The 230,686-nt window shown below is 44.7% G+C and carries 180 protein-coding genes and 1 other RNA gene (1 of these 181 only partly in view); 63 read left to right on the top strand and 118 right to left on the bottom strand.

Features of this window, described 5'->3' with window-relative positions:
* Window positions 1–119: 119 nt before the first annotated feature.
* Together AXF12_RS10725 and AXF12_RS10720 are read right to left on the bottom strand one after the other, a co-directional pair.
* Window positions 120–866, bottom strand: a complete 747-nt coding sequence (locus AXF12_RS10725) for a murein L,D-transpeptidase catalytic domain family protein (RefSeq protein WP_066431030.1) — start codon at window positions 864–866, stop codon at window positions 120–122.
* A gap of 173 nt (window positions 867–1,039) precedes the next feature.
* Window positions 1,040–3,148, bottom strand: a complete 2,109-nt coding sequence (locus tag AXF12_RS10720) for a TonB-dependent receptor (RefSeq protein WP_066431028.1) — start codon at window positions 3,146–3,148, stop codon at window positions 1,040–1,042.
* 269 nt (window positions 3,149–3,417) lie between these two features.
* On the opposite strand from AXF12_RS10720, the gene AXF12_RS10715 reads away from it, so the two are divergent.
* The 3 genes from AXF12_RS10715 to AXF12_RS10705 all read left to right on the top strand — a co-directional run bounded on the left by AXF12_RS10715 (window position 3,418) and on the right by AXF12_RS10705 (window position 7,808).
* Complete coding sequence (locus tag AXF12_RS10715) at window positions 3,418–4,056, top strand: hypothetical protein (protein WP_066431025.1); 639 nt, start codon at window positions 3,418–3,420, stop codon at window positions 4,054–4,056.
* A 166-nt stretch (window positions 4,057–4,222) separates the two neighbouring features.
* Window positions 4,223–6,265, top strand: coding sequence for a multiheme c-type cytochrome (locus AXF12_RS10710; protein WP_066431023.1), 2,043 nt, complete (start codon window positions 4,223–4,225; stop codon window positions 6,263–6,265).
* Between the two features lie 85 nt (window positions 6,266–6,350).
* A complete protein-coding gene (locus AXF12_RS10705; RefSeq protein WP_074860890.1) occupies window positions 6,351–7,808 on the top strand; it encodes a hypothetical protein in 1,458 nt (485 codons plus the stop codon).
* 92 nt (window positions 7,809–7,900) lie between these two features.
* On the opposite strand, the gene sucC is transcribed toward AXF12_RS10705, so the two are convergent.
* Window positions 7,901–9,094, bottom strand: a complete 1,194-nt coding sequence (sucC, locus tag AXF12_RS10700) for an ADP-forming succinate--CoA ligase subunit beta (RefSeq protein ID WP_066431017.1) — start codon at window positions 9,092–9,094, stop codon at window positions 7,901–7,903.
* A gap of 763 nt (window positions 9,095–9,857) precedes the next feature.
* On the opposite strand from sucC, the gene tsaD reads away from it, so the two are divergent.
* Together tsaD and AXF12_RS10690 are read left to right on the top strand one after the other, a co-directional pair.
* Window positions 9,858–10,880: a tRNA (adenosine(37)-N6)-threonylcarbamoyltransferase complex transferase subunit TsaD gene (gene tsaD / locus AXF12_RS10695; protein ID WP_066431014.1), complete on the top strand. Its 1,023-nt coding sequence runs from the start codon at window positions 9,858–9,860 to the stop codon at window positions 10,878–10,880.
* A gap of 96 nt (window positions 10,881–10,976) precedes the next feature.
* On the top strand, window positions 10,977–11,948 hold the full coding sequence (locus tag AXF12_RS10690) for a PorP/SprF family type IX secretion system membrane protein (protein ID WP_066431013.1): 972 nt from the start codon (window positions 10,977–10,979) through the stop codon (window positions 11,946–11,948).
* Between the two features lie 4 nt (window positions 11,949–11,952).
* Here AXF12_RS10690 and AXF12_RS10685 read toward each other — a convergent pair whose 3' ends face one another.
* The 8 genes from AXF12_RS10685 to AXF12_RS10650 form a co-directional block, all read right to left on the bottom strand.
* Window positions 11,953–12,819, bottom strand: coding sequence for a DUF4249 family protein (locus AXF12_RS10685; protein WP_066431010.1), 867 nt, complete (start codon window positions 12,817–12,819; stop codon window positions 11,953–11,955).
* 2 nt (window positions 12,820–12,821) lie between these two features.
* A complete protein-coding gene (locus tag AXF12_RS10680; protein ID WP_066431007.1) occupies window positions 12,822–15,194 on the bottom strand; it encodes a TonB-dependent receptor in 2,373 nt (790 codons plus the stop codon).
* 279 nt (window positions 15,195–15,473) lie between these two features.
* Entirely contained in the window at window positions 15,474–16,349 is an 876-nt protein-coding gene (locus AXF12_RS10675; RefSeq protein WP_066431005.1) for an OmpA/MotB family protein, read from the bottom strand.
* Between the two features lie 81 nt (window positions 16,350–16,430).
* Window positions 16,431–18,050, bottom strand: coding sequence for an OstA-like protein (locus AXF12_RS10670; protein WP_066431003.1), 1,620 nt, complete (start codon window positions 18,048–18,050; stop codon window positions 16,431–16,433).
* Window positions 18,051–18,092: 42 nt separating this feature from the next.
* The gene (locus tag AXF12_RS10665) at window positions 18,093–18,878 is read right to left on the bottom strand and encodes a zinc ribbon domain-containing protein (protein ID WP_066431000.1); all 786 of its coding nucleotides are present in this window, start codon (window positions 18,876–18,878) and stop codon (window positions 18,093–18,095) included.
* A gap of 2 nt (window positions 18,879–18,880) precedes the next feature.
* Window positions 18,881–19,978: a Nif3-like dinuclear metal center hexameric protein gene (locus AXF12_RS10660; RefSeq protein WP_066430997.1), complete on the bottom strand. Its 1,098-nt coding sequence runs from the start codon at window positions 19,976–19,978 to the stop codon at window positions 18,881–18,883.
* A gap of 92 nt (window positions 19,979–20,070) precedes the next feature.
* Window positions 20,071–20,448 carry a VOC family protein gene (locus AXF12_RS10655; RefSeq protein ID WP_066430993.1) on the bottom strand — a complete coding sequence of 126 codons (378 nt, stop codon included), beginning with the start codon at window positions 20,446–20,448 and terminating at the stop codon, window positions 20,071–20,073.
* A 12-nt stretch (window positions 20,449–20,460) separates the two neighbouring features.
* Entirely contained in the window at window positions 20,461–20,976 is a 516-nt protein-coding gene (locus AXF12_RS10650) for a DUF488 domain-containing protein (protein WP_066430992.1), read from the bottom strand.
* A 336-nt stretch (window positions 20,977–21,312) separates the two neighbouring features.
* Between AXF12_RS10650 and AXF12_RS10645 the strand changes: the two genes are divergently transcribed.
* The 8 genes from AXF12_RS10645 (at window position 21,313) to AXF12_RS10615 (ending at window position 28,360) form a co-directional block, all read left to right on the top strand.
* Complete coding sequence (locus AXF12_RS10645; RefSeq protein WP_066430991.1) at window positions 21,313–22,794, top strand: cellulose synthase family protein; 1,482 nt, start codon at window positions 21,313–21,315, stop codon at window positions 22,792–22,794.
* 94 nt (window positions 22,795–22,888) lie between these two features.
* Entirely contained in the window at window positions 22,889–23,041 is a 153-nt protein-coding gene (locus AXF12_RS12340; RefSeq protein ID WP_159429715.1) for a hypothetical protein, read from the top strand.
* Between the two features lie 32 nt (window positions 23,042–23,073).
* Window positions 23,074–23,607 (top strand): hypothetical protein, encoded by a 534-nt coding sequence (locus AXF12_RS10640; RefSeq protein ID WP_143325036.1) that lies wholly within the window; start codon window positions 23,074–23,076, stop codon window positions 23,605–23,607.
* Window positions 23,608–23,770: 163 nt separating this feature from the next.
* A complete protein-coding gene (gene trpS, locus AXF12_RS10635; protein ID WP_066430985.1) occupies window positions 23,771–24,739 on the top strand; it encodes a tryptophan--tRNA ligase in 969 nt (322 codons plus the stop codon).
* A 78-nt stretch (window positions 24,740–24,817) separates the two neighbouring features.
* Window positions 24,818–25,777, top strand: coding sequence for a Gfo/Idh/MocA family protein (locus tag AXF12_RS10630; protein WP_066430984.1), 960 nt, complete (start codon window positions 24,818–24,820; stop codon window positions 25,775–25,777).
* Window positions 25,774–27,252, top strand: coding sequence for an SPOR domain-containing protein (locus AXF12_RS10625; protein WP_066430981.1), 1,479 nt, complete (start codon window positions 25,774–25,776; stop codon window positions 27,250–27,252). Before AXF12_RS10630 ends, AXF12_RS10625 begins: the two co-directional genes overlap by 4 nt.
* A 41-nt stretch (window positions 27,253–27,293) precedes the next feature.
* Entirely contained in the window at window positions 27,294–27,713 is a 420-nt protein-coding gene (locus tag AXF12_RS10620) for a hypothetical protein (protein WP_066430980.1), read from the top strand.
* Window positions 27,714–27,727: 14 nt separating this feature from the next.
* Window positions 27,728–28,360 (top strand): 7-carboxy-7-deazaguanine synthase QueE, encoded by a 633-nt coding sequence (locus AXF12_RS10615; RefSeq protein ID WP_066430979.1) that lies wholly within the window; start codon window positions 27,728–27,730, stop codon window positions 28,358–28,360.
* Here the strand turns inward: AXF12_RS10615 and AXF12_RS10610 are convergent.
* Window positions 28,357–29,064, bottom strand: a complete 708-nt coding sequence (locus AXF12_RS10610; RefSeq protein WP_066430978.1) for a class I SAM-dependent methyltransferase — start codon at window positions 29,062–29,064, stop codon at window positions 28,357–28,359. The two genes, AXF12_RS10615 and AXF12_RS10610, sit on opposite strands and share 4 nt — an antisense overlap.
* A 141-nt stretch (window positions 29,065–29,205) precedes the next feature.
* Here AXF12_RS10610 and AXF12_RS10605 point away from each other — a divergent pair, with 141 nt between their 5' ends.
* From AXF12_RS10605 to AXF12_RS10590, 4 genes are all read left to right on the top strand, one after another.
* Entirely contained in the window at window positions 29,206–30,072 is an 867-nt protein-coding gene (locus AXF12_RS10605) for a ComEA family DNA-binding protein (RefSeq protein ID WP_066430976.1), read from the top strand.
* A 63-nt stretch (window positions 30,073–30,135) separates the two neighbouring features.
* Window positions 30,136–31,278 (top strand): acyl-CoA dehydrogenase family protein, encoded by a 1,143-nt coding sequence (locus AXF12_RS10600; protein ID WP_066430974.1) that lies wholly within the window; start codon window positions 30,136–30,138, stop codon window positions 31,276–31,278.
* 5 nt (window positions 31,279–31,283) lie between these two features.
* The gene (locus tag AXF12_RS10595) at window positions 31,284–31,730 is read left to right on the top strand and encodes an RrF2 family transcriptional regulator (RefSeq protein WP_066430973.1); all 447 of its coding nucleotides are present in this window, start codon (window positions 31,284–31,286) and stop codon (window positions 31,728–31,730) included.
* A gap of 49 nt (window positions 31,731–31,779) precedes the next feature.
* A complete protein-coding gene (locus tag AXF12_RS10590) occupies window positions 31,780–32,439 on the top strand; it encodes a tRNA1(Val) (adenine(37)-N6)-methyltransferase (RefSeq protein ID WP_231909905.1) in 660 nt (219 codons plus the stop codon).
* Window positions 32,440–32,517: 78 nt separating this feature from the next.
* On the opposite strand, the gene rplT is transcribed toward AXF12_RS10590, so the two are convergent.
* The 16 genes from rplT to AXF12_RS10510 form a co-directional block, all read right to left on the bottom strand.
* Window positions 32,518–32,862 (bottom strand): 50S ribosomal protein L20, encoded by a 345-nt coding sequence (gene rplT / locus AXF12_RS10585; protein WP_066430971.1) that lies wholly within the window; start codon window positions 32,860–32,862, stop codon window positions 32,518–32,520.
* 113 nt (window positions 32,863–32,975) lie between these two features.
* The gene (gene rpmI, locus AXF12_RS10580; protein WP_066430970.1) at window positions 32,976–33,173 is read right to left on the bottom strand and encodes a 50S ribosomal protein L35; all 198 of its coding nucleotides are present in this window, start codon (window positions 33,171–33,173) and stop codon (window positions 32,976–32,978) included.
* Window positions 33,174–33,229: 56 nt separating this feature from the next.
* Entirely contained in the window at window positions 33,230–33,700 is a 471-nt protein-coding gene (gene infC / locus AXF12_RS10575; protein WP_066430968.1) for a translation initiation factor IF-3, read from the bottom strand.
* Between the two features lie 134 nt (window positions 33,701–33,834).
* Window positions 33,835–35,781 (bottom strand): threonine--tRNA ligase, encoded by a 1,947-nt coding sequence (gene thrS / locus AXF12_RS10570; RefSeq protein WP_066430965.1) that lies wholly within the window; start codon window positions 35,779–35,781, stop codon window positions 33,835–33,837.
* 161 nt (window positions 35,782–35,942) lie between these two features.
* Window positions 35,943–36,869, bottom strand: coding sequence for an aspartate carbamoyltransferase catalytic subunit (locus AXF12_RS10565; RefSeq protein WP_066430963.1), 927 nt, complete (start codon window positions 36,867–36,869; stop codon window positions 35,943–35,945).
* Between the two features lie 116 nt (window positions 36,870–36,985).
* Window positions 36,986–38,137, bottom strand: coding sequence for a leucine-rich repeat domain-containing protein (locus AXF12_RS10560; protein ID WP_066430962.1), 1,152 nt, complete (start codon window positions 38,135–38,137; stop codon window positions 36,986–36,988).
* A gap of 54 nt (window positions 38,138–38,191) precedes the next feature.
* Window positions 38,192–39,178: a leucine-rich repeat domain-containing protein gene (locus tag AXF12_RS10555; protein WP_066430961.1), complete on the bottom strand. Its 987-nt coding sequence runs from the start codon at window positions 39,176–39,178 to the stop codon at window positions 38,192–38,194.
* 142 nt (window positions 39,179–39,320) lie between these two features.
* A complete protein-coding gene (gene porV, locus AXF12_RS10550; RefSeq protein WP_066430959.1) occupies window positions 39,321–40,394 on the bottom strand; it encodes a type IX secretion system outer membrane channel protein PorV in 1,074 nt (357 codons plus the stop codon).
* Entirely contained in the window at window positions 40,391–41,395 is a 1,005-nt protein-coding gene (locus AXF12_RS12405) for a DUF8192 domain-containing protein (protein WP_066430958.1), read from the bottom strand. Before AXF12_RS12405 ends, porV begins: the two co-directional genes overlap by 4 nt.
* Before the next feature lie 110 nt (window positions 41,396–41,505).
* The gene (locus AXF12_RS10540; protein WP_066430956.1) at window positions 41,506–41,940 is read right to left on the bottom strand and encodes a DUF5958 family protein; all 435 of its coding nucleotides are present in this window, start codon (window positions 41,938–41,940) and stop codon (window positions 41,506–41,508) included.
* Window positions 41,941–42,475: 535 nt separating this feature from the next.
* Window positions 42,476–44,809, bottom strand: coding sequence for a glycoside hydrolase family 20 protein (locus AXF12_RS10535; RefSeq protein WP_066430954.1), 2,334 nt, complete (start codon window positions 44,807–44,809; stop codon window positions 42,476–42,478).
* 60 nt (window positions 44,810–44,869) lie between these two features.
* Complete coding sequence (locus tag AXF12_RS10530; protein ID WP_066430952.1) at window positions 44,870–46,267, bottom strand: aryl-sulfate sulfotransferase; 1,398 nt, start codon at window positions 46,265–46,267, stop codon at window positions 44,870–44,872.
* 312 nt (window positions 46,268–46,579) lie between these two features.
* Complete coding sequence (locus AXF12_RS10525) at window positions 46,580–48,079, bottom strand: toxin-antitoxin system protein (RefSeq protein ID WP_231909906.1); 1,500 nt, start codon at window positions 48,077–48,079, stop codon at window positions 46,580–46,582.
* A gap of 8 nt (window positions 48,080–48,087) precedes the next feature.
* Entirely contained in the window at window positions 48,088–49,746 is a 1,659-nt protein-coding gene (locus AXF12_RS10520) for a RagB/SusD family nutrient uptake outer membrane protein (RefSeq protein WP_066430950.1), read from the bottom strand.
* 12 nt (window positions 49,747–49,758) lie between these two features.
* The gene (locus AXF12_RS10515) at window positions 49,759–52,854 is read right to left on the bottom strand and encodes a SusC/RagA family TonB-linked outer membrane protein (RefSeq protein ID WP_066430948.1); all 3,096 of its coding nucleotides are present in this window, start codon (window positions 52,852–52,854) and stop codon (window positions 49,759–49,761) included.
* 287 nt (window positions 52,855–53,141) lie between these two features.
* Window positions 53,142–57,029 (bottom strand): hybrid sensor histidine kinase/response regulator transcription factor, encoded by a 3,888-nt coding sequence (locus AXF12_RS10510; RefSeq protein WP_066430946.1) that lies wholly within the window; start codon window positions 57,027–57,029, stop codon window positions 53,142–53,144.
* 256 nt (window positions 57,030–57,285) lie between these two features.
* On the opposite strand from AXF12_RS10510, the gene AXF12_RS10505 reads away from it, so the two are divergent.
* On the top strand, window positions 57,286–58,608 hold the full coding sequence (locus AXF12_RS10505) for an anaerobic C4-dicarboxylate transporter family protein (RefSeq protein ID WP_066432002.1): 1,323 nt from the start codon (window positions 57,286–57,288) through the stop codon (window positions 58,606–58,608).
* A gap of 800 nt (window positions 58,609–59,408) precedes the next feature.
* Here AXF12_RS10505 and AXF12_RS10500 read toward each other — a convergent pair.
* The 8 genes from AXF12_RS10500 to ansB all read right to left on the bottom strand — a co-directional run bounded on the left by AXF12_RS10500 (window position 59,409) and on the right by ansB (window position 70,158).
* Window positions 59,409–61,085 (bottom strand): formate--tetrahydrofolate ligase, encoded by a 1,677-nt coding sequence (locus AXF12_RS10500; RefSeq protein ID WP_066430944.1) that lies wholly within the window; start codon window positions 61,083–61,085, stop codon window positions 59,409–59,411.
* Window positions 61,063–62,520 (bottom strand): aromatic amino acid ammonia-lyase, encoded by a 1,458-nt coding sequence (locus tag AXF12_RS10495; protein ID WP_066430943.1) that lies wholly within the window; start codon window positions 62,518–62,520, stop codon window positions 61,063–61,065. Before AXF12_RS10495 ends, AXF12_RS10500 begins: the two co-directional genes overlap by 23 nt.
* 32 nt (window positions 62,521–62,552) lie before the next feature.
* Window positions 62,553–64,157, bottom strand: a complete 1,605-nt coding sequence (gene lnt, locus AXF12_RS10490) for an apolipoprotein N-acyltransferase (RefSeq protein WP_066430942.1) — start codon at window positions 64,155–64,157, stop codon at window positions 62,553–62,555.
* A gap of 161 nt (window positions 64,158–64,318) precedes the next feature.
* Complete coding sequence (locus AXF12_RS10485; protein WP_074860895.1) at window positions 64,319–66,061, bottom strand: RecQ family ATP-dependent DNA helicase; 1,743 nt, start codon at window positions 66,059–66,061, stop codon at window positions 64,319–64,321.
* A 169-nt stretch (window positions 66,062–66,230) separates the two neighbouring features.
* The gene (locus AXF12_RS10480; protein WP_066430938.1) at window positions 66,231–66,884 is read right to left on the bottom strand and encodes a DUF417 family protein; all 654 of its coding nucleotides are present in this window, start codon (window positions 66,882–66,884) and stop codon (window positions 66,231–66,233) included.
* A gap of 107 nt (window positions 66,885–66,991) precedes the next feature.
* Window positions 66,992–67,807 carry a helix-turn-helix domain-containing protein gene (locus AXF12_RS10475; RefSeq protein ID WP_066430936.1) on the bottom strand — a complete coding sequence of 272 codons (816 nt, stop codon included), beginning with the start codon at window positions 67,805–67,807 and terminating at the stop codon, window positions 66,992–66,994.
* Between the two features lie 52 nt (window positions 67,808–67,859).
* The gene (locus tag AXF12_RS10470; RefSeq protein ID WP_066430932.1) at window positions 67,860–68,996 is read right to left on the bottom strand and encodes a porin; all 1,137 of its coding nucleotides are present in this window, start codon (window positions 68,994–68,996) and stop codon (window positions 67,860–67,862) included.
* A 109-nt stretch (window positions 68,997–69,105) separates the two neighbouring features.
* Window positions 69,106–70,158 carry an L-asparaginase 2 gene (gene ansB, locus AXF12_RS10465; protein ID WP_066430931.1) on the bottom strand — a complete coding sequence of 351 codons (1,053 nt, stop codon included), beginning with the start codon at window positions 70,156–70,158 and terminating at the stop codon, window positions 69,106–69,108.
* A gap of 542 nt (window positions 70,159–70,700) precedes the next feature.
* Here ansB and AXF12_RS10460 point away from each other — a divergent pair.
* Window positions 70,701–71,666 carry a lytic transglycosylase domain-containing protein gene (locus AXF12_RS10460; protein WP_066430928.1) on the top strand — a complete coding sequence of 322 codons (966 nt, stop codon included), beginning with the start codon at window positions 70,701–70,703 and terminating at the stop codon, window positions 71,664–71,666.
* A gap of 131 nt (window positions 71,667–71,797) precedes the next feature.
* On the opposite strand, the gene murI is transcribed toward AXF12_RS10460, so the two are convergent.
* From murI to porG, 6 genes are all read right to left on the bottom strand, one after another.
* Window positions 71,798–72,610 (bottom strand): glutamate racemase, encoded by an 813-nt coding sequence (gene murI, locus AXF12_RS10455; protein WP_066430926.1) that lies wholly within the window; start codon window positions 72,608–72,610, stop codon window positions 71,798–71,800.
* Between the two features lie 90 nt (window positions 72,611–72,700).
* Window positions 72,701–73,234 (bottom strand): OmpH/Skp family outer membrane protein, encoded by a 534-nt coding sequence (locus tag AXF12_RS10450; protein WP_066430924.1) that lies wholly within the window; start codon window positions 73,232–73,234, stop codon window positions 72,701–72,703.
* A gap of 26 nt (window positions 73,235–73,260) precedes the next feature.
* Window positions 73,261–74,337, bottom strand: a complete 1,077-nt coding sequence (locus AXF12_RS10445; RefSeq protein WP_066430923.1) for an OmpH/Skp family outer membrane protein — start codon at window positions 74,335–74,337, stop codon at window positions 73,261–73,263.
* Between the two features lie 57 nt (window positions 74,338–74,394).
* Window positions 74,395–76,935, bottom strand: coding sequence for an outer membrane protein assembly factor BamA (gene bamA / locus AXF12_RS10440; protein WP_066430921.1), 2,541 nt, complete (start codon window positions 76,933–76,935; stop codon window positions 74,395–74,397).
* Between the two features lie 4 nt (window positions 76,936–76,939).
* Window positions 76,940–77,668, bottom strand: coding sequence for an isoprenyl transferase (locus AXF12_RS10435; protein ID WP_066430919.1), 729 nt, complete (start codon window positions 77,666–77,668; stop codon window positions 76,940–76,942).
* Window position 77,669: 1 nt separating this feature from the next.
* Window positions 77,670–78,371 carry a type IX secretion system protein PorG gene (gene porG, locus AXF12_RS10430; protein ID WP_066430915.1) on the bottom strand — a complete coding sequence of 234 codons (702 nt, stop codon included), beginning with the start codon at window positions 78,369–78,371 and terminating at the stop codon, window positions 77,670–77,672.
* A gap of 436 nt (window positions 78,372–78,807) precedes the next feature.
* On the opposite strand from porG, the gene trxB reads away from it, so the two are divergent.
* Complete coding sequence (gene trxB, locus AXF12_RS10425; RefSeq protein ID WP_066430914.1) at window positions 78,808–79,752, top strand: thioredoxin-disulfide reductase; 945 nt, start codon at window positions 78,808–78,810, stop codon at window positions 79,750–79,752.
* 85 nt (window positions 79,753–79,837) lie between these two features.
* Here the strand turns inward: trxB and AXF12_RS10420 are convergent, their stop codons facing one another.
* The 12 genes from AXF12_RS10420 to AXF12_RS10365 all read right to left on the bottom strand — a co-directional run bounded on the left by AXF12_RS10420 (window position 79,838) and on the right by AXF12_RS10365 (window position 91,158).
* Window positions 79,838–81,781 (bottom strand): LTA synthase family protein, encoded by a 1,944-nt coding sequence (locus tag AXF12_RS10420; RefSeq protein WP_066430912.1) that lies wholly within the window; start codon window positions 81,779–81,781, stop codon window positions 79,838–79,840.
* A gap of 79 nt (window positions 81,782–81,860) precedes the next feature.
* Complete coding sequence (locus AXF12_RS10415; RefSeq protein WP_066430910.1) at window positions 81,861–82,148, bottom strand: hypothetical protein; 288 nt, start codon at window positions 82,146–82,148, stop codon at window positions 81,861–81,863.
* Window positions 82,145–82,915: a 5'/3'-nucleotidase SurE gene (surE, locus tag AXF12_RS10410; RefSeq protein WP_066431999.1), complete on the bottom strand. Its 771-nt coding sequence runs from the start codon at window positions 82,913–82,915 to the stop codon at window positions 82,145–82,147. Before surE ends, AXF12_RS10415 begins: the two co-directional genes overlap by 4 nt.
* A 176-nt stretch (window positions 82,916–83,091) precedes the next feature.
* Window positions 83,092–84,375 (bottom strand): citrate synthase, encoded by a 1,284-nt coding sequence (locus tag AXF12_RS10405; RefSeq protein WP_066430908.1) that lies wholly within the window; start codon window positions 84,373–84,375, stop codon window positions 83,092–83,094.
* A 154-nt stretch (window positions 84,376–84,529) separates the two neighbouring features.
* On the bottom strand, window positions 84,530–85,483 hold the full coding sequence (locus AXF12_RS10400) for a hypothetical protein (RefSeq protein WP_066430906.1): 954 nt from the start codon (window positions 85,481–85,483) through the stop codon (window positions 84,530–84,532).
* A 6-nt stretch (window positions 85,484–85,489) separates the two neighbouring features.
* Window positions 85,490–86,698, bottom strand: coding sequence for a 3-deoxy-D-manno-octulosonic acid transferase (locus AXF12_RS10395; protein ID WP_066431997.1), 1,209 nt, complete (start codon window positions 86,696–86,698; stop codon window positions 85,490–85,492).
* A gap of 12 nt (window positions 86,699–86,710) precedes the next feature.
* Window positions 86,711–88,615, bottom strand: a complete 1,905-nt coding sequence (locus AXF12_RS10390; RefSeq protein WP_066430904.1) for a DUF4139 domain-containing protein — start codon at window positions 88,613–88,615, stop codon at window positions 86,711–86,713.
* A 23-nt stretch (window positions 88,616–88,638) separates the two neighbouring features.
* The gene (locus AXF12_RS10385; protein ID WP_066430899.1) at window positions 88,639–89,226 is read right to left on the bottom strand and encodes a carboxypeptidase-like regulatory domain-containing protein; all 588 of its coding nucleotides are present in this window, start codon (window positions 89,224–89,226) and stop codon (window positions 88,639–88,641) included.
* 2 nt (window positions 89,227–89,228) lie between these two features.
* Window positions 89,229–89,672 (bottom strand): hypothetical protein, encoded by a 444-nt coding sequence (locus AXF12_RS10380; protein ID WP_143325038.1) that lies wholly within the window; start codon window positions 89,670–89,672, stop codon window positions 89,229–89,231.
* A 2-nt stretch (window positions 89,673–89,674) separates the two neighbouring features.
* Entirely contained in the window at window positions 89,675–90,064 is a 390-nt protein-coding gene (locus AXF12_RS10375) for a hypothetical protein (protein WP_143325039.1), read from the bottom strand.
* Between the two features lie 51 nt (window positions 90,065–90,115).
* Window positions 90,116–90,568 carry a D-aminoacyl-tRNA deacylase gene (dtd, locus tag AXF12_RS10370; protein WP_066430888.1) on the bottom strand — a complete coding sequence of 151 codons (453 nt, stop codon included), beginning with the start codon at window positions 90,566–90,568 and terminating at the stop codon, window positions 90,116–90,118.
* A 2-nt stretch (window positions 90,569–90,570) separates the two neighbouring features.
* Window positions 90,571–91,158, bottom strand: a complete 588-nt coding sequence (locus AXF12_RS10365) for a carboxypeptidase-like regulatory domain-containing protein (RefSeq protein ID WP_143325040.1) — start codon at window positions 91,156–91,158, stop codon at window positions 90,571–90,573.
* Between the two features lie 423 nt (window positions 91,159–91,581).
* On the opposite strand from AXF12_RS10365, the gene AXF12_RS10360 reads away from it, so the two are divergent.
* The 6 genes from AXF12_RS10360 (at window position 91,582) to uvrA (ending at window position 99,505) form a co-directional block, all read left to right on the top strand.
* Window positions 91,582–92,142 (top strand): hypothetical protein, encoded by a 561-nt coding sequence (locus tag AXF12_RS10360; protein WP_066430886.1) that lies wholly within the window; start codon window positions 91,582–91,584, stop codon window positions 92,140–92,142.
* A gap of 75 nt (window positions 92,143–92,217) precedes the next feature.
* Window positions 92,218–93,837, top strand: coding sequence for a DUF4139 domain-containing protein (locus tag AXF12_RS10355; protein WP_066430885.1), 1,620 nt, complete (start codon window positions 92,218–92,220; stop codon window positions 93,835–93,837).
* Window positions 93,838–93,845: 8 nt separating this feature from the next.
* Window positions 93,846–94,304, top strand: coding sequence for a hypothetical protein (locus tag AXF12_RS10350; RefSeq protein WP_066430884.1), 459 nt, complete (start codon window positions 93,846–93,848; stop codon window positions 94,302–94,304).
* 134 nt (window positions 94,305–94,438) lie between these two features.
* The gene (locus AXF12_RS10345) at window positions 94,439–95,563 is read left to right on the top strand and encodes a DegT/DnrJ/EryC1/StrS family aminotransferase (RefSeq protein ID WP_066430883.1); all 1,125 of its coding nucleotides are present in this window, start codon (window positions 94,439–94,441) and stop codon (window positions 95,561–95,563) included.
* A 73-nt stretch (window positions 95,564–95,636) separates the two neighbouring features.
* On the top strand, window positions 95,637–96,602 hold the full coding sequence (locus tag AXF12_RS10340; RefSeq protein WP_066430878.1) for a glycoside hydrolase family 130 protein: 966 nt from the start codon (window positions 95,637–95,639) through the stop codon (window positions 96,600–96,602).
* Between the two features lie 146 nt (window positions 96,603–96,748).
* Window positions 96,749–99,505, top strand: a complete 2,757-nt coding sequence (gene uvrA / locus AXF12_RS10335; protein ID WP_066431994.1) for an excinuclease ABC subunit UvrA — start codon at window positions 96,749–96,751, stop codon at window positions 99,503–99,505.
* A gap of 11 nt (window positions 99,506–99,516) precedes the next feature.
* On the opposite strand, the gene folK is transcribed toward uvrA, so the two are convergent.
* Together folK and AXF12_RS10325 are read right to left on the bottom strand one after the other, a co-directional pair.
* Window positions 99,517–100,662 carry a 2-amino-4-hydroxy-6-hydroxymethyldihydropteridine diphosphokinase gene (gene folK, locus AXF12_RS10330; protein WP_066430877.1) on the bottom strand — a complete coding sequence of 382 codons (1,146 nt, stop codon included), beginning with the start codon at window positions 100,660–100,662 and terminating at the stop codon, window positions 99,517–99,519.
* 4 nt (window positions 100,663–100,666) lie between these two features.
* On the bottom strand, window positions 100,667–101,614 hold the full coding sequence (locus AXF12_RS10325; RefSeq protein WP_066430875.1) for a phosphoribosylaminoimidazolesuccinocarboxamide synthase: 948 nt from the start codon (window positions 101,612–101,614) through the stop codon (window positions 100,667–100,669).
* A gap of 560 nt (window positions 101,615–102,174) precedes the next feature.
* Here AXF12_RS10325 and AXF12_RS10320 point away from each other — a divergent pair.
* The 3 genes from AXF12_RS10320 to AXF12_RS10310 all read left to right on the top strand — a co-directional run bounded on the left by AXF12_RS10320 (window position 102,175) and on the right by AXF12_RS10310 (window position 107,285).
* Window positions 102,175–105,324 (top strand): T9SS type B sorting domain-containing protein, encoded by a 3,150-nt coding sequence (locus AXF12_RS10320; protein ID WP_066430874.1) that lies wholly within the window; start codon window positions 102,175–102,177, stop codon window positions 105,322–105,324.
* 8 nt (window positions 105,325–105,332) lie between these two features.
* Entirely contained in the window at window positions 105,333–106,766 is a 1,434-nt protein-coding gene (locus AXF12_RS10315) for a PorP/SprF family type IX secretion system membrane protein (protein ID WP_066430873.1), read from the top strand.
* A 78-nt stretch (window positions 106,767–106,844) separates the two neighbouring features.
* Window positions 106,845–107,285, top strand: a complete 441-nt coding sequence (locus AXF12_RS10310; protein WP_066430872.1) for a septal ring lytic transglycosylase RlpA family protein — start codon at window positions 106,845–106,847, stop codon at window positions 107,283–107,285.
* 91 nt (window positions 107,286–107,376) lie between these two features.
* On the opposite strand, the gene dtd (AXF12_RS10305) is transcribed toward AXF12_RS10310, so the two are convergent.
* The 22 genes from dtd (AXF12_RS10305) to AXF12_RS12570 all read right to left on the bottom strand — a co-directional run bounded on the left by dtd (AXF12_RS10305) (window position 107,377) and on the right by AXF12_RS12570 (window position 137,301).
* Window positions 107,377–107,829 carry a D-aminoacyl-tRNA deacylase gene (dtd, locus tag AXF12_RS10305; protein ID WP_066430861.1) on the bottom strand — a complete coding sequence of 151 codons (453 nt, stop codon included), beginning with the start codon at window positions 107,827–107,829 and terminating at the stop codon, window positions 107,377–107,379.
* A 3-nt stretch (window positions 107,830–107,832) separates the two neighbouring features.
* Complete coding sequence (locus AXF12_RS10300) at window positions 107,833–108,159, bottom strand: CHAP domain-containing protein (protein WP_066430860.1); 327 nt, start codon at window positions 108,157–108,159, stop codon at window positions 107,833–107,835.
* Between the two features lie 50 nt (window positions 108,160–108,209).
* Entirely contained in the window at window positions 108,210–108,641 is a 432-nt protein-coding gene (locus AXF12_RS10295; protein WP_066430859.1) for a hypothetical protein, read from the bottom strand.
* 46 nt (window positions 108,642–108,687) lie between these two features.
* Window positions 108,688–109,389, bottom strand: coding sequence for a PQLLE family protein (locus AXF12_RS10290; protein ID WP_066430858.1), 702 nt, complete (start codon window positions 109,387–109,389; stop codon window positions 108,688–108,690).
* A 122-nt stretch (window positions 109,390–109,511) separates the two neighbouring features.
* On the bottom strand, window positions 109,512–109,790 hold the full coding sequence (locus AXF12_RS12740) for a hypothetical protein (RefSeq protein WP_197697151.1): 279 nt from the start codon (window positions 109,788–109,790) through the stop codon (window positions 109,512–109,514).
* A 51-nt stretch (window positions 109,791–109,841) separates the two neighbouring features.
* Window positions 109,842–110,330: a hypothetical protein gene (locus AXF12_RS10285; RefSeq protein ID WP_066430857.1), complete on the bottom strand. Its 489-nt coding sequence runs from the start codon at window positions 110,328–110,330 to the stop codon at window positions 109,842–109,844.
* Window positions 110,331–110,415: 85 nt separating this feature from the next.
* Window positions 110,416–111,831 (bottom strand): alkaline phosphatase, encoded by a 1,416-nt coding sequence (locus tag AXF12_RS10280; protein WP_066430853.1) that lies wholly within the window; start codon window positions 111,829–111,831, stop codon window positions 110,416–110,418.
* A 60-nt stretch (window positions 111,832–111,891) separates the two neighbouring features.
* Complete coding sequence (gene thiL / locus AXF12_RS10275; RefSeq protein WP_066430852.1) at window positions 111,892–112,938, bottom strand: thiamine-phosphate kinase; 1,047 nt, start codon at window positions 112,936–112,938, stop codon at window positions 111,892–111,894.
* On the bottom strand, window positions 112,935–113,402 hold the full coding sequence (locus tag AXF12_RS10270; protein ID WP_066430851.1) for a DinB family protein: 468 nt from the start codon (window positions 113,400–113,402) through the stop codon (window positions 112,935–112,937). Before AXF12_RS10270 ends, thiL begins: the two co-directional genes overlap by 4 nt.
* Before the next feature lie 184 nt (window positions 113,403–113,586).
* A complete protein-coding gene (locus AXF12_RS10265; RefSeq protein ID WP_066430850.1) occupies window positions 113,587–115,017 on the bottom strand; it encodes a DUF4832 domain-containing protein in 1,431 nt (476 codons plus the stop codon).
* 488 nt (window positions 115,018–115,505) lie between these two features.
* A complete protein-coding gene (locus AXF12_RS10260; RefSeq protein WP_066430847.1) occupies window positions 115,506–117,089 on the bottom strand; it encodes a glycoside hydrolase family 31 protein in 1,584 nt (527 codons plus the stop codon).
* A gap of 26 nt (window positions 117,090–117,115) precedes the next feature.
* Window positions 117,116–121,189 (bottom strand): hybrid sensor histidine kinase/response regulator transcription factor, encoded by a 4,074-nt coding sequence (locus AXF12_RS10255; RefSeq protein WP_066430845.1) that lies wholly within the window; start codon window positions 121,187–121,189, stop codon window positions 117,116–117,118.
* 333 nt (window positions 121,190–121,522) lie between these two features.
* Entirely contained in the window at window positions 121,523–122,620 is a 1,098-nt protein-coding gene (locus AXF12_RS10250; RefSeq protein ID WP_066430843.1) for a DUF5017 domain-containing protein, read from the bottom strand.
* An 18-nt stretch (window positions 122,621–122,638) separates the two neighbouring features.
* Window positions 122,639–124,444, bottom strand: a complete 1,806-nt coding sequence (locus tag AXF12_RS10245; RefSeq protein ID WP_095114501.1) for a RagB/SusD family nutrient uptake outer membrane protein — start codon at window positions 124,442–124,444, stop codon at window positions 122,639–122,641.
* Window positions 124,445–124,456: 12 nt separating this feature from the next.
* Complete coding sequence (locus AXF12_RS10240) at window positions 124,457–127,555, bottom strand: SusC/RagA family TonB-linked outer membrane protein (protein WP_066430839.1); 3,099 nt, start codon at window positions 127,553–127,555, stop codon at window positions 124,457–124,459.
* Window positions 127,556–128,402: 847 nt separating this feature from the next.
* On the bottom strand, window positions 128,403–128,912 hold the full coding sequence (locus tag AXF12_RS10235; protein ID WP_066428024.1) for a hypothetical protein: 510 nt from the start codon (window positions 128,910–128,912) through the stop codon (window positions 128,403–128,405).
* A gap of 86 nt (window positions 128,913–128,998) precedes the next feature.
* Window positions 128,999–129,889 carry an IS1595-like element ISCaha1 family transposase gene (locus AXF12_RS10230; protein ID WP_066430838.1) on the bottom strand — a complete coding sequence of 297 codons (891 nt, stop codon included), beginning with the start codon at window positions 129,887–129,889 and terminating at the stop codon, window positions 128,999–129,001.
* 368 nt (window positions 129,890–130,257) lie between these two features.
* Window positions 130,258–130,629 (bottom strand): hypothetical protein, encoded by a 372-nt coding sequence (locus AXF12_RS10225; RefSeq protein WP_066430836.1) that lies wholly within the window; start codon window positions 130,627–130,629, stop codon window positions 130,258–130,260.
* A 167-nt stretch (window positions 130,630–130,796) separates the two neighbouring features.
* Window positions 130,797–131,210, bottom strand: a complete 414-nt coding sequence (locus tag AXF12_RS10220) for a hypothetical protein (protein ID WP_066430831.1) — start codon at window positions 131,208–131,210, stop codon at window positions 130,797–130,799.
* Window positions 131,207–131,959, bottom strand: a complete 753-nt coding sequence (locus AXF12_RS10215) for a hypothetical protein (protein WP_066430829.1) — start codon at window positions 131,957–131,959, stop codon at window positions 131,207–131,209. The genes AXF12_RS10220 and AXF12_RS10215 overlap by 4 nt, the downstream gene beginning before the upstream one ends.
* Window positions 131,960–132,117: 158 nt before the next feature.
* Window positions 132,118–132,357 (bottom strand): hypothetical protein, encoded by a 240-nt coding sequence (locus tag AXF12_RS10210; protein ID WP_066430827.1) that lies wholly within the window; start codon window positions 132,355–132,357, stop codon window positions 132,118–132,120.
* A gap of 6 nt (window positions 132,358–132,363) precedes the next feature.
* Window positions 132,364–137,301 (bottom strand): fibronectin type III domain-containing protein, encoded by a 4,938-nt coding sequence (locus tag AXF12_RS12570; protein ID WP_231909907.1) that lies wholly within the window; start codon window positions 137,299–137,301, stop codon window positions 132,364–132,366.
* Window positions 137,302–137,460: 159 nt separating this feature from the next.
* Here AXF12_RS12570 and AXF12_RS10195 point away from each other — a divergent pair, with 159 nt between their 5' ends.
* On the top strand, window positions 137,461–139,260 hold the full coding sequence (locus AXF12_RS10195) for a chloride channel protein (protein ID WP_066430825.1): 1,800 nt from the start codon (window positions 137,461–137,463) through the stop codon (window positions 139,258–139,260).
* Window positions 139,261–139,430: 170 nt separating this feature from the next.
* On the opposite strand, the gene AXF12_RS10190 is transcribed toward AXF12_RS10195, so the two are convergent.
* The 5 genes from AXF12_RS10190 to AXF12_RS10170 form a co-directional block, all read right to left on the bottom strand.
* Window positions 139,431–140,507: an OmpA family protein gene (locus AXF12_RS10190; protein WP_066430823.1), complete on the bottom strand. Its 1,077-nt coding sequence runs from the start codon at window positions 140,505–140,507 to the stop codon at window positions 139,431–139,433.
* Window positions 140,508–140,683: 176 nt separating this feature from the next.
* The gene (locus AXF12_RS10185) at window positions 140,684–142,030 is read right to left on the bottom strand and encodes a leucine-rich repeat protein (RefSeq protein WP_143325016.1); all 1,347 of its coding nucleotides are present in this window, start codon (window positions 142,028–142,030) and stop codon (window positions 140,684–140,686) included.
* A 454-nt stretch (window positions 142,031–142,484) separates the two neighbouring features.
* On the bottom strand, window positions 142,485–143,585 hold the full coding sequence (gene dinB, locus AXF12_RS10180) for a DNA polymerase IV (RefSeq protein WP_074860799.1): 1,101 nt from the start codon (window positions 143,583–143,585) through the stop codon (window positions 142,485–142,487).
* Between the two features lies 1 nt (window position 143,586).
* Window positions 143,587–144,681, bottom strand: a complete 1,095-nt coding sequence (gene dprA, locus AXF12_RS10175; protein WP_066430819.1) for a DNA-processing protein DprA — start codon at window positions 144,679–144,681, stop codon at window positions 143,587–143,589.
* Window positions 144,682–144,904: 223 nt separating this feature from the next.
* Entirely contained in the window at window positions 144,905–145,642 is a 738-nt protein-coding gene (locus AXF12_RS10170; RefSeq protein WP_066430817.1) for a hypothetical protein, read from the bottom strand.
* Between the two features lie 469 nt (window positions 145,643–146,111).
* Here AXF12_RS10170 and AXF12_RS10165 point away from each other — a divergent pair, with 469 nt between their 5' ends.
* The 4 genes from AXF12_RS10165 (at window position 146,112) to rpmA (ending at window position 149,714) form a co-directional block, all read left to right on the top strand.
* Complete coding sequence (locus AXF12_RS10165) at window positions 146,112–147,464, top strand: cytochrome ubiquinol oxidase subunit I (RefSeq protein WP_066430813.1); 1,353 nt, start codon at window positions 146,112–146,114, stop codon at window positions 147,462–147,464.
* A 3-nt stretch (window positions 147,465–147,467) separates the two neighbouring features.
* A complete protein-coding gene (gene cydB, locus AXF12_RS10160; RefSeq protein WP_066430812.1) occupies window positions 147,468–148,568 on the top strand; it encodes a cytochrome d ubiquinol oxidase subunit II in 1,101 nt (366 codons plus the stop codon).
* Between the two features lie 224 nt (window positions 148,569–148,792).
* Entirely contained in the window at window positions 148,793–149,428 is a 636-nt protein-coding gene (gene rplU, locus AXF12_RS10155; protein WP_066430810.1) for a 50S ribosomal protein L21, read from the top strand.
* A gap of 25 nt (window positions 149,429–149,453) precedes the next feature.
* Window positions 149,454–149,714, top strand: coding sequence for a 50S ribosomal protein L27 (gene rpmA / locus AXF12_RS10150; RefSeq protein ID WP_066430805.1), 261 nt, complete (start codon window positions 149,454–149,456; stop codon window positions 149,712–149,714).
* 126 nt (window positions 149,715–149,840) lie between these two features.
* Here the strand turns inward: rpmA and infB are convergent, their stop codons facing one another.
* From infB to AXF12_RS12335, 6 genes are all read right to left on the bottom strand, one after another.
* Window positions 149,841–152,582 carry a translation initiation factor IF-2 gene (gene infB / locus AXF12_RS10145; RefSeq protein WP_066430803.1) on the bottom strand — a complete coding sequence of 914 codons (2,742 nt, stop codon included), beginning with the start codon at window positions 152,580–152,582 and terminating at the stop codon, window positions 149,841–149,843.
* A gap of 215 nt (window positions 152,583–152,797) precedes the next feature.
* On the bottom strand, window positions 152,798–154,033 hold the full coding sequence (gene nusA / locus AXF12_RS10140) for a transcription termination factor NusA (protein ID WP_066430800.1): 1,236 nt from the start codon (window positions 154,031–154,033) through the stop codon (window positions 152,798–152,800).
* Window positions 154,034–154,044: 11 nt separating this feature from the next.
* Entirely contained in the window at window positions 154,045–154,512 is a 468-nt protein-coding gene (rimP, locus tag AXF12_RS10135; protein ID WP_066430798.1) for a ribosome assembly cofactor RimP, read from the bottom strand.
* Window positions 154,513–154,710: 198 nt separating this feature from the next.
* Window positions 154,711–156,570: a M1 family metallopeptidase gene (locus AXF12_RS10130; protein ID WP_066430796.1), complete on the bottom strand. Its 1,860-nt coding sequence runs from the start codon at window positions 156,568–156,570 to the stop codon at window positions 154,711–154,713.
* 202 nt (window positions 156,571–156,772) lie between these two features.
* Window positions 156,773–157,594: a universal stress protein gene (locus AXF12_RS10125; protein ID WP_066430793.1), complete on the bottom strand. Its 822-nt coding sequence runs from the start codon at window positions 157,592–157,594 to the stop codon at window positions 156,773–156,775.
* Between the two features lie 65 nt (window positions 157,595–157,659).
* The gene (locus AXF12_RS12335; protein WP_159429710.1) at window positions 157,660–157,818 is read right to left on the bottom strand and encodes a hypothetical protein; all 159 of its coding nucleotides are present in this window, start codon (window positions 157,816–157,818) and stop codon (window positions 157,660–157,662) included.
* A 312-nt stretch (window positions 157,819–158,130) separates the two neighbouring features.
* Here AXF12_RS12335 and tyrS point away from each other — a divergent pair, with 312 nt between their 5' ends.
* A complete protein-coding gene (gene tyrS, locus AXF12_RS10120; RefSeq protein WP_066430792.1) occupies window positions 158,131–159,426 on the top strand; it encodes a tyrosine--tRNA ligase in 1,296 nt (431 codons plus the stop codon).
* A 100-nt stretch (window positions 159,427–159,526) separates the two neighbouring features.
* On the opposite strand, the gene ftsZ is transcribed toward tyrS, so the two are convergent.
* Together ftsZ and ftsA are read right to left on the bottom strand one after the other, a co-directional pair.
* Window positions 159,527–161,308 carry a cell division protein FtsZ gene (gene ftsZ, locus AXF12_RS10115; protein ID WP_066430790.1) on the bottom strand — a complete coding sequence of 594 codons (1,782 nt, stop codon included), beginning with the start codon at window positions 161,306–161,308 and terminating at the stop codon, window positions 159,527–159,529.
* Between the two features lie 38 nt (window positions 161,309–161,346).
* A complete protein-coding gene (ftsA, locus tag AXF12_RS10110; protein ID WP_066430788.1) occupies window positions 161,347–162,753 on the bottom strand; it encodes a cell division protein FtsA in 1,407 nt (468 codons plus the stop codon).
* Window positions 162,754–163,122: 369 nt separating this feature from the next.
* On the opposite strand from ftsA, the gene ssrA reads away from it, so the two are divergent.
* Window positions 163,123–163,528, top strand: a transfer-messenger RNA (tmRNA) gene (gene ssrA, locus AXF12_RS10105).
* A gap of 56 nt (window positions 163,529–163,584) precedes the next feature.
* Here ssrA and purB read toward each other — a convergent pair.
* The 10 genes from purB to uvrB all read right to left on the bottom strand — a co-directional run bounded on the left by purB (window position 163,585) and on the right by uvrB (window position 176,658).
* Window positions 163,585–164,919, bottom strand: a complete 1,335-nt coding sequence (gene purB / locus AXF12_RS10100; RefSeq protein ID WP_066430787.1) for an adenylosuccinate lyase — start codon at window positions 164,917–164,919, stop codon at window positions 163,585–163,587.
* 5 nt (window positions 164,920–164,924) lie between these two features.
* Window positions 164,925–166,052, bottom strand: coding sequence for a DNA polymerase III subunit (locus AXF12_RS10095; protein WP_066430785.1), 1,128 nt, complete (start codon window positions 166,050–166,052; stop codon window positions 164,925–164,927).
* Window positions 166,053–166,832, bottom strand: a complete 780-nt coding sequence (locus tag AXF12_RS10090) for a TerC family protein (RefSeq protein ID WP_066430784.1) — start codon at window positions 166,830–166,832, stop codon at window positions 166,053–166,055.
* Window positions 166,833–166,923: 91 nt separating this feature from the next.
* Window positions 166,924–167,544 (bottom strand): DMP19 family protein, encoded by a 621-nt coding sequence (locus AXF12_RS10085; RefSeq protein ID WP_066430782.1) that lies wholly within the window; start codon window positions 167,542–167,544, stop codon window positions 166,924–166,926.
* 60 nt (window positions 167,545–167,604) lie between these two features.
* Window positions 167,605–169,332: an ABC transporter ATP-binding protein gene (locus AXF12_RS10080; protein WP_066430781.1), complete on the bottom strand. Its 1,728-nt coding sequence runs from the start codon at window positions 169,330–169,332 to the stop codon at window positions 167,605–167,607.
* Window positions 169,333–169,409: 77 nt separating this feature from the next.
* The gene (locus AXF12_RS10075) at window positions 169,410–171,131 is read right to left on the bottom strand and encodes an ABC transporter ATP-binding protein (protein ID WP_066430780.1); all 1,722 of its coding nucleotides are present in this window, start codon (window positions 171,129–171,131) and stop codon (window positions 169,410–169,412) included.
* Window positions 171,132–171,252: 121 nt separating this feature from the next.
* On the bottom strand, window positions 171,253–171,840 hold the full coding sequence (locus AXF12_RS10070) for a thymidine kinase (protein WP_066430775.1): 588 nt from the start codon (window positions 171,838–171,840) through the stop codon (window positions 171,253–171,255).
* Window positions 171,840–172,832: a DUF3078 domain-containing protein gene (locus AXF12_RS10065; protein ID WP_066431986.1), complete on the bottom strand. Its 993-nt coding sequence runs from the start codon at window positions 172,830–172,832 to the stop codon at window positions 171,840–171,842. The genes AXF12_RS10070 and AXF12_RS10065 overlap by 1 nt, the downstream gene beginning before the upstream one ends.
* Before the next feature lie 96 nt (window positions 172,833–172,928).
* Entirely contained in the window at window positions 172,929–174,662 is a 1,734-nt protein-coding gene (locus tag AXF12_RS10060; protein ID WP_066431984.1) for a 1-deoxy-D-xylulose-5-phosphate synthase, read from the bottom strand.
* A 4-nt stretch (window positions 174,663–174,666) separates the two neighbouring features.
* Entirely contained in the window at window positions 174,667–176,658 is a 1,992-nt protein-coding gene (uvrB, locus tag AXF12_RS10055; RefSeq protein ID WP_066430768.1) for an excinuclease ABC subunit UvrB, read from the bottom strand.
* 351 nt (window positions 176,659–177,009) lie between these two features.
* Between uvrB and AXF12_RS10050 the strand changes: the two genes are divergently transcribed.
* Window positions 177,010–178,770, top strand: a complete 1,761-nt coding sequence (locus tag AXF12_RS10050; RefSeq protein WP_066430766.1) for an ABC transporter ATP-binding protein — start codon at window positions 177,010–177,012, stop codon at window positions 178,768–178,770.
* On the opposite strand, the gene recJ is transcribed toward AXF12_RS10050, so the two are convergent.
* Window positions 178,767–180,458, bottom strand: coding sequence for a single-stranded-DNA-specific exonuclease RecJ (gene recJ, locus AXF12_RS10045; RefSeq protein WP_066430765.1), 1,692 nt, complete (start codon window positions 180,456–180,458; stop codon window positions 178,767–178,769). The two genes, AXF12_RS10050 and recJ, sit on opposite strands and share 4 nt — an antisense overlap.
* A 121-nt stretch (window positions 180,459–180,579) precedes the next feature.
* Window positions 180,580–181,443: a sigma-70 family RNA polymerase sigma factor gene (locus AXF12_RS10040; protein WP_066430763.1), complete on the bottom strand. Its 864-nt coding sequence runs from the start codon at window positions 181,441–181,443 to the stop codon at window positions 180,580–180,582.
* A 103-nt stretch (window positions 181,444–181,546) separates the two neighbouring features.
* Between AXF12_RS10040 and AXF12_RS10035 the strand changes: the two genes are divergently transcribed.
* Window positions 181,547–182,539, top strand: a complete 993-nt coding sequence (locus AXF12_RS10035; protein ID WP_066430761.1) for a glycosyltransferase family 2 protein — start codon at window positions 181,547–181,549, stop codon at window positions 182,537–182,539.
* Between the two features lie 99 nt (window positions 182,540–182,638).
* On the opposite strand, the gene AXF12_RS10030 is transcribed toward AXF12_RS10035, so the two are convergent.
* The 5 genes from AXF12_RS10030 to AXF12_RS10015 all read right to left on the bottom strand — a co-directional run bounded on the left by AXF12_RS10030 (window position 182,639) and on the right by AXF12_RS10015 (window position 186,090).
* Window positions 182,639–184,225 (bottom strand): NADP-dependent glyceraldehyde-3-phosphate dehydrogenase, encoded by a 1,587-nt coding sequence (locus AXF12_RS10030; protein ID WP_066430759.1) that lies wholly within the window; start codon window positions 184,223–184,225, stop codon window positions 182,639–182,641.
* 47 nt (window positions 184,226–184,272) lie between these two features.
* Window positions 184,273–184,659, bottom strand: coding sequence for a toxin (locus AXF12_RS10025; protein WP_066430756.1), 387 nt, complete (start codon window positions 184,657–184,659; stop codon window positions 184,273–184,275).
* Window positions 184,649–184,933: a hypothetical protein gene (locus AXF12_RS10020; protein WP_066430754.1), complete on the bottom strand. Its 285-nt coding sequence runs from the start codon at window positions 184,931–184,933 to the stop codon at window positions 184,649–184,651. Before AXF12_RS10020 ends, AXF12_RS10025 begins: the two co-directional genes overlap by 11 nt.
* A gap of 66 nt (window positions 184,934–184,999) precedes the next feature.
* Window positions 185,000–185,176: a CAL67264 family membrane protein gene (locus AXF12_RS12330; RefSeq protein WP_095114460.1), complete on the bottom strand. Its 177-nt coding sequence runs from the start codon at window positions 185,174–185,176 to the stop codon at window positions 185,000–185,002.
* 119 nt (window positions 185,177–185,295) lie between these two features.
* Window positions 185,296–186,090 carry a DUF481 domain-containing protein gene (locus AXF12_RS10015; protein ID WP_066430753.1) on the bottom strand — a complete coding sequence of 265 codons (795 nt, stop codon included), beginning with the start codon at window positions 186,088–186,090 and terminating at the stop codon, window positions 185,296–185,298.
* A gap of 395 nt (window positions 186,091–186,485) precedes the next feature.
* Between AXF12_RS10015 and AXF12_RS10010 the strand changes: the two genes are divergently transcribed.
* Both AXF12_RS10010 and AXF12_RS10005 read left to right on the top strand, forming a co-directional pair.
* Window positions 186,486–189,728, top strand: coding sequence for a UvrD-helicase domain-containing protein (locus AXF12_RS10010; protein WP_066430751.1), 3,243 nt, complete (start codon window positions 186,486–186,488; stop codon window positions 189,726–189,728).
* 12 nt (window positions 189,729–189,740) lie between these two features.
* Window positions 189,741–190,787, top strand: coding sequence for a WD40/YVTN/BNR-like repeat-containing protein (locus AXF12_RS10005; protein ID WP_066430750.1), 1,047 nt, complete (start codon window positions 189,741–189,743; stop codon window positions 190,785–190,787).
* A gap of 1 nt (window position 190,788) precedes the next feature.
* On the opposite strand, the gene AXF12_RS10000 is transcribed toward AXF12_RS10005, so the two are convergent.
* Window positions 190,789–191,880 carry an ATP-binding protein gene (locus AXF12_RS10000; RefSeq protein WP_066430749.1) on the bottom strand — a complete coding sequence of 364 codons (1,092 nt, stop codon included), beginning with the start codon at window positions 191,878–191,880 and terminating at the stop codon, window positions 190,789–190,791.
* 451 nt (window positions 191,881–192,331) lie between these two features.
* Here AXF12_RS10000 and AXF12_RS09995 point away from each other — a divergent pair, with 451 nt between their 5' ends.
* The 12 genes from AXF12_RS09995 (at window position 192,332) to AXF12_RS09940 (ending at window position 206,182) form a co-directional block, all read left to right on the top strand.
* On the top strand, window positions 192,332–192,760 hold the full coding sequence (locus AXF12_RS09995) for an HYC_CC_PP family protein (RefSeq protein ID WP_143325017.1): 429 nt from the start codon (window positions 192,332–192,334) through the stop codon (window positions 192,758–192,760).
* 105 nt (window positions 192,761–192,865) lie between these two features.
* Window positions 192,866–195,106 carry a TonB-dependent receptor gene (locus AXF12_RS09990; protein WP_066430747.1) on the top strand — a complete coding sequence of 747 codons (2,241 nt, stop codon included), beginning with the start codon at window positions 192,866–192,868 and terminating at the stop codon, window positions 195,104–195,106.
* A 163-nt stretch (window positions 195,107–195,269) separates the two neighbouring features.
* Window positions 195,270–195,638: a heavy-metal-associated domain-containing protein gene (locus AXF12_RS09985; RefSeq protein ID WP_066430742.1), complete on the top strand. Its 369-nt coding sequence runs from the start codon at window positions 195,270–195,272 to the stop codon at window positions 195,636–195,638.
* A 172-nt stretch (window positions 195,639–195,810) separates the two neighbouring features.
* The gene (locus AXF12_RS11940) at window positions 195,811–197,121 is read left to right on the top strand and encodes a pseudouridine synthase (RefSeq protein WP_074860802.1); all 1,311 of its coding nucleotides are present in this window, start codon (window positions 195,811–195,813) and stop codon (window positions 197,119–197,121) included.
* Between the two features lie 67 nt (window positions 197,122–197,188).
* Window positions 197,189–198,211 (top strand): Holliday junction branch migration DNA helicase RuvB, encoded by a 1,023-nt coding sequence (ruvB, locus tag AXF12_RS09975; RefSeq protein WP_066430739.1) that lies wholly within the window; start codon window positions 197,189–197,191, stop codon window positions 198,209–198,211.
* Between the two features lie 205 nt (window positions 198,212–198,416).
* Window positions 198,417–198,872, top strand: coding sequence for a 50S ribosomal protein L13 (gene rplM, locus AXF12_RS09970; protein WP_066430737.1), 456 nt, complete (start codon window positions 198,417–198,419; stop codon window positions 198,870–198,872).
* Window positions 198,872–199,258, top strand: a complete 387-nt coding sequence (gene rpsI / locus AXF12_RS09965; RefSeq protein ID WP_066430735.1) for a 30S ribosomal protein S9 — start codon at window positions 198,872–198,874, stop codon at window positions 199,256–199,258. Before rplM ends, rpsI begins: the two co-directional genes overlap by 1 nt.
* A 135-nt stretch (window positions 199,259–199,393) precedes the next feature.
* Window positions 199,394–200,137, top strand: a complete 744-nt coding sequence (gene rpsB, locus AXF12_RS09960) for a 30S ribosomal protein S2 (protein ID WP_066430733.1) — start codon at window positions 199,394–199,396, stop codon at window positions 200,135–200,137.
* Window positions 200,138–200,231: 94 nt separating this feature from the next.
* Window positions 200,232–201,185, top strand: a complete 954-nt coding sequence (gene tsf / locus AXF12_RS09955) for a translation elongation factor Ts (RefSeq protein ID WP_066430732.1) — start codon at window positions 200,232–200,234, stop codon at window positions 201,183–201,185.
* A 95-nt stretch (window positions 201,186–201,280) separates the two neighbouring features.
* A complete protein-coding gene (locus AXF12_RS09950; RefSeq protein ID WP_066430731.1) occupies window positions 201,281–202,363 on the top strand; it encodes a bifunctional 3-deoxy-7-phosphoheptulonate synthase/chorismate mutase type II in 1,083 nt (360 codons plus the stop codon).
* A 29-nt stretch (window positions 202,364–202,392) separates the two neighbouring features.
* Window positions 202,393–203,319, top strand: coding sequence for a Dyp-type peroxidase (locus AXF12_RS09945; protein WP_066430730.1), 927 nt, complete (start codon window positions 202,393–202,395; stop codon window positions 203,317–203,319).
* A 4-nt stretch (window positions 203,320–203,323) separates the two neighbouring features.
* Window positions 203,324–206,182, top strand: a complete 2,859-nt coding sequence (locus AXF12_RS09940) for a DEAD/DEAH box helicase (RefSeq protein ID WP_066430728.1) — start codon at window positions 203,324–203,326, stop codon at window positions 206,180–206,182.
* Between the two features lie 111 nt (window positions 206,183–206,293).
* Here AXF12_RS09940 and AXF12_RS09935 read toward each other — a convergent pair whose 3' ends face one another.
* The 6 genes from AXF12_RS09935 to rpe all read right to left on the bottom strand — a co-directional run bounded on the left by AXF12_RS09935 (window position 206,294) and on the right by rpe (window position 213,564).
* Window positions 206,294–208,678, bottom strand: a complete 2,385-nt coding sequence (locus tag AXF12_RS09935) for a YfhO family protein (protein WP_066430726.1) — start codon at window positions 208,676–208,678, stop codon at window positions 206,294–206,296.
* 29 nt (window positions 208,679–208,707) lie between these two features.
* Entirely contained in the window at window positions 208,708–208,986 is a 279-nt protein-coding gene (locus AXF12_RS09930; protein WP_066430725.1) for a DUF4834 family protein, read from the bottom strand.
* A 98-nt stretch (window positions 208,987–209,084) separates the two neighbouring features.
* Window positions 209,085–209,927: a prephenate dehydrogenase gene (locus AXF12_RS09925; protein WP_066430724.1), complete on the bottom strand. Its 843-nt coding sequence runs from the start codon at window positions 209,925–209,927 to the stop codon at window positions 209,085–209,087.
* The gene (locus AXF12_RS09920) at window positions 209,927–212,287 is read right to left on the bottom strand and encodes a hypothetical protein (RefSeq protein ID WP_066430722.1); all 2,361 of its coding nucleotides are present in this window, start codon (window positions 212,285–212,287) and stop codon (window positions 209,927–209,929) included. Before AXF12_RS09920 ends, AXF12_RS09925 begins: the two co-directional genes overlap by 1 nt.
* 7 nt (window positions 212,288–212,294) lie before the next feature.
* The gene (locus AXF12_RS09915; RefSeq protein ID WP_066430721.1) at window positions 212,295–212,888 is read right to left on the bottom strand and encodes a Uma2 family endonuclease; all 594 of its coding nucleotides are present in this window, start codon (window positions 212,886–212,888) and stop codon (window positions 212,295–212,297) included.
* 31 nt (window positions 212,889–212,919) lie between these two features.
* Window positions 212,920–213,564 (bottom strand): ribulose-phosphate 3-epimerase, encoded by a 645-nt coding sequence (gene rpe / locus AXF12_RS09910; protein WP_066430718.1) that lies wholly within the window; start codon window positions 213,562–213,564, stop codon window positions 212,920–212,922.
* 230 nt (window positions 213,565–213,794) lie between these two features.
* Here rpe and AXF12_RS09905 point away from each other — a divergent pair, with 230 nt between their 5' ends.
* A complete protein-coding gene (locus AXF12_RS09905) occupies window positions 213,795–214,286 on the top strand; it encodes a thioredoxin family protein (RefSeq protein WP_066430716.1) in 492 nt (163 codons plus the stop codon).
* A 59-nt stretch (window positions 214,287–214,345) separates the two neighbouring features.
* Here AXF12_RS09905 and AXF12_RS09900 read toward each other — a convergent pair whose 3' ends face one another.
* The 3 genes from AXF12_RS09900 to AXF12_RS09890 all read right to left on the bottom strand — a co-directional run bounded on the left by AXF12_RS09900 (window position 214,346) and on the right by AXF12_RS09890 (window position 216,770).
* A complete protein-coding gene (locus tag AXF12_RS09900) occupies window positions 214,346–215,044 on the bottom strand; it encodes a metal-dependent hydrolase (protein ID WP_066430715.1) in 699 nt (232 codons plus the stop codon).
* Window positions 215,045–215,233: 189 nt separating this feature from the next.
* Window positions 215,234–216,133 carry a sulfate adenylyltransferase subunit CysD gene (gene cysD, locus AXF12_RS09895; protein WP_066430713.1) on the bottom strand — a complete coding sequence of 300 codons (900 nt, stop codon included), beginning with the start codon at window positions 216,131–216,133 and terminating at the stop codon, window positions 215,234–215,236.
* A gap of 100 nt (window positions 216,134–216,233) precedes the next feature.
* On the bottom strand, window positions 216,234–216,770 hold the full coding sequence (locus AXF12_RS09890; protein WP_066430711.1) for an energy transducer TonB: 537 nt from the start codon (window positions 216,768–216,770) through the stop codon (window positions 216,234–216,236).
* A 466-nt stretch (window positions 216,771–217,236) separates the two neighbouring features.
* On the opposite strand from AXF12_RS09890, the gene AXF12_RS09885 reads away from it, so the two are divergent.
* From AXF12_RS09885 to AXF12_RS09840, 10 genes are all read left to right on the top strand, one after another.
* Window positions 217,237–219,414 carry a glutamine synthetase III family protein gene (locus AXF12_RS09885; protein ID WP_066431979.1) on the top strand — a complete coding sequence of 726 codons (2,178 nt, stop codon included), beginning with the start codon at window positions 217,237–217,239 and terminating at the stop codon, window positions 219,412–219,414.
* Window positions 219,415–219,580: 166 nt separating this feature from the next.
* Window positions 219,581–220,189 carry a MotA/TolQ/ExbB proton channel family protein gene (locus tag AXF12_RS09880; protein WP_066430710.1) on the top strand — a complete coding sequence of 203 codons (609 nt, stop codon included), beginning with the start codon at window positions 219,581–219,583 and terminating at the stop codon, window positions 220,187–220,189.
* Window positions 220,179–220,517 carry a DUF2149 domain-containing protein gene (locus AXF12_RS09875; protein WP_066430707.1) on the top strand — a complete coding sequence of 113 codons (339 nt, stop codon included), beginning with the start codon at window positions 220,179–220,181 and terminating at the stop codon, window positions 220,515–220,517. The genes AXF12_RS09880 and AXF12_RS09875 overlap by 11 nt, the downstream gene beginning before the upstream one ends.
* A gap of 87 nt (window positions 220,518–220,604) precedes the next feature.
* The gene (locus tag AXF12_RS09870; protein ID WP_066430705.1) at window positions 220,605–224,144 is read left to right on the top strand and encodes a 1-acyl-sn-glycerol-3-phosphate acyltransferase; all 3,540 of its coding nucleotides are present in this window, start codon (window positions 220,605–220,607) and stop codon (window positions 224,142–224,144) included.
* Between the two features lie 82 nt (window positions 224,145–224,226).
* Complete coding sequence (gene murG, locus AXF12_RS09865; RefSeq protein ID WP_066430704.1) at window positions 224,227–225,318, top strand: undecaprenyldiphospho-muramoylpentapeptide beta-N-acetylglucosaminyltransferase; 1,092 nt, start codon at window positions 224,227–224,229, stop codon at window positions 225,316–225,318.
* 9 nt (window positions 225,319–225,327) lie between these two features.
* Window positions 225,328–226,245 carry a hypothetical protein gene (locus AXF12_RS09860; RefSeq protein WP_095114503.1) on the top strand — a complete coding sequence of 306 codons (918 nt, stop codon included), beginning with the start codon at window positions 225,328–225,330 and terminating at the stop codon, window positions 226,243–226,245.
* Between the two features lie 2 nt (window positions 226,246–226,247).
* Complete coding sequence (murC, locus tag AXF12_RS09855; RefSeq protein WP_066430703.1) at window positions 226,248–227,615, top strand: UDP-N-acetylmuramate--L-alanine ligase; 1,368 nt, start codon at window positions 226,248–226,250, stop codon at window positions 227,613–227,615.
* Between the two features lie 129 nt (window positions 227,616–227,744).
* A complete protein-coding gene (locus tag AXF12_RS09850; RefSeq protein ID WP_066430699.1) occupies window positions 227,745–228,698 on the top strand; it encodes an acetyl-CoA carboxylase carboxyltransferase subunit alpha in 954 nt (317 codons plus the stop codon).
* Window positions 228,699–228,884: 186 nt separating this feature from the next.
* A complete protein-coding gene (gene dnaB, locus AXF12_RS09845; RefSeq protein ID WP_066430697.1) occupies window positions 228,885–230,435 on the top strand; it encodes a replicative DNA helicase in 1,551 nt (516 codons plus the stop codon).
* Between the two features lie 198 nt (window positions 230,436–230,633).
* Window positions 230,634–230,686, top strand: partial view of a DUF1835 domain-containing protein gene (locus tag AXF12_RS09840; RefSeq protein ID WP_074860820.1) — the 5' portion only. Its footprint extends 853 nt past the window's final position; only the first 53 of its 906 coding nucleotides appear in the window; its start codon is at window positions 230,634–230,636; its stop codon lies off the right edge, out of view.

Genomic DNA, 230,686 nt, shown 5'->3' with positions numbered 1-230,686 from the left:
CTAATAAGCGCACAAAACTACAACTTTTTCTCATACAATAAAAATATTTACCGAAAAAAAGTTAAAGGAAAATGCGAGACGTTTTGTAAATACGTTGAAAATGAATGGTTTGTGTATTTCTAAAACACCGACTCGTCGTCGATAAGTTTCAGCACATTGAGGTATTTTGAGCTGCTGAGATACTTAGCATCATTGTAATACGCAAAAATCATCGTGCGCTCTTTGATGGTCTCAATCACCTGTTTGTAGATATTTTCAGGCAAGGCGGGGCAACCAAGACTTCTGCCCATTCGCCCGTGGCGGAGGATATAGTCCTCATTGGCGTAATCAGCAGAGTGGATCACCACCGCGCGCTTTGCCAAGTTGCTGTTGTAGCCCCTTTCATCGCCGTGGAGCTGCAAGCTGTAGCCCTTGCTGCCATTGTAAGTATTGCCTGTGATATAAAACCCAAGACTACTTTTGTTAGAATCCACCACATCGGAGAAGGAGGTAGGCTGCTTATCGCCGCTGTTCTTGCCGTGCGATACGTAGGTGAAGTAGATGATTTTCATCTTCTCCAAGTCGATGGTGTAGAAACGCTTGGTATTGCAGTCCTTCGTAAAGTCGATGATAGAAAAAAGTTCTTTGTCATTTAAGCGGTGTTGTTTGCGAAGGGTTTGATAGCCTATGTAGGCATAGCGAAAAGCCTCGAAGCTCAGCCCGTATTGGGGGCAGCCGATGTCGCTGTAGAGCTCGCGGATATTCAGCTCAGCCTGCTTTAATGCCAGCTGTTTCTCCTTGCTGAGTTGTGATGTTTGTGCTTTTGCAAAATACAAAAAAGTGCTGAGTGCAAAAACTAAAATTAAGAAAAAATACTTCTTGCCCATAGTGTTAGAAACATTAGAAAAACATTGTACTTATTAGATAAAAACAGACTGTAAGCAGCCCTAAAAACATTGCTGGGCGCAAAGGTAGTAATTTTTACACAGTTGAGATGTTAAAAGAATGTTAATTAACACACGATTAACGCATAATTCCTGCTCTGAGAACTCAAAACTGACTACTGCAATTGGTCTAACACTTCCTGCGAGCGGTTCTGTCCTATGCTGATAAACCAACCGATCATAAAGGCGCGGTCGTAAGGCAAACCAACGGCGATGCGGTGCGCTCCATCGGGGGTGTAGCGGTAGTTGAACACCTGCTTAGTGCCCAGCACATTGCTCACCGAGAGCACAAAAGTGTTGAAGGTATTGCCCCACTTGCGCAAGAGGGCTACATTGAAGTTCGTATTCTGATACGTCGGCGTTCTATCGGCAAGAAAAACAGGGTTATTAGGGTTCTCATAAGGGCGACCGCTGGCTACCGTGTACGAGGCTCCGAAGAAAAGCCCTGCGCTTTCAATAAAATACTTCACCACCAAATGAGCCGTATGAGGTGTGGCAAAGGTAGGCTGTGCCTCCACCGGGTAACGCAAGTAGCGGCGTTGCGTATCGAGGTAGGTATACGACACCCAATAGTCTAACCCCTTAATGCTCTTGCCATCACGCCAGAAGAAGTCAAAGCCCGTGGCATAGCCTTCGCCACCATTGCTAAGGGTAGTAGGCGTAGGGTAAAGCAGCAGGTCGCGATAGTCCTTGTAGTACACCTCAGCGCGGAGAAAACGCTTCTCGTGGGCGTACTGGAAGTCGGCGATGTAGTGCCGTGCCCGTTGGTAGTCCAGATGGCGATCGAGGGCGAGGTAGTTGTAGGCAGGTTTTTGGCTGTAATCGCCTGCCGAGAGATTCAGCTGGTGATAACGCCCCGTTTTGTACGCTACTGAAAAGCGCGGCAACACCACTGCCTTGCTCAGCACATCGTCGTACTCGGTGCGCAAGCCCGCCAGCAGTATCCACTTGCGACTCAGTTGCCACGAGGTGGTAGCCCAAAGGGCAGTTTCGTAGTCGCTCAGCTGGTCGTCGTTATAGGTAAAACCTTCGGTGCCCACTTCTGCCTTGAGCCAACGCGTGAGCTTGCCCGAGGTCATCAGGCGGAACTGTTGGTGCAGGGTGTAAGCATCGCTGTGGGTGTGGCTTTCGCTAACCTTATTGCGGTCGAAATGCAGTCCATAGCCCGCGTACATACGCCACTCAGGGGCAATATCGCGGGTGTAAGTAACCAGAGAGACGCCATTAGTGTCATCGGACTCATAGCGCTCTCGAGTGCCCCAGTGTTGCAAGCTCTCGCGGGCAGTAGCCTGACGCGTCCAATTGCCAAAGCCATACCATTTCAAGATACCGTTGCCACCCGTACTTTGCCTGAACGTCCCCGAGAAGGTAACCGTCTCAGGGGCTTTGAGCCACTCGACATTCTGTTTGATAAGCTCGTAATAAGGCTTAAAGTTGTAATAGCCCACCATTCCGCCCCACGAAGTGGTCTCCCGCTTATTGAGCCACTCCTTGCCCACGAGTGCCCCATAAGGGATTAGTGCCACCGTAGCCGACGGTTTCGAAGGTTGATCCTTGGTTTCCAATACCAATACGGAAGAAAGTGCCTCGCCGAACTGTGCCGAATAGCCGCCTGTATTGAAGACAATCCCTTTGAAGAGGTGGGGCGAAAAGCGACTGCGTTGTGCCACATCGGGTACGCCAGCGTAGTAAGGATTAGGGATGTTGAGCCCATCGATGGTAACCTTTGTTTCGTCGCCGCTACCTCCACGCACAAACACCTGTCCGCTCTCGCCCACCTGTTGGGTACCAGGCAGCGTAACCACCGCCCCTGTGATGCCCCCATCGGCACTCGGCGTACTCTGCACTTCCATCGGGTTGAGCACCGTCGCCTGTTGCTTATCGCTGATGCCAAAAGTAGCCGCACTTACCACCACTTCCTCTAACTCAGAAGCCTTTTCCTCCATCACAATCTGGAATGGCTTCACCTCGCCGCTGATCTCAAACGGAATAGCTACATCCTTCATTGAGAGGTGCATACACATCAGTACAGCCTTGCCCTTCTGCCGACTGACAAACGAAAAAGCACCTGCCTCATCTGTGCTCGTACCCTCGATAGTGCCTTGCAGAAACACATTTACACCCGCTACGGGCTTATGGCGTTCGTCGACTATTACGCCCTTGATCGTTACCTGAGCAGCTGAAAATGAACTGTATAACAGCAGTAACAACGTAAAATATCTCATCTGATTACTTAATTTAGAAAAAAAACATATCCCATCATTGACTATGCAATGCAAAGGAAAGACTATTTCGCCAACCTACCAAATAAAAACTTGAAAAAAACTTGTAACAGAACGTAACTATACTGATAAAAAGAACTTTACGTACACACTTCCCACACGAAAACAACTGAAATTCTACCCAAGAAGATTGCTTTTTGAATAAAAGATTTGTGAGTTTGCTACTTTCTGCCTACCTTTGTCGCATTAATAATCAAATAAATATTTATCAGATGAAAAAATACATCATAACCTCTATAATCCTTCTGCTGAGCTTTACCGCTGGGGCACAGGACATCGAAGCCGCTCTTACCGAGAAAATACAAACCCTCGATCGCACTTACGACAAGCCCTCTTTGCAAACCCTCGCCAATGATTTTCAACGTATTGCCCTTGCCGATGCTAATAACTGGCTCGCCAATTACTACGCTGCCTACACCAATGTGCGTTTAGCCGAACTCTCCGAAGGCAGCACTATTGATAGCTTCTGCGACGAAGCTGAGAAATACCTCAAACTCGCCGAAAAGCAACCCACTGCCGATCCCTCAGAGATTGCGACCCTCTATGCCTACCTCTACTCCTCAAAAGTGCGCGTTAATCCTATGATGCGTGGCAGCAAGTACGGGCGCACCAGCGGTCAATACCTCCAAAAAGCGATCCAACTCAACCCCGATAACCCCCGACCTTATATCGTGCGTGCCGTGGGTATCTATCACACACCCAAGGTTTTCGGTGGTGGTGCTGAGAAAGCTAAGCCCGTATTGGCACAAGCCTTTGAGAAGTTAGCAAAGTTCACCCCAAAGACTCCCAACAGTCCACATTGGGGTAAAAGTATGGCTGACTACCTTCAAAAAGAAATCCAAAAGAAATAACCATACCGCTCATCCTCGCACTGCGCCCCCCGAACGAACCCCAAACGGATCGGTAACGGACAAGCAGTATAGAATGGGTAGGTCATAATCCCATACAAAGCAATACACAATATTAAAAACGTAAAACTAAAAACGAAGAGATTACCCATTAACGCAACCTCCACTGATGAAACGAAAGATAATCGTTGCATTACTTTTAATAGCCGTATTAGGCACCGCCCTATTACTCATCAAGTACTACCTCTCTGATGAGCAGTACAGTGCTGTGCCCAAACGTATTGCATCAATGCCAGAAGCCTACGCAGGCTCTGCCTCTTGCAAAGAGTGTCACCCCAAGGCTTTTGCCGATTGGCAGGCTTCCGACCATTTCAAGGCAATGCAGCGCCCCACAACGGAGACTGTTTTAGGCGACTTTGACAATGCTTCCTACACTGCCGACGGCATCACTTCACACTTCTTCAAGCGAGGCGATAAGTACTACGTCAATACCCAAGGGGCAGACGGCAAATACGCTGACTTTGAAGTGAGCTACACCTTTGGCTATTATCCTCTTCAGCAGTATTTGGTTGCTTTTCAAGGAGGTAAGATGCAGGTGCTCCGCCAGAGTTGGGACAGCCGTAAAGGCAAGTGGTTTCATCAGTATGCAGGGCAAAAGATAGCTCCTGACGACTATTTCCACTGGACGAATGCCTCGCAGAACTGGAACCTAATGTGCGCCTCTTGCCACAGCACCAACCTACATAAGAATTACAACCCTCTGCACGACACCTACACTACCGATTACAGCGAGCTTACTGTTGGCTGTGAGAGTTGCCACGGGGCAGGCAAAAAGCACATCGCTTGGGTGAAGGATGCTGCCTATAAAAAAGGAAGTAAAGAGCTATTCATCAGTCTGCAAGAGGCTCATAGCCAGAAGCAGCAACTCAACACCTGCGGCGCTTGTCACGCGCGTCGTGGCGAGACAACCCAATACCATACCCCTTCGAGTGAGTTTCTTGATAACTACATTCCTGAGATACCCGCAGTAGCCATTTATTACCCTGATGGACAGGCTTTTGATGAGGTCTACAAATACACTTCTTTTCTCCAAAGCAAGATGTTCCACGCTGGAGTGCGCTGCACCGACTGTCACCGCCCGCATACAGGTAAGGTGAAGATTGAGGGCAATGGGCTCTGCCTGCAATGCCATTCCCAGACCTACGCAAGCACTCAGCACACCTTTCACAAGGAGGGCACAGCTGCCTCCGATTGCCGTCATTGCCATATGCCCACTCGCACTTATATGGGTAACGATGTGCGTCACGACCATAACTTCAAGGTGCCGCGTCCTGACCTGAGCGAAAAGTATGCTGTTCCTAACGCCTGCAATGATTGCCACACCGGTAAGTCGGCGCGTTGGACAGCTGAGGCAGTCAAGAAGTGGTATGGCAATGTACGCAAGCCCCATTTTGCTGAGGATTTGATACTCGGCAGTCGTCGTGATAAACAGAGCTACGCCCACTTGGCAAAACTGCTTTCTGACCCTGCCACACCTGCGATTATCAAAGCTACTGCCACCCACTACTTAGGTGGGCTACACACCCCTGAGAGCTTTCGCACTATCGTAACACAGCTCACTAGCACCGACCCTCAGACACGCTACCGTGCTGTTATAGCCCTTGGCAATTTTAGCATTCAGGGTGAGGAGGCTAAGGTGTTGCCGCTACTTTCCGAACCTGTAAGAGCGGTGAGGCTTGCTGCTACCAACCTATGGCTCACACAGAAGGGTAGGGCAGGAGTAGAGGCACTTCCTCAGGGACGTGAGCGCCTTACTGAGTACGAAACCTTTGTGCTTTCGCAGTCTGACTTTCCTGTGGGGGCAGCTACAGCAGGCGATTACTACACCCAGATGGGCGCCCCCCAGAAGGCAATTCTCTTCTATGAGCGGGCACTCACCAAAGATCCATCACTGAACTATTTACGCCTGAATTTAGCAATTCTTTACAGCCAGTTGCAGCAGAAGGCTAAGGCTTGGCAGTGTCTTGATGCCGCTGAGAAGCGAGCACCCTCCAATCCACAGATAGCCTATTACAAGGCGCTGCTCCTCACCGAAGAGAAGAACTACACAGCAGCTAAAAAGGCCTATGAAAAAGCCCTTAAATTAGGGATGAATACTCCACAAGTGCAGCAGAATTACCAAGCAGTGCTCAGGGTACTACAGGAGAAATAAAAATAAATGGTAAAAAGTTTTACTATTATTCAGTATTTATATACTTTTGTGGCGTTAATTTCATATAGAAAAAGTCAATTAAACAATGAAAAGAATTCTAACATTTTTTGTAGCGATATACCTCGTGTCTATGACTTGGGCACAGGATATCAGTGTTAAGAAAGGGCAAATATTAGTTGATAAGCGCCCTATTGCCAAAGTGGAGAAGAAGGATAAGATGTATCTCTTTTCTGACCTATCGGGTACGCCTCTTTTTTCTGCAATAGCTACCAGTCGCACGCCTTTAGGCAATGTGGATCCTAGTAAGTTCTGGCTCGAAATCAAAGGGCAGAATGGTGTAGTTCGCGAGATGGAAATGGGAAAGGTAGGTTTTACCCTGAGCTATGAGAAAATGACTGTTGAAGGGCTCATCAAAAGTGAGGCAGGACTCATAACTCTTGATGGGGTGAATGCTGAAAAGATAGCCTCTTTCTTTGACCACGAAGATAGGAGTATCTCAAAGCTAATTGATGAGCGAAAAGAGGCTATCAAAGCTCAGCGACAGAAAGAAGATGAACTTGCAAGAGAGGTTTCTCTCAAAGTTGAAAAAGGAACAATTACCGCTAAAGGGAAGGCCATAGGTTACATAACCAAAAAGACCATCAACGATCATACTGCCGCTTATGCAGTAGGCGACTTAAATAAGTTTAAAATCGCTGAACTGCATTTCTCAACGTTACAAACTAATAAACCCGCAGATTGCACCTTTAAGACGTATGACGGGAAGGAGTTTGTAGTCCCTGATGTGAAGTATTCCGATAGCGCATTTGGGGAGGAAATAGCTGATCGTTTTGTAAGAGCTTTGTATTTCAATGGGTATACCTTGGGCAATATGAAGGAGCAAGTAGATGCTTATACAAAAGGGGTTAATGATGCTATGGCAGCACAGGATAAGGCGTTAGAAGATAAGGCAAAAGCGACCTCAGCGAATATTTACGATGTACAGGGCTATATAATTGACCCTAAGACAGGCGAAAAGAAAGAAGGGCTTGTTACCATTGAATTTGAGTCTATTGATGCTAAACTCAAAAGACAACCAGGGATGGCTGATGCTACCAACTACGGAGGTACAGTAAGCATAAAAGAGCAAGAAGGAAAAAAGGCTACCTACTACAAGGCAAATAAAAACGTGATCTTTGGTGTGGGTGATAGGCGCTTTTTAGGCGTTAAAAGTATGGAAGATGGTGCCGTTAGTGGTAATACAAACGACCTGAGTTTCTTGGATAATCGGGCTCAGTTCTTTGAAATTATCTATGAAAAGGATGGTAATTATGTTCTTGCGCAGGTGCTAAGACCTGAGGTGTGTTATTTGAAGCTCGCCAATCAAGAAAAAGCTATTTATTTAGGTGATAAAGGGATGTTTGGCAAGAAATCACCTGAGAAGGTTAAGGAGCTGTTTGATAAATATGTGAAATGTGGCGCTTTAAACTTTGCAACCTACGAAGTAGCTACCAAAGAAGGCTTGGTAAAAGTCGTTGATGATTATGTAAAATCTTGTAAATAGTGAGGTAGGATATTGATAATCCTCAAATAAAAACAGCCCGTTCAGGAAACTGAGCGGGCTGTTTCTTACTATGAACAATTTAAAACTTTCTCTTATTTGAGTACTTCCTTTACCTTATCGGCTGCCTCTTGGAATAGGATGGCTGAGTGTACCGATAAGCCTGAGTTGTCGATGAGTTCTTTGGCTTTTTCGGCATTGGTGCCTTGCAGTCGCACGATGATAGGCACTTTAATGGTATCGCCTATATTCTTGTAGGCGTCCACAATGCCCTGTGCCACACGATCGCAACGGACAATCCCGCCGAAGATGTTCACCAAAATGGCTTTTACTTTGGGGTCTTTCAGTATGATGCGGAAGGCTGTCTCCACGCGCTTAGCGTCAGCGGTGCCGCCCACATCGAGGAAGTTAGCTGGTGAGCCGCCTGCCTGCTTGATGAGATCCATTGTAGCCATCGCCAAGCCCGCTCCGTTGACCATACAGCCTACATTGCCGTCGAGTGCCACATAGTTGAGCCCTGCTGCTTTGGCTTCCACCTCAATAGGGTTCTCCTCGCGCAGGTCGCGATAAGCCATATATTCAGGGTGGCGATAGAGGGCATTGTCATCAAGCACTACCTTGGCGTCCACCGCTAATATTTTATTATCAGAAGTTTTCAGCACGGGGTTGATTTCGAACAGGCTCGAATCGGAAGCTACATACGCCTTATAGAGTGCAGTAACGAATTTTACCATTTCCTTATGTGCCTCGCCCGATAGCCCGAGGTTGAAGGCGATCTGTCGTGCTTGGAAGGGCAACAAGCCCACTGTGGGGTCGATTTCCTCCGTGAAGATGAGATGAGGCGTTTCGGCGGCGACCTTCTCTATATCCATACCGCCCTCAGTGGAATACATTATCATATTCTTGCCCTTGGCGCGGTTGAGCAGTACGGACATATAAAACTCTGAGGGTTCGCTCTCGCCAGGGTAGTAGACGTCTTCGGCGATGAGCACTTGGTGCACTTCTTTGCCTGTGGGGGGTGTCTGTGGGGTGATGAGGTGCATCCCGATGATCTCTGAGGCGAGGCCTTCTACCTTGTCAAGCCCCTTAGCGAGCTTTACGCCACCGCCTTTGCCGCGCCCGCCAGCGTGTATTTGCGCTTTCACTACATACCACGCGGTGCCTGTTTGCTCAGTGAGGGTTTTGGCGGCTTCCACTGCCTCTGCTGGGGTTTGCGCTACGATACCGCGTTGGGTGCGCACCCCGAAACTCGATAAGATTTCCTTTCCTTGATACTCGTGTAAATTCATATAGTTAGTTTTTAGGGATCAGAGGTCAGGGGTTAGAGAGCAGGGATCAGTGAGAAGTGCTTGCTGATCTCTGCTTGCTGACCTCTGACTTCTGTAAACGTTATTTTCCGACAAAAATAGAAAGAATATCCGAAACTGCCAAATGTTTGAGTGAGATAACGTAAAATATTTTTGTCCGTTAGGTGTATAGTGTTGATAATTAGTCTACAATGCTTAATATTGTAGTATTCGGTATATGGAAAGAAGAGGGGGTGATCAGGGCTGATAGAGCTGTGTTCGTTACATTTTGCGTTTTTCTTAATGAAATGAGCTAATTGTTGTGTATTTTAAAATAAGGTTTGATGCTTGGAGCGTAGTAAAATGGAGGGTTGGAGAGGGGAATATCATCCGTACATTGTCCGTACTGCATCCGTATTGCAACCGTAGTTGCTCTTACGTAGCTCTTACCTTGTTCTTAGGTTTCTCTTACGAGAAGGGGTTAGAGGTTAGGGATTAGTGGTTAGAAAGTTGAGAGATGGTGTTGTGTTGCGGTATTGTTAAAAAGATGCGGCAAAGGTAATAAATAATTTATAATGTGCAATGGATAATGGCTCATTTTTTTTTGGGGAGGTCAGAGGTCAGGAGTCAGCCTATACCGCAATCACACTGCTCTCTACTTACTGCCCTCTGATCTCTGATTTCTCATTTCTGACTTCTCATTTCTGACCCCTGACTTCTTATTTCTCATTTCTTTTTTGTATCTTTGCGCTTTTAAAGTTAGAGAATGGAAGATACGTGTATATTGGCTATTGAATCCTCGTGTGATGATACCTCAGCATCAGTGCTTTGCGGGGATAAAGTGCTTTCGAATGTGATTGCCTCGCAGGCGGTACACCAGCGTTACGGTGGGGTGGTGCCTGAGCTGGCTTCGCGGGCGCACTTGCAGAATATTGTGCCTGTGGTCTCTGAGGCGATTGCAAAGGCTGGTATTCGCAAAACTGACCTGAGTGCGATTGCTTTTACTCGCGGACCAGGGTTGATGGGGTCGTTGCTCGTAGGGACTTCCTTCGCTAAATCGCTGGCGATGGGCTTAGGCATTCCGCTGATTGAAGTGAACCATATGCAGGCGCATATCCTTGCGCATTTTATCGATGAGGGGCAGCGCAAGCCGTCGTTTCCATTTTTAGCAATGACTATCAGTGGTGGGCATACGCAAATAGTGAAGGTAAATAGCTATTTTTCAATGGAAGTGCTCGGTGAGACGCTCGATGATGCAGTAGGAGAGGCTTTTGATAAGACTGCTAAGATATTGGGGTTGCCTTACCCCGGAGGTCCTTTGATTGATAAGTATGCTCGTGAAGGCAACGCGAAGGCTTTTACGTTTAATAAGCCTAACATTGAGGGACTTAACTTCAGTTTCTCAGGCTTGAAGACGGGGATATTATACTTCATACAGAAGCAGACGGCAATCAATCCTAATTTTGTGCAGGAAAACCTCGCTGATATCTGTGCTTCGGTGCAGCAGACGATCGTGGATATACTGATGAAGAAAGTGCTCAAAGCGGTGAAGCAAACGGGTATCAAGGAGGTAGCCATCGGCGGTGGGGTATCGGCGAACTCAGGGATACGCGCAGCACTGACTGCTTTGGGCGAGAAGTGCGGTTGGCATACTTATATTCCTAAGTTTGAATACTGCACTGATAACGCAGCGATGATAGGGATTGTAGGCTATTATAAGTATAAAGAAGAGCAATTTACTGATGTGCAGACGGTTGCCGACCCGCGACTGTCGTTCAGTGCGAAGTAGTTGCTTTTGCAAAGTATTTTTACAAGATTTTTATAATTAAAGGGATTACAAGTCAGGGAAAATATTGTACCTTTGCCCTGTAAAAACAAATGAACAATGAAGAAGTTTCTTATCATATTCAGTTTGATAGCCTCAGGGGTGAGTGCCCAGAGTGTGGCGCCTTCTTATGTTTTCTATAACCAACAGCAGAGTTTGGTAAACCCAGCAGCAGTGGGCACAGAGCGCGGGCATACTATTTCGGTGAATATCCGTAACCAGTGGCGTGGAATGACCGAAGCTCCACAGACGCAGACGCTGCTCACTACGCATCGCCTTAGTGAAAGGGTAGGGCTGGGATTTTCAATTGCGAGCAACGAGGTGTTTATACAGAAGCAACGTATGATACGGCTCGATTTCTCGTATGCAATCCCTATATCGCTTACCTCAAGATTGGTAGCTGGGATAAAGGGCGGGGGCGACCTCTTTGATATTGATGCGAATCAGGCGTATTACTATAACAATCAGTATAATACGTTCTATAATGGCTATCGCTTGCACCCTACGGAGTATCTCTACAATCCTTATTTGGAGAATGTCTCGGGGCGCTTTCAGCCAAATGTAGGCACAGGCTTGTATTACGAGCATCCTGATTTCTACATAGGTTTTTCAGTGCCTAATATGCTTGCCTCTGATGATGTGCGTATGGATGGTGATAAGATGACCGCAGTATCAGCACAGATGCGCTTTTACACTTTGGCGGGGATGTATCTGCGTCCGACACCTGATTTTACTGTAAAACCAATGGTGCAGGCACGCTTTGCTCAGGGTGAGAAGCCTAATATTGATATGACTTTGGCTGGCAACTTCTTAGACCGTGCAGAGCTTGGGCTTACTTTTCGTACTGAGAAAGCCTTTAATGCGTATGTATTTTTTGATATACCGAGGTATTACCTACGTGTAGGCTACGGCTTTGAGACGTATTTCCAGACGCATCTCAACCTACAATCGCGCTCTTCACACGAGTTCTTAGTGCAGTTTAAGTGGCTGTCGTACTCACAACAACAGCGCAGCACTTACTATGATGATTAAGAGGTTATTTAATTGTATAGGTTAGTTTGGAGTACTGACTTACACGAAATGCTCCCAGTGGGTTATCCTTAGGGTTGGCTGTGTTGATGATATTGCCGTGAAAGCGCGCAGGAATGGTAAAGCTGCCTCCTCCACGCATATCTCTGAGCACAAAATTGATATACTCCTTGTATTCAGGGCTGATACGGTATAAAGTGAAGTCTACTTTATCCCCTGCCTTTAAGTCAGAGAAAACAGCAAAAGTAGTGAAGTAAAACTTGTTGTTAGCAATGTAGTTATTATCTAAAGTACCATAGCGATTTTGCTTCGTATCCTGTGGATTTTCAAGGTGTACTAAGTAGGCATTGGCTACTTTATCATCAATTCCGTCGAAGTACACTTTTAGCTCTATTTGGTCGCCCGCCAAACCGCTATTTTCTTTCTGTACAATGCGTTTGGGGTCAATCACAGGAGCTTCGAGCATCTTAGCCTTAGCGTGGTACTCTTTGTTGTTTACTTTGATGCTGAGTTCGTAAGTTTCTCCTATTTTAGGGGTAATCCCAGAGGCAAGCACATAACGGCTACCGCCTTTCAATGTGCCAATCTCAGAGGTAAGCGTGCTAGTGCCATCCCACAGAGTGAGGGTATGGGTAGTACTTGCTGTTTTTAGGGTGATAGTCGCGTCAGCAATTGCAGGAGAGTTTTCTTTGCCAAAATACGAAGTTGTATAGCTCAAATCTACCACTGGGTAGGCTATTGACTCGCCCTTTTGCCAATCAATGCGAGCATCAATCACCAGTTCTTTTTCAGCTGTATCAAGGTCTAAATCAATGACGTCCTCACAGGAAAGGAGGAGGGTACTTATACTTATGAAATAAATAAATCTTCTCATCACTAAAAACTAAAATTATAGGTTACACTGGGGATGATCCCAAAGATAGAAAGTCGTACTGCCTCGTTAGCGTGGGTATCTTTGTTTTCGCGGAAAGATACGGACACGGCATTTTTGCGGTTGTAGACGTTGTAAATGCCAAAAGTCCATTCGCTTTTCCAACGTTTGTTTTGCCTTTGAGGAGTGTAGGTAGCCGAAAGGTCTAAGCGGTGATAAGTAGGTAAGCGATATTCATTGCGCTTGCTGTATACGGCTACGGATTCGCCTAAGTAGTTATATTTTCCCACGGGGTAGTTTGTTGGTAAGCCTGATTGTAGGTTGAAGATAGCTCCGAAAGTCCACTTGGGTGAGGCAGCATAAGTAGCTGAGATAGATAGATCGTGTGGCTTGTCGTAAGTAGTGTTATACCAATCGCCATTGTTGATTCCGCTTTCTTCAGGGGTACGACCTGGAGTTTGCATCTGTGATGTGGAGAGTGTGTAAGCGATCCAACCGGTGAGTTTACCTGTGTTCTTACGTAGCAACACTTCCAGCCCATAAGCCTTGCTATGTCCTTTGAGGAGTACTCTCTCAATGGCTTCGTTGGCAATTAGGTCTGCCCCGTCGATGTAGTCTAATCGGTTATCGACGGTTTTGTAATAGCCCTCGACTTCTAAGCTGTAATCATCATCGTGGAAGTTAGAAGCATAGCCTAAGGCGTACTGATGGGCTAACTGTGGGTCGATAAACTCACCACTTGGTGTCCATACATCTAATGGAGTAGGGGAAGTAGTGTTGGAAATCAGGTGTATATACTGCACTGTACGCGCGTAGCTGGCTTTGATAGACTTTGTATCCGAAAAGGCATAAGCAGCGGTGAAGCGAGGTTCAAAATAGCTGAATAGATCCATAATCTTACCGCTTTTGTAGTACTTTGTGCCTATAGGTTCAGCTTTGTAGTATACTTGTCGGGCTGTGTTGAACAGTACAGGGCTGTTGTTCTGATATACATTCACTGTTTCCTTCCCCAAGTGGTAGAAGGAGCTGAAACGTAGCCCATACGAGAGGGATAACGCCTTGGTGAGCTTGTGCTCGGCATCAATATAAAACGAATTCTCTAAGGCGTATTTATTAGCTAATCGTTTTTCTTTAATAGTGGAGGAAGGAGAAGTAGGGATGATTTCTCCAGGTTTGAAAATGTATTGCAATAGCTGCATCCCGTATCCTAACTTAAAACGCTCAGAGAGATAGTGCTTGAAATCATATTTAAGGTTGAAATTCTCAATACCTGAGTTCCAGCGCATATCCAGCATATTGAAGTCAAAACGATAGTCATAATTACTATAAATAGCAGAGAGATTGCCGAAGAGCTGCTGGCTGAAAACGTGGTTCCATCTCAGATTGGCAAACATATTTCCATAGGCATTTGTGAGGTTATCACTTAGCTTAAAATGGTCACGACCAAAATAAGCTGAGAGATAGAGTGCATCGTTTTGCCCTAATTGATACGAGAGTTTGGTGTTCAAATCATAGAAATAAGCAGAGTTTTGATTGTCTGTTAGTTTTAAGAACAGATGGGCATAAGAGGCACGCCCTCCAATGAGGAAAGAGGCTTTTTCCTTCACTAAAGGTCCTTCTAATAACAGACGCGATGAGAGCACTCCAATACCTCCTGTCCCAGCAAAAGTATTCTTATTACCTTCTTTTTGATACACATCTAATACGGATGAAATACGCCCTCCGTAGCGTGCTGGAATCCCTCCTTTGTATAGCTTCATATCACGTATAGCATCAGCGTTGAAGACGCTCAAAAAACCAAAGAGATGTGATGCATTGAAAATCGTTGCTTCATCAAGAAGCACTAAATTCTGATCGGCAGCACCTCCTCTCACATTGAATCCTGAGGAAGCCTCACCAGCATTACTCACGCCAGGCATCTGCATCAGCGTTTTGACGATGTCCACCTCACCAACCAATACAGGTAGTTTTTTGATGGTAGCAATAGGTATAGCTGTAACGCTCATCTCAGGCTTTCGTACTTCCGTTTTCTGTGAAGTACTATGCCCTGTAACTTCTACGGCTGATAGTACGATATCTTCTGGTTTCAATGAGAAATTCTTGCGGATATTTCCTTGTAGAGTAATCTCTTCTTTGATGGTACCATAACCAATATATTCCACTGAAATAGTATATTTTCCCTCGGGTAGAGTGATGGAGTAAAAACCGTATTCATTTGAAGCTGTACCAGTGGTAAGCTCCTTTACAATAAGGTTTACCCCTAAGAGTTTCTCTCCATTTGAGGCATCGGTAATTAAACCACTTAAAGTGTATTTACGCTGTGCAAAAGCTGTACTCATACACAGGATGAGTAGGTATAAAAGACAATTTTTAAACATAACCTAAATCATTTCGAGGGTACTTTATTTTGCAAAGGTACAATAAAAAACTTTATATACAAAGAAATATTTATTTTTTAACAGGCTTTTATGAATTTACTGTATTAATATTTCTACGCTGCAAAGTAATGAAATAGAGGCCTAATGGAAGTTATCAATTATTGATGTTTATTTATCATTTCTTGTATATGCTTGATTCTAAGTAGTTAAATGTTGCTAAAAACAAAAAGACTTGGGTATTTTGCCCAAGCCTTTTGTTTGTTTTATGGATTTTAAAAATTACTTTTTGTTTTTCCCTGCAATAGCAGGATCTTTTAGCCCTTGTTCAATCATATTCGTAAATTGATCAAGTTTAGGCATTACTACGATACGTGTACGACGGTTTTTTGCTCGTCCTTCAGCACTTGAATTGCTGTCCAAAGGAACGTAAAGGCTACGACCTGCAGCAGTCATACGTTCAGGAGCAATCCCAAAATCTTTTTGCAGTACACGCACGATCTCTGTAGCACGCATCACACTCAAATCCCAGTTGTCGCGTAAGCAACTGTTCTTGATAGGTACATTATCAGTGTGACCCTCTACCATTACTTCAAAGTCAGGCTTAGCTTTTACCACCTTAGCCACTTTTTCAAGTACTGACTTTGCGTTCTTTGAGATGTTGTAACTACCACTGCTAAATAGCATTTTATCAGAGATGTTAATAAATACAACTCCTTTTTCTACACTGATGTTTACATCTTGGTCGTCAAGGTTACCCAATGAACCCTTCAGGCTTTGTACTAAAGCTAAGTTTACTGAGTCACGACGGGTAAGTGCATCTTGCAAATTGCGGATAGTTAAATCTTTCTCACGCAAGCTTTCCAATGATTTTTCTAAGTTCTCAGCTCCTTTTTGGGTAAGAGTTGTAAGGTTCCCCATATTATTAATGAGCTGTTGGTTATTCTCTTTTAAGAGATCATTTTGGTTCTTCAAACTCTCAAGTTTATATGCCAATTGATTCTTATCATCCAAGCACATATTGAGTTTTACGGTAGCTGAATTAAGCAAATCCTCTGTTTGCTTGTTACGCGCTTCAAGTTCAGCATACTTCTTTTTTGAAACACACGATGTTGCTAAAATGCTCAACACCGACATTGTGATAAATAACTTTTTCATATAGTTTGTTTTTAATTAATCTCTACTTCTTGCAAAGATACGTATTATTTCTGATATACCTGCAATAAAGATGCCAAAAGTTTATTTAGCGCCTTTTATTTGCCCTTTTTCTTTTCCTTTTTCAGATGTTTTTAGCAGCTCATTTTCATCTGCATCAATCTCCTCTGGAGTTTTCATTCCCTTGATATTCTTAGGTTTAATAGCTTTCTCGCTATCGCTGAATATCTCTTCCTTGCTATGGATCCTCTCATCACCACGCCATATGAACTCTTTGAACTTACGGTCATTCACGTGTAGCTTCTCTTCTGGGTATAAGTTACCCGACGGCTGTGTAATAAATACGGTTTGCTCAATCTGCTGATCCTTATTCAAATATATCTTAATATGGCTACACGTCAGTTTATTGATGCCTACCAATTCTTTTGCGTCGTTATATACATAGTAGATCGACTCTGTATTCTGCAAAAAGTCAATTTGCCTCAGCACATTCTTCTTGAATTTTCCATAGAGAAATTTACCTTTCACTTGGTTATAGCCATCGCCCAGAGAGTCCTTTTCTACTACCAAGGCATTATTAAATACTTTCAGCGAATCCAATTGCTGTGTCTTTGTATTGGCAATCAAGTGGATGTTATCACCCGTCATCTGGCTTTCACCTGTCCACGCTACGGGTCTCCCCACCATCTGTGTCAATCCATTATCCTCCTGTGAATGTATTGAATCACACTTCGCTTGCATATCACTTTTATAGATCCGAGCATCGGGATACGCTCTTATCACCCTATGTCCAGTCTTGCCAGTGACCAAGATACGCTTCCCGTGCATATACATTGAGTCCTTTTCCACTAAGGTAATCACAAGAGCCTTTTTCGTGATAAACATCGAATCCTTAGCCTTGTAGATTTCGCCGTAGTGCCCTTTCACGAAGGTCTTGTTCACCGTGTCCAATATCACAATATTGTTAGTGCCCGATGAGAACTGTCTCCTCTTATCAAAGTACAAACTGTCACCCTTCAGTGTTTTAAGGTCGTAATCTATCTTAGCTTTCTTCATAAAATAGCCTAACTGCCGATGCGTGTCATAATAGCCACGTTCACAGTAGATAGAGTAGTCGGCACCTTTAATAGTCGTAGGTCCATACAAATAAGCATTCCCTGAGGTATGGTAGTAATCCAGCACTTGCGATTGCACCGTAAAGTCCTTATTGACAATCTTTACTGAGTTGGTGAACTGGTTCTTTTTAGTCGTTACATAATACTTGCCCGTCTTGCTGGTAAGCTCGTTTTCAGGGTCGGTGATCTTGCCAAAGTTATTGTAGTAAGCCTCCTGCTTATTTCTGTCAAAGAACAGTTCTTCAGTCTCCAAGGTCATATTGCCATTGCGCAATACTACCCCTTTGCGTGCCACTGCTGTTTTAGCATTCCCTTTGTATTGCACATAGTCGCTGTTCATTTGCAGGGTGTCACCCTGTTGTAACACAACATTCCCGTTGGCAATCACTTCATTTTTGGCCTCAAAAAGCACAGCTATATCACACCACACGTCCAGCCCTTGGTGGCGAAACTGCACCCGCTGCCCGTCCGATTTGAAGATGGTTGCCCCTGGATATTTCACATTGTCAATAGTGAATTCACCTCCATACACTATCTCAATGCGCTTTATCTTCCCGTCCTTCTCTTGCGATAGAACAGGCAAACTCATCAGCAATGCACTTATGTAAAGTATTATATTTCTCACGAAAAGCTATTTGAAGCTATCAAAGATCGCCTGCATCTTTTCCTTTTCTTCTGTGGCTAAACCTGAATCTACCAAAATACGCCCACTGTGTTCATCAGTGATGATTTTCTTACGTGAAGCGATCTCCATCTGCACCTGTGGTGGAATTGTGAAGAACGAACCTCCTGAGGCACCGCGCTGTATAGGCACTACTGCCATACGGTTCATCACACTGTTGCGGATGCGCGTATAAGCCTTTAACAGGCGGTCTTCAATCTTTGAAGCATACTCTTCAGCTTTCTCACGTAGGAAGGCTTCTTCTTTCTCTGTCTCACCCAGTACAGTGCTCAGTTCAGCCTTCTTGTGTTTTAGGTGCGCATCGCGTTGTGCTTTCTTCTCATCTACCTGCTTGATAGCCTCTTTCTTTTGGTCTACCTGTGCCTTCCCTTCTTTGATGCGCTTTTCTGCCAACTGGATTTCTAATTCCTGAAACTCTATTTCCTTCCCCAGCGAGGTATACTCGCGGTTGTTGCGCACGTTCTTCTGTTGCGTACTATACTTCTTTATCAGAGCCTTAGCCTCCTCAATCTTAGTCTTTTTCTCTGCAATACCCTTTTGCAAAGCGTCCAGCTCTTCTTTGTATTTTGCGTGGCGTTTCTTCAAGCCTTCTACCTCATCTTCAAGGTCTGCAACCTCCAAAGGTAGCTCGCCGCGCACGTGTTGCAATTCATCAATTTGCGAATCAATAAGCTGTAAGTCGTACAATGCTCTTAATTTCTCTTCTACTGAGTTATCCACTACTTTCTGTGCCATACTTAACTGTAATATTTGATAGGATTTGTATCTATGTTTGATATTGAAAATGCAAAATTACAAAAAATATTTGAAAGAGCATCAAATAAAAACATTTTTATGAACTGTTCACTCTCAAAGTGCCCAATATCAGCAAGTAACAGTTTCCCTTCAGCAGTAAAAAAATCGTGATATTTAAAGTCAGCACTCACAAAAGCATCTGCACCCGCTGCCTTAGCAGCCCCAATGGCAAAAGCACCACTGCCGCCCAATACAGCCACCTTTTTTACTGCTTTACCCCGTAAAGCCGAATGCCGAATGCAGCTTGCTCCCATCTGCTCCTTTACATAAGCGAGAAAAGCAGTCTCTTCCATTGCCTCGCTCAGTTCTCCTATCATACCCATACCCAAGCCTTGATGTGTGTTCTCTAAGGTATAAATTTCGTAAGCCACTTCTTCATATGGGTGAGCCTGCCACATAGCGCTAACAATCTGTCCTTGTAGGTGTTTAGGGAAGATAACCCCTATTTGCGTTTCACCCTCAGTGTGTAGCACTCCCCGCTCGCCGAGGGTCGGATGCGATAGCTCATTGCCTTTATAAGTGCCTTCCCCTTCTAAGTTAAAACTACACTCGCTGTAATTGCCGATAGCCCCCGCACCAGCAGCAAAAAGCGATTGTCGCACCTTCTCAGCATCTGCGTGAGGCACATAAGTAATCAGTTTGCGGATCGTATGCCCTTGAGGAATGAGAATTTTCCTACCACTCAACCCCAGACGATCGCAAATAGTTGCATTCACTCCATTCAGCTGATTGTCAAGCGCTGTATGCATACTGTAAATGGCAACGTCGTGTTTGATAGCCTTCATCACTACCCGCTCCACATACGTCTTACCTGTAAGCGACTTCAGACCCTTAAAAATAATAGGGTGAAAACTCACGATTAAGTTACAATTGCGCTCAATAGCCTCATCTACAACCGCTTCAAGCGTGTCTAAGGTGATCAGCACCCCTTGCACCTCAGCCGAGGCATCGCCTGTGAGTAAGCCCACATTGTCAAAATCTTCGGCGTAATGCAAAGGCGCTATCCCTTCCAAAGCCGTTATGATCTCTTGTACTTTCATAATTATTCACAAGTTAAAAGCTCGTTCCTTACCGAGCCTGCAAAATTACACTAAAAATCATATCCTACCAAATGTTTCGTTAAGGGAAACGATTAAGAGGTGTATTCACTCAGTTCCACTAAGTTGCCGTCAGGGTCGCGTACGTATATGCTATGCATATTTCCCTTAGCTCCACTGCGTGGCACGATCCCTTCCACTATGGGGCAGCCTTTTTCTGTGAGTTCATCCTTTGCTGCTTGCACATCATCGACAATTAAGCAGAAGTCCTGTGCGCCGTACTCAGGGTGCTCAGCCGCTGGAAGAAACTCACCTTTACGACTGTGAATGTTAATCTTACAATTTCCAAAAAATAGTGAATAGCGCCCGTTCTCCTCTGTACAACGCATTCCCAAAACTCCAACATAGAAGCCCAAACACTGCTTCAAGTCAGCAGTGGTAATCACCAGATGATCAATATACCTTATTTCCATATATCACAATATTTAATTATGTAGAGCGCTACTTACCGCCCTCTGCTGCTGATACACCTCCCTAAGCGGATGCTCCTCAGCCTTGCCAACCCCCGTGATGTGCCACACTTCCCAGCCTTTGGCTTTCAGATAGTCCGACACCATAGAGCGATGGCAGCGCCACCACACCGCTTCCGCACACATATAAGCCGTAACCTCAGTACGCGCAATAGCCTCAAGCTGTGCAATACCCCGTACAAACCCTTCCGTATCCATATAATCAGCATAGGCTCGGAATGATTCGTTGCGCCACTCCGTATGCTTCGAGTCCTTAACCGCTTTGCGGCGTCCCCCCAAATCCCTCAGATGTGTGTAAGCGATTCCCGCCTTGGGCAGCGCCACTTCAAGCGTTTCCTTATTGAACTGCGGACATTTACGCGAGCCTGGTAGCCCTCGGATATCCACCAAATGCACCACTTCAAAACTGTGTAGCATTGCTACCAACTCCTCAAACGTATGCGTAGAATGCCCTATCGTATAGATTTTCATCGAATAAAATACACCTATAAATAATACGGCAAAGGTATTGCAAAAAATGCAACTATCCAAATCCTATTTTGAAAAAATGCTAAAGGGCACCCATCCCCTCACAATACGGATCCCAAACGGATCCCAAACGGATCCACCCATAATCATAACGCCTTCCAAAAAACTAAAATACACGTTGGACGCTGTTCTCCTTCAGGAATTATTCACTTCTGTAAATCAATCTCTTACTTAATTTGTTAATAAATATTTTGAAAATAATTCCTTAAAAAGTTTTTCAGATTGAAGAAAAGAAGTACATTTGCACATTAAAAGGAGAAAAATCATAGTTTAGTGATTATGGGAATAATTAGTTACATCATTATTGTAGTTTATTGTGCCGCATTGGTGCTGATCTTTTTGTATAGCTTATCAATGCTAAATCTACTGCTTAATTACATAAAGCACAAGCGCCAAAACGATGAGGCACCCAAGTTCAACTTGCTCGACCCACGCGAGATACCCTATGTGACCATCCAATTGCCACTTTACAACGAAAAGTATGTAGTACGTCGTCTATTGGAGAATATCGCAAAATTGGAGTACCCTCGCAATAAGTTGGAAATACAAGTGCTCGACGACTCAACCGACGACTCCGCTGAGGAAACTAAAAACATCGTCAAAGAACTCCAAGCCACAGGCTTAGATATCCAGTATATCCACCGTACCAACCGCGCAGGCTTTAAGGCTGGCGCCCTAAAAGAAGGTACCGCAGTGGCTAAAGGCGATTTTATTGCCATCTTCGATGCTGACTTTATGCCACAATCCGATTGGCTCAAGCGTACTGTCATCTACTTCAAAGACCCTCAAATTGGCGTCGTGCAAACCCGTTGGGGGCACCTCAACCGCAATTACTCCATCCTCACCAAGATACAGGCTCTCGCCCTCGATGTGCACTTTACCTTAGAGCAGGTAGGGCGTAGTTCTGAGGGACACTTTATCAACTTCAACGGTACGGCAGGCATCTGGCGAAAGGAATGTATTTATGATGCAGGTAACTGGCAAGGCGATACCCTTACCGAAGACCTCGACCTTAGCTACCGTGCACAGCTCAAAAACTGGAAATTCAAGTACTTGGAAGATGTAGAAACCCCTGCCGAACTTCCCGTGGTGATCTCGGCTGCACGTTCACAACAATTCCGCTGGAATAAAGGTGGTGCTGAAAACTTCCGCAAAACAGTAAGTAGGGTGCTCTCAGCTAAGAATATTGGTTGGAAAACCAAGTTCCACGGGGTGATGCACTTACTTAATAGCTCGATGTTCTTCTGGGTATTTGTAGTGTCAATACTCAGTGTGCCAATGCTGTATATAAAGAATGCCTACGGGCACTTAGCTTGGGTATTTTACCTGACGAGCTTCTTTATTTCCAGTACTATTATCCTGTTTATCTGCTATTGGTTCACCTATAAAACGTTGCAGGGTAAAAAACTGAGTGATTTCTTTGACTATGTCACGCTCTTCTTTACCTTCTTCTCAGTAGCATTGGGTTTCTCCTTCCACAACACTATTGCAGTGCTCGAAGGGCATACAGGCAAGCGCAGTGAGTTCGTGCGTACACCCAAGTTCAATATCAGCTCCCTTACCGATAGCTGGAAGAATAATAAGTACATCAACACCAAGCTCTCACCTAATATGATCGTAGAGTTTCTACTGATGCTTTACTTCATCTTTGGCTTGTTCAGCGCTGTTAGGTTAGACGACTTTGGTATGTTCCCATTCCATTGTATGCTCACCTTGGGCTTCGGTTTTGTATTCTTCAAATCATTGACTTCTAAAGCGTAGTAGTTTTATAGATATTAATTTGTGAGGGACTTAAAAATTAGTAACACTGGTTTTTAAGTCCTTTTTTGTGAATAACTAATACTAAAAATTGCAAATGAAAAAACTATTCTCTTTGTTATGTCTCTCCTATGCCTCTCTCTCTTTAGCCCAGATGCCACTTGACTGGAAAATCTATGAGCTTGAGGGGAAGGTACAAAAACTCAGTATCTACAATCGATTCTATGATGATAGGGGTAGGGTAGAGTAGAGGTTGCATCTTACAATGAATTAACATTCAATATGTATGGATATCTTACCCAAATGCTCCTGAGAAATTCTCTTGATAACCCCTCATTCTATACTTTCTATGATTATGAAAATGAGCAGCGTCCTATAAAAATTATAAAGCGAAATGAAAATGGAGTAATCACTACAAAGCGCACATATACTAAAAAAGGCTATACCGATGAAATTTGCTATAATGATAAAGATATCACAGTTTATAAATATGAGCTTAATAAAGCAGGGAATATAACGAAAATTGATGTGCATAATGGGGCAGAAGTTAATTTTACGATCTTGAATACTTATGATCGCAAAGGGCACTTGATAGGTAGTGTAGATAATAGATCTCGCACTGACTTTTCTTGTGATGAGCAAGGGCGTATACAAAGTTTCAAACGCTATAATATTCAGGGTGACTTAGAGGAAGAAAGAAGATTTGAGTATGATAAATTTGATATGAGAGGTAATTGGACAGAGAAGCGGGTCTACGTCAATGCAATCCTAAAACAGAGAGAAGTAAGGAGGATTGTATATTTCGCTGAAAAATAGATTAATGCATTAGTTAAAGAAGATAAACAACTTTTTTACAAGAGATAGTTTGGTGTTTTACACTTTTTGCCGTACCTTTGCACTTGAAAATATAAAAGATTAGGAGAAATTAGATTTCTTAATGAATAAATAATTTAAGGTGTTCGTAACACCTAAAATCTAAATAATGAGAATTTTAACAGGAATACAAAGTACAGGTACCCCGCATTTGGGGAATATTCTCGGGGCAATAGCTCCCGCGCTTGCAATGGCTGCAAAGCCTGACAACGAGCCTTTTCTATTCATTGCCGATATGCACTCACTTACTCAGATTAAAGATGGGGCGCAGTTGCGGGCAAATACTTATAGCGTGGCGGCTACGTGGCTGGCATTGGGGTTAGATACTCAGAAGGTAGTCTTTTATCGCCAGAGTGATGTGCCTGAGACTACCGAACTCTCTTGGTATCTGAGTTGCTTCTTCCCTTATCAGCGGCTTACCTTAGCACACTCCTTTAAGGATAAAGCTGACTATCTGCAAGATGTCAATGCAGGCTTATTTACTTACCCAATGTTGATGGCAGCCGACATTCTGCTTTACGATGCAGAAGTAGTGCCCGTAGGTAAAGACCAACTACAACACTTAGAAATCACACGCGATGTTGCCTCGCGATTTAACCATCAAATGGGTGAAACCTTCATCTTGCCTCAACCACGCATTGAGGAGCGTGTGCAGATCATTCCAGGTACCGATGGTGAGAAGATGAGTAAGTCGCGCAACAACTTTATCAATATCTTCTTACCTGAGAAGCAATTGCGCAAACAAGTGATGAGTATACAGACTGATAGCACCCCACTGGAAGATCCCAAAGATCCCAACACTTGCAAGGTGGTGGCACTCTATCGCTTGGTAGCAACCTCTGAGCAGGTACAAACTATGGAAGCCGCCTACCGAGCGGGGGGTTATGGCTATGGTACTGCCAAACAAGCCCTGTATGAGTGCTTATTAGAGTGCTTCGGCGAGGCACGCGAGAAGTATAACTACTATATGGCTCACTTAAATGAAATAGACGATATACTACACGCAGGGGCTGATCGTGCTCGTAAGGTAGCACGAGCCACCCTCAGCCGTGTACGTACTAAATTGGGATATTAGAATAAGAGATCAGAAAACAGGAGGTCAACACTGAACTGATTATTGGTTTCTGACTACTGATCACTAAAAAAGAATTATATGAAACTAAAAGCAGGCGTCCTTGGAGCAGGACATTTAGGTAAAATACACTTGCGGTTGTTGCAACAATCCGAAAAGTACGATTTGGTCGGATTTTACGATCCCGACACAGCCAATGCTCAAAAGCTCAGTGAAGAGTTGGGTTATAAGTTGTTTAGGTCCATTGAAGAGCTCATAGCAGCTTCGGATATGGTAGATGTGGTAACCCCTACGCTCTATCACTACGAGTGTGCCGAGAAGGTAATCAAGGCAGGCAAGCATCTTTTTGTTGAAAAACCAATAATGGCTACCGTTGAAGAGGCTGAGTCTATCATAGCCTTGGCAAAACAATACGGAGTGAAAGGGCAGGTCGGACACGTTGAGCGCTTTAACCCTGCTTTCTTAGCTGTACGCAGTCAGATACACAACCCGATGTTCATCGAAGCACATCGCTTGGCTGAGTTCAATCCGCGAGGTACTGATGTGCCTGTAGTGCTTGACCTGATGATACACGATATTGACGTGATCCTCAGTGTGGTAAAATCACCTGTGAAACACATTTCAGCGAGTTCTGCAATGGTTATCAGTCATTCACCCGACATCACTAATGCCCGTATTGAGTTTGAGAATGGTTGTGTGGCAAACCTCACAGCCAGCCGCATCTCAATGAAGAATATGCGTAAGGCGCGTTTCTTCCAGCGTGATGCCTATATCTCAGTCGATTTCTTAGAAAAGAGTGTCGAAGTAGTAAAAATGAAAGATGCCCCTGAAACTCCTAACGATTTCGATATGATACTACAAAATGCCGAAGGTGAACGTCGCCAGATATACTTTGAGCACCCTGAGATACATCAGAATAATGCTATCTTAGACGAGCTTGAAACCTTTGCCGATGCTATTGTACATAACACCACTCCTGTCGTTACTCTTGAGCAAGGCACTGAAGCCCTACGAGTAGCTAAGCAAATACTGAGTTTATGAGGTATACATTCCTTGCAATAATTACACTGCTTACACTGCCTTTGTGGGGTCAAGCTACTGATTTTAAAGTCCGCTATGAGGCTTTTCTCAAAGGGGATATCAAGATTATTGGCAATAACATCCTCAACCGTGAAGAGCGTCGCAAGAGCGCTAATACCCCCTATAACGACCGCTCAGGAAAGGCAAAACTCAACGATGTACTCAATATGCAGTACACTGATGTAGACAATGACCCTCAGACGTTTTCGTCAAGCAGCGCTTCTTTTAATAATGAAGGTGCCGAAGGGGGAAAGGTGGTTTATGCAGGGTTGTATTGGGCAGCTACCTATCCTTATGCTGCAGGGCAGCTTAAAAAGGATAAAAACACAATAACGGATAACAGTAGGCAAGATCCCAGCTCAGTATTACTTAAAATACCTTCAAAAAATACTTATAACCCTGTGCAAGGCACACTTATCTACGACGCTCGCAATGATGAAAAGCTAAAGAGTTCATCACCATACGTCTATTACGCTGATGTTACTACGCTTGTGGCAGAAGACAACTCACAAGGTGATTATACAGTAGCTAATGTACGAGCAACATTAGGGCAGATAGAAGGAGGTTCGGCGGCAGGCTGGGCACTGGTATTAGTTTATGAGAATGCCAATAGCAATGTGAAGAAAATTATTACTTACGATGGCTTTGCGGCGATTACCAATGAAGAGTCTAAAACACTTACTTTTAGTGGTTTTAAGACGCCTGAGAAAGGAGCTTTCCAAACACATATTATGGGGGCTACCCTCGAAGGCGATCTTAATATGAAGGACGATAATGTGTTGCTTTCGGTACCTGCCAGCGGTCAGTATATCGCTCTGCAAAGCAAACTGCGACCAGCACGCAACTTCTTTAGTAGTGTGATTGATAATGATGGCAAGATCGTCAGTACCCGTACTCCCAACAGTGAGAATACCTTGGGCTTTGATATATTTCGCCTCAGTATTGAGAATGATAAGCAGTCTCTTATTCCTAATAATGCCTCTTCACTTGATTTGATTTACTCACGTAGTTTTGACCGTTATTATCTCTTTCTCACAGCTTTAGAAATTGAAAATAACCCCAAAGAGGTACCGCAGAAGGTAACTGAAATAGAGACTGCTAAGCCTATCGCAATGCCTTTAGTAGAGGTGAACCCTACTGTTAAACCTGCTGCAAATACCCCACGAGTGAAAAAGCTACAAGCCACCGATACACAAAGAGGTTATTATGTGATTGTTGGTTCGTTTCTCAATATCAATAATGTAGAAAAGCGAGTTGAAGAGATGAAAGGATTTGGCTATGATGCCCAAGTGTATTACAATAGCGATCAGATGCTCAACTTTATCTATGTAGCTTATTATGATAACTATCAACAGGCAGCCCAAAAGGTTGAAGAGGTTCGCAATCGAACCGATATCCCTGATCCTTGGATTTTAGATGTAGCTAATAATGACTAAGAATAAAGTATATAATTTATTAAATAATAATTTTTGAAGATATGAAAAAAATGATTTCATTTGTTGTAGTTAATTTTGCTATTATAGCATTTTTTAACTGGTTAGTACTTTGGATTATTCACCCTATGTGGGCTGAATCTTGGATTAAGATAGGGTTACCAATCACTTTTGTGTTCTTGTGTATACTCTATCCACAGATCAATAGAATTCATCTATGGTATGCAAGGCACTTGCTTATCTATGCGACAGTAGTTGCTATCTTGTTTGCTTATTGGTTCTTCTCTACGTGGTATATTGAGGGAGCTTCGGTAGGCTGGGCATTGAAAACGGCTGTTGAAGGAGCGAGCTTTGGTCAGGTGTTTGGTATGTGCTTTGCTTATCCATTGATGTTGGCAGCAAACTACTATTTTAGACATCAGTTTTTTAAAGAAAATAAAGTGTTGGTAGAAGTAGAAGGTTAATATATTCCATAGAGATGTTGAGCAGTCAGACGCAGATAGCCTTGCGCAAAGGAGAGATCTTGCCAGTGATGGAGGCTTTCTACACTCTCCAAGGCGAGGGGTTTTATAAAGGAACCGCAGCCTATTTCATCCGTCTTGGGGGGTGTGATGTGGGCTGTCATTGGTGTGATGTAAAGGAAAGTTGGGAGGCTGAGAAACATCCTATACTTCAGGTGCGAGATATTGTAGAAGAAGCCCTTAAACATTCAAAAACGATCATCATAACAGGAGGTGAACCTCTGATGTGGAATCTTGATCTACTTACAAAATATTTGAAAGAAGGAGGGGCACGCATTCATATCGAAACCTCTGGTGCACATCCTCTCTCAGGTGATTTGGATTGGATTTGCCTTTCACCTAAAAAACTTAAATTGCCTAAAGAAGAAGTCTTTGCAAAAACCAATGAGTTGAAGATGATCATCTACAATAATAATGATTTTCTTTTTGCAGAGCAGATGGCGGCAAAGGTAAGTTCTGATTGTCTTCTGTATCTACAGCCTGAATGGAGTAAGCGAGAGAAAGTTATTCCTAAAATTGTAGATTATGTAATGGCACATCCTCAATGGAAGGCAAGCCTGCAAATGCATAAATATTTAGAGATTCCTTAAGAGTGGGTAAGTCTTGCCAGATAGTCAAAATGTGCTCCCTCAGCAATTAACTCGCATTGCAAACCTACTGAGACGGCAACATTCTGTAGAGTATTATAATCAATGTACATCCAAGGAAAGGGAGTTTCTATTTCTCCTTTGTATTTTACCAAGTAATCAAGTTCTCCGTAATAATCAAAAAGCAGAGGTACCTCATAGCTGCCGTCGGGGTTTTGGTCAAACATATAAATGAGGTCAGAGGAGTCGGTAAGCACTTGTCCACCAGTGGCTAATAAGGTCTTTATTTGTGCAAAAAAGGTGCCCATTTGCTTCAAGCGTCCACACATACCCGCTCCATTCATCAGTAGTAAAATAGTGTCATAGCTGCCTTTTAGCTGCATTACATCTCCTACTGTTGCGTGTTGCAATCCACGTAATCTGCACGCTTCAATAGCTTTCGGCGAAATGTCAACCGAGTGCACCTCCAAACCCTTTTCATTTTGTAGGTAAAGTCCGTGTGAACCTGCCCCACAGCCTACTTCAAGTACCTTGCCTCGAGTGAGTTGCAAAGCTTGTTGCTCCAGAGAAGGCATCTCGTTGTAAGAGCGAAAAAGATAGGGGAGAGGTAAGGTGTCTTCCTCTGAAATTGTTGTCTCAGTTTTAATGTCTTCTGTGTAATTGCCAAGTTGGTAATCCAAAAGAGCTTGTCCGAATAAGTCTTTCATTTTCTTAGATATGAGGCTGCAAAGATATATTATTTATTTGCAATAAGAGAGGTATGACTGTAGTTTTTTGCAATTTCTTTTGCAGGAATGAATCTTTTTAGTAATTTTACGCCTTGAAAAGGATCACAGTTTAGTAAGGAGATGCGTTATTTTCATAGGTTTAATTCATCACAGCGCAAGGGAGCTATACTCCTGTTGGCTCTAGCAGGCATAATACAGTGTGTCTACTTTTTTACTCATTTTAATCATACTTTTGAACCCATAATAATTGATGACTATCGACGGGAATTAGATTCACTTCGTGCACTGGCACTACAAAAAAAGAAAGACACTATTTACCCTTTCAACCCTAACTTTATTACAGACTATAAAGGCTGGCGTTTAGGGATGTCGCCAGAGGAAATAGATCGCTTGTTCGCTTTCAGAGAACAGGGAAAATGGGTGAATTCTGCAAAAGAATTTCAACAAGTTACAGGAGTATCTGATAGTCTGCTTGCTAAAATAGCACCTTCATTTAAGTTTCCTGATTGGGTTGGTAAAAGTAGAGCTTATAAGAGTGAATATAAGCAAAAATATACCTCTTTTAACGATAAAAAACTTCCTAAAATAGATATTAACGCTGCTACTAAGGAGGATTTGATGAAAATTTATGGTATTGGTGAAGGCTTTTCAAGTAGAATATTAAAATACAAAGAAAAATTACAAGGTTTTACGTATATTTCGCAAGTGTCAGAGGTCTATGGGTTGGATAAAGAAGTCTATCAACGTGTAGCAGAACGTTTTGAAGTGAAAAATCCTCCTGTAATTGAGAAAAAGGATATCAACAAACTTTCAATGTACGATCTTTCAAAAATTCCATATATTAAGTATGGTGAAGGTAAAAAAATTGTAGCTTTACGTTCTGAGTTAGGCAATATCAAATCCTTTGAAGATCTTTTGCAAATAGAGGGTTTTGATAAACAACGGATAGAGCGATTACAACTTTATTTATACATAGACGTGCAATAATTTTGGCAGTTATCTGATAATTTTGTAACTTTGCCCCCTTGAAAAATACGACGATTAAAAAGAATGGATTTTAGTTATTCAGATACACAGCAGATGGTAGCACAAACTGCTAGAGAATTTGCAGAGCGTAATATACGTCCCTACGTAATGCAGTGGGATGAGACACAAGAATTTCCTGTGGAAGTCTTCCGTAAAGCAGGTGAATTGGGCTTTATGGGGATATTAGTGCCTGAGCAATACGGTGGTTCAGCATTGAATTATCACGACTATATCACGATTGTTGATGAGTTATCGCAGGTAGATCCTTCAATAGGTCTGTCAGTAGCAGCACATAATTCACTGTGTACAAATCATATTCTGTGTTTTGGTAATGAGGAGCAAAAGTCAAAGTGGCTACCTAAGTTAGCTTCTGGAGAATGGATAGGAGCTTGGGGCATTACAGAGCATAACTCAGGCTCTGATTCAGGGGCTATGGCTACAACTGCTGTGAAAGACGGTAATGAGTGGGTGCTTAACGGATCCAAGAACTTCATCACCCACGGTAAAAGTGGTGATATCGCTGTAGTAATTACTCGTACAGGTGAAAAAGGAGATAAACACGGTATTACAGCCTTCGCAATAGAGCGCGGTACTAAAGGGTTTTTAAGTGGCAAAAAAGAGGATAAACTCGGGATGCGCGCTAGTGAAACTGCAGAAATGATTTTTCAGGATTGTCGTATTTCTGACGCCAATAGATTAGGTGAAGTAGGTGAAGGCTTTATTCAAGCTATGAAGATTTTAGATGGTGGGCGCATTTCTATTGGGGCTTTAGCACTTGGAATAGCTCGTGGTGCTTATTTGGCATCTGTGAAATACGCAAAAGAACGTACGCAATTTGGTAAGCGCTTATTTGATCATCAAGCCATCGCATTTAAGCTCGCTGATATGGCTACTGAGATTGAAGCCGCAGAGCTTTTACTACATAAAGCAGCCTCACAAATTGATAGAAAAGAGCGTGTTACCCTCTCAGGAGCAATGGCAAAGATGTATGCTTCTGAGGTGTGTGTTAAGGCTGCTACTGAAGCAATCCAGATACACGGAGCTTATGGTTATACAAAAGATTTTCCTGTGGAGAAGTTCTTCCGCGATTCAAAACTTTGTACCATAGGCGAAGGGACAACAGAAATACAGAAGATAGTAATAAGTAGGCAAATAGATAAACAATAATCATTATGTTAACAAATTCAAGTAAGTACGCAATCAATGCAGTGATATACTTATCAGTACATTCGTCAGTGACGCATAAGATGGGTGCTAAAGATATTTCAGAAGCACTACATATCCCGACACCCTTCTTAGCAAAGATATTACAGATCTTAGCCCGCAAGAAGGTCATCTGTTCCAACAAAGGACCAGGAGGAGGTTTTTGGCTTACTGATAAAGAAAAGCAAGCCCCTTTGATGACTGTTGTAGAGCAAATAGGGGAGGCAGAGAAATTTGTGAAATGTGCAATGAGCTTAAAACAATGCTCAGATGAAAAACCTTGCCCTATTCATAATGCAGTACAGCCTTTTCGCGAAGAATTCAGAAAGCAGCTTGCTGAACATTCTATTGCATATTTTGCTGAGAAAGTAAAGAATAAAGAGGCATATCTATTTGGCTGCGATGTCTGTTCATAAGGATATTTTTCAGTTTAAACAATTTGCTGTAACACAGTCTAAAAGCGCAATGAAGATCGGTACTGATGGTGTACTTCTCGGTGCTTGGATTCCTATAGCACACAAACCAAAAACCATTCTGGATATAGGAGCTGGGACTGGTGTTGTAGCTTTAATGCTTGCCCAGCGAACCGAAGCGTTGACTATTGATGCAGTAGAGGTTGATGAGAAGGCTTATGTGGAATGTACTGAAAATTTTGAGTCAAGCCCTTGGAGCGATCGTTTATTCTGTTATCACGCCTCATTTGAAGAATTTGTACACGAGATATATGAAAAATATGATCTTATAGTTTCGAATCCTCCCTTCTATACAAGTGATGTAAAAACAGATAGTCATACACGTAATAAAGCTCGTTTTGCAGAATCTTTACCCTTTACGCAACTTGTAGAAGGTGTGTCAGTATTATTGGAAGAGCAAGGGCTATTTGTAATAGTATTGCCTTGTGCAGAGGAGGAAAGTTTTATCAGTATAGCAGCAAGTAGTGGGCTCTATCCTTCGCACGTTACTCGTGTAAAAGGTAATCCTACTGTGGAGGCAAAACGCAGTCTGATAACTTTTTCACGAGTGAAAGGTCAGTGTGAGATAGATACATTGATCATTGAGAAGCAAAGAGGAGTTTATACAGAGAGCTATATAGCTCTTACAAAGGAGTTTTACTTAAAAATGTAAGACTATAAAAATAGTAAGAAAGGATATCCTTTTAAGGATGTCCTTTCTTGCTTTACGGTATAATATCTTGTTAAACGTTTATTTTACTTTCTCAACAATGGCTTTGAACGCTTCAGGGTGGTTCATCGCTAAGTCAGCGAGTACCTTGCGGTTGAGCTCAATGTTATTCGCTTTGAGTTTCCCCATAAACTGAGAGTACGACAAGCCGTAAAGGCGTGCCCCTGCGTTGATACGCACAATCCACAAAGCGCGGAATGTTCTCTTCTTATTACGGCGGTCTCTATAAGCATAAGTCATCGCTTTCTCAACAGCGTTCTTAGCTACCGTCCAAACGTTTTTTCTGCGGCCAAAGAAACCTTTGGCTTGCTTCATTATTTTCTTCCTACGAGCTCTACGAGCTACTGAATTTACTGATCTTGGCATAAAATACTTCTTTTTAATTTTTGTAGTAGGTGGCTCAGCTTTTAGGCGTTAGCTTATAGCTGTAGCACTTTGGGTACCCACTCCACGGTTATTAAATTCCTACTTTCTGGCAATTATTTTAATCCTAATTGCTTCTTGATGCTTGCCTCATCATTCGCGTGAACGAGTGTAGCGTGCGTTAATTTCAGCTTGCGCTTAGTGGTCTTCTTTGTTAAGATGTGACTCTTAAACGCGTGCTTTCTCTTGATTTTCCCAGAGCCTGTAACTTTAAAGCGTTTCTTAGCTCCAGATTTAGTTTTAATTTTTGGCATTTGCTTCGATTATTTTATGATATTATCCCGTATTTCTTTTTCTATAAGTGCATTAGCTACTTTTTCTTCGATACTGGCGCGAGGAACATTGTCATTCGCTTGCCTTCTAACTTCGGCATCTGTTCCACCTTGCCATACGCTTCTAAGTCTGTAGCCAAGCGCAATAGCAATATCTCCCCTTGGTCTTTATAGATGATCGAACGCCCTTTGAAGAACACGTAGGCTTTCACCTTCGAGCCTTCTTTGAGAAACTTCTCTCCGTGTTTCTTCTTAAACTCATAATCGTGATCATCCGTCTGCGGACCAAAGCGTATCTCCTTAATGACTACCTTGGTAGCATTGGCTTTGATCTCCTTTTCGCGCTTCTTCTGCTCGTAAAGAAATTTCTTGTAATCAATCACTTTACAAACAGGAGGCGTTGCATTTGGTGAAATCTCCACCAAATCGAGCTCTAATTCTTCTGCAATTTCTAATGCTTTGCGAGTGGGGTATATGCCGTTATCAACATTCTCCCCTACCAAGCGCACTTCGGGTACACGAATATCTCTATTCGTGCGGTGTTGCTGCTTGTCATCTCTGCCCGGTGTGTTAACTCTTTTGTTAATGGCTATTGAATGTTTAAAATTACTATTTCTTTCCTAATATAAATAAGCCTCAATGGCTATACTTCCTTGAATTGCTTCATACTCTTGCCGACTTCCTCTGCCACAAGCCCCGCAAAAGCCTCAACAGTCATACTACCCAAATCCTCACCACCACGCTTACGCACCGACACTGTTCCTTCTTTTTCTTCATTCTCCCCTACAATCAGCATATAAGGTATCTTTTGTGTCTCTGCCTCACGTATCTTCTTGCCAACAGTTTCATTGCGATTGTCGATGAGTGCTCTCACCTCTAAGTTCTCTAACTTGTGCAATACGCTTTGTGAATATGCTTCGTATTTCTCACTGAGCGATAACACAATCGCCTGATTGGGGTTCAACCACAATGGGAAATCTCCTGCAGTGTGCTCTAACAATATCGCTACAAAACGCTCCATACTGCCAAATGGTGCACGGTGTATCATCACAGGGCGATGGTTCTCATTGTCAGCTCCTTTATACCAAAGATCAAAACGCTCTGGAAGGTTGTAATCCACTTGAATGGTTCCTAACTGCCATTTGCGTCCTAAGGCATCTCTCACCATAAAGTCGAGCTTAGGTCCATAAAACGCTGCTTCGCCTGTTTCCACAACATAGTTCAGCCCTTTCTCCTTAGCAGCATTGATAATCGCTGCTTCTGCCTTTGCCCAATTCTCATCTGAGCCTATGTATTTATCAGGGTTCTCAGGGTCGCGTAATGATACTTGCGCCGTAAAATTGTCAAACCCTAACGAACCAAATACGTACAGCACCAAGTCAATCACATTCCTGAACTCAGCATCCAACTGCTCTGGTGTACAGAATATGTGGGCATCATCCTGAGTAAAGCAACGCACACGTGTCAATCCGTGTAGCTCTCCACTCTGTTCGTAACGGTAGACAGTGCCAAACTCAGCAAAACGCTTAGGCAAATCCTTATAGCTCCACTGATGTGAATTGTATATCTCACAGTGGTGCGGACAGTTCATAGGCTTCAACAAATACAATTCCCCTTCATTAGGTGTACTTATAGGCTGAAAACTATCCTTACCGTACTTATCCCAGTGCCCTGAGGTTTCGTACAAATGTTTATGACCGATATGTGGTGTTACCACTTGCTCATAGCCCGCTTGTTTTTGTGCCTTGCGCAAGAACGCTTCCAAACGCTCTCTGAGGGCTGCCCCCTTAGGCAACCACAACGGCAAGCCTTGCCCCACTTTGCTTGAGAAGGTAAACAGTTCCAGTTCTTTGCCGAGCTTGCGGTGATCGCGCTTCTTTGCCTCTTCGAGCATTGCCAAGTACTCAGTCAAATCCTTTTGCTTAGGGAAAGTGATCCCATACACACGGGTAAGCTGAGGGTTCTCCTCTTTACTGCGCCAATATACGCCAGAGGTGCTGAGCAACTTCACTGCCTTTACAAAGCCTGTGTTAGGCAAGTGTCCTCCACGGCAAAGGTCGGTAAAAGTACTATGGTCACAGAAGGTAATCTCACCATCATTGAGCGCTTCTATCAACTCTGTTTTGAACTCATTCTTGCCTTTGTAGTATGCCAATGCATCTGCCTTACTCACAGGGCGCATCTTGAACTCGTGCTTCCCGCGAGCAATTTCCAGCATTTTAGCCTCTATCTTTGGGAAATCCTTCTCTGAAAAAGGTTGCCCTACAAAATCCACATCATAGTAAAACCCAGCATCTACGGCAGGACCAATAGTGAGCTTAATCCCTGGGTAAAGCTCCTCTAAAGCCTGTGCCAAAATGTGTGCCGATGAGTGCCAAAAAGCCTTCTTGCCTTGGTCGTCATTCCAAGTGTATAAAACTAAATTACCATCGGTCGTCAGGGGCGTACTCACTTCGATCGTCTTACCATTGTAACTCGCTGATAACACGTTCCTCGCCAAGCCCTCACTGATGCTGAGAGCCACTTCCGCTGGGGTAACCCCACTTGCGTACTCCTTTACTGACCCGTCAGGTAATGTAATTTTAATCATCTTCTTTTCTTCAGTTTTTATTTGAAAGCGCAAAAGTACAAAGAATATTTGAATTGAAAAAATACTTAGGTCGTTTTTACAAAATAAATTATGGTGGAAGTGATTTAACTGTCTGTTTAATAGTGCTTTATTTTTACTGCAATTTATTTACTTTTTGGAGCTTATTGCAATTTTGATGCTAAAAGATAAATCACTGCCATCCGGATGGCTACCCCATTTTCCACTTGTTGCAGGATGATCGACTGTGAGCTATCCGCAACCTCAGAAGTGATTTCTACTCCTCGGTTGATAGGTCCAGGGTGCATAATGATGATTTCTTTGCCAAGCGAATAGAGGATTTCCTTTGTAAGTCCATACTGCTGAGTGTATTCGCGTGTGGAAGGAAAATAGCTGATATCCAAACGCTCATTCTGTATACGCAGCATATTAGCCACATCGCACCATTCTAAGGCTTTGAGTAAGTTTGTCTCAACGCGTACATCAAGCTCGCCTATGTACTTCGGGATCAGTGTTTGAGGGCCACATACCATCACCTCAGCACCTAACTTGTGCAGGGCGAAGATATTAGAGAGTGCAACGCGCGAATGCAGTATGTCACCTACAATTACCACCTTTTTACCCGCTACCTCTCCCAGTTGCTCACGAATGGAATACGCATCCAAAAGGGCTTGTGTAGGGTGCTCGTGCGCCCCATCGCCAGCGTTGATAATAGCCGCCTTTATGTGCTTTGAAAGAAAAACACCAGCCCCAGGGTTTGGGTGGCGCATCACCACCATATCCACCTTCATCGAGAGGATATTATTGACCGTATCAACCAAGGTTTCACCCTTAGTAACTGAAGATTGCGAAGCTGAGAAGTTGATTACATCCGCCGAAAGCCGCTTTTCAGCCAACTCAAAGGAAAGCCGCGTACGGGTACTGTTCTCAAAAAAAAGATTGGCAATAGTGATATCCCGCAATGAAGGCACCTTCTTAATCGGTCGGTTGATGACTTCCTTAAAATGATCTGCAGTCTCGAAAATCAGTTGGATATCGCTCTCAGTGATGTATTTAATCCCTAATAGATGTTTAACGCTTAATTCGCTCATAATCATTGAGTATTCTATGTTGTAATGCTACACTTTACGCGATGCAAAAGTACAAATTTTTTATCTTCTGTGCAAGAAAATCCCTTAGTGTTTATCAACTTATTTTTAGTACTATATCAACGGATCGCCTGTATTTTATCTGTATAGGTGCTCCACCCATATTGCGTATCGTTCTTGTAAAGGCTCACACTTGCTGCCGGTACGTAGATCGCCTCTATCATTTCTAAACCCCTGCTAAAACAGCGAAACTTAGGAGCCGTTGCTTTTATAGTTAGCCTTTTGAGCTTATTATTGTTAAAGGCGTATTCATCTACAAAGCTTACATTCGCGCCTATTACCACCTCTTCTAACTGCTCACAATTCTCGAGCAGCCCCTTATTGATAGCCCTTAGTTGATTGGGCAAAGTGATAGAGGTCAAGCCCGTACACCACCAGAATGCCTCTTCGTCAATCTCGGTAATGCTGTCAGGTAGATGTATCTCCTTCAGGCTTTTGCAATTGTAGAAGGCACTTTTGCCGATGTATTTTAGTCCTTCGCTGAGCGTAACACTCTTAAGTAAGATGCAATTGCCAAAAGCATTTTCCCCAATGCTCACCACACTCTTAGGCAGCGCGATCTGCTCGATACCTTTGCACGCGCTGAAAGCTCCACTCTCTATTGTCTTTATGCCCTCTTCTATCGTTACCTCTTTTAGGCTTACGCACCCATTGAAAAGATTGGCAGCAACCACCCCTAAACGCTTTGGTATCCTCACCGTTTGCAGACTCTTGCAATCCGAAAAAGCCCCTGCCTCCACTTTCTTTATCGTTGATGGCAACTCAGCCGCCTCTAAAAGCTCACACCTCGAAAAGGCTGAAACCCCTATGTCAGTCAGCCCCTCGGGTAAGTTGATTTCTCGCAACATACTACAACCATCGAAGGTGTAGGCGTTAATCTTCTTTAAACCTTCAGGAAGCACTACATTTTCCAGCGTACTCATCATAGAGAAAGCACCGTCCTCAATCTCCTTTAAACCTTTCGGGAAGGTAATACGCCTCAGTGCCCAGCAGCTGTGAAACGCCCATCTATCAATCGTCTCCACCTTGCGCAGTCTGCTATCTGCCTGCATATCAATCTCAGTGGCACTATACTCCCTCCACCAAAGCAAGGTCTTGCCATCTTCGGTTAGCTCATACGCACCTTTGTACAAATCTGAGCCATCATCTTCTTTCTCTTTTGCGCAGCCACACAGCAGCAATACGCTCCATAGGTATACAATATACTTCATAAGTTGCTCGTTTATCTCTTATGGTTTTGCTTGGATTGCCCAGGCGTATTTTTTTCAGCCAAAAACACTGTCCCCTCTATACGTAGCTACACTCTCGGCGGGTACATAGATTGTTTTGATATGATACATAGTGGTGAGGGAAGGAGGTGCAAACTGTGGTGTGGCAGCCTCTAAGGTAAGTGTCTCCAAACTGTGGGTATACAAAAACGCCGAATCCTCCATTACCTTAACACCACTGCCAATGGTCAGTTCTCTAAGGGCTTCACAAGCCTCAAACGCACCCTTCCCGATGAATTGAACGCTGTTGGGGATTACGATCTTCTCTATATGTAGGTTGCGATAGAAAGCGTATTCCTTTATCTCCTTTACATTTTCGCCGATCACCACCTCTGCAATATTTTCACAATTGCCAAAAGCCCAACCATCAATAGTGATCACCCCTTTGGGTATCACAACGCTACTTAATGATTTGCACCCGCTGAAAGCCCCATTTCCGATTACCTCCAAGCGTTCGGGCAGGGTGATTTTCCGCAAACTCGTGCAACCTGAGAAGGCATCACCACCTAAGGTTTCCAAATGCTCAGGCAGCTCAACTGTGGTAATGCGTGTGCAATCCTCAAAAGCCGCTGGACCTATGGTTTTTAGCCCTGAAGGCAGCCGTACCGACTCCAACATTTTGCACCGCTCAAATGCCCCAGCTCCTATCTCCACCAAATGCGCTGGTAGGGTAACATTCTGCAAGTAGCGACAATACCCAAATGCCCTTGCTCCCAGTCGTTTTACATTCTCAGAAAGCACAATCTCCTCTAAGGAGTTATGAAACTCAAAAGCTCCTATGCCAATTTCCTCTGCGCGACTCAGGTTTTGGCTCTCGCGCATATGAATTTTCTTACTATCGTCATTAGTCCATTTCTCCAACACACGCCCATCGCTGCTCAGGCGATACGCACCCGCATACGCCTCTTCCTCAGGCAGACTCTCTTTTGGCTGACTACAACCACAAAGACAGCAAACCAATATTATTATCCCTAAAAACCTCATATTCTCTCAAAAATTAATTCACTTTGCAAAGATACAAATTAATTTTTAAAGAACAATGATTAATAATTAATTTTGCTATCTAAAAAATTGTACTTTTTAATGGAACTTAAGCAGAAAGATGTGAACACTTCTTAATCAGTCATTAGAAGACGTATTGCAATCCCGCGCGTAGTGAAGAATTCAGCGGATTGTTTGTGTTTGAGGTGTTAAACAAATATGCCACATCCAACTTAAACGAATGAAAGGCAAAACCTGCGCCCATAGTGATATACTGTCTATCGCCCTTGTATTTGTGCTGATGATAGTAGCCCGTACGTAGGAAAAACTGTTCATCAAAGGCGTACTCTGCCCCCACTGCCCAAATAAGCTCGTGCAACTCTTCGCTAAAACCATTGGGTGCATCGCTAAAGGAAGTGAATATCCCCTCGATAAAATCTTTGTCCTTCGCCTCTGTGCTGGGCACTAAAAGCTTGTTTACTTCGGTGAGCAACGAGAAGCGGTTGTAGCTATCTGTCATTAAGTGATACGCAACCCCAAGTTTTAAGTTTGTAGGCAAGAAAAACGATTTGCCTAAGTCATCGTACTTTACTTTTGCTCCAATGTTAGAAAGCTGAAAGCCAAAGCTATAGCTACCCGTGTAGTTTCCTATCAGGTGGGATGCAGAAGTGTAATAGCCTGAGATGTCAAAACCCAATCCGCGTGCTACTGCCTTGTCGTCTGTGGGTAATTGTAAGTTGGAATTGAGATAGCGCGCCGCTACCCCCATAGCAAAGTGCTCGCTGAGCTTAAGATTGTACGAAAGGTCGAAAGTAAATTCCGTAGGACGAAAACTACCCAACACGGTAGCACTTCCACCAAAATCCTGAGTAAGACTCACATTGCCGATACTAAAATACGTCAGGCTTGCACCCCACGCGCTGCGCTGCGTACGCTTATAATAGGTGATATTCCCCAGAAAAATGTCCTTCACGAGTTTGTTGAGATAGGGCGTGTAACTCACCCCCACGCCCGAGGTGTTTTCCGTAAAAATATACTTAGCAGCGTTGTTACGTTGCGCAAAAGCACTTGGTTGCGAGCATACCCCCACCTCGCCCATACCCGCAGCGGCGGCATCGGTGTTGATAGAGAGAAACGGAAACGCCGTAGTGATAGGTTTTTCCTCCTGAGCGTGGAGAAATGTGTTGAATAATAAGCCTATAAGGAGTAAGTATCTCATTGATGTACCTTGTTTTTGCCTAACCGTTCCACTACTGTTTTTATGGGTACAAGGAGTTTAACCCAATAGGCGATAGCTCCATCATAACCACCACTTGCTTTCTTTTGTGCGTCATTAAAGATATATAAGCCTCCAATAGCTACCGGATGTATAGCTCCTGAAAAATACTCCTTCTTGCTACCTTTGGCTTTGCCTGAACTTCCTGTAAGAAAAGCTATCTTCTTATTTGTAAGGTTAAAATCTTCTGGATTAATCTTGAATACAAAGTTCAGATAATTTGCTTCGTATTCATTAAGCACTGAGGTGTCATCTATACCCATCTTATCACTGCTTCTTAGGATATCATCAGGTATCCCTGAGGCTCTTACTTGTGGATAGAGCACTTGACCTATGATGTTTCTACCATCAAATACGTTTACTTCATACCTGTATTGATTGTGTTGCTCACGTCGTATTTCCTTAATCTTGATGTTCCTATATTTTAATATGGGATACTTATCCAATAAGTCTTTCGTAAGAATATCTTCCCTACTCCACACATATTTGCATCCGTTGAAAGTAGCATTTATATGGTAAGTGTGTTCATTATTGGCAATAGACACTTGCATTTCTTTGAGGCTGCAATCTTGTATATTGCAATTAACTTTCTTTAGCTTCTTTTGAATGAGCTTTTCATTGATAATTTGCTCTTGGTGTGAGTTGTACACGTAGAAAACATAATCGTATGCACATTCCTTAGCCTGATAGTTCTCTGCAATCAGCACGTAGCGTACAGGGTAGGACAGGTTAAAAGTTGTTGGTATGCTCTCTCTGGGAACTTGCTTGTTGTAATAAACATAAGCAACTTTTTTATTGAGAACAGCTATATAGCCTTTGTTGAGGGTGTAAACGCTATCCTTCGAAGACAATTCCTGTGATTTTATCCGTTCTGAGGTGCTTACCTCTTGGGCAAACGCACTATATCCAATGAACGATAAAAGTATTAAAATGTTATTTTTCATATTTATGATTATTTATCTCAGGCTACAAAGTTAGAGAATATTTTTTGAAAAACTGTAATAAAGAATGGTTAAAATTCCTGTTCTGAAAACCAATCTCTCCAATCCATCATTTATAAATTACAGGCGTTTTCTATCATTCTCATTCTCTCTGGGTCGGACATATCCCAATACCACCACTTCTGAGGGGTGTTTTTCTCTTTAAAATACCGCCTTTGATAAGCAATTTTAAATAGATGCAAGAATAAGATAAGAACTTTCTCCAATTCCTCCTCAGGAAGGTAAATTATCTTTATCAAGTTATGGTATTCTTTTCCTCCTTTTTTCAATAATACACAAGGGGTAAAAGTTGGTCGCAATTTACTATTTACAATAGAATTAGAAACATCTTCTTTCTCAGGTTTTGATTGTATTATAAGCAAGGAAAGTTCTTTGAGATATTCTCTTTTCTGATCTACGTTAAACTTACAGAAGTATGTTGTAATTTCTTTTTCCTCAACAAGCCCCTGTGCATATTTGTTTAGCTGTATTTCTTCAGTATCTATCATCTTAATTAGGGTATATTCTTAGTGTAAATCACCTTTACTCCTTATTCTCTTTTATCTCAGCAGAGCCATCAGTACTGTAATATTTATGGATAGAGTATGTTTTTATGGTTAATTTTAGCAGCAAAGGTACAAACGATATTTTTATTCTACAAGTCTTTTCTCAAAAAAACTAAGTCAATCACATAAAAGTACGAGTTTATAAGTGTGTAAAGTGTGTAAAATAGGTCGTTTTGGGTGGCTTTATAATTCGTTGATCGTTCGTTGATTGTATGCTAAACCTAATACTAACCTAATACCAACCTAATACTATGGTAATACTTCCCTTTGGGGTGAACGGCAAGTGAACGGTAGGAGAACGGTAAGTGAACCCGAGATCCAGTCGAGATCAGCAGTGCTCTGTTGGGGAATATATGGGGTAAGACGTAAGTCTCACACGATTGCGTTATCAAATAACAAAAAGCGACACCATTTACTGATGCCGCTTCGGGTGAAGTATGAAAAGGAGCTTTATGGATCTTTATCTTGAATTGGTGGGTTAATTCAGCTGTATTTCATCAACAAACAGTAGGGCAGGGGTGCCTTTGCCTTCGTGCCAATCGGGTATGGTGCTGCCTACAAGGGCGACCTTTACGTAGCGAGCGGTCGTCTTGGGGAAGGTCAGTGTGATAGGCACTCGCGCTATAGGGTCGGAGGATTGAGCTGTGGGGAGTTCTTTTTCAGCGATAAGACTGAAGTTGTTGCCATCGGCAGAGCCGTAAAGAGCTACTTTTGCCGCTGGGAATATCCAGTTAGGTGTATCGGCAAGAGAGGCTGTTTTTAGGCTACTAAAGGTCTCATTTTTGCCTAAGTCAATCACCGCTACTAAGCCTACGCTACCAGGGAACCCTACCCAATTGCCATCGATAAAGGAATTAACCCCTATCTTAGCATCTACCAAGGCAGCAGCCCCACCAAAGGTATAGCGTGCATTGGTTTCAGTGAGGAGCTTTATAGGTTTATACGTAGCCTTGTTAAAGTGGGATTGGTAGGTAAACAGCCCGCTTACAGTGTCCTTGTGCACAGCTATTGCTTTGAGGAGCACTTCGCCAGAGAGCTTGAGTGGGGCTTTGTAAAGTGTCTTTTGCTTCATCGGGTCGCTGCCGTCGGTGGTGTAGTAGATCTTTCCGCCGCCCAAAGTGAGCAGCTTTACTTCGATACCCTTCTTGTCAGCAGCAGGCTGTATTATAGGAGTTATACCGTAGGCGTGCTTAGCAAAATGATAGCCTTTAAGATGGTAATATGCCAAAAGGTGCGGCAATCGCTCTAAGAAATGGGCGTAATCCTTCTTTGAAGGCTGCGTCCAGAGCACTTCCGATAGGGCTGCTAAGCGCGGCAAGAGCATATATTCCACGTGGGCAGGTGTAGCGATATACTCCGTCCAGAGGTTGGCTTGTGCCCCTAAGATGTATGAACCTTGCTCAGCAGTCAATGAGGCGTCAATAGGCTCGTAATCGTATACTTTTTTCAAGGGGAGATACTCGCCTATGGAAAGGGGTTCTTTGGTAGGGTCTTCGCCTTGGCAATAGTCGAAATAAAGGTTATAGTGCGGGGTCATAATGGTGCGATTGTGTCGCTTGGCAGCTGCAATACCGCCTTCGGTACCACGCCACGACATCACAATCGCACTTTGCGAGAGGTTATCGCCCTCTAAAATCTCGTCCCACCCGATCACCTCTCTGCCTTTAGTTTGCAGGTATTTCTCAATGCGCGACACCACGTAGCCCTGCAACTGCTGCTCGGCAGTGTGTTTAGGGTCAGTACGCTTTAAGCCCAATTGTGCTATCTTCGTCTGACACTTAGTGCAGGTTTTCCAGCGTGTCTTAGGGCATTCATCACCGCCAATATGGATGTATTTAGAGGGAAAAAGAGCCGTTACTTCGTCAAATACGCCCTCTAAGAATTGATAAGTATCCTCATTGCCTGCACAGAGCACGTCGTCGAATACGCCCCATTGGGTGCCTACTTCATAGTCCTTGCCTGTACAGCCCAAGTTGGGGTAAGCGGTAAGTGCTGCCAAGCCGTGTCCAGGGATGTCAATCTCAGGGATGATGGTGATGTAGCGATCCTGTGCGTACTTTACGATGTCCTTAATTTCTTCTTGGGTGTAATAGCCGCCGTAGGGCTTTCCGTCGAACTTGTGAGGCTTGTCGCGCATCAGGTGTCCGATGAGGGTTTCTTTGCGTGTAGACCCTACCTCAGTAAGCCGTGGATACTTCTTGATTTCAATACGCCATCCTTGGTCGTCGGTCAGGTGCCAATGGAAGGTGTTGATGTTGTGCAGTGCAAGGATGTCGATGTACCGCTTTATGAAGTCGGCAGAGAAGAAGTGACGCGATACATCTAAGTGTGTGCCACGATAGCCAAAGCGTGGTGCATCGTCAATCACTGCTGCGGGAAGTTCATAGTGCGTTTGTTGCTCGACAGGTAGACACTTACGCAAGGTCTGAATACCGTAGAACACCCCTGCAGGGCTTGCACCTTTCAGAGTGATTTGCTCCTTGTGGATGTGCAATTGATAAGCCTCTTTATTTTCTGAGGGCAGACTGCTCTCTAAACGTATGACCTTCCCTGTAGCATTAGGCTTTACAGCGAGCGTAATACCTGTAAGTTCTTTGATATAATCGGCGAGGAAGGCGGCGTTTTGTACTAAGGTAGTATCGCCTGTGGGATAAGTGATCACCACCGAAGCATCTAAGGTGAACGGTGCTGCCTCAGTGTATTTTATGGATTGAGGCAGTGGTATCACTTCGTAATTGATTTTCGATGTGTGTTCAGCACTACTGCAACCGATAAGGGCAAAGCCTATAAAGGCATATAGGATTCTTTTCATTTCTGATGATTGGTTTAAATTCAGGTGTCAGCTTTCGGGTCTCATTATAGTTTTACTCTCTTAATATCTAATCTCAGGGATGTATTCCACTCTGTAGAAAGGTTCACCAAGGCTGATAGAGCGCAGTATTTTCGCTTTTGGACTACGGTCGGTAAAGAGTATCAACGATTTCACTGTGGAGGCGAATAGTAGCATATCCTTGCCGAATAGTTGCACGTTGCTACGGTTGCCTGAGCTCATCTCTTTGGGGATTTCGCAGTTGAGAGTAACCTCAACTGTTTGGCTTGTGGCATTGACCTTATAGCGCAGGGCTCGCGTGCCTATTGAGGTACCTGCTCTGGCGTTATCGAGTACCAGCACATCGTCAGGGGCTTGAGGGTTGGCACAGTGCATACCGTTGGCAATGCCACTTGCAGGCGGCACAATCGTGCCCTTCTTGCCCACGCGGTACAGCACTTTGCCCGTACGGGCGTCTATCTTCCAGAGCTCACTTGGTGCGTTGAAGGTCATATAGTAATTGCCTTCGCTGTCGTAGTTGAAGGAGTTAGCGTGTAGCCAATCGCCTTTGGTGTTCATAATATCAGGGTCATCGGCAGGGTTAAGTGTGCCAAAGCAGTCCCACGCTGAGACGAACTTACCGTTCTTGTCCAAAATCACATAGCCATCGCCTTTGACGGTCTCAGAGGCAGTGCCTCCGCGTGCCGTAAGGTCAAAAGGCTTGTCTACGTAAGTTACCAACGCCACCCCTCCATCGGGTAGTGGGCGACACTCGTGGTGGGCTGTTCTGCCTTTCATCTGTGGAAGTGTAGTGAGGTCGGTCTCCCATAGCACTTTACCAAAGAGGTCTATTACCTTGACCTTGTTGCTATTGTAGGCGAACTTATCAACACCAGTGGGGGTGGTGAGCAGGTAAAAATGCTGCGTCTTAGCGTCGTAGTTGGCTACTGATAATCCCTCAGACACAGGCTCATACCATAGGATTGTGCCTTTGGTGTCGGAGAGGAAGAGATAGCCTGGACGCCAATTGTAGAACAATAGATAGCCTGCGAGAGGTTCCTTGATTTCATCGGTGTTGAGGCTGGGCATTTGGGTGATGCTCTGTATGGGCTGAGTCTTGAAGTACTTCACGTCCGAAAGCAGTCCGTTGTCATAGCGGATACGGCAAGCGTACTCTGTGTTAGGTTTGAGGAATAGGAGTGTTTTGCGCACTACGCCATTGCCCTTGTAGTGATTGGTTTGTTGTAGTGAGGAAAGGTCGCTATCGGCACGCTCCCAGTACTCTATCTGGAACTCAGTAGGGGCTGAGAAGCGCATTGCCACCTCTCCACGCAGCAAGTTGGTACGGCTGAGGCTTACCTCAAAGCGTTCTAAGCCTCCTTCGTAGAGGCTGTCGTCCTTGGTCTGACAGGCAATAATAGTAGCAGCACAGAGTGTTATGATGAGAAATCTTCGCAGCATAGTTGTTAAATTTTAATAGAAGAGTCCGTTCAAAAGTTTATGATTTCAGTTTTAGTTATTAGAAAAAAATTCTGTTGAGGAGCATGTGGGGTTCACATGGGGTTCATTTTCCCCTTTTTCTGCTTCTTCTAAATCTGTAAAATGTTGCTTTAATAGAAAAATAAACTACATTTTGTTTGTTTAACCTCATAGTGTATATTTCAGCATTCAGGTTTGTGATAACTCCTGTGTAACACGGTATTATTCATAAAACTTTGGACAGACTCTTCTAAAGAAAAATCAATTTGCCATTTATAGATAAACAATGGTAGCTTAATAAGCGGTATATTCTATATAGTTTACTTTTGCCTCGATGGTGTCGTCAGGTTTGTTGCCTATCGCTTCGCCAGGCATCCAGCCGCGGTTTGTTTCCATTGAAGTGATAAAGGCAAACTTCACAGCATCGGCACCATAGTTGGCAGTTACGCTTGTATTAGGGATTAACTTGTCATCGAGGAAGAAGCTGATTTTGTAAACCCCTCCTTCATTCTTGAGTTCAATGCCTAATCTGTACTCCTTATTAGGGTCTAATACAGCGACATACGACTCTATGCTTGGGTTGCCAGAGTATACGCGTAGCAGCAATTGGTTCTCTTTGGCACCTAAGCGTTTACGCTCTTCTTCAGGTCCGTACCAAGCCATTATGGTGATGGCTTTCTCGCCGCCCACTTCTGAATAGAAAGTACCTCCTGCTTGGAATTTAAGGGCTTTCTTTACCTCAGGGAAACTCATCGCCCAAGTGTATTTGCCATAGCCTACTTGCGAAGCGTATTCTATCTTAGAGGTCTTGCAATAGCCATTGCCGCCGAGCACTAACTTGCCTCCTGCGATCTTGTTAAAAGCAGCGCCATCAGCCCCTACGTTTGTCCACGTTTTCCAAGCAGCAGGCATACTGTTGAAGAACCATTTGACGGTTTTGCCTGCATCGGGTTCCTCAGGAGCATCGATAGGGTTCTGTTGCTTGGACGGCTCAGCTGGATCGATGCTGTATGGGTAAGGCTGATAGGTTACGTAGTCCCAAAGTCCGTAATTGTCCTTAGTAGGGGTGGAATCGCCTACGAACTTGAGGTTCTCAGTGCTGCAGAAGATATGGAATGGGTACTCTTGTCCGAATTTGAGCTGCTGTTCGGCGTATTTTACCCCATCGATCATCCAAGAGGCTAAGTAGTTTCTGCCAATCATCTTCAAGTCGATCTGAAAGGTGTGCCAAGCGTTCTTTTTGATTCTTACCTTTTGGTGGAGATATGGGTTGGCTTGGCTGGTGATGTAGGCGATTACCTCGTCGTCTGCTAAGCCCAATTCTTTGCGTTCTTTGGAAGTGCCTGAGCCTACTTCGAAGTCGAGCTCGTGCTTATCGCTGTTCCATATCCACGAACCTATGCTGGCTCGTTCGCCTATGCCTAAGTCGGAGATGTAAGTGCGCCAAGTGTAAAGCCCTGCGCCAAAGCGCTTCTTGGTTTTGAGTTTTTGACGTTGGTGTGTGTTGGCCTGGGTGTAAATCTTCAATGCTTTCTTATCGCTACAATCAACACAATCTTCAATAGAAGAATTGTCCTTATTGGCATTATCCCCTTGGTTGGCAGTTACCCAACCTTCGGTAGAGGTAAAGTCCCATTTGTTTTCCTTGTTCTTCTGCACATTGCCCTGTCGGGGTGTGTCGATTTTGCTTAGAGGGTCGTCGCTAAAGCGCTGGTCTAAGTCTCCTTTGCTACAACTTATACTGCTGAGTATGGCTGCGGCTACGAATAATACTTTGCTATTTAGTTTCATCATACTATTTATTATTGTTCTTTGAAAGAACGGTTACTTTCTAAATTGGGGAATTTGCTGGTGTATACCTTTGGTATGGGGAAGTAGCGACGCTTGTCGTACTTCTTGAGTGGATTGCTTGAGAATTTAGGGTATACACTCCATTGTGCGCTTAGGAACCCTTTAGTCAGGCCTCTATTTTGTTCTTGCTTTTCGGTTTTCTCTTTGATAGCCTCCATATAGCTATCTAAGCGGTCTTTCCACAAGCCCATACGGATGAGGTCTATGCGGCGTACACCCTCGTTGTTGAGCTCAAAGAGGCGTTCATCGCATAAAGCACTGCGGAGGGCTTCCTTAGTGGTAAAAGAGGTAAGGGTGTAGTTGTGATTACTATTGCCAAAAGCCCGCTCGCGTATCTGGTTGATAAGGTCAATGGAGGTCTGGTTTACACCGTTGAGCTCATTGAGAATTTCAGCTTTGCACAGCAGCACATCGGCGTAGCGCAAGAGGGGGAGGTTGTTGGGTGTATTATAGTCGTATGTGCCCGACTTTTCGTAAAAGTACTTGTTGGTGTACACCTGCCCCAATTCCTTCACTTTGGGGTTGCTCTTGTCATTGTCCAAACTTCCTACTTGTGCTAAGGTGGGGGCTTGATATTTGATGCCTGCCTTGTCGTATACATCGGGATATTCACCTACCAATAGGTTCTTGAGGCGCAAATCGTCTTTGTCGAATTTCCAATAAAGCTCCAAAGGTACGCTAAAGATATCCCAGCCCATATTGTAGCGCCAAGGAGTGAAATACAAGGCTAAGTCGTAGCTTCCTGAAGGTGATTTATCAGTAGAGCGCACTGCGTAGATAATCTCTGCATTATTGCGCGCTTCGTAAGTACGAGGGTTAAAGGGATCTTCAGGCTTTGCCAGCAGACTGTATTTGCCCGTGGCTATCACCTGGTCGGCATAGTTAAGGGCAGCCTGCCAAGCGGCAGTGGCATCCTTGCCTTCTTCGCTCAGGCGACCTGCTTTGCGCATATAAAGGCGCATCAGGTAGCCGTAAGTAGCTCCTTTGGTAGGGCGTCCTTCTGAACCTTCGTACTTGCTGGCATCCCATTGCAGCGGAAGGGTGTTCAGTGCAATGAGGAGGTCTTTCTCTATCTGCGCATCAAGTTCATCGATAGTAGCCAACGTAGGGTTGGCAGCCGCATCGTAATAGCCATTGGTGATCAGCGGCACTTCGTAGAAAATATTGGTGAGCTGATAGAAGGCAAAAGCGCGCATAAAGTGTGCTTCTGCCAATAGTTCTTCTTTCTTCTCTACGGGTTTGAACTTCTCATCGTCCATAAGGGTGATATTGTCAATGGCTACATTGGCACAGCCTATCATCTGCCAATTGCCGTTGTAAGCACGGGCTAACTCCACCGAACCGCCGAGGTTGTTATCGTTGAAAATCTCAAAGTCAGAGCCTGACTTATAGCAAGCATCTGTGCACAGATCGTTGAGGTAGAAAGTTGCTGGGTGGTTAGCTCCTTTTAGGTAGCGGTAGATGCCATTGACTCCCTCTTGGGCGTTCTTCTCTGTTACATAAGCGTTGTGGGTAGTGTATACCGATTCGAGGTCTTCATTGAGCTCACACGAACTAAAGGCAACCGCTAATGCTACTGTAAGAGGATATATTTTGTAAATCGTTTTCATCGTCTTTCTTTTTTAAAAGGTTATTTTTACTCCGAAGTTAATGGTTCTGTAAGCAGGATAAGAGTTCAGGTCTAATCCTTGTGAAGTAGCACTGCTGCCATTGCTGCTGATGTCGGGGTCAAAGCCTTGGTACTTGGTGAGGGTAAAGACATTCTGTGCCCCGACCGACATACGGATGGCACTAATGCCTTTCAAATGCCATTTCTCACCGAGCATTGTGTAGCCAAGCTCTATGTTGCGGAGCTTTAAGAAATCGGCATCTTCCACAAAGCGCGAATTGATGTATGAACCGTATTTCACTTCGGCGTTGCGCTGGTAACCTTTGCGAGGTACCTCGTTTGAAGGGTTGCCTGGCACTGTATAGTTTTTGCCTGCTGCATCTTGCATCACACGTCCGCCTTTTGTCCAGCGAGCTTGCGAATCTTTTAGGCGGTTGTTATCCTCTAAGTAAATACGTGTAAGGTTCAGCATCTTAGCCCCAAGCGATGCCTCAAAGAAGAAATTTAAGTCAAAATCTTTATACGCAAAACTGTTGTTAAGCCCTATGATCGTCTTGGGGATACCTGTGCCAAGCACCTTGCGGTCTTTCTCGTTGATCACACCATCGCCATTAAGGTCTTTGAACTTAGGGTCGCCAGGCACTGAGTTAGGCTGTGGCGCGTACTTTTCGCCCTCTTGTAGAATGCCGTCAAACTCATAGCCATAGATCGCACTCAGCGGCTCTCCTTCTTTGAGAATCATATACTCCTTTTCATCATAAGAACCGTGCGGCCGTATGTACTGAAAGCGCGGTTGCCCGTCGTTGAGCTTGAGCACCTTGCTCTTATTGTGCGAGAAGTTCAGTGCGGTGTTCCACACAAAGCCGCCTTTATCTATATTGGTTGATTTAACCACAAATTCAAACCCTCGATTCTCAACCTCACCGTTATTGACCATCATAGCGGTGTATTCAAAGGTTTTGCCGCCCGATGGGGTGTAGTTAGGGAAGCCACCTGATGGGTGAATAGGGTCGGGATTGAGCAAATCCTTGGTGTGCTTCACGTAGTAATCAAAGCTGATCTCTAACCGATTCTTAAAGGCTGCCACATCAGCACCTATGTTCCATTGGGCAGTAGTTTCCCAACGCAAACGAGGGTTATATGGGTTGGATGGGTACATCCCTTTCTGGATACCATCTCCACCGATATGCACATCGCGTACGGAGTATTGGTATTGCGAAAGCCCAAAGCGGATACCATCGTTACCACTCATCCCATAGCTGGTGCGCACCTTAATGCGTGAGAAGGTAGGCTGTGCAAAAGCCATAAAAGTCTCATCGCCTAAGTTCCAAGCCAGCGACCCTGCTGGGAAAAGCCCCCAGCGATAGTCAGCCCCAAATACCGACGAACCGTCAGCACGCAGCGACGCATTGAAGATGTAACGGTGATTGAGCACATACTCCACACGCCCAAAAGCAGAGGCTTTGGTAAGTGAATTATTGCCCGAACCGATCCAGTCGATATGCTCAGCAGCTCCCATATTCTTAAATGAAAATACGTCGGAGGCAAACCCGTAAGCCTGCACTTCATCGCCTTGTCCGCGCTGGTAGATGTACGAACTACCCCCGATGAGCTTAAAGTCGTGATGGTCATTAATCGTAGGGTGAAAGGTAAGCACCCCTTCTACCTGATGCTTCGAGTTCTCCTCGTGGCTGAGAAATGCCTCACCATTGCGCGGACCTCCGATAAGGGTGGAAGTGTCGTAGTACTTCTCTGTCTTCAGATGGTCGTAAGCGTAAGTGTATCGTCCTGTGAACATCAGCGATGGCAGCAGGTCAATATCCGTAAAAACAGTAGCGTACAGCGTGTTGAAGGTATTGTACAGTTGCGCGCCGTTCATCTCCTCAAACACCCCTGGTCGGCGCGCTTTCAGTCCGAAAACATCGTAACCCTCCTTGTTCTTCCAAGGTTCAAGATTGAATATACGGTACATAATGTTCTTATCCGATGAGTTGGTACCCATATCCAAGAAACGCTTCTTCGAATGCGAAAAACTAAGGTTAGCACCCGTGCGCACCCTGTTGCTCACCTTGAAATCTACGTTCAGCCTACCGCCGTATCGGTCGTAGTCTGTGTTGAGCAGTATCCCAGGTTCTTCCAAATAATTAGCTGATAGAAAAGCCCTCAAACGCTCGCCGCCACCACTGACGGAAAGCTGGTGAAGCACCGTAAAAGCATCGTGTGTAGTCTCTTTGAGCCAATCAGTGCCCTTGCCCCTGTAACGAGCCTGCTCAGCAGTCCATTCACTGCTCTTAGCCTCAGGGTCTTGCTCGTAGAGGCGGCGACTCAGCGCAATGGTTTCGCCTGCGTCGAGCAGCTTCCAAGGGTTAAACATCTTCTTATAAGCCATCTGGTTCGAGTATTCAATGTGGAAAGTGCCTTCCTTGCCCTTCTTCGTGGTGATAAGGATCACCCCATTCGCCCCACGCGCCCCGTAGATCGCCGTAGTGGAAGCATCTTTCAATATCTCTATGGACTCAATGTCGTCCACATTCACTTGCGACATATTATCCGTCTGGAACCCGTCAATCACGTACAGCGGTTCGTTCTCAGCACTTACCGATGAGGCACCGCGCACGCGGATGGACACCTTCCCTCCTGGTTCGAGCGAGTTCTGTCGCACTTGCACCCCTGAGGCACGTCCCTTGAGCATCTGCGACATATCCGCCACCACGCCCGCCTTCACATCATCTGTTTTCAATGAGGTGATAGCCCCCGCGAGGTCGCGTTTCTTAGTCGTACCGTAGCCCACGATCACCACATCGTCAAGCGTTACTTGGTCAGCAGCGAGTGCTACGTTGAGTTGGGTAGTTGTAGCCGTAACTTTGATGGCTTTAGTAGTATAGCCTATAAAACTCACTTCCAAAGTCTTACCAACCTCTACAGCAATGGAGTACTTCCCGTTCATATCGGTACTCACTCCCTTTGAACTTCCTTTTACCACTACCGAAGCCCCCATCAAGGGTTCTTTGGTACTTGCATCCGACACAATACCGCTGATGGTGCGCTGTTGCGCATACCCCCAACTGAGGCACAACAGCAATACTGCTAAAAATAGATTTCTTTTCATACAATGATGGTTGTTTGATTGTTTCGAATCGTTTTGATGTGCCAAAAGTACAAAACAAACCCAATTGCGCTGGTTCAATATTATCTAAAAAAGGTTCGAAAACGTCTATTATAAGTTAAAGGATTGTTAATAAATTGTTTATAAATGTAAAAACCAGTTCTTGCAGCTTTCACTTCCAGAGGATCTCCGAAATCTACTTGTACATTCATCGGATTCAATACGGATTTAGAACGAACCCACAACGGAGATAAGCACCGTCGATGCCTTATCTTATTTGGATAGGATTCTCAAATTGCTCGGTATTCCGTAGGCGTTTTGCCCGTAGCCTGTTTGAAGGCAGTACTAAAATACTTCTGTGAAGAAAAGCCTACCTCAAAAGCGACCTCCGAGATGGGTTGATCGCTGGTACGCAGTAGCTCGCAGGCTACCTCAATGCGGTATTTGTTGATATACTCGCTGATGCCTATACCCGTAATCTGCTTCATCTTGTTGTAGATAGAGGCGCGGCTCATCGCTATCTGTTCAGCTATCATTGCTACGCCAAAGTCAGGGTTATGGTAGTGCGATTTGATGATATCGGTGAGCTTGAGCATAAACTGCTCATCAGCATTGCTGATGGTGGTAAGTGCGGGCGATGGCAAGAGTAGCTCTTGCTCGTAGCGCTGCTTGATGAGCTCTTTTCGGCGCAGTAAGTTGCTGATTACCGATAACAATAGCTCTATGTCGAAAGGTTTGGCTAAGTAGAAGTCAGCGCCGAGTTTATAACCTATCTTCTGACTCTCATTGTCGCTTTTAGCAGTCAGAAGTACCACAGGGATATGGCTGATGCTCAAGTGTTCTTTCACCTCTTTGCAAAGCTGGTATCCGTTCATTATAGGCATCATCACATCCGAGATGATAAGGTCAGGCTGATGTGTTTTCAGTAGTAGGAGGGCTTCCTCACCATTGACAGCTTTAAGCACACTCTTGAACTGTGGGCGTAGCTCCTCATAAAGATAACTGAGGAAGTCGGTGTTGTCATCCACCAGCAATAAGCCATAGCGTGAAGTATCAAGCGTTGAGGTGGACTTCTCTGGTGCTTGTGCAAGATTTTCGTCGGTCTCGAACTTAGCTAATACCCTCTCGTCATTGTGCTTTACAGGTAGCTCAAAGTAGAAGACTGTCTGTTCGGTATCGTCTTGATAAGCACCAATAACCCCTGCGTGCTTCTCAATAATCTCTTTGCAATATGCCAGCCCAATGCCACTGCCGCTTTGTGGATGCTTGCCTCGTTCGAAACGTGTGAAGAGTTTCTGCGAATCAATATTGCTAAGCCCAATTCCCCTATTCTCAACCTGTACGCGCGCGGTGTTTTCTTTGTAGATACTGCGCAGGTGGATGGTGGAGTGCTCATTGCTGAATTTCAGGGCATTCATCAATAGGTTGGAGATTACCACTCGTATCTTGGCAGCGTCAATCTCTATCGGAGGTAGGGTTTTCTCCAGATCTAAGTCCAGTAATAAATGTTTATTCTCCGTCTCCTGTTCAAAGTCTTTACAACAATCGGCAATTAGGTGGTTTAGGGAAGTATAGCTTTTGCTCAGCTGGTTGCTCAGAGCGGTATTGCGATCGTAGTCAAGCACCCAATTGATGATATTCTTCATCGTCTTCGCTTGGCGAAAAGCACCTTCTATTTGCTTTTTCTCTTGTGGAGGGAGGCTCTGGCTCTCATCACTGCTCAGCAGGCGCTTTAGTGGTGCGTAGATCAGCGTCAATGGGGTGCGCAACTCGTGACTTACGTTGGTGAGAAACTCAATCTTATCTTCGTTGAGGGCTTGCTGGTGCAATGCTATCTTCCATTCGAGCTGTTGTTTCTTTCTCTGCAAATAGAGCCACATCCCAACGGCACCGATAGCCAATATTGAAAGCGAGAGGATAACGTAAAAAGAAGTACGTTGCCACCACGCCGGCAATACTTCGAAACTCAGCAGTGATACGGGAGCGGTCCAGTTGCCGCTCCCAGTCATACAGGCCACTTCTATCTGGTACTTACCTGCTGAGAGAAGTGTGATATCCAAGATGTTGTCGTAGGTTTCTACTACTGAACTCTGGCCGTTATTCTTGATTTTAAAACGGAAGAGGATACGGCGAAAGAGGTCTTTCTCGTTGAGCCCAATACTTATTTTCAGCGAGTCGAAGTAAGGCGGGAGTTCCTTCGGAAAGGTTTCGGCAGTGTAGCGCTTTCCGTTCATCTCAATCTTTTGCAAGAAGAGTAGGGGAGAAGTGCCTTCCTCAGAGGTGATATCCTTGTTGATCTTCACAAAGCCACCGACGCCTCCCATATAGATATAAGGTGATGCAGAGGGCGAGATGTAGGCAGTGAGCATATCGTTGGGCAGAAAACCGTCGGAGTCGTCCCAGATAGTAATCTTCCCATCGGGGATATGATAAGAGAACAGCAGGTTCGAGGCGTTGATCCACAAACGATGTTGCTCGTCGATCTGCATATAGCTGATCTGTCGGAACATATTCGTAGCTACGTTTTTGAGTTTTTTTGTTGTAGGGGTGTAGCTGTAAAGTCCGTTGGAGGTAGCTATCCAAAAGGTATTGCTGGAAGTCTCGTGGCATACGGCATTGATGTCGCTCCGTTCGGGCAAAACGAGGTAGACGCTGAGCTGCTTCTCCTGTGTATTCAAGCTGTAAAGTGTATTGCCTTTTGAGAGAAGCAGGTGCCCCGTGGCGTCTTTGTACATCAATTTAAGTGCACTTTTCTCGGTAGTGTTCTGAAAGTGGAGACGAGTGAAAGTGTGTTTTTTTAGGTCGTAGAAGTAGTTGTTCTTAGCTGTGATGAGGATAGTGCTTTCACTCAGTTTATAAGCAAAGGGGGTAAAACCTGAGTGGCACTCTTCGTAATCCACAGTGGGATTGATGATAGTAAAGGGAGTGTAAGCATCGCTGTCGGGATTGTAGATAAAAAGTCCCTTGCCGTAGAGCGATACCAGCAGCGAAGTGCCGTTGAAGTCGGTGATGGAGGTTACCTTGTCATTATAGGTTTTCAGATGGTGCGTAAACTGCTCAGTTCGGGGATTAAAAGTGTTGATACCTCCGCCGTCGGTGCCGATCCACACAGTGCCATCGGCGGCTTCAAAGATACTGATCACCGCACGCTCCGAGAGCCCGCCGCTGCTACCAAGAGTGCTATCTGAGTAAGTTTTGATATAGGTCTCCTTAAAAAGAAAAACACCGTCGCGCACCGTCCCCGCCCAGAGGTTGTGATAAGGATCCTCGTAAAGCACCGTGATCGAATTTACAGGGAGGGAATGTGTATCGCTAGCGCGGTGCTGTATGTTTCTGAAAGTAGCGTTTGCTGGCGAAAATACCGATACACCACCTCCGTCCGTAGCCAACCATAGCGCTCCCTTGTAAGGTTTGATATCCAAAATGATGTCGTTGGGCAGCGCTGAGTTTTTCGAGGTGTATTGTGCGATACGCTCGCCTGTAATTCTGTGGCGATATAGTCCCTTTTGGAATACTGAGTAGTAGATTTCCCTTTTAGTGGTATCGACGTAAAGGGCACTTAGCGGCTGCGCCAGCTCGGTGATGAAACTCTTTAGCTGATGTGTGCCCAAGTCGTAGCGGTAGATCCCATCGTTCTCTGTGCCAATGAGCAGTGTGTTTTTATCTATTGAGCAGATGTGCGTGATTAGACACTCGCGCTTCTTGGCATAAACGTCCTTTGCCAGTGGCAACCGCTCTATTTTCTTTGAGCGGTAGCGATACAGGTAAAGTGCGCCGTAGCCACCGAAGAGCACTCCCGTTTCTGTGGCACCCACCGAATGGATATACTGCGATAGCTTTACTTCGAAGCCATCCTTTTCGGCGTTGTAGCAGAGTACGCCGCGCTGGGTCACCGCCCAGAGATGGTGCTGCATATCCTCGTAAAGATGGAAGATATAATCATCGGTATACTTGCTGACGTGGTTTCTCTCTACCTTGTTGATACCTTGGCGCGTGCCTACCCATAGCGTGCCTTTGTGATCGCGTACGATAGCTGTAACACCCGTTTGCGAGAGTCCGTGTTCGATGGAAATGCGTTTGAAGTAGTAGTCAGTAGCAAGACTATGATCGGTAGGCAAGAGTGCCAGTAGTACTGCCAAAGTGCGGTATAAAATCGTTTGTAGCTGGTATTTCTTCATTCTTTCGCTGCCTCTATTACTCAAAAATCACGCAAATATACATTCTTTCTATAAATTACGCAAATCTTCATTGACTTTATGATAAAGACTTGAGGGTTTTATTTCAGAGAGAGGTTATCAATCAATAAGATAGAAATAAGGTGTACTAAAAATCTTTTTATTTGCTAAAACTTTTCCACTTTTTTTTGCTCCGTTCGTTTCTTGTTCGTAATTTTGGGGCGGAAATAACAATACACGATTTACAATGGGAGAATATATGATTTACGTAGAGCTACTGATCGTCTTGCTCGCCATCTTCATAGGGGCGCGCGTCGGAGGTATCGGCTTGGGTATCTTCGGGATGATGGGCTTAGGAATTTTGGTTTTTGGCTTCGGCCTCAAGCCAGGCAACGCGCCGATCGATGTAATGCTAATGATTGTAGCGGTTATTACCGCTGCTGCTGCTTTGCAGGGTGCGGGCGGGCTGGATTACTTAGTGCGCGTGGCGGAGCGCATCCTGCGGCGCAATCCTTCGATGATCACCTTCCTCGCGCCTGTGGTCTGCTATTTTTTCACTTTCTTTTCGGGCACTGGGCATATCGCTTACTCGCTATTGCCAATCATCGCTGAGATTGCTACCGAAAGCAAAGTGCGGCCTGAGCGCCCCCTTTCCATCTCAGTGATTGCCTCACAGCAAGCCATCACCGCGAGTCCTATCTCGGCAGCTACAGCGGCATTGCTAACCCCAGCGTTGCTCGGCAGCCACGGCGTCACCTTAAGCACGATACTGATGATCTGCATCCCCGCCACGCTCATTGGGGTCATCGCAGGGGCTTTTGCAGTGAACTTCGTAGGCGTACCCTTAGAAAAAGATCCTGAGTACCAACGCCGCGTGCGCGAAGGCCTGCTCGAAGTGCAACGCCCCCAAACCGCCGAGGCTACTACGGGAGAGCGAGGCGCTAAGATTGCCGTGCTTGTTTTCTTGCTCGGGGTGCTGTCGATTGTGCTTTTTGGCTCGATTGAAGTGCTGCGTCCCGCCTTTCTTATCGATGGAAAGATGCAACGTATCGGAATGCCTGAGGTGATCGAAATCGTGATGATGACCGTCGCTGGGCTGATCCTCATCTTCTCAAAAACCGATGTCAATAAAGCCGTGAAAGGCTCCGTCTTCATAGCGGGAATGCAGGCAGTTATCGCGATATTCGGTATCGCGTGGATGGGCGACACGTTCTTTAACGGAAATCTCGAATTCTTCGAAACGCACATCGAGACGATCGTCACCGAGTATCCATTCCTATTTGCCATTGCGCTTTTTGCGATGTCAATCCTGTTGTTCAGCCAAGCGGCAACCGTACGTACGCTGTATCCGCTGGGGATTGCCCTCGGCATCTCGCCACTGGCGCTGGTAGCGATGTTTCCAGCAGTCAATGGCTACTTCTTTATCCCGAACTACCCAACGGTGGTAGCCGCCATCAATTTCGATCGTACGGGCACCACGCGCATCGGCAAATACGTGCTGAATCACTCCTTTCAGCTGCCTGGTTTTGTAGCCGCCATTGTGGCGATTGCCGTCGGCTATGCGATTATCCTATTTATGTAAAACAACTTTTTTATAAACTTTATTTCTTTAAAATCCGTCTATGTTAAGATAGGCGGATTTTTTATTGCTGAAAATTCTTTTCGAAAAAAACGACTATCTGAGAAACTGAGTTTCTAAAAAATTTTAATATATAGCTGGAAACTCAGTATCCTGACGTACTTTTCGAGAAATGCCCCGAGAAACTCAGTATCTTGACGTACTTTTCGAGAAATGCCCCAAGAAACTCAGTATCTTGATGTACTTTTCGAGAAGTGCCCCGAGAAACTCAGTATCTTGACATACTTTTCGAGAAATACCCCGAGAAACACTGTTTCCAGCAGTTATTTTTGAGAAGTATCCAAAGAAACACTGTTTCCAGCACTACTTTTCAAGAATTACTCCAAGAAACACTGTTTCCAGCACTACTTTTCAAGAATTACTCCAAGAAACATCGTTTCCAGCACTACTTTTCAAGAATTACTCCAAGAAACACTGTTTCCAGCACTACTTTTCAAGAATTACTCCAAGAAACATCGTTTCCAGCTCTATTTTTCGAGAATTACCCCAAGAAACACTGTTTCTAGCACTACTTCTTGAGAAATGCCTCAAGAAACATTGCGTCTGGGGCTACTTTTCGAAAATTACTCCCAGCAGCAATGTTTCCAGCAATCCACTTTTTTTAAAAATGCACAAAAATACCGTTTTTAGAAATCACCTATATATAATAGGTGTAAAAACAAAGATGCTCAGCATCCCGCCGAGCATCTTATTTAACCCAAAAAAATATTTATAAATGAGCCCTAAGGCTCTGGCAGTAAACGTTATGATAAACCAGTGATTACCCCGTTGTCGTCGATATCCATTGCTTCTGCGGCAGGCACACTTGGCAAGCCTGGCATCCGCATCGTATCGCCGAGTATCGGGATGACAAAACCCGCGCCTGAGGCAAATTCGAACTCGCGCACCGTGATTTCGAACTGGCGAGGGCGTGACAGCTTCTTCTCGTCGTCGCTGAGTGACTTCGGCGTCTTCACCATACAAACTGGCAGTGTGTCGAAGCCGAGCTTTTTGATTTCTTTGAGTTCCTTCTGCGCTTTACTGCTGTAAACCACGCCGCTGGCACCGTAAATTTTGGTGGCGATGCAGCTGATTTTATCCTCGATAGAATCCTCATTGCGGTAGAGCGGGCGGAAATGACTCTTACCATTCTCAGCTAAGGCTACCACCGCCTCTGCCAGCGCTTGGGTACCCTTGCCCCCTTCAGCGAAGCCGCGCGATACGATAGCGCGAACTCCCTTGGCGGCGCAGCATTGTTCGATAAGCGCAACCTCCTCGGGCGTATCGCTTGGGAAAGCGTTGATGGCTACCACACATTCTACCCCGAAAAGCTGTATATTCTCGATGTGCTTCTCCAAATTGGGCAATCCAAGGGCGACGCGCTCGGTGCTGGGGGTATTGTACTCGTCCTTTTTGGCGCCACCGTGATGCCGCAAAGCGCGCACTGTGGCGACGATCACTACCGCGTCGGGCGCCAATCCTGCAGAAGTGCACTTGATGTCGAAGAACTTTTCAGCACCTAAATCCGCGCCGAAGCCGGCTTCGGTGACTGTATAGTCAGCCAACGAGAGCCCGAGCTTGGTTGCTAAGACGGAATTGGTGCCCTGCGCGATGCTGGCGAAAGGACCGCCGTGGATGATCGCAGGATTATTCTCGAGGGTCTGGACGAGGTTCGGCTTGATAGCGTCCTTCAGCAGCAGTGCCATCGCTCCGACGGCTTTCAGATCGCGGGCAAAAACAGGCGTGCCGTCAAACTTTTTACCTATATATATATTGCCCAAGCGGCGCTTGAGGTCGGAAAAGCTCTCCGCCAAGCAGAGGATTGCCATAATCTCTGAGGCTGGGGTGATATTGAAGCCGTCCTCACGGGGAACGCCGTTGGCAGTGCCTCCCAGCCCAACGACGATGTGGCGGAGGGCGCGATCGTTCATATCCATCACGCGTTTCCACACGACGGTGCGTGGATCGATCCCGATCGAATGGGTTTTGCTCTGAATGTTGTTATCTATCACAGCCGAGAGGAGGTTATTTGCTTTCTCGATTGCTGCGAAGTCGCCCGTGAAGTGTAGATTGATGTCTTCCATCGGTACGACCTGTGAGTAGCCGCCACCTGCCGCGCCGCCTTTGATTCCGAAGACAGGACCCAAAGAAGGTTCGCGAAGAACAGCGATGGCGCGCTTTCCTATCTTGTTCAAGCCCTCGGTGAGCCCTATACTGACAGTGGTTTTTCCTTCGCCTGCTGGCGTAGGTGTGATGGCGGTAACCAGCACCAACTTACCTCGTGGCGAGCTGGTTTCTTTGATAAGGCTCAAAGGGAGTTTTGCCTTATACTTGCCATACGGCTCTAAATCCTCTGGCGAAATGCCTAATTTTTTAGCAACCTCAGTTATGGGTTGCATCGATGCACGTTGTGCGATGTTAAGATCTGTCGGAAAGTCCATAAGTTGTAAAAAATTGAATGGTTTGTTCTATTTCACGTTTGAGTGTTCGCTTCTCGCCGCTTGTTTCCATAAAGGCGAAGTATTCATTGAGCGGATCAGAGTGATACGCGATATTTTTTTTCTTCCATATCGAAGCGGCTAAGATGAGCTCAATAGCCAGAATTTTTTCTACGTTTCTGATCACTTGATGGCACTTGACGGCGGCGCTACCTCCCATCCCTTTGATGTCTATGGCTTTCTCGAAGAGGATGGGGCTCTCGATGCTCGCGGGGGTGGAAAGCCGTCTGTTCTCATTGAGAATGCTCTCGATGATACGCTGAAATATGGAGTAATCAAGCTCGTCGTCAGCGTTTTTATCGGTATTTGAGAGGAGATAAAACACTCTGCGCTCTGCGATGTTACCAAGTGAAGTGAGCGCTATGCAGAGGAAGTCCATCCCGAGCGAGAGCGGGAGGGTATGTGAGTTCCCACCTAATATTATGTCCTCACTTTCAGGGAATAGCAAGGGGTTGTCGGTGGCGGAGTTCATTTCGGTTTTGATGAGCTTGCGCACGTGTGTCATCGTGTCCTTTACGGCGCCGTGTATCTGCGGAATGGAAGAAAAGGCTTCTGGCATTGCATTTAGGTCGGTCGGCACAGTGTCGAGGCCTCCATTTTTCAGCCAACGGCGAAGTGCAGTAGCGGTCTCAACCTGCCCTTTGTGGGGGTGTGCGATTTGCATTTGCTCGGAAAAGGCGGAGAGATTTCCTCCGAAAACCTGTGTTGATACCGAAGCGACAAAGTCGGCAATGGGCAGCAACCCGAGCACTCGTATCAGATTGTAAGCGCTATAAGCGGTGGTGAGCTGTGTGCCATTGAGCAGCGCGTCGGCTTCACGGATAGCCAGTGGCAGAGGCTTCCACCCGTAGCGAGCCTCCAGCTCACTTGCTGAGTACACTTTATGGTTGATGCATACCTCGCCTTCGCCGAAGATAGGCAACGAAAGGTGTGCTAATGCGATGCGTTCGTCGGGGATTTCCTTTGAATAGACCACAGGATAGACGCCGTGGTTGTAGAAGTCGATCAACCGCTGCACCAACTCTCGGCGTACGCCACTAAAGCCATACGAGAAGGATTGGATCTTGAGAAACAGCATTATCTTGACGATCCGCGAAGGCAGACGCTCGCCGATGCCGCAGGCGTAATGCCTGAGGAGATCCTGTTGCATTATGGAGACTTCCCCTTCTTTGAGTTGCCCGTCGGGGTTGAAAAACGAGCTATCTAAGAGTTCTTGTAGGCGCTTGGTGTTCTGCCGCACCTTTTCGTCGAGAAATTTGTGACAGCGACGTATGTTTACGATGGCTTCTTCGGAAAGTTTGAGCTTGGTATCGTCGGAAATGAGTGCTGCCAGCTGTTCTAATACGAGGGTTTCGTTGGAAATATAGTGGTATAACATAGTTTTACAAATGAATTAAATGAATAATCGTGTTAAAGCATTAATGTTTCGCGCTTGCGCAGGACGGCGTACAGAAAGATAAAAAAGCTCAGGAAGTATGCCACGCGCGCCAGATAATCGCCCATTTTCACATAGAAAGTAATACGGCTACTGAGGTTCAGGGTATCGCCGAGAGCGCCTTGCTCGCCATACGCTAAGGTTTTCAATACATCGCCACGCTGATTGATAAAAGCGGAGATGCCCGTATTGGCGCTTCGAGCAATACTGCGGCGGGTTTCGATGGCGCGAAGCCTTGCATAGCTCAATAGCTGTTTGTGCCCTTGGGTGTTGCGCCACCAAGCGTCGTTAGTGAGAATCGCAAGGAAGTTAGCACCTTTCTTGATGTAACCTGTCACAAATTCGCCATAGATGCTCTCATAGCATATAATGGGTGCTGCTTTTGCTGCGGTTTCTACGCCTTGAAAGGCTGTGCGATATGGCTGCGTCGTCTTCAACGCCACCGTCCCGCCGAGGTTTATCAAAGCATCACCGACGATGGGCTTTAGTACGTTCTGATATGGGAAATTCTCAACTGCAACTACTAATTTCGACTTGTGATAAAGCGGAATGTCGGGGTTTCTGTTAAGAAGGAAAGCCGAGTTATAGTCGTTGAACCAAATTCTGTGGGAAGGTAGGTAGTTACTTTGTGCAGTGGTCTTTGATTTATCGGTAATGAAGTCAATCATTGCAGTGCCAACCACCCAGTTGAGCTGTGGATATTTAGCGGTGCTCAGGCGTAGGAGTGTCACTTCGTCGCTCTGGGGCAACTGGTGCAGTTGTACGTTCTGCGCGAAGACGGTCTCGGGGGTAATGATGAAATTGAGGTTGCGACTGAGGTGTTTCTCACTGAGTTTTAACAGAAGTTGAGCTATCTCAGCATTCGAAGTGTCGTATTTCTCGGAATAAGGATCGATATTGGGTTGCAGCACGAGCACATTTACAGGCTTCTGCTCTTCCTCATAGCAAAAATATATTATATACGAAGCCGCAATGGGGATAACAAGTAGCAGAGCCGCAGTGAGGAGGTTTTTGCGTATCAGGGGCTTCATCTCGTGGCGGTGTGTGAGCAACTGTTGCACTGCGAGAAAAACGAAAATATTCACTGTAAGCACCCATAAGCTACCGCCAAAAGTGCCCGTAAACTCGTACCATTGCACCCATCGCACGTTTTCCGAAAAGACGTTGCCCAAGTTGAGCCAAGGCCACGAAACATCCCAAGTGAGGTGGAACTTTTCAAACGATAGCCATATAGTGACTAAGAAAATAAGTGACAGCTTTGTGTTTGCTCGCTTTGCAACGATGTGATAGAGCAGGAAAGTAAGGCTCATTAGCAAGCTATTAGCCAAGATGGCGAAAACAGCACCGATTTCAGTAGAATACCAGATCCACCACGTGGTGATCACATTCCAGATCAGGAACGCCAGATAACTTATACCGAAGGTTTGCAGTTTCGTCCAGCTTTTTTGCTCACGGATTGCCTTCTCAGCCATCAGCAACGGAACGAACGCTACAAAAACGAGTAACGAACAGCCATACGTAGGCCACGCTGCTGCGAGTAGAAGCCCTGTGAGGGTCGCTAATAAGATATTTTTTTTCATTCTCTAAAAAACTTTGTGCCTGTGTATCAGCCGCTCGGTGATGTGCTGGCGAAGGTGTTTTTGCGTGCCAAATATACGACTTTTTCTCCGAATAGCAAGTGTTTGGAGTTATTTTTTGTGTTTATTTGCAGAAACCTTGTGTTTGCAGTGTGCTACTTTGCTCATTGCGAGGCTTCTTCGCTGCGGAGATACCCCTTAGCGTGCTTTTTCTGACAAACGCTGCATCTGCCACAAGGGGTAAGGTCATTTTGCCCGAAATACCGCAACAATTGCATACTTCGACATTCGCTTTCGTTGTTAATATAATCATAAACAGCCATTTGGAGAGTTGTTTTCGTGTGGTTGTACTCTCTGACGCTTTTTGCGATGGCATCTATGGTGCGATCGTCGTCGCGGGGCACTCTGAAGGTGAGCTCTAAGTCAGCTTCTTTGTTTACAAACTCAGCAACGTCATCCTTTTGCAGTTGTTCTAATTGCTCGATAACCGTTTTGTAATTTAGGTGTAGCTGCTCTGCTAACGCTTCTATCCTCAGTGAAATAGGTCTGTTGTAGATGCCTGTAAAGCTCCGTATCAGGTAAAGCACGAGATCTTTCAAGTGGCTGTGTGCTTTCAGGTACTCCATTAGCTGGAAACTTTCTATCTTGAAAAACAATGACGATCGGTGATGAAAGTTCTCCGATAGCGAGATTACCGAGCAGCGATCCAATACCAGCAGCGCATTGTACGCTTTTTGTGCTTGTAGGTTATACCGCTTGCAGAGCTCAGGAAAGAGCAAGCCGAAAGTCTGTTCTTCGCCCTCACCGATGGCTATCACAAAGTAAGCATTCAGCCTGCTGTAGATGTATTTCAAATAGGGGAGGTCAACGAGGTTATTATGCAGTTGCTGTTCAGAAGTCTTAAGGTCAAGCTCATTGTAGAACAGAACAGCTGTTGATGGCTTGCCATCGCGCCCTGCACGCCCCGCTTCTTGGAAGTAATCTTCAAGGGTAGAAGGAATATCCCAATGTACGACCGTGCGCACATCGGGCTTATCGATTCCCATACCAAAAGCGTTGGTGGCAACCATTACTCTTATGTCGCCAGTGATCCACATCCCGAGCTTTTTGTTTTTCTCATCAGCGGTAAGTCCTCCGTGGAAAAAAGTCGCTGAAATGCCCTGTCCTTCTAAGAAATTAGCCATTTGTACAGTACCGCTACGACTCCTAAGGTATATGATAGCACTTCCCTTTTGTAGTTTTAAAGTTTGTAGTAAGTGGAAAAGTTTATCTTCTACTTCCATCACTTCGTAACTGATATTGCGACGTTGTAGTGAAGTGGTGATGATGTGAGGCTCCTGCATTGTGAGTGCTGCGATAATGTCTTTCTGTACTTTTGGGGTTGCTGAGGCTGTCAGGGCAAGCATTGGCACTGCTGGAAAGGTTTCTTTAAGCCACTTACACTCTAAGTAAGCAGGGCGAAAATCTTTGCCCCAGTGCGATACACAGTGTGCCTCGTCGATAGCAATGAGGTTGACGTTCATCTGTCTTATAGCCTCACGAACTGTTTCTTGCTGTAAGCGCTCTGGAGAAAGGTATAGGAATTTGTAATTGCCGTAAAGGGCGTTTCCCAGCAAGCGTTCTAAGTCGTTGTGTGAAAGGCCTCCTGCAAGTGATAACGCTCTGATATCTCGGCGCTTTAAGGCTTCTACTTGGTCGGTCATTAGCGCTACTAAGGGCGAAACAACAATACAGATGCCCTCTCTTAATAAAGCAGGGACTTGAAAGCTTACCGATTTTCCCCCACCCGTAGGCATTAGCGCAAGGGTATCTTTCCCATCTAATACCGATTGAATAATAGCGTCCTGTGGGCTTCGGAAAGCCTCGTAGCCCCAGTACTTTTTGAGTATATCAAGTGCTTGCTCCATATTGCAAAAAAACCTCTTCATCTACCTAAGATCACGCAAAGATATGAAAAACAGGCTAAACACAGCAAGTTTTTATCAAAAAAAAAGAGCCACCCATCGCTGAGTGGCTCTTATTCATATGAAAAAGATTGAGTTTAATTACTTTGTAATTCAATGCGTTATATATTCTCTACGCTTGCTTTGCTTTGAGCAGCCTTCGTGCAGCCTCTGAGGCAGCTATCAGCCCTCCTGCGGACATTATGATGTCCTTGAGCACCAATCGCCCTGCTCCTGAGAGGTAAGGGAAGCCATAGTGTGGGGTAGGCATATCACCACCTAAGTTAGGCACATATACCTCGGGGGTAGTGATCAAAAAAGAGAGCGTTACGATGCTCATTCCGAAGGTGAGCAAGCCGCCGACAACGCCAATCTTAGGCGACCATATCCCGAGCAATGTCAAAAGCCCGATAAGGCATATAAAAGCACCCAAACCGTACGAAAAAGCGTAAGTGCCGTTCTCTTTATGCCACTCGATATTGGCTTTCACCATCTTGCCCTCAGGATTTTTGTGGAGCTTGTACTGTGCTACTTCCTTACCCACAGCGTTCGACTGCCCATTGATCACAGTGCCTGTAACGCCCTTCTCATCGATGGCAGTCTTGCCTGAATTATGATAGAAGAAGTTCATAAAAGGGCTATTGGTCACAAAAGGAACAATGCCGTCCGCCTCGTATTGGCATACTTTAAGTCCGCCAATCCAAGCCATAACAATAAAGATCGCCACACGGATGTAATTTACAAAACAGCGATCGCCATTAGCCAAAAAATGTAATAATTTCTGCATACTATTGATGTTAAATATTAATGATGTTTTTCAGGGCGCAAAATTACTACCTTTTCGCAGACTGACAAATGGATAAAAACGTCATTCTCATAGACAAATCCGCCACGCTACACAGCCACAATGGAGATACCCACGCGCTCGCGGAAGTGTTTGGGCGATAAACCCACGGTTTTCTTAAAAAATCTGCTGAAATAGAACTCATCTTCGAAGTTAAGCTCAAAGGCTACTTCCTTGATGGACTTATGGGTGAGGTGTAGCAGCTTCTTAGCCTCGAGCACCACGCGCTCCTGTATGAGTTTCGTGGGCGATTTGCCCGTGAGGCTCTTAATACGCTTGCTGAAAGTGTCCGTTTGTAGGTGCAGTGCTTCGGCATAGTACTGCACGCCGCGCTCCCTTACAAAATGGGTGTTGAGCAACCCCTGAAAGTCAGCTACCAACTGGTGCGACACCTCTTTTGGGGCTTCCGTGAGCTGCATACTCTTCTCCTTGCTCGATAGGGCTAAGATGAGCTGCAAATACGATTTCAGTACTGCCTCCGAATAAGCCTCGTGGGTATTGCTCTCTGCCTCAATGCGCTGCAATATATGCTCAATCTCTGCAAAAGTAGCCTCGCTTGCCTCTATATGTGGGGTTAAGAAGATCGCATTGAAGAGCAGCCCATTGCAGGCAACCTCTTTCTTGTGATATTCAATGCAGTAGAAGTCGCCGTGAAACTGCAATAGACTCACTGTGGCATCGCTGCCTCCTTTCCATTGAAAGTGTTGATAAGGTGAGAGGAACAGCAGCGTATTGCCCGCGTAGGCAAACTCCACCGCATCGACAGCAAATAAGCCCACCCCCTGAAAGGCAAACACACAGTAATTCTCCACGCTCAATGGCGTGGAGAATTGACTTAATCGGCTATGTGTTACAGTAATCTTCAATACTTTTTACTGTGCGTTAGCACATTAATCATTGATCATTAATCATTAATCACTAAAACGCTTTAATCCTATACATCATCCCTAAGCTAAAGCGATTGGTAGCATTACCATCTCCTTGCTTATATTCAAACTTACGCCCTACATACGCAAAGAAGAACCGCAAATCTTGGTCTTTGAAAGGGATATACTCTACCCCTGCATAATACCCGTAGGACTTGCGCTGGTTGTTGTACACGCCTGTGGGCAACTTGCCATTGTCTGCATCAGCAGTTTCGTACATACCCTTTACGAAGACATTCCACTGTTCCGCAGGTTGATATTCAGCCTTTAAGATGAATGAATTGTAGGTGGTCTTCTCTAAGTAAGTAGGAGCAGTACCACCATATGTTGAGGCATAACGAAGCCTATCCAAACTCTCATCGGCACGCATATAGTCAAAGAACATTTGGAACTTTGGCAAGTTCAGCCTTGTACCCAAGGTGAGCATTAAGTTCGCTTTGTTCTTAGCCTCTTGCTGTAAACCCCAAGCCCAACGCGTTTGCAGTACATTGTCAAAGAGATTACCATTCCAATTGACAATGTAAGTCAGCGGGCTACGGCTTTTCTCAAAAGAGCTTCCTGCATAAAGGTTTTCAAACTTGTCATTCCTCACATCCGTAATCTGCAAGTTAAACTCGTGGCTCGCATTAGGGGCGTAGGTAAACATCGCTCCAAGCATAAAGTTATCCATATGATCTACAAAGTCAGAGTACTCATAGATGTTCATCGGATTGAGGTCAAACTCAAAGCCACCCCACGCTTGGCACATCTTCCCTGCGGTAAGGGTGAATTGGTCATTGAGGTGAAAACCTGCATACATAATGTCGGTAGCCTTAGCTAAATTGTCCAAGTCCATACCCGCATTCGACTTGTTCAGCCTATGGCGGAAACGGTAGAATATCTGGTCAGTGATATTGCCACGCATCTCAAGGCGCAACTGTCGTGCCCTAAAATTAGCCTCAGTATCGCCCTTGTCAGGCACTATCACATCAAAACTCGATTGGAAGTTAAAGTACAAGTTAAACTTACTAATCTGTGCCTTGAGGCTATCGAGTTGCCCTTGCAGAGGATTGCCCTCTTGCCAACCTTCTTGTGCTGCGGCAGCTCCTCCCATAAGGAGGGTTACTGCCAATAATAATATCTTTTTCATAATATTCAGGTTTGAGGTGTCAGCTGTCAGCTTTCAGATAGCACGATGGTAGTAAACTATGGTGAGCCACTGGCTGACCCCTGAAAGCTGATCCCTGACCCCTAAAAAATTAATATTCATTAAAATACTTCTGTATTTGCTGCCAATCTTTAGTTTTGGTAAGGGCAAGCATCAGCAGAACGCGTGCTTTCTGTGGATTCAATGCTTGTGAAGCCACGAAGTGGTATTTTGCGTCATCTACCTCAGCATCAAGGGTAGTAGCCCCTGTGGGCACACGCGAAGCACGAACAATCTGTATGCCCTTTTGTTGTGCCTTAATAGCCATATCAAAGAGCGTATGATAGAGATTGCCATTGCCAACTCCCGCAAACACCACCCCATTGTACTTTGCGTCTACAAAGGCTTTTAGTGGCAATTCAGAGGCATTGGAATAGCTGTACACGATCCCTACCTTAGGCAGCGATTTCAGGTTGTCTACATCAAACTCAGAGTTCACGGTGTGCTTCTGCTCAGGACGACGGTTAAAGAAAGGCTTCCCATTGTGAATATAAGCTAACTCGCCATAGTTAGCCCCCTTAAAGGTTTCCACAGCCGTAGTGTTGGTCTTGATCACATCCTTACCGTCGAGCACAATGTCGTTCATACACACCATTACCCCTCTGCCAGCAGCGTTCTTATCAGCTGCTACGGCTACCGCATTGTAGAGGTTCAGCGGTCCGTCGGCACTCATCCCTGTGGAAGGACGCATAGCACCCACCAACACCACAGGCTTAGCACTGTGCACAGTGAGGTTCAGGAAGTACGAAGTTTCTTCCATAGTGTCGGTGCCGTGAGTGATCACCACCCCGTCATAGCCTTCCTTGTTAAGTAGTTCATTGATACGCTTGGCGAGTTTGAGCCACACCTCGTCGTTCATATCCTGCGAACCTATCTTCACTAACTGCTCACCGCTGACCTCTGCCAAGTTCTTCACCTCAGGCACAGCCTCCAACAACTGATAGATACCGAGCTCTCCAGCCTTGTAATTCGACTCTGTGTTCGACTTGCTGACCCCTGCAATCGTTCCGCCCGTTGCAATAATACGTATCTTCGGTTTTTGCCCGAAGACTGCCACTGACAGCATCATTAACACTATCAAGGCAATTTTCTTTAAAAACTTCATATAATATCGGTTTAAATTATGAACTTATCAAAAAACGCTACAAAATTACAGTTAAATCCTTAAATCTCCAAATAATAAATGAAGAATTTTCGAAATAATTTTTACTCCTTACCTTAAAATGCTTTATCTTACACACTTACCTTTCTTTTTGCTTTCTTTTGAATAGTATATTTTAAGAAATAAAACAGCCTACGCAAACAACTCCTCTAAAACATAGTTAATGCTCTCTCACAAAATAAGCAAAAACTCACCTACCAATTTAGAAAAATTTTCTAACGAGATCAATACGGATTAGATACGGTATCAGTACGGTACCAGTACGGATGGAGTCAGCTCCTTTTTAGACTCGTCTAAATCCTGTGTATGTACAACAACGTAGAAATAGCATCTAAAAAAGGTATTTGTTATAGTTTATATGCGTAATAACCCTTATACAGCTTTGCCTCCCAACTGATTTTTATACTGAAATGCAAAATAATCGTGAAAAATAGCTTATAAATCATAAAAAAGTCGTACCTTTGCCCCGCAATAATGAATGAACTATGAAAAAAACTATAAGAAAGATAGGTGTTGCCGCTGTGATTGTGCTCACGTCGGGCTTTTTGGTCAATGCGATGTCAGTCTCTAAGCCCGACAACAATATCTACGAGCAGGCAGATGCCCAAGCCGCTATTGCTGAGTCAACAACAGAGCATCACAAGGGAAGTTTTGAAAGCGATTATCGGGTGTATGCGTTAGATATTCCCGAAAAACTTGACTTCGCAGGTGAGCCCGTGCCGCTCGAAGACCCTGACATATACGAGCGCGCCGATCGTGAGTTTACGGTGAACACTTATTGGCAATCCAATACGCTGCTTATCTTAAAGCGCGCCAATAAGTACTTTCCTATCATCGAGCCTATACTGAGGCGCAATAATATCCCTGATGATTTCAAGTACCTCGCAGTGATTGAAAGCAGCCTTACCAATGCGGTTTCACCTTCGGGGGCGAGTGGTTTTTGGCAGTTTATGCGTCCCGCAGCCAAAGAGTATAACTTGGAGGTAACTGACCAGGTGGACGAGCGCTATCACTTAGAGAAGGCTACCCAGGCTGCTTGCGATTATTTCAACAAGGCAAAGCGCATCACAGGCAGCTGGACGATGGCGGCGGCAGCATACAACGCAGGGATGACGGGGGTCAATACCCAAGCTACTTTCCAGCAGACGAAGAACTATTACGATCTGTGGCTCAGCACGGAGACTTCGCGCTATGTGTTTCGCATTCTGGCGATGAAGGAGATAATGAAGCACCCTAAGAAGTATGGGTTTATCTTTGACAAGAAGCATCTGTACAATGAGCTGCCTACCACCAACGTGATGGTGGATAGTACGATTAGCAACCTTACCGACTTTGCGAAAAGCCAAAACATCACTTACAAAGATTTGAAGCTCTATAACCCTTGGCTGCGCGATAAAAAGTTAGATAACGAGGATGGCAAAACCTACTACATAAGGATACCTAAGAAGTAGAAGTCAGTAGTCAGAAGTCAGCAGTCAGAGAACAGTAAATAAAAAAGAGAAGCGTATAAAAGTATCTACGCTTCTCTTTTTCTACTCTTCTATCTTCTAACTTCTGCTTTCTAATTTCTAACTTCTGCTTTCTAATTTCTAACTTCTGCCCTTCTACTTTCTATCTTCCTTATCTCCACAAAGTCAGGGGCAAACCCTTTGAGTATCTCTACTTTGCCGCTGGTAAGCCACGTATGCCTACCTTGTGAGGTGTGCTTAGTGAGTAAATCGCGCTGTTGTAGGACGTTGCGCGTCTGTTTGGCTACGGCATAGCCTGAGTCAATCACTTCGATATGAGGTGGTAATATGGCTTTTATCTGAGGCAAAAGATAAGGATAGTGGGTGCAGCCGAGCACCAAATAATCTATTCCCTCAGCTACCATTGGCAGGAGGTATTGGCGCAGTAGCTCAGTCATCTTAGGGCTATTGATTTGTCCACTTTCGATGAGGTCTACCAAGCCCTCACCTACGCGCTCAATGATCTGCACTTCTTCTTCCTCAGCCATCTGGTTGCTGGTCTTGGCAAAGAGGTCGCTCGCAAGGGTACTGCGGGTAGCCAGCACACCTATCTTTTTGCTCTTACTGTTCAGGCTGGCAGGCTTGATAGCAGGTTCTATCCCAATAAAGGGCACTTGTTTATACTTCGCTCTCAGGTAAGAAATAGCTGCTGTAGTAGCCGTATTGCAAGCCACTACGATAATCTTAGCTCCGTGGTCTAATAGGTATTGTGTGTTCACATCACTCAGGCGGGTGATTTCCTCTTTTGATTTCTCTCCATAAGGGGCATTGGCACTATCTGCCAGAAAAAGCGTATTCTCACAAGGCATTAGGGTTACTACCTCACGCCATATCGTAGTGCCTCCTACGCCCGAGTCAAACAGCCCAATAGGGTTCTCATTTTTCATTTAGCTGTGGTATTAACGGTATATACAAAAAAAGTGTCCGTTTGTAGCAGACACTTTTTTCAACAATAAAATCTATAAATATGATTACAATTAAAAGCCTAAGTCTTTCTTAACAGCACTGTAAAGGTCGTCGCCAGTAGCTACAATCACACTTGAGCCTGCACTTGAATCCAATACATATTGGAAGCCTTTTGATTTAGCAATCTTCTCAATAGATGATTTTACTTTCTTCAAAAGAGGTTCAACGAGTTCTTTTTGTTTTTCTTGTAGCTTCTGAGCTGCGGTTTGTTGTGATTGACGGATATTAGCTTCCATAGTCTGAATTTCTTCTGACTTTTTAAGGAATTCAGCTTCACGTTTCTTCAGTTCAGCTTCACTAAGTGCTGCTGCTTCTTTTTGGTATTTCTCTGCACGTGCTTGTAATTCCTTTACAGCTGCTTGGATATCGTTCATATAGCTTTGCTCTACCTTCTTGAGTTGAGCCTCTACTGATTTGCGTTCAGGCATTTCTTCTAAAAGTTTTTGCACATCAATGTGGGCGATTTTCACTTGTGCAGTAGCTGCGGACATAGCTCCGAAAAATAGAGCTACAGCGATCATCATTGTTCTAATGTTTCTCATCATCTTCTTTATAATTAATTTATTAAAAGTTACTTTTTGGTCTCGGCTTCTGTTTTAGCCTTTTGTTCTTGTGCTTTCTGAGCGCGCTCAGCAGCTTCTTTCTCGCGTTGGGCTTTTAGGGCTTCACGTTCTTGCTGCATCTTCTGTATGCGCTCCGCATTTTCCTTTTCACGCTGAGCTTTGAGGGCTTCGCGCTGCTCTTGCGCTTTTTGCAGTCGTTCAGCATTCTCTTTCTCGCGCTGTGCTTTGAGTGCCTCTCTGTCCTGTTGCATCTTCTGCATACGCTCTTGGGCTTCTTTTTGGCGTTGAGCTTGCAATGCCTCGCGGTCTTGCTGTAATTTCTGTTGCTTTTCAGCGGTTTCCTTTTGGCGTTGCAGACGTTGCTCTTCGCGCTTCTTGTTGAGCTGCTCACGCTGTGCTTTCATTTCCTCAGTGCGGCGTACACGTTCTTGCTCGTATTGTGCTTGACGCTCTTTGCGTGCTTTTTCTGCTTCCTGACGGCGTTTCACACGTTCTTCTACAAACTCAAAGTCATAGCTTTCTTTCAGCAGGTCAGCCATATTCTTATTTCTATCTTCAGCATTATCCTTTTTCTTCAACGCCCTAAGCACTACCTTACTCAAATTGTGCTGTCCCGCTGAAAAGAGCATCGTAGCTTGGCTTTTCTCAAAAATAAAGTCGTACTTGCGCATCTTGCCTATCTCTTGAGCAATGTTGAAAATCTGATCTTGAATAGGCTTGGCGAGCATAAACTTCTGTGTGATATACTCCCCATTCTCAGCGTTGAATTTCTTCTCTTTATAAGCGTTGAGATTGTACTCCAAGAGGGCTATCTCCTCCTCTTTATCCTTGATAAGTTCAGGGGTGAGCAGGGGTTTCTCAGCCTCTAACTTCTCCTTTTCGGTCTTTATCTTCTCGGCACGTTTCTCAATCTCTGCCTGCCATTGCTCTACTTGCAAGGCAAACTGTTGGCTCGCCACCTTGTAGTCCTCCAAGTTCGCCAAGATGTAATCCATATCGACGTAGCCAATGCGTGAGGGCTTCTGTGCGTAACCCGCTGCGACAACTCCTAAGAGTACTAATAATAGACAATGTAATTTTCTCATAAAATCTATGTTAGCTCTTAGCACATATTTTTCGTAATGAAAAAATCGTGCCAAACGTTAAAATTGCTGACCAAAAATAAAGTGTGTTTGCCATCCACTGCGGTTATTGCTGTTGGCAGGATTGTCAAATCCGTAGCCAAAATCGATCCCCAGCATACCGAAGGCTGGCATAAAGAGCCTTAGCCCTAAACCTGCTGAACGCTTGATTTGGAAGGGGTTAAAGTTCTCTAAGCCGTTGTACACATTCCCACCTTCAGCAAATGCCAACCCGTAGATAGATGCCATTGGCTTCAGGGTGATGGGGTAACGCAATTCCAACGAGAATTTGTTAAATACATTCTCCCCACCATCGCCTGAGAGGGCGTAATTCTCATACCCACGCATCTGGATGTTCTCGCGGCTATCCATTGAGTAATAGCCTAACCCATCGCCTCCCATAAAGAAGCGCTCAAAAGGTACAATACCCCTATCCTTGTTATATGCCCCGAGGTAACCAAAGTCAGCACCGAATTTCAGTACGAACTTGCTGTATATATTGGTGTACCACGCTGAGGTAAACTTCAATTTATAAAACTCTAACCAACGGAAACGCTCTTGATCTATCTGTGCAATACGGGTTGAGTTTTCATCCTTCACCGCTTGGTCGCGTTCGTCAAGTAGCTTGCTGTAATCTACTCCGTTGAACATTGAGTACGGAGGAGTGAGCTTAGCGCTGATGGTAAAACTGCTACCGCTCATTGGGTAGATAGGGTTCGGACCGCTAGAATTACGCGATAAGGCTATGGTGTACGCCAATGAGTTAGAGCTACCATCTTTAAAGGTGAATAACCCTAAGTTCGGATAATCACGCAGGTCATAGAGCTGATAACTCAATGTATGTGCTATCTGGAAGTAATCATCAGGGATTCGCAATCGCTTTGCCAAGCCTACACTCACGCTAGTGATATTCACACGCTTACTTCTATCTACGTCGTAAGTGCGGTAGTTGTAGCCAAACTGTTCGGTGCGGCTTAGCGATACAGAGAACTGTACAGGCTGCTTCCCACCGAGCCAAGGCTCTGTAAATGAGAACCCATAGGTGCGGTAATACCTACTCATTTGGAAGCTCACCGAAAACGATTGCCCATCGCCCATAGGCACAGGGGTATATGCCTTACGGTTGAATAAGTTCCTCATTGAGAAGTTGTTGAACGAGAGTGCCAGCGTACCGATGAACGATCCACCTCCGTAGCCCCCTTGCAACTGCACTTGGCTGGAGCCTGTTTCTTTCAAGTTATATTCAATATCTACCGTACCTGCATTCGGGTCAGCATTCTTAAACTCAGGATTGATGTTCTGCGCATCAAAAAGCTGCATCTGCCCTAGTTCGCGCACCGTACGCACCACGGCATCTTTGCTGTACAAATACCCAGGGCGTGTTCTCAGTTCGCGGTAAATCACATAGTCGTTGGTTTTCTCGTTTCCTTTTACCGATATATTGTTAAAATACGCAGGCTTACCCTCCACCACACGTATTTCAAAATTGATAGTGTCGTTCACTACCGAAGTCTCCACAGGGTGTATCTGCGAGAAGAGGTAACCGCTGTTCTGGTAAAGGTTGGTAATATCGTCAGCATCAGGTTTACTCTGGTCTTGGATACGCTTTTTCAGTAGTACGCCATTGTACACATCACCTTTTTTGATGCCAAGCACTTGGTTCAGCGTACGGTCGTTGTACACCGAGTTTCCCAAGAAGCGGATGTCGCCAAAGTAATAACGCTTTCCCTCTTCCAAAGCTATCTTTAAGCTCACATTGCCGTCCTTATCCTTTATAAGGGTATCATTGACGATGCGTGCATCGCGATAGCCGTTCTCTTTGTAGAAATCAACCATTGAAGTCAAGTCCTCATCATAGTCCTTCTTCACATACTTCGAGCGTTTCCAAAAGCGACCAAAAGCGCGCTGCTTAGTCTTCTTCAGCTTACGGCGCAGCTTCCTATCGCTGTACTTCTGGTTGCCCTCAAAGGCTATTTCATCTACTTTTACTTTGTTGCCTTTATCTATAAAGATAAGCATATCCACCCCGTTCGCATCGGTGGTATCTATCTTAGTATCAACGTTTACCTTAGTATTGAGGTACCCTTCTTTGCGATACTTATTTGTGATGTAATTCTTCGTATTGGCGATGAGGTTCTCATTCACCTTAGTAGTCCCTTTCTTCAGCTCCAACTCCTTTATGAGGGCTTCAGCTTTCTTCTCACGCACCCCTTTGATGCTCACATTGATGAGTGAAGGTGTCTCTTTAATCGCTAATTCAAGGAAGACGGTATCGCCCTCCACGCGCTTGATGTAGATGTTAATATCGCTGAACAACTTATAGCTCCATAGCTTGTGAATAACCGCGCTGAACTTCTCACTCGGTATTTCAATCACATCGCCTACTTTCAGCCCTGTGGTAGTCAGGATAGTTTGTTCATTAAAGCGTTTGGCACCAGTAACTTCAATACCTCCGATGGTATATTTCTTTCCTTGTCCTAATGATACTCTATCTTCGTCCTCTTGTGCACTGACAAGGCTTGTGATTGCCAGCAGTGCCATAAATACAATTTTTTTCAACATAGTTCTATTTAAGTTGTTCACTGGTTTTTCCAAATCGTCTCTCTCTCTTTTGATAGTTTAATAATGCTTCTTTTAGGTGTTCCTTAGTAAACTCTGGCCAGAGCACTTCTGCAAAATAAAGCTCGGCGTATGCAATCTGCCACAGCAAGAAGTTGCTAATGCGCTGCTCACCGCTGGTGCGAATAAGCAAGTCCACATCGGGCAAATCGGCTGTGTACAAATAGCGTTGCACCAGTCGCTCATCTACAGCCTCAGTATTGAGTTTGCCGCTTTTCACTTCCTCAGCAATGCGCCGCGTGGCCTGCACGAGTTCCTCACGGGCACCATAGCTCAGTGCCAGCGTAAGGGTAGTGCCTGTGTTGTGCTTCAAGCGATCGATAGTGCTGAGCAACACCTCGCGCACCTTCTCAGGGAAACGCTCCAAACTGCCAATAGCCCCCAAGCGTACATTGTTTTTGTCGAGCTCATCAGCCTCTTTCTTCAGGAACTTTACCAGCAACTCCATCAGGGCTTTCACTTCCAAGGCAGGGCGATTCCAGTTCTCAGTAGAAAACGCATAAAGCGTCAGGTATGGAATCTCGTGTTCTACACAGTATTCCACTACCTCACGCACCGTACGCACACCGCGCTCGTGTCCAAATGCCCTGAGCATCCCTTGCTGCTTCGCCCAACGCCCATTGCCGTCCATTATGATGGCAATATGCCGTGGCTTGTTTATCAACTCTTCAGCCATCTTATCTTCGCTTACAATAACAAGGTGCTTCCCAGAAAGTATACGTCAGTGAAGCCCCTACCATTGTATACCAATCATAGCTCCTGCCTAAGTTGCCAAACATAAAGCCTTGATGCGTTGGCGCATTCCCATCAACATTGTTGGTAAGCGTGTAGCGAAAACCCACTTCACCCGCCAAGATAAGCCGCTGAGTGATCTTCTTCTTAATACCTAAGGCAACGGGAAGCATTGCGTCAAACTCGCGCCTTGTGGTATTCTCGGCTTCCAATGGCTTGGCAGTGGTGTTGTCGAAGTACAAATCATCGTGCCAAAAGCCGCCAATGCCCACAAACACATAAGGTGTCCACGGACGGTCGATCAAGTGCTCGATTCGGTACTCCCTGAAATGGAACTCCACCCCAGTCATCATTTCTGTGACGTCCGTCTTGAACGAGAAGTCGCGCTTGCGTTTGCCCGCAATGTCCGACTGGCGATCGTTGCCATAGAGCTGTGTGCCCGTAAGCTGTACGCGAACCGACATACGCTCGTGGAAATTCCACTTGTACACACCTCCCACCGCTGGACGGTTGGGCAGTACGTAATAACCTCTACCAATGTCCGAAATAGGGTTACTTCCTCCTGCGAAGATCCCAATCTCGTGTTGCTGCGCCGATGCCACCTGCACCGCTAATAGTATCAATATGGTGTAAAAATATCTGTACATATTCTTCTTATGCAAAGTGCAAATGTAAGAGTTTTTCACAAAATACAACGCAAAAAAACTAAAACTTTACACTTTTTGTAGTGATAAAATTTTGTTAAAATGAAAAATAGACATATATGTATATGAATATCAAATAATTATAAGAATACTTATCACGAGTCAAAAATGAAATATTTTTAGAGAAAAATTGCTCCACCCATCCACTTTTCCAAAAGAGACTCATTTTTTCATCCTTTGAAAAGGCTAAAAGTCCACCATTCATATCGAACCGATAACGGACACCTATCGGAGAAGAAGACCCTCAGTACAACAACTGATTTTGATCTCCCATAAACTTTACAAATGAACCTATCGGAAAACTTGATAACTTTCGCGCTTTGAGATATGCATTTTTTTTCGTACCTTTGCAAAATTAATATTAAAAACGAGAAACATTATGGCAGATATCGAAAAAGTAAAATGCCTAATTATAGGCTCAGGACCAGCAGGTTACACTGCAGCTATCTACGCTTCGCGCGCTAACCTCGCTCCTGTCTTATACCAAGGTGGGCAACCTGGTGGACAGCTTACTACTACCAACGAGGTGGAAAACTTCCCTGGTTACCCCAATGGCATTATGGGTACCGAACTAATGATGGATTTACAGAAGCAAGCTGAACGCTTTGGGGCTGAAATCCGCAATGGCTGGGTTACTAAAGTCGACTTTTCAGCACATCCTCATAAGGTATGGATTGACGACACTAAAGAGCTCCACGCCGATGCTGTGATTATCGCCACAGGGGCATCAGCTAAGTATTTGGGCTTGCCCTCTGAGCAACATTATCTCAGCACAGGTGGTGGTGTATCGGCGTGTGCCGTTTGCGATGGCTTTTTCTACCGCAATCAGCAGGTAGCCATCGTAGGGGCGGGCGACTCGGCTTGTGAAGAGGCACTCTACTTGGCAAATATATGTGCAAAGGTAACAATGCTCATACGCCGCGATGAGTTCCGTGCATCGCAGATTATGAAAGAGCGCGTGCTTAAAAATGATAAAATAGAAGTATTATTCAATACCGAAACCGAAGAAATATTAGGTGATGGACAAGTAGTTACCGCTATCAAGGTGCGCAATAATCAAACGAATGAGGTAAAGGAAATCCCTGTTACAGGCTTCTTCGTAGCCATCGGGCATAAGCCTAATACGGATGTCTTTAAGGAGTATATCACTTTGGATGAGGTCGGTTATATTAAGAATGTGGCAGGCACCTCACTTACGAATGTAGCGGGCGTATTTGTAGCGGGTGATGCTGCTGATACGCGTTACCGACAAGCGATCACAGCCGCAGGTTCAGGATGTATGGCTGCCTTAGACGCTGAAAAATACTTACTTACCTTAGAGTAGATCAGGAATTACAACAATAGCAAAGCCCGAAGGTACTAAATCTAACCTTCGGGCTTTGCTATTATTACCGCCTCTGAATTTCTAACTACTGACTTTTGATACTTAACTTATGGTTGAGTATCCTATCCATATAGTCCTGCATAAAGGCTTGCAACTCTTTGGTAGCCTCAGTTACCTCAGCGTTCTTCACCTTGCCGAGAAGGTTGTTTCTCAGAGCCTCATCATCTTTGTCAAATAAGCCTATAAGCACCCCTTTGTCGTCCATCTGGTAGATGTAATTCCCTTGTTTGAGCTGATAGAGCAACGCATCATTTACGTATGCCTTGGGCTTCTCATCAGGCAAATCAGCAAACACACTGCGCCCCCACGAACGGAAAGGCTTGTTATAGCCCATCAAATCAACTAAAGAAGGATATATATCAATCTGCTCTGCAATCTCTGAATACATCTTGGTAGGCACTAACTCAGGGTTGGCACTGTAGAACATAATCGCTGCCGCCCTATTGGTAATTGGCTGTTTGTAAAGGTCGTAATACGTCTGGTTAGGGTGATCGTTCACAAAAGCAAAGATGGTATTCTTAAACCACGGCTGTTGCTTGGCGCACTCAAAAAAACGCTTGAGAGAGTAATCCGTATAGCCAATACATTGGTGTATTTGTAGCGTACCCTTGTCAAACTTACCCTCGTATTTCTTAGGTATTTGAAAAGGGTGATGTGATGACAGTGTAAAGATAGTACCTAAGAAAGGCTGCTGTTTCTCGCTGAGTGTCTTACACATATATTGAAAGAAAGGCTCATCCCAAATACCCCAACGACCGTCATCATCAGCATCGTTGTTATACTCGGTCTTGCCATAGTAATGGTCAAAACCCAAGATATTCGAGAAGCCCAAGAAGCCCATCGAACCATTAGGTGCGGAGTGAAAGAATGAAGTGTCGTAGCCCATCTCCTTGGCAATAGAAACGATTGACTGTGTAGGCTGCTTCACATAAGGCGATGAGGTGTACGCCACCTGAAAGGAAGGTATCCCCGCCAACATCGACGACATTCCGTGTATTGACTGACGCCCCGTGCAATACGCATTGTCGAGCATAAAAGAATGCTGCGAAAGCGAGTCCAAGAAAGGCGTATAGCTCTTAAAGTTAGGGATATTTCTGTTTTTATTCATACAGCCCCAATACTCCCTGCCAAAGCTCTCCAAGATGAATATCACCACATTAGGCTTCTCTTTCACCTGACGATGATACTGTTTGATAGGCTTGAGATGTTCGCGTATATATGCCTCATCTACAAAGTGATATTCCTTAAAGCCTTTATTCTTCCCAAGACTCCTAATCAAGCAGAAAGGCGTATTGAGGATTGCATCCGCCTGAGGCGTTACCGTTACGTGGCGACTGGCATCAAGCATATTAATAGGGCGCGTATCGGAAGTAAAACCACCCCCGCGTATCGCCATCATTATCAGCACACCAAAGCCTACAAACCACACTGCCGACCAGCCAAAATAAGCCAGCTTTGAGCTTTGTGCTCTGTTCTCTGCTCTCTGCTCTCTTATCTCTACTCTCTTATACAGCCACACCCACAAGGCAATAAGCCCTGCAAAGCCCACAAAGAGATACCAATATTCGCCTAAGAAAGTCCAGAAGAGGGTCATCTTGTTCTGCTCGTGCTCAATCACTGCAAACGAACCCGTAGTGAGTCGCGATTTGCTAAACGGATAATACGCCACATCGATGAAGTTCGTAGCATACGCAATCGTATTGGGGATAAAATAACTCCAAAACACCACCTTTTGGAACTTTGGCGTAGTATTTACCCACAGCGGCAGCAAACTCAGCAGTATAAACAGCAGGTTGGTGTACATTATCGCGCAGTTGTCGAACGCCAATCCATAGTAAAAGAGCTTAAAGGTGCTGTAATCACCCATCATATCCTTGTTAAAGTACAAAAACACGCCTCTTGCAAAAGCATAAAACGCGTATACAAGGAAAATACGGTACAAAAAAACAAAATATTCTCTTAGTCTCATTTCTAATGTTGAAGAGACCAGAGGTCAGGGGTCAGAGATCAGCACTTTCTGACCTCTGGCCTCTGACTTCTGCCTCCTATTATTTAAGTTGTAACAATAAAGTAATAAACGCCAATATAAAAGTAGCCATTAGCACCCCGCGGGCACGTTCATTCTCATCTCTTCGGATAAAGAAAAAGAAAGCAATAAGGTCGAGGATACCACCAAGGGCAATGAGCTTGCCTATATAGTTCTTCTCATAAGCATCAACAAGGGTTGTGCACAGGCTGTACTTTGAAAGGATCAACGTAGCAATTATAATTCCTATTGCGTTTGCCACCAGCCCTACTGCCAGCCCTATGAGTTGTTGTTTGAGTCTGTAGTTCATAATTGCCAAGTGTTAAGTGTATCAATAGCCTCGTGTACCGTAAGGTCAAAGCCTACGGGTACCACCGAAATATAGCCGTGGTCGAGTGCCCAAATGTCTGTATCTTCTGCAAGGTCGTTATTGATGAACTCGCCCGTCATCCAATAGTAAACGCGCCCTTGTGGTGAGGTGCGCTTGTCAAACCGCTCTATCCAACGTCCGCGGGCTGAGCGGCACACGCGTATGCCTTTGATAGCCTCCCGCTTTAAGGCGGGGATATTCACGTTGAGCACCACCCCTTTGGGCAATCCTTCGGTGAGCACCTTCTCAGCTATGGTCTTAATGAAATCGCGCGCTTGCGTGAAGTCCGCCTCCCAGCTGTCGTCCAAGAGCGAAAAGCCTATGGCAGGGATTCCTTCCGTACCAGCCTCAATAGCGGCACTCATTGTGCCTGAGTAAATCACATTGATGGAGGCATTCGAGCCGTGGTTGATGCCGCTCACACAAAGGTCGGGCAACCGCCCTTCGAGCACCTCGTGTTTGGCGATCTTCACGCAGTCGGCAGGGGTACCGCTGCAAGCGTACTCCCGCACGCCTTCCAATGGGCTCTGCACAGGGTCGCAGTAGATGGTCGTATCCAGCGTTACGGCGTGCCCTTTGCCGCTTTGAGGCGAGCCGGGGGCTACTACAACTACCTCGCCCAGCTCACGCATTATCGCTATTAAGCAGCGAATGCCTGGGGCAGTGATGCCGTCGTCGTTGGTTATTAATATTAAAGGTTTCTGCATATAAATAATCAATCCTATCGCCCTTAAAAGCGAAATATGGCGGCAAAATTACATATTATTTCTGAAAACAGTATAAGAGAGTACAAATTATTTTGTATTTACACTATATAAAAATATAGGCAAATAGCTAATACTAAGCTATTCGCCTATACCAATGTTCGTGTTTTAAAATAAATTTAGCGTTCATTCAGTGCTACATACGGACGTTGTACAGCTCCTATATAGATCTGTCGTGGGCGACCTATGGGTTCTCCTCCTTGGCGCATTTCCTTCCATTGGGCTATCCACCCTGGTAGGCGACCGATAGCAAAGAGCACGGTGAACATCTCCACGTGCATCCCCAGTGCACGGTAGATAATCCCTGAATAAAAGTCGACATTAGGATAGAGGTTGCGTTCTTTGAAATAAGGGTCTTCGAGGGCTACTTTCTCCAAATGCTTAGCGATCTCGAATATAGGCTCGTCAATGCCCAAAGCGTGTAGCACATCATCGGCAGCTGCTTTGATGATACTTGCACGAGGGTCGAAGTTTTTGTATACACGATGCCCGAAGCCCATCAATCGGAAAGGGTCGTTCTTATCCTTTGCCTTGGCGATGAACTTATCTACATCCCCTCCATCAGCATAGATAGCTTCAAGCATCTCAATAACGGCTTGGTTAGCCCCTCCGTGCAGCCTTCCCCAGAGGGCTGATACTCCTGAGGCAATACTTGCAAATAAACCAGCGTGTGAGCTCCCTACTAAGCGAACGGTTGAGGTAGAGCAGTTTTGCTCGTGGTCGCCGTGAAGGATAAGGAGCTTGTTGAGTGCATTGACTACAGTGGGGTTAATATCATAAGGTTCTGTGGGAATAGCAAAGAGCATTCTCAGTAGATTTTCGATATACCCTAAGTCATTTTTATAGTAATTCAGAGGCAGTCCTTCGCGTTTACGAAACACCCAAGTAGCTACAATGGTTACTTTAGCAATCACTTTACATACTGCTTCGTAGACATCGTGAGGGCAATCTACGTTTACTGGCACAGGGTTAAAAGCCGTTAGTGCGCTGGTAATAGAAGCTAATACCCCCATAGGGTGTGCTGATTTGGGGAATCCGTCTAAGATTTTACGCACTTCTTCGTGCACTAAAGTGTACTTATGAATTGTTTTCTTAAAATGTGCGTACTCCTCTTTGGTAGGGAGCTCTCCAAATACTAATAGATAAGCTACTTCCAAGAATTCAGCGTGGGCTGCTAAGTCCTCAATGTTGTAACCTCGATAACGCAGGATTCCTTGCTCACCATCTAAGAAGGTGATGGCACTCTGGCAAGCACCTGTGTTTTTGTAGCCAGAATCAAGGGTTACTAAGCCTGTGAGGGCACGTAATTTTTCAATGTTAATGGCTTTCTCGTTTTCCGTCCCTACGACGATTGGGAATTCGTACTCTTTCCCTTCGTAAATTAATTTAGCAAAATTTGTCATTATTAGTTTTGTTTAGATGTTAATAAATAATTGAAATCGGGGGCTAAATTATAAATACTTTTTGAGATAACCTAATATTTTTAGCACTTTTTTTTCTTCAAACATTGAAAATAATTTTTAAGTAGCAGTATAATGTATTGATTTCTAAAGATTATTAAGGTTTTCGAATCATCTTTACAGAGAAGATAAAAATAAGTGCTACTATCACTCCCATTACGCCCCAAAGGAGGTAGTTGTTATCTTTCTCCTTCTCGGCAGTAGGGTGGGAGAGGGTTTTAGCTACCTTAATGGGTTCGGGCTTGCCTATGTAGTGCACCGTGGTGAGCATTTTAGGGATTTCATTCTCAAAGTGCGTAATATCATATTGTGGACTGCGATCGTCAGCCTTGCCATACACCAAATAATAAGTACGATCTGCCTCAGCAAATCGTGCAATAAACTTGTAATTGATCGTAAAAATGTCTATTCCTTCAAACTTTAGAGGCTGGTTATCGTTATTTTCTATTGTTAGAACGATTTTATTAGTGATAATGTCGTCAAAGTAAAAAGTATTATCGCTTTTAGAGCTCAGATTGTTCTCAAAGAGTAGCACTTGCTTGTATCGATTGTCTATCTCTAAGGGCTTATCAGTTGTTTTAGCGGTAATTCTACGAAAATAGCTAAAAGAACTCTTAGGTTGAATGTGTATCTTAGCTATATAAAGAGCTTCAGGAAGTGTGATGGTAAGGATAGTACACTGTGATGATTTATCGTTTTTCAGTGTGAAGGCAACCGTTTGGCTCTGGGTCGCAGCATCAATATCCTCGTGCTGTGCTTTGCGAGTTGCCTCAACAGTTGCTGGCAGCTTCCCTATAGCAAGTTTATGCCATTTGGGGTAAATATCACCTTTTATATAAGGCACTTCAATCGTGTCCTTGCTGCCTACTCCATAGATACGAATGTCGCTCATCGGACTTTGTAGTTTGCCATAGACGGACTGTGGCAATACGACCTTGTGCCACGTATTAGTCTTTACTCCTTCCAAGCGTTGCTTATAGGCGTATGTATCCATTTGTGCGTGGGTGCTTATCCCTATAAGTGTAAAAAGTACGAATACAATCTGTTTCATTATCCCTTATAAATTATTCATTATCCTCTCTGTTGCTCCTTTCTTCTCAGCGATATACCGCGCATTAATAGCCCCTACACTGTGGCATTTCTCAGGGCTTGCAATAAGTGCTGTAAGCACCTCTTTGCAACTTGCCTCGCTGTCTACAGAGCGTACTCCGCCCAAGGCTACCAAGTCCACTGCCTCGGCAAACTTCTCATAATGCTTGCCAATAACCACAGGCACGCCAAAGACCGCTGGCTCCAAGACGTTGTGCAGTCCTGTTGCCATACCGCCGCCCACGTAAGCCACATCGGCATACGCGTAGACCTTGGTAAGGATACCTATCGTGTCTAAGATAAGCACGTCTATTGCAGTGAGGTCTATGCTGTCTTTTTCGGAGTAACGCCCTACCCTTTTGGTAATGCGCTCTTGCAGTGCTGCAATATTCTCTGGGTGGATATTGTGTGGTGCAATGACGAACTTTGTCCCCGCTGTGCTCTCGTTAATGGTGCTCAGGTAAACAGCCTCGTCCTCAGGCCACGAGCTCCCAAAGACCACACAGAGGCTGTTGCCCTTAAAGGTCTCCATAAAGCCCAAATGATTGTCGAGGGTAGCAATAGCAGCCACACGGTCGAAGCGCGTATCACCACTAACCGTTACGTTCCCGTAGCCTAATCGTTCTAATAGCGACTTTGAGAGGGTGTTTTGCACAAAGAAGTGCGTAAAGCAGGGCAGACAAGCGCGCTGCAAACCGCCGTACCACTTAAAGAACGCCTGTCCCTCGCGAAAGATACCCGAGATAAGATAGGTAGGTACACCGTTGTCTTTCAGTGCGTGGAGGTAGTTCGTCCAGAACTCATACTTTACAAAGAACGCCATCTTGGGTTGCACGATAGCCACCAATTGCTGGGCGTTGGCGGGGGTATCTAAGGGCAGATAGCACACTGCATCCACCTCAGGGCTATTCTTGCGCACCTCATAGCCCGAAGGCGAGAAGAAGGTAACGAGCACCTTGTAGCCCTGCCCGCGCAAGGCTTGTATCACGGGCAGCCCCTGCTCAAACTCCCCCAGCGATGCTGCGTGCACCCATACCCAACTTCCCTCAGCCGTGATGTGCTTTTTAAGGTATGCAAATACCTCTTTGCGCCCCTCGACAAAGAGCCGCAACTTCTTATTCCACAACGCAGGTATTGGCAGTAGTACCCCTGCAATATACGTAATGATATTGTAAATCGTTTTCATAGATTATTCTATCACCACCCGTCTGTTTTTGGGGTATTTTACGCTGTATTCTACTTCTAACTCCTTCTTTTCTGAAGGTTGTAAGGTGAGTTCCCAAGTGATTTCACCTGTGTCGGGGTTGAGCTTGCCGCCTGAGACGTTTTTGTTAATGACTTCTATCTCTTTGCGGCGCGATACAGGCAATTGGTCGAGCACGGTGATTTGTATAGGCTCGCTCTTGGCATTGCGTACGGTGGTCTTCCAATGGCGGGTGGTCTCCTCTTTGCTGCCAAGCGTTTGGCGCGAGGTAAGCTGCTTTACTGCCTCACGATTGACAACCACCTTCTTATCCTGACCGAGTGAGATCTTGAGGGTATCACTCAGCTGATTAGGGTCAATGGAGGTCTTGCCGATGAAAGTGTCCTCATAGAAGATGTTCGCCTCGCCTTCCAAGAGGTTGTAAGCGCGGTAGTCGGTGAGCTGTGCCATCAGGAAAGCCGTCTTCTCAGCCGCAGGCACGGTGTAATACTTGTACTGCGTAGGCACTTTAAGCGACTGTATGTCTACGGCATACACTTGGTTGTCGCTCTTTATGGTGTAAGGCACCTCGATGTTAAACTGCACATTGGTAGGCGTGTCGATGGTCTTCAGGGCAACGGTAGGCTGCTCTTCTTCTACTACCTTTTCAGCTTTGACAGCTTCTCTGGCGAGGTCACGCTCCTTGCGACTGCGTTTCTTACTACCAGTATAGCCTGACACCACCACTTCTTCTAATTGCATATTATCTTCTTTTAAGGCTATACGCATCACAGGCTTGGGGCTGACTACCTGTGTTTTAAAGCCAATATAACTTATTACTAAATTGTTGTTACCCACAACATTGGTACTTATAGAGAACTTCCCATCAAAATCGGTAGCGACTCCTCTGGAAGTGCCTTTCACCACTACAGACACACCAGGCAGCGGCTCTCCTTGCCCATCAGTTATAATGCCTTGTATCATTCCGCTGAGGGAGCGCAATGGCGTATCCATCTTCTTGTTCTTAAACGAAGGGTGGTTCACCCCATAGTCGATGTAGTAAGGATTGAGCTCAGGGGCTTCATTAGAGAGGGTAGGCTCGGCTGAGGAAAGCGTGAGGTGAACGTTGTCCCAATCCTCCTTAGTGTCCTGCTGTACGCTGGCTTTATACACCAATCGGATAGGCTGGTTGATGTCGCTGGCGCGGAGGTCATAGCTCGGTTGCCAACGCGCATTGTCCACTACGTAGCGCAACTCAAAGGGCACGTTCTTAGCGGCATCGGCACTGACCTTAATGCTTATTTCGCCGCGTTCCGTATTGGTTTTGCCCTCAAGGGTAGTCTTCTGGTTTTGGAGATTGCGCAGCCTTTTTTCGAGCGCATCAAGTGTCTCATTGCGCTTGTTCTCCTCGAGCTTGAGTTCGGTAAGGCGCCGATTGTAATAGTCCGCCACCTGCTGCAAGTTGCCGAGCTGCACAGGGTTATTCTTGCCACTGAGGTCTTTGTTCTTTTGCAGGAGGTCGATGTTCTCCTTGATGACCTCAAGGCGCGTGAGTTCGGTCTCTCGCTCGCGCACTGCTGCCTCGATGTCCTTCTTGAGCTGCTCCAATTCAGGAGCTGCTTTCGCCTGATCTAAGAAGTTGATTTTGTGGTTTACGGAGAGGATCGTAACCCCTGTGGTAGCCTTCACGGTGATACTCTCCGCACTGATATAGGGTGAGAGGTCGGTAAAGCGCAGCTGCGTAACGCCCTTGGGCAAGAGCACCGTCTTCTTGCGCGTGATCTGTGCGCCGTTGTTGAACACCGTAACGGCATCCACTGAGGTCTTTACCTCCTTAGTGTCTGTTGGCACTTGTTGCGCACTGAGCGTCAGGCTCATAAGTGCCGTAATGAGTAAGGGTATCTTTTTCATTGTTATTTAGTTTTTGGTTTTATTTATGTAACTAACGAAATCACTAATAATGTCACTGTTAATGCGACATAATTGCTCCACGGAATAGGGTTAATACGTTTGAACTCTCTTCTATGGTTTTTATCCATTTCTTGGGTAGCTTCTCTCCATAGCTGCTTCGTATAAGCCTCTATTTGCACATTGTATTTTTCTTCCGAAGAGCTCTCGTCTTCTGCAATAGTTTCTCTGTATTTAAATAAGTGCTTCTCTTTTTCAGCATTGATAAAGTCAACTTTGGATACCTTTTCTCCATCAATAAAGAAATCAGTAGTAACTGCAATAGAGAGATTGGGATCTCTGTCAGTTATAAAGATAAATTTCAGCGGTGAAGCATTATCACTTATGATATGAAAAGAGCCTATTTCCCCAAAAATCACTGTGTCCCAACGTTCAGCTTTAAGGGAGAAATTACCTTTCTCATCCGTAGTTGTTGAAATAGTCTTCCCTTCTACCCATACCTTTGCCCCGCTTATGGGCTTTTTATTCCCATCAATGTATCTCCCTTTTACTGTAATCTGAGCACTGAGCGTCAGGCTCATAAGCACTGTAATGAGTAAGGTTATCTTTTTCATTGTTATTTAGTTTTTGATTTAAAATACTGTATCCATAGGTAATTGATAAAGGCTATCAGCAACGCGAATGGGATTACTTTGACTATAAAAACACCTATCATCAACATAATAATTAAGCCTCCTCCGCTCAAGATTGCCACAAAGGCACTCAGAGGATTGAGAGCTATGCGCCATAGAGGAAGCCCCATTATGAAAGAGCACAGCCCCGCGATCACTATTGTACTGACAAAAAATAACTTGACTTGCCTCTTAGTATCATAGTACATAAGGTCATATCGCCTAAAATACCACCAATAGAATGCCGTTGTTATCAGTCCATAGAGCATTGCCATTGCTGCATTACTACGATCCATCACCCTTGTCCAGAAGATAAACCCCAGTAGCCAATGCGTTGCAATGATGGCTATTAATAAGCGATTGCGAGAAGTTCGTTCGTTTATTTCCATAATCATACTTTTAAACCCAAATGCTGTAATTTATAAGCCTCTTTTCCTTCTATTTCCCAATACGCTCCATCCACAAAAGTGATATGGAAGGCATAACGTGCTTTCAGATATGCCTCATAAGCCTCAGTGTAAGGGGCTACGGGTTCAATGGCTCCCTTATCACCAATCAGTGTAAGCCATATCAGCTGCCGTACATTAGCAGAGAGGATTTGCAATTGCTGAAAGCAGACCGTAAGCCCTGTGGTGGTAGCATTCACCTTATCCTCAAAGCCCCATAGAGGTTGCTGATAGCCCATTCCTTCAAGCTCTACTATGCACCATTGATAAGCTGCTGCCCCCTCCACGTGAGAAAGCAGCTCCGCTAAGGACAGCTCTTCTTTTATTACAATCATCTTATTCTATTCTTCTACTTTTCTAACTCCTAACTCCTACTTTCCTAACTCCTAACTCCTCTCCTTGCTATCCATCCATATCGTTACGGGACCATCATTGCAGAGAGCCACTTGCATCATCGCCCCAAAAGTGCCTGTTTGTACAGGTCTGCCCAAGTCGGCAGTGAGCTGCGCAATAAACGCCTCATAGAGCGGCACGGCTACCTCGGGGCGGGCGGCGCGTATATAGCTGGGGCGGTTGCCGCGCCTTGTGGAAGCGTGCAGCGTAAACTGCGATACGACACATAGCTCGCCGCTGATGTCTTTAAGGGATAGGTTCATTACCCCTGCTGAGTCGTCAAAGATGCGCAGGGAGGTGATCTTCTGTGAGAGGTAGCGCACATCGTCTATGGTGTCGGCATCCTCAATGCCTACCAGCACTAAGAGGCCTTTGCCAATAGCGGCTGTCTCTTGCCCCGCAATGGTTACTGAGGCGCGGGTTACCCGTTGAATAAGTGTTCGCATTTTTATTTAAGCTTTAGGGTTGAGGCGTCAGGCTTTAGGAGCAATGTATATTCCTTTTTGTCCAAGTCGCTCTTATATTTTGAATACACTGCCCAGCCCTGCTGAGTGTAGGCATCTACAAGGTAATGGTAAGGTCCTTTCAAATAGGTGCTTAGGTGTGGTTCTTTTCCTGTTCCAATCACAAGGCAGTAGCAGTAGACTTTCCCTTGGGTTTGGCGGGCTAAAAAATCCTTTTTAGCACAGGGCTGCCCATCAAGGGAGAAATCAACCCGCACCACAACGCCCTCTATATCATCTGCTCTGAGTTTAGCTTTGTCCGCAGGGAGGTCGATACGCTGCTTGGGGGTTGCCTTCTCTACAAAGAAGTATTTTCCCCAGCTCATAGGGAATTGCACTACATCCCACTGCTGCACCTCAAGGGAATACCGCCCTTGGGCATCGGTAATCGCACTATTAAGACTGCCTACCACCCACACTTGTGCGTTCTTTATAGGGGTACCATCTGCATTTTTAAGTGCCCCACTGATGGTTATCTGACTGTTGCCCAACGATGTACATAAAAACGTGCAAAATAAGCTAATGTATTTCATATCGCTTTGTATTGAAGTGCAAAGATAGTAATTAATGATTAATTTTTAATGATTAATGCCTAATTTTTTTGTAGTTTAGGTTTTTATATGTACTTTTGCATTTGGGTTTTAGACTTGAGGCGTCAGGTTTTAGGTATGGGCTGACTACTTGCTTCTCACTTCTTATTACTAAAAATTCTTCTTTTGTAACCTATTGAGAAATAGGTATTTATTCTATTAAAATCCGCTTATCTTCTTACTATCCTCTTACTATCTTCTTACTATCCTTTTACCATCTCGGCTTTATCTCGGCTTTATCTTGGCTTTGTCTCGGCTTTATCTTGGCTTTGTCTCGGCTTTATCTTGGCTTTATTTATCAATATAGACGGCAGGACGTGTTTCTTTGGCATACTTTTTGCCCTATATAGGTAAACCAAGTTTGTTATGAGATACGTATATTTTTTTATAGCCCTTGCCTTTATTGCCTGCAATACCCCTAAGCAAGAGCCGCCTAAGGTAGACGACCGTGTGATGATTTTCAATGTATGGTCTGATCGCCGTGTGCCTTCACATAGCATTACTGTTGATTTTGCGAATCGCTCTGTGTTAGTGCACAATACCACTTCGACTTTGAGGTTTGACCTTATTGAGTCTCTTGAGGCAGGAGCTCCCAAAGGATGGGAAAGTCCCCGCAAAATCTTTCCTCTGGGCTATATTGAGGATGTACGCTTGAGCCACGATACTGATTTTCTTTTTCATACGCTTGACTCTATTTGGGCAGACGGCAAGGACTTTGATTGTGGTAGCTTACCACCCACTTGCGGGCATATCGGTTTTGACTTTACGCTACTTAAGAATGGGCAATGTCTTAGTAGATGTGGGCAATTCTCAAATAAGGTATTAGAACTCGCTTACCCTATAAGCATATATCTCGAAAAACACGATACTGTAAACGCCTCTCGCTGGGAATTGCTGTGGGATCATAAACTTCACAATCAATACTGATAAAAGGCTATTGGCGTTTGGGGTAGCCTCTTGGCACGCTTTTTGGGATAGACATACAAAAATACTGTTATTACGATGAAAAAGAATATACTCTTAGCAGCACTCATGCTCTCCTCTGTGGGGGCATTTGCACAACAACGATTTTTTACTACCGCTAAGGTTACTGAGGCTACGGTCTACAATCGCGGGGTAATGCTCACCCACGCGGGAGCTGTGGCACTGCCAAAAGGCACCAGCGAGGTGGTGATCAAGAATGTAGCCAACAGTCTTTCAGAGGAGACTATCCGTGTGATGGTGCCCAAGGACGTGGTGGTGCTCTCGGCTCAGTTCACTAATAGGTACGTCAGTGAGTACGGAGGCGATAAGGAAGCTCCTGCCCTCAGGCGCGTACGCGATAGTATCACCCTGCTCAGTGAGCAACTTGAGAAGCTCAGCAACCAGCGCGAAAGTGAGCGACAGGCAGTAACGCTACTCGATAAGAACCAGCAGATCGGTGGCAACACAGGGGTAAGCCAAGAGCAGCTTGCCAAAGTGGTGGATTATTACACTCATAAGCGTACTGCCTTGCTCAATAGTATCAACGCTATTGATAAACGCCAGAAGCAGCTAAGAGAGACCAAAAAGCAATTGGAATCGCGATTGACCAGCGAGGAAGACAAGGGCGATCGCACTTCACAAGGCAAAGTCATCTTGATGCTCTCTTCGCCTATTGCGCAACGGGTGGACTTCAAGCTGAGTTACCTCTCAATGGCTGCCAGCTGGACGCCCTTCTACGAGCTGCGCGCCACTAAGGTGAGCGATCCTCTGCAATTGCTCTACAAGGCAGACGTAACCCAACAGACGGGCATCGATTGGCGTGGCGTAAAACTCAGCCTCACCAGCGGCAACCCCAACAAGAGCAACAGTTTCCCTGTGCTCAACGCGTGGTTTTTGGGATATGGCGGCAACGATGTTTACGTAATGGAAAATAGAGCACCAATGGGTTCCTATAGAGCACGCGTAGCAGTGGAAGCGGATATGGCTATAAAAGAATCAAAAGAGGTTGAGCTGGCTGAAAGCTCGGTAGGAGACTACACCGAGCTGAGTGAGGGCACGCTCAATGTGCAATTCGACATCAGCTTGCCCTACGACATCCTCGGCAATGGCAAACCCCACAGCGTATCCCTACAAGAGGCATCGCTACCTGCCACCTACAAGTACTATGCCGCACCGCGCATAGATGGGCAGGTGTACTTGGTAGCCTCTGTGAAGGACTATGCGCAGTACAATCTCCTGCCTGGCGATGCGAATGTAGTCTTTGAAAACACTTACGTAGGGCGCACCTACATCGACCCTCAGCAGACGGGCGAGGAGATACACCTAACGCTTGGTGCGGATAAGAAGGTAAGCGTAAAGCGCGAGGTGGTGCAAGATAAGTCGCAGTCTAAATTCCTCTCGGGCTATAAGGAGCAGACCTTTACTTACGACCTGAAGGTGCGCAACAACAAGAAAGAGCCTATCACCTTGGTACTCAAAGATCAATATCCCGTATCTACCGAGAAGGACATCACTGTGGAGCTACTTGAGAGCAGCAAAGCCACCATAGACCCCGAAACACATATCCTTACTTGGGAGGTAACACTTGCAGCAGGAGCTTCCAAAACCTACCGCCTAAGCTACAAACTAAAATACCCTAAGGATAAGAACATTCAGTAAAAAATCAAATGTTGAAGGTAGCAAAAATTATAGGACTTGCAGTGGGTTTGATAGGCTTATTGCTCTTTGGACTGCTGGGAGTGCTCAGTTTGGCATTAGATGCAAAGTACAGCGATATGTGGAGTGAATGCCCAGTGAGCTATGACCTCAGCGAGCAGCTTTTTATGCTGGTAGTAATGGGCTGGATAGGCATTGCCGTGCAGACCTTGTACTTATGGGCAATGCGCGGACGGGAGATGCCATTAGGCAGCGCAGCGGTAGTGCTCAGTGTGGGGCTGTTGGCAGTGGGCTTTGTGGCGTTTGCCACAGTGAACTTGTGGGAAGCCCTACATACACAAGGAGAGATGTGTGCAGTGATGCGAGCACGGTTCGCAGGTTGGGGGTTGGCGGTAACCTTGGTGTATATTGTGCTGATAGCCAGTTCCACATTTGGGGTAGCGATAAGTGCACGGCAAAAAAATAGATAGTAAACATTGCACATTAGGCATTATTTTGTACTTTTGCGGCGGAATAGAACAATAAGGCTTTAGGTATCAGGCTTAAGGCGTCAGGGCTAAAGCCTGATACCTAAAGCCTACAACCTTAATAAATTAATTATACGATGAAAAAGATACAAATGGTTGACCTTCACGGTCAGTACGAAGCCATTAAGCCACAAGTGCAGGCTTCGTTTGAGGAAATCCTGAGCACTACGGCGTTTATCAACGGACCGAAGGTGCATAGCTTCCAGAGGGAGCTTGAAGCGTATATGGGCGTAAAGCACGTCATCCCTTGTGCTAATGGCACCGATGCGCTGCAAATCGCTATGATGGGCTTAGGGCTCAAAGAGGGCGATGAGGTTATCACTGCCGATTTTACTTTTGCGGCTACCGTTGAGGTGATTGCCCTACTGAAGCTCACCCCTGTGCTGGTAGACGTTTATGACGATACGTTCAATATCAATGTGGAAGCCATCGAGCGCGCTATCACCCCCAAGACTAAGGCGATCGTGCCCGTGCACCTCTTTGGGCAACCTGCAAATATGGAGGCGATAATGGCGGTAGCTAAGAAGCACAACCTCTTTGTAATTGAGGATAATGCGCAGGCGATCGGCGCGGAGTACACTTTCGCTGACGGACATAAGCAGAAAGTAGGCACGATTGGCAACGTAGGGGCTACGTCTTTCTTCCCTTCAAAGAACCTCGGTTGTTATGGCGATGGTGGGGCTATCTTCACCAACGACGATGAGCTGGCATACACCTTGCGCGGCATTGTAAACCACGGTATGTACGAGCGTTACCACCACGATGTGGTAGGGGTAAACTCGCGCCTCGACTCGTTGCAGGCAGCGGTGCTCTCTGCTAAGTTGCCTCATTTGGATAGCTATAACCAACGCCGCCAAGAGGCTGCACGCCAATACACGGCTGCCCTCAGTGGCAAAGCGGGCGTTATCACCCCTGTAACAGCAGCGGGTTACGACCACGTATTCCATCAATATACCTTGCGCATTGTAAACGGCAAGCGCGATGCCTTAGCGAAGGCGTTCACTGAGGCGGGTGTGCCTTTCGGGATTTATTACCCGATACCGCTGCACGCGCAAAAAGCGTATACCTCACCACGCTACAACGAGGCCGACTTTGTGGTAACCAATCGCCTCGTGCAGGAAGTGATTTCGCTGCCAATGCACACTGAGTTAGATGCTGAGCAAATCAGTTATATTACAGAAATTATTTTGAGAGAGGTCTGAGCCTCATACCTAACTCCATACCTCAGACCTCAGACCTCACACCTAAAATTAACAATTTTATATAAAAGAAAGAATGAGTACAATTCCTTGGCAGGAGCGACCTGCTGGTTGTAGCGACGTGCTATGGCGCTACAGTGAGAACCCCATTATCAACCGTTATGACATACCTACCTCTAACAGCATCTTTAACAGTGCCGTAGTGCCTTTTAAAGACGGCTTTGCAGGGGTATTCCGCTGCGATAACAAGGCCGTGCAGATGAATATCTTTGCAGGCTTTAGCAAGGATGGTATCCATTGGGATATCAATCATGAGCCTATCGTAATGAAGGGCGGTAACACCGATTTTTTGTACTCCGAATACAAGTACGACCCACGTGTAACCTTCATCGAAGACCGCTATTGGGTAACGTGGTGCAACGGCTATTGCGGTCCGACCATAGGTATTGCCTATACCTTTGACTTTAAGGAGTTTTTCCAATGTGAGAATGCCTTTTTGCCTTTTAACCGCAATGGGGTGCTTTTCCCTGAGAAGATTGACGGCAAGTACGCAATGCTCAGCCGCCCAAGCGACAACGGGCATACGCCTTTTGGGGATATTTTCATCAGCTATAGTCCTGATATGAAGTACTGGGGCGAGCACCGCTGTGTGATGAAGGTAACGCCTTTTATCGACAGTGCTTGGCAGTGCACTAAGATTGGTGCTGGTGCTGTGCCTATCAAAACAAAAGATGGTTGGCTATTGTTCTATCACGGTGTAATCAACACTTGCAATGGTTTCCGCTACTCTATGGGGGCTGCACTATTAGACCTCAACGATCCAAGCAAGGTAATCGCTCGTACACAGCCTTACCTCTTGGCGCCTGCCACTCTCTACGAAACTACCGGCGATGTGCCTAACGTAGTATTCCCTTGCGCAGCACTGCACTCTATTGAGGAAGACAAAGTAGCCGTATACTACGGAGCTGCTGACACGGTTGTTGGGGTAGCATTCGGACATATCTCAGAGATAGTGAAGTTTACGAAGGAGAATAGTTTGTAAGTACATACATAGGAAAACAATTTATTATAGAGCAGGTGTTAAGCCTGCTCTTTTGCTGTGTAGTAGGTGGGCTTTTGCTGTTTTTGAACTTTTATGCAAATAAAGCTATTGCCATAATGCTAAAAAGCCGTACCTTTGCACCCGTAATGAAGACAAAAGAGATACTGATAAAGGGTGCTAAGTTGCACAATTTGAAAGATATAACCGTGGGTATTCCGCGTAATAAACTCGTGGTAATCACGGGCTTGTCGGGTAGTGGGAAGTCGTCTTTGGCGTTTGATACGCTCTATGCTGAGGGGCAACGCCGCTATGTGGAGAGCCTTTCTTCGTATGCACGACAGTTCCTCGGGCGGCTCGATAAGCCCAAGGTAGACAATATCGTGGGGATTGCCCCTGCCATAGCCATCGAGCAGAAGGTCAATACCTCGAATCCGCGCTCTACGGTGGGCACCTCCACGGAGGTATACGACTACCTCAAACTGCTCTTTGCGCGCATTGGCAAGACCTACTCGCCCGTCTCGGGACAGGAGGTGAAGCGGCACAGCGTGAGCGATGTGGTAGATGTGGTACTCGCTTACCCAGAGCGGGAAAAGCTGCTGCTGCTCGCCCCTATACATTTGCCCGATGGGCGTACGCCCCAGCAGGCACTGCAATTGCTTTTGCAGCAGGGCTATGTGCGCATCTTGTACCGCGGTGAGGTGCTGCGCATCGATGAGGAGCTGCCCGAAGTGGAAGGCGACTTTGCTTTAGTGGTAGACCGCGTGGTAGTGTCGCACACTGAGGACTTTGCGCATCGCTTGGCAGACGCGGTGGATACGGCTTTCTTTGAGGGCAAAGGCGAGTGCGCCCTACAGGAGGTCGGTACGGGGAAGGTGCTGCATTTTAGCAATAAGTTTGAGGCAGACGGCATCACCTTTTTAGAGCCTAATGTGCATCTGTTTAGCTTTAACAATCCTTATGGGGCTTGCCCCAAGTGCGAGGGCTATGGCGATACGATAGGCTTAGACGAGGAACTGATTGTCCCTAACACGGGGCTATCGGTATATGAGGGCTGTATCTACCCTTGGCGCGGCGAGACTATGGGTTGGTTTAAAGACCAATTGGTGAATAATGCCTATAAATTCGATTTTCCGATACACAAGCCTTGGTATGAGCTCACCGCTGCCCAAAAGCGACTCGTATGGAAGGGTAATGAGTATTTTACGGGGCTTACGGACTTCTTCAAGGAACTCGAAGAGAAGAGCTATAAGATACAGAACCGCGTGCTCTTGGCGCGCTATCGCGGTAAGACGCGTTGCGATGCCTGCCACGGACGCCGCTTGCGCCCCGAAGCAGACTATGTGAAAATCAACGGGAAGAGCATTTCCGACTTGGTGGAAATCTCCATTGAGGAGCTGCAACAGTTCTTTAAGACCATAGCACTCACCGATTACGAACGGGAAGTGGCCAAGCGGCTATTGGTGGAAATCAATAACCGCATACAGTTCCTGCTCGATGTGGGGCTGGGTTACCTCACGCTCAACCGCAAGTCGAATAGCCTATCAGGAGGCGAGAGCCAGCGTATTAACTTGGCTACATCGCTGGGTAGTAGCCTCGTAGGCTCGATGTATATCTTAGACGAGCCCAGCATTGGACTGCACCCTAAGGACACCGAGAAGCTCATCGGGGTGCTCCAATCCCTGCGCGACTTGGGCAATACGGTGGTGGTAGTGGAGCACGATGCCGACATAATGAAGGCTGCGGATTACATCATCGATATTGGTCCTGAGGCAGGTGTGCACGGTGGTGAGGTAGTGGCAGAAGGCACGTACGATACGCTCCTGAAAGCCGATAGCCTCACAGGGCAGTATCTCAGCGGTCGGATGAAGATAGAAGTACCCACCGAGCGGCGCAACTCGCCCCATTACATCACGTTGGTAGGCTGCCGTGAGAATAACTTAAAGAATATAGACGTTACTTTCCCGCTGGATATGCTCACTGTGGTTACGGGCGTCTCGGGCAGTGGTAAATCGACCTTGGTGAAGAAAATACTCTACCCAGCCCTGCAAAAGGAGCTGGACTTGGGCGGGGAGAAGATAGGGCAGTTTACGCGTATAGAAGGCAAATATAAGCAATTGCAATCGGTGGAGTTTGTAGACCAGAACCCCATTGGCAAATCGACCCGTTCGAACCCTATCACCTACATCAAGGCGTATGACGATATACGGGCACTCTACGCCAGCCAAAAGCTCTCGAAACTCAGGGGCTTTCAGGCAAAGCACTTCTCGTTCAACATCGATGGAGGGCGTTGTGAGGTGTGCAAAGGCGAGGGGGAGATCACCGTTGAGATGCAATTTATGGCAGATGTGCACCTCACCTGCGAGGCGTGCGGCGGCAAGCGTTTTAAGAAGGAAGTACTGGAAGTAACCTTTGGCGGAAAGAACATCGATGAGCTGCTGAATACTACCATTGACGAGGCGGTAGCGTTTTTTGCGACAAATGCTCAGCCTAAGATAGCCGCTAAGCTCAAACCTCTGCAAGATGTAGGGTTGGGGTACGTAACACTCGGGCAATCCTCCTCAACACTCTCAGGAGGTGAGGCACAGCGCATTAAGCTGGCGTCCTTTCTCTCGAAATCGGATAGCAAGGAGAAAGTGCTCTTTATCTTTGACGAGCCTACCACAGGGCTGCACTTCCACGACATACGCAAGCTGCTGCAATCGCTGCAAGCCCTGATTGAGAAAGGGCATTCGGTGGTGGTTATCGAGCACAATGTAGAGATGATAAAGAGTGCCGACTACGTCATCGACTTAGGGCAAGACGGCGGCGACAGGGGCGGTGAAGTCATTGCTCAGGGTACGCCTGAGGAGATAGCAAAGAATAAGAAGAGTTATACGGGGAAATATTTAGATTTTGGGAAGTAGTTCTTACTTCCTTATTTTTTAATGATAGACTTATGCGCTCGTATTTGGTCAATAATCAAGTTGTAGTCGGAAGGGTATTTAACGAAATCTAATTCAGTAACATCAATAATTAACGAGTTGATGTTCACGTTCTTTTGTATGAAATCCAAGTAGCCTGAATGGATTTTCTTTAAATAGTTAGGTGAGATGTTTTGCTCATAATCACGCCCGCGCTTTTTGATGTTTTCCAAAAGTCTATCAGTATTCTGGTAAAGAAATACGTAAACGTCAGGTTTAATAATCTGACTGTAAAGAGTGTAGAAGAACTTTCGGTAAAGCATAAAATCATCCTCATCAAGATTGATTTGTGAGAATATGAGTGACTTGAAGATGTCGTAGTCGGAGACCACAAACTCTTTGAAGAGATCGGTTTGTGTGAGCTGACCAGACATCTGCTGGTAGCGCTCTAAGAGAAAAGACATCTCAAGTTGTAGGCCATAACGATCAGGTTCTTCGTAAAACTTTGGCAAGAAAGGATTATCAGAGAATTGCTCTAAGATGAGTTTTGCGTTAAAATCTTCGGCTATCATTGTTGATAAAGTTGTCTTACCAGAACCTATATTTCCCTCAATGGCAATGTATTTATAGTGAAGAAAAGGTGATCGCTCCATTGGGTTTGTTAAGTGTTCTTTCAACTCGTGAATATCGGAAGTATCGTTGGTAGTAGCCGCTAATTCTCTGATAGTTTTATGGGATATTGGATGTGCTTTTTCTCCAGCAATTGCAGTAAGAGGTACAAGCACAAACTTCCGATGTAGCATCTTTGGATGGGGCACAGTTAGGTCTGTGTCAAGGATTATCTCATCATCATAAAGCAATATATCAATATCTATGGTTCGCGATTGGTAGCCTTGAGCGGATTGGTTTCGTTTACGCCCAAAGAGTTGTTCAATAGTAAGCAATTGACGCAATACCTGTGCAGGTGTAAGGATAGTAGCTACTTTTACGCAGGTGTTGAGAAATGGCTCTCCACTGAACCCCCACGCAGGGGTTTCATATAGAGGGGCTACCAGCAAAGTATCGCCAATGCGCTCGTAGATAGCGTCTAAGGCTTGTTGCAGATAGCCTATGCGGTTGCCAAGGTTGCTTCCTAATGAGAGATATAGTTCGTGTTTCATCTCCCTATCGTAAATAATTCATAATATTCTCATGGATACGATATTCAATATCTGAAGTGTCAGCAGGGAGGAAGCGTTCACCCATAATTCGCTCATAGAGTTCGATATAGCGATCGGATACAGAAGCAACAAAGGTATCGCTCATCTCAGGGGCTTTTTGCCCTTTCTTTCCGTGGAAACCTTGTGATAGCAACCACTGACGTACAAATTCCTTTGAGAGTTGCTTTTGAGGCTCTCCATTTTCTTGACGTTCTTCATAACCCTCAGCATAGAAATAGCGAGAGGAGTCTGGAGTGTGAATTTCGTCGATAAGGACAATGGTACCATCAGCTGTTTTCCCAAATTCGTATTTAGTGTCTACTAATAATAGTCCTTTTTTCTTGGCTATTTCGGTGCCGCGTGCAAAGAGAGCGTAGGTGTATTTCTCTATCTGGCTATAATCCTTTTCACTGATAATTCCTTTTCGGATAAGGTCTTCTCGAGAAATATCTTCATCGTGGAGCCCGTTTTCAGCCTTTGTAGAAGGTGTGATGATGGGGTGTTGTGGGAAAAGGTCATTTTCCTGTAAGCCCTCAGGGAGGGGTACTCCTGCTAAAATGCGCTTACCATCTTTGTAAACTCGTGCTGCGTGTCCTGCTAAATATCCTCGGATAACCATTTCTACCTTAAAAGGCTCACATAATTGACCAATAGATACATTGGGATCGGGAGTGGCAATAAGCCAGTTAGGAACAATGTCTTCGGTTTCTTGAAGTGCACGAGTTGCTATTTGGTTTAGTATTTGCCCCTTATAGGGGATACCCTTAGGCAGCACCACATCAAAGGCAGAGATGCGGTCGGTAGCAATCATTATTAAGGTGTTGTCTTTCAGTGTGTATATATCACGTACCTTTCCTCTATAAACAGATTTTTGTTTAGGAAACTTAAAGTTAGTTTTTGTTATTGTGTTCATCATCTATCTGAGTTTGGTTATAAAATCGTGGCAAAGATACATTTTTTTTAGATAATGGGATAATGAATTAAAGAATTTAATATTTACTTTTTGCTTTTTGGCTGAGATAGTTTATGTTATGAGTGTAATTTATATTCTTGTTTAATAGGGGATAACTGTTTTTTGTTAATGGAAAATGTATTTTGCTTTTTTTGGTAGGTAGATTTCTGTTTTATTGTAGAAAATGAATTATTTTATTTCTTAAAATTTTCTTAATTAACATTTCTTTAAAAGTCTTTATTTCTCATTTATTTATTTTTATAAAATTTGATATAATTTTTATTTTTTAAAGTTTTATATATTTTATATGATTATATATTTATTTATTATCTGATTTTATAGTAAATATGATAATTTTAAAAATGTTAAAAATGAGATGTTTTTTTAAGAAAAGTAGTGTATTTGTGTAAAAAATAAATACGTAATGTTTTTGTTATGGATATTTTTTGTACTTTTGTATCGCATATAGTGTCGAGAAGACAAATGTTTCTAGCAATGTTTAATAAAAAGATTTTTGTGAAATGAAAGTAAAATTAGTTTTTAACCGATTGGTTTTGTTGTTCTTAATGCTTTTTACCAATATGATGGTACAGGCACAGACGCAAGGATTTGCTACTGCGACAAGACCTTTCAATTTTGCTTGTGCAAGATCGGATTTTAATAGCTTCAATATTAAATTCCGTTGGCAACCTCCTTGGCCAGAGGCAACTAATAAATTTTATGTAGAACTTTCAAATGCTAATGGCAGCTTTGCCAACCCTGTGGTATTGAAAGAGATAACAAATCAAAATATTGCCCCAGAAGTATCTGTTAATATATCATTTCCTGCCAATACATCGGGGAAGAAGTATAGAATTCGCGTACGTAGTACGAATCCAGCCAAAGAGATCATTGTAAAAGATGCTGGAGGAGGTGAAGAGTTTGAGGCGTATTATGCGAGTGTTACCTCTCCATTGGTGCTCAATGGGCGAGTGGCAAATGTATCTCTTTGTCCTGGACATAGTAAAGAGCTGGCAGCACAGCCTTCAACTGCTGGAGCTTATCGCTGGTATAAGGATAATGTGTTGATTGCTGGTGCGACAACCTCCAAGTATACAGTCAGTGCGGCAGGTACGTATTATGTTGAGGTGGAATACGGACGCTGTTCGGGTTCGTACACTACACGATCTAATAATGTGGTAGTTACTGTGGGAGGAGCTTCAACGGTGAACCTGAGTGCATCAGCTACTGAAATTTGTAGCTCAGAGAGTTTTACACTTACCGCAAACCTGAGCGACCCTTCCTATAAATATACGTGGCTACGCAATGGTACTAAGATTGGTGAGACTACAGGGCAGAATACTTATACGGTTTCAGCACCTAATAACGCTGCGGGTAAATATTCGGTAGAGATAGATACAGGTAGCGGAGGGAGCTGTACTTCTCGTTCCAATGAGGTGGAGATCAAACATAAAGATGGGTTTACTGCTTCAATTAAGTCAGATAGTGGTGATGTGATTATGCCAGGGAAGCAGAAGACACTCACCGCTGAAACTACGGCTCAGACACCTACTTATAAGTGGTTTAAGGATGGAACAGAAATCACAGGAGCAACAGCAGCTACTTATCAGGCGACAGCAGCAGGTAAATATAAAGTAGAGGTAAGCCAGTCGGGATCTTGTGCGGGTTCGGCTACAGCTGAGTACGAGATCAAAGCACCGAGTTCTTTTAAGGTTTCTGCTAAGATGAAGACTGCTTATCAACACTGCACCTATGATAAAATAACCCTAACTGTGGATAAAATAGTGGCTACAGCGGGAGCTTCTGAGCTTACTATTGACCCTGCAGATTACTCTTCATTTACTTTTCAATGGCAATATAACGGTGGCTCAGGGAGTACCTTTACTGATGTAGCAGGTGCTACTACTGAGGATTTAGAGCGTACAAGTGCCACTCAGAATGGCTTATACCGACTTAAGGTGGGTGCTACGGGCTTTCCTGCGATTCCTGAATCGAATGAATTGGATTTACAATTGGTAAATACCGATGCTTTGAAGATCAACGGTGGGGCTGCTAACCTTGAGTTCTGTGATGATACAGTGACCCTTACAGTTACCACAGGCGCTACGCCAGCAGCTACCTATACTTGGTATAAAGACAATGTGAAAGTGGCGCAAGGCATGGGGATGACTTCATATAATACGAATGCTTCGGGGGTTTACTATGTGGCAGCTGGCTCAAGTGGCAGTGGTTGCCCTGCGACATCTAACTTGTTGGTAGTGCTCAAAAGAGCTGTGTCAGCGGAGTTTAACCCTGCAGTAAATACCAAAGAAATCTTCTTCCCGACAAAAGCAACGTCTTTAGCGGTCTCGTATCGTATGGCGACACCTACTATTGAGTGGAAAAAGGATGGCAATGTGCTTACTGGCGAAACAAGTGCTCAGTTGAATATTACTTCGGCAGGGATCTATCAAGTGAAGCTTACTGATACGGGTGATTGTGCAGGAAAGTCGATTGAGTTAGGACCTGTGTATTACGAGGAGATTAATAAGATTGCAGAGGTGAAAATGAAGACTTTGCCTTCTACAGATTGCGAAACGCGCCAGCAAACTACTTTGGAGCTGCAAAAAATCGTAGTAGAGCTTACCAGCGGCGATAAAGTGGAGGTAAACAAGAGCGACTTCCAATATTTTACCCTGCAGTGGACGAAAGACGGCAATGACATAGCAGGTGCTACATCACGTCAGCTTGTTGTGCCTCGTGCGGGCAATGCCGATGCCGCTCAATATGCAATAAATGTGAAGTATGGCACTCTTGTGAAAACATCTACTCCTAAGACGATATCATTCGAGCCTATTCCTGATTTTGAGGTCTCAACTCCAGAAGGCACCAAAGGAACGGTTTACTTATGTGAAGGAGGAACTCTTACCCTTACAGTAGCTCCTACGAGCTTCGACCCTGAGGCTTCGGCTGCCGATAGCTACTCTTATCAATGGTATGAAGTGACAAGTTCTAACTATACCAACGATACTCCTGTGGGCAACGAGACTTATAGCCTTGTGGTTACCAAAACAGCTGAGTATTATCTAGAAATCAACAACGGCGGATGCCCTAAGCGCGCTCATATTAAGGTGGCGAAGTACGTGGCTGGCGGTTTGAAGATCCGTATCGTCTCCGCTACGGCTTCGGTGACAATTCATCAGTCAAGTTCGCAACGTGAGCGCACACTTCAGCTGAAAGTCGGGCAAAAGTTAGAAGCCCTCGGTGGAAATAAGTTTGTGTGGGTAAAACAATCGGATAACTCGATGAAATACGGCAGTATCCTTGAAATAACTTCAGAGGATATGGCTGGCAGCTATGTTCTCAAGGAAGATTCGTGCCCATCGGCAGGAACCAACGAGTTGCCGTTTGAAATCAAGATCTACACGGTTGATAAGCTGCCTAACATCGTTACTCCTAACGGCGATGGCATCAATGACACGTGGGAGATCCCTGAAAAATACATCAGTCCTAATATAAAGGTGACGATCTATTCGCCAGAGGGTAAAGAGGTGCTTTCGACCACCAATTACCAGAATAACTGGCCTAATGAGAATACTTTTAAGGATTTAGGCAACCGCGCACTGATATACATCTATACTATTAAAGGTGGAGATGCCGACGAAAAAGGAACCATTACTATTCTTAGATAAAATTGGATATGAAAACTAAAAAGATACTTATAATATGTGTTTTAGCCTTTTGTGTTCAGTTTTTGCGAGCACAAGATGGTGGATATTACCTGCCTTACGAAATGCCTGGGCATACGGCAGTGAAATACAATACTTTTTTGATGAATCCTGCTTTTCCGATATTTAATCTCAACGAATCGCAGATCACGTTCTATCATAGAAAGCAGTGGATGGGCTTAGATAAGAGCAACTTCAGCACTTTTGGGCTATCATACGGCAAAAAGTGGAACGACAACAATATGGCTCACGGGATGGTCTTCCAGCGCAAGGCTGCCATCCTTACAAACACGGGCTTGTTGGGCAACTACGTCCATCAGGTGGAGATTTCCGACGACAACTTCCTGCGTTTGGGTATCAATGTGGTATTTGCTCGCAGTGGTATCGACAAAGGAAAGGTCATCTCCAATGCTGTCGACCCGCTCATCGAGAATTCAAAGCCTACTACGATTATAAACATCCAGCCAGGCTTTGATATCAACTTCAATCAGATACATTTTGGGGTAACTGCCGAGAATTTACTCGATTATGCCTTCTCCCAGAAGGAAATGGCGGTGCCTTTCCGCGAAAAATCGCTGACAACCCACTTAATGTATCAAAAAGAGTTCGATACCCCTAACGGATTGCTCGAAGATGCAACACTTTACCTCTTAGTTAAAGGTAAAAAGACCGTTGATAACTTCCAATTGGGCGGACACGCGATGCTCGACACTAAAATCGGGTGGGCGTACGCTGGTTACGACCAAAAATACGGCGCTTTCGGTGGTTTGGGATTTAATATCGCTTCACATCTGAGCGTAGGCTTTGGCTATGAGCAAAGTTTGGCATCATACGTGGCTGAGTCGGGCGGAAGTTACGACGTGTTGGTGTCTTATCAATTTGGCGGCAAGCATCACCAGTTATATCGTCAAGCAATCGAAAAAAGGAAGCAAAAAGAGCGTGAAAGGGAACGCCGACTGGCTGAAGAGGCACGGAAACGCGAGCAAGAGCAGAAAAAACCAGAAGTTGTGACTCCTCCTGAGCCAAAAGTCGTTACTCCTACGGTAACGGTGAGCGAAACGCCGACAACGGCTACCGAAACCACTCAGCCTGCGCCTCAGAAGCCTCAACCTCAGCGCCAGATAAGGGTTGAGGAAGTAAAAGTGGATAATCTCGCCGAAGGTTACTACGTGGTCATTGGCGTGTTCCGCAATCCGCGTGGCGCCTACGAATTGCAGAAGATGGTGCGCAACTTGGGTGTAAATGTGAGCTCGTTTGTCAATCCGCTGCGTGAAAATATGACTTATGTCTACGTAAACCAAGCTTATCAAACGCGTGAGGATGCCAGCGAGGTACTCTTGGGTCTGCTTAAGCGCCCTGAGTTTGCTAATTCAAATATTTGGATATTGAAGACGCTACGACAGTAGCTGACACAAATTTATAAACATTTTGGAACGATGCTTTACCTCAAAGCATCGTTTCTATTTTAAAAATCGACGATTATGATGAAAAAACACTTTTTTTGGATGATAACCATCCTTACATCCCTGTTTTTGATGCAATCCTGTGCGACGGTCGACTCACATCGGCATTCTGGGAGAAAAACGGGCGCAAATACGCACAAATCCGCTGCTGCGGTGAAAACGGGGGCATATAAAAGCAATGTGGAGGCAACTTATTACCACGATAAGTTCAACGGAAAGAAAACTGCCAGTGGCGTGGTTTTTAGCAATCAAAAACTCACTGCTGCCCACCGTTCGCTGCCTTTTGGTACGAAAATTAAGGTTACGAACCCTGTTAATGGCGCTTCGGTGGTGGTAACCGTGACCGATCGCGGTCCTTTTACGAAAGGGCGTGAGCTCGACCTCTCAAAGAAGGCGTTTATGGCGATTACTGATAATAAAAACAAAGGAACCATACGCGTAAACATCGATGTCGTGGAGTAGGGGAGAGGTACTCCTTCAAAAAAGAATCCTCATCATTAGTTTTTGGCTAATGATGAGGATTTTTTTTGTGTTTTTATCAGTAAAATGGGCTTTATTCCTTGTTTTTGGTGTCAATCCATATCGTTACAGGTCCGTCATTGCATAGACGCACTTGCATCATTGCGCCGAAGGTGCCTGTCTGTATTTTTTTGCCCAAATCGTGCGAAAGTGTGCTGATGAGGCGTTCGTACAGCGGAATGGCGACCACAGGTTTGGCAGCACGTATGTAACTCGGGCGATTGCCTTTCTTGGTCGAAGCGTGTAGAGTAAATTGCGATACGAGGCATATTTCTCCAGAAATCTCCTTTACAGAGCGGTTCATCACGCCATTTTCGTCGTCGAAGATGCGCAAATTGACAATTTTCTGTGAAAGCCAAGCGATGTCCTCTACTGTGTCAGCTTCTTCTATACCTATTAATATAAGTAGCCCTTTGCCAATGAAAGCTGTTTGTTTTTTAGCAATGATGACTGATGCCTCACTTACGCGCTGTATTAAAGCCCTCATTTCCTATTTTTCTTTGTAGATTTTTTCCATTTTTATGATCATCTTGTACAAAAATGTGCCATAATTGGTATTTTTCTTACTGAATTTTGCCCAACGGATGCCTCTACCTGGATGTTTTTTGCCTTCTTCGGCACTCGAATAGATTACTGTGTTGCCTTCTACACCGATTACGATAGCAATATGCCCTTCGAACCATATTAAATCGCCTGGCTTGATAGTATCTACATTATCCTTGAGGTTTACTGCGGTTGTATTAGGAAAATCGCGGTATTCTTTGGAATAAGAGCGCTTCAATAGGTCTAAATCGGTAACAGCTTCTGCATTAAGCAAGCACCAACCTACGTGGCGAGAGCAAGTAAGCCCGTTGGCGTACTCATCTCCTAATCCTTGTATCTCATTCGTGGAAAATTAGGCGAAACCTTCACCATACAACCCCAAGGGTGGTATTTTTCTCCTTTACCATCGTCATAATCTTCCAAAAAGAAGCCTTTTTTCATCCAACACCCTACGTATTCGCTCTGTTCGAACCCATAAGGGACGACTTTGGGCAGCGTAACTAAGCCAATGACAGCAGCAACAGTCTTCGCACGTGGGCTTTCTACCTTTTTTATCGATTTATCGAGCTCATCGTTTAGATTTTCTATTTGTTTCTTTGAAAAATCGTTGCAACTGAGTAGCGGACGACTATCGGTCTTTGTATAATCAAGAGGGAGCTTCATATAAGCGTCTTTTCCATCATAAACGCGACCTTCGTCGCCAGAACTGTCTTTTTTGTAAGAAAAAGTTAAAAGACCTACGATTGATAATCCCAATAATAGATAATTTTTTATAGTTTTGAATATTTTAATTTATTAATTGTTAATTATTTTTCTTATCTTGGTTATCGCTCTTCTTTTTTACTACTTTTTTGGTAGTTCGTACGGTTTTCCCGAGACTTTCGAGCAATTGTTCGTTGTTCTTCAAGGCAAGTGTAGCCGAATTGTAAAAATCCATCACCCACTTGTATAACTCCTCCAATGCTTTGTTTTTATCCTGCGTAGCTTGCTGACTTTGACCCTTTATGTGCTCATAATCAGCGTAAGCCTTGTTGGCTTCGGCTAATTTCTTCTGCTGGTTGGCTACGTGGTCGTCCGAGATATCGTAACGCTTAATAGCGGTGTGGAGATCATCTCTATTCTGCAATTGCAGATACAAAGTGTTGAATTGGTCTAAAAATTCGTTTTGCTTGTTGCTTACCGCTTCGTTAATGCCTAAAATATTTTGAATACGCTCCTCTTTAAAGGCAATTTGTGCTTTTTTCTTATCAACTTTGTAACTTTCTTTCAGTTCTTTAAACTTTTTTAAGAAAGTATTGTAAGAAAGTTTCTCATTGGACACTAAAATCTCTTGTTTGTTGATAAGTTCACCTGCTTTTGTGTACAAGTCTTTCCCTTTATTCATTTCTGCTTCATCATAGCCGTATTTTGCAATTTCGGCTTTGATAGTTTCATTCGCTAAAGCATTTTCGAAAATGCTTGCGTAGCTTTTATACTCCTTTGATGTAATGATTGCTGTTGGCATAATTAATTCTTTTATTTGTTTAATAAATTTTCTGCAAAGTAATGGCAAGGAATTTAATTATACAAGTTTTTATCTAAATTTATTTTGTTATATTTATAACTTTTAATATTTTATATTTATAATTATATATATGAATAGGCATTATATATTTTTATAATAATGTTATGCGTCGGAAGCCTAATGTTGTGTGTCGGAAGACTAATGTTGTGTGTCTGAAGACTAATGTTGTGCGTCGGAAGGCTAATGTTGTGTGTCGGAAGACTAATGTTGTGTGTCGGAAGACTAATGTTGTGCGTCGGAAGCCTAATGTTGTGCGTCGGAAGACTAATGTTGTGCGTCGGAAGGCTAATATTGTGTGTCGGAAGACTAATGTTGTACGTAGGAAGTCTTATGTTGTACATCGTAAGGATTATATTGTGTATTTTGTGAAATTTTATATATAAATTCATCAATTATTGCTTCGGAAGGAACGAAAACTTATCATTTCTATTTGGTTTTGCATAAAAACTGATAATTGTGAAGTTTATTGTAGTAAATATGATATTAAATACAATTGTCTTTATATTTGCTACAAAACCTCCTAATAAGGAGCCAAATATTGCGCCTATAAATCCTTCTATTAATTCTAATACACTTTTATCTGTTGAATATTTGATGTAATCCGTTATTCCTAATGTTATGATATTAAAAAATATGCCTAATGTGATGATAACAACGCAGGTGAGGTATGAAAATAACAATCTGCCTATAATTCCGTATTTTTCTACGTCAAAAATCAGTAATGCTATGTAATATACGATTATACAGGATACTGACATAGGCATTATGAGAAAATTGGGGTCGTTTTCTCCCGCTAATGAATATATGAAGAAACTTCCAAGGATAATATGGATTATAATTAGTATAAGTGTGAGTTCAATTCTCTTTTTCCTATCTTTCATAGCCTATAGTGTTTATTTTTGTAAAAAAATGAAAGAAAAAAAGCGCCGACTGAGCGGCGCCCTATTAACAATGGATAAAAATAATTTAAAACTTATCCTCAACCTCTGCAACACTTAGCAAAAACTTGTGCATATCGGTGTTGCGCATAAAAGGTTTGAGTTTTTCGCTCCCTGGCCCGTACATTCCTAGCTCGGTGTAGTCCGAAGAGTGATCCATACTGATCCAGCCGACCGAAGTGTGTGGTTTTTGCAATTCGGAGAACAATTTGTAAGGAAGATGCTTGTAATTGTACAAACCATCCTCTCTTTTTTCGGCTTTTGAGTAATAAGCGAGCAATTCTTTTACCTGCTCGTCTGTTACGTTTATTCCTCCGAAGTAGGCGGCTATTTTCTCCCTCACTGCGCTTGGATTGTCGTCCACCTTGATATTTTGCAAGAACCAGTCGTTGGAATGGGTGAATTTCTGCAATCTATCGAAGTTATCATTGCACTGTTTCCCGTAAATAAGCCCTGGATTGGCGTTACCGTGGTCGGAAGTGATCACAACAAGCGTGTTTCCGTCTTTTTTTGCGAAATCGAGTGCCACTTTTATAGCATCGTCGAAGGCAACTTGGTCATAAAGCAGCGCACCTATATCATTTCCGTGCGCAGCCCAGTCAACTTTGCCTCCTTCTACTTGAATAACGAAGCCATTCGGGTGATTTTTGAGTTGATCGATGGCTTTTGTGGTCATTTCAGCCAAAGTTGGCACGGTTGCCTTCTCTTTTGCGTCCTGCTCTCTATCGATGGAGTAGGGTAGGGCATCTTCGGCGAAAGTTCCGTACAAAGGCTTGCTTGTTGGTGCTTTTAGCATCTCATCTCGTGTATGAACCACCGTATATCCTTTCTTTTTCAGCACGGCGAAGATATCTTTCTTATCCTTGCGTGTTTTTGGATCGAAGTATTTGCTGCCGCCGCCGAGCATTACGTCGAAGTCTAATTCTGCGTATTTTTCGGCGATTTCGTCCATAGCGTTTCTACTTTTCGACCAAGTGCAAAAACCAGCTGGGGTGGCGTGATTTATCATCACGGTAGTGATACATCCTACCTTTTTTCCCGCTTTTTTGAACTTCTGAAGGATCGGCATATTCTCTTTTCCGTTGGGGCTGATGTTTAGGCTACCATTATTGACCCTAACGCCGCCACCCCACGACGAACTCGCCGCAGATGAATCCGTTACCACCGAACTTGCCGATGCCATATCCATCAGTGCGCGCTGCCCGAGCCCACTTTCGTATAAACCCATCCAAGCCGATGGGCGGTTGTATTTTCTCTTCAAATACAGGTCGGACATCACCATTGTTCCTACACTCATCCCATCACTTACCATAAAAATGATGTTTTTCGTGCGTTTGTTCTTGTTTGCCTCGTCCAACACGTGTGCTTGTGCCTCAAATCCTGGCAAAACCAGCCCACCGAGTACGGCAAGAGAACTTCTTTTGAAAAATGATCTTCTTTTCATTGTCTTGTGTATTAATGTTTATTAATTTTTAGATAAATATGTTTGTTTTTTGATTAAAATCTATTCTTTTAAAGCGTTCCATCCTTTGGCGATGATCTTAAATGGTTCTCCAGAGCGTGTGATGAGCATTTCTCCTTCGTTTTTCTCTGTAATGTAGCCAATGACGCTAAAATGTGGGTTGCCTTTGATCTTATCGTAGTCTTTTTGTGCAATAGTGAACAAAAGTTCGTAATCTTCGCCGCCATTTAGGGCAATTGTGGTGCTATCGAGGTTAAATTCCTCGCAAGTGCTAATTACCTGAGGGTCTAATGGCAATTTTTCCTCATAAATGCGGCATCCGACGCCCGATTGTGTGCAAATATGCAAAATATCGGACGAAAGCCCGTCGCTGATGTCCATCATTGCGGTCGGCTTGATGCCCAATTCGCTCAACATCGGCGGCACGTCCTTGCGGGCTTCGGGTTTTAGCTGACGTTCTATAATATAGGTGTAATCGGCGAGGTCGGGCTGCATATTTGGGTTTACCTCGAAGACAGCCTTCTCTCTTTCGAGCACTTGCAGGCCTAAATACGCCCCACCTATATCGCCGCTGACCACAATCAGGTCATTAGGCTTTGCGCCGTTGCGATACACGATTTTCTTCTCAGGCGCGTGGCCGATAGCCGTCACCGAGATGATCAACCCGCGTGTAGAAGAGGTGGTGTCGCCCCCCACCAGATCGACGTTGTATATTTCGCAAGCCAACCTGATGCCCGCGTAGAGCTCTTCCAAGGCTTCGAGAGGGAACCTGTTAGAAACGGCGATCGAAACGGTGATTTGCGAGGCGCTGGCGTTCATTGCGTAGATGTCGGAGAGGTTTACCATCACTGCCTTGTATCCGAGGTGCTTCAGGGGTACGTAACTCAGGTCAAAGTGTACGCCTTCGATGAGCAGGTCGGTGGAAACGAGGGTTTTCTCGCCTTTGAAGTCGATAACGGCTGCGTCGTCACCAATTCCTTTGCGGCTCGACGGATTTTTGAGCTCAAAACCCTCAGTGAGGTGCTTTATGAGTCCAAACTCGCCTAATTCTGCCAGTGAGGTGCGCGTAGGGGCTTTCTCTTCGATCATTTTACGAAATAGTTGAGTGCTTTTATAGTTCCGAGGTGCATTGCCTCGTGTGCGTTGTTAAAGTTGATGGCATCTTCGATACTTTTGAGCTCATAGCCATAGCTGGTGAGGTAAGGTTGGAAGTTTTCGAAGACTCCACGCTGGTAATCGTTCTGCAATTGCTTCTGAGTGCGCAAAAGTAGCTCACGAAGCGCTTGAATATCCTCTAAAGTGGGTATATCTCCATCAGGATAGGTGCCTTTTTTGTATTTTTCGATAAAATCTTGTGCAACAACGGGCTCAAGTTGTGCCATTCTGTAGCAAAGTAGTTGCCCTTGTGCCACACAATGCGCGATATTCCACCATATATTGTTGTTAAATCCTTGAGGTACGATGGCGAGCTGCTCAGGTGTTTTATTTTCCAAAAAAGTGAGCAAATTCTCGCGAGTGGCTTTATGCAGATTAAAAACTTGGTCTGTAAGCATTCTTAATGGTTCTTTTTCTGCCGCAAAGGTACGGTATTTTAGCGATTCAGCCAAAGAAAAAAGAATCTTTTTTTTCAATCTACTTATATTCAGATGTAAAAGGTTGCTTATGGTAAATCAAGCGTAAAGCAATTCGTATCGCCCCACGCTTGATTCATTGTAGATTTGTCGCTTATCAGTGATATTACTTTATCTCAAAACTATGCAATTTATTCATTCCGCGTTCGGCATCCCAAGTGCCTTTGTTGGCGGTCTGAATGCTATATTCAGGGCGTGATTTGAGCATAGGGCGTGGATCGGGGAGATTGAGGTAAAGTTCGTACGTACCTGCGGGCAACTTTGCCGAGAGAGTGAGCTCTGTGCGCAGGGTGATGGTCTTACTTGCAAACCAACGCCGCGGATCGGCTTTGAGCTTGAAGTGTTGTCGCTCAAGAGGCTTTTTCTTGTTGATGAGCACCAGCTCCACATCGCGCGGATTAAAAGGTGATGCCCAACCTTCATTCTTTAAGTGCAGTTCCATTTGCAGTTTGCCTCCTACGGCTATATCCTCGTTAAATAACGCATCGACGAGCACAAATCGATAGCCAAGACGCCGCTTTACCTCATCCATACATTTGCCTTCCCAAGGGTTGAGCACCTGCTTGTTGTAGTCGGCATTCAGGTAACTCCAATGATACTTTGCAAAATCTTTTAAGGCATTGGCGCATTCAGCATACGAGGAAGGCGCGCAAGTCTCCCCACCCATTGCCACATAGCGCGTTTCGTGGGCTACATAGGCACGGTGCGATTGATTGTGTTGATAAGTGCCCATATCATCGTCATCGGCAAGAAAACAATCGTTATGAAAGGCAATGCGCGAGCGTTTGCTACCGTCGAAAGCAGTCGTGAGCGTGATGCTGTCCTTTACGTCCAATTGCTGTGTAGCGAGCTTCGCCATCGGGTAGCGCACGCACACCATTCGATCTTTAGGAAGCACCTCTAAGAGCTTATTGAGCACTTGTGCACGAGGCTCATAGTCAGCCGAAATCTTGGGTTGAAACTTGTAATTATCAGTGTAATACCACTCACCCCATACGCCCACAAAGCCTGCTTCGGCAACGCAAATCACATCGGAGTATTCATTGATGATAGGGCGCAATTGTTCGAGGTGTTGCTCTGTAATGCTCCAAGGAGCGTCCCACGGCTTTTGATTTTCATCAGAAGTATAAGCAAAACGCAACACCGCCTTTGCCCCTCCGTTGCGTATTGCCTCCATATTGCGGCGAATGCGCTTCAGATAGGCTTCTGAAATACGCTTATTGCGAAAATCCTGCATATAATAGATAGTCAGGATAAGGCTAATGCCTTCACTGCGCTTCTGCCGAACAAAATCGGTGGTAAGCACGTAATCATTTCCAGAGGGCATATCCTGATGGGTGAGAAAACCGCGTTCAGGATTGACGATGATATCATTCGAAGGCTTATAGACCACCTTCTTGGTCAGATGATAGTTAGCAGGTGGTGGACCAAGAGGGTTTTCCTCCTCATTGATGTTTTTGGGGCCGTCGTCATCTTTGGTCTGACAGCTTACGCTCAGTGCTAATAGACTGAAGAGTGCAATAAAATATTTTTTCATTTTACTATTATTTACATTAACGTGATTTAAAATTATATGTTGAATTCATTTTATAAAACATAAATCTCTTACAACTTCGCACAAAAATAATCCCATAAGAGTTAAAACTCTCAGGGGATTTTTTTATACAATATTTGTTTTAGTCAGAATCTCGAACATTCGTTCAAAAATATATTTGTTTTAGTCAGAGTTCCGAACGCTCGTTAAAAAATATATTTGTTTTGCTCAAAACCCCGAGGGTTTAGTTAAAAAATATATTTGTTTTGCTCAGAACCCCGAGGGTTTGTTCAAAAATATATTTGTTTCCACAAAACCCTCGAGGGTTTTAGTTATTTGTATATTCATCAAGATAATTTCCACGAGGGTTTTATAAAAATCAATTATTATAAAACTAAAAACCACTTAGCAACAACTCCTTTTTACTTTCTACTGAGATATTTTCCTCATCAATAACTCGTAAACATCTTCATAATATTCTGCAAAGGTAATTATTTTATGCGAATAAACCAAGGCAATCGTTCTAAAGGGACTTTTAGGGTATAGGTTTTGCCGCCTTTGTAGGTTTTGCCTGTGTCGTCTTTCCATTTGCCTTTGGGTAACTTCACGCTGCGGGTATCGTTATCGCTCATCACAGGGGCTACGAGGTATCGATCGCCTAAGAGGTACTGATCGGTGCAAGTGGCAAATCCCTCATTAGGGAAAGCATACTCCATACTCCTTACGATAGGCTCGCCCGTTTGGGCTGACTTGCGTGCTTTCTCAATGATGTAATCGCCGAGCTGCTCGTGCCACTTGGCATACTTGATGCAGGTAGCTAAGTTCTCCTTTGAGAGAATACGCCAAGGGGCTACTGAGAACTGCATCATCGGCATCATTGAATGTATTTGACAAGAGCGCACGATGAGCTTCTGGTTAAAGTCGGCTGTATTGACGTTGAGGAAACTGCCGTATTCACCCCCGCCAATCATATCGGGGCAGGCGTAAGCATAGCCGTTGAGCCCTGCGGCAATCATATCGGGCACCAAGCGGGCTACGCCTTCCCAGGCGTACTTTTTATCGCCGAGACGTTGCACTAAGGCTTGCCCACCAAGTCGCCAGCAGGCGCGGAACTCGTTGTAAGGGAATTCAAGTCCTAATTTAGCCCATAGAGTGGTCTGCTCGGTATCATAAGACTTCTTGTCGAACACCTCTACGTCTTCTTCTAAGTAACGCTCGGGGTCGCCTGCGTCGAACTTAAAGCCATCGATGCCATAGTCCTTCTGCATTTGCTTGAGAATGCTGACGTAGTGTGCAAAGGCTTCGGGGTTGCTGAGGTCATAGCAAGCACTCAGTCCGTTCCACCATTCGAGTATGGCTGGGCTGTCGCTGCCTCTCTTCTTTACAAGGTAACCTTTATCTCTCAATGCGCGATACTCCTGACTGTCGGGCGATACGAAGGGGCATACCCATAACATTACCTTAAAGCCCATACGATGCAGCTGCTCGACCATAGCCTTGGGGTCGGGGAACTTATCAGGGCGGAACTCAAAGTTGCCATAGTCCTTCTGCCAATTATCGTCAATCATTATTACCCCAGCAGGCATACCGTTGTTAAGGATTGCCTTTGCGTAGGCGAGCACATCCTTTTGGTTTTGGTTGTAGATAAGCTCGATCCAAGTATTATACTGTGGCTTGGTAAAGAAGAGCTCTGGGGGTATGGTGCCAGAAGGCGGGAAGTGTTTTTGTGCAGCCGCGATGTATGCTTCGCGCAGGGTGTTGCCCGCCTTGGTAATGGTTACCTCGCTGCGAGTAGGCTCAATGAGCAGCTTGCCGCCCTTGAATTGGTAAGCAAAAGGAGCTTCTGACCATAGATAACGCCCTTTATTCGATACCAATAGCGGTACGGACTGATTGTTAAAGTCCTCTTTGCGTAGGTCGTACTTAGGGGTTTCTGCCTTGTAAGGCATCTGATAGCCTAAGCCTGTGAAGCCTCCCCACCAGTATTCATCAGGTAGTAGGTCTATTTCTTGAACTTTCTGTGCTTGCAAGAGCAGGCTGCTGAGGATTGCTATAAACAAGTATATTCTTTTCATCGGTTTGATAATTATGATTTGTTTGATTATTTACGTATATATTCAGAGGGTGAGACCCCAAACTGCTCCTTGAAAGCCCGCGTGAAATACGATGGGCTATCGATGCCTACCTTATAGCAGACTTCGCTGATGAGCATATCGGTAGTGCGTAGCCACTCGGCAGCCTTATCCAAGCGTATCTTACGTATGTAGTTGGCTAAGGTAAGCCCTGTGGTAGCCTTTACGAATTGGTAGAGCTTGGTGCGGTTCATCCCTAACTCTAAGCAGAGGTTATCCACAGAGAAGTGAGGATTGGATAGGTTGCCCTCGATAAGTGTGATAAACTTAGCTAATAGCTCCCTCTGGCGATGGTCGATGGCTTGCTGACGAGTGTTCTCGGCTTCACTCAGCGGCTTGTTGCCTCTGAGGAGATTGCGTACCTTTAGCTTTAGCAGCTTGGCATCGAAGGGCTTGGTCATATAGGCGTCTGCCCCTAACTCCGTGCCTGCTATCTCATCCTCTATCTGAGCCTTGGCGGTAAGGAGTATTATAGGGATATAGCAGGTTTGCAGGTTCTTTTTCAGGGTGGCACATAGCTCAAAGCCGTCCATCTTAGGCATCATCACATCGGAGATGATCAGCGAAGGGAAGTGCTGACTACATTTCTCCAAGGCTTCCACCCCATCGGAGGCGAGTATGCAGTTGTACTGCCTCATAAAGAGGCTGCGCAGTATCATCAGCACCTCGTGGTTGTCATCTACCAGCAGTAGTGTAGGCTTGTCGTCCTGCTCTGTGGTAAGGGGTTCTTCCTCTGGGGTGTGCTCATACTCGGGGGCATAATCAGAGAGGTAGTCCTTAAGCACAAAGGTGCTCTCTGTGATTCGCTGCTTATCCGTTAGGTAAGTATCACTCAAAGGGATGGTAAAGATAAACTCAGTGCCTACCCCTACCTTACTGCTGATGCAGATACTACCACAATGTGCCTCTATAAGCGACTTGACAAGTGAGAGCCCTATACCCGAACCCTGTCGCTTCTGCTGGCTATTGCCTACGCGGTGAAAACGCTCGAATATCTCTGGAAGGGCACTCTTCTCCAAGCCGACACCCTCATCGGCTACCTTTACGATCAATTGCCTGCCTGCAATGGACCTTGTGGTATTGCTAAAACTGTTCTTATACAAGGGCATCACCTCTGAGAGGTCGCCTGTGCTTATCGAGAGGCGTATGGTGCTATGGGGGTGAGAGTAGCGGATACTGTTGGAGAGGATGTTAGAGAGTAGCTTGCCGAAGTATTTCTGGTCTATCCACATTGTGATATCTTCCTCTGGGGTGGTAAGTTCCATAGTGATAGGTACCGTGGCAGCCCATTGCTCAAACTCATTGTAGATCGCGCGGACGTATGCACTTACATTGCAATAGCTCGCTTTAAGCTCAGGGGTATAGATGTCCATCCGATGGATCTCAAGTAGCTCATTGACCATATTGCTCAGCTTAGCCGTGTTGCGCCTGAGGGTATGGATATGACTATTATCGGAGAGGTCGTCAGATAGCTCATCAATGGCGTGACCCATCAGTGTGAGGGGGGTGCGGAACTCGTGCGAGACGTCGGTGAAGAACTGCATCTTCATCTGCATTAGTTCCTCCTTATGTCGCTCCTTTTCGGCTTGGGCTGCGATGGTATGTTTCATCTGTGTCCAACGTATGAAATAGCGAACGGCAAGGTATAGCAAACCTATTGTGAGCAAGCCGTAAAGCAGGTATGCCCACCAGCTCAACCAGAACGGAGGTGCTGAGTAGATACCCAGTGTGGTGTAAGTAGCGCTCCAACGGTTCCAATCGCCAGCCTGCACTACAAATCGATAATGACCATAAGGGATGCGTTGATAGGCTGCTGAGGGGTCTTTGCCTTGCTCGAGGTATTGCCAATCAGTGTCATAACCCTCTAATTTGTAACGATAGCGGATGTGTTGCTGCTCCTTGTAGGTTAGGGTGCTAAAATAGAGGGTAAGGTCGTTATTGGGGTAGGCTATTGATAAGCTCCCTTGATGTTCTATATCAGAGGCTATCACCTTGCCGCCGTTAGTATATCGGGTGAAATAGACGTGCGATAGCTTAGGCTGTGGGATATGCTCAGTAGGGTAGAAGTAGTTAAAACCGTGGTTCCCGCCGAAGTATAGGTTGCCCATAGCATCCTTGCAGGATGATGCAGTACCGAAGCTATGCCCTTGCAAGCCATCGCTGGTGTCGAAGGAGGCGAACCGCTGGAGGCGATGACTAAAGTAACTGAGATAGAAACCACCACACCACACATTGCCAAAGCGATCGACCTGCACGCTCTCAATATCATTGGAGGAGGCTCCTTGCGCCACACCATAGTGCTCAGCCGTGTAGGAAGGTTGCTCATTAGGACGGTCGTGGAAGGTAAGGCGATTCAGCCCGCTGCCCATCGTGCCTATCCAATATGTATCCTTATCCTTATCGATCGCCCAAAGATAGTTACTGCTTAGGCTATGAGGGTTGTGCTCGTCAGCTAAATAGGTCAGCACACGGCGCACACTACCATCGGGATGTAGCAATATGCGATTAATACCCTTGGCAGAGGTAACCACCAGCTCGTTATTCTTAAGGTCGGCGTATATCTTGTGCAGTAGGATAGTTGATAGGCGGTAGGGCTCGGGGCTTTGGTCGGTGAAGGTGTAAAGATGTTGCCAAATACCTGCACGTCTCTCAAAGCACTCCAAGCCTGAGTAAGTAGTAATCCATAGGCGATGATAAGCATCGAGCTTAAGGTCAAAAATATAGTCCTTACTCTGTGGTTGGAAGCTGCTAATGAGCTTGTGCGATTGCTTATCGATAACGTAAACGAACTCGCGTGCTGATACGTAAAGGTGCTGGGTATCACTCTGTATACTGGTGATGTTGGTAGTAAGCTCTGGGAGATCGCAATAGTGCTCCTCCAAGGTATGGTTATAGGTATTGAAGCGTACGATACCACCGAACTTATTACCTATATACACATAGCCATCGAGGTCATAGTGCATCGTACTGACGAACTCCGAGCCTATATTACTTTGTGCTTTAATACGTACAGTCTTGAAGAAAGGCTCCCCAATGGCTGCATAAGCTACCCCATCAGACCACGCCGTTACCCATAGGTTGTTGCTCCGATCTACATAAATGCTATTGATATGGCTCTGGATAGAACGTGGATTAGAAGGTGAGTGGCTGTGCTCCCTTACCAATTGCAGTTCCTTAGAAAGCTGGAAGATGCGTTCCTCATTGCATACCCATACATAATTATCGGTAAAGCACAGCGATAACAACTCTTTATGGCTGTCGAAACTGCGCTCTGAGAGGAGCGTATAGCCATTAGCATCAAGGCGATACTTGGCAAGGTGGTTGTGATAAAGCACCCAGAGGCAACCCTGAGCATAGTGCATTGCTACCACCCCAGCGCCATCGGGGGCTGAGGATATGGTGATAGGTTGCAAATTATTCCCTTGGGTGTAATGATATGCGATAAGCTGTGTTGCTCCTGAAATCCATACATCTCCCTTTTCACTTACTGCCAACTGTGGATTGGAAAACTCTGTGGTGAGCTTATAATCTTTGCCGATAGGCAGTGCCTTTAGCGTTGGTCGGTTGTCCTTCCTGCTGACTTTTACACGGCGTAGCTGTCGGTCGCTAAGTAACCATAGCTCACCATTTGCGCCCTTAGTGATATGCTTTACTTGGGTATAGAAGTCCTTGTTCTGGCTATCTTCGAGGGTGAAGTCTATATACTGCTTACTCTTTACATCAAAGCAGGCAACCCCTACTGCGGTAGCGATCCATAAGTAGCGATCGGTAGGGCATATACTTTGCACACGGTTGTAATATACCGAGTTGATGGGGTCTTTCTCGTACTTATAAGCATCGAGGCGGTAACCATCAAAGCGATTGATACCACGATGGGTACCGAGCCATATAAAGCCAAGGGAGTCTTGAGCCACACAAGTAGCATTGTCGTGCAATAAACCTTCACTGCGGGTAATATGATGGAACAGCAAACCCTCTTGTGCATTGGTGATCAATATGCACAAGAATGTTATGAGGTTTGTTATGGCTTGTTTGTAAGTCATTGTATATATTCAGAGGCTTTATTTTCATACCTTGTGAGTGTCTTATAGCTACCTATAGGGTATTCAAAAGATACTTACAGATACCTCAAAAGATACTTACAGATACCTCAAAGGATACTTACAGATACCTCAAAAGGTATTGGCAGACACCTCAAAGGGTATTGACAGATATCTCAGAAGGTATCGATAGGGTATCAAATAAATACTTGTATGGTATTAAATAGCTATTCACGATGTATTAAATAGACACTCTATAGGTATTTCTTTTGTAATAAGTAGTTAGGGAAGGGATATTCCCTAACTACTTAAATACTTGTTTTAATGAAGAATGTGTTATTTGGATACTGTTATTTTGATGGTTCGGTACTGTGTATTGTAGTGGTATTCATCACCACTGATCTTGTCGATATCCTTCTTATAGCCGCTGCCAGAGTAGTGCTTGAAGCCGCTGCTACTGCCTACAACTACCGCCTCATAGGTACCTTCTTTGTCGTAAGTGTAGGTGTACTTGGTAACGCCAGTGTTGTCGGTGATGGTAAAGCTCTTAGCGGTATCGAAAGGCAGGTAGCCTATCTCCCCAAACTTAGCCGACTGCACGTAGTAATCCCCAAGATAGCCCACAGCAGCCCCTCCTTGAGTGGTGAAAAGTATCTGAATGTAGGAGAGCACCTTCATCGTCTTACCTGTACCCTTTTCCCACGCAGCGATTACTCTGGCTATATCAAAGGAGTAGTCGGTGTAAGCGGTCTGTGGGGTGATAAAGATGTCCCATACAGTGTCATCGGCGTGCAGGGTGGCTGTTTCACCTTCGGGTACACCCCCTAAGCGGATCACCACAGGGATGGTGGTTACCTCTGGATGCTCTGACTGATCGTTGGCACTCTTGAGGGTGGTGGTGGCAAACTTCATTCGCAGGGTGAGGGTCTTGCTATCGCCAACCTCGGAGTTGATATTAAGCCGCAGTGCCTGATACCACCAATTGGGGTGTGTAGCGTTGATCTTTACGGCTTTTATACCGCCATCGTCTACCACCTCTGCTTCTTTGCCCACGAGGTTGTTACCATCATTAGCATTGCGCACCTCAAAAGCACCATCGGCTAAGGTAGTAGCCCCCACGTCTGTACTCTTGAAATCAATGGCATAGGGCTTAATATTGGGGTTGGTAAGGCGGAGCATCTTCTCTTGTAGCTCTTCTTTGCTCTTATCCTTGAGCAGGTTGTCAATGCTATTCTGGTAGTTATGCCCTTCATCGCCTGTGTATATTGCCAGCGAATTGACGTTGTGGCGAATGGTGAAGGTAACAGGTTCGCCTACCTTTACAGAGGCTTTATCGACCTCTGCGCTGAGGCTGACCTCATCGGGTTGGTCCTTAGAGCAAGATGCAAGACTAAGGGCAGCGAGGCTTGCTATGAGTATAAAATGTGTTTTCATCGTCTGTATCTTTTAGGGTTAGTAACCGGGGTTTTGAGTGAGTTTCTTGTTGGAGTCTATTTCACTCTGTGGTATAGGCAGTAGCTGGTGGAATTTGCGTATATTTTCAGGTGCTGCTGGGGCGGGTGTGCGTCGCTCAGTAGTACTGATAAAAGGATTCCGCTGACGCCAAGCCTGCATAGCTTGCACGAAAATACCACGACGCACGAGGTCGCACCAGCGATCGGTGGTTTCGCCTACTAACTCACGGGCACGCTCATTGAGGATCTCGTTGTGGAAGGCAGTGTAATCATCGCTGTAATGGTTGTGATCCCATACCTTGGTGGTGCCATCGTAGATATAGCCATAGGAGCCTGGTTTCCAGTCAGGGACTACTTTATCTACTTCATTTACAAGGCTCTTATTGAGGTCGCGAGGCACTATATCGCGGTGGATAATGCCTCCTCCCGCTTTATTGGCAATGCGTGCACGCTTGCGTACTAAGTTCACGGCATCGTAAGCGGAAGCTACCCCTGTGCCTGAGAAGTCTAAGCCAGCTGATGAGGTGTAAGCCCCTGGTGAGTGGTTTACCTCGTTATAGGCTTCGGCGTAGATGAGCAATACATCGGCATAGCGCAAAAGAGGCTCGTCCATACCAAAGTTATTGTAGTTATACGTAGCAGGATCAGCCAATGGGTAGCGGCGGAACTTGCCGATGCTCCACATCACCCAGTTGTCGTTTTCAGTGGCTTGGCTGAGTTTTTGGTCAGTACGGGTATCCCAATAGATCTTATAGTCCCAGCCCCAAAGATGACCGTCGTCTTGTAGTTGTACACGGGGACAGTTCCATAGGCGACGGATAGAGTCGCTCTGCTCATAGATCATACGGTGATAGTCAGAACTTGATATACCGTCCCAAGAGCCGCCTTTATTCTCATTCCCACGGATACCAAAATTCATCCCTACAAGGGTACCTGTGCCATCACCTGTATAACCCTGCACGCACCAAAGCACTTCCTCTGGAGCTTTGTCGAGTTTGGTTTTAGCATCGAACACATCGGGGTAGTACTCTACCAAACGATATCGACCACCTTTTATAACTTCTTTAGCGTAGTTCATCGCTTTGGTGTAGTTATCAGTAGCACTGCCGAGCACTTCTTTACCATCGCGCACAGCGACGCTTGCTAGCCACAGGTGCACCTTAGCTAAGAAACCACGGCAGGCATCTTTGGTAAGGCGGCCGTATTGGTAGCCATTAGCGGTATCGCCTTTCTCCATTGTGTGCTCTAAGCAATAAGTGAAGTCGGCAATGATTTGCTCAAATACTTCTTTCTGAGGTGTGCGTGGCATATCAAGATCTCCCAAGCTTTTTATTTCTTTGACAACTAGAGGCACATCGCCATACCAACGTACTAAATCAAAGTAAAGGAAAGCTCGCATACCACGTGCTTGTGTTACATAGAACTCCCAATTATTTATCTTGCCTTTATTTTTTGTAACGTTGTCAATAATTGAATTACAGTCCTTGATAGAAGCGTAATGTCGTTGCCACATTTTAGTAATATAGGTATTATCAGAGCTATAAGTAAAGTTACTCAAACCACTGCCTTCATCCCAGTCAGCTCTCTTTGTTAGGTCAGTGGGTATTTGCTTGATATTATGACCTGTTACATAAATGTCTGTCATATTTCGATAAGCACCGTTGAGTGCTTGGCGAGCATCTAATTCGTTCTGATAAAAGTTTTGAATGCTCTCTTTATCCTTAGGCTCTTCATCTAAAAACTTGGCACAACCTATAAGGCAAAGCCCTAAACTTATACTGAGTATTGATATATATCTTTTCATCATTTACTATTTTTAAAAACCAACTTCAACTGAGAATAACAGGGAGGTAGGCCGCGGATAAGGGCTCATATCCAAACCTGGTGCTATGCGAGATGCAGTACCAGTGCCTGTATCTGTATTGGCTTCAGGGTCAAAGCCTGAATAACGTGTCCATATCGCTAAGTTAGTGCCTGTAACGCCTAACTTGATTTTCTGCATACGATAGCGCTCTACAATATCCTGAGGCAAGCTGTAGCTGAGTGAAACGGTTTGCAGGCGCAAGAAAGAGCCATCTTCTACAAGGTCGCTCCTAAAAGCTGTCTCAGACCACGAACCTCCACCGTATAGTGGATAGTTGCGCGATGGATCATCAGGCGACCATACATTGTTGAAGATATTTTCAGTGATATTATCTGCGCTCCTTGTATTTCCTAAGAAATAAGCATTTGCATTAATCACATCATTACCATAAGACCAGCGTAGGAAAGTGTATAGCTCAATACCTTTGTAAGAGAAGGTGTTGCCAATACCCCCTGTGTGTAGTGGGTTTACATTGGCAATAGGTACGCGGTCGTTGCTGTCGATCACCCCATCGTGGTTCGTGTCTACCACCTTCAAACCTCCTAATACTTTGTTAGGTCCAGGAGGGCTGTTAAGCATTTCATTTTCATTATGGAAAGTGCCATCACTTATATAGCCATAATAGATACCTACAGGCATTCCTACACGAAGGAGCACATCATTTTGGATCTTATCATAAGCAATACCACGATCATAGAAATGCTGATATTGTCCTTCATCTAAAGCTAATATCTTGTTTCTATACATTGATATATTAAAGTCGGTAGTCCACCTGAAAGCTCCCTCTCTAAGCCACTGGGCATTGAGACTTACCTCCAAGCCCTTATTTTCCATTTGCCCTGCATTCTTCCAAGCTTTGGTAAATCCTGAGGTGGAAGGAATCTGTACTTCCAAGAGCATATCGTCAATACGCTTGTAATAAATCTCAGCACTGAGGGCGTAGCGGTTCTTTAAGAAAGCTATATCAAAGCCGATATTATACTGCTTTTGGCTCTCCCACTTGAGGTCGTCATTGGCAATATTATCGGGGTAGCGTCCTATTTCTATCTTATTGCCATTAAGTACAGCCTTGTTCTTTGCTATTTGTGCTAACGATTGGTAGGAAGGTATCTGGTTATTACCTGTCATCCCAAAGCTGGTGCGTACTTTGAGGTTAGAGATGGCATCTATCTTCTTGATAAAATTCTCTTCTGAGGCATTCCAAGCCAAACTCACCGCAGGAAAATAGCCATAGCGATTGTTCTTCCCGAACTTCGAAGAACCATCAGCACGTAGAGAAGCGTTCATTACATATCTATTATTATAGCTGTAAGTGGCTCTGCTGATGTACGATACCAACTGATTGCCATCGTAAGTGTAGAGAGGTGCATAGGTGATCAATCCTTGATTGATACCCCATATACCTAATTTTGTATCTTCAAAGTTAGTGGACTTATTGAGTACGTAATCTGTAGCGTACTTGCTCACTTCAAAAGCTCCCATCAGTGAAAAATAATGCTTTTGGATGCTCTTTGAATACTGCAAGCGCGCCTCATACACCCAGCTGTTCTCATTGCGGGTACTGAGCACCATACGCCCTTTTTCCGACTGACCAAACCAAGTGTCAGGTCCCGAAAAACGATCCTGTCCTATGGTGTGTTTGCGGTAAGAGGCACTTGTATTAAACGCTAAGTCTTTAAGCAATTGATAGCTGAGGTATACATTAGCGTTGAGCTCGTTGTAGCCCGTGTTGATATCCACTTGATTGACCGCTACCAAAGGGCTCATAGTGTTTATATTCGGATAATTCATCAAGCCTGCAAAGCCTTTGTAATAAAGAAATGGCGACTTCTGCAAAGCGTTGAGCACTACCCCTTGTTGCGACCAATCAGTAATAGGATTCTTGTCTTTGGAAATTGAGTAAGAAAGGTTTATCCCACCGCTGAGCTTATCACTGATTTTCTGACTGAGATTCAGACGGGTGGTAAAGCGGTTAAATGCAGACCGCTTAATTAAGCCCTCTTGATTGAGATAGCCCACAGAGAGCATATAGCGCGTATCGGCAGTACCTCCCGTGATGCTACCCGACACCTCATTCTTGCGACCTGGCTGGGTTACTTCTTTCAACCAATTGTGCACAGAAGGGTCGTTCCAACCTTTATTGGCAATCACATCGTCCCAAAACTTCGCTACGTTAGCATTATTATAAGTGCCATACATACGCATCTTATAGGCATAAACCTCTGGCGAAAGCACTTTTAGCGGTACCTCAGGCATCATATCCAACGAGCTGGCATAGCTGAGGTTGAACTTGGGTTTGCTGAGGGCTTTCCCTTTCTTAGTAGTGATGAGCACCACCCCATTAGAGCCGTTAGACCCGTAGATAGCTGCTGCTGCGGCATCTTTAAGAATCTCCATCGACTCAATATCATTAGGGTTTAAGCCCAATAGTGGGTTCACTGGGCTCTCATATTTGTTCTCCTCATTTCTCTTATCGCTCTCCTTAATTACGCGCTGGGTAGGCATTGGCACGCCATCGATAACGAAAAGCGGCTGTGTACCCCCTGTGATAGAGTTTACCCCACGAATGCGGAAGGTAAGTCCACTACTCGCCGAGCCGTCATTAGAGAGGATCTGCACCCCACTGACCTTGCCTTGCAAAGCCTGCAATACCTGTGAGGAACTCGCCTGTGCGATGTCCGACATATTCACGGACGACACCGCCGTGGAGATGTCGCTCTTACGTTGCGTACCATAGCCTACGACCACCACCTCGTCCATCTGGGTGGCTTCGGGTTGCAGACTGATACTAAACTTACGCGTTTTGCCTACGGATAAAGTCGCGGAGTGATAGCCTACGAAGCTCACCACAATCTTATCCGTAGGAAGCACACTGAGCGCAAACTTCCCATCGAGGTCGGTTGCTGTACCCGTATGGGAATGCGCAATGGTTACGCTGGCACCAGGCAGTGGCTGATGGTTCTCATCAGTTACCACCCCTGTAATGCTTACTTTTTGCCCCAGCATAGGTAAGCTGAAGAGCAAAATACAAATACTTACGATAGTTCTCATTATGTTTAACTTGCTTACGTTTTCGAGCCACAAAATTAAGAAAACTCAACAAATCGCACTTTACCTATTGTACATTTTTCTTGATTAAACAACGTAAGTAACTGAAAAGATATCAGTTACATTTTCAAGGTAAAAAAATAAAATGTTAAAAAATGTTTATTTAATTTTGTAATTCAGTTTGGGTTGTTATTTCAAACCTAAAGACTCTTATCAATATTTGAGAGCAATCCAAAGATAAAACAATGGTAAGAGAATGGTAAAGATAGTTAGATGGCTTTAAGCTATTTTCATTATTGAATGTTCTACCTGCAAAAGTAACCTGCAAGTTGAGGTAACTATAATTAAAACAATCTTTTCATTTTCTTTATCTTCGTTTATGGGGCAAAAGTACGAGTTTATTTTATATCGTAGGTTCTTTGCTGTTGTAAAAATATTGTAAATGTAAAGTTAGTTTGGTTATTAGGGTTTTAGATATGAGATATAAAAAAGATAACTTACCAAGCTTAAGATATTGTTCCGCTATTAGCTGACAATACCACAACTATAATTACAACAATCTTTTTGATTTTCTTTATGAGTTAAAGATATGGTTTTATTTTGTAAAAAAGTTTTTAGTCTTTGTATTTAGAAGGGAGATTAATTATCTTAAATTTATTATCATCAATAAATTTAATAATTCCTTTTACTTCAAGAGTGATTAAATACTCTTTTAATATCTTTTGGGTGTTACGATTTGCTGAAAAATCACTAATTTTCTATTCATCACCAAAATTTCTATAAAATAGTTCTAATCTATTTAGGAAGTTATTAATAATCATACTTCTATTCATTTTCTATTATAAGGTCGCTACCTCATTCCCTCTCCAGTAACATTTCCTAAAGATCCTGTTTCACAATCAAGTTCTCTTAGTTCATACCAATTTTGATTATAGTTTATTTGTATTTGCATTATTAGGTGATTATTTTTTTTTATCCAAGCAGGAAAATATATGGAATAACTGTTGAAATATAATTTATTTCTCATTTTTTTAGCTAATTCTGATAGATAAGTATCGGGAGGATTTATTTCTAAAAGTAGTTTTCCATCTTGATTGTATATCAGAGCTTTATTATGATAGATAATCAGAACTTTTTCTAGATTAGGAAAGGGGTATCCACTTATTATAGTATTTTTCCTGTGAATAGTAATTGTTTTCTGATTAAATATCCATTTTATACCGCTTGACTGAGCTTGATAAAACTTTGAAATTTCTGTCTCTGGATTATTCTTAAATAAATAATCTTCTTTACTATTTATATCTAAATTTACATCTAAAAATATTCCGTTAGATGAAAAATATTGAAACTTTTCTATCATTTTATTTTAATTTTACTCCTTTTGTGTCTATAGGAATTAAGTATTTTTGCCAATCGTTTCCTAAATAATCTATTTGAGGTGTCAAGTTAATGGCATATTAACAGAGGTTGGAAAATAGGTTTTCTTTCAAGCATTCTTTTTATTAAACTGTTAAAGATAGTCTCTTTGCTTTGTGAGCGATTGATTCTAAAACTATACTCAGCTAAATAGCGGTCTATATTAAACTCTGAAACCCAAGAATATATACCTCTTATCCAAGATTTTACTTGGTGTATTACTTTGTGTAATGTAGGAAAATTCTTTCCGTCATTACTCGGTTTTTGAGTTATATTATAGTCCTTTATAGGTCTATAGCCTTTCCATTCATTAGTCGTTATATAAGCTGTCTTATCAATGTGTTTATCAAATATTGTTCGTAATGATTTTGAGGAATAGTCAGGAATTTTAAATGCATAAAAACGTTTAACTTTACCTTGGTTACTAAGTTGTATCGCACAAAGAACTTTCTTTTTCTTTGTGTCATAACTTCTACCTTGTTTTCCTTCTTCTTTTCCTCCTATGGTAAATTCATCGACTTGCACTTTGCCATCCATTTTTTGTGACTCACTGGATTTCATAGCTTCACGAACCTTGTGCATAAAATAATGTGCTGTTTGTCGACTAATATCATAACGGCGAGCAACTTGTGATGCTGATAGACTTTTTGTAGTTGTTGACATCTCAAAACATATATAAAATGGTTTGAGAAGTCCAAATTTTAGCTTGTGAAACAAAGTTCCAGCTGTAGGACTTTCTGTATCTGAACAGATATTGCAAGTGCGTGAAAAATCTTTGCGAACTTGGTATTTTGTATGTCCACATTTACGGCAACAATACCCTTTTTCCCATTTTATGGAAGCTAAGTATTCTTCGCAATCTAAGTCTGTTTTAAAGCGTTCAGTAAACTCTAAGAGGCTTTGTCCTTTGAATAATTCCATAATACATTAATTTTCAGAGTGCAAATATATGAAAATACTTTGACACCTCAATTAAGTTATTTATTCAGAAAATTTGTTGTGTATTTCTTCTATAATACTCCAATCTATATCAGGGTAAAGTTTTAAGTTTTTTATAATCAATGAAATGAATACGTTTTTCAAATTCTGTATTATTTATTAGTTCCATTCAGGTAAAAATTTCACTTCTATATTTAGATTATGTTCTATGAAAAATTTTTGTAGTTGTTCTACTGCTATTTCATCAGACACTAACCTCTGTGCTCTTAAGCCTTTTTTATAGCAGCATCTAATTGAGATTGAGCTTCTTTTAAAATTGATTTTCTCAAGAAATCAAGTTAATAGATTTACTATGGAAATAGATTATATATTTCTTCTATAACATTCCAATCAAAATCATTAGGGAGATCATTAACCATTTCCTCTAAAAGCATAGTTATTTGTTGTTCTATTCCTACATCATTACCTTCTGTTTTAGAATAATCATAATAAAATTTTTTGAACCAATAGAATCTATTCACATATAATTCTGCTGCATTCATTTTATCATTTCCTATATAGGTTAAAAATAAATACATCTGTAGGTCTTTAGACCATTGATAAGAAGAAAAAATCATATTTTCATTATAGCTATACTTATCTATAATTTCTATTAATACTTTTTTCTTGTCTAATAAATCAAAGAAATTTTCATTAACTATTTTATAGTTTTTCACTCTCATTCTTCTAATAGTTTTAAAGGCTATTACTAGTGATATGAATCAAAAGTTTAAAAATACATCATTGTTTAACAGAGTAATTATTGTTAGCTTTTCTTCATATCTCTCTCATTGAAAAGAGATTGGTGATGTTTATAATCAATAAATAATTCAATCCTTGATTAGTATTATTAGGTTTTATTTTTCCCTTGTATCTGCTTGTATTGTTCTTCTGCCAAAATATGACGAGTATCATTTTTTTCTATTAATAACCTCACTTCATCAATAAATTTATAAAGCTCTTCTATTTGATTTTCAGAGTATCCCTTTCCTTCTAAAAATCTATGAGAAATAGAAAAAATATTTAATTCTTGCTTTTCATTATTCTTTAGAATTGATAGATCTTTTTCGAGAGATTGATATAAAAAATTTTCTTTTTCACATTTATTTAGTATGTCATTTACATATTCCTCTTGTGAAGAATATTCTCTATTTTTAGGAAAAATACTTTCTAATTGCCAAAAAGGAATTCCCTCGATTTTCTTCTTAAATTCCTCTCTCATCAATTTCATTCTCGTTTCAATAAGATTTATTACTTCAATCATTTTAGTTCTTTTATGCTTTTCGTTATTTTTGAGAGATTTATCCCATTCTGTTTATAGTCAAAAATAAGTTGTTCTGTTCCTCCTTTTAAAAAGAAATCTTTAGTTTTTGAAGAGGCAGGTTGTCTAGCCGCAATCCCTCTCCAAACATATATTCCTTGAGATGGAACTTCTATCTCAATAATTTTTGTCATTCCATTCCATTCTGGCATTACAGCTGTACCTTCTATTACCTCTGAAATAGATGTTGGTTTATCGAAAGTCCAATAATTCCCTTTTGGTAATGTATTTCCTGTTTGCGAAATATCATCCCAAGGTTTGTACCCATCAAAAACACGATATAGCTTAGTGCCTGGTTTAATTCTAACAAATTGAATTCCATTGCCTAAATCTTCTATTACATCTATTTCTTTTCGTTCAATTAATTTACTATTTTTAGCAAAAGTTTCTGCCTGAAATTTTTTTAGTGTAAAATTGTTTTTATGTATTTTTATTATTACGTTATCTTTTACATTGTCTACAGAATTACTTATATATTCGCCTTTTGTAATTCCAGAAATGCTCTCATAATCACCTATGATAACTTTTTGATGATTTATACTTTTTGCTTTTTCAAGCTTTGAAAAAAGCTCTAGTTTATTTGAGCTTTTGTTAAAACTACTTTCTAATTTGGAATAGTTCAATCCTTCTCTTACCCATTCTTTAATTTTATTTTTGACATTTATCCCTATTACAGTTTCCAAATCATCCACCCATTTAGCATTTAGAAGTATATCATCTATTTTATTTTCAAACCCTAATGCTTTCCAAACCTCCGCTTGCTTCTCTACTAATTGCTTTTCAGCCTGAGAAGGATTGTCTAATTAAGCTACATCTATGCTAGTTTTTGTCTAACGAGAACAATGAGAATTTATTTCATAATAGGAGGAATTATCTCTCTATTTTTAAAAGCATCATAATTAAATCTAATCCTCTCTGCAAGAACGGATAATTCTTCATAATTTAAATTAAGTTCACTTCCTTCTAAATAAAAACTTCTCGGATAATCAACGTAAGAAGCGAAAAACATTACAGTTAATATTTTCTTATCATCAATTTCGTACAAAATATAATCCCATCTTTTTATATATATTTCTTTTATTTCTCCCATAATGTTTTAATATATATCTTTTATAGTATAATCAATATCTTTCACCATTCCTTCTGTTTTAATAATAGCTTCTAATTTTCCATTGGGTAACTTTCCTCCTGGCAACCATAAATCATTAGTTCCAAATTCATTTCCACTTGGAACTTCTACTTTATATCTATCAGAAATTTTAAAATCAATTCTTACTAATCCTCCTTCTTGTAGTTGAGTTGGCGGAATTCCTAACTCTTCTGCTATTAATTTTATATTCCCATTAGATTTTCTTATTATATCATCTATTTCTCCTTTTGTACTTACAAATTCTGTTTTTCCTATATCTGGCTTACCTATTCCAAAAGTTTCATAACTCTTTTTTGTTACAATTCTAGAAACAATACCTTCTTTTTCAAACTTTGCTAAGTGTTGTTGGATATAACCTGAACTTAGATAAGTACTTGGGGCAGGTCTTTGTCCTTTAGGAATACTCAATATATCCTCGCTTGTTTTTCCATTAATAAAAACACCCTTAATACCCCATTGGTCATTAGGTATATTCTTAGCATTAGCAAATTCAATAAAGACTTTCTCTTGTTGTACAATTTCTTTTCGTACATCAGAAGAAAGTTTTACCCATTCATCAGAGTTTTTAAGTTTAGTAATAGCTATCCTATAAGATAGATATTTTTCTACTAACAAACTTCTCAAATTCCCATTCTTCTGTAGAAGATTTTTTGTAGCTTGTGGTAGGTTCTTAGCAAACTTATAGCCTGCTTGTCCAAGATTCTTTATCCCTATAACTCCCATTGCCAAGTTGTAACTGTTTACAACCTGTCCTAAAAGACTATTAGGGTCTATATCTTGTGTGTTTACAACAATATTTCCCACAGCTCCTACTACTTCCACCAATGCCCAAGCACGACGTACCCAATGCACTTTTGTAGCCAAAGCGGTTCCTCCACTAAGCGCTATTGTTGCTACATCTAAGGTGGTAATAACACCTTTTTCTATATAGTCATTCCTTATTTTATCCTTGCTATACTTTAAGAAAATAGCAGGTACTATATATACTTCATTCCCTAAATTATTCCCTTCCAATGCTGTTTGCAACAAAGGTAATTTATCCTTATCAGGAACGATAATAAGTGGCGTTAATGGAGAAACTTCAGCAATAGGTTCTCTTTGTTCGACTACATCTATTGGAACATCTCCTTTTACAAGAACTGTTTTAGAAGATTTAATCGTATAAACATCGTAAAGTTTTATATTTCCTGTAGCACTAACGTACTCTCCTTCATTTTTCTTTGATGTGGAGGAGGAATACATAAAAGAGGAATATTCACTATAACTAATAGGATTTAAGTTAAGTGTTCTTTTGGCAAAATCTTCTTCATTTTTACCCCACCTATCTTCAATAGAAGCTGGATTATGGTTAAACATCCACACCAAAGCTCCTATAAAGTTAGTATAATTCTTCTTATCGGTCAAGAAATTAACAGAGGCATCATCTATTTCCTCTATAAGATGTTTCAATAGTTTATTGCCTTTGGCTTCTAAATGGGCATAAAAACGCTTGTAATCTGTCGTCTTAATTCCAGACATCAAACGGAGCAACGCTACTTCCGAATGTTCTGTAATTCTTTCCTGACTGGCTATAATATCAAATAATTTTTCTATTTCGCCATAGGTTAACCCTGATATAGCAGCCATACAATAACTGTTTACTATTGAGGTTACCCTTTCAGGATTAGCTTCCGCTAAAAGTCCTTGCAATATTTTTCTTCCTTCATTTATTTCAGTAGTACTACATTCTTGCAAATCTCTCTCTCGTAAATGAGTGAAAAATTCCTTTCCACAAGAAGCATCTCGAACTGTATACGGTGCGATTCTCCAATAGCTTTCATTGTATTGAGCTATGTATTTCTCTATGGTTTGAACAATATTTGTTGATTGCTCATCTTTCGTTTCCCAAGGAATCGTCAAATAATCATAAGTACACCCATCTTTACGACTGCGATAAATATTTACTTTATTATTGATATTTTTAGCTTCTCTCTTTACTTTTATTGCTCCTTCTATGCCTCCTATGCCCACAAAAGCTTTAGATTGTCTATCCCAATAATATTGATACCCCTGATAACTAATCTTTTGTATAGTATATTTATCTGGTGCAACTTCAATAGTAGTGTTTATTTTTTTGCCATTTAAAAAGAATGTATCAAAAATAACACCATCAGGAGTCAATCCTAAATGTGCATTTGCATTATACTCTCCTTCCCCTTGTCCTTGAAAAGCATACAGTTTTACTTTAGGGTCGTTGATTTGCTTCCATTGCTCGTATGCGAAGGCAGTGCCCTCGCCACTGGCGCTCATCAGCAGGTCGGAGGCTTTGGGGTGCTCGAGCTGGAAGGCGCCGTGTCCCAGTTCGTGGGCGAGCACTTTGGGGTTGAGCCCATAGACAAACCCAAACTGACCATTAAGCCGCATATAGCCCCCTTGCCCTGTGCTACTGCCGCTGTCGGTGATAAAGAGGTAATAAGCATCACTCTTTACACTATGGCTTTGCTTAAACTCACTGATGATAGCATTCTGCTCAGGACTGTAAGTTGAGAGGTCACCCAGCTTATTTTCTGTTGGTAACTTACCATCTTGCAAGAACTTAGAGATGTCAAATACAGCCTCCTCGCTAAAATGCAGTTGCACTCCTACCCGCTGGTAGATGGCACTCACCTCTTTAAGGGCAGCGTCAGTGATGCGAACGCTCTTTGAGGTAGGCACCAACACCACATTGACCTCTTTTTCAGCCAGATGCACTAATACACACTGACTGATGACTTCCCCTTGAGCATCTTTGCCACCTTTCTTAGGGACAGCTACCACCCATAGCGGCTCGTCGGCGAAGTCGTAAAGCCCTTTACAGCTGAGTTCAAACTTTCCCTTTTCAAGCTCTTTTGAAGGGATCTCTACCCCTTTTTCATTGCGGAATACAAAGCGGTAGGCAGTCGTATCTTTCTGAGAGATAAGCACGTTAAAGTGCTCGTCTTTATCCTTTACCAAGGCTTTGTAAGGCACTTCGCCACGAGTGTCATAAGCATAATTAGAACCTTCAAAATCCCAGCGAACAGTAAAGTTATCACTGACAACCTGTGTAGGTGTACCGTCTTTGCCTGTAGAGGCTTTATAAGTAGGCTTATGTGCTAACTTAGTGGAACTTAGTTTGCCGATATCGGTAGTATTTCCCCCTTCATCCACAGAGTAAACCTTTCCTGCACTGTCGACGATTTGGTAGTCACGCCCTGTGGGTAGCTCCATTGTAGGGGCATTGCCTGTTGCGGGGTCTGTTTTACCAATGATGGTGATTCTCGGTGGTTGGGTAGAATTATCAACCTTAATATGGTCAATCTCAAAAGGCACTTTGTGTCCTTTGATACCTCTATCACCAAAGAGTTCGCCTACACCTTCTTGTAGGAAGTTAACGTTTTTCTCCGTCTTATCATAAGTAGTTACCAGCATCCCGTCGATGAGCTGCCTATTGGTGTTGAGTTTGATGTTGCTAAAGGTCACCAGCACCTTCGAGTTTGCTAGGTAGGGGATCTCCACGATACCCTTGCCCGAGTAAGTACCCCCACCCCCTTGAGCTTCAAGTACAGTCACAGGGAAATCCCCTGCAATAAAAGTGTCGTTAGGAGCGAGAGGGTCTTGTAGCGGCTCGCGGTTGGTGATGCGTATCGTCGGCTTAGTGCCGCACTGTACATTGCCCTCTTTGTCAGTCTTTTGCGGGGTATTAAACTCCTGTTCAGGACTAAAAGCATACGCCTGCCCACCAAAAACTCCAACATTGCCACCTTGCAAGTTACAAGGCACCCCCACTTTGTAGATATACCTCTTGCCATCCTTCAGCCCTACCAAGGTGGTGGAGGGCTGCGAGGCGAGTTGCGAGTGCCACGTTTTGCCTTTCTCACGGTACATCACTTTGTAGCTGCCCTCAGTGCCTATGGGCAGGCTGCCTATCCATTGCACGTTGGCGGAGTGGCTCTGAGCCTTAGCGCTGAGCATCTGCGGCGGCTGACACTGGCTGATATAGTCGAAGTAAAACACCTCAGAAGTGCCCCCATTCTTAAAGTACGAAGGCGTATCCATTGCAGCATTGGGGTTGTCGGTAAACGCCCGTACGCGCCACACATAGCGCTTGTTATCAGTCAGTAGCGGCTTATCAACACCGTAGAGCAGTGAGGTGGCTGAGGTCTCCTCTTGGTGTATGAGTCTCCCAGAGAGGAAAGCCTCTTCGGCGCTGAGGGATAAGTCCCAGACCTCTTTGAGGGTAAACTCGTAGCGTGTGAAAGGCACAGGGTCACGAGGTGTCCACTGGAAGGGTAGTTGCTGAAAGTCACTTAGCTTGCTGAGCACTTCGCCGCGATGAGGCAGGGTGAGCAGAGGCGGGGAGAAGCGTCGTATCTGTATGTAGGCGCGCCCTTTGTTGGACACAGGCATTTGAGTGACGGGGTTGAACGCCCTAAAACACAGGAAATAGCCGCCTTCGGGCAGGAGGTTGTCGTAGAAAGGCTGAGTGATGCCTGTGAGGTTCTCAAAGGCGAATAGCTGTCGGAACTGCTGATTATCAAGGGTGATGCGCTGGCTGGGGGAGAGGGTTTCTAAGTAGGGGAGGGCGTAGTCTGAGGTCTGAGCGATGATGCCTCCTTGCATATTCTCCAGAGAGAAGCGCAGGGCGATTTGCTGAGTGGCAGAATGGAGATCCTTCAGCAGCAGATGCACTTGTATTTTGCGCTCGGGGCTACTCCAATAGGCGCGCAGCGACTGTTCATAGGGGGGCGTGGCAGCTACGTGCACCTCTACGGGGTATTGCTGTCCGTAGGAGAGCAGGCTGCAAAAGAGCAGTAAGGTACTTACAAATTGTTTGAGTGAAGACATCGCTATCTCAGTTGGTTTTCTGACGGCAAAGATAGCCATAAAAAATATACTGTGCAAGGATTTTTAATAAAATTACACTCCGAGTATCTCGGAAGGCGGACACACCCGCCATTTCTCCGGAAAAATACCTAAAACTTTTCAAATAAAAACCGCTATAAACAGAATAATTCGTACCTTTGCAGCCACTTTTATAAAGCAATGACAACAGATACACATCAACATCCATTCTTAAAACGACTGCTGATATGGCGGGTAAAGCATATCTCAGAGCGCAATTTTATCCTTATCCTCAGTGGAGTGCTCGGTATAGCCTCAGGCTTGGCGGCATTGGTGATGCGCTCCTTTACGCACTTTATCCAATGGGTGCTCGACCAGAACTTAGCCCAGCAAATCACTTATGGGTTTTATTTTGTGCTACCCGTGATAGGTTTTACGCTGGTGTATATCCTCAAGCGTTATGTGATCCGCAAGGACGTCAATCAGGGTATCCCTTCGATACTCTACGCAGTGGCGCATCAAAAGGGGATAATGAAGCGTTATCAATCCTATGCGAGCCTTATCACGGCACCTATCACTATCGGCTTTGGAGGTTCGGTGGGTTTGGAAGGTCCGATGGTGGTAACAGGTGCGGGCATTAGCTCTAACCTCAGTCGGTTTTTTCACATCAACCAGAGCAACCGTATGTTGCTGTTGGCGTGTGCTTGTGCAGGGGCATTGGCGGCTATTTTTAAGATCCCCATTGCTGCTATCTTGTTTGCTATTGAGGTCTTTGGGCTCGACCTGACGCTCTCCTCACTGCTGCCCTTGCTCATTTCGTCGCTCTGTGGCATTTTCACCTCCTATTTCTTTTTCGGCAGTGAGGTGCTTATCCCAATGCAGATCACGCGGGCATTCTCCTTACAAGGTATTCCGTTTTACATCGCTTTGGGCGTAGTGGGCGGACTGATGTCGGCTTACTTTATGTTCGTCAATGAGCATATCAATCGCTTTTTTAATAAATTAGGAACCCCGTGGAAGCGTATCCTGATCGGTGGGGCAGTGTTGGGGCTGCTCATCTTTGTGATGCCACCGCTTTACGGTGAAGGGCACGAGATCATCAATAACCTCAAGGAAGGGCACCCAGAACGCTCACTGACTTCTGAGGTTTTTGCTTGGGACTTGAGCAATCCGTGGGTGATCATCGCACTGTTGGCTTTTCTCTCCTTTGTGAAGGTCATCGCCACAACGGTAACGCTCAGTGCAGGCGGCGTAGGGGGTATTTTCTCGCCAATGCTGTTTATGGGAGGTGTGATGGGTAACTGCTTTGCACGGATTATCAACGAGTCCCCTATACTTGGTTATAAGGCTGCTTTGCCTAACTTCACTTTGGTAGGAATGACAGCGCTGATGGCGGGGGTGTTACATGCGCCCCTTACAGCAGTATTTCTCATCGCTGAGGTTACGGGGGGCTACTCGCTATTGGTGCCTGCGATGCTCACCGCGGCGGTGTCGTACTCAGTAGCGCGCTATTTTAACCAATTTTCCATCTACACCACTGAACTCGGCAGGCGTGGCGAACTCATTTCACAGAATAAAGACCAATCGATACTCACTTTGATGGACTTTAAGGATGTGGTAGAGCACAATTTTGTGCCTGTATATACCGATATGAAGCTCAGGGAAGTGGTTTACGAGGTAGTGCGCAATTCTTCACGCAATATTTACCCCGTATTAGATAGGGAAACACATCGTTTAGAGGGGATTATCCTCTTGGACAACATTCGCCACTTAATTTTTGAAACGGACTACTACGACAAGATTCCCGCTTTGGAGCTAATGCAGAAGCCGCCAGCAGTAGTGCAGTATGGCAAGGATAAGATGAGCACTGTGATGGACAAATTCCAACAGACAGGTGCTTGGAACCTGCCTGTGGTGAAAGACGGTATCTATTGTGGCTTTATCTCCAAATCAAAACTGCTAAGCATCTACCGCCGTAAGTTGATTTTCTTTACACAATAGGTTGTAGAGAGCAAAACATCCATACCACTTTTTGAGAAAGTAGCATATATAAAAAGCTGCCTAAAAAGTAGTAGTATTATTACTTACTTTTTAGACAGCTTTCTTAATGATATCTATATACTGTCGGTTGGGCGCTGTACCCCTTAGTCAGACGACAGTATGTGAGCTATTTAGTTCACCACATTGATTTCAACACGGCGGTTGATTTCGCGACCGCGGTCGGTGTTGTTGCTTTCCAATGGACGTGTTTGCCCGTAGCCGTGTGCCTCTAAGCGTTTTTTAGCAACACCGTGGTTTTGCAAATACTTCTTGATAGCATCTGCACGCTCTTGCGAGAGCTTCAGGTTGTGCTCAGGCGTACCTGTGTTGTCGGTGTGCCCATCAACGGTAAAGTTAAAGTCAGGGTTTTCGTTCATAATCTTGGCGATGTTGTCCAAGATAAACTCTGCTTGTGGCTTTACTATCGACTTGTCGAGGTCGAAGAGGATGGTCTTTGCGTAGAGGTTGATTTCCTTGGTTACGCGCTCGGTACGTGCGGCACGCTCTTCAGGGGTTTCTACGCGGGTGATGTTCGTAGCTTTTGACACCCCTTTACGATGTTTCTTTTCCTTAGGCACTTTGGTGCGCTCTACGTGGTCGACAATAGGGTTTTCAAGCCCTTTTACAGGCAGCTTTACCACTACGCCTGCACTCCATTGGAAGTAATCGTTGCCTATGCCGCCGCCAATCTTGTAAGCGGTTTGCACGTTGGCACCTACCACATCGGTAAACCAGAAGTTAGAGCCTATCCCAGCTACGATTTTAAACTTGCTCTGGCTGTCGATAGACGACACCCCTACGCCCACTTGTGGGTAAGGGTCGAGCCAGTTGAGCCCTTCCCAAAGGCGGTTTACGTGGTAACGCCCGCGGAGGTCTACCCCCCAAGCGCTTTTCGCATCGGTAAGACGGGTAGCATCGGCTTGGTCGGGGAAGAAGTTCTCGTCGCGCTTTACGCTGGTGTAGTCAAATGATAGCTCAGCAGTAAAGCCCTTTTTGAGGTAGCGCGCTGCCGAAAGACGGAAACCTACGTTCATATCAGGGTAGCCGAACCAGTCTTTAAGCTGGTCGCCAAAACCATCGGGTACGCGCATATCGAGCGTACTCACGCCTGCCCCTATGAGCCAAGGGCGGTAATTATCCTGTGCAGAGGCAACGCCTGCACTTAGTGTTGCCACAAGGGCTACAATATATATTTTTATTTTATTCATCTTTTTTAGCTTTGAGCTTCGAGCTTTTAGCTTTTAGGCAGTGATTGAAGCTATCTAAAAGCTAAAACCCCAAAGCGTGTTAATATTTTTTATATAATGTACAATGAATAGTGCATAGTATACAACAATGAGTGTACATAATAAATTATACATTATTCATTGTCCATTATACATTATTAGAACCCTTGTACGCCTCCTTTAAAGGTTTTGTTAAGCCAAGGGTAGCGTGAGTTGTACTCAGCAAGGGCAGCACTTGGCACCAATAGCCTTGCACTTGTAGGTGATGATAAGAAACCACCATTAGTACTTCCTGCCTCGTAGAAATATGTAAGCTGGCTTGGGTTGACCACCGCTAAGCGTAGCTCTTGCAAGCCATTCATACCATCAAGCGCACCTGGACTAAGGCTAACTAAGTTTTTACCCAAAGAAAGCACGGTTATTGGTGAACCATAGAAAGTACTTTGAGGGATATTTACAATTGCTGGCAACTCTAATTTCGTTAATTTGGTATTACCAAAGGCACTCACAGATTCAATTCTTTTTAGGTTTTTAGCAATCACTTCTTTTAGATTGGTACAGTCCCAAAAACCATAACCTCTACTGTAACGACCACCATCACTACTCCATGAATAATTTTGCATAATCACTTCTACATTGTTTAAATCCACTTTTGTGATTTTTTTATTGCCTGCAATATCATATTCAACATCACTACTTGTATTAGGGTTACCAGTACCATAGTAACCTCTTAGATATTTTGCTTTCCAAGGCATCTTAGGAGGGGTAGCACGCTTGTCAAAGCTGTTTTGTGTGATATACTTAGGGTTAGATAATCCATATACCATATCACCTGGCTGACTATATTGACTTACAGCCCAGAACTTCGTAACGCGTTCTACTTTTACGGTACGGGTTTCGCCATCATCGTTCTTAAGGGTAAAGGTGATAGGTGTGCCCTCATCGTAGTGGTTTTGGGCAGTAACGCGCACCATACCCCCTGAAACACTTACAGAAATTCTATCCTGTGCCGATTGCGGTTGTATGCTCTTATAGTCATAAGAGGTAAAGCCTTGTTCGGTTTCGAACTCTACGTAGCCTGTTGAGTTCTCCTCAGTAAGGTCGCCGTCGATATCCTTAATGGTATAAACGCCGTTGTGCCAGCCTGTGTCGCGAGGGGTAACGTTTACAATCAGCTGGGCAGTGTTTGCGCCATCGGTAAGGGTGATGGGGTAAGTGCCCTCTCTGTAAGCGTTGATGATCAAACGTGTAGGCTGGGTAGCCTTTACTGCAGTGATGCCGCCGTTGGCATCTTCTTTAGCCTCGAAGTTATCAGAGATGTTTTCAATAGTAACCTCTCTGCTCTGTCTTTCTTCGATGGTAATAGTGTGTCTGGCGCCATTGCGGAAATAGAAGTTGCTTTCACTGTTTCCACTGGGCTTCAAGCCCACACCGTCGTCCGCTTCGGTGCTACAGCCTACCATAGCGGCAGCTGCGACGAAGCACATAAGAAAATACTTTTTCATAAATTCTCTTTTTTTAAAAATTAATAATCTTTTCTAATAGCGAGTAATTATTTACTCATTCAACGGTGCAAAGGAATAACAAAATATTGAGATGGGCAAGGCTTTTATTAAATTTAACGCATTTTTTAAAAAACTTTAACGCATTTTTAAGAAAAAGGGGAGGGGTTAGGGGTTAGGGGTCAGAGGTCAGGGGGCAGTGGTCTTCACATACTGCTGCTGCACCAGCTCGTGTCACTTTCTCTACTCATTACTCATTACTCTCTGCTCTTTAATATATTGGTTTATTTTTCTGCAAATAGCGGTTTTTAAAGTTTCTGCCTTACTGTTTTTTTGGGGGTCTTATCTCGGTTTCATCTCGGTTTCATCTCGGTTTTAAGTTAGCTTTATCTCTGTGCAGTACTTTTTCCTGTTTTAGTATCTGAGGTAGTTGGTGATAAGCCCCTGTATTAGGGCGTTAATTCTCAAAATTAGGAAAGATAAGTTTCAGCTGTACGTACTCGGGCTTTTGCGCAGTTGCTGGCGCATCGGTTTCGGTGTTGTTGAAGTTAGAAAGTGAGATGCCCAATAGGCGTACCGACTCCTCAAAGGGTTGCTGGTAGAGCAGCTCGCGGATGTGTTGCAGTATTTCATCCTTGCTGCTGATGTAGTGGTCGAGGGTTTTGCTGCGAGTATGCAGCGTGAAATTGCTGTACTTTATCTTTAGCGTAATCGTCCTGCCCGATAGCTTTCGCCGTTGCAACCGCTCAGTGAGTTCGTCGGCAATCAGGGCGAGCTTTTCCTCCATATAGATTTCGCTGGTGAGGTTCTGAGCAAAGGTGTGCTCCGTACCTATGGACTTAGGTTCGCGATAAGGCACCACTTCGCCGTGATGAATACCCCGCGCCAGCTGGTAGTAGTAAGCCCCACTGTTGCCAAAGTGCTTCTCTAAGTATTCAAGCGATTGCTCACGCAAGTCTTTCCCCGTAAAAATATGGTGTTCATACATCTTCATCGCCGTAACCTTACCCACACCATAGAACTTCTTAATATCGAGATTGTCTAAGAAATCCTGTACTTCGGCTTGGGTAACGGTCTTTTGCCCATTGGGTTTGTTGTAGTCGCTGGCAATCTTTGCTACAAACTTATTGAAGGAGATGCCCGCAGAGGCAGTAAGCCCCGTTTCACGAAAGATGCGCTCGCGTATTTCCTGAGCGATAAGCGTAGCTGAGGGGTTGTTCTTCTTATTGACCGTAACGTCTAAATAAGCCTCGTCGAGAGAAAGAGGTTCCACCAAGTCGGTATATTCGTGGAAGATGGCGCGTATTTGCATTGAAATCTGCTTGTATCGCTCAAAGCGCGGAGGCATAAAGATGAGGTGTGGACAGCGTTTGCGTGCTTGCACACCACTCATCGCACTGCGCACGCCGTATTTGCGCGCCTCGTAGCTGGCAGCTGCCACTACCCCACGGGCTTCAGCACCGCCCACAGCAATTGCCTTCCCACGTAAGTATGGGAAGTCGAGCTGCTCAACAGACGCAAAGAAGGCATCCATATCGATGTGAATGATTTTGCGCATATTACCCTACACTTTCAAACATTTTGCCTGGGAGCGGGCGTAGTGCGCCTTTCATCTCTAATTGTACGAGCAGGGGTGAAAGTTGGTAAATAGGCTGTTGCAGTGCAGAGGCGAGCTCATCGAGGGTTTGCTTGCCGTGAGCTTTGAGAAAATCGTAGACGCGCTGTTCATCGCCCGAAAGGTTGAAAAAGAGCTGTTGTTGTATGGCTTTGGGCTGGGCAAATCGCCATTGGAGACGCTCAATGAGGCTCTCGGCTGAGAGCAGAGCGTGGGCTTTGTCGCTGGCGATCAGCTCATTGCAACCTGTGCTGTACGTATCGGTGATACGCCCTGGCACGGCAAACACTTCCCTACCATAAGCGTTGGCAATGTCTGCTGTTACAAGGCTTCCTCCTTTGCGTCCTGACTCGATGACTACCGTAGCCTCTGCCAAGCCTGCAATGATGCGGTTACGCGCAAGGAAGTTCTTGCGGTCGAAGTCGCAAAGGTGTCCGAAATCGGTGATGAAGCCGCCGTTGTACTCTATCTCAGCGCAGTACTTGCTGTGCACCTTGGGGTAGATGATGTGCAGCCCGTGGGCTAAGCAGGCGACCGTTTGCAGCTTGTGCTTTACGGCTGCCTTATGTGCGGTGATATCCACCCCATAAGCAAAGCCGCTGACCACCACCACACCCAAGGGTGCCAAAGCCTCAATAAGTTGCTCACAGGTGGCAATGCCGTAAGGGGTTACTTGCCGTGTGCCCACCACACTGAGGATGCGCTTATTGGTGAGATTGACATTGCCACGCTGGTAAAATACCACAGGGCTATCGAGACACTGCCCCAGAAGTGCGGGGTAATCGGGGTCAGTGTAAGTAAATATACGGATGTTGTGCTGCTGACAAAAGGTGAGTTCTGCCTCTGCCTGCCGCAGATAGTCCGCCGAGGCAAAGTTTTTACTAATCTTTGCCCCTATGCCAATCACCTTCTCAAGGTTTTGTCGCTTTTGGGCAAAGACGTTCTCAGCACTGCCAAAGTGGTTGATGAGCTTCTTGGCAGTGATATCCCCGATGAGGGGCATTTTTTTTAGGGCAATACGGTATAAAATGTCGTTCATTGTATTAGGGGTTAGGGGCTAAGGATTAGAGGATTGTATATTGTTGAAAATCGGTTATTCAAACCCAGATTGCACATCAGGACTACCTACTCAAACTAATTAATTGGCTGTGAACTACTGCTAACTTCTTGGCAACAAGTCTTTAGTACGTTAGCTCAGCGCGCTAGCTCTAAAAGCTAAAAGCTATTGCCTAAAAGCTATTGCCTAAAAGCTGAATTTGGGATTATGGGGTATAGCCTTTTTTGGTGTAATGCCACTCCTCTGTAACCGTGTCGGTGGAGAGGAGTTTTTCGGTGCAGCCCTCGGTGTCGGGCACAATGGCTTTGTGTTCGATAGTGGTAGTGATCTGTACGGTGAAGAAGCCTTTGACGAGTTGCTCAGTTAGGGCTATGTGGGCACTGCGCTCTTCCATAGTGCCACCGCAGGGCTGCGATGGGGTGCTGACTACCTTACCTTCATAATGCGACACAGGGGTGGAAAGCACCTTCCTGAGCTTTTTGCCTTTGGGAATATACCACTCGATAAGGGCTTCGCCAGTAGGAGTTTTTCGGTTAAAATTCGAGAAGAAGAGTTTTACTTGCAAAGCCGTAGTTTTTTTGTTGAGCATAAGCGTATTGGGCATCACCTCAAACCCTTGAAAATGCTTGGTGGGTGTTTCGTGTAAATCACCATCACCTATGAAGGTGTATATGAAGGCGTCCTTCTCAGGGTTATAGACGAGCAGGTAAGTGCTGAAAAGGTTCTTACTTCCGTAGTTGGTTTCTTTGATCAGCGGGAAGGCTATGACCTTATAGGGGTGTTCGCCTTTGAGGGTTTGCTCGGAGTAGTACTGCCACAACACTTTGTTTTTATCGACTTTGAAGGCGGTTTCTATCTTTTTGAATAGGGGGGAGTTGTCTTGAGCCGAGGTGAGGTTAAGACACAAGAAACTGAGTAAGAGTATTAAATTACTGTATTTCATTGTTTAGTGTATTTTAGATGTTTCTCAATAGAATTGGGTGGCAAAGGTATGACTTTTTTGGTAAATAGGAAATAGGTAGGAGATAATAGCGTTGTCTGGAGCAGGAGAAAGGTGGTTTTGTCCGTTCTGGGTTCGTTGTCGGTTCGTTGAGGAAGTATTTTTTAGCGTTTGGCGTTTCATAGTTCAAATAGTGACGGTTTTGTATTATTTAGAATATTTTGTTGATGGTTTGTTTTTATTAACGTATGATTGTCTTATTTACAAAGGATAACGATATATGTTTACTGTTTTACTCATTCATTTAATAAGGCGATGATATTTTTGTTATTTAGAAAGAGTATAAATTTTAGCTATATTTAAGATTTTTGTAGGCTATTTTTGTTTGATAATGTACTTTTGCGTTTGGAATTGTGTATGCATTTTACACATTCAAATATTTAATAATCACTAATTAATTTCAATTCACACTATGGATACAGAAATACTGGCGCGAATACAATTCGCGATTACGATCAGTTTCCATTACATCTATCCGCCGCTGAGCATAGGGCTGGGGCTGTTGATGGTGGTGTTCAAGGGGCTATTTTTGCGTACAGGCGACCAGCAGTACGACACTTTGGCTCGCTTTTGGACGCGCATTTTCTCCATCACCTTCGCCATTGGGGTGGCAACAGGGGTGGTAATGGAGTTTGAGTTCGGTACCAATTGGGCGACTTACTCGCGCTATGTGGGCGACATCTTTGGGAGTGCGCTTGCCGCCGAAGGGGTGTTTGCTTTTGCCTTGGAGAGTACCTGCCTTGGTATCGTGCTTTTCGGCTGGAATAGGGTAAAACCTTTCTGGCACTTTATGGCTACGCTGGGCGTATGGCTCGGCTCGATGATTTCGGCGATATGGATTGTCATTGCTAATAGTTGGCAACAGACTCCTGCGGGTTACGAAATCGCCAATAAGGGCGTGTTTGGTCAAGAGAAGGCGGTGATTACTGACTTCTGGGCGATGGTGTTTAACCCCTCGAGTGTAGACCGTATTTGGCACGTATGGCAAGGGGCTTGGCTGGCAGGGATTTTCCTTGTGCTGAGTGTGCACGCGTGGTATCTGCTCAAAGGGCGTCACGTGGAGATTTCCAAAAAAGCCTTTAAGGTAACGCTCATCATCGCTACGGTAGTTTGCCTCTTGCAATTGCTTTCAGGGCACAGCACTGCCGATGGGGTAGCGAAGAACCAGCCTGAGAAGCTGGCTGCCTTAGAAGGGCACTTTGAGACAGGTCCTGCTGACTTATATATCCTTGGCTGGGTAGATAAGGAAAAGCAAGAGACCCACGGGATTAAAATACCTGGAGGGCTGTCGTATATGTTGGAGTACGATACGCAGCACCCTGTAACGGGCTTGAATGAGTTTAAGAAGGAAGATGTGCCAGGACCTCTGAATTCAGTATTCCAATACTATCACGCGATGGTAGCTGTAGGCTGCTTGATGATTCTCTTAACGCTCATCGCATTGTACTACCTGTGGAAGGGTAAACTCTTTGAAAAGCGATGGTTGTTGCACGCCTTTGTGTGGGCGGTGATCTTACCGCAGATAGGCAACCAAGTAGGGTGGTTTGCTGCGGAAGTAGGGCGTCAGCCTTGGATTGTGTACCGCCTGTTGCGCACCAGCGATGCGCTCTCTAAAGCGGTAACTGCCAATCAGGTGTTGTTTGCCATCATCCTCTTCTCGGTGGTGTACAGCATCTTGTTTGTGCTCTTTATCTACTTGATGAACAAGAAGATAAAGCACGGCATTGAAGAGCATAGCGATAGTACAGAACCTTTAACAGCGTAGATTATGGCACCGATATTATTAAACACAGCAATAGATTATGCAGGCCACTCGGCTACTTTCTTAGGGGTGATGTACCCTACGTGGTGGTTTATTGTAGTAGGCTTTTTGATTACAGGCTACGGTATTTTGGACGGCTTTGACTTTGGAGCTGCCGCGTGGCATTTATTTTTAGATAACCATAAGGAGAACGACGAACGCCGTGTGGCACTCAATGCCATCGGACCCGTGTGGGACGGCAACGAGGCGTGGTTAGTGATCGGTGGGGCATCGATTTTTGCAGGCTTCCCCGTGATGTATGCTTCGCTGTTTTCAGCGATGAATACGCCTTTTATGTTGTTTCTCATTTTCTTGATATTCAGGGCGATTTCGATTGAGTTTCGCGGCAAGGAGCCGATGCAATGGTGGCGCAATATGTGGGATACGGCTTACTCGGTATCGAGTGTAGTGTTGGCGTTCTTGCTGGGGGTAGTGCTGGGCAATGTGCTACAAGGCTTGCCTTTGGACGCTAACCACGAGTACACTGGCGAGGGCTTATATGGGGCACTCTTTGGCTTCCTCAATCCTTATTCGCTCGTTACGGGGGCGGTAACGCTGTTTATCTTTGTGGTGCACGGCGGGTTGTATCTGCTGATGAAGACCCACGGCACGATTCACGATAAGCTCGAAAAGCGCGTGATGGGGGCATTCTGTTTGTTCTTATTACTGCTTATTGGGGCAACTATTTATACCTTTGCCACACCGCACTTGGCAGCGAATATCACAGGCAGTACGGCACTCATTGTAGCCTCTGTGCTCACGTATGTGGTGGCACTTTGCATTCCGCTGTTCCTCAAAAAGAAGGCTTTTGGTAAGGCTTTTGTGAGTTCGGCACTGACCATTGTGATGCTGATGGCATTGGTGGCACTCAATTTGCACCCTATCTTCTTGCGCAGCACAGGCGACCCAACGGGGGCAATCACCGTGTACAATGCTGCTGCTACCGATAAGTCGCTGGGGGTAATGCTCATTATTGGAGGCATTGGTACCCCACTGCTCCTCGCTTACACCTACTTCGCGTATAAGGTGTTTAGAGGCAAGGTGCAGTTAGATGAGCACTCGTATTAATGTATAATGCACAATGTATAATGGGCTAACGCGCTTAAAAGGTGTGTTAGCCTCATTTTTTTAGAAATATTATTTAATTATTTTTTACCTTATTTATTCTTGAAAAACAGTAAGTTATGAAATTATGCATTATGCATTATGCATTATGCATTAAAAAAAGTTTGGCAGTTTGGAATATTCTTTGTAATTTTGCGCCCGATTTTAACAGTATATAATAATAAACTATGTATGCAATTGTAGAGATAGCAGGGCAACAGTTTAAAGTTAGCAAAGACCAGAAGGTGTATGTACATCGTTTGCAAGCCAATGAAGGGGAGAAGGTAGCCTTTGGTAAGGTGCTCCTTATTGACAACAATGGTGCGATCACAGTTGGCGCCCCCGCTATAGACGGAGCTTCAGTAGAAGCAAAGGTAGTGAAACACGTCAAAGGAGACAAAGTGCTTGTCTTCAAGAAAAAGAGACGCAAAGGTTACAAGGTAAAGAACGGGCATCGTCAGTGCTTTACAGAGCTAACCATTGAGAGCATCGTTGCCAGCGGAGCGAGTGTAGCCCCTAAGGCAAAGGCAGAGAAAGCACCTGCGAAAGCAGAGAAGCCAGCGGCAAAGGCTGATGACTTGAAGAAGATAGAAGGCATCGGACCTAAGGCAGCAGAGGCGTTGACCGCAGCGGGTGTGGATACTTTTGCGAAGCTCTCAAAGAAAACAGCAGAAGAGATTAAAACCATCTTAACAAACGCAAGTTCAACTTTAGCTCACTTAGAGCCACAGACTTGGGCAGCACAAGCTAAATTAGCTGCTGAAGGCAAGTGGGAAGAGCTGAAGAAATGGCAAGATGAGCTTAATGGTGGTATTGAAAAATAATTTTTAACTTTAAAAGTAGAAGAAAATGGCTCACAAGAAAGGTGTCGGTAGTTCAAAGAACGGACGGGAATCACACTCTAAACGCTTAGGTGTGAAGATATTCGGCGGTCAGTTAGCGGTCGCTGGGAATATTATTGTAAGACAGCGCGGTACGCAGCACAATGCGGGCGAGAATGTGTATATTGGCAAAGACCATACACTGCACGCAAAGGTTGACGGTATCGTGAAGTTTCAGAAGAAACGCGATAACAAGTCGTATGTTTCAATCATTCCATTGGAAGCATAATTAAATTAATAGGAATTAATGATAAAAGCCAGCTATAAAGGGCTGGTTTTTTATTTTTAAAAATCAAAAGAGCCTCAAGAATACTATTTCTTGAGGCTCTTTTAATGAGATTTATCTCTTCTCTATCTACAGCTTCTTCTTCACGGCTACCTCTTGATAAGCTTCAAGCACATCGCCTTCGTGAATGTCGTTGTAGTTCTTGATTTGCAAACCGCAATCATAACCTTTGCTCACTTCCTTCACATCGTCTTTAAAGCGTTTGAGTGAAGAGAGCTCGCCGGTGTAGATCACTACGTTATCGCGTAAGAGACGTATCTTTGAGGTGCGGTAAATCTTACCATCGGTAACCATACAGCCCGCAATGGTACCTACCTTGGAGATCTTGAAGAGCTCGCGAATCTCAACCGTACCTGTTACTTCTTCCTTGAACTCTGGTGAGAGCATACCTTCCATTGCATCTTTCAGGTCGTTGATAGCATCGTAGATGATGGAGTAAGTGCGTATATCAATAGACTCTTTCTCTGCCAAAGCGCGTGCACTGGTCATTGGGCGTACGTTAAAGCCAATGATGATGGCATCAGATGCCGAAGCCAAAAGCACATCCGATTCGGTGATAGCACCCACACCCTTGTGGATAATCGATACCTGTATTTCCTCTGTGGATAGTTTCTGGAATGAGTCTGTTAAGGCTTCTACTGAGCCATCTACGTCCCCTTTGAGGATGATATTAAGCTGCTTGAAGTCGCCCAAGGCAATACGGCGTCCGATTTCGTCTAAGGTAATATGGCGTTGTGTACGCACTGATTGTTCACGCTGTAATTGTGCACGTTTAGCAACGATCTGTTTTGCCTCTTTCTCATCTTCAAACACATAGAACTTATCCCCTGCCTGTGGTGCCCCGTCTAACCCTAAGATAGAAATAGGCGTTGAAGGGCCTGCAGCAGTTACTTTCTTACCGCGTTCATCGTGCATTGCCCGTATCTTACCAGAGCAAGTACCTGCCAATACGTAATCTCCAATATGAAGTGTACCTCCTTCCACTAGCACAGTCGATACATAGCCGCGCCCTTTGTCCAATGAGGCTTCTACTACCGTACCGATGGCAGGCTTGTTAGGATTCGCTTTTAGCTCTAATATTTCAGCCTCTAAAAGCACCTTCTCTAAGAGTTCAGGCACGCCAATGCCCTTCTTGGCAGAGATGTCCTGCGACTGTATCTTACCTCCCCATTCCTCTACTAAGAGGTTCATATTAGCGAGTTGTTCTTTTATCTTATCAGGATTGGCATTTGGCTTATCAATCTTATTGATGGCAAAGATGATGGGCACACCCGCAGCTTGTGCGTGGCTGATAGCTTCCTTGGTCTGTGGCATCACATCGTCATCTGCAGCCACCATAATGATGGCAATATCGGTGATCTTCGTACCGCGTGCACGCATTGCCGTAAAAGCTTCGTGCCCAGGGGTATCGAGGAAGGTAATGCGCTCGCCGTTCTCAAGTTTTACGCTGTATGCTCCAATGTGCTGGGTGATACCACCACTTTCGCCTGCAATCACATTCTCCTTACGAATATAGTCAAGCAACGAAGTCTTCCCGTGGTCTACGTGTCCCATTACCGTTACGATAGGCGCACGAGGAACAAGGTCTTCAGGAGCATCCTCCTCAATGTGGATAGCCTCTTCGATGTTGGCTGTAGCAAACTCTACATCAAAGCCAAACTCATCCGCTACGATGGTCAGTGTTTCAGCATCTAAGCGTTGGTTCATCGTTACCATTATGCCCAGCGTCATACAAGCCCCGATCACCTTGTTTACAGGCACATCCATCATCGTTGCCAACTCGCTTACAGTTACAAACTCAGTAACTTTCAGTGTGCTCTGCTCTTGTTCCTGTTGAGCGATTTCATCTTCCATACGCTGGCGATGTGTATCGCGTTTTTCCTTACGGTACTTAGCCCCTTTGGATTTGGTAGTCTTCCCTTGCAGTTTCTCTAAGGTTTCGCGCACTTGCTTTTGCACTTCTTCCTCAGTAGGCTCTATCTTGGTAAATATCTTAGCCTTCTTGTCTCCTTTCTGACTACCTGAAGCACTTCTTTGGTCACTATCTTTGATGATGCGTTTACGCTTACGCTTTTCGCCTCCTTCACTAGCTTGAGTACCTTGTGTGTCTTCCTTATCTTTACTACGGTTTTTCTTCTTCTTTTTCTTCTTTTTCTCAAATTGACTTAAATCAATCTTCTCACCGACTAATTTCGGACCTGTCAACTTTTGATACTGTGTCTCAATTACTCCAACTTCTGGCGTATCTTTTATCTCTTGTTTAGACTTCTCCTCTTTCTTCTTTTGAGTAATAGGTTGGTCTATAGGTGCCTGTGAGCTATTGTCATCTTTGTTGCCTTTCTTTTTCTCTTTCTTAGACTTGTCTTCTTTTGTTAAAGAAGTTTGTGTATTAAGCTGAGTTTTGGGTGCTGTATCTTTCTTTTGATTTACAGGCTCATTAGCCTTTTCATCTTTTTTCTCATCAAGATCAATCTTTCCCACTTGCTTTAATCCTGCCAATTGAGCTTTTGCCTTAATAACTTCCTGCTCTTGCTGCTTACGCTTCTCAGCATTCTCTCTTTCTTGTTCTAAGCGTATAGCTTCCCGTGCTTTGCGCTGGTCTTCAACAATCTCTTTCGAAACCTCACGTTTACTCTTGTCAGCATTAAATTTGTTCGAAAGGAGATTTACCACTTCCTCAGAAACCTTTGTGTTAGGATTGGATTCTATCTCAACCCCTTTCTCTTTTTTAAGATAATCCACAGCAGTCTCTAAGGAGATGTTTAATTCCTTTAAAACTTTACTTAATCTGGTTGTTATTCCCTCACTCATACTTATTTGTCTAAAACTCCCCCAACGCTTTGTTTTTTTACCCTACCACAAAAAAGGGGAATCCCTATTCTATTAATTTCTTTTACTATATCGACTTACGCCAGCATAAGCACCTTACCAAGTTATATACTTATACTATTCACTGCAAAATCTATACCAAACACAACTTACATTGTTGTATTTATGTCTAATTAGTTGTAAAAATACAACTGTAATTAACCATTAAACTCCTCTGCTAAAATACGCTGTACCTCTACTATGGTTTCTTCTTCAAGGTCAGTGCGTAACATTAGATCCTCAACACTCAATTCCAATACGCTCTTAGCTGTATCTAATCCCGCTTTTTGAAGCTCTTCAATCACCCAATCTTCTATTTCGTCGTCAAACTCAGTGAGTTCAATATCCTCATCAGTAGCGCCTTCACGATATACATCTATCTCATAACCAGAAAGCTGGCTTGCTAAGCGTATGTTATACCCCGATTTACCTATTGCCTTTGAAACTTCTTCATTTGCTAAGTACACGTCGGCGCGTTTCGTTTCTTCATTCAGTACTATTTCACTTACTTTTGCAGGAGCTAATGCTCTGCTGATAAGCAGTGAAGCATTGGTAGTATAAGGTATCACGTCAATGTTCTCATTACCAAGTTCACGAACAATACCGTGAATGCGCGATCCACGAACCCCCACACAAGCACCAACCGCATCAATACGGTCGTCAAACGAATCTACAGCCACCTTAGCCTTCTCGCCAGGGATACGTACCACTTTGTGGATAGTTATCAAGCCATCGGCAATTTCTGGTATTTCTTGCTCGAATAAGCGCTCCAAGAACAACGGCGATATACGCGACATTATAATCGTTGGCTTTGTGCTTTTTAGCTCTACCGACTCAATAATGCCTCGTACGTGCTCCCCTTTCTTAAAGAAATCCGAAGGGATCTGTTTTTCCTTAGGTAGAATTACCTCATTCCCTTCATCGTCCAGCAAGATAATTGCCTTATGGCGAATGTGGTGAATTTCACCTACATAGATCTGACCTATCAAATCCTTGAATCGCTGATAGATCGTCGTGCTATCATACTCGTGTATCTTCGAAATTAAATTCTGACGTAGCGCCAAAATAGCACGCCTACCCAAATCATCAATTTTAATCTCTTCTGAAACATCTTCACCCACCTCAAAGTCAGGCTCTATTTTACGTGCTACTGACAGTTCAATCTCTTGATTATCATTGGTTACAGCTCCATCTTCTACTACCACGCGATTGCGAAATATCTGCAAATCTCCTTTATCAGGATTGATGATAATGACAAAATTATCATCCGATCCGTATTTCTTCTTTAAGGTATTGCGAAACACTTCCTCTAAAATAGCCATCAAGGTCTCACGGTTAATCGATTTATCGTCTTTAAACTCTGAAAATGACTGAATCAATTCAAGACTATCCATATTTTCTTCAATTAAAATTTAATGATTACTTTTGCTTCTTTTACTTCTTCTACGTCGAAATAATGTTCTTTTTTTACAGTTACTTTGCCTTTGCCAACAGCCTTGGGCTCACGTGTTTCGGTCTCTAAAACTACCTTACCTTCAGCAATACCCTTTAGCAGCCCCTTGTGTTTTATTCCACCTATGGTGACAAGTTCTACCTCCCTACCTGCGTTTTTCTTAAATTGACGCTCTAAGCGGAAAGGCTCAGCGGCACCATAAGAGGTAACTTCCAATGAAAAATCATACCCTTCGGCATCAAGCGGCACTTCTACTGCCCTGCTAATATGGATACAATCATCAATGTTCACCCCCTTATCACCATCCAAAACCACTCGGATCACATTGTCCGAACTCACTGTGATATCAGTGCTAAACAGTTCAGGATAAGCCTCTAAAGCGCTATCAACTAATGCGGTAACCTTCTCTTCTAAACTCATTTCTCTATAAAAAGAGGGGACTGACCGTCCCCTCATCATCTACTTATCGGCTGCAAAGGTACGACTATTTTTTTAAATAGCAACATAAAAATGAAAAAAATAATTATTAAGATGAAAAAAATAAAAAAGAGTAGAGCAGTTCTCACTACTATACCCTTCCTTATCTAATTAAAATTATAATAAAGCGAAAAGCTCAGTTTACGGATTCTGGAACACATTATTTGCCTTATTAATGTCCACCGATAGGTTATCAGCATCAATGGCTACCGTTTGTATTTTCTCCAAAGGCATATTTATCTCCAAAGTATAAGTCGTATTTCCCCAGCCCCAAGCAGGCATTATCTCTTGATCAAAAAGCATATACGGATTAGGCTTATTGCCAAACTGCATCCTCAGCGGGATGTAGTAATAATGCACTTTCTTGCTCTTCTCTACCACAAAAAGATCAATAGGTAGTGGCATTCTGCCTATGCGTTTAAGCACTATTTCCGTCTTATTGCCCTTCGCTTTTACGCTTTCCACAGCATAGTCAGCCGTATGGGTGGTCTGCATAAACTCATTGAGAAACCACTGCAATTGCATCCCCGAAACTTTCTCTGCGATACGAATAAAGTCATTAGGCGTAGGCGATTTAAATGCCCATTGCTTATAGTACTCTTGCAGTGCTTTAATCACTACCTTATCGCCAATGATATACCCCAATTGTGTGAGGAAGAGCGTTCCTTTTCTATACGAATTAATCGAATACGCATAGTTGCTCGCATACCTATCGGAGTGTGTAATTGGTGTTTCGTCAAACTGTGAAGTGGCTAAGGTAAAATACGCCTTATAAGCATTACCAAACGGTATATGTCCACTGTTAGGATGGATGACCAGTTGCTTTGCCAAATCTTCAATGAAAGAAGTAAATCCCTCATCCATCCACGGATAGGTAGCCTCGTCCGTGCCTAGCAAATGCTGAAACCACGCGTGCCCCAACTCGTGGATAGCTGTCCCAAGCAAACTCTCATACCGCTCATTACCTACAATCAACGTGCACATAGCATACTCCATTCCTCCATCACCTCCTTGCAAGAAGGTGTACTGCTCCCAAGGGTATTTACCGACAATCGTATTATAGAAGTCGTACACCTTTACCATCTCAGGCTGAATGCGCTTCCAATTCTCCTTGTATTTCTTATAAAGGAAGTGAAAAGTCTTACCATCCTTCAAGGCAACCTTATCGTGCACGTACTCAGGGTCTGCCGACCACGTAAAGTCGTGTACCCGTTTCGCTACAAAATGCCAAGTTTTAGTCTTGCCTTTCACCTTAGGCACTTTTGCCCCTGCTTCTTCATAACCGCAGCCCACTTCATTAGGGTTCTGTAGCACCCCTGAGCCACCGAGGATATAATTCTTATCAATCGTTATCTTCACATCAAAGTCCCCCCACACGCCATAGAACTCACGTCCTAAGTACTCCGTAGCGTGCCAACCTTTAAAGTCATAAGCCACCATCTTAGGATACCACTGAGCCATTGAGAGAGCAACCCCATCAGGACTATTACGCCCTGCACGACGTATCATCACAGGTACCTGACCTTCAAAAGTCATTTCAAAAACTGCCTGTCCTTTTGGCAAAATAGGCTTTGCCAACTTCACTTTTAAAATCGTGCTTGCGTGCTCATAGCTCACCGATTGCCCATCCTGAGTAAGCGAAAGCACTTTCAGATAGCCAATCTCATTAGGCTTTAACTGCGAAATACGGCTCACCCACTGGGGCTTATCTTTCGTCCCTACATTAGTAGCCATACGAGGGTCGGGATCAGGTAGCGATTGCAGGTGACTATCCATCTCACTTCCAGGTTGAAAGGCATTGAAATACAGATGATAAAACACCACATTGAGCGTATCAGGCGAATTATTCGTGTACACAAGCCGTTGTGTACCCTTATACTGATAATTCTTAACGTTGATATGCACATCCATCTTGTAATCCACAGCCTGTTGCCAGTAGTTCTGTGCTGTTGCGAAGCTTGTAGTAAATACCACACAAAGTGTAGCGATTAATTTATTCATTATTATGAGTTATTAGAAAAAAGCAATCATAAATCAGAGACCAGTGCTCAGAAGTCAGCAACCAACGTCCACTCACTACGAGCAGCACAACCTGATCCCTGACCCCTGATCCTGATCTCTGTTCATCTAACAACAACTGCTAAGCGAGCTCGCTACATCCATTATCAGCGCCCTTACCAATGAAGTTGTCAATCATCAAACATTAAAGTTTTATCGTAAGCACTGGTGTATCCGAATGGTTCACCAAGTCGCTACTAATACTTCCATTAAAGAAGTGCGCGATACCCTTACGCCCATTAGGGAACATACAGATAAGATCCACATCGTGCTCCTTAACAAAATTGAGGATCCCCGTTTCCACACGTATGTCGTTGTACACGTAAGTATCAAACTTCTTCATTGAAATATGCTCCTCACTGAGGAACTCCTTCATACGCGCATTAATCTCACTGGTAGTGAGGAACTGATAAGGCGTATTGACGTACACCAAGTCAATCTTAGCGTTGAAGAGTTTTGCAAAATTCACAGCCTTCTCAAAAGGCTTCAAGAAACGCTTCGAAAAGTCGCAGCCAAACATAATGTGCTTGATATTGAGCTTTTCATCAGGATTCTTAATCACCAGCACAGGCACCGTTGCCGAGCGGATTACCTTCTCAGCATTCGAACCAATAAATAGCTCCTTAGCCCCTGATGCCCCATTCGAGCCCATCAACACAAGGTCGATATTATGCTTCTTAATAGCCTCATTGACAGCCTCAACCACAGGAAGCGTCTCTACAAGGTCGTGCAAAGGCACCTCGTTACCTATCTCCTTCTTCAAATCTGCAAAACGCTGCTTTGTCAGATTCAGAAAATACATAGCCTCAGGCACAGATACTTGCGTCTCAGTAATAAGGCGGATAGGCAATTCCAAAGCGTGCAGTACATACACCTTCGCTTTGTGCTGTTTAGCCAACTCAATTGCTATGTGCAATGCAGCAATTGATTTCTCTGAAAAATCGGTAGTTACTAAAATGTTTTTCATAAGGTTTAAATATTAAAGTGAAACATCTTGTTAATAATATATCATTGTAAATCAATATTATATTCTTACTCGTTGCCACCCTTTACCTTCCTTTTAGCCTTTTGCTTCCTATGCTCCTTCCTGTATGCCCTCACCACTTTCATAAGCCGATCAAGCTCCTCCTTGGTGATATCTACCTTTAATATAGAAGGTTCCAGTGGTATCCTATTTCTCTTGTCAAACACCTGCGCTTTTTATACTGTATTTTCACGATGTAAAAGTACAAAGAATATTTAAACCCTACAAATATTTTTAAGATTTTTTTAGGATAGAAAGCAATATTTTTTACGAAAAATTTCTTATACGCTTATAATAAAGGAGTTAGCATAACTATATAAAATGTTAAAAAACACCCAATCCCTATCGAAGCCACAACGGAGCGATAACGGACACTGCCTCGCTCATCCCAACTAAAAAATATATTCGCCAGAATAGTTGCTATACTGAGAAAAAGTTGTACCTTTGCCCCTCAAAAAGAACAAAGTACGAAAATCAAAATGAAGAACTTTATCGAAGAACTACGTTGGAGAGGAATGATTCAGGATATAATGCCTGATACAGAGCAACATCTTTTAGAGGGGCTCCGCTCCGCTTATGTAGGCATTGACCCTACTGCCGACTCCCTGCATATAGGGCACTTGGTAGGCGTGATGATGCTCCGCCATTTCCAAAACTGTGGCCACAAGCCCTACGCCCTTATCGGAGGTGCCACAGGTATGATTGGCGACCCTTCAGGCAAGTCCGTTGAGCGCAACCTCCTCACAGAACAAGTATTAGCACATAACATCGCAGGTATAAAAAAACAGCTCGCCAGGTTTCTCGACTTCGAAAGTAATGAGCCCAACCGCGCTGAACTGGTCAATAACTACGACTGGATGAAGAACTTCTCCTTCCTGTCCTTTATCCGTGATGTGGGTAAGCACATTACAGTCAACTATATGATGGCTAAGGATTCAGTCAAGAAGCGCTTCGACCCCAATGAAAATACCGATGGAATGTCCTTCACGGAGTTCTCATACCAGCTCATTCAGGGCTATGATTACCTCCATCTTTACCAAGAAAAGGGATTAACCCTGCAAATGGGTGGCTCTGATCAATGGGGAAATATCACCACAGGAGCTGAGATGATTCGTCGTATCTTAGGAGGTAAAGCCTATGCCCTCACCTGTCCGCTGATCACCAAAGCCGACGGAACTAAGTTTGGCAAGTCAGAAGGGGGCAACGTATGGTTAGACCCCGAGAAGACCTCGCCGTACAAGTTCTACCAATACTGGATCAACACCTCCGACGACGATGCTAAACGCTATATTAAAATCTTCACAATGCTCTCTAAGGAAACCATAGAAAACCTTATTGCTCAGCACAATGAAGCACCTCATCTGCGTATACTCCAAAGTAAACTCGCTGAAGAACTCACCCTTTTGGTACACGGTAAAGAAGAGTTAGAAAAGGCACAACAAGCCTCACAAATCCTCTTTGGAAATGCCTCTTCAGCAAGCCTCAAAACCTTAGATGCTAAAACCTTCTTAGAAGTATTTGACGGAGTGCCCCAAGCACAAATAGGTAGAGCTGATCTACAGATAGGCTTAGATATGATAGCTATTCTCTCAGTCAAGACAGGTTTTATCAGTTCAAACTCTGAGGCACGTCGTGCCTTAAAGGAAAATTCTATAGCCATCAATAAAGAGAAGGTAGCTGAGGACTATACAGTAACCCCAGCAGATCTTATCAATGATAAGTTTATCCTCCTGCAAAGAGGAAAGAAGAACTACTTTGTAGTAGAAGTGATTTAGTATATATAATATATTAAGGTGTAAAATACACGTAAAAAATGCGGGAAGCTCAGATGAGCTTCCCGCATTTGCTATGTCAAATTTTTAAATAAGAGTTTCTTTAATCAACATTATCGTGCAAATAAGAGTTGTTCTTTCTTATCTGAAACTCCCCCGAACTATCTTTACCCACACTAGTACGCGACTGATTACCACTACCAAATTTGTAGTTATAGTCCTGCAAGCGACTTGAGCGTTTTGTCATTACATCCGATATTTTCCCATTGATAGGGTCTAATGAGGCATCATCCTCATCATCGAACATACGCATTTGCACAGGTGTGTTGAGGGTGTGGTTTGAGTCTTCCTTTTTATAGAGAATAAACTCATTAGATGATTTCTCAGAGGTGTATTCGTTAGGTTTAGCATCTCTAAAGGCCTGTTCAAGCTCAGTATAATCCTCTAAGGTATATCGTACCTCACCCTTCTCATTGATAGTAGGAGCACTCTCTCTACGGTCTCTATAGCCTCCCATTGAATTGTGACCTACCTCTTGCAACTGATGAACTATAGGAGCTTCATACGTCTCTTCTTTATGCTGCTGGTGCTTAATCATAGGAGATGCTTTTACTTCTTGCTTTCTCTCTGTATTATGATGAGGGGCTGCCTTAGGTTGAGGTTTTTCAACTATCACAAAGGTTTCATCTTCTGAAGAAATCACCTCGCAATCTACCCAAATGTTGAATAAGTCTGATAAAGATTGCTCCTTTTTTATCTCTGGAACTGCAGGAATTGGGTAGTTTTCCTGCGTATTGGCTAAAGGGTTTACTACCGCTCCACGTCGCTCTGTAAGGTCGTGAGTTACTGTTTGGTTTTCATCAAGTGTATAGATTACCTTTTTGGTCTCAGCATTTACAATCTCCTGTTGTTGGTCAGCATCAAAGCCTGTAGCAACTACGGTTACTGAAAGGGCATCACCTAAGGTGTCATCTTCACCAACCCCCATAATGAGGTCAGCCATATTTTCACCTGCTTGCTCTTGAATGAAGTTACTGATTTCCTCTAACTCACGAGGCGTAGCCTGCTTGTCCCCAAAAACGACTAACAGCAACGCGTTTTTAGCACCTGTTATTTTATTGTCATTTAATAAAGGTGAGTTGAGCGCTGCGGCTACGGCATCATAAGCACGGTTTTCACCGTCGGCTATAGCAGAACCCATAATGGCGGTACCACCGTTTTCGAGTACAGTGCGGGCGTCGCGTAAGTCTATATTCATAATATAGTGCTTACTGATTACCTCAGCCATTCCTTTAGCGCCTTTAAGTAGAATCTCATCAGCTTTGGCATAACTTTCCTTAATACCTAAGTCCCCGTAGATTTCGGTGAGCTTATTGTTATTGATTACAATAAGGGAGTCCACACTATCACGGAGCTTCTTAATCCCTGCTTGTGCTTGACGGCTACGTTTCAAACCTTCATACATAAAAGGTGAAGTGACGATAGCCACGGTGAGTATTCCCATTTCCTTAGCTTGCTTTGCAATTACAGGAACGGCACCTGTACCAGTGCCCCCTCCCATACCAGCAGTGATAAATACCATCTGGGTATTCCCCTCTAAGGCTTTACGGATATCCTCTAAGCTTTCAAGAGCAGCTTTCTCGCCTATCTCAGGGTTTGCTCCAGCACCTAATCCTTCAGTGATAGTGATTCCCAACTGGATTTTGTTAGCTACGGGGCTATTTTCAAGGGCTTGGGCATCGGTATTACATACCACATAATCCACCCCTTTGATACCTTCGTTGTGCATAAAATTTACGGCGTTGCACCCTCCGCCTCCTACGCCAATAACTTTAATATAATTACTGTTATTCTTTGGCAAATCAAATAGAATGTCTTGGCTCATATCAATTTAATATCATAATTATTTGTTCTACATTAGTACTAATCATCGCTGTCTAAAAAGTCTTTAATTGTTTTATTAATTCGTTCCCAGAAGGATTTGCTTGCTTTTGTATTATCCTCTATGTCATCTTCCTCCACCTCGTTATGAGTTATCACATTAATAGGCTCAGTTTCTGTGCTAAAGGAAGACTCTGAGGAGGTCCCGATGGACTCGGAGGTGTATTTGTATTCGTTTTCTTCTTGTGCCTTAAGTGCCTCCAAGCGTTGTCTGAATTGCTCTTCAGCGTCATTTTCAATAGCACTCATCACCAGCCCTATGGATGTTGCATAGATAGGAGATATAATCTTAGGATCGGAGTTGCTGGCTAAGTGTTCGTCAGGATAACCTATACGAGTGTCCATACCTGTGATGTATTCCACAAGTTGAACGATGTGTTTTAGCTGACTTCCACCTCCAGTGAGCACAATGCCAGCGAAGAGTTTTTTCTTAGTTTCTTCGTGTCCGTAGTTTTTGATAACGTTGAATACTAAGTTAATAATTTCGCTTACACGCGCGTGGATAATCTTCGAGAGATTTTTAAGGGTAATTTCTTTAGGTTCTTTGCCTTTAATACCTGGGATAGAAACGATCTCATTATCACGGTTCTCACCAGGCCAAGCTGAGCCGAATTCTACTTTGAGCATTTCAGCTTGACGGGTAAGGATCCCACAGCCGTCCTTGATGTCATCAGTGATGATGTTGCCTCCCATTGGGATTACAGCTGTATGACGAATGATACCATCTTTAAAGATCGCCACATCAGTTGTGCCACCTCCTATATCTACAAGCACTACACCAGCATCTTTTTCCTCTTCGCTGAGTACTGAATTGGCTGAGGCGATGGGTTCAAGGGTAAGTCCTGTTGATTTGAGGTTGGCGAGTTCTACACAGCGAGAAATCCCTTTGATAGAACTTACTTGCCCGATGACTAAGTGGAAAGTGGCGTCTAACCTTCCTCCCATCATACCGATAGGCTCTTTGATGTCGCCTACATTATCCACTTTGTAATCTTGTGGAAGGGCGTGAATAATTTTCTGCCCTGGGGAGAGCGCGATAGAGAATACTTGCTCTTTAAGGCGTTCTAAGTCTTCAAAATCAATGAGTTTCTCAGCATCTGTACGGGTGATATAATCACTATGTGAGCGGCTTAGAATATGCTGACCAGCGATCCCAACCACAACATTTTCAATATCTAACCCTGTTTTTTCTTTGGCATCTTGGATAGCATCCATTATGGATTGGGTAGTCTTAGCGATGTTGTTCACAACGCCCTTATTAATGCCCTCACTTTTAGCCTGTCCATAGCCTAAGATCTGAATTTTACCGTATTCGTTTTTCGTACCTACCATAGCGACTATTTTGGTAGTCCCGATGTCCAATCCTACGAAATATTTTTTATGTTTCATCTTTTTAGTAATCGCTCGTAATTAGTTAAATTTTCATCCAAATGTTTTAATATTTTAATCAAAGCAGTTGATTTTTAGCTATAATAATTTTAACTGCAACAATGATTTAGGTAGCAAAGATAAACAAAAAATCAATACTTAATGCAAAAAGTTATTAATAAGTTATCAACAATTTTATAAACAATTGATTTTCAATGTTAATAAAAATGTTAAAATTGTTGATAAGTGTCTTAAAATAGTTAATTTCTTCTTGTTTAGTGTTGAAAGTTCGATATAGCTTCGCTTGATATTTGATTAAAAATTTTGTTGAATTTTTGCAAATAAAAAAAATATTGTACCTTTGCCGCAAAATTCATTTAATGACAAACTGGGGTCGACTGGTTTTGACAGTAAGTGTAATTGAAATGTAAGCATACCGAGCTGTGAAATGAATGCTCGTTAAAATCTATTTCAAAATTTTTAAATGGCGAGAATAACTACGCTCTTGCTGCCTAATCTGAAGTTTAGTACGATTACTGGCTAAGTCCTCACAGGGTGAGGAAGCGAGATGTCTCCGAGCAGCCCTTGTTGACGGCGGCTCATCAGGAGGCACCATAAAAGTCAACATTGAGCTGGAAGTGTAGTTCCTGCTAATAGCTCATGATTTTAAGGGACTGAAGCGCTCAGTGGGCGGCTGCGGGTCAGCTGGGCGACGAAAATCAAACCGAAGCTAAGTATGTAGAAAGCATTTTGATTGCTTATTTGGACGAGAGTTCGATTCTCTCCGACTCCACTAAAAAGGTCTCTATCAGATTGCTGGTAGAGATCTTTTTTATTCCTTAAAACTATTTCCTACACCCCCGTATAATTCTCGGGGGTAATGGCTTTGAGTTCGGCTTTCACCTCCTCAGATACTTCAAGGGTGTCGATAAAGTGCGCGATGGTCTCTTGTGTGATGGCGGCATTGGTGCGCGTGAGTCCTTTAAGAGCTTCATAAGGATTGGGATAGCCCTCGCGGCGCAAGATGGTTTGTATTGCCTCAGCTACCACTGCCCAATGTGCCGCTAAATCCTCGCGTATTGTTCCCTCATTGAGCAAGAGCTTGCCCAAGCCTTTTAGGGTTGATTTCAGGGCGATGAGCGTATGCCCAAAGGGCACCCCAACGTTGCGCAAGACGGTGCTATCGGTAAGATCGCGTTGCAAGCGCGATACAGGCAGCTTTGCCGAAAGGTGCTCAAAGAGTGCGTTGGCCAAGCCGAGGTTACCCTCTGAGTTCTCAAAGTCTATCGGATTTACTTTGTGAGGCATCGCCGATGAGCCTACTTCCCCAGCTTTGATTTTCTGCTTAAAATACTCCATAGAAATATAGCCCCACAAGTCTCTGTTGAGGTCTATGAGTATGGTATTGATGCGCTTTAGGCCATCAAACAGGGCTGCCAAGTGGTCGTAATGCTCTATTTGAGTGGTAGGGAAAGAGTGATGTAGCCCCAATACTTCCTCTACAAAGTGGGTGCCGAACGCCTTCCAATCCCGAGTGGGATAGGCTACTTTATGGGCGTTGTAATTGCCCGTAGCCCCTCCAAACTTAGCGGCAAAAGGCACTGACCTGAGTAAGCCCAATTGCTGCTCTAAGCGCACTACAAACACCTCAAACTCCTTGCCTAAGCGCGTAGGCGAAGCAGGCTGACCGTGAGTGCGGGCCAAAAGGGGTATATCTTTCCATTCCTTAACATAGCCTTTGAGTGTGGTGATAAGCTCTTGTAACTGTGGTTCATACACCTGCTGTACGGCTTCTTTGAGCGAGAGGGGTATGGCCGTGTTGTTAATATCTTGCGAAGTGAGTCCGAAGTGGATAAACTCCTTGTATTTCTCTAATCCTAATGTATCAAAAGCCTGTTTGAGATAGTATTCTACTGCCTTCACATCGTGGTTGGTAGTCTTTTCTATCTCTTTTACCTTCAAGGCTTCCTCAGTATTGAAGTTTGTATATAAAGCACGCAATGCCACGTAATTCGTCTTAGGAAAAGATTGGAGCTGAGGCAGCGGAGCCTCGCATAGGGCGATAAAGTACTCTACTTCTACCTGTATGCGGTAGCGTATCAATGCTTCTTCTGAAAAATAAGGCACTAAGGCAGCGGTTTGTGCTGCATAACGCCCATCGATGGGTGAAATTGCTTGTAATGACATTGTTTCTATGGTTTTGTGTGTATTAATCGTGTAAGTTTGATAGCAAGGTCGGTGAAGATCACTTTGCCGTTGCCATTGCGCTCAACGTGGAAGATAGCCTCCTCAATGAGCTTGTGGATGCTCTCAATATTATTGCCGTGGATAAAAGGGGCAAACTTACGGAGGTCGAAACTCGCATCGGCGAACTGCATATACACGAGCCCTTCGGTGGCGTAGTTCTGCAGGAGTGCCTGCCGAAATACTTCTGAGCAGTAGAGCAAAAAGAGCTTTTGTGTCTCCCGCCCGTATGTGTTAATCTCATCGCTCCACTGCAAGAGTCCTTGTATGGCAGCCTTATTGCCCTTAGCGCGATATGCCGAGCGCACCCAACTGATAAACCACCGCTCAAAGAGAGCCTCCTCGCCCTCTTTATTGTCGATGAGTTGCAGCGCTTTATGGTAATTGCCCTGCGCACGTACAGCGATGCGATGCGCTTGGTTAGCCTCTATCCCTCTGGCGATAAGTGCCTCGCGGATGGCCTGTTCTCCCAGCGGTGGAAAACGCAATACTTGGCAGCGCGAGCGTATGGTATCGAGCACGGCTGCCTCGTCTTCTACTACGAGCAGGAAGACGGTCTTCTCTGGTGGCTCTTCCAAGAGCTTGAGCAGCTTATTTGCCGACTCACTATTCATCTTTTCAGCCATCCAGATAATCATCACCTTATAGCCCCCGTCAAAGGATTTTAGGGCGAGCTTGCTGGTGATCTCCTTCGCCTCTGCTACCCCTATATTGGCCTGCTTTTTCTCTATCCCAAGGAATGAGAACCAATCAAAGACACTGCCATAAGGCTGCTCGCTGAGGAACTGCCGCCACTCCTCCATAAAGAGACTGCTTACGGGGTCTTTTTTCACCTTATCGGTGGTGGAAGTTGGGAAGGCAAAATGTAGGTCAGGGTGTGCCAAACCCTTCAATTGCAACTGTGCCTGTGGCTTATCCTTGCCCAATAAGTAGGAAGCGTAGGCAATGGCCATTGGCAATGCCCCCTGCCCCTCAGCGGCGGCAAAGAGCTGTGCGTGGGGTATGCGCCCTGCGTCTACACTCTCTGTGAGGTAGCCCTTGATTTTCTCGTAACCTATAATATCGTTAAAATCCATTTACTTTGCCTTTTTGCGCATACGCATATTTAAGAACTCTACCCCCAGCGAGAAGGCGATCGCAAAGTAGAGATAGCCCTTAGGCACTGCCCCTACGTGTTGCCCTGCGAGGACTGCATCGGAGAGGTGCATTGCCTCGGTGATAAGCATAAAGCCTATGAGTATCAGGAACGAGAGTGCCAATATCTGGATGGAAGGATTGCGATTCACAAAGTCGCCCACAGGGTTAGCAAAGAGCATCATTATCCCGACTGAGAGCACTACGGCGATGATCATCACGCAGAGCGAGCCCTCCATTCCGTTGGTCATACCCACGGCGGTGAGGATACTATCCAACGAGAATATCACGTCTATCATCAGTATCTGTGCGATGATCGCCCCAAAGGAAGCGTGTTGCCGCTGCTGTGGATTGTCGGACTCGGTTATGTGCTCTATGTGGTTTACCTTGGCGTGAATCTCGTGTGTGGATTTATACAAGAGGAAGATACCCCCTGCGAGCAATATGAGTGCCTGCCCATTAAAGTCAGCCTTAAACCAGCCCCAGTCGAGCGATAGCCACGGGTCTTTGAGGTGTGCCAAGTACGAGACAAAGCTCAAGAGGCCGATACGCAAGAACATCGCCAAGAAGAGCCCCACGCGTGTGGCGCGCCTACGCTGATGCTCGGGCAACTTACCTGTAACGATTGAGATAAATATCACGTTGTCAATCCCCAAGACGATTTCTAAGAACGTCAGGGTCAAGAGAGCCACTAAGGCATCGATACTAAAAAGGTATTCCATAATACTTTTATTCAATTGAGAGCGCAAAGATACAAAAATAAAATGAGATAGCAAGCAGCCATCTCATAAAACTATTTTCATCCATTATACATTATAATTCCTCCCCTTCAAGCGTAAAGTAAAATCCCTTCTCATTGGCTTCAGCAGCTGCTTTGCGCTCCTCCAAATCGGTGATTTGCGCTGCTATAGCATCGAGCCTATCCTCCAAATCAGCTTCAGGCACTACCTCCAAACGCGGATGACGCCGCAGATAGTGCGCATTCATCTCTATGAGGCTTTCACTCTTGTTATTCAAGTCGTAGAAGACATCATTATGCACATCAAGGCGATCGCGTGTAGGGTTCTCACCAAAGTAATCATTAGATAGAAAATCGCGCAACTCCTGCTCTGTAAGCCCGCTAAGGAGCTTATTAAAAGCGGCAAACAGCTCCAAATGCTTATACGCCTCTATTGCCTCCAAACCCTCACCCACAAGGTTGAAGACCGTCACATTCGGACAGTTATACACAAATTGCGAGAACCCCCCATTGTATACCTGCGCCAGATAGTAATCCACATAATAGCTGTAAAGTGCCTCACGGCAGATCTCCTCCTCATTGAGGTAGCGACTGAAAAGCCCATTGACCACGTCAATATTGCTCATCACCAAGTCATAACTATCGGTGCTATCCATCGCCTCCTGCGTTACAATAATATCTTTTGCTAATAACATACGATTTCCTTTTATAATTTCGGGGGCAAAGGTATAAAAATAAAATGGGATAGCAAGATGTTACTTCACCTTAAACCCTCCTGATTGCTGTTGCAAAGTCCAAAGTCGGTGGTAGATACCTTGCTGAGCCATTAGCTCTTGGTGCGTGCCGCGCTCGGCAATTTTACCTTCTTCGAGTACGAGTATCTGCTGTGCTGCACGTATGGTTGCCAGCTTATGGGCGATGACCACCACGGTCTTATCCTTGATAAGTTCCATTATTGCTTGCTGTATATATACCTCATTCTCAGGGTCAAGACTTGCGGTAGCTTCATCTAAGAGCACTATAGGGGCATCTTTCAGTAGGGCACGAGCAATGCTGATACGCTGCTTCTGTCCGCCCGAGAGCTTACTGCCCCCTTCGCCTACAGGGGTATGTAAGCCTTCGGGTAAATCCCACGCAAAGGAAAGCACCTGTGCGCGCTCAGCTGCATCGAGTATCTCTGCCTCAGTAGCCTTAGGGTTGCCGACTTTGATATTGTTGTAGATCGTATCGTCAAAGAGATATACCTCTTGAAATACCTCACTGATAAGCCCATAAAACTGCTCCTGACGTATATCGCGCACATCTACCCCTCCGATGCGTATTGCACCGCTATTCACGTCCCAAAAGCGTGCTATGAGAGAGGCTATGGTAGTCTTCCCTGAGCCCGAGTGCCCTACTAAGGCTACCATTGAGTGCTGTGGCACGGTGAAGTTCAGGCCCTGCACTGTCGGCTTATCTAAATAACCAAAACTGACGTTCTCAAAAGAGATGTCGTAGTGTGTGGGGAAGAGGTCTTTCTCACTTTCCATCGTAGGCTCATTAAGCACATCAATCACGCGGCGCATACTCTCATTCATATACCGAATCATCAGGTAATCCACCAGCACCACCTTGATAGGGTTATAGAGCGTATAGCCCAAGATGAGGAAAGTAAGCAGCACAGGCACAGTTATCTCGTGGTGCGTCAGGTAGTAAATGCCTAAGGCGAGCATTGCCAAGAAGCCCATTTCCAAAACGATAAACGAAAGCGTAACACTCGGCCCAGGAATGGTCTCTAAGCGGATACTCTTGCGCTTCAGATCAGCATAAGCCGCTATAAGCCCTTTATAGTTTGCCCCCGTATAGCCATACGACTTTAAGTGGCGTATCCCCTGCACGTACTCTAAGAACTTCGCCGCTGCGGTATTGCGCGCCTGCACTTGCCCTCGGCTGAGTTGCAACTTATCCACAATGTAAGTGCCTGCTTTGAGCACGGGATACACCAAGGGCAATGCAGCCAAGAGGCAGAGCGTCAGTTGCCAATTGCAGAAGAACAAGAAGACTGAGAGCAGTACCGTACCGAAAATTGCCGCACACATATTGCCAAAGCTATGACCAAAAATATGCTCAAAAGAGCCTACATCTTGCAGCACCACACCGCCAATCTCACCTGGGTCGCGCTTCTTAAAAAAGCCTAATGAAAAACGCTGTAATTTATTGCCCAACATAATGCGCACTTTGGTGGCAATGTCGTATACCAATAGATTAGAGCTAATAAGCGTGCGTGAGGCTACAAAAAGCTGTGTGACCAATAGCACTGCCATACCGATGAGCACACTGTAAATAACCCACATACGTGGTGCAGGGGCAAACAATTCCCACAGCACTACCAACAGAAAGCCCGCAGGGGCTGCTATGAGCCAACTGTGCAATAATTCCCAAAGCACGGTCTTGCGTGCCTCCTTGGGATTTAATGATAATATATATTTGATATTCTTGTACATAGTTTTTTTTAGAAAATTAGAAATTAGGAAAATAGAAATGAGGAGTTAGCGAATAGCATTGGATCTACTCTATTCGCTCAAAGCTCAAAGCTCAAAGCTCTCTCCTGAAAGTCCCACATCCTCTTGTAAAGCTCCGACTGTGCCAAGAGCTGTTCGTGTGTTCCTTTGGCATTTATCTCACCTTTGTCAAAGACGATAATCTGGTCGGCATCGGTGATAGTGCTCAGGCGGTGGGCAATGATAAGCACCGTTTTATGGCGTATAAGTTCGCGCATCGCCTGCTGTATCTTGTGCTCATTCTCAGGGTCGGCAAAAGCCGTCGCCTCGTCCAATATCAATATAGGGGCATCTTTGAGAATTGCCCGTGCCAACTGAAAACGCTGCTGCTCGCCGCCACTCAGGTGCACTCCCTCAGCCCCAAAAGGCGTATCGTAGCCCTCGGGTAGGCGCATTATCAGCTCGTGGATTTGCGCCAGTCGCGCCGCACGCTCTATCTCCTCACGCGTCTTGTCCATACCCATACGGATATTCTCATACATCGACTGCTGGAACATAAAACTGTCCTGAAACACAAACGACACCCGCTGCATCAACTCCTCAATGGGGAACTGACGTATATCTACGCCCCCAATCTCAATAGCCCCCTCTTGCACGTCCCAAAAGCGCGACAAGAGCTGAGCTACCGTGCTTTTCCCTGCCCCCGAAGGTCCTACCAAGGCGGTTATCGTTCCTTCCTCACACTCAAAATCAATATCAAAAAGCACCTTATGCACCCCATCATAAGCAAAACTGACCTCCTTAAAACGCACATCGTAACGGGTTGGAGCGGCAATGGTATTGTTATTGGGCAGCTCTGCCTCACTCAGGATACCGTCAATCTGTGCCACCCCACGGTTGATGAGTTGCAGTTGCATTGCCATATTGCTCAGCGCAAATAGGGGGCGCACATAGCCCGTACCCAATATGAGAAATAGCATAAGCGTAGATAGCGAAAGCCCGTTGTGGAAATACAGGTATAAGCCTACCGCCAACACAGGCAGCACGGCATTGCTCGAAAAGCTCATAAAGACCGCAAAAGGCATCGAACTGCGCCGTATCCACGCACTGACAAAGTGGTGAAAACGCTTTACCTTCGCCCCGTACTTCTCAAAGCTCTCTGCCGACTGCTGGAATATCTTCATCACAGGGATCGCCCGTACATACTCCACTATGCCCGCATTCATCTCTTCGAGCGAGGCATTGTACTTCTCGGTAAGAGTGCGATTTTCGCCTACAAACATCGCTGGGAGCAGTACAGCCAAAAGCACCAATGGGAAAAGACTTGCCAATGCCAATCTCCAATCGACAGTGAAGAGGTAGACGAGCGTTACCAATGGCAGGGCAATCGCCTTTACGAAGTCGGGTATTTGGTGAGCGATAAAAGTCTCGATGCGCTCCACATCGTCCGTGAGTATTTTCTTAAATACCCCCGAGTTGCGCGCTCCCAGATAGCCCATTGGCAGTCGCCCAATCTTCTCTGTGAGGCGTTTGCGCAAACCAAAGAGAATGTTGAAGGCAGCTATGTGCGAGAGTGCCCCCGAGAGCAGAAAGCACACCATACTGAGCACTACAATCCACACGGCCTGCACCAAATAGTCCTTTACGGCGGTAAAGTCAGGTGCCGCTTGCGTTATCTGTTGCAGAATGTAGAACACCAATACGTAAGGCACCAGCGTGAGCAAGGTGTGGACTACCGCTAAGAGACACGAGGCAAAGAGCAGTCCCTTGCGCTCCCCAGCTATTTCTAAAAGTCGTTTCATCGTTATTTAATTTAGAAAAATTAACTCGGCAAAGGTACGGCTTTATGCCCACACAAATTTTCATCTGAGTAACTATTTTTTATACCTCAGTAGCAAAGTTGTTTTTATTTGTGAAGAATGTTTATCTTTTGTCTTTCATCGCTTTATAGAAGGCAGCCCTACTCAGCGGTTCATAACTCTCTTGCTCGCCGAGCAGTCGCTGGCTGTCATTTGCCACTTTGCGATAGCTGTAATGGGCTAAGTTGCCCGTGTGAGTGCATATTGCGTGCACCTTGGTAACATACTCAGCGATAGCCATCAAGTTAGGCATCGGTCCAAAAGGCTTGCCTTTGTAGTCCATATCCAAGCCTGCCACAATCACCCGTACGCCGCGGTTGGCGAGGTCATTGCACACATTCACAATCTCATCATCAAAGAACTGCGCCTCGTCGATGCCCACCACATCGCAGCCGTCTGCCAAAAGTAATATCTGGGTAGCTGCTTCCACAGGGGTTGAAGGGATCTCGTTAGCATTGTGCGAAACGATATTTGTATCGTCATAACGCGTATCGAAACTCGGCTTAAAGATCTCAACCTTTTGTTTCGCAAATTGCGCACGACGCAGCCTGCGGATCAGCTCCTCGGTCTTACCCGAAAACATTGACCCACAGATCACCTCTATCCAGCCAAAATGCTCGCCCGTATGATGGATTGTATTCTCTAAAAACATCAGAAAGTATATAAAATGCCTATCCCTAATATTTGCTTAAACTGTGTGCGTGCTCCATAGGTATGTGTCTCACCTGCTGCATCTTTGTATGAGTAAAACTTCACGTCGTCGTCGTACTTAATGTGTACCCCTACGCGAGCCTGCACATAGCTATTCACCTTCAGATTGAGGTTCGCCTCCCAATCTACATCTATATTACCAAACTTCTTGAGATAATCGCCGTAGAAGCTAAACCTCGTGTCAAACAAGATGTTCTCCATCAGCTTCTTATTCCATTGTCCGTTGATTGAAAACCCCAGTTCCGTATGCGATTTCTTCCCCTTATCCACTCCGAAAGCCCCTTCGTCAGATAGCGTCTTGTCGAGTACTAAGGTCGTTTTTGCTGTGATAGGCGAAAGGAAGATATTAAAATGTGTCTTCTCAGGATCAGGAGCATATTCTCCTCCCAAACCAAACGTGATATATGCTGGTGCAAAGAACTTTGAGATCGCCTTTTCAGTGTCTGGGTAATTATACCCGTTGCTTATTTGTGAAAGAAACTGATAGCGTGCCGTGTAATACCAAAACGATTCCGAATTGCCACGGTAGCCAATCGCCGATACTAACGATAGTTTATCGTCGGTCTTGCGTACCTCACGCCCTTTCTGAGCATTGATACCATAGTTGATTTCCAGTTCATTATCCCAGAAGTAAGTGCGTTCATTATAACGCCTGCGAAAGCGTCCATTCATCAAACCCGAAATAGAGTTCTCACCCCCTGCACTCCAGTTTGAGAAGGTTACCTCACTCATATTCAAGCCTACTTGGTTGAACTTGAACCATTTCTCTTGCTGCTGCTTAAAGCGCTTGAAGGTGTATTTCAGAGCCTCTGGATCATCCTGCACAGTGATGGTATCCGATTTTACAGGGTAGGTAACTTCCTTAGCTTTACGTATTTGCCCTATCGCAGAACAACTGCATAAAAATAAGCTAATGTAGATAATGTTCCTCATCTTCATAAGTAGTGCTGATATATTTCGGGCTGCAAAGGTACGCAAAAAAATCTGAGAAGCAACGTATATAAGTTAAAAAATGTATAAAAAAGACCTTTAAAGTTCCTTTAAAGCACTTGCCAAGCCTTGCTGTAGCGAAGTGCGTCCTTCTGCTTCGGTCACGAACCTATCAGGCAAGCCTACAATCTTCAAAGTGTTCGTGTAGCCGCCCTTTGCTGCAAATGCTGCGATAGCACTACCTAAACCGCCTATTGCACTGCCTTCTTCTATGGTAATGATAACCTTGTATTTTTGGAAAATGTGTTGTAGCAAATCCTCGTCCAAAGGCTTGAGAAAGCGGATGTCAAACAAGCCAAAACGCTCAGCCTCTTTTGCCTGTGCGATCTGCTCAAGCGCCAGTTCATAAGTGGTTCCAATGCTGATTACAGCCACCTCCGATCCCTCTTTCAGTACAACTCCTTTCCCAATAGGGATGCTTTCAAAAGCCTGCTGCCAATCCTGCTGATGGCAACGCCCGCGTGGGTAGCGTATCGCAATAGGGTAGGGGAGTCCCTCTTGGGCGGTGTATAGCAAGTTGCGTAGCTCAGTGGCATTGCGAGGTGAGGCGATTACGAGGTTAGGCACAACACGTAGAAAACCTATATCAAATACACCGTGGTGCGTTGCGCCATCTTCCACCAAGCCCGCCCTATCAATACAGAATACCACAGGGAGATTTTGCAGCGCCACATCGTGAATAAGTTGATCATAAGCGCGTTGCAGAAAGGTGGAATACACCACACAGTAAGGTACGAATCCCGCTACAGCCCAGCCTGCCGCAAAAGTCACAGCGTGTTGCTCGGCAATGCCTACGTCCAGCACCCGATCGGGAAACTGTGCTTTCATCGTGAGTAAACCACTGCCTGTGGTCATTGCTGGGGTAATTGCCACAATGCGAGGGTTGTTAAGGGCGAGCTCCGTAAGTGTCTTGCCTACTACGTCTTGGTATTTATCGGGGAGAGCAGTCTTTTCAGTAAAGGGCAACCCCGTCACCTTGTCAAAAGCTCCTGTGGAGTGGTATTTGCTCTGCTGTTGTTCTGCCTGCGCTAAGCCTTTACCTTTGGTGGTAATCACGTGCAGAAGGCGTACACCACTGCCGTCCTTCTCTGCCTCTAAAGCCGTAATCAGCGCAGGGAGGTTGTGCCCGTCCACCTTACCCTTATAGGTGATGTTCAGATCCCCAAAGAAAGTATCTTCCTCACCCGCACGCAAGCCCGAAAAGTAAGTAGCTAGTGCCCCCACAGTAGGGTCAATAGCCATAGCGTTGTCGTTCAGCACGATCAGCATATTCGCCTGTGTAGTGCCTGCATAGTTGAGCGCCTCAAAAGCCATTCCACTCACTATCGAAGCATCACCAATCACTGCAATATGTACCTGCGATTTATCACCTGCCAAATCTGCTGCCATAGCCATTCCTAATGTCACAGAAAGTGAGGTCGAAGAATGCCCCGTACCAAAGACGTCGTAAGTGCTTTCTTCTCTCTTGGGGAACCCACTAATACCTCCTTCCTGACGTATGTTCCGAAAAGCCTCACGCCTGCCCGTGAGTATCTTATGGGCGTAACACTGATGTCCCACGTCCCATATCAGCGGGTCAGAAGGCGTATTGAAAACATAATGCAATGCCACTGTGAGCTCCACCACCCCGAGACTTGCCCCAAGGTGCCCACCTCGCTCCGACATCACTTCTATGATGTACGCCCGCAGCTCCTCAGCCAAAGCAGGGAGCGCCTCCACAGGGAGCTTGCGCACATCCGCAGGTGAATTGATATGTTGTAGTAACTGCTTCATAAGGCTATTCTCTTGCAGCTTCCAACTTCTTGAGCTCATCGCGATATTGAGCGGCTTTTACAAAGTCCAATTCCTTAGCAGCTGCCTCCATCGCCTTGCGCGCCTCACGAATTTGCTTTTCTAATTCCTCTTTTGAGAGATACACAGGCGAAGGCTCAGCAGCCTTTGGCAGACTGTTGTCGTAATAAAACTCAGTAATGGGGCTCTTGCTCAGTGTGTTCTCAATACGCTTGTGCAAAGGTTGCGGCGTGATATTATGCGCCTTGTTATAGTTCATTTGCTTCTCCCGTCTGTAATTCGTTTCGTCAATGGTCTGTTGCATACTGTCAGTGATCTTGTCGGCGTACATTATCGCCTTCCCGTTGATGTTACGAGCGGCACGCCCCACTGTCTGCGTCAGCGACCTATGCGAACGCAAAAAGCCCTCTTTGTCAGCATCCAAAATCGCCACTAACGACACTTCTGGCAAGTCCAATCCCTCGCGCAGGAGGTTCACCCCGATAAGCACATCAAAAAGCCCCTTGCGCAAGTCCTGCATTATCTCTACACGCTCCAAGGTGTCCACATCGCTGTGTATATAACGGCAGCGCACCCCAATACGCGTCAGGTATTTGGTGAGTTCCTCAGCCATACGCTTGGTGAGCGTAGTTACCAGCACCCGCTCGTCCTTCTCCGTACGCTGCTCTATCTCTTCCACGAGGTCGTCAATCTGATTCTGACTGGGGCGCACCTCTATCTCAGGGTCTAACAAACCCGTAGGGCGGATCACCTGCTCTACGTACACCCCACCCGTCTTTTGGAGTTCAAAGTCAGCAGGGGTAGCACTCACATAGATCACTTGGTTTTGCATCGCCTCAAACTCCTCAAACTTGAGCGGGCGATTATCCATCGCTGCTGGCAACCGAAACCCGTATTCCACCAAGTTCTCCTTACGACTGCGGTCGCCACCATACATCGCGTGTACTTGCGAGACGGTTACGTGGCTCTCGTCAATCACCATCAAGTAATCATCAGGGAAATAGTCAATGAGGCAGAAAGGGCGTGTGCCTGCCTCCCTACCGTCTAAATAGCGCGAATAGTTCTCAATACCCGAGCAATACCCCAGCTCGCGTATCATCTCCAAATCGAAGTTGGTACGCTCCTCAAGGCGTTTGGCTTCAAGGGCTCTGCCTGTATTGTTAAAGTATTCCACCTGCTTTACGAGGTCTTGCTGTATATTCCATATCGCCTTTTGCAGTACATCGGGCGAGGTTACAAACATATTGGCAGGGTAGATATTCAGTTTCTCGAAGTGGTCAGTAACCTTGTTGTTAGTAGGGTCAAAGCTCTCAATACGCTCTATCTCATCACCGAAGAAATGAATGCGAAAAGCGTTGTCTGCATACCCAGGGAAGACGTCCAGCACATCGCCTTTTACACGGAAATTCCCGTGCATAAAGTCGGCAGTAGTGCGTGCGTAAAGACTCTGTACAAGCCTATGCATCAGCTTGGTACGTGGCAGTACATCGCCCTCAGCGATGGAGATGACGTTCTTCTGAAACTCTATGGGGTTACCGATACCGTATAGACACGACACTGAGGAGACTACCAGCACATCGCGCCGCCCCGAAAGCAGTGCCGACACCGTACTGAGGCGCAACTTTTCAATCTCCTCATTGATAGAGAGATCCTTCTCTATATACAACCCAGAGGAGGGTATATACGCCTCGGGCTGATAATAGTCGTAGTACGAAACGAAGTACTCCACCGCATTATTGGGGAAGAACTGCTTGAACTCATTGTACAGCTGCGCAGCGAGCGTCTTGTTATGCGCCAGCACCAAGGTAGGGCGTTGCACCTCTTGGATCACGTTGGCGATGGTGAAGGTCTTCCCAGAGCCCGTAACCCCGAGCAGCACTTGGTCGCGGTCGCCACGCAAGATGCCCCGCGTAAGCTCCGTAATAGCCTCAGGTTGATCGCCCGTAGGGGCAAAGTCGGATACGATATTGAATTTCATAAATCAGCGAATAGCCAATAGCTTTTAGCGTGTAACTATCAGACGGCAAAGGTACGACATTTATTCCGATGTGCCAAAGAATTCCACAAAGAAATAATACACAAACGGCGGTCGCTTCCATCCTTCCTCAACGGCTCTGCGCAGGATCTCCTATGGATCTCGAATAAACATAGAACACACACAAAACACATATCGAAGTCAGAACGAACTCAGGACGGAACCAGAACGGAGCCATAGTGGGTTATATAGAGCAAAGAAACCCTATATTTCTCAGTGGTTTGTAATTTTTCAAGGTTGAGAGTGCCCTTTTTATGGCTTTTTTTCGTATCTTTGCGCCCTCAATTGAATCGAATGTCAGACCATAAAGTTAATAAATCACATACTTTTAAACAGTTATATCACTTTGTAAAGCCTTATCAAGGGGTGTTCTTTGCTGTGGCGCTCTTTGCTATTCTGTCGTCGTTGTTCTCAACGGGGCAGCCTTATCTGATTAAGATAGCGATGGACAAATACATCGCCCCTAAGGACTACGAGGGCTTGGTGCGCATCACCTACGGGCTTGTTGCACTATTGGTGGCAGAGGTGTTGATGCAGTTCCTGTTCTCTTATTACTCTAACTGGCTGGGACAGAACGTCATTAGGGACGTTCGCGAAAAGCTCTTTGCCCACTTGTTGCGCTTTAAAATGCGCTACTTCGATAAATCGTCAGTGGGTGTGTTAGTCACCCGTGCTGTAAATGATATGGAGCGCATCGGTGAGATATTCTCTTCGGGATTGTTTGAGATGGCTTCCGACCTGCTCAAGATGTTGGTTATTACCGTAGTAATGTTTGTGATTGACTGGAAATTAGCACTGATCAGTTACGCCACAATGCCTTTTATATTGTACTTTACACGCTGGTTCCAACGGGCTATGAATGCGGCTTTTGTGGAAGTGCGCAAGGAGGTGGCGCACCTCAATGCCTTTGTGCAGGAGCGTATTTCAGGCATTAAGTTGGTGCAGCTCTTCGCTCAGGAGAAAGAGGAACTCGAGAAGTTTAAAGTGATCAATGAGCGGCATAAGCGTGCGTGGCTGAAGACTATTTGGTACAACTCAATCTTCTTTCCCATAGGTGATTTGTGTGTATCGATTACCATTGCACTGATTGTGTGGTTCGGTGGTTATCAGCTCGTCAGCACAAGTGTTTACGACTTAGGGAATATATTCTTGTTTATCCAGCTCAGCCAGCAGCTCTTCCGACCGTTGCGCCATATTGCCGATAAGTTCAACACCTTGCAGATGGGGATTATTGCCTCTGACCGCGTGTTTGCTATCTTGGCTGATGAGGCCGATGAGGAGCTTGAAGGCACGCGCCAACTTACAGAGGTGAAGGGAGATATCCGCTTTGTGGATGTTCATTTTGAGTATGTGAAGGGTGAGGGGATTCTCCACGGGGTCACCTTTGATGTGACACAGGGCGAGACTATTGCTATCGTGGGGGCTACAGGGGCAGGCAAGACTACAATTACCAACCTGCTCAATAGGTTCTACGATATTAGTTCAGGAGCTATTTATGTGGACGGTGTGAATATTAAGGAACTCAGGCTCTCTTCACTGAGGAAGCATATCGCTACCGTACTGCAAGATGTGTTCTTGTTTGCCGATAGTATCTTGAATAACATCACGCTTAAAGACCCGAACATCACTGAGGAAGAGGTGATTGAGGCAGCTAAGAGCATTGGGGTACACGACTTTCTGATGAGTCTGCCAGAGGGCTATCACTTCAACGTGAAAGAGCGCGGCACGATGCTTTCAGCAGGGCAACGCCAGTTGATTGCCTTCCTAAGGGCTTATGTGCATAAGCCACAGATACTCATCTTAGACGAAGCTACTTCTTCGGTAGATTCGCACTCTGAGAAGTTGATTCAGGAGGCTACTGAGCGAATGACGCAAGGACGCACTTCGATCATCATTGCGCATCGCCTCACTACGGTAAAGAAGGCAAGCAAGATTATTGTGCTTGATAAAGGAAAGATTGTGGAGATGGGCACTCATACTGAGTTGTTAAAGGTAGAAAACGGCTATTACCGCAATCTGTATGAGGTGCAGTTCTTGGATAGTAAAGCCTCTTAGCGTATGTCGCGGATATGTAGTTGTAGGCTGGTTTGCCCGTTAAAGTGATTCTCTTCAATAGAATAGACAATCTGAAAAGGTCTTCCTGACTTTACAAGGGGTAGTTTATGCCCTAATGAGAAGCCTACGGCAGGGAGGTATTGCTTGCCATCTCTGTCCTTTACGGTGAGCTTAAGGTGTTCTTCTTTATTGCCGATGGCACGCGCATAACCAGTATCTACCACATTACCTGCGTAGAACACAGGGGTCATATTCTCAGGGCCAAAAGGCTCAAACTGCTTGAGAATGGCGTATTTCTTAGCAGTGATTTCTTCTATGGGTAAGGTGGCATCTATCTTCAGCTGAGGGGCGCGCAGTTCAGTAGGGAGGCTTTGTGCTACTATCTGCTCAAAGGCGGCTTTAAAAGGCTCGTATTGCTCAGGTAGCAGCGTGAGCCCCGCAGCATACGTATGTCCGCCAAATTGCTCTATATATGTGCTGCATTGCTCTAAAGCTTCATAAATATCAAAGCCTCGCACTGAGCGCGCTGAAGCAGCGTATTTGTCTCCGCTTTTGGTAAATACGACGGTAGGGCGGTAGTAAGTTTCCATTAATCGCGAGGCTACAATGCCTATGACCCCCTTATGCCACGCCTCGTTATACACTACGGTAGTGTAGTGGTTTTCTTCACCTCGCTGGCGTATCTGTTCAAGAGCTTCCTCAGCAATACTGTGGTCTAAGGCTTTACGCTCTTGGTTTAGCGCCTCAATCTTCTTTACTTTGGCAAGGGCTTCATCGTAGTTGTTTTCGGTGAGAAGTGCCACCGCAAGGCGACCGTGCTCTATGCGTCCCGCAGCATTGATGCGAGGGGCTGCCTGAAAGACAACATCGCTGGTGTGTACTGATTTATCCAAAGGAAATAACACCCGTATGCCTGCCGAAGGATGTGTGTTAATGATTTCCACTCCGTAGTACATCAGCACGCGATTTTCACCGTTTACAGGTACGATATCCGCAGCAGTTGCCACAGCAACCAACTCCAATAGTGGTTTGATTTCTTCAAAAGGCTTCCCTAAGAATGCGTTGTGTGCTTGTGCAAACTTAAAGCCTATACCACAGCCACAGAGCTCTTTATACGGATAGGGACAGTCCTCTTGCTTAGGGTTGAGGATAGCCACAGCCTCTGGCACCTGCTCGCTGGGGCGGTGGTGATCGCAGATGATGCAGTCAATACCTTTCTCCTTAGCGTACAGCACTTTATCAATAGCCTTGATACCACAATCTAAGGTGATAATCAGGCTGCAATGGTGCTCTACAGCATAGTCAATCCCTTCGAAGGAAACACCGTAGCCCTCTGTGTAACGGTCGGGCACATAAGTAAATAATTCGGATGTAAACTGTGATAAATAGCGATACATCAGCGCTACAGACGAAGTGCCGTCCACGTCGTAATCGCCGTAGATGAGTATTGCCTCTCCCTCTTCAAGTGCTTTGTTGAGCCGCCTTACAGCCTTCTGCATATCTTTCATCAAGAAAGGGTCGTGTAGGTCATCTATTGAAGGGCGGAAAAAATGTCGTGCCTCTTCAAAAGTAGTGATACCTCGCTGGGCTAAGAGTTGTGCTAATACTTCGCTGATGTTTAGTTCAGCACTTAGGTTTCTTACAACCTCTTGTGGAGGAAGCGGCTTGAATATCCAATCGTAATTCATATAAAATAAAAGAGGTCAGAAGTCAGTAATCAGGAGGTTAGAGAAAAGAAATCAGGGGTCAGAAATATGTGAGATCCGTTCTTTGATCTCTGGTTTCTGACCCCTGACAGCTGCTTTCTTTTTATCCTAAATAAGTTTTTAGTATTTTGCTTCGCGAAGTGTGTTTGAGCCTGCGGATCGCCTTCTCTTTAATCTGACGTACACGCTCGCGGGTGAGCTCAAATGCCTCGCCTATTTCCTCTAAGGTCATTGCGTGGCGCTCGCCTAAGCCGTAGTAAAGCCTTACTACATCAGCCTCTCGAGGGGTAAGCGTCTCCAAAGCACGCTCAATTTCCGTACGCAACGACTCCAATATCAAATCACGGTCAGGGTTAGGCGATTCATTACTGCGAAGCACGTCGTATAAGTTAGAGTCCTCACCCTCTACCAAAGGCGCATCCATTGAGATGTGTCGCCCAGCATTCTTCATCGACTCCTTCACATCATTGACCGACATATCAAGCTCTTTGGCAATCTCCTCAGCAGAAGGCACACGCTCATTGGCTTGCTCCAAATAAGCGTACATCTTGTTGATCTTGTTGATAGAGCCTATCTTATTGAGCGGAAGGCGCACAATACGCGATTGCTCAGCCAGTGCCTGCAAGATCGATTGGCGTATCCACCATACGGCATACGAAATGAATTTAAAACCACGTGTTTCGTCAAAGCGTTGTGCTGCTTTTATAAGTCCTAAGTTGCCTTCATTGATAAGGTCAGGAAGTGTAAGACCTTGGTTTTGGTATTGCTTGGCTACTGATACCACAAAGCGTAAATTGGCTTTAGTGAGCTTCTCTAAGGCAGCAACGTCGCCAGCCTTAATGCGTTGTGCTAATTCAACCTCTTCATCAGCAGTGATAAGCTCCACTCTACCAATCTCTTGAAGGTACTTATCAAGGGAAGCCGTCTCTCTATTAGTAACCTGTTTGGTTATTTTTAGTTGTCTCATTTAAAAAAATAGTCTTAACTTTGTATTTTCTTACTCAGCCTATTATACGTATGGGTAAGTTGAAAAGTTACAAAAGTATAAAAAATTAACATTCTATTAACAGATGAATTATAGCTTTATCATACCCGTCTACAACCGCCCAGAGGAAGTTGACGAACTCCTCCAAAGCCTCACACAGCAAACTTATGAAGCTTCTTTTGAGGTAGTTGTAATAGAAGATGGCTCTACGCTGCCCGCAGAAACAATATGCGAAAATTATGCCAAAAAACTCAATATAACCTACTTGTCTAAGCAGAACTCAGGACCTGGGAGTTCGCGCAATTACGGAATGCAGCACGCCTCAGGAGATTACTTTCTCATCTTGGACTCTGACTGTATCCTGCCACCGTATTATTTGGAGGCAGTTGATGATTTCCTGCAAAAGAACTATGTAGACTGCTTTGGAGGTCCTGACACAGCCGACGAGAGTTTCACCACCATACAGAAGGCAATCAACTATGTGATGACTTCGCTACTGACCACAGGAGGCATCCGAGGTAAAGAAAAAAGTGTACAAAAGTTCGAACCTCGCAGTTTCAATATGGGGCTCTCTCGTAAGGCTTTTGAAGCCACAGGCGGTTTTGGCAATATCCACCCTGGCGAGGATCCTGATCTGGTGATAAGGCTTTGGCAACAAGGCTTTCAGACGACTTTTATCCCCAGCGCCTTTGTCTACCACAAGCGCCGTATCTCGTGGCAGAAATTCCAGAAACAAGTCAGTAAATTTGGGCAAACACGTGCCATCCTCAATCATTGGTATCCGCATACCCGTAGGCTCACTTTCTGGTTGCCATTGCTCTTCTCAATAGGGCTCATCCTTTCAGTAGTAGCCTCCTGCTTTGGATATATAGCAGGGATACTCATCTATTTGTGCTACTTTATCCTCATTGCTTTTGACAGCGCTCGAGCTAATAAAAGTGTAGTGATAGGTCTACTCTCCCTCTGGGCGCTATTAGTACAGTTCTTCAGCTATGGTTTTGGTTTTGCGTGGGCTACCTTCAAGATAGCCACTTCCAAAGAAACCCCCGAAGCACTCTTTCCTCATCTGTTTTTTTAACGAATAACAAACGAAGCAATAACGGATCTACCTACTATACGGATATAAAAATAGCCGCTGCGAATTCGCAGCGGCTATTTAGTGATAACCAGAAATAAACTACAAGATATAGTCCGTATTCATAAAGTTTGAAGCCCCTGTATGGAGTAGGTTCTCAACGATCTTGTTGTTGTAGTCATTGTCGCGTGAGGCTACAAAGGTGCGTATTGAGAACGACCTTAGTGCATCGTGCACGCTGAGCGTACCTACCGCCGAGTCCTTTCTACCTGTAAATGGAAAGACGTCAGGACCGCGTTGGCACAAACTGTTGAGGTTCACGCGGCACACTAAGTTCACCAAGGTGTCAATCAGTGGCGAAAGCTCGTAAGCATCCTCTCCGAAGAGGCTTATTTGTTGCCCGTAGTTTGAGTCGGAAATCTCATCGATAATCTCGTTGATATGCGAGAAAGGCTTTACGGGCACCAGCGGACCAAACTGCTCTTCTTTATAAGCACGCATATTGGTAGTTACAGGGTAGAGCACTGCTGGGAAAATGAAGTTCTCAGTGCGCTCACCGCCTCGCTTATTCAATATCTTAGCACCCTTAGCCAGCGCATCGTCGATGAGCTCAGCGATGTACGCAGGTTTTTCCACTTCGGGCAGCGGGGTGAGCATCACCTTGTCGTCCCAAGGGTTGCCATATTTAAGGGCATCTACACGCTTGGTGAACATCTCTAAGAACTTATCTTTCACCTTCTCGTGTACGTAGATAATCTTCAAGGCTGTACAACGCTGTCCGTTGAACGACAACGCTCCTTTTACACATTCATCTACTGCCAACTCTAAGTTAGCATCAGGCAGAATCACCGCTGGGTTCTTTGCCTCCAAACCGAACACCAAGCGCAGACGGTTTTTCTTAGGGTGCTGATCTTGCAACACGTTTGCCGTCTTGCTATTGCCAATGAGTGCCAGCACCTCCACACGTCCGCTTTGCATAATGGGCGGAGCTACCACACGTCCACGCCCATAGAGGATGTTAATCACCCCACGAGGAAATGAACTCTGAAAGGCCTCCAAGAGCGGTGTAAACAAGAGTACCCCGTGTTTGGCAGGCTTAAAGATCACTGTGTTACCCATAATAAGTGCAGGGATGATCAGTGCAAAAGTCTCATTCAGAGGGTAGTTATAAGGTCCAAGGCAGAGCACCACTCCTAATGGACCGCGGCGTATATGTGCATACACTCCATCGCGTTTTACAAAAGTAGACGACTCGTGGTCAAGGGCTTTGTAAGCGTCAATCGTGTCGTAGATGTACTCAACAGTACGGTCAAACTCTTTGGTGGAATCCTCCAAGCTCTTGCCTATTTCCCACATCATCAGCTTCACTACCTCATCGCGCTGTTTCTTCATCTGTTGTACAAACTTCAACATACAAGCGATGCGGTCTTTCACTTTCATTGTAGGCCATAAGCCCTTGCCTTTGTTATAAGCCTCACAAGCTGAATGCAGTGCCTCCAACGCTTGCGACTCGCCCAATGCAGGCACACTCCCCAAAAGCGTGGGAGCATAGTTATCAGTGGAGGAAATGGTAGAATAGATATCGGCAAATTCGCCTTTCCATTTCCTGAGGTCGCCATTCACTAAGTAAGTGTCCTGACGAAAAGGAGTTACCTGATACTGCTCAGGTATAGGTGTAAAGTTTTTCATTTATTATTTTCTTTTAGTGTTTAGTGATTAGGGCTTAGTGATTAGCCTTAATCTTTAATCGTTATAACGTTCTTATCTTTTTCTGTAATCTCTTTTTCTAAGTTTTTTTTGAGAATAGCTATGTCAATACTATCATTCTCTGATTTGTCATAAATTGAGGCAAATAGAATTGACCTTATCTCCAATGCTGTTTCTTCAGTTTGTATAAGCACTTCGTGTGTAATTACTCTTGCTCCGCCACTTTTCCCTTGGTTCTTAGTAGTAATTTGCATTCTAATCTTTCGAAAGCCATCTCCTAAGGGTATGCCTATGTTAGGATTTGCTTCTATCTCCGCTCGTAGGTTAGTAATATCTTTTTTAAGACTCTTATACTTTTTGAAAAGACTCTTAAATTCTTTTCTAAAAATCTTGGTGGTATCAAAACTAATCTTCATCGTCAAGGGTATCCAAAAAATCATCAAAGGGCACAGCCGCTGCCCTTCCTGCTCTTATATCATAAACTTCTCGAATGGCATCTTCAATATGCGCCGCTTGTTTTCTCTCCTCAGGGCTAAGGTGTTTCATCATTGTCTGATACTCCTCCCTCGGGTTCATCGCCCTTTGAGAGAGACTTTGCTCTTTAATTGTTACAAAATCAAGGGTTTTCAAGTAGTTTAATAAAGCTACTGACTGTATGTTATTATCTGCAAATTGAATTGTATAGGTCATAATTTAATCGTTGTTAATCTTTTTATTATTGAGGAAGGTATAGCACTTTCGCTATTCGCTATAAAGCTATACCCTTCCTTTTAGGGCATTAAATACCCACGCGATAGCTAAAAAGCCAATGCCCGTTGCTGCAAAGCCCAAGCCTGCTATCTCTTCATAGCGGAATATTCCCAAACCGATGAGTAGTAGCCCCATCACGAGCATTATTAAGGCTGCCCAACCTAATATAGTGTTTTTATTCATTCGTTTGTCTATTTGTTTTGCTGAATGGAACTGCAAAGGTCGTGCGTTATTTTGTCATAGCCAAATATTTTTGAGAGAAATGTGCTCACCGGTTTGTTATACGGCTGATTGTTTGATGCTTACCAAGATACAAATACGCCCCCAGTGAGTACTATATAGTCCTTCTTTACAGGCACAATGGGCTTGGTGTGATGTATCGCTTGATAGGATAGCCACACACCGAAATGCTCTGTGACATTGTGCTTTAAATCAACACTATATGCAAAGCGTGGGTTCTTTATGTTGCTATCCAAGCGGGTATGCATATAGCCACTTATGATGAGCTTCCATTTTTCAGTGAGGTGTAGTTTAAAACTACTAAATAGCTGTCCCTTAATTAAGTGATGTTGTTTATAACCTTCATCTACATATACCACCCCATCGGGTACCCCATCGTAGTTCCACTTTTCATATTCGTAGAAGATGCCTACCCCTGTGATAATCCAAAAAGTATTGGCATTCAGGATGCGGTAACGCGATTGCAGCCCAGAGGCTACCCTTATGCGCAAACCTCGGCTCGGTGCCCATACCGATTCTACAAAAGGATACACCTCTACAGCAGGGCGCACTAAGTAGCGGTATTCACCGTGTACGAAGCCATTGCTCACGTTTACCGTATTGCCATAAGTGGCAAATTCCAACTGATTTATGATGGTAAAAGCCTTCTTTTGCTCGAACAAAAAGCTCACATTGGCATTGTTTTTAAAACTGAAATAATCCTGTTTTTCAGTCTTGAAGTTCAGTTCAGGGGCAATGGTGCCTTGCCAAGAGCGTGTGGTATCAATCGGAGAGGTAAAACTTTCCGTGAAAACAATCTGTCCATAAGCTGAGAAGCTTATCAGATACACAACGAATGCGAAACGAATAAAACCCATTTAAAACTATTCCTTTGAGGATGCAAAGATAGTAAATAATCTGATACAATCCTATAAGTGCGGTGCAAAAAATAGCTTAATTGCACAAAAACACGAACTTATGAGGTCGCAAAGTGTGTAAATAGGTCGTTTTTTGCGCAATCATAATTCGTTGATTATTCGTTGGTTCTGTACTAAACCTAATACTAACCTAATACCAACTCAATACTAAAGTAATACTCTTCTTTGAGATGAACGGCAAGTGAGCAGCAAGTGAACCGCATATCCAGCCGAGATCAACGGTGCTTTGTTAGCAGAATAGCTGAGAGTGCGACGTAAATCCCGTGCGATTGACCTATGCAAAAATAATTTATCAATAACTTGTATTGTAAAAATAAAGTCGTACTTTTGTCGCTATGAATGCACGGGACTATAAGAACTTTACCATATACAACGCCTCAGCAGGCTCAGGCAAGACGCGTAATTTAGTGAAATCATACCTGAAGATTATCCTTTCCACAGAGGATAAAGAGCACTTCCGCCACCTTCTGGCAATCACTTTTACCAATAAGGCAGTCTTTGAGATGAAGGACAGGCTTATCAAGGAGTTAGAGGACTTTTCACTCACTGAACGAGAGCGCGAGGAGCGAGGGCTTATAGAGGCGAATAGTATGTTTGTCGAGCTGTGTAAAGAGCTCTCTTTAAAGCCTATTGAGCTGCGCAAGCGTGCCGATGTGCTGCTTAAGTACATACTGCATAACTATGCCACTTTCCACGTTACTACTATTGATAGCTTTAACCATCAACTGATACGCAACTTCTGGTATGAGCTACATCTGAACCCTTTCTTTGAGGTGCAGCTGGATAGCGAAACCCTTTTGGAGCGGGCAGTCGATAATCTGCTTGACCTTGCTGGTAAGGAAGGAGAAGGCGAGGAGCTCGCCCAGCTCATTACTGAGTTCTCCAATGAGAAGATGCAGGAGGATAAGAACTGGGATACGCGTCAGGAGTTGCTGCAAGTCGCTAAGATGCTTTCCTCTGAGAACCACTTTCAACCGCTGAAAGCCCTCGAAACAAAAACTCCTAACGACTTTAAGCGACTGAAGAAGACGCTTACAGAGCAACGCAATAAGGCAATAGCGACTATTAAGCAAGCTGCTGACAGTTTCTTAGCATTGGTGGAAAGTAACGGCATTGAGCGGTTGAACTTTGACCACGGTTGGGTGTATGACTTCTTTAAAAATCGCAGTGATGCCCCTGAGAAAGAGCCTTCAGGGTGGGGGGCAGGCTGGCAAAGTAGTTTAGCTGACCCCAATGCGCCACTTTATGCCGAAGGTAAGAGAGGCAAGATAGACACTGACAAACTCGATGCTATAAAGCCACAGGTGCACGCTTACTTTACAGCGATCAAGCAAGCATACGCGGTGCATTCCTTTGTGAAGAACGCACTGAAGCTCATCACCCCATTGGCACTGCTCAGCCGCATCAAAGAGCAGGTTGAGCTCATCAAGACAGAGGAGAATATCTTGCCGATATGGGAGTTTAACGGACTAATTTCAGATGAGATATCAAGGCAGCCAATCCCCTTTATCTATGAGCATATTGGTGAGCGCTATCGGCATTACTTCATCGATGAGTTCCAAGATACCTCTGAGCTGCAATGGAAGAACCTCATTCCGCTGATGAAGGATTCTGTGCAAAGTATGAATAACGATGAGGAAGGCTCGTTGCTTTTGGTAGGCGATGCTAAGCAGTCCATCTATCGCTTTAGAGGAGGTAAGGCAGAGCAGTTTATTGGTCTTTACTCAAAGGAAGTGCAGCCTTTTGATGTGGGAGCAACCTCAAAACCGCTCGATGATAACTACCGCACCCTGCCTAAGGTAATCGACTTCAACAATGACTTTTTTAAGTTTGTAGCCAATGAGTTTCGAGCGAGCATCTACAAAGACCTATACCTGAACGCAGCTCAGAACTGCCCCAAGAATAAGGATTATACCCAATACAAAGATAAGGATGGCAAGCTCTGTGAGGGCTATGTGCAGGTGCAGTTCCTCAACTTAGACCCTAAGGAAGAGCAACCTCTTGATCCGCTTATTCCTGAGACGTTTACCCTACGTGAGCAGCGTTATTGCCAAGCAGTGCTTGAAAAGATAGAGCACGCCAATAGGGCAGGGGCAGCAGATAAGGATATCACCGTGCTGGTGAGGAAGAATAAAGAAGGAGCTGCTATAGCCTCTTATCTTTCGGCAAATGGCAAAGAGGTTGTTTCGCCTGACTCATTGCTGCTGATGAATGTACCTTCGGTGAAGTTCTTAGTATCGCTCTTGCAGCTCTTTTACCACTCCGACAGCAGGGAGTACAAGGTTAAAATGCTCTTTGATTACATACGCCTTAAAGGGATAAAGGACGTGGATAGCCTTATTAGAAAGTACCTTGATGAGCCTATTGGTGTTTTTTTTGAGCAGCATAACTTTTCATTAGAGCAATTTAATCAGTACGCACTCTATGAGGCTATAGCTTACGCCATAGGTAGCTTTGGAATAGCCCACCCATCGGATGCGTACTTGACGCACTTCCTCGACCTTGTGTTCGACTTTAAGAATGCCCGCAAAGGCTCGCTGGGCGACTTCTTGGAGTATTGGGAAGAGAAGAAGGAGGATATCAGCATTAGCTCACCTGAGGGGCGCAATGCTATTCGGATAATGACGGTGCACAAGAGTAAGGGCTTGGAGTCGCCTGTGATTATATACGCTTTTGCCGATAGTAAGCTCATTGAGAACAAAAAAGAGGAAGTGCTTTGGCACCCCGTGCCCAGTGAGCGCTATGATGGTTTTGACTTTTTGCTGGTGAATAGCAATAGGAGCTTAGAGACTTATTCCGATACTCTCAATTACGCCCCTGAGTTCATCACTCAGCATAACGAGGAAAAGCTGCTTGACGAAATCAATGTGCTGTATGTGGCAATGACGCGCCCTAAGCATTTTTTATATGTGATTACAGCGCTTCCTAAGGCGGGTGAACGGAGCTATGCCTCTCTGTTGGATAGCTATCTCAGTGCCAATGATTACACCCTTGAAAATGAAAACTGTTATAGCTATGGGTACCCTTATTTTCCTGTCTCTAAGAAGGCTGGTGCAGAAGGAGCATATATTCACTTTCCTCAGGTGTGGACAGAACCTGTTTACACCATTGCTACTACTGCTTCCGATCAATGGCTTGCCGATAAACGCAACGCTATTGAGCGAGGGAATACAGTGCACGAGCTGATGACCCAGATTTATAAATTGGAAGATGTTGATGTGGTGCTACAATCAGCCTTAGCACAGCAGCTTATCACCGATGAAGACGCAGATGAAATAAAGCGTTTGACTAATAATAATGACTTGCTATTGCCTTTCTTTAAGGATGACAATTATGTGCAGTACATCGAGAGAGACTTTATTGATGGCTTTGGGCACTACTTCCGCCCTGATAGGATAGCACATAACCCTCAGAGCAAAGAGACTTACATTTTGGACTACAAAACAGGTGAAGAGTATGACGCACATAAAAAGCAACTTAGGCGTTATGCCGCGTGTCTTAGCAAGATGGGCTGGAAAGTGAAAGCAGCATATTTACTTTACTTAGATCGCTATATAACAGAAGAAGTTTCCCTATAAAAAAGAAATAAGATGAGATGTTTTTTAATAATGCTTAGCCTTTTGGGCTTAGTGGCGTGTGAAGGCAATTCGTATCGGGTGCAAAGCATTGCGCTTGTGCCTCTGAAGACTTTCCCACTTGAAGGAATCAGTGTGCGGGCGATGACCCTAATTGGCGATAATGTGGGCTTTGCGGGCTCGGATACTACTTATGGCTTGATCTTCACCCAGAACCAGACGATGTATTTTTCTAACTTGAAGAATGTGGGTGTTATCTCTGACTTTCGTGCAATAGATAATACTACCAATAAAGTCTTTATGCTTTCTATTGGCAATCCTGCATTGATATACAAGACAGAAGCTAATGCAATGAAAGAGGTTTACCGCGAAAGCCACGAGCGTGTGTTCTACGATGGGCTACGCTTCTTGGACGACAGGGTAGGGATAGCGGTGGGCGACCCTGTTGAAGAAGGACGAATGTCGGTGGTGATCACCAACAACGGGGGAGAGTCGTGGATAAAAAAGCCCACTTCACAATCGCCTAAGCTCGCCCAAGGGGAAGTGCTATTTGCTGCCAGCAACTCGTCGATAGCTGTGCAAGGTAGTAAGATATGGGTGGTGACAGGAGGTACTAAGAGTCACGTGTTTTTCTCAGAGGATAAGGGCGTGAATTGGCACTCCTCTGTTTTGCCCTTGCAACAAGGGAGCGCCTCGCAGGGGGCTTTCTCAATTGACTTTTTTGATAAGAAGCACGGCATAGTTGTAGGGGGTGATTATCAGCATCCTGCGGAGCGCAAGGGCACGGTGGCTATTACAGCTGATGGTGGGAAAACGTGGCAGCGTGTGCCTGAGAGCCAGTCGATAGGCTATGCCAGCTGTGTGAAATATATTCCCCAAGCCAAAGGCTACGGCGTGGTTGCCGCTTCGCCCAACGGTATTTTCTTTTCTAATAATGGGGGCTTTAGCTGGCAAAAGGTCTCGGATAAAGTGTGCCACGCTTTGCTTTTCGCTGATGAGCGCACTTTGGTAGCCTCTGGCGATGGGGAAATTACGCTGTTTAGGGTGACTGAAAAGCGCTAAATTAGCTATTCATCTCAGAGCAGCTGTTGTAGAGCTCGCGCCACGCAGCGCCTCTTTTTTTCATTACATTCTCAAGGTATTCTTTCCAGACGAGCTTGTCCTTGTCTTCGTCTTTGACGACGGCACCTTGCAATCCCGATGCCAAATCAGTGTCGGAAACAGTGCCATTACCAAAACTTCCAGCCAAGGCCATACTGTTAGTGATCAGTGAAATGGCCTCAGCAGTAGAGATTACGCCACTGGGTGACTTGAGTTTTTGTTTCTCATCAAGGGTGGCACCTTTGCGTAGCTCGCGGAAGATGGTAACGATCTTTTCGATTGCTTCAGAAGTGGGCAGGGCAGCTTTCAGGCGGTAGTTATTGGCTATCTCAGCTACGCGCTTGGTCACGATGGAGACTTCTGTTTCCAAAGTGGCGGGAGCGGGCAGCACAATGATGTTGAAGCGGCGTTTGAGGGCTGATGACATCTCATTGACCCCACGGTCGCGGGTGTTGGCTGTGGCGATGATTGAGAAGCCACGTTGTGCTGAAAGCTCTTTGCCCAACTCGGGAATGGCGATGTTTTTCTCTGACATTATGGAGATGAGCGCATCCTGAACCTCAGAGGCACAGCGCGATATCTCTTCAAAGCGCGCAACGCTTCCTGTTTCCATAGCACGGTATATAGGCGACTTAATCAACGCCTGCTCCGAGGGACCGTTGGCGAGCAGCATTGCGTAGTTCCACGAGTAGCGGATATGCTCTTCGCTGGTGCCTGCGGTGCCTTGTATCACCTTGCCCGAATCGCCACAGATGGCGGCGGTGAGGTTCTCTGAAAGCCACGATTTGGCGGTGCCAGGCTCGCCGATGAGTAGCAAGGAGCGGTCGGTAAGCAGGGTGGCTATGGCGATTTCCACCAGCCGATTATGCCCGATATACTTAGGGGTGATATCCACACCAGCGGCTTTCCCGCCGACGATGAACTTCAGTACTGCCTTGGGCGAGAGCTGCCAGCCAAAGGGCTTTTCTTCTTTTTTATCTTCTTCTTTAAGAGCCTCTAACTCTTTTGCATAGAGTTGTTCTGCGGGGAGGCGCAACACATTTTCGTTTGCCATTTGTTTTTCTTGATTGATATACGAGGCTGCAAAGATAGGAAATAATCTTTAAAGAACGCCCTATTTGGGAAGCAATATGTTGTTTTTCTCTCTTTGGATAGGAGGAAAGGGAGGTTTGTAGTCAATAGAATATTTTTTTGTTTGGGGTGTGTTCGAGATGTGTTCGGGATGTGTTCGAGATGTGTTCGAGAAGAATTCGTGAAAATTTTGAATTTTCGTTTCTGTGGATTTTTGTAAAATTGGTAAAATTAACTATGTAAATGTGTTTTTGTAATATTTTATATAAGTTGGGTATTTTGAATAGGGTAGAGGGGTATTCGCAGAAAATGTAATACGTTATTTATCAGTGTGGTAAAAATATTCAGTAAAAATATTTTAAGAATTTGTTTGGTGTATAAGCGAAAAAGTCGTACCTTTGTCGCCGAATTTTAAAATGCTTTTTACACAATAGATGCGATCTTTATGTAACAAATTCATTGCCTTTGTGATGGCTATCTCGATGCTGAGTTTCTCGGCAGGGACCGTTATGGAGGAGGAACACTTGTGTAAGAAGCAGGCTGCTTTGACGCTTGATGAGGGCTGCTGCTCCGATGGGGAGGAGATGCCTTGCTGCTCGGATAGCGAGGGCTGTGCCGATGAGGGACATGGTGCTAAACATTGCTGCGAGGCAGTGGTGATGACCTTCTACGGTGAGGAGGCACACCCTGAGCAGACCATCACAGTGCGCATTGCGGAGCAGGCAGTAGCCAAAGTGGCAGTAGCCGTGCCTTATGCGCTGTGCTTTGAGGCAGTATCACGCAAAGAGGTTTCACTTTTAAGATATCTTCCGCCGCCGCTGACCAGCGACATACCTGTGCTGGTACAGCAGTTCCGTATTTAGGTCTTTTGATGATGACAGCACCGTATGGGTGCAGGTGCTCCTTTTGGATATTTATAAAAGGGGGCGTTTATTCTTTAATGTATCATCTAAAAAGACATAATCATAATGAGAAAATATATACTTTTGCTACTGGTATTCAGTAGTTTTTACAGCTTTGCACAGAGTTTTGTGCAGGGCAAAATACTCCTATCAGAAGAGGGGAAGACCCATACTGAGGCAGGAGTGGATGTGTATTGGCAAGGTACCACTATCGGGACGACTACCGATGATCAGGGTCATTTTAAGTTGCTCTACAAGCCTGAGCATAAGACGCTTGTGGTGAGCTACCTCGGCTTTAAGTCGGCAGTGGTGAATGTGGCTGACCCTGTGAAGTTCATCACCCTTACCCTTAAAGAGGATGCCAACGAGTTGGAAGCGGTAGAGGTTACCTATAAGCGTAAACCCACTGAGCGACTGAATCTTGCTACGGCTAATGTGATGACCATCAACAGCGGCGAACTGCTCAAGGCGGCGTGCTGCAATCTTTCGGATAGTTTTGAGACCAATAGCACTGTGGAGGTGAGTACCTCCGATGCGGTTACGGGGGTAAAGCAGATCAAGATGCTGGGGCTTTCGAGTCCTTACCTGCTTGTAACCCAAGAGAATGTGCCTTTTGTGCGCGGGGCATCGCAGGTGTATGGGATGACGTTTATCCCTGGCACGTGGGTGGAAAGTGTGCAGCTCATCAAAGGTGCGGGCAGCGTTATCAATGGCTACGAAGGGATTGCAGGGCAGATCAACACTGAATTGGTGAAGCCGCTGCTCGATAAGCCTTTGTTCCTAAACCTCTACGGCAGTGCCGACGGGCGCTATGAGCTCAATGCGCACTACAATACGCAGGTGGCTAAGCATTGGTACACAGGGCTGTACCTCCACGGTGATGTACGTCGCCAGCGTGAGGATATGAACGGTGATGGCTTCTTGGATATGCCGCTCGGGCAGCAGGTGAATGTGATGAACCGTTGGCAGTACGCCAATCCTGAGAGTGGCTGGATGAGCAATATCATCCTTCAGTATATGAATGACGAGCGGCTCGCGGGACAAAAGGGTTTCCACCTGAATAGCACTCCGCAGCTTTGGGGAAGCCATATCCGTACGCAGCAGCTCAATACGATGGGCAAAGCGGGCTATGTGTGGAAGGAAATGCCTTATCAGAGCATAGGCTTCCAGCTTGATTATAAGCACTATGACCAACAGTCGTTCTACGGGCATAATGACTATAACATCACCCAGAACAGTGCTTATTTCAACGCTATCTTCAAGTCGATTATTGGCAATACGAAGCACAAGTTCACCACGGGCTTGAGTGCGGCTTTGGACGACTACACTGAGGCAGTGGCTACGGCACAGCTCGCAGGCGATTACGACCGCAATGACTATGGGGCTGGGGCTTTCCTCGAATACGCTTATGACAACAACGATAACTTCTCGCTTACGGCAGGTTTGCGTGGCGACTATCACAACCGCTTGGGGGCGTTTCTCACCCCTCGCGTGCACTTGCGCTATCGCGTGTGGAAGGACGGTACGCTCAGGCTTTCAGCGGGTAGGGGCAAGCGACAAGCCAATATCTTTGCTGAACACCAGAACCTCTTCTCGACTGCCCGTGCGATACGCTTGCTCGGCAATGGCGATAGTCCTTATGGCTTAAAGCCTGAAATAGCGTGGAACTATGGGGCATCGTTTACCCAAAAGTTCAACCTGTTTAGTCGTCCGTTGGAAGTGGTGTTGGACTTCTACCGCACCGACTTTGAGAACCAAGTGGTGGTGGATTGGGATAACCCACGTGAGGTGTCGTTCTACAACCTCAATGGCAGTAGCTATGCCAATAGTTTCCAAGCAGAGGTGAACTACGAGCTGCTAAAGCGTTTGCAGTTGCGCCTTGCCTACAAATGGTATGAGGTGCTCACCGACTACGCCAGCGGTAGGCGTTGGCAGCCTTTGCAGGCTAAGAACCGCCTGATGGCAAATCTCAGCTACGAGACCAACGTAAAGGATGAGCGTCAGTGGCGGTTTGACGCTACACTGAACGCCATTGGCAGTCAGCGGTTGCCCGATACGAGTGCCAATCCGCAGGCTTACCGCTTAGGGGCGTATTCAAAGGCGTATCAGCTTGTGAACGCTCAGATCACCAGAGTGTTCTCAAAGCGCATAGAGGCGTATGTGGGCGGTGAAAACCTCACTGATTATCAGCAACAGAATGCAATTCTCGCCGCTGACGATCCGTTTGGTACGTATTTTGATGCCTCAATGACCTACGCCCCTGTCTTTGGCAGGATGTTTTACGCAGGAGTGAGAATCAATTTTTAATGTATAATGTATAATGCACAATGTATAATGACCACAGTGTGTTAGCAAATTAATCATTGGGTATTGAACATTAAACATTGATCATTAAATAAAGTTTAACTGAGGCAGTATGCAGCTGATTGTCAGATGCTGCTTATAAGTCTCTAAAATCAATAATAGCAAAATGAAGAACATTATTACAATTGTAGTGCTCTTGGTAGCCTTCTCAGCAAGTGCTCAGAGCAAGAATGCTAAGGCTTCCTTAGCGGTAAATGGCGTGTGCAACAGTTGCAAAGCGCGTATTGAAAAGGCAGCCTTAGGGGTGAAGGGCGTGAAGTTTGCCCAATGGAACGTAGGTACGCACGCCTTGAGTTTGGTGCTCGATGAGCGCAAAACCAATGTAGGCGAGGTGCAGAAAGCCATCGCTAAGGCAGGACACGACAACGCCCTGCCTGACGGTTCGCAGGCTGTAACTGCCACTGACGAGGATTACAACAAAGTGGCTCCGTGCTGCAAGTACCGCGATGAGGAAGTGGTGAAGAACCATCATTAGGATGGGTGAGAAAGTATTGTGAATAGGAGGTTATCTGGCTGTGCTGGGTAACCTCTTATTGTGTTGTGAAAATTGGCAATACATATTTTTTATTACTAAATATTTGGCGGATAATGTTTTTTGCCGTACCTTTGCAAATATTTTATAGAGATAAAGGAGAAGTTTAATTATTATGGAAAACAAGGATTACAGCCGTGATGGCTATTCGAGATCGCAAAAGGGCGATAACTACAAGAAAAAGCAGTATTCTTCTAACGGAAATTACGAAAAAAAGGACTACAACGGATCGTCTTCTTACAAAAAGAGCAATCAGAACACTTACAACAACGGTTCTTCTTACAAAAAGAAAGATTATGGTCAGGGTAATGGCTATAATCAGGAGCGTCAAGGGCAAAACTCGTATAAGAAGAAGGAATATAATGGCAATCCTTACGGGAATAAGCCTTATAATAATGGTAATCGCTATAATTCAGATAAGGGGGATAGCGGCTATAATGCCAATGGTAATAACAAGCGATACAATGCTGACAGAGATAGTAACTACAATTCCGATGGAAACAATAAGCGTTATAATGCTGATAGGGGTAATAATACTTACAATGCTGACAAGGGGGGCAATCGCTACAACGCCAATAAAGGAGATAACCGCAAGCCCTATAACCCTAATTTTAAGCAGAATAACGGCTACAAAAAGCCTTATGTGAAGAAGAATTACAACAATAACCGTTATCAACAGGAGGCGTATACCCCAGCTATTGAGGAGCAAGAACCTACTGAGATACGGCTTAATCGCTATATAGCCAATGCCGGTATTTGTTCGCGTCGTAATGCCGATGTATACATTGCAGCGGGCAATGTGACGGTGAATGGACAGGTGATGACTACCCTTGGCTATCGTGTGCAGCCCACTGATGAGGTGCGCTTTGACGGGCGACTGCTGTCGGGGGAGAAGAAGGAGTATATCTTGCTTAACAAACCCAAAGGATTTATTACCACTACTGATGATGAGAAGGGGCGTAAGACCGTGATGGACTTGGTAGCGAATGCTACACGGGCGCGTATTGTACCCGTAGGACGCTTGGATAGACCTACCACTGGTTTGTTGCTTCTGACTAATGATGGTGACCTCTTGAAGCGCTTGACCCACCCGTCGTTTGGTGTTAGAAAGATTTACCACGTAGCACTTGACCGTAAACTCGACTATAAAGATTTCTTGCAGATAGAAGAAGGTTTGGAGCTGGAAGATGGGTTTATCAAAGTAGATGAGATTAGCTATGTGGAGGGCAAGCCTAAGAATGAGCTTGGGATAAAGATCCATAGTGGGCGTAATAGGATTGTGCGTCGCATTTTTGAGCACTTGGGTTATAATGTGGAGAAACTCGACCGTGTGGTGTTTGCTGGTTTGACCAAGAAAGACTTGCCACGCGGGCATTGGAGACGGCTCACACAGCAAGAGGTTATTAACCTGAAGAACCTTAGTTGATAGGTGTGGGGTGTGAGGTCTGAGGTGATTGACCTTCTGGAAGCTAAGAGCTAAAAGCTATTTTTTGATGAATCAACATTTAGATCCGAATAAAGATAATTATTCAGCGCAGGAGCTTGATATAGAGCGCGCTTTGCGTCCGCTGTCGTTTGATGATTTTGCGGGTCAAGAGGCTGTGCTTGAGAACTTGCAGGTATTTGTGAAGGCGGCGAATATGCGAGGAGAGGCGCTTGACCATACGCTTTTTCACGGTCCGCCAGGTTTGGGCAAGACAACTCTGGCGCATATTCTTGCCAATGAGCTTGGGGTGGGCATTAAGATTACTTCGGGTCCTGTACTTGATAAGCCTGGAGATTTAGCGGGATTGCTTACCAATTTGCAAGAGCGAGATGTACTGTTTATTGATGAAATACACCGCCTTAGTCCTGTAGTGGAAGAGTATCTTTACTCGGCTATGGAGGACTACAAAATAGATATAATGATAGAGTCTGGGCCTAATGCTCGGACGGTGCAGATCAATCTTAATCCGTTTACTTTGGTGGGGGCTACTACGCGTTCGGGTTTGCTTACAGCACCGATGCGAGCACGTTTTGGCATCCAAAGTCGCTTGCAGTATTACACAACTGAGCTGTTGGCAGACATTGTGCAACGCAGTGCTTCTATCCTAAAAGTGCCTATTGAGATGGAGGCGGCTATTGAACTGGCGAGTCGCAGTCGAGGAACACCACGTATTGCCAATGCACTACTGAGGCGCATACGCGATTTTGCGCAGATTAAGGGTGATGGTAAAATAGATATTGAGATCACACGCTTTGGACTTAAAGCACTCAATGTGGATGCACACGGCTTGGATGAGATGGATAACAAGATACTGACCACTATCATTGATAAGTTTAAGGGAGGTCCTGTGGGGATTACTACCCTTGCTACGGCAGTGTCGGAGAGTGCAGAGACCATCGAAGAGGTGTATGAACCTTTCTTGATTCAACAGGGTTTTATTGTTAGAACACCACGTGGACGTGAAGTAACAGAATTAGCCTATAAGCACTTAGGCAGGGTTCATCCAGCACTTCAAGGGAGTTTGTTTTAACAAAAGTAAGAAATATCTTAAGGAATTTTTATTAGGTAAGTTTCTGTTTTTCAATTTATTTTGTCTTCAATTGAAGTGTATTGTGTATTTTTCTTTCCTAAAAATTTTGTGTATTTGATAAAAAGCTGTAATTTTGCGCCCTAAATTCAGGTACGAGTGTGCCTGAGCGTTAAAAAAGGAATGTTTAATTTTTAAAATTAGGAATGTGGATACATTAAGCTACAAGACAATTTCAGTGAACAAGGGCACTGCCAAGAAGCAGTGGGTGCTTGTCGATGCTGAGGGTCAAACGCTGGGTCGCCTTGCCTCAAAAGTAGCCAAGTTGCTGCGTGGTAAGTACAAACCTGAGTATACCCCTCACGTAGATTGCGGTGATAATGTGGTAGTTATCAACGCTGAGAAGATTAACCTCACAGGTAATAAGTGGGAAACTAAGGAATACCTTCGCCATACAGGCTACCCTGGTGGGCAACGCTTCGTAAAGGTAAAAGAAGCCTTGGTACGTTACCCAGAACGCATTATTGAGAAGGCAGTAAAGGGAATGCTCCCTAAAAACAAGTTAGGAGCAGCGATTTTCCGTAACTTAAAAGTGTACGCAGGTGCAGAGCACGCTCACGAGGCGCAGAAACCTGTGGCAATTAACTTAAATGATTACAAATAATGGAAGTAGTTCACACAATTGGTAGAAGAAAGACAGCCGTAGCACGTGTATACCTGAAAGAAGGTAACGGCACTATCACGGTAAACAAACGCGAACTTAATGATTACTTCACTACCCCAACGCTTCAGTACAAGGTGCAACAGCCATTTGGTTTGGTGGGTGCCGAAGGTGCTTTTGACGTAAAGGTGAACGTATGTGGAGGTGGTATCACAGGGCAAGCAGAAGCGATTCGCTTGGCTATTTCACGCGCATTGTGCGAAGTAGATGCTGAGCACCGTGCAGCACTCAAACCCGAAGGCTTACTCACCCGCGACCCACGTATGGTAGAACGTAAGAAATTCGGTCAGAAGAAAGCGCGCAAGAGATTCCAATTCTCTAAACGTTAATCGTGTATTGATTATATTAAAAAGATTGTTGTCGTTGTCCTCAACAGAAGAGGTAGTTTAGCATCCAAATGGCTGTGGCGGCGAGAAGCCTCACTCAGTCATTGCTAAATCAACGGAACGTAAACTATTAAAAAAATGGCAAATAACATAGAAATTAAAGATTTATTAGATGCTGGTGTGCACTTTGGGCACCTTACACGTAAGTGGAACCCTAATATGGCACCTTACATCTATATGGAACGCAACGGTATCCATGTAATTAACCTTTACAAAACCGCTGCTAAGATTGAGGAAGCAAATGAAGCCCTCAAAAAGATTGTTGCTTCAGGCAAAAAAGTGCTCTTTGTAGCCACTAAAAAACAGGCCAAAGAGGTGGTAGCAGCTGCGGCTGCATCGGTGAAGATGCCTTACATCACTGAGCGTTGGCCTGGTGGGATGCTTACTAACTTTGTGACCATCCGCAAGGCTGTGAAGAAGATGTCGTCTATCGACCGTATGAAGAAAGATGGTACATTCGACACCCTTTCAAAGCGCGAAAAGCTCCACGTAGAGCGTATGCGTGAGAAATTAGAGAAGAACTTAGGTTCTATCGCTGATATGTCGAAGTTGCCAGGGGCATTGTTCGTAGTAGACACGCTGAAAGAGCATATTGCTGTGAAAGAAGCACAAAAGTTAAACATTCCTATTTTTGCGATGGTAGATACCAACTCTGACCCACGTGAGGTAGACTACGTAATCCCATCGAATGATGATGCTTCTAAGTCCATCGAAAAGATCCTCTCTTATGTTACAGAGGCTATTAACGAAGGATTGGCAGGCAAAACAGCAGAAGCACCTGCTGAAACATCAGAGAACAAAGAGGCAGAAGCCGCAGAATAATTATTTAATAACCAATAATTAAAGTAATTATACTACGAGGCGTGCCTTAGTAGTGTAATTACTTTATTTTTTAACAACAAAAGGAGAAAAGAAAATGGCAAATATTACCGCCGCAGAAGTAAACAAATTAAGACAAGCCACAGGGGCTGGTATGATGGATTGCAAACAGGCTTTGGTAGAAGCTGAAGGCGATTTTGATAAGGCAATTGAAATATTGCGCAAGAAAGGACAAAAGGTAGCTGCTAAACGTGCTGACCGTGACTCAAGTGAAGGAGCTGTGATTGCAAAGGTGAGTGCTGATAGCAAGAAAGGAGCTATTGTATCGCTCAACTGCGAAACAGACTTCGTAGCTAAGAACGAATCATTTGTAGCTTTGGCAAAAGATTTGGCAGAGTTAGCCTTAAACCTTAACTCAAAAGATGAGTTATTAGCAGCTAACTATAATGGCATCACCGTTGCTGAGAAGCTCACAGAGCAAACAGGGGTAATCGGTGAGAAGATTGAAATTGGTGCTTTTGAGAAGTTAGAAGCTCCTTTCGTAGGCTCATACATCCACCACGGGAATAAGATCGCTGCACTCGTAGGGCTTTCAGCAGCCAATGCAGAAGTAGCTAAGAACGTGGCTATGCAAGTAGCTGCTATGGGAGCTGAAGTGCTATCCTACAAAGAGTTTGATGCGGCTTATGTAGCTAAAGAAACCGAAGCGCGTATTGCAGCGATCATCAAAGACAACGAAGAGTTGGCACGCTTGGGCAATCCACTGAAACACGTGCCTGAGTATGTGTCTTATGCACAGCTTACCCCAGAGGTATTAGCGAAGGCTGAGGCTGCTATCAAAGAAGAACTCAAAGCAGAAGGCAAACCTGAGAAGATTTTCGATAAGATCGTACCAGGCAAGCTACAGCGCTATATTGCAGACAACACCACACTTGACCAAGAGAAAGCCCTCTTAGACCAAGTGTACATCTCAGATGAAAGCAAAAAGGTTTCTGAGTATGTGGCTGCTAATGGTGTAGAGGTCGTAGGCTTTAAGAGAGTAGCGTTGTAAGAAGTAAATTTATATAGCTATAAAAACTCTGATATGCTTTGGTATGTCAGAGTTTTTTTTGTATCTTTGCCCTTTGTAATAAAGCATTATGAACTATGGAAGTTACCCAACAAAACAGACAATGGTTTGACGATCTGCACCTTACCCACCCACTGGTGATTGCAGGTCCGTGCAGTGCAGAGACGGAGAGCCAAGTGCTCGCAGTGGCACATCAACTGAAAGACACCCCCGTGTCGTTCTTCCGTGCGGGGATATGGAAGCCACGTACACGCCCCGGTATGTTCGAGGGCGTAGGCGCTTTAGGGCTCAAGTGGCTCGAACGCGTAAAGCGCGAAACAGGGCTGAAGGTCGCTACCGAAGTCGCCAATAAAGACCACGTGCACTTTGCCTTAGAGCACGATATTGATATGCTGTGGATAGGCGCACGCTCCACTGTGAGTCCGTTTATCATACAAGAAATCGCTGATGCACTGCGCGATACGGATAAGATAGTGCTGGTGAAGAACCCTGTGAACCCCGACTTAGCCCTATGGATCGGTGCCTTTGAGCGGCTACAGCTGGCAGGAGTAAAGCGCTTAGGGGCTATCCATCGCGGGTTTTCCACTTACGAGAAGACCAAGTACCGCAACATACCCGAGTGGCAACTGCCTATCGACCTGCAAAACAAGTTCCCGCTGTTGCCCATCATCTGCGACCCTTCGCACATTGGAGGCAAGCGCGAGCTCATCTTTGACATCTCACAAACGGCTTTAGACCTCAACGCTGCGGGCTTGATGATAGAAACGCACTGCGACCCTGATGCGGCTTGGAGCGATGCTGCTCAGCAGGTAACCCCCGCGCGTTTGGTACAGATATTGAACGACCTGCGTGTACGCAAGACTACCAACACGCAAGAGGACTATCAGACTGCCCTTGCGACTCTGCGCTCACACATCGACCTCATTGATGACCAATTACTTGACCTCTTAAAGAAGCGTATGGCAGTATCTGATGAGATCGGTAGCCTCAAGAAGGCGAATAATGTGGCTATCTTGCAGAACCAGCGTTGGCGGGAAATCTTAGACAAGATGATCGCGCGTGGGGCAGAGCGCAACCTCAGCAGCGAGTTTATCACCCTACTATTCAAAGCCATACACCAAGAGTCGATAGCGCGGCAAGAGCAGATACTGAAGCAGTAATGCCATAGAATTATTAAAACACTATTAGAATGAATTATCAGAACGTAACAGACCTACCCAATAACAATACCAGCTTCTTAGTTTACACTTTTAAGACAGGGGTTGAGAAGAAGTTAGTGAAGGATACCTTTGCACAAGTCTGTGCCTTGGTGACGAACCTCAACCATACGGTAACCAATCGGTTTCCAGAGGCGCAAGCCAGTTGCACCTTGGGTATCAGTCATCACGCGTGGTTATTGCTTGGTTTGCCTCAACCGCTTCCCAAAGAGTTAAAGTCTTTTGAGGCTATTGTAGGCAGCAAGCACACTGCCCCAGCTACAGAGGGTGATTTGCATTTTCATCTGCGTGCGCACAATCAGAGTTTGGTTCACGATATGCAGATGGCTATCACAGAATTGATGCGTTCTGTGGCAGATTGCGTTGTGGAGGTGCAAGGGTTTCGGTATTGGGATGGGCGTGCTATAATAGGTTTTGTAGATGGCACAGAGAACCCTCAAGGTGCTGACCGTGTGCGCTTTGCTGTAGTAGGGGAAGAAGATAAGAACTACCAAGGGGGGAGCTATCTCTTTGTGCAGAAGTATGTTCACAATATGGAGGCGTGGAAGGCACTGCCTGTATCAGAGCAAGAGAAAGTTATTGGGCGCAGTAAGGAAATGGATATAGAGATGGGCGATGAGGAAAAGCCTACTAATGCGCATTCTGCCTTGGCAAATGTTGGCGATGACCTAAAAGTGGTGCGCGATAATATGCCTTTTGTAGATGGGGTTACACACGAGGTAGGTACATATTTTATATGCTATGCCAATACTTTCAGTACAGTAGAAAAGATGCTCAACAATATATTCATTGGCAATCCTAAAGGCAATTACGACCGCTTGCTTGACTTTAGTACAGCACAAACAGGCACACTTTTCTTTGTGCCCTCGCTTGATATGTTAGACGAGTTTATGGGATAAATGAATGAGTTATCATCTCTTTTTTGACCTCTCTTACCACCCCGACTTCGATTTGCACCTGCCCACAGCCTACATTGCTGAGGAGCGGGCAGGCTATTGGCATCTCTTTAAGTGCGCTACCCCTGAGGTATTGCAAAGCCTACACTTGTGGCAGCCTTCAGAGGCAGCCGCTGCGGCTATTGCCTTGGTAGACGACTTACAGCCACCCGCCTTACTAAAGAAATACCTCAAGAAGGGCACTACCCTTGAAGAACTTTACCGCAACAAAGAGCACAAAAAGCACCTGCAAGAGCAGGTAGAGGAGCGCACCGCACAGCTCTTGCAGTGTGTGGTGGAGCAGCGTATGCCTCTCACGGTAGGTTATACCCACAGGGATGAGATTGCTAAAAAGCGCGTAGCGGTGAGTGATAAGGTGCTCACCCCCTCCTTAGAGTTTGAGAAAACGGCAGAGGGTATCATCTACCGCTTGTATCTCTTTGAGGGCGAGCAGCGCATCACCCCAAGAGAGGCGGCTATTGAGCTACTCAACAATGCCTATTGTTGGCTCGTGCTGGACGGCAGTTTGGTGCGTGTTGCCGACCTAAAAGCCTCACACTTGAAGCCTTTCCTCACGAAAGAGGCAACGCTCATCCCTGAGCGCAACATTGAGGAGTATTTTGAGAAGTTCCTCAAGAAGATACTGCGCAAAGTGCCTATCAAAGCTATTGGCTTTGCCGTGATAGAGCGCAAGGAGTTGTTGGGGGCTGAGCTGAGGCTATTGCACGACTTCTTTGCCAATCACTACAAGCTCACCATCGCCTTTGACTATGGGGGCTACACCTTTGAGAGCCAGCAACGCAAGGACACACAGTCCGACTTAGCCTTTGATGAACAACGCACCCCTAAGATATACCATTACCGCCGCGACAAAGAGGCTGAAGCTGTTTACCACAAGGCACTCACTCGCTTGGGCTTCGCTGAGGAGGAAGGCACTTTCTACCTCAAAGACAGCACAGACCCCTTTGCTACTTACGCAGCACTCTTCAGCCATCGCGCAGCACTCACGGAGGCGGGCTTTAGCATAGGTAAACTGCTGGTAGGGGGTAAGGAAATAGCCTTTGAAGCCCCTGTGCTCAGGCAGTCGCCCACCACTACTGACAATGATTGGTTCGACCTTAATATAGAGGTGCAGCTCGGCGACAGTCGTTTTCATTTTAAGGAACTCGTCGGCAACCTCAAGGCACAAAACCCCGTATACGAACTGCCCAATGGCAAGCTGTTTATCATTCCGCAGGAGTGGTTTGCGCGCTTTGGCACGGTAGTGAAGTACACCCAAGAGCGCGGAGGCAAGCTGCAATTGCCACGCAGCAACTACGCCCTGCTTGAGTCCTTACCTGAGCTACGACCTACCAGCTTGGTGCAGGAGGTGGACTATACCCCTTCACCTAATTTAAAAGCCACCTTACGTCCCTATCAGATAGCGGGCGTAAAGTGGCTTTTAGAGCATTATCATAATGGTATGGGTGCCTGCTTAGCAGACGATATGGGCTTAGGAAAAACACTGCAAACCCTCGCACTGCTCACTCACATCCACGATAGTTTACCTGAGCACCCTTCACCTTATGCCGACCTCTTCTCACAAGGGGAGCTACTGCGCGAACCTTTGCGTGTGCTCGTAATCTTACCCTCATCGCTTATCTTCAATTGGTATGACGAAGCTAAACGCTTTGCCCCACACCTAAAGTGCACCCAATACGTAGGCAGCAATCGCAAGGTGAAGCTCAACCGCCTCCAGCATTACGACCTCGTCTTCACCAGCTACCCCATCGTAGCTCTTGATGCCAAGCTATTGCAACGACACGAGTTCCGCTATATCATCTTAGACGAGAGTCAGCGTATAAAGAACCACACGAGTAAGACTTTTAAGGCTATCAACAGCCTGAAAGCCGCACACAAGCTCTCGCTCAGTGGTACGCCTATTGAGAACTCCCTCAGCGACCTATGGGCACAGATGCAGTTTATCAACCCCGACATCTTGCAGACTTACGCCTCCTTCAACAAGCACTTTATCACAGAGATACAGAAGAAACATAACCCCGTAGCCCTTGAGGAGCTGAAGACCATCATCAGTCCGTTTTTGCTTAGGCGCACCAAGGCGCAAGTGCTCACCGACTTGCCCGATATGGAAGAGCAAATCGCCTATTGCCCTCTTGCAGACGAGCAGCGCAAGTGGTATGAGCGGGAGAAGTCGAAGATAAGGAATGAGCTGTTGCATATCGAAGGGCAAGTGAGTCAGATTAGTGCTCTGAAGATGCTGATGCGCCTTAGGCAAATAAGCAATCACCCACGCTTAGCAGACAAAGAAAGCACCCTGCCCTCGGGCAAATACGAAGAGGTGATCAGCACCTTGCAGATGATTGTCAGTTCGGGGCAAAAGGCGTTGGTGTTCAGCAGCTTCACCACACACTTGCAGCTATATGAAGACTGGTGTAAGCAGGCAGGCGTAAAGTACGTTCACCTCAGTGGCAGCACCCCCTTAGCTGAGCGGCGTGTGGCAGTGAGCACCTTCCAGAGCGATCCCACAGTGCCACTCTTCTTTCTCTCACTCAAGGCAGGCGAAGTAGGGCTCAACCTCACCCGCGCCTCTTACGTATTGCTCTTAGACCCTTGGTGGAATCCCTTCTCAGAGCGACAAGCCATAGGGCGCGCCCACCGTTTAGGGCAGGAGAACAAGGTGAACGTCATCCGCTTTGTGAGCAAAGACACCATTGAGGAGAAGATCATCAAATTGCAGCAAGCCAAAGCCGCGCTCTCAGCCGAGTTGGTAGAAGAGAAAGCCATCATCAGTGAGGTGATGGAGCAGATGGAAGATATCTTAGCGTAATTAAAAACCACTATGTCAATGTACTTAGAGAATATGTGTTATTTCAAAGTGCAAAGATACGTTAACAAGTGGTATGTGTACAAAATAAAAGTTGTAAAAATATTGTCTTTACTATTTTCTTGGAGCTTTCTTAAATTGCCATAGTACAGCTCCTATAAGCCACAAGAGTAAAAGTACATTCCCAGCAAGAGCTATCTTACTACCTTTAGCCACTACTTCAGGCTCAAAGCTAAAGCGGATGGTGTGCTTGCCTGCTGGTAATGGCATTCCTCTCAAAGCATAATCTACACGATAAAAATGCGCTGGCTGCCCATCAATTGTTGCTTTCCAGCCGTGAGGGTAATGCGTCTCTGAGAACACTGCAAAGCCTTCCTCCTTATTATCACTTTGGTATTCAAGCATATCAGGAGTGTAATGTGTCAGCCGTATGGTAGCAGTGCTATCCACAGCAAAGGTCATCGGCTTGTCATAGTATTTCTTCACTACCAAAGCCTCTTCTGCTGGCTTAAAGTGCTCCAACGTTTTCATTACTGCATCATCACTATCCTTTACAATTACTTGCTTCACAAACCACGCGTTGCCCAATGCCTCATCGTTCTGCATCACCTGTTGCCCACCTTGTTGGTTGGGTAAGATGATATACTTCACATTTAGCATATTGAGCACCTCCATATTGCCTTTGGCGATCTGGTAGTCAAAAAGCTCTTGTACACGCTTAGGCTTAGCAGCGTGATAGCCCCCAATCGAATGATGAAAGTAGGAAGTACGAGCCCCATTAATACCTACCTGTGGCTCATATACACGATAATAGCCTTTATCTTTAAGGATATTGGTGTCAGCAACGGTTTCCTCAAAAGGATACTCCATAGTGCGTTTATCAACGAAATCCCCACTGCCTACATAGCGGCGTGCGACACCTCCTAAGTCAAGAGCTATCAATACTAAAAATGCGGTATAAAGCCCCCACTGTTGTATCTTCTTATATTGAAATAACAATAGGAATAATGCACTGAGTAGCATAAAGAAGGCAGTACGCAATAAATCAGCAGTATACATTGATTTTCTGTCTTCTATTACGCTATTTATAAAGTCCTCACCATAAGCCTGCGCATAAGCTACATCATTTACACCTTTAAACCCAAAAAATCCCTTGATGAGAAATAAAAATACCACGAATCCTAAGCTGATATAAAGCGTATGGAGTAACGGCTTTTTGTAATTCTCAGGCTCTTTTACAAACTTATAGAGGCCAATCATTGCTAAAAGTGGCACACAGAGTTCCAGAATAGTTTGGATAGATGATACAGCTCTAAACTTATCGTACATCGGGAAGTAATCAATCATTAAATCCGTAAGGGCTCCAAAGTTCTTACCCCACGAAAGTAATAATGACAGTACTACACCACTCACAAGCCACCATTTTACACGTCCTTTAACAATAAATAAAGCCAAGACAAACAAAAAGAAGACCACAGCACCTATGTATGCGGGTGCTGCTACAATAGGCTGATCTCCCCAATAGGTAGGTGCTCGATTTGCGTGCTCAGCAGGAACGCCTTTGAGTACCAAATTCTGATACGCCTTGGAGCTTTCACTTACCTTCTCGTGATTTGACCCCCCAAAAAGCCGAGGAACAATGAGGTTTAAAGATTCTCCAATGCCATAACTGTATTCGGTAATATAGTCTTTTGAAAGCCCTTCGTGCTCTTTTTTTGTTCCATCAGGGTTAAAAGTCAGTGTCGACTTGCCTCGGGTACTCCAAGCTGCATATTCTTTGGTAGCTAAAAGAGGGGTAGCATTAGCTAAGAGACTAACTACTAATGCCCCTACAAGCACAGCAATTGATGTGAAATATGGCTTTAATTGTTTCTCTTTAAAACTATTATATAAGTTTATAACGCCTAATACCCCTACTAATAGGAGCAAGTAGTAAGTCATTTGTGGGTGATTTGCATTCAGTTCCAGAGCTAAAGCCACGGCTGTGAGCAGTCCTCCCCAGAGATACTTACCCCTGAATACCAGTATAATACCTGCTAATACAGGCGCAAAATAACCAATAGCGTGTGCCTTAGCATTATGCCCTACCCCCAATATGATAATCAGATAGGTAGATAACCCAAAAGCTACCGCCCCTAAAAAAGCCGATTTATAGTCTACTTTCATCACTAATAGTAGCACATAAAACCCTATAAAATAGAGAAATAGGTAATCAGCAGGACGAGGCAAGAACCGAATAGTTTCGTCCAAGCCCTTTACGAAGTTATACGGATAGTGCGCTCCCAATTGATAAGTGGGCATACCTCCAAAGGCACTATTCGTCCAATAGCTCTCTTTGCCTTCCTCACTGCGATAGTCATTGCGCTCCTTAGCCATCCCCGTATATTGCACAATATCACTTTGAAAAATTGCCTTACCTTGCAATACAGGGTAAAAAAATGCTACTGCGATAACTGCTAAAAGCACTATCGCTACAATATGAGGTAAAAATCTTTTCACTGCTATAATAAATATTTTAATAATAAAACTTATATCTCCTCGTAATCAATGTACTCCCCAATCTGTTTCTTTACTTGTGGGGTCTTAGAGGATGATGGATCTATGGTCGTTTCTTTGTTTTCTGTTGTCTGTTGGTAAGGCCGTTGTTGTGCTTGTGTAAACTGCTGATTGATGCGTTGTTCTACCTTCCCAAGTAAATAACGCATTAGGTAAGGACCTGCTATGCGAAAGAATACTCGTAAGGCAATAATCACCAAAAGTATGATTAATAAGGTGTTTAAAAACCCTGTGAATGAAGCTTCTGCCATAAATTATTATATTTTAGAGTGATACTGAATATATTATTATTTCGTGCAAAGATACAAAAACAATGCCAATCCACCAAAAAAATAAGAAGAAAGATCTGTTACCCTTTGAGTACTTTCTTGATATAGTTGATGTCGCTGATGGTTTTTCTCAGTCCTGCGTCGTCGCTTTCGGCGATGAGTGTGCGAAACTTGGCTAAGTTCTCCATATACTCATCGAGGGTTTGCAGCACATTGTCGCGGTTTTCCAAGAAAATAGGGCTCCACATTGTGCCCGTACTCTTTGCCAAACGTACGGTGGAGGCAAAGCCTGAGCTCGCCATATCAAAGATCTGTGCCTCGTCTCGCTCTTTTTCAAGGACGGTCTGCCCAAGCACATAAGAGATCACGTGCGAGAGGTGCGATACGTAGGCGATATGGCGGTCGTGCTCCTCCGAAGGCATCATCTTTACGCGCATATTCAGCAGCTTACTGATGCTCAATGCTCTGTCAAGCAGTCGCCAATCCGATTGCTGTACGTCGCAGAGCACCATCACCTTGCCATCGAAAAGGTCGTAAATAGCTGCCTCAGGACCTGAGAACTCCGTCCCTGCCATCGGGTGTGCGGCTACGAACTGCGAACGAAGTGGGTGCGAAGCTACCTCACGGCAGATATTGCCCTTCACCGAACCGACATCCATCACTAAGGTTTCACTCTCTACGCAGTCTAACACCCGCAAGGCTACTTCGCCAATTTTGTTTACAGGCACTGCAATAATCACTACCTCAGCATTTTGCAAACCATCGTAAGTGGTTTCCTCATCAATAATACCCAGCTCTAAGGCTTTTTGCACATTGGCAGGGTCGGCATCAATACCTTTGATTTTGTAGTTGGCGCGCTTCTTGAGCTCTAAGGCAAGTGAGCCCCCAATGAGCCCCAGCCCGATAACAACTGCTTCTTTCATTATTTTCTAAAATCCTTTAAAGTGTAGAGGATGAGTTCTGTAGGGGTCTTCTCAGTGACTATCCACACTGATTTATCGTAATCTACATCAATATCAATAGGCGAAACACTCTCTAAGGGGAAGTCCTTTATGAGTGTACCATTTTCATCATAAAGATAGGCTTTTTGCTGTTTTTTATCGTTCAAAGCCACATAATTGATACTTCGGATACGGAAAAGACGCGGACGGTCATAATTTCCTTCGGGAAGCGTAAAGGTTTTATCACCAATAGAGAGTTGATTGCCCGAAAGAAGGGTGAAAACATAGGTATTACCTACTAAATAGTTGTTTTCACTGAGTTTTTTATCCTCCTGACGTATTTTTCCTCCTTCATCTATATGGATAAGTGCCCCGTTTGCAGTTGAAAACACAAAGTTGTTGTTCCAACACAGTGGCGGATTGTCTGAGAATTTGAACTGTTGCTTCACAGGGATACGTGTCTCACCATTGCGGTGCAAGATGTTAAAAGTGCCATTGTCGGAAGGGTATACCAAGTAATCTTTCTGATTGAAGCGGAAGTGGCGCGGTGTAAAGAGTGGCTTACCGTTGGTGCGCGAGAAGAAGCCTGGCACCTGCTGCCCTTTTCGATCCAAAAGGTGAAGTGTAGTGCCTTCAGCAAATAGAAAGCGATACTCTCTATTGCGCTCGTAGTCAAACACCTCCAATGGACTGATGCGCTCTTTATAGCTCAGTGGGAAGGGTGCTACGACATTGCCATTGCGGTCTAATATCCACACGGATTTCTCGGTGGTGAATGCCATTTGCAGAAAGCCATTCTTGAATAAATCGACTTGCTTGATAGGGCTGGTAATCTTGCCATCGAGTTTCTTTTTCCAGAGCAGACTACCGTTATTGCCTATCAAATAGAAGTTAAAATTGGCATCTTGCACTACGATTTCGCGCAATTTGGTGCGGTGGTTCAGCACAATGGTCGGTGGGGTGATCATCTCGGCATCTACTGTAAAGCGAAAGCGTTCGCGCATCTCGTCAGAGAGGGTGCTTTCGGTTTGGTGTTTGCAGACGAAATTCAGTACGTAGTAATCGTTCTGAGGGGTTTGTTGGAATACTGCCCAGCGGTAGTTCTGTGCAATGGCAGGATAAGCCGCACTGAAAGCGGGGGTATCGTAGAGATTAGTAATCCGCGTGAGGCTTACGTTCGAGGCAATATGCTTTTCGAGTAGGTCGTATGCCTTATTCGCAGTGAGCACGTCGCCGCGCTGGATGTCGCTCATCACCGCAATAAGTAGTTCTTTGGTCGGGGTGAAGATGAGGCACTGCTCGCTTACGCCCACATAGCGGGGCACAAAGTCTTCGGCAAAGGCAGTGAAGAACTTAAACGGTAGCTCGCCATTGAGCTCGTACATCGGGAAGTTATACTGCAAATCTTCAGAAAGCACGGGCAATTGCTGCAAAGCCTCATCAACATCAAAGCAGGAAGTGATGGCAAACTGCCCTTGAGGACTTTTGGCAATAGAAACCCCATTGATGGAAGTGCGAAAAGGGCTGTTGAGTGCATTCTTATCGCTGAGTGTAAGCTTTTCGCCGTCCTCGAAAGTGTAGGAAGTAAGTGCAGTGATGGAAGAAGGGAGTGCCGCAAGCACTCTGTTCTGATAAGGGAGTGTGTGCAGCAGCGGATCTACCGAAGTGCTATCCTTAGCGATGAGTGCCGTACCACTGAATCGGATGTCATTTTCCTCCAAAGAAAGGTCTAACTGCACCCAATCCTTAGTGTTCTTTACCACCTCACTGCCGAAGAATACCTTAAAGAAGTCATTAGCCCTATCCTTTTTGATAAAAAGATTAGCCACACAGTTCGTTCCTCCTACTTTTTGCAACTGTTGGAGGTTCTTTTGGTTCTCAGTGAGGGGTTTATCCTTCAATTGTGTGTAGATAGCTACATTTTCAGAGCTACTGATGATTAAATAACCGTCGTAAATGAGGTAATACCATTCCTTGCCGAATTGCGTTTGTCGCTTCACTTGGCTGTCAGCCTCCTTCCAAAGACTTTGTTTATCGGAGGTATTTTTCTTGGCAATCACCGTGAAGTGGTCGCCTGTGGAGAAGGCTGCCCATATATCGGCATTAGCGGGAATGCTCTGCACAAGTTTTGTCTCATAACTGTTGAGGCTCTGAGGGTTGCGCTCCTTCCAAAAGGCATTATTGGCAATGGCACTCAGGAAGTTGTTTTTGTCGTTAATTCGGAAAACTGCTTGTGTATCTTCAGGGAAAATAAAGGTAGCCCCTTGTGCCACTTTCTCTTTGTGAGAACAAGCCGCACACAGCAAAAGACTTATAATGCTAAAAAGAATGTACTTCCTCATCTCTCTATCAGATATTAAAAACCTTTTCCAATGGCAATGATAAGCCCTCAAAAACCACAGAGGCGATGTCGCCATCGTCCTTGTAATACGTGTCCTTCAGGTAGAAGTGTTTGCCTTCGAGCACAAACTGCTGAATGTACTTATCCCGCGGATTGACTATCCAATACTCGCGTACGCCATTTTCCTCGTAGAGTTTATATTTGATCTTCAAATCGCGCTTGCTATTGCTCAGCGATAGTATTTCCACCACCAAGTCAGGAGCTCCCTTGCAAGCGCGCCCCTTGCGCTTCTCTGGGTCGCACACCACGATGAGGTCAGGCTGCACTACTGTGGTTATCTCATTGTCCTTCTTGTCTTTATTCGTTAAAATAACATCTACGAGAGCCGCATAATATTTACAAGGTTTTCCATCGAAGAAAACATAGAATAACCCTGATAAATTAGCTGACACCGCCTGATGGTTTAGCGCAGGTGCAGGGCTCATCTTAAAGATCTTCCCAGCGATTAGCTCTACGCGCTCTTGGAGCTTCCACATCAGATAATCGGCATAGGTGTATACGCCATTGAGGTCTAACTGCTTTAAACTTACTATCTCTGCCATAATCAAATTGTTTTAATGTTATCACATCGGTTTATATCGCTTTAAGCTCAGCAATAGTTGCCACGGGGTCAGCACTTTTGAAAACGAAGCTCCCTGCCACTATGGCGTCTGCTCCTGCTGCTTTTAGCTCAGGGGCATTGGCGGTCGTTACCCCACCGTCGATCTCAATCAGTGCCTTGCTACCCGCTTGTGCGATGAGTGTTCGCGCTTGTCGCACCTTTTTGTAAGTGTTTTCAATGAAGGTCTGTCCACCAAAGCCAGGGTTTACGCTCATCAACAGTAGCACATCGATATCAGCAATGCAGTCCTCCAACAGACTTACGGGCGTATGCGGATTGAGTGCCACCCCCGCTTGCATTCCCTCGGCTTTGATAGCCTGCAAAGTGCGGTGCAGGTGCGTACAAGTCTCGTAATGCACACTCAGGATAGCCGCCCCTAACTCTGCAAACACACCAATATAGCGGTCGGGGTCTACGATCATCAGGTGCACGTCCAACGGCTTTTGGGCATATTTACCAATGGCAGCCACCACAGGCATACCATACGAAATATTAGGCACAAAAAGCCCATCCATCACATCGATATGGAACCAATCAGCAACACTGTGGTTCACCATTTCCACATCGCGCTGCAAGTTACCAAAATCAGCAGCTAATAACGAAGGTGCTACAATCATAAATTCTCCTTTAAGAACTGCAAAGGTAGTAATAATTTATTGAATAACGGCAAATGTGATATAGTTTTTCTTTCAAAAAGGAATTTCCCTTTGAAAGATATAGGGTGCCTTAAAGTGATAGAGTAGGGGAGTTATACCAATAGAATGCTTAATTTATAATAAAAAATCACTAACATTTGTAAGTGTTTAGTATTTTTATACTATATTTGCAGTCTCAAAATACTGTAAAAATGAAAAAATATCTACTTTTCCTTTTAGGGCTTTTTGCAACAGCACTCCCTGCAATGGCACAACAGACAGAGGAGATTACTCAAGAAAAAGCAAGGCTTCCACATCCTTATAACGTTGAGGAAGACGGTGATGCTAAGATTACTGAACTATTAAAGAAAGCTAAAAAAGAGCACAAAAAACTATTGGTACAAATAGGAGGTAATTGGTGTGTTTGGTGTTTGCGTTTCAATAATTTAGTAACCACAGATCCACAACTGAAAACAATCTTAGATAAGAAATATATCTATTACCACCTCAACTACTCTCCAGAGAATAAAAACCCTAAGGCTTTTGCTAAATATGGGAACCCTGGCGAAAAGTTTGGTTACCCAGCCTTCTTGATTATTGATAGCAAAGGGACCGTACTTTATACCCAAAAGAGTGAAGAGTTAGAAGAGGGGCGGGGTTACAGCACTGCCAAAGTAAAGAAATTCCTACAAGGTAGACTTTAGGTATAAAAAAAACATACTGATAATATACAATCAGTGTGTTTTTTTATGAGGTACTTACATCAAATCCTCAGATCTTCCAAATCCAAAGAAGCTCCAATCTCTAAGAGGTGAAGCCTCCTATGAGCATCAAAGAATTTGCGCTTTGAAGCCTCTTTGTCAATCTTAATCACAGGGAAAGTGTCGTAATGCACTCCAAGCACATTCACTACATCTACAAAACGCGCTGCTGTCAGTGCATCTCTCACCCCCATTGTGTAGTTGTTGCCTATTGGGAAAATCCCCAAGTTAATCTTGTACTGGTGGGGGATAATCGTCATATCCATATGCAGTGCAGTGTCTCCTGCAATGTAGATAGTCTCATCGTTATGGTCTAACAAAAAGCCCGCTGGGTTTCCTCCGTACGAACCATCGGGGAATGACGATGAATGTTCAGCCTTAATCATCTTGATCTTTACGTGCCCATCTACAAAGCGATGCGAACCACCGAGGTTCATTGAGTGTCCTGAAAGACCTCTTTTCTCAAAGTAATGTAATATTTCAGGATTAGTGATTAGCGTCGCTCCCGTATTTTTAGCAATAGCTTCCACGTCCAAGATATGATCCTCGTGTGCGTGTGTTATCAATATAAAATCAGCCTTGATTTTATGGATATCAATATGCTTAGCCAAAGGGTTGGCACTGATAAAGGGGTCTACTAAAAAGTATTTCCCAGCAGCTTCAATCTGTACACAAGCGTGTCCTAAGTATGTAACTCTCATAGTTCCTATATTTTATGTTTCATTAACGCTACAAATGTACAAAATACTTTTTAAATAACAAAATTTATATCAAAATATTTTTAGTTTAGATTTCAAACTGCTGACTATTAATGCTTTTTGTACCCACTACTAAAAGTGGTGCCATTCTCAATGACGAATATAAAACCCTACGGATCTCTACCCTATACACTAAAAATATCCCCCCTTCTTTCTATCTTCCATTGCGGCTTCCGTAACCTTGTCGTCAATACGCGTTTCGCCACGCTCCGAGATGCGTGATGCTGTGATCTCAGCCACTACCTCTTGCAAAGTTGCAGCGTTGCTCTCCACAGCAGCCGTACAAGTCATATCGCCTACTGTGCGGTAACGCACACGCTTGTTGAGGATAACATCGCTGTCATCAATCTGTATAAAATCCGATACAGCAATCAGGCGACCCTCGTGCTCAATCACATCGCGGTTATGGGCAAAATATATGGAAGGCAGGGCAATACCCTCTTGCTCAATATAGCTCCACACATCGAGTTCTGTCCAATTCGAGATAGGGAATACCCGCACATTCTCACCTTTGTGGATATGTCCGTTATAGATATTCCACAACTCAGGGCGCTGCAACTTAGGGTCCCACTGTCCAAACTCATCGCGCACCGAGAAGAAACGCTCCTTAGCCCGTGCCTTCTCCTCATCACGACGCGCTCCACCGATACAAGCATCGAACTTAAACTCCTCAATAGTATCCAGCAAAGTGTGCGTTTGCAGCCAGTTACGCGAAGCAAACTTACCCTTAGGTTCTGTCAAACCCTTAGCTTTAATAGTATCTTCCACCTTGCGAACGATAAGCTCCGCACCAATGCGCTTTGCCAAATCATCGCGGTATTTCAGCGCCTCAGGAAAGTTATGCCCTGTATCAATATGTACCAACGGGAACGGTATCTTCATCGGCGCAAAAGCCTTCATTGCCAAATGCACCAAGGTGATAGAATCCTTACCACCACTAAAAAGAAGCGCTGGACGCTCAAACTGCGCCGCCACTTCACGCATCACATATATACTCTCTGCCTCTAACTGTTTTAAATGTTCTTTACTCATAATATTGTTATTGAGAAATCAGAAGTCAGAGGTCAGCGATCAGTTACGTCTTGTATAGCCTTATCACTCTGATCTCTGACCTCTGGTCTCTACTCTCTAATTACTTCTTTTTCAATCCTCTACCTTTCTGTATCGTAGTGGTGGTAGTGCCACCGCCTTTCGTGTGAATGATATACGTCTGTGGGCGGAATACGATTGGCGCTGTTTTATAGGTGAAAATCCAAGGCTTCTCACCTTTAATAGCAGGCATCAAGCGCGGAAATCCCTCGAACATACGCCTTGCAGCCGCATCGAAAATAGGGTCGGTAGCGCTCACCTTAGCCACACATACCACACCATCTTCCTTCACTAATAAAGTCGCCACTGCATCACCTGTAATGCCGTTACGTTCCGCTTCCTCAGGATAAAAATAATGATCTTTAATCCATTTCGCTAAAAATCCGTCCAGCGAACTTTTGCGTTCTATAACCGAAAGCTGTTCATCTTCACGCAAATACGGAAGCGCATCAGGCAGCTCCTCTAAGCGTGTGTAATCCAATTCACAGTTTACTGCCGCTCTGCCAGTAGTCGTTTGCGCTTCAGCTGAAACGCCTAACCCGCAGAGTAATAATCCCATAAATACAATTCCTTTATTCATCACTAATATGTTTTAAGTTCCAAGAGGCAAAAGTACGACTATTTTCCGAAATAAAAAAATATACACCAATAACAATTGTCCTAACAAAATACAATCCTTTTACAATCAGCAGAATATAAAAAACGTAAATTTTCCAAACACACCTTAAACTCAGAAAGTATTTCTGTCTCGTCACTATCGCATCACTATCGAACCTCTATCGAAGCCCAAACGGATAGAAGGACTATCTTTTATATTTCTTCCCTATACCAAATATACATACGATGTTAGTAAAAAATACTAAAATTCAGTATTTCACTTATAGAAAATCTATAACTACCCTATAAAAATAGTAGGGGGTGTTCCCTTAAAAACAGTATCATTTCAAAAAATAACCCTAAAAAAATAGGGGTATATTTGTCTATTAATATTAAAATTCATACCTTTGCCCCCAGAAAAGAACTATTTCAACTTAAAAAAGATGCCAATTTTACGATTTAACGCCCTTAAAGAAATGGGCAAACGCACCCCTGTTGCCATTACAGAGAATGGCAAACGCTCTGAATTATTCGCCCAAAACGTCTTCCACGAAGCGGCGATGCGCCAATTTATGACACCCGAAGCCTTCAACAGCGTGATGGGTGCCATCCGCTACGGCACCAAGATTGATCGCCGTGTAGCTGACCAAGTAGCCACTGCAATGCGCGATTGGGCGATCAGCAAAGGGGCTACCCACTACACGCACTGGTTCCAGCCGCTCACAGGCTCCACTGCTGAAAAGCACGATGCCTTCTTCGAACCCGTAGGTCGCGACCGCGCCATTGAGCGCTTCGGTGGCGGGCAGCTTGTGCAGCAGGAGTCCGACGCCTCAAGTTTCCCCAATGGTGGTATCCGCAACACCTTTGAGGCGCGAGGCTACACCGCTTGGGATCCCACTTCACCGCCTTTCGTCTATGGCACTACACTTTGCATTCCCACTATTTTTATCTCCTACACAGGTGAAGCACTTGACAACAAAACACCGCTCTTAAAAGCCCTTACCGCCATTGATGAGGCTGCGACAGAGGTGGCTCGCTACTTTGATAAGAATGTCAATAAAGTAACTGCCACACTAGGTTGGGAGCAAGAATACTTCCTCATCGACAAGGCTTTGGCACGCACACGCCCCGACTTGATGATCGCTGGGCGCACCCTTCTTGGGCATCAAGCCGCCAAAGGGCAGCAGCTCGACGATCATTACTTTGGTGCTATACCAGGTCGCGTCCTCGCTTATATGCGCGATCTTGAGCAGGAGTGTTTGCTACTGGGTATCCCTGTCAAAACGCGCCATAACGAGGTGGCACCTAATCAGTTTGAGCTGGCACCTATATTTGAGGAAGCTAACCTCGCCGTCGATCAAAATTCCCTGCTGATGGATGTGATGAAGAAGGTTGCTGACCGCCACGACTTTGTGGTGCTCTTTCACGAAAAACCCTTTGCTGGGGTTAATGGATCGGGCAAACACAACAACTGGTCACTTGCTACCGATACAGGGGTGAACCTGCTCGCACCGAGCAAAACCCCTATGAAGAACCTACAATTCCTCACCTTTTTTATATGTACCATCAAGGCAGTCCACACCTACGAGGCGCTTTTGCGTGCCGCAGTAGCCTCTGCCACCAACGATCATCGTCTGGGGGCGAATGAAGCACCACCTGCGATTATGTCGGTTTTTATCGGAGAGCAGCTCACCAAAGTGCTCGACGAACTCGAAGGAGTGCCTTCAGGCAAGCTCTCTCCCGAAGAAAAAACAGAGCTTAAACTCAATGTAGTGGGTAAGATCCCCGACCTATTCTTAGACAATACCGATCGCAATCGCACTTCACCTTTTGCCTTTACAGGTAATAAATTTGAGTTTCGTGCAGTGGGCTCTCGGGCAAACTGTGGTAAGCCGATGATGGTGCTCAACACCATTGTTGCTAAGCAGTTGCGCGATTTTAAACAGGAGGTCGACACTCTTATTGAGCAAGGCACCTTAAAGAAGGATGAAGCGATTTTCAATGTCCTGCGTGAGTATATCAAGCAGTCGAAGGCTATTCGTTTTGAGGGCGATGGCTATAGTAAGGCTTGGGAAAAAGAGGCAGCCAAACGCGGCTTGTCAAATCACAAAACCACTCCTGAGGCACTCCGCGAGAACCTCAGCGATCAGGCAATAGCCCTCTTTGAAGAGATGGGTGTACTCAGCCGTGTAGAGCTTGAAGCGCGTTATGAAATCGCCTTAGAGGAATACGTAAAGACCGTGCAGATCGAGTCTCGTATCATAGGTGATATTGCACGCAATCACGTAGTGCCCACCGCAGTGCGCTACCTCAATACCCTCATTGAGAACGTCAAAGGCTTAAAAGAGATCTTTAGCAGCAATTACGAAGCTATTGCCTCAGAGCAAATAGAGCTTATCAAGCGCATTTCTGAGCATATCAGGGTAATACATAGCAAAGTGAATGCAATGATTGAGATGCGCAAACATGCCAATGCCCTGAGTAGTTTTGAGCAGCGCGCTGAGGTGTATTGCCACCAAGTGTTGCCTTTTTTTGAGGAAATACGCTATCATGCCGATAAACTCGAACTAATGGTCGATGACGAACTTTGGACACTTACCAAGTACCGCGAACTCTTTTTTAGCTAATAAATAACCTATACCTTTTAGCTTTTAAGAAGTAATTAAAACTACTGAGAAAGTACTGTAAGTATGCAGTTTATAAAGAGTTTTGTCGTTATGGTATAAAAAATAATGGCAAAACTCTTTATGATTACTATAAATAGCTTACCTTTGCAGCCAAAAATAAGTTACAATGGATAAAATTTCAGAAATCCTCTTTTTAGTAGCCGATAGCCTACTCATCCCTGATATCATTTTACTGCTGATCCTCTTTGTGCGCTCATTGCTCTTAGTGGGGAGCTCCTATAACCGTTTTATCACGAAGTACCGAAATGATAAACAACTCAATAACGCAATTAAAAACCTAACCCCTGAGCGTATCCCTGAGTTAAAAGCACTCTTGCCTGAGAAGGATAATTCACTCTATTTACAGTATTTGCGCGATTTGCTTAGTCAACCTGCTAATCAAGATTATGCCGATTATATGATATCCAACTTTGAGAACGAGGCTGAAAAAGATATTGCAACCTCTAAACTCTTGGCAAAAGTGGGACCTGTGCTTGGGTTGATTGGAACCCTCATTGCGATGAGTCCAGCACTTACGGGGCTTTCCACAGGCGATATCTCAAAGATGGCGAGCAATATGCAGGTAGTCTTTGCTACCACTGTGGTAGGTTTGGTGGTGAGTTTGGTAGGTTTGGTGACCTTGCAGTTTAAACAGCGATGGTATGCTAAAGAAACAAATAATTTGGATTATGTAAGTCGTATCCTTACTAAAAACCTTAATGACAATGAGAAATAACCGAAGAGTACCTCTGTTTAAAGATGATGACGCCGATCCGCTAACCGTAGTGGTGAACTTATTCGACGTGGCAATGGTCTTCGCCGTAGCATTGATGGTCTCAATGGTGATGAACCTCAATATGTCCGACTTCTTCTCTAATGAAGATTTTACCATTGTCAAGAAGAAAGGCAATGATGATGTAGAGATTATCCAAAAAAAAGGTCAGAAAGTTACCAAGTACAAAACCGTTTCAGGTGTATCGCCTGATGGCACAAAACAAAAAGGACGCCGCTTGGGAACAGTCTACGAAGTAGAAGGAGGAGAGCAAATTTATGTACCTGAGTAGTGAATTGAGAAATACAATATTTTTTCAACATACCACTCTTCTGTATTGACATTTCTTTGTACCTTTGCACTTTCAAATGATGAAGAAATGTTAAACAAACTATACATCTATATCCAACGTCATAAACTCCTTACGCTGTCAGTGCTCGTAGCGTGGGTAGTCATTGCTTTTCTCGGGGTAATGCACTTGCGTTTTGAGGAAGACATCACCAAAGTGCTGCCCAAAAATGAAAAGGCTTCGCTCACCTCAAAAGTGCTCAAGCAACTCAACTTTGCCGATAAGGTGGCGGTAGTGGTCTCGCGCGATAAGGGTGGCTCACTCAGTGAATTGCAAGAGGTGGCTACTCGTCTTGCAGACAGTGTGCAACAGATGCCTGCCTATGTGCGCTCAGTGCAGGGCATCGTGGACGAAGAGGATATAGATGAGAGTTGGCAGTTCATCAATGAGCACCTGCCGCTATTGCTCACTGAGGCAGATTATGAGGCGTTGGAGCCACGTCTGCAAGCCGATAGTCTCCAAGCCTTAGTACAGGCGCAATACAAGATGATGCTCACCCCCGCAGGAATGGTCGCTGGTAAATATATCCGTACCGACCCTTTCTCGCTGACCTTCAAGGGACTTAGCAAGCTGCAAACACTCAATATCAGCGATGATTTTAAGCTTGCTGATGGGTTCCTTACTACCAAAGATGAACAGAATATTCTCTTTTTTCTCAACCCTACCTTCGAGGGCAACGACACTGAGCACAACACTGCCTTCGTGCAGCACTTAGACCGTCTTGCCGATACTGTAAATGCGGAGTACAAAGGCAAAGTGAAGGTATATTTCTTTGGGGCACCTTTCATCTCAGTGAGCAATGCTACCCAAATAAAGACTGACATCCTCACCACGGTGCTCATCTCACTCTCAGCCCTATACCTGCTGTTGGTATTCTTCTACCGCAGTGTCTCCGTACCTTTGATAGCCTTCATCCCATCGGTGTTTGGCGTACTGACGGCGTTGGCAACCCTCTATATGCTCAAAGGCAGTATCTCGGCGATTTCCATCAGCTTAGGGGCTGTGCTATTGGGGGTTACTATCGACTATTCACTGCATATCCTCACCCACTACAAAGCTGTAAAGACCACTGCCGAGCTTTACAAAGCGGTAACCGTACCGATACTGCTCAGTAGCATTACCACAGCTATTTCATTTCTATGTCTGCTGTTTGTGCACTCCGAAGTGATGAAAGATTTGGGTATTTTTGCCTTCGTAGGCATAATGGTCTCTGCATTGCTCTCGTTGCTACTCATTCCGCATTTCTACCGCAACTCTAAAACGATTGAAGCACGGCGTACAGTGCTCGATAGGGTAGGGGCGTACCCCTTTCACAAGAATAAATGGGTGGTAGGGGCTTGTATTCTGCTCATTGTGGTGAGCTTCTTTTTCTTTACTGATGCACGTTTTGATGGTGATATAGCTAAAATCAACTATGTAAATGCACGCTACAAACAGGCTGAGCGCGCCCTTGAGCAGATTACCGATAGCGAATACAAGTCCGTTTATGCAGCAGCTTATGGCAACTCACTCAGTGAGGCTTTGGAGCGCAACTACGCGCTTTGTAATACTTTAGAGCAGTACAAGGTAGAAGGACAAATACAGCAGTACAGTTCCATAGGGGCAATCGTGCTGCCTGAAAAAGAACAGCAGCGGCGCATCGCCCGTTGGCAAGCCTTTTGGCAACAGCATAAAGAAGTGATAGGTCAATTGAAGCAATATGGTACCACAGTAGGCTTTAAGGAGAATGCCTACGAGCCTTTCTTCCAATCGATGACAGCTACTTACACACCTATCACCGATTTGCAGACCTACAAAGCATTGACGGTACTGCCTCTGCACGATTTTATCACCGAGAAAGAGGGCTTTTACACCATTGCCAACTTGGTAAAGCTCACCGCAGCCCAGCGCGACGCTTTTATCCATCAAGTAGAGCACGCTACGCCTACTGTTGTCATCGACCGTAAGAACCTCAGTGAAACCTTTTTAGGTAAGCTCAAGGACGATATTCTCCTCTTGGTAAACTACTCCTCAGTGGCGATATTCTTGATATTGCTACTGTTTTTCAAACGTATAGAACTTGTGCTATTAACCCTCATCCCTATTGGTATCACAGGGGTAGTAACCTCTGCCTTGATGAATTGGCTGGGCATTGAATTCAATGTATTTAGTATGATTGTCTGCACCTTAGTGCTTGGGCATTCTGTGGATTTCAGCATCTTTATGACTTGTGCTCTCCAGCAGGACTACACCCGTGGGCGCAACGAACTGCCTGTTTACAAAGTGTCGGTACTCTTAGCCTCTATTACTACCTTTTTAGCAATCGGAACGCTCGTCTTTGCCAAGCACCCTGCATTGAAGTCCATAGCGGCAGTCTCTGTCATCGGGATATTCTCGGCACTTGCCATCACCTTTGTGTTCTACCCCACAATCTACCGCTTTTTCATCACGGCACGTCCAGCTAAGGGGAAATCTCCTGTGAGTTTGCGATTAGCAGTGCATTCAGCACTCTCTATGGCTTATTATGCGCTCTCCTCAATGCTGCTCTCCAATCTTGGGGTGTTGATAGTGTGCATATTTCCCAAAAGTAGCCTATGGATACGCAAGATAGCCAGCAAAATGACTACTTCGGTGCTTTATTCCAATCCTTTTGTAAGAAAACACGTGGAAAATCCACAACAAATAGACCTAAAAACGCCTGCGGTACTCATTGCTAACCACAGTTCGTGGCTCGATACACTTGCTATTGGACTTTTTACCCATAAAATAAGCTATATGGTAAACGATTGGGTATGGCGTTCAGCAGTATTTGGACGATATGTGCGGGCGATGGGCTTCTTCCCTGCCTCTGAAGGTATAGAAAAAGCCATTCCGCGTTTTAAGGAAATTACCGATAAAGGCATTTCACTGATGATATTCCCCGAGGGCAAACGCTCAGAGAGCAACAGAATACACCGCTTTCACAAAGGAGCTTTCTTAGCTGCTGAGCAGTTGCACCTGCCGATATTACCCATCTACTTACACGGACTTTCGGAAGTGCAGCCCAAAGGTGATTTCATCATCTACGATGGGGCAATCACCGTAATAGTGGGGCAACCCATAGCTTATGACGATCCACAATTGGGGAGTACTATTCGTGAGCAGGCCAAACGGATGGGGGTGCATTTCCGCGAGGAGTTCCTACGTATACGCCGCCGCTTAGAAGGGGTTGATTACCTGAAAAAGAAGCTATTGCTCTCTTACCTTTATATGGATAACGAAGTAGTACGAGCTGTGAAGGACGACTTTAAGCACCATAAGGAATCGTATCACCAATTAGTGCACAGTCTGCCTGAGAAAGGTAAGTTCCTGCGCATTGGAGACGACTACGGACAGCTCGATCTGTTGCTAACCCTCACCTATCCTGAGCGCGAAATCGTAGCTGTAATAGCCGATGACGAAAAGCGTGCTGTAGCAGAGCAGAGCTATATCGCAAAGATAAGAAAGATACGCTACCTAAGTGAAAGACCTGAGGCAGAAACGTTTGATGTTGAGATATCAGCAAAAGAAACGGAAAAAATCATTTTTACAAATAAAAATACTGACATTTAATAAAAAAAGTGTATCTTTGCACTCTAAAAGCAAATTACCAAGAAACTGTTTTATCAATTATATACTAAAAAAAAGGATAAAAATGGACACTAAAAAACGATTTATACTATCTGGAGGAGGCACAGGAGGGCATATATTCCCCGCAATAGCTATTGCAGACGAATTAAAAGAGCGTTTTCCTGATGCAGAGTTCCTTTTTGTGGGTGCAAAAGACCGTATGGAGATGAAAAAAGTGCCAGAAGCGGGGTATCCAATCAAAGGATTGTGGATTTCAGGCATTCAACGGAAGATAACACTACAAAATTTGCTGTTTCCATTCAAATGGATAGATAGTTTGCTGCGTTCGCGCCGTATTATTAAGCGTTTCAAGCCTGATATGGTGATCGGTACGGGTGGTTTTGCCAGCGGAGCGGTGGTAAAAGTAGCCGCCGATATGGGAATACCTACCGTGATACAGGAACAGAACTCTTACGCGGGCATAACAAACAAATTGCTATCTAAAAAAGCCAAAAGAGTATGCGTAGCTTACGAAGGAATGGAAAAATTCTTCCCCTCGAATAAAATAATAGAGACGGGGAACCCTATAAGAAGCAATTTGATAGAAGCATCAGGCAAAAATCCGGTTTCATCAGTCTATTTTGGGCTTAATATGGAGCGGAAAACGCTTTTAGTGCTCGGTGGTAGCCTCGGAGCACGCCGTATTAATGAATTAATAGCCAAAGAGCTGCCTTTTTTTGAGCAAATGGGCATTCAAGTGCTTTGGCAGTGTGGTAAATTATACTATGAGGAGTATAAAAAATACGAAAGCGAAAGCGTAAAAGTCGTGGCGTTTATTGATAAGATGGATGTGGCTTATGCAATGGCTGATGTGATCATCTCAAGAGCCGGTGCGATAGCTATAAGTGAGCTTTGTGTGGTGGGAAGACCCGTTATTTTCATTCCATCACCCAATGTGGCGGAAGATCATCAAACGAAGAATGCTAAAGCGATCGAAAGTAAGGGTGCAGCACTGCTTATTCCTGAAAAAGACCTCGATGAGGAGTTTGAAAAAGTATTCCGAAGGTTGATAACAAACCCTAATCAGCTGTTAGCGCTCTCTGATAATATCAAAAAGCTCGCTCGTCCTGATGCAACGAAGCGCATCGTGGATTGTATTGTAAAATTACTAAAATAAATGCGAAATATGAGTAGGATAAGAATCTTATTACTAAGTGTAAGCCTCTGTATTTCAAGCGTAATAGTCGCTCAGACGGCTTTAAAACAGTCCATCTTCCTCGATACGAAAAGCGAAGCCTTTAAAAAGGGGATTTTGGAGCTTAAAGAGTACTCGAATTACGAGGTATATCTCACCCTTCAACGCAATTTGAAGAGTGGGAACTCCGCAGCAATCAATAGCGACTTGGTAAAACAGGCTTACGTAACTAAAAGAGTGGCTTTAGCACCTGGAAAATACGTTATTGACAACGATATTCAACGTTTTGAGTTTGAAATAGACAATAATAATCAATTTATAGGTGAAGGGCATTACGTAAATAAGCGTAAGAACCTTAAATCAAACTATATTTTTGATGCAGGACGCCTCAAGGAAATACAAATATTCAACTCCGAAGGTAGATTACGCAAAAAAGATGTGTTCAAAGGCAATATTATTGAGGGAACAGTGTACGGATATGGTGGAAAAGTGGAACAACGCATCGAAACGCACACGGATATGAACCCAGGAATGAATCAGTTGGTTATAACATACCATAAGAATGGTAAACCGAGCAAAGAGGTCAATTCAATGAAGAACATTACGAAGGAATATTACCAAAATGGTAAGGTGAAACTCGAAATGATCAATTCAAGAGAGCGTACGACCTACGAACCTGATGGGAAACTGTCTGAAAAGTGGTATGTAACCGAAAAAGGGAACTGTAAGGAGGTTTATATTAAAGGTGTAATCACTGAAAAGAGCTGTGAGAATCGTGAAACGGGCGAAACTACGGTGGAAACTTATAAAAATGGTAAGCTAACAGGCTCTACGGTTACTAATACACGCAAAAAAGAGGTGAAAACGTACGATGCTACGAAGAAATTACTCAATACAAAGCAATTATAAGAATGGAAACGGACTTAAACAGCGTTAAAAACATATATTTCATAGGGATTGGCGGCATCGGTATGTCGGCATTGGCGCGTTATTTTAAGCACGCGGGTAAAAATGTCTGTGGTTACGACAGAACGCCTACTGAGATCACTGATGCGCTCATTAAGGAGGGTGTTGCGGTGCATTTTACGGATGATACGGCGAAAATACCTAATGAATTTAAGGATAAGGAGCGTACATTAGTGGTTTTTACCCCTGCAATACCCAAAGAACATAGTGAATTGTGCTATTTTCAGGGTGAAAACTTCAATGTGGTGAAGCGATCGGAGGTTTTGGGGCTGATAACACGCAATACTTTTTGCTTAGCAGTCGCTGGAACGCACGGGAAGACTACCACAACGAGTATTTTAGCGCATATTCTGTACGAAACAGGCGTAAAAGTAAGTGCATTTTTAGGTGGAATTGCTGAAAACTTTAATAGTAATTTGGTATTAAATGGAAATGAATACACAGTGGTAGAAGCGGATGAGTTTGATAGATCATTCCTTCGGTTATCGCCAAATATTGCCTGCATTACGTCAGTGGACGCCGATCATTTAGATATTTACGGTGATAAGGCACACTTTGAGGAGGGGTTTAGGCAGTTTACCGAGAAAATCAAGCCTGGTGGCAGCCTTATCATTAGAAATGGATTGGAATTGAAGGGTGAAACCTACGGATTAGAAGATAATTCTGATTATTCGTTCCGAAATATACGTGTAATAGATGGTTCGTACGTGTTTGACTTCCATCACGGGGGTAAAACATATCCTAATTATACTTTTACAAAGCCTGGGCGGCATAATCTGTCGAATGCCTTGGCTGCAATAGCCGTTGCGACCAAAGCAGACTTCGCTCCAGAGGGTTTATTAAAGGCTTTGGCGAGCTTTAAAGGCGTTAAGAGGCGTTTTTCATATATTATTCGCAGTGAAAAGCTTACTTTTATTGATGATTATGCGCACCATCCGTCTGAAATAAATGCTTTGTATCAGGCAGTGAGCGAAATGTATCCTGAAATACCTAAAACGATCGTGTTTCAGCCACATTTATTCACCAGAACACGTGATTTCTTAGATGGATTTGCCGAAAGTCTATCGCAATTTGACGATGTAGTGCTGTTAGACATCTATCCCGCACGAGAATTGCCCATAGAAGGGGTAACATCGGCAAAATTATTAGAAAAAGTGCACGCAAAGCAGAAGCAACTCGTATCAAAAGAGGCGTTAATCCCCTTATTGCTCGAAAAACAGCCGAAATTGCTGCTGACAGTAGGCGCAGGGGATATAGGAATGGAAGTAGAGAGGATAAAAGAGGCTTTCCTAAAGGCAGAAAAATTAGTTTGATAATAGAGAGAACCTAACTGATTAATTTTAATATAGATAATTCTTCTATAATTAAAAATGACAATAAAATAAATTGTCAGTATTAAAAAAAGATGTACCTTTGCGTGATAAAATCAAATAACGCTTATTATGGAATATTTAGATTTTGAACTTCCTATCAAGGAGCTTGAAGAACAATTGGAGAAATGCCAGCTTATAGGCAATGAGAGTGAGGTAGATATGACCGATGCGTGCAAGAAAATTGAGAAGAAGCTCGCACAGGTGAAAAAAGAAATTTACGGAAATTTAACCCCTTGGCAACGTGTACAGATATCACGCCACTTAGAGCGCCCTTATATGCTTGATTATGTCAAAGCTTTGTGTGGAAATACTTTCTTAGAGCTACACGGTGATAGAACAGTGAAAGACGATAAGGCGATGATAGGAGGTTTTGGTAAGATTGACAACCAAAGTTTCTTATTTATAGGTCAGCAGAAAGGGATAAACACAAAGATACGCCAATATCGTAATTTTGGTATGGCAAATCCTGAAGGCTATCGCAAGGCACTGCGATTGATGAAGTCAGCAGAAAAATTTAACATCCCAATTGTCAGTTTTATTGATACTCCAGGCGCTTTCCCAGGGATTGAAGCTGAGGAGCGCGGTCAGGGGGAGGCGATTGCCAGAAACATCTTGGAAATGTCGCGCCTGAAAGTGCCTGTGATAGTATTTATTATAGGCGAAGGTGCCTCAGGAGGTGCTTTGGGGATCGGAGTAGGTGACAAGGTGTATATGCTTGAAAATACGTGGTATTCAGTGATTTCTCCAGAATCTTGCTCTTCGATCTTGTGGAGAAGTTGGGAATATAAAAAAGAAGCTGCTGAGGCGCTGAAACTTACTGCTCCTGATATGAAAAAGCTCAAATTGGTGGATGAAATCATTAAGGAGCCTCTCGGAGGTGCTCATCACGATAAAGAAGCTATGTATGTCTCAGTGAAAAAAGCAATTCTCAGCGCATATAACTCACTGAAAAAGTTGCCTGTAGAAAAATTAGTTGAAAAACGTATGGATAAATACCTCAATATGGGAGTTTTTAAAGAATAAAATTTATAAACAACTTAATTAAGGCGCGTTTATCGCGTCTTTTTTTATCTAATTACTTAGTGGAGTGTTCTGTGCCTATTAACATGCATAGTTATAAACAATTCTTCAGACTTTTCAACAGCTTTTTAACAGTAAATGTGTATATTTTAATCTTTTTGTGAACATTCTTTTTTGTACTTTTGCCGTATGAATCAATTAGAGAGAACACCCATAGAAACTACTTTTCGCACAATGACTCCTCAAATTAGTTTAGAGAGAGGCAAGATTCCACCGCAGGCTTTAGATCTTGAAGAAGCTGTATTAGGGGCTATGCTTATTGATAAGAAAGGTGTAGATGATGTAATAGATATCATCAGCGCTGATGTATTTTATAAAAAGCAACACCAACTTATATATCAGGCTATCTTTGAGCTATTCCAAAACTCAGAGCCCATTGATTTGCTTACTGTGGCAGAACAATTACGCAAAACGGGAAATTTAGAAGCCGCTGGATCTGAGATTTATCTGATTAATCTTACTCAGCGTGTTTCCTCCTCAGCAAATGCCGAGCATCACGCACGTATTATTTTACAGCGATTTATCAAAAGAAGACTCATTGAGATCTCTTCTGAAATCATCGAAGAGGCTTATGACGAAACAAGAGACGTGTTTGATTCTCTCGACGCTGCCGAACAGAAGCTCTACGATGTCACACAGGGGAACTTAAAGCGCTCAAGCGAGTCAGCAGGGGATTTGGTGCTCAAAGCATTGAGAAATATAGAAGACCTTAGCAAGAAAGAGGATAAATACAGTGGGGTTCCTTCAGGGTTTACCAAGCTCGATGAGCTTACCTCAGGATGGCAAGCAAGTGACCTTATTATTGTGGCAGCACGCCCAAGTATGGGGAAAACAGCCCTCACGCTCTCAATGGCACGTAATATAGCAGTTGATTTCGGCGTGCCAGTCGCGTTTTTTTCGTTAGAGATGTCGTCCGTGCAGTTGATAACACGCCTCATCTCATCAGAGACAGGTATTTCATCGGATAAACTGCGTACAGGAAAATTGGAAGACCACGAATGGGTGGCGCTCAATACAAGAGTGAAAAATCTCGAAAAGGCACCTTTATATATTGATGATACCCCATCGCTTTCCATTTTTGACCTCAGAGCTAAGGCACGCCGACTTTCTACACAACACGGCATTAAATTGATAATGATCGACTATTTGCAGCTGATGACCATCGGAAATAAAGGCGCAGGCAACCGCGAACAGGAGATCTCAACCATCTCGCGTAACCTAAAAGCCTTGGCTAAAGAGCTAAACATTCCAGTGATCGCATTGGCGCAACTTTCGCGAAATGTAGAGTCGCGCCCAGGGCATAAACGCCCGCAACTCTCTGACCTTCGCGAATCGGGTGCTATTGAGCAAGATGCTGATATTGTTTCGTTCATCTATCGTCCAGAATACTATAAATTAGAGACTTGGGAAGACGATACTCCTACTACCGATCAAGCAGAATTGGTGATCGCTAAACACCGCAACGGGGCGCTTGATAATATCCGTCTTAAATTTCACGCGGGCAACTTCTCAAACTTAGATACTGCAGCAATGGGATATCAAGCGCAAGAGATAGGTTCGAAACTCAATGAGAATGTCGATTTTGCTGCTATCCCATCTGCGATGCCAGAGCAGGCTTTTTCAGCTCCTACCACCGAAGGTTCATCGGAGGTATTTAATGAAAGTGAGGTGCCTTTTTAATGTTTTATAGTGTGTAAAATGTCGCCGATAAGGAGAAAAATAAACATAAAGTTAAAAATAATTGTAAATTTATCTTTTTGATAAAGAGAACGCTATGTAATAGGGGTTGAAATTTAATAGATAAAATGTTTGGAGCTATTATTTTTTTTCGTACCTTTGCACCCTCGTATAAAATATAACCAAAAAATTAGTGCAGTTATGCGAAGAGAATTACACATCACAGGAGGTAAAAATACCACCGAAATGCTACG

This window comes from Capnocytophaga haemolytica (assembly GCF_001553545.1).
Lineage (GTDB): Bacteria > Bacteroidota > Bacteroidia > Flavobacteriales > Flavobacteriaceae > Capnocytophaga > Capnocytophaga haemolytica.
The sequence above is the reverse complement of the archived record's forward strand: the minus strand, read 5'-3'. Positions and strand labels throughout refer to the sequence as shown.

Bases quoted from the DNA above. Each gene is read 5' to 3' on its own strand.
- porG (WP_066430915.1), bottom strand. From the start codon at position 78,371: ATGTACAGATATTTTTACACCATATTGATACTATTAGCGGTGCAGGTG.
- thiL (WP_066430852.1), bottom strand. From the start codon at position 112,938: ATGATCGAAGAGAAAGCCCCTACGCGCACCTCACTGGCAGAATTAGGC.
- AXF12_RS10600 (WP_066430974.1), top strand. From the start codon at position 30,136: ATGGATTTTAGTTATTCAGATACACAGCAGATGGTAGCACAAACTGCT.
- tsf (WP_066430732.1), top strand. From the start codon at position 200,232: ATGGCAAATATTACCGCCGCAGAAGTAAACAAATTAAGACAAGCCACA.
- AXF12_RS10420 (WP_066430912.1), bottom strand. From the start codon at position 81,781: ATGAGACTAAGAGAATATTTTGTTTTTTTGTACCGTATTTTCCTTGTA.
- AXF12_RS09940 (WP_066430728.1), top strand. From the start codon at position 203,324: ATGAGTTATCATCTCTTTTTTGACCTCTCTTACCACCCCGACTTCGAT.
- AXF12_RS10260 (WP_066430847.1), bottom strand. From the start codon at position 117,089: ATGAAAAGAATATACTTGTTTATAGCAATCCTCAGCAGCCTGCTCTTG.
- tyrS (WP_066430792.1), top strand. From the start codon at position 158,131: ATGAAGAACTTTATCGAAGAACTACGTTGGAGAGGAATGATTCAGGAT.
- rplU (WP_066430810.1), top strand. From the start codon at position 148,793: ATGTATGCAATTGTAGAGATAGCAGGGCAACAGTTTAAAGTTAGCAAA.
- AXF12_RS09890 (WP_066430711.1), bottom strand. From the start codon at position 216,770: ATGAATAAAGGAATTGTATTTATGGGATTATTACTCTGCGGGTTAGGC.
- AXF12_RS12340 (WP_159429715.1), top strand. From the start codon at position 22,889: ATGAAAAAACTATTCTCTTTGTTATGTCTCTCCTATGCCTCTCTCTCT.
- AXF12_RS10310 (WP_066430872.1), top strand. From the start codon at position 106,845: ATGAAAAAACACTTTTTTTGGATGATAACCATCCTTACATCCCTGTTT.
- AXF12_RS10450 (WP_066430924.1), bottom strand. From the start codon at position 73,234: ATGATGAGAAACATTAGAACAATGATGATCGCTGTAGCTCTATTTTTC.
- AXF12_RS10035 (WP_066430761.1), top strand. From the start codon at position 181,547: ATGAATTATAGCTTTATCATACCCGTCTACAACCGCCCAGAGGAAGTT.
- AXF12_RS10495 (WP_066430943.1), bottom strand. From the start codon at position 62,520: ATGTTATACCACTATATTTCCAACGAAACCCTCGTATTAGAACAGCTG.
- AXF12_RS10280 (WP_066430853.1), bottom strand. From the start codon at position 111,831: ATGAAAAGAAGATCATTTTTCAAAAGAAGTTCTCTTGCCGTACTCGGT.
- AXF12_RS10130 (WP_066430796.1), bottom strand. From the start codon at position 156,570: ATGAATAAATTAATCGCTACACTTTGTGTGGTATTTACTACAAGCTTC.
- AXF12_RS09950 (WP_066430731.1), top strand. From the start codon at position 201,281: ATGGAAGTTACCCAACAAAACAGACAATGGTTTGACGATCTGCACCTT.
- AXF12_RS10190 (WP_066430823.1), bottom strand. From the start codon at position 140,507: ATGAATAAAATAAAAATATATATTGTAGCCCTTGTGGCAACACTAAGT.
- AXF12_RS10615 (WP_066430979.1), top strand. From the start codon at position 27,728: ATGTTGAGCAGTCAGACGCAGATAGCCTTGCGCAAAGGAGAGATCTTG.
- ftsA (WP_066430788.1), bottom strand. From the start codon at position 162,753: ATGAAACATAAAAAATATTTCGTAGGATTGGACATCGGGACTACCAAA.
- AXF12_RS10355 (WP_066430885.1), top strand. From the start codon at position 92,218: ATGAAAAAGAATATACTCTTAGCAGCACTCATGCTCTCCTCTGTGGGG.
- rimP (WP_066430798.1), bottom strand. From the start codon at position 154,512: ATGAGTTTAGAAGAGAAGGTTACCGCATTAGTTGATAGCGCTTTAGAG.
- AXF12_RS10610 (WP_066430978.1), bottom strand. From the start codon at position 29,064: ATGAAAGACTTATTCGGACAAGCTCTTTTGGATTACCAACTTGGCAAT.
- purB (WP_066430787.1), bottom strand. From the start codon at position 164,919: ATGTCATTACAAGCAATTTCACCCATCGATGGGCGTTATGCAGCACAA.
- AXF12_RS10655 (WP_066430993.1), bottom strand. From the start codon at position 20,448: ATGGAAATAAGGTATATTGATCATCTGGTGATTACCACTGCTGACTTG.
- AXF12_RS10095 (WP_066430785.1), bottom strand. From the start codon at position 166,052: ATGGATTTTAACGATATTATAGGTTACGAGAAAATCAAGGGCTACCTC.
- ruvB (WP_066430739.1), top strand. From the start codon at position 197,189: ATGAATCAACATTTAGATCCGAATAAAGATAATTATTCAGCGCAGGAG.
- rpsI (WP_066430735.1), top strand. From the start codon at position 198,872: ATGGAAGTAGTTCACACAATTGGTAGAAGAAAGACAGCCGTAGCACGT.
- AXF12_RS10470 (WP_066430932.1), bottom strand. From the start codon at position 68,996: ATGAAAAAGATATTATTATTGGCAGTAACCCTCCTTATGGGAGGAGCT.
- AXF12_RS10165 (WP_066430813.1), top strand. From the start codon at position 146,112: ATGGATACAGAAATACTGGCGCGAATACAATTCGCGATTACGATCAGT.
- AXF12_RS10210 (WP_066430827.1), bottom strand. From the start codon at position 132,357: ATGGGAGAAATAAAAGAAATATATATAAAAAGATGGGATTATATTTTG.
- AXF12_RS10195 (WP_066430825.1), top strand. From the start codon at position 137,461: ATGACAACAGATACACATCAACATCCATTCTTAAAACGACTGCTGATA.
- AXF12_RS10290 (WP_066430858.1), bottom strand. From the start codon at position 109,389: ATGCCAACAGCAATCATTACATCAAAGGAGTATAAAAGCTACGCAAGC.
- cydB (WP_066430812.1), top strand. From the start codon at position 147,468: ATGGCACCGATATTATTAAACACAGCAATAGATTATGCAGGCCACTCG.
- AXF12_RS10050 (WP_066430766.1), top strand. From the start codon at position 177,010: ATGTCAGACCATAAAGTTAATAAATCACATACTTTTAAACAGTTATAT.
- tsaD (WP_066431014.1), top strand. From the start codon at position 9,858: ATGGAAGATACGTGTATATTGGCTATTGAATCCTCGTGTGATGATACC.
- AXF12_RS12405 (WP_066430958.1), bottom strand. From the start codon at position 41,395: ATGAAAAATAACATTTTAATACTTTTATCGTTCATTGGATATAGTGCG.
- AXF12_RS09945 (WP_066430730.1), top strand. From the start codon at position 202,393: ATGAATTATCAGAACGTAACAGACCTACCCAATAACAATACCAGCTTC.
- rpsB (WP_066430733.1), top strand. From the start codon at position 199,394: ATGGCAAATAACATAGAAATTAAAGATTTATTAGATGCTGGTGTGCAC.
- AXF12_RS10675 (WP_066431005.1), bottom strand. From the start codon at position 16,349: ATGAAAAAGTTATTTATCACAATGTCGGTGTTGAGCATTTTAGCAACA.
- AXF12_RS09915 (WP_066430721.1), bottom strand. From the start codon at position 212,888: ATGGCAGAGATAGTAAGTTTAAAGCAGTTAGACCTCAATGGCGTATAC.
- uvrB (WP_066430768.1), bottom strand. From the start codon at position 176,658: ATGAAATTCAATATCGTATCCGACTTTGCCCCTACGGGCGATCAACCT.
- AXF12_RS10320 (WP_066430874.1), top strand. From the start codon at position 102,175: ATGAAAGTAAAATTAGTTTTTAACCGATTGGTTTTGTTGTTCTTAATG.
- AXF12_RS10340 (WP_066430878.1), top strand. From the start codon at position 95,637: ATGAGTACAATTCCTTGGCAGGAGCGACCTGCTGGTTGTAGCGACGTG.
- AXF12_RS10245 (WP_095114501.1), bottom strand. From the start codon at position 124,444: ATGAAAAGATATATATCAATACTCAGTATAAGTTTAGGGCTTTGCCTT.
- AXF12_RS10670 (WP_066431003.1), bottom strand. From the start codon at position 18,050: ATGAGTTTGCCTGTTCTATCGCAAGAGAAGGACGGGAAGATAAAGCGC.
- AXF12_RS10400 (WP_066430906.1), bottom strand. From the start codon at position 85,483: ATGAAACAGATTGTATTCGTACTTTTTACACTTATAGGGATAAGCACC.
- AXF12_RS10075 (WP_066430780.1), bottom strand. From the start codon at position 171,131: ATGAAACGACTTTTAGAAATAGCTGGGGAGCGCAAGGGACTGCTCTTT.
- AXF12_RS10595 (WP_066430973.1), top strand. From the start codon at position 31,284: ATGTTAACAAATTCAAGTAAGTACGCAATCAATGCAGTGATATACTTA.
- AXF12_RS10265 (WP_066430850.1), bottom strand. From the start codon at position 115,017: ATGAAAAAATATTTTATTGCACTCTTCAGTCTATTAGCACTGAGCGTA.
- AXF12_RS10485 (WP_074860895.1), bottom strand. From the start codon at position 66,061: ATGGAGCAAGCACTTGATATACTCAAAAAGTACTGGGGCTACGAGGCT.
- AXF12_RS09850 (WP_066430699.1), top strand. From the start codon at position 227,745: ATGGAATATTTAGATTTTGAACTTCCTATCAAGGAGCTTGAAGAACAA.
- AXF12_RS10535 (WP_066430954.1), bottom strand. From the start codon at position 44,809: ATGAAAAGAATCCTATATGCCTTTATAGGCTTTGCCCTTATCGGTTGC.
- dnaB (WP_066430697.1), top strand. From the start codon at position 228,885: ATGAATCAATTAGAGAGAACACCCATAGAAACTACTTTTCGCACAATG.
- AXF12_RS10000 (WP_066430749.1), bottom strand. From the start codon at position 191,880: ATGGCAAACGAAAATGTGTTGCGCCTCCCCGCAGAACAACTCTATGCA.
- AXF12_RS10015 (WP_066430753.1), bottom strand. From the start codon at position 186,090: ATGGGTTTTATTCGTTTCGCATTCGTTGTGTATCTGATAAGCTTCTCA.
- AXF12_RS10505 (WP_066432002.1), top strand. From the start codon at position 57,286: ATGATTTACGTAGAGCTACTGATCGTCTTGCTCGCCATCTTCATAGGG.
- AXF12_RS09870 (WP_066430705.1), top strand. From the start codon at position 220,605: ATGTTAAACAAACTATACATCTATATCCAACGTCATAAACTCCTTACG.
- murG (WP_066430704.1), top strand. From the start codon at position 224,227: ATGGACACTAAAAAACGATTTATACTATCTGGAGGAGGCACAGGAGGG.
- AXF12_RS10540 (WP_066430956.1), bottom strand. From the start codon at position 41,940: ATGATAGATACTGAAGAAATACAGCTAAACAAATATGCACAGGGGCTT.
- AXF12_RS10710 (WP_066431023.1), top strand. From the start codon at position 4,223: ATGAAACGAAAGATAATCGTTGCATTACTTTTAATAGCCGTATTAGGC.
- dtd (WP_066430888.1), bottom strand. From the start codon at position 90,568: ATGCGAACACTTATTCAACGGGTAACCCGCGCCTCAGTAACCATTGCG.
- AXF12_RS10220 (WP_066430831.1), bottom strand. From the start codon at position 131,210: ATGATTGAAGTAATAAATCTTATTGAAACGAGAATGAAATTGATGAGA.
- AXF12_RS10230 (WP_066430838.1), bottom strand. From the start codon at position 129,889: ATGGAATTATTCAAAGGACAAAGCCTCTTAGAGTTTACTGAACGCTTT.
- AXF12_RS10125 (WP_066430793.1), bottom strand. From the start codon at position 157,594: ATGAAAAACATTTTAGTAACTACCGATTTTTCAGAGAAATCAATTGCT.
- AXF12_RS10415 (WP_066430910.1), bottom strand. From the start codon at position 82,148: ATGAACTACAGACTCAAACAACAACTCATAGGGCTGGCAGTAGGGCTG.
- AXF12_RS10625 (WP_066430981.1), top strand. From the start codon at position 25,774: ATGAGGTATACATTCCTTGCAATAATTACACTGCTTACACTGCCTTTG.
- AXF12_RS10240 (WP_066430839.1), bottom strand. From the start codon at position 127,555: ATGAGAACTATCGTAAGTATTTGTATTTTGCTCTTCAGCTTACCTATG.
- AXF12_RS10040 (WP_066430763.1), bottom strand. From the start codon at position 181,443: ATGAGACAACTAAAAATAACCAAACAGGTTACTAATAGAGAGACGGCT.
- AXF12_RS10005 (WP_066430750.1), top strand. From the start codon at position 189,741: ATGAGATGTTTTTTAATAATGCTTAGCCTTTTGGGCTTAGTGGCGTGT.
- AXF12_RS10690 (WP_066431013.1), top strand. From the start codon at position 10,977: ATGAAGAAGTTTCTTATCATATTCAGTTTGATAGCCTCAGGGGTGAGT.
- AXF12_RS10645 (WP_066430991.1), top strand. From the start codon at position 21,313: ATGGGAATAATTAGTTACATCATTATTGTAGTTTATTGTGCCGCATTG.
- AXF12_RS10030 (WP_066430759.1), bottom strand. From the start codon at position 184,225: ATGAAAAACTTTACACCTATACCTGAGCAGTATCAGGTAACTCCTTTT.
- AXF12_RS10350 (WP_066430884.1), top strand. From the start codon at position 93,846: ATGTTGAAGGTAGCAAAAATTATAGGACTTGCAGTGGGTTTGATAGGC.
- AXF12_RS10560 (WP_066430962.1), bottom strand. From the start codon at position 38,137: ATGAAGTATATTGTATACCTATGGAGCGTATTGCTGCTGTGTGGCTGC.
- rpmA (WP_066430805.1), top strand. From the start codon at position 149,454: ATGGCTCACAAGAAAGGTGTCGGTAGTTCAAAGAACGGACGGGAATCA.
- AXF12_RS10640 (WP_143325036.1), top strand. From the start codon at position 23,074: ATGTATGGATATCTTACCCAAATGCTCCTGAGAAATTCTCTTGATAAC.
- AXF12_RS12740 (WP_197697151.1), bottom strand. From the start codon at position 109,790: ATGTACAACATAAGACTTCCTACGTACAACATTAGTCTTCCGACACAC.
- AXF12_RS10705 (WP_074860890.1), top strand. From the start codon at position 6,351: ATGAAAAGAATTCTAACATTTTTTGTAGCGATATACCTCGTGTCTATG.
- AXF12_RS10070 (WP_066430775.1), bottom strand. From the start codon at position 171,840: ATGTTTTTAGAGAATACAATCCATCATACGGGCGAGCATTTTGGCTGG.
- bamA (WP_066430921.1), bottom strand. From the start codon at position 76,935: ATGTTGAAAAAAATTGTATTTATGGCACTGCTGGCAATCACAAGCCTT.
- murC (WP_066430703.1), top strand. From the start codon at position 226,248: ATGGAAACGGACTTAAACAGCGTTAAAAACATATATTTCATAGGGATT.
- AXF12_RS10435 (WP_066430919.1), bottom strand. From the start codon at position 77,668: ATGGCTGAAGAGTTGATAAACAAGCCACGGCATATTGCCATCATAATG.
- AXF12_RS09900 (WP_066430715.1), bottom strand. From the start codon at position 215,044: ATGAGAGTTACATACTTAGGACACGCTTGTGTACAGATTGAAGCTGCT.
- recJ (WP_066430765.1), bottom strand. From the start codon at position 180,458: ATGAATTACGATTGGATATTCAAGCCGCTTCCTCCACAAGAGGTTGTA.
- surE (WP_066431999.1), bottom strand. From the start codon at position 82,915: ATGCAGAAACCTTTAATATTAATAACCAACGACGACGGCATCACTGCC.
- porV (WP_066430959.1), bottom strand. From the start codon at position 40,394: ATGAGATACTTACTCCTTATAGGCTTATTATTCAACACATTTCTCCAC.
- AXF12_RS10255 (WP_066430845.1), bottom strand. From the start codon at position 121,189: ATGACTTACAAACAAGCCATAACAAACCTCATAACATTCTTGTGCATA.
- cysD (WP_066430713.1), bottom strand. From the start codon at position 216,133: ATGAGTAAAGAACATTTAAAACAGTTAGAGGCAGAGAGTATATATGTG.
- uvrA (WP_066431994.1), top strand. From the start codon at position 96,749: ATGAAGACAAAAGAGATACTGATAAAGGGTGCTAAGTTGCACAATTTG.
- rplT (WP_066430971.1), bottom strand. From the start codon at position 32,862: ATGCCAAGATCAGTAAATTCAGTAGCTCGTAGAGCTCGTAGGAAGAAA.
- rpe (WP_066430718.1), bottom strand. From the start codon at position 213,564: ATGATTGTAGCACCTTCGTTATTAGCTGCTGATTTTGGTAACTTGCAG.
- nusA (WP_066430800.1), bottom strand. From the start codon at position 154,033: ATGGATAGTCTTGAATTGATTCAGTCATTTTCAGAGTTTAAAGACGAT.
- AXF12_RS10500 (WP_066430944.1), bottom strand. From the start codon at position 61,085: ATGGACTTTCCGACAGATCTTAACATCGCACAACGTGCATCGATGCAA.
- AXF12_RS10010 (WP_066430751.1), top strand. From the start codon at position 186,486: ATGAATGCACGGGACTATAAGAACTTTACCATATACAACGCCTCAGCA.
- AXF12_RS10660 (WP_066430997.1), bottom strand. From the start codon at position 19,978: ATGAAAGTACAAGAGATCATAACGGCTTTGGAAGGGATAGCGCCTTTG.
- AXF12_RS10250 (WP_066430843.1), bottom strand. From the start codon at position 122,620: ATGAAAACACATTTTATACTCATAGCAAGCCTCGCTGCCCTTAGTCTT.
- AXF12_RS10270 (WP_066430851.1), bottom strand. From the start codon at position 113,402: ATGCTTACAGACCAAGTTTTTAATCTGCATAAAGCCACTCGCGAGAAT.
- sucC (WP_066431017.1), bottom strand. From the start codon at position 9,094: ATGAATTTACACGAGTATCAAGGAAAGGAAATCTTATCGAGTTTCGGG.
- AXF12_RS10725 (WP_066431030.1), bottom strand. From the start codon at position 866: ATGGGCAAGAAGTATTTTTTCTTAATTTTAGTTTTTGCACTCAGCACT.
- AXF12_RS10375 (WP_143325039.1), bottom strand. From the start codon at position 90,064: ATGATTGTAATAAAAGAAGAGCTGTCCTTAGCGGAGCTGCTTTCTCAC.
- AXF12_RS09995 (WP_143325017.1), top strand. From the start codon at position 192,332: ATGCGATCTTTATGTAACAAATTCATTGCCTTTGTGATGGCTATCTCG.
- AXF12_RS10020 (WP_066430754.1), bottom strand. From the start codon at position 184,933: ATGACCTATACAATTCAATTTGCAGATAATAACATACAGTCAGTAGCT.
- AXF12_RS10285 (WP_066430857.1), bottom strand. From the start codon at position 110,330: ATGAAAGATAGGAAAAAGAGAATTGAACTCACACTTATACTAATTATA.
- AXF12_RS10385 (WP_066430899.1), bottom strand. From the start codon at position 89,226: ATGAAAAAGATAACCTTACTCATTACAGTGCTTATGAGCCTGACGCTC.
- AXF12_RS10530 (WP_066430952.1), bottom strand. From the start codon at position 46,267: ATGCTGCGAAGATTTCTCATCATAACACTCTGTGCTGCTACTATTATT.
- AXF12_RS10025 (WP_066430756.1), bottom strand. From the start codon at position 184,659: ATGAAGATTAGTTTTGATACCACCAAGATTTTTAGAAAAGAATTTAAG.
- AXF12_RS10405 (WP_066430908.1), bottom strand. From the start codon at position 84,375: ATGACAAATTTTGCTAAATTAATTTACGAAGGGAAAGAGTACGAATTC.
- trxB (WP_066430914.1), top strand. From the start codon at position 78,808: ATGGCAGATATCGAAAAAGTAAAATGCCTAATTATAGGCTCAGGACCA.
- AXF12_RS10080 (WP_066430781.1), bottom strand. From the start codon at position 169,332: ATGTACAAGAATATCAAATATATATTATCATTAAATCCCAAGGAGGCA.
- AXF12_RS10715 (WP_066431025.1), top strand. From the start codon at position 3,418: ATGAAAAAATACATCATAACCTCTATAATCCTTCTGCTGAGCTTTACC.
- dtd (WP_066430861.1), bottom strand. From the start codon at position 107,829: ATGAGGGCTTTAATACAGCGCGTAAGTGAGGCATCAGTCATCATTGCT.
- AXF12_RS10065 (WP_066431986.1), bottom strand. From the start codon at position 172,832: ATGAGGAACATTATCTACATTAGCTTATTTTTATGCAGTTGTTCTGCG.
- AXF12_RS10515 (WP_066430948.1), bottom strand. From the start codon at position 52,854: ATGAAAAGAAATCTATTTTTAGCAGTATTGCTGTTGTGCCTCAGTTGG.
- AXF12_RS09905 (WP_066430716.1), top strand. From the start codon at position 213,795: ATGAAAAAATATCTACTTTTCCTTTTAGGGCTTTTTGCAACAGCACTC.
- AXF12_RS10480 (WP_066430938.1), bottom strand. From the start codon at position 66,884: ATGCAGAAATTATTACATTTTTTGGCTAATGGCGATCGCTGTTTTGTA.
- AXF12_RS09875 (WP_066430707.1), top strand. From the start codon at position 220,179: ATGAGAAATAACCGAAGAGTACCTCTGTTTAAAGATGATGACGCCGAT.
- ftsZ (WP_066430790.1), bottom strand. From the start codon at position 161,308: ATGAGCCAAGACATTCTATTTGATTTGCCAAAGAATAACAGTAATTAT.
- AXF12_RS10680 (WP_066431007.1), bottom strand. From the start codon at position 15,194: ATGTTTAAAAATTGTCTTTTATACCTACTCATCCTGTGTATGAGTACA.
- AXF12_RS12330 (WP_095114460.1), bottom strand. From the start codon at position 185,176: ATGAATAAAAACACTATATTAGGTTGGGCAGCCTTAATAATGCTCGTG.
- AXF12_RS09930 (WP_066430725.1), bottom strand. From the start codon at position 208,986: ATGGCAGAAGCTTCATTCACAGGGTTTTTAAACACCTTATTAATCATA.
- AXF12_RS09880 (WP_066430710.1), top strand. From the start codon at position 219,581: ATGGATAAAATTTCAGAAATCCTCTTTTTAGTAGCCGATAGCCTACTC.
- AXF12_RS12570 (WP_231909907.1), bottom strand. From the start codon at position 137,301: ATGGCTATCTTTGCCGTCAGAAAACCAACTGAGATAGCGATGTCTTCA.
- AXF12_RS09920 (WP_066430722.1), bottom strand. From the start codon at position 212,287: ATGAGGAAGTACATTCTTTTTAGCATTATAAGTCTTTTGCTGTGTGCG.
- AXF12_RS10590 (WP_231909905.1), top strand. From the start codon at position 31,780: ATGAAGATCGGTACTGATGGTGTACTTCTCGGTGCTTGGATTCCTATA.
- AXF12_RS10605 (WP_066430976.1), top strand. From the start codon at position 29,206: ATGCGTTATTTTCATAGGTTTAATTCATCACAGCGCAAGGGAGCTATA.
- AXF12_RS10325 (WP_066430875.1), bottom strand. From the start codon at position 101,614: ATGAACACAATAACAAAAACTAACTTTAAGTTTCCTAAACAAAAATCT.
- AXF12_RS09925 (WP_066430724.1), bottom strand. From the start codon at position 209,927: ATGAAAGAAGCAGTTGTTATCGGGCTGGGGCTCATTGGGGGCTCACTT.
- AXF12_RS10315 (WP_066430873.1), top strand. From the start codon at position 105,333: ATGAAAACTAAAAAGATACTTATAATATGTGTTTTAGCCTTTTGTGTT.
- AXF12_RS10225 (WP_066430836.1), bottom strand. From the start codon at position 130,629: ATGAGAGTGAAAAACTATAAAATAGTTAATGAAAATTTCTTTGATTTA.
- AXF12_RS10360 (WP_066430886.1), top strand. From the start codon at position 91,582: ATGAGATACGTATATTTTTTTATAGCCCTTGCCTTTATTGCCTGCAAT.
- AXF12_RS10685 (WP_066431010.1), bottom strand. From the start codon at position 12,819: ATGAGAAGATTTATTTATTTCATAAGTATAAGTACCCTCCTCCTTTCC.
- dinB (WP_074860799.1), bottom strand. From the start codon at position 143,585: ATGCGCAAAATCATTCACATCGATATGGATGCCTTCTTTGCGTCTGTT.
- AXF12_RS10235 (WP_066428024.1), bottom strand. From the start codon at position 128,912: ATGATAGAAAAGTTTCAATATTTTTCATCTAACGGAATATTTTTAGAT.
- AXF12_RS10460 (WP_066430928.1), top strand. From the start codon at position 70,701: ATGAAAAAAACTATAAGAAAGATAGGTGTTGCCGCTGTGATTGTGCTC.
- rpmI (WP_066430970.1), bottom strand. From the start codon at position 33,173: ATGCCAAAAATTAAAACTAAATCTGGAGCTAAGAAACGCTTTAAAGTT.
- AXF12_RS09985 (WP_066430742.1), top strand. From the start codon at position 195,270: ATGAAGAACATTATTACAATTGTAGTGCTCTTGGTAGCCTTCTCAGCA.
- murI (WP_066430926.1), bottom strand. From the start codon at position 72,610: ATGAAAAATGAGAACCCTATTGGGCTGTTTGACTCGGGCGTAGGAGGC.
- AXF12_RS10365 (WP_143325040.1), bottom strand. From the start codon at position 91,158: ATGAAATACATTAGCTTATTTTGCACGTTTTTATGTACATCGTTGGGC.
- AXF12_RS10185 (WP_143325016.1), bottom strand. From the start codon at position 142,030: ATGAAAAAGTATTTTCTTATGTGCTTCGTCGCAGCTGCCGCTATGGTA.
- AXF12_RS10060 (WP_066431984.1), bottom strand. From the start codon at position 174,662: ATGAAGCAGTTACTACAACATATCAATTCACCTGCGGATGTGCGCAAG.
- AXF12_RS10650 (WP_066430992.1), bottom strand. From the start codon at position 20,976: ATGAAAATCTATACGATAGGGCATTCTACGCATACGTTTGAGGAGTTG.
- folK (WP_066430877.1), bottom strand. From the start codon at position 100,662: ATGAAACACGAACTATATCTCTCATTAGGAAGCAACCTTGGCAACCGC.
- ansB (WP_066430931.1), bottom strand. From the start codon at position 70,158: ATGAAGTTTTTAAAGAAAATTGCCTTGATAGTGTTAATGATGCTGTCA.
- lnt (WP_066430942.1), bottom strand. From the start codon at position 64,157: ATGAAAAAAAATATCTTATTAGCGACCCTCACAGGGCTTCTACTCGCA.
- AXF12_RS10345 (WP_066430883.1), top strand. From the start codon at position 94,439: ATGAAAAAGATACAAATGGTTGACCTTCACGGTCAGTACGAAGCCATT.
- AXF12_RS10555 (WP_066430961.1), bottom strand. From the start codon at position 39,178: ATGAGGTTTTTAGGGATAATAATATTGGTTTGCTGTCTTTGTGGTTGT.
- AXF12_RS09990 (WP_066430747.1), top strand. From the start codon at position 192,866: ATGAGAAAATATATACTTTTGCTACTGGTATTCAGTAGTTTTTACAGC.
- AXF12_RS10085 (WP_066430782.1), bottom strand. From the start codon at position 167,544: ATGTTATTAGCAAAAGATATTATTGTAACGCAGGAGGCGATGGATAGC.
- AXF12_RS10170 (WP_066430817.1), bottom strand. From the start codon at position 145,642: ATGAAATACAGTAATTTAATACTCTTACTCAGTTTCTTGTGTCTTAAC.
- dprA (WP_066430819.1), bottom strand. From the start codon at position 144,681: ATGAACGACATTTTATACCGTATTGCCCTAAAAAAAATGCCCCTCATC.
- AXF12_RS10665 (WP_066431000.1), bottom strand. From the start codon at position 18,878: ATGGCACAGAAAGTAGTGGATAACTCAGTAGAAGAGAAATTAAGAGCA.
- AXF12_RS10090 (WP_066430784.1), bottom strand. From the start codon at position 166,832: ATGGAATACCTTTTTAGTATCGATGCCTTAGTGGCTCTCTTGACCCTG.
- AXF12_RS10620 (WP_066430980.1), top strand. From the start codon at position 27,294: ATGAAAAAAATGATTTCATTTGTTGTAGTTAATTTTGCTATTATAGCA.
- AXF12_RS10520 (WP_066430950.1), bottom strand. From the start codon at position 49,746: ATGAAAACGATTTACAAAATATATCCTCTTACAGTAGCATTAGCGGTT.
- AXF12_RS10565 (WP_066430963.1), bottom strand. From the start codon at position 36,869: ATGAGCGAATTAAGCGTTAAACATCTATTAGGGATTAAATACATCACT.
- AXF12_RS11940 (WP_074860802.1), top strand. From the start codon at position 195,811: ATGGAAAACAAGGATTACAGCCGTGATGGCTATTCGAGATCGCAAAAG.
- AXF12_RS10720 (WP_066431028.1), bottom strand. From the start codon at position 3,148: ATGAGATATTTTACGTTGTTACTGCTGTTATACAGTTCATTTTCAGCT.
- thrS (WP_066430965.1), bottom strand. From the start codon at position 35,781: ATGATTAAAATTACATTACCTGACGGGTCAGTAAAGGAGTACGCAAGT.
- AXF12_RS10510 (WP_066430946.1), bottom strand. From the start codon at position 57,029: ATGAAGAAATACCAGCTACAAACGATTTTATACCGCACTTTGGCAGTA.
- AXF12_RS10380 (WP_143325038.1), bottom strand. From the start codon at position 89,672: ATGGAAATAAACGAACGAACTTCTCGCAATCGCTTATTAATAGCCATC.
- AXF12_RS10630 (WP_066430984.1), top strand. From the start codon at position 24,818: ATGAAACTAAAAGCAGGCGTCCTTGGAGCAGGACATTTAGGTAAAATA.
- AXF12_RS10390 (WP_066430904.1), bottom strand. From the start codon at position 88,615: ATGAAAAAGATACCCTTACTCATTACGGCACTTATGAGCCTGACGCTC.
- AXF12_RS10445 (WP_066430923.1), bottom strand. From the start codon at position 74,337: ATGAGAAAATTACATTGTCTATTATTAGTACTCTTAGGAGTTGTCGCA.
- infB (WP_066430803.1), bottom strand. From the start codon at position 152,582: ATGAGTGAGGGAATAACAACCAGATTAAGTAAAGTTTTAAAGGAATTA.
- AXF12_RS09860 (WP_095114503.1), top strand. From the start codon at position 225,328: ATGAGTAGGATAAGAATCTTATTACTAAGTGTAAGCCTCTGTATTTCA.
- AXF12_RS10525 (WP_231909906.1), bottom strand. From the start codon at position 48,079: ATGATGAAACTAAATAGCAAAGTATTATTCGTAGCCGCAGCCATACTC.